Origin of the sequence: Pseudomonas sp. AE27, from assembly GCF_037113495.1 — a bacterium.
GTDB lineage: Bacteria > Pseudomonadota > Gammaproteobacteria > Pseudomonadales > Pseudomonadaceae > Aquipseudomonas > Aquipseudomonas palmensis.
Genome location: NZ_CP146966.1, coordinates 2,879,758 through 3,110,443, shown reverse-complemented (window position 1 = coordinate 3,110,443; position 230,686 = coordinate 2,879,758). Strand labels below are relative to the sequence as shown.

198 protein-coding genes, 2 rRNA genes, 2 other RNA genes and 2 pseudogenes (2 of these 204 running past the window's edge) are annotated in these 230,686 nt (G+C 62.8%); 110 read left to right on the top strand and 94 right to left on the bottom strand.

Annotated elements, in window-relative coordinates; translation table 11 throughout:
- A 23S ribosomal RNA gene (locus V9K84_RS14165) occupies nt 1–106 on the top strand; it begins 2,784 nt to the left of the window's first position.
- A gap of 138 nt (nt 107–244) precedes the next feature.
- A 5S ribosomal RNA gene (rrf, locus tag V9K84_RS14160) occupies nt 245–360 on the top strand.
- A gap of 121 nt (nt 361–481) precedes the next feature.
- Here the strand turns inward: rrf and V9K84_RS14155 are convergent.
- Entirely contained in the window at nt 482–1,024 is a 543-nt protein-coding gene (locus tag V9K84_RS14155) for a hypothetical protein (protein WP_143516603.1), read from the bottom strand.
- A 317-nt stretch (nt 1,025–1,341) separates the two neighbouring features.
- Here V9K84_RS14155 and V9K84_RS14150 point away from each other — a divergent pair, with 317 nt between their 5' ends.
- Nucleotides 1,342–2,346 (top strand): sensor domain-containing diguanylate cyclase, encoded by a 1,005-nt coding sequence (locus tag V9K84_RS14150; RefSeq protein WP_054915652.1) that lies wholly within the window; start codon nt 1,342–1,344, stop codon nt 2,344–2,346.
- 37 nt (nt 2,347–2,383) lie between these two features.
- On the opposite strand, the gene lpdA is transcribed toward V9K84_RS14150, so the two are convergent.
- The 4 genes from lpdA to V9K84_RS14130 are packed head-to-tail and all read right to left on the bottom strand — an operon-like array spanning nt 2,384 to nt 7,357.
- On the bottom strand, nt 2,384–3,766 hold the full coding sequence (lpdA, locus tag V9K84_RS14145; RefSeq protein WP_054915651.1) for a dihydrolipoyl dehydrogenase: 1,383 nt from the start codon (nt 3,764–3,766) through the stop codon (nt 2,384–2,386).
- Between the two features lie 2 nt (nt 3,767–3,768).
- Nucleotides 3,769–5,064: a dihydrolipoamide acetyltransferase family protein gene (locus V9K84_RS14140; RefSeq protein WP_088513830.1), complete on the bottom strand. Its 1,296-nt coding sequence runs from the start codon at nt 5,062–5,064 to the stop codon at nt 3,769–3,771.
- Nucleotides 5,065–6,123, bottom strand: coding sequence for an alpha-ketoacid dehydrogenase subunit beta (locus V9K84_RS14135; RefSeq protein WP_043861770.1), 1,059 nt, complete (start codon nt 6,121–6,123; stop codon nt 5,065–5,067).
- A gap of 1 nt (nt 6,124) precedes the next feature.
- The gene (locus V9K84_RS14130; protein WP_088513831.1) at nt 6,125–7,357 is read right to left on the bottom strand and encodes a 3-methyl-2-oxobutanoate dehydrogenase (2-methylpropanoyl-transferring) subunit alpha; all 1,233 of its coding nucleotides are present in this window, start codon (nt 7,355–7,357) and stop codon (nt 6,125–6,127) included.
- Nucleotides 7,358–7,556: 199 nt separating this feature from the next.
- Here V9K84_RS14130 and bkdR point away from each other — a divergent pair, with 199 nt between their 5' ends.
- The 3 genes from bkdR to V9K84_RS14115 all read left to right on the top strand — a co-directional run bounded on the left by bkdR (nt 7,557) and on the right by V9K84_RS14115 (nt 11,039).
- Nucleotides 7,557–8,048 carry a Bkd operon transcriptional regulator BkdR gene (gene bkdR, locus V9K84_RS14125; RefSeq protein ID WP_043861772.1) on the top strand — a complete coding sequence of 164 codons (492 nt, stop codon included), beginning with the start codon at nt 7,557–7,559 and terminating at the stop codon, nt 8,046–8,048.
- Between the two features lie 235 nt (nt 8,049–8,283).
- Nucleotides 8,284–9,525 carry a glutamine synthetase family protein gene (locus V9K84_RS14120; RefSeq protein ID WP_177332976.1) on the top strand — a complete coding sequence of 414 codons (1,242 nt, stop codon included), beginning with the start codon at nt 8,284–8,286 and terminating at the stop codon, nt 9,523–9,525.
- 173 nt (nt 9,526–9,698) lie between these two features.
- Nucleotides 9,699–11,039 carry an MFS transporter gene (locus tag V9K84_RS14115; RefSeq protein ID WP_043861774.1) on the top strand — a complete coding sequence of 447 codons (1,341 nt, stop codon included), beginning with the start codon at nt 9,699–9,701 and terminating at the stop codon, nt 11,037–11,039.
- Between the two features lie 137 nt (nt 11,040–11,176).
- On the opposite strand, the gene V9K84_RS14110 is transcribed toward V9K84_RS14115, so the two are convergent.
- The 4 genes from V9K84_RS14110 to flgA form a co-directional block, all read right to left on the bottom strand.
- Complete coding sequence (locus V9K84_RS14110) at nt 11,177–11,920, bottom strand: flagellar brake protein (RefSeq protein ID WP_043861775.1); 744 nt, start codon at nt 11,918–11,920, stop codon at nt 11,177–11,179.
- Between the two features lie 80 nt (nt 11,921–12,000).
- Nucleotides 12,001–12,468 carry a flagellar protein FlgN gene (locus tag V9K84_RS14105; RefSeq protein ID WP_043861776.1) on the bottom strand — a complete coding sequence of 156 codons (468 nt, stop codon included), beginning with the start codon at nt 12,466–12,468 and terminating at the stop codon, nt 12,001–12,003.
- A 46-nt stretch (nt 12,469–12,514) separates the two neighbouring features.
- Nucleotides 12,515–12,826 (bottom strand): flagellar biosynthesis anti-sigma factor FlgM, encoded by a 312-nt coding sequence (gene flgM, locus V9K84_RS14100; protein ID WP_043861777.1) that lies wholly within the window; start codon nt 12,824–12,826, stop codon nt 12,515–12,517.
- Nucleotides 12,827–13,001: 175 nt separating this feature from the next.
- Complete coding sequence (gene flgA / locus V9K84_RS14095; protein WP_043861778.1) at nt 13,002–13,754, bottom strand: flagellar basal body P-ring formation chaperone FlgA; 753 nt, start codon at nt 13,752–13,754, stop codon at nt 13,002–13,004.
- 68 nt (nt 13,755–13,822) lie between these two features.
- Between flgA and V9K84_RS14090 the strand changes: the two genes are divergently transcribed.
- The 3 genes from V9K84_RS14090 to V9K84_RS14080 all read left to right on the top strand — a co-directional run bounded on the left by V9K84_RS14090 (nt 13,823) and on the right by V9K84_RS14080 (nt 16,949).
- Nucleotides 13,823–14,752 carry a chemotaxis protein CheV gene (locus V9K84_RS14090; protein ID WP_043861779.1) on the top strand — a complete coding sequence of 310 codons (930 nt, stop codon included), beginning with the start codon at nt 13,823–13,825 and terminating at the stop codon, nt 14,750–14,752.
- A gap of 49 nt (nt 14,753–14,801) precedes the next feature.
- Nucleotides 14,802–15,629: a protein-glutamate O-methyltransferase CheR gene (gene cheR / locus V9K84_RS14085; protein ID WP_043861780.1), complete on the top strand. Its 828-nt coding sequence runs from the start codon at nt 14,802–14,804 to the stop codon at nt 15,627–15,629.
- A 100-nt stretch (nt 15,630–15,729) separates the two neighbouring features.
- Nucleotides 15,730–16,949 (top strand): IS3 family transposase gene (locus tag V9K84_RS14080; RefSeq protein ID WP_338790690.1). Its coding sequence is split into 2 segments (ribosomal slippage): nt 15,730–16,078 and nt 16,078–16,949, totalling 1,221 coding nucleotides; the frame shifts between segments, so codons are not numbered across the junction.
- Between the two features lie 64 nt (nt 16,950–17,013).
- Here V9K84_RS14080 and V9K84_RS14075 read toward each other — a convergent pair.
- Both V9K84_RS14075 and V9K84_RS14070 read right to left on the bottom strand, forming a co-directional pair.
- Nucleotides 17,014–19,608 (bottom strand): autotransporter outer membrane beta-barrel domain-containing protein, encoded by a 2,595-nt coding sequence (locus V9K84_RS14075; RefSeq protein ID WP_088515593.1) that lies wholly within the window; start codon nt 19,606–19,608, stop codon nt 17,014–17,016.
- Nucleotides 19,609–19,747: 139 nt separating this feature from the next.
- Nucleotides 19,748–19,906: a hypothetical protein gene (locus tag V9K84_RS14070; protein WP_157811455.1), complete on the bottom strand. Its 159-nt coding sequence runs from the start codon at nt 19,904–19,906 to the stop codon at nt 19,748–19,750.
- Between the two features lie 59 nt (nt 19,907–19,965).
- Between V9K84_RS14070 and flgB the strand changes: the two genes are divergently transcribed.
- From flgB to V9K84_RS13960, 22 genes are all read left to right on the top strand, one after another.
- The gene (gene flgB, locus V9K84_RS14065) at nt 19,966–20,373 is read left to right on the top strand and encodes a flagellar basal body rod protein FlgB (RefSeq protein ID WP_054915646.1); all 408 of its coding nucleotides are present in this window, start codon (nt 19,966–19,968) and stop codon (nt 20,371–20,373) included.
- A 3-nt stretch (nt 20,374–20,376) separates the two neighbouring features.
- Nucleotides 20,377–20,820 carry a flagellar basal body rod protein FlgC gene (flgC, locus tag V9K84_RS14060; RefSeq protein WP_043861782.1) on the top strand — a complete coding sequence of 148 codons (444 nt, stop codon included), beginning with the start codon at nt 20,377–20,379 and terminating at the stop codon, nt 20,818–20,820.
- A 15-nt stretch (nt 20,821–20,835) separates the two neighbouring features.
- On the top strand, nt 20,836–21,540 hold the full coding sequence (gene flgD, locus V9K84_RS14055; RefSeq protein ID WP_043861783.1) for a flagellar hook assembly protein FlgD: 705 nt from the start codon (nt 20,836–20,838) through the stop codon (nt 21,538–21,540).
- A gap of 31 nt (nt 21,541–21,571) precedes the next feature.
- Nucleotides 21,572–22,933, top strand: a complete 1,362-nt coding sequence (flgE, locus tag V9K84_RS14050; protein ID WP_088515594.1) for a flagellar hook protein FlgE — start codon at nt 21,572–21,574, stop codon at nt 22,931–22,933.
- A 21-nt stretch (nt 22,934–22,954) separates the two neighbouring features.
- Entirely contained in the window at nt 22,955–23,197 is a 243-nt protein-coding gene (locus tag V9K84_RS14045; protein ID WP_229590460.1) for a hypothetical protein, read from the top strand.
- A 192-nt stretch (nt 23,198–23,389) separates the two neighbouring features.
- Nucleotides 23,390–24,130 (top strand): flagellar basal body rod protein FlgF, encoded by a 741-nt coding sequence (locus V9K84_RS14040; RefSeq protein WP_043861786.1) that lies wholly within the window; start codon nt 23,390–23,392, stop codon nt 24,128–24,130.
- A gap of 45 nt (nt 24,131–24,175) precedes the next feature.
- The gene (gene flgG, locus V9K84_RS14035; RefSeq protein ID WP_043861787.1) at nt 24,176–24,961 is read left to right on the top strand and encodes a flagellar basal-body rod protein FlgG; all 786 of its coding nucleotides are present in this window, start codon (nt 24,176–24,178) and stop codon (nt 24,959–24,961) included.
- A gap of 53 nt (nt 24,962–25,014) precedes the next feature.
- Nucleotides 25,015–25,710 carry a flagellar basal body L-ring protein FlgH gene (flgH, locus tag V9K84_RS14030; RefSeq protein ID WP_043861788.1) on the top strand — a complete coding sequence of 232 codons (696 nt, stop codon included), beginning with the start codon at nt 25,015–25,017 and terminating at the stop codon, nt 25,708–25,710.
- Nucleotides 25,711–25,722: 12 nt separating this feature from the next.
- Entirely contained in the window at nt 25,723–26,832 is a 1,110-nt protein-coding gene (locus V9K84_RS14025) for a flagellar basal body P-ring protein FlgI (RefSeq protein WP_054915656.1), read from the top strand.
- A 10-nt stretch (nt 26,833–26,842) separates the two neighbouring features.
- Nucleotides 26,843–28,048, top strand: a complete 1,206-nt coding sequence (gene flgJ / locus V9K84_RS14020) for a flagellar assembly peptidoglycan hydrolase FlgJ (RefSeq protein ID WP_043861789.1) — start codon at nt 26,843–26,845, stop codon at nt 28,046–28,048.
- A 10-nt stretch (nt 28,049–28,058) separates the two neighbouring features.
- Complete coding sequence (gene flgK / locus V9K84_RS14015; RefSeq protein ID WP_054915644.1) at nt 28,059–30,098, top strand: flagellar hook-associated protein FlgK; 2,040 nt, start codon at nt 28,059–28,061, stop codon at nt 30,096–30,098.
- Nucleotides 30,099–30,111: 13 nt separating this feature from the next.
- Nucleotides 30,112–31,695: a flagellar hook-associated protein 3 gene (locus tag V9K84_RS14010; RefSeq protein WP_043861791.1), complete on the top strand. Its 1,584-nt coding sequence runs from the start codon at nt 30,112–30,114 to the stop codon at nt 31,693–31,695.
- Nucleotides 31,696–31,765: 70 nt separating this feature from the next.
- Nucleotides 31,766–35,323, top strand: coding sequence for a glycosyltransferase (locus V9K84_RS14005; RefSeq protein ID WP_088515595.1), 3,558 nt, complete (start codon nt 31,766–31,768; stop codon nt 35,321–35,323).
- 57 nt (nt 35,324–35,380) lie between these two features.
- The gene (locus tag V9K84_RS14000; RefSeq protein WP_088515596.1) at nt 35,381–38,167 is read left to right on the top strand and encodes a glycosyltransferase; all 2,787 of its coding nucleotides are present in this window, start codon (nt 35,381–35,383) and stop codon (nt 38,165–38,167) included.
- 219 nt (nt 38,168–38,386) lie between these two features.
- A complete protein-coding gene (gene rffA, locus V9K84_RS13995; RefSeq protein WP_054915641.1) occupies nt 38,387–39,550 on the top strand; it encodes a dTDP-4-amino-4,6-dideoxygalactose transaminase in 1,164 nt (387 codons plus the stop codon).
- A gap of 37 nt (nt 39,551–39,587) precedes the next feature.
- On the top strand, nt 39,588–43,163 hold the full coding sequence (locus V9K84_RS13990; protein ID WP_088515597.1) for a glycosyltransferase family 2 protein: 3,576 nt from the start codon (nt 39,588–39,590) through the stop codon (nt 43,161–43,163).
- Between the two features lie 238 nt (nt 43,164–43,401).
- Nucleotides 43,402–44,343: a ketoacyl-ACP synthase III gene (locus V9K84_RS13985; protein ID WP_338790663.1), complete on the top strand. Its 942-nt coding sequence runs from the start codon at nt 43,402–43,404 to the stop codon at nt 44,341–44,343.
- Nucleotides 44,344–44,610: 267 nt separating this feature from the next.
- Nucleotides 44,611–45,459, top strand: coding sequence for a flagellin domain-containing protein (locus tag V9K84_RS13980; protein ID WP_088515598.1), 849 nt, complete (start codon nt 44,611–44,613; stop codon nt 45,457–45,459).
- Between the two features lie 72 nt (nt 45,460–45,531).
- The gene (locus tag V9K84_RS13975) at nt 45,532–45,897 is read left to right on the top strand and encodes a flagellar protein FlaG (protein ID WP_043861796.1); all 366 of its coding nucleotides are present in this window, start codon (nt 45,532–45,534) and stop codon (nt 45,895–45,897) included.
- A gap of 72 nt (nt 45,898–45,969) precedes the next feature.
- Nucleotides 45,970–47,379 (top strand): flagellar filament capping protein FliD, encoded by a 1,410-nt coding sequence (gene fliD / locus V9K84_RS13970; RefSeq protein WP_043861797.1) that lies wholly within the window; start codon nt 45,970–45,972, stop codon nt 47,377–47,379.
- Nucleotides 47,380–47,512: 133 nt separating this feature from the next.
- A complete protein-coding gene (gene fliS / locus V9K84_RS13965; protein WP_043861798.1) occupies nt 47,513–47,908 on the top strand; it encodes a flagellar export chaperone FliS in 396 nt (131 codons plus the stop codon).
- Nucleotides 47,909–47,917: 9 nt separating this feature from the next.
- Nucleotides 47,918–48,214: a flagellar assembly protein FliT gene (locus V9K84_RS13960; RefSeq protein ID WP_043861799.1), complete on the top strand. Its 297-nt coding sequence runs from the start codon at nt 47,918–47,920 to the stop codon at nt 48,212–48,214.
- Nucleotides 48,215–48,308: 94 nt separating this feature from the next.
- Here V9K84_RS13960 and V9K84_RS13955 read toward each other — a convergent pair whose 3' ends face one another.
- A complete protein-coding gene (locus V9K84_RS13955; RefSeq protein ID WP_229590459.1) occupies nt 48,309–48,497 on the bottom strand; it encodes a hypothetical protein in 189 nt (62 codons plus the stop codon).
- On the opposite strand from V9K84_RS13955, the gene fleQ reads away from it, so the two are divergent.
- The 35 genes from fleQ to V9K84_RS13780 all read left to right on the top strand — a co-directional run bounded on the left by fleQ (nt 48,411) and on the right by V9K84_RS13780 (nt 82,403).
- Nucleotides 48,411–49,862 (top strand): transcriptional regulator FleQ, encoded by a 1,452-nt coding sequence (fleQ, locus tag V9K84_RS13950; protein WP_229590457.1) that lies wholly within the window; start codon nt 48,411–48,413, stop codon nt 49,860–49,862. The two genes, V9K84_RS13955 and fleQ, sit on opposite strands and share 87 nt — an antisense overlap.
- Nucleotides 49,863–50,068: 206 nt before the next feature.
- Nucleotides 50,069–51,277 (top strand): ATP-binding protein, encoded by a 1,209-nt coding sequence (locus V9K84_RS13945; protein ID WP_054915635.1) that lies wholly within the window; start codon nt 50,069–50,071, stop codon nt 51,275–51,277.
- Nucleotides 51,274–52,659 carry a sigma-54 dependent transcriptional regulator gene (locus tag V9K84_RS13940; protein ID WP_054915634.1) on the top strand — a complete coding sequence of 462 codons (1,386 nt, stop codon included), beginning with the start codon at nt 51,274–51,276 and terminating at the stop codon, nt 52,657–52,659. Before V9K84_RS13945 ends, V9K84_RS13940 begins: the two co-directional genes overlap by 4 nt.
- A 116-nt stretch (nt 52,660–52,775) precedes the next feature.
- The gene (fliE, locus tag V9K84_RS13935; RefSeq protein ID WP_043861803.1) at nt 52,776–53,102 is read left to right on the top strand and encodes a flagellar hook-basal body complex protein FliE; all 327 of its coding nucleotides are present in this window, start codon (nt 52,776–52,778) and stop codon (nt 53,100–53,102) included.
- A gap of 15 nt (nt 53,103–53,117) precedes the next feature.
- Entirely contained in the window at nt 53,118–54,896 is a 1,779-nt protein-coding gene (gene fliF / locus V9K84_RS13930; RefSeq protein ID WP_088515599.1) for a flagellar basal-body MS-ring/collar protein FliF, read from the top strand.
- Nucleotides 54,889–55,908 (top strand): flagellar motor switch protein FliG, encoded by a 1,020-nt coding sequence (gene fliG, locus V9K84_RS13925; RefSeq protein ID WP_043861805.1) that lies wholly within the window; start codon nt 54,889–54,891, stop codon nt 55,906–55,908. The genes fliF and fliG overlap by 8 nt, the downstream gene beginning before the upstream one ends.
- Nucleotides 55,909–56,039: 131 nt before the next feature.
- Entirely contained in the window at nt 56,040–56,822 is a 783-nt protein-coding gene (gene fliH, locus V9K84_RS13920) for a flagellar assembly protein FliH (protein WP_088515600.1), read from the top strand.
- Nucleotides 56,812–58,170 (top strand): flagellar protein export ATPase FliI, encoded by a 1,359-nt coding sequence (gene fliI / locus V9K84_RS13915; RefSeq protein ID WP_043861807.1) that lies wholly within the window; start codon nt 56,812–56,814, stop codon nt 58,168–58,170. Before fliH ends, fliI begins: the two co-directional genes overlap by 11 nt.
- Nucleotides 58,171–58,176: 6 nt before the next feature.
- Nucleotides 58,177–58,629, top strand: coding sequence for a flagellar export protein FliJ (gene fliJ, locus V9K84_RS13910; RefSeq protein ID WP_043861808.1), 453 nt, complete (start codon nt 58,177–58,179; stop codon nt 58,627–58,629).
- Nucleotides 58,630–58,719: 90 nt separating this feature from the next.
- A complete protein-coding gene (locus tag V9K84_RS13905; protein ID WP_043861809.1) occupies nt 58,720–59,025 on the top strand; it encodes an STAS domain-containing protein in 306 nt (101 codons plus the stop codon).
- Nucleotides 59,022–60,737, top strand: coding sequence for a fused response regulator/phosphatase (locus V9K84_RS13900; RefSeq protein ID WP_043861810.1), 1,716 nt, complete (start codon nt 59,022–59,024; stop codon nt 60,735–60,737). Before V9K84_RS13905 ends, V9K84_RS13900 begins: the two co-directional genes overlap by 4 nt.
- A 25-nt stretch (nt 60,738–60,762) precedes the next feature.
- Nucleotides 60,763–61,128, top strand: coding sequence for an Hpt domain-containing protein (locus tag V9K84_RS13895; protein ID WP_043861811.1), 366 nt, complete (start codon nt 60,763–60,765; stop codon nt 61,126–61,128).
- 71 nt (nt 61,129–61,199) lie between these two features.
- Nucleotides 61,200–62,516, top strand: a complete 1,317-nt coding sequence (locus V9K84_RS13890; protein WP_088515602.1) for a flagellar hook-length control protein FliK — start codon at nt 61,200–61,202, stop codon at nt 62,514–62,516.
- Between the two features lie 174 nt (nt 62,517–62,690).
- A complete protein-coding gene (fliL, locus tag V9K84_RS13885; RefSeq protein WP_054915630.1) occupies nt 62,691–63,188 on the top strand; it encodes a flagellar basal body-associated protein FliL in 498 nt (165 codons plus the stop codon).
- A 9-nt stretch (nt 63,189–63,197) separates the two neighbouring features.
- Nucleotides 63,198–64,166: a flagellar motor switch protein FliM gene (fliM, locus tag V9K84_RS13880; RefSeq protein ID WP_043861814.1), complete on the top strand. Its 969-nt coding sequence runs from the start codon at nt 63,198–63,200 to the stop codon at nt 64,164–64,166.
- A 48-nt stretch (nt 64,167–64,214) separates the two neighbouring features.
- Complete coding sequence (gene fliN, locus V9K84_RS13875) at nt 64,215–64,685, top strand: flagellar motor switch protein FliN (protein WP_088515603.1); 471 nt, start codon at nt 64,215–64,217, stop codon at nt 64,683–64,685.
- A gap of 54 nt (nt 64,686–64,739) precedes the next feature.
- On the top strand, nt 64,740–65,141 hold the full coding sequence (gene fliO, locus V9K84_RS13870; RefSeq protein WP_256582904.1) for a flagellar biosynthetic protein FliO: 402 nt from the start codon (nt 64,740–64,742) through the stop codon (nt 65,139–65,141).
- Nucleotides 65,141–65,893: a flagellar type III secretion system pore protein FliP gene (gene fliP, locus V9K84_RS13865; protein ID WP_054915628.1), complete on the top strand. Its 753-nt coding sequence runs from the start codon at nt 65,141–65,143 to the stop codon at nt 65,891–65,893. The genes fliO and fliP overlap by 1 nt, the downstream gene beginning before the upstream one ends.
- 18 nt (nt 65,894–65,911) lie before the next feature.
- Nucleotides 65,912–66,181 (top strand): flagellar biosynthesis protein FliQ, encoded by a 270-nt coding sequence (gene fliQ / locus V9K84_RS13860; protein WP_043861818.1) that lies wholly within the window; start codon nt 65,912–65,914, stop codon nt 66,179–66,181.
- Nucleotides 66,182–66,188: 7 nt separating this feature from the next.
- Nucleotides 66,189–66,965: a flagellar biosynthetic protein FliR gene (gene fliR / locus V9K84_RS13855; protein WP_054915627.1), complete on the top strand. Its 777-nt coding sequence runs from the start codon at nt 66,189–66,191 to the stop codon at nt 66,963–66,965.
- 2 nt (nt 66,966–66,967) lie between these two features.
- Complete coding sequence (gene flhB, locus V9K84_RS13850; RefSeq protein ID WP_054915626.1) at nt 66,968–68,104, top strand: flagellar biosynthesis protein FlhB; 1,137 nt, start codon at nt 66,968–66,970, stop codon at nt 68,102–68,104.
- A gap of 164 nt (nt 68,105–68,268) precedes the next feature.
- Nucleotides 68,269–70,398: a flagellar biosynthesis protein FlhA gene (gene flhA, locus V9K84_RS13845; RefSeq protein WP_043861821.1), complete on the top strand. Its 2,130-nt coding sequence runs from the start codon at nt 68,269–68,271 to the stop codon at nt 70,396–70,398.
- A gap of 11 nt (nt 70,399–70,409) precedes the next feature.
- Nucleotides 70,410–71,720, top strand: a complete 1,311-nt coding sequence (gene flhF / locus V9K84_RS13840) for a flagellar biosynthesis protein FlhF (protein ID WP_043861822.1) — start codon at nt 70,410–70,412, stop codon at nt 71,718–71,720.
- A gap of 119 nt (nt 71,721–71,839) precedes the next feature.
- A complete protein-coding gene (gene fleN, locus V9K84_RS13835) occupies nt 71,840–72,673 on the top strand; it encodes a flagellar synthesis regulator FleN (protein ID WP_054915624.1) in 834 nt (277 codons plus the stop codon).
- Entirely contained in the window at nt 72,670–73,410 is a 741-nt protein-coding gene (gene fliA / locus V9K84_RS13830; RefSeq protein ID WP_338790629.1) for an RNA polymerase sigma factor FliA, read from the top strand. Before fleN ends, fliA begins: the two co-directional genes overlap by 4 nt.
- A gap of 104 nt (nt 73,411–73,514) precedes the next feature.
- Nucleotides 73,515–73,889: a chemotaxis response regulator CheY gene (locus V9K84_RS13825; RefSeq protein WP_043861825.1), complete on the top strand. Its 375-nt coding sequence runs from the start codon at nt 73,515–73,517 to the stop codon at nt 73,887–73,889.
- Nucleotides 73,890–73,909: 20 nt separating this feature from the next.
- Nucleotides 73,910–74,698: a protein phosphatase CheZ gene (locus tag V9K84_RS13820; protein WP_043861826.1), complete on the top strand. Its 789-nt coding sequence runs from the start codon at nt 73,910–73,912 to the stop codon at nt 74,696–74,698.
- 12 nt (nt 74,699–74,710) lie between these two features.
- Nucleotides 74,711–76,942: a chemotaxis protein CheA gene (locus V9K84_RS13815; protein ID WP_088515605.1), complete on the top strand. Its 2,232-nt coding sequence runs from the start codon at nt 74,711–74,713 to the stop codon at nt 76,940–76,942.
- 45 nt (nt 76,943–76,987) lie between these two features.
- On the top strand, nt 76,988–78,109 hold the full coding sequence (locus V9K84_RS13810) for a chemotaxis response regulator protein-glutamate methylesterase (RefSeq protein WP_054915622.1): 1,122 nt from the start codon (nt 76,988–76,990) through the stop codon (nt 78,107–78,109).
- Entirely contained in the window at nt 78,109–78,849 is a 741-nt protein-coding gene (locus tag V9K84_RS13805) for a flagellar motor protein (protein ID WP_043861829.1), read from the top strand. The genes V9K84_RS13810 and V9K84_RS13805 overlap by 1 nt, the downstream gene beginning before the upstream one ends.
- A 3-nt stretch (nt 78,850–78,852) precedes the next feature.
- The gene (gene motD, locus V9K84_RS13800; protein WP_043861830.1) at nt 78,853–79,740 is read left to right on the top strand and encodes a flagellar motor protein MotD; all 888 of its coding nucleotides are present in this window, start codon (nt 78,853–78,855) and stop codon (nt 79,738–79,740) included.
- 43 nt (nt 79,741–79,783) lie between these two features.
- On the top strand, nt 79,784–80,572 hold the full coding sequence (locus V9K84_RS13795; RefSeq protein ID WP_078480275.1) for a ParA family protein: 789 nt from the start codon (nt 79,784–79,786) through the stop codon (nt 80,570–80,572).
- Nucleotides 80,572–81,465, top strand: a complete 894-nt coding sequence (locus V9K84_RS13790; protein ID WP_338790618.1) for a chemotaxis protein CheW — start codon at nt 80,572–80,574, stop codon at nt 81,463–81,465. Before V9K84_RS13795 ends, V9K84_RS13790 begins: the two co-directional genes overlap by 1 nt.
- 64 nt (nt 81,466–81,529) lie before the next feature.
- Nucleotides 81,530–82,009, top strand: coding sequence for a chemotaxis protein CheW (locus V9K84_RS13785; protein ID WP_043861833.1), 480 nt, complete (start codon nt 81,530–81,532; stop codon nt 82,007–82,009).
- Between the two features lies 1 nt (nt 82,010).
- Nucleotides 82,011–82,403 (top strand): DUF2802 domain-containing protein, encoded by a 393-nt coding sequence (locus tag V9K84_RS13780; protein ID WP_043861834.1) that lies wholly within the window; start codon nt 82,011–82,013, stop codon nt 82,401–82,403.
- 25 nt (nt 82,404–82,428) lie between these two features.
- On the opposite strand, the gene V9K84_RS13775 is transcribed toward V9K84_RS13780, so the two are convergent.
- Together V9K84_RS13775 and V9K84_RS13770 are read right to left on the bottom strand one after the other, a co-directional pair.
- A complete protein-coding gene (locus V9K84_RS13775; protein WP_043861835.1) occupies nt 82,429–82,764 on the bottom strand; it encodes an EscU/YscU/HrcU family type III secretion system export apparatus switch protein in 336 nt (111 codons plus the stop codon).
- Nucleotides 82,761–84,332, bottom strand: coding sequence for a flagellar hook-length control protein FliK (locus tag V9K84_RS13770; protein ID WP_078480273.1), 1,572 nt, complete (start codon nt 84,330–84,332; stop codon nt 82,761–82,763). The genes V9K84_RS13775 and V9K84_RS13770 overlap by 4 nt, the downstream gene beginning before the upstream one ends.
- 233 nt (nt 84,333–84,565) lie before the next feature.
- Here V9K84_RS13770 and ccmA point away from each other — a divergent pair, with 233 nt between their 5' ends.
- From ccmA to V9K84_RS13695, 15 genes are all read left to right on the top strand, one after another.
- The gene (gene ccmA, locus V9K84_RS13765; protein WP_235384254.1) at nt 84,566–85,147 is read left to right on the top strand and encodes a cytochrome c biogenesis heme-transporting ATPase CcmA; all 582 of its coding nucleotides are present in this window, start codon (nt 84,566–84,568) and stop codon (nt 85,145–85,147) included.
- Nucleotides 85,144–85,812 carry a heme exporter protein CcmB gene (gene ccmB, locus V9K84_RS13760; RefSeq protein WP_043861838.1) on the top strand — a complete coding sequence of 223 codons (669 nt, stop codon included), beginning with the start codon at nt 85,144–85,146 and terminating at the stop codon, nt 85,810–85,812. Before ccmA ends, ccmB begins: the two co-directional genes overlap by 4 nt.
- 43 nt (nt 85,813–85,855) lie before the next feature.
- Entirely contained in the window at nt 85,856–86,632 is a 777-nt protein-coding gene (locus V9K84_RS13755) for a heme ABC transporter permease (RefSeq protein WP_043861839.1), read from the top strand.
- Nucleotides 86,629–86,805 (top strand): heme exporter protein CcmD, encoded by a 177-nt coding sequence (ccmD, locus tag V9K84_RS13750; protein ID WP_043861840.1) that lies wholly within the window; start codon nt 86,629–86,631, stop codon nt 86,803–86,805. The genes V9K84_RS13755 and ccmD overlap by 4 nt, the downstream gene beginning before the upstream one ends.
- Nucleotides 86,802–87,257: a cytochrome c maturation protein CcmE gene (gene ccmE, locus V9K84_RS13745; RefSeq protein ID WP_058542048.1), complete on the top strand. Its 456-nt coding sequence runs from the start codon at nt 86,802–86,804 to the stop codon at nt 87,255–87,257. The genes ccmD and ccmE overlap by 4 nt, the downstream gene beginning before the upstream one ends.
- An 11-nt stretch (nt 87,258–87,268) precedes the next feature.
- Nucleotides 87,269–89,242, top strand: coding sequence for a heme lyase CcmF/NrfE family subunit (locus V9K84_RS13740; protein ID WP_167400228.1), 1,974 nt, complete (start codon nt 87,269–87,271; stop codon nt 89,240–89,242).
- Complete coding sequence (locus tag V9K84_RS13735; protein ID WP_043861843.1) at nt 89,239–89,775, top strand: DsbE family thiol:disulfide interchange protein; 537 nt, start codon at nt 89,239–89,241, stop codon at nt 89,773–89,775. Before V9K84_RS13740 ends, V9K84_RS13735 begins: the two co-directional genes overlap by 4 nt.
- A complete protein-coding gene (locus V9K84_RS13730) occupies nt 89,772–90,248 on the top strand; it encodes a cytochrome c-type biogenesis protein (RefSeq protein ID WP_088515607.1) in 477 nt (158 codons plus the stop codon). Before V9K84_RS13735 ends, V9K84_RS13730 begins: the two co-directional genes overlap by 4 nt.
- Nucleotides 90,241–91,425 (top strand): c-type cytochrome biogenesis protein CcmI, encoded by a 1,185-nt coding sequence (gene ccmI, locus V9K84_RS13725; RefSeq protein WP_088515608.1) that lies wholly within the window; start codon nt 90,241–90,243, stop codon nt 91,423–91,425. The genes V9K84_RS13730 and ccmI overlap by 8 nt, the downstream gene beginning before the upstream one ends.
- 10 nt (nt 91,426–91,435) lie before the next feature.
- On the top strand, nt 91,436–91,846 hold the full coding sequence (locus V9K84_RS13720) for a hypothetical protein (protein ID WP_043861846.1): 411 nt from the start codon (nt 91,436–91,438) through the stop codon (nt 91,844–91,846).
- A 49-nt stretch (nt 91,847–91,895) separates the two neighbouring features.
- A complete protein-coding gene (locus V9K84_RS13715) occupies nt 91,896–92,834 on the top strand; it encodes a 2-hydroxyacid dehydrogenase (protein WP_088515609.1) in 939 nt (312 codons plus the stop codon).
- A gap of 91 nt (nt 92,835–92,925) precedes the next feature.
- A complete protein-coding gene (locus V9K84_RS13710; protein WP_043861848.1) occupies nt 92,926–93,339 on the top strand; it encodes a GFA family protein in 414 nt (137 codons plus the stop codon).
- Nucleotides 93,340–93,446: 107 nt separating this feature from the next.
- Nucleotides 93,447–94,379 carry a DMT family transporter gene (locus V9K84_RS13705; RefSeq protein ID WP_088515610.1) on the top strand — a complete coding sequence of 311 codons (933 nt, stop codon included), beginning with the start codon at nt 93,447–93,449 and terminating at the stop codon, nt 94,377–94,379.
- A 91-nt stretch (nt 94,380–94,470) separates the two neighbouring features.
- Entirely contained in the window at nt 94,471–94,809 is a 339-nt protein-coding gene (locus tag V9K84_RS13700; RefSeq protein ID WP_043861851.1) for an FKBP-type peptidyl-prolyl cis-trans isomerase, read from the top strand.
- Between the two features lie 320 nt (nt 94,810–95,129).
- The gene (locus tag V9K84_RS13695) at nt 95,130–95,792 is read left to right on the top strand and encodes a hypothetical protein (RefSeq protein WP_058542044.1); all 663 of its coding nucleotides are present in this window, start codon (nt 95,130–95,132) and stop codon (nt 95,790–95,792) included.
- A 3-nt stretch (nt 95,793–95,795) separates the two neighbouring features.
- On the opposite strand, the gene V9K84_RS13690 is transcribed toward V9K84_RS13695, so the two are convergent.
- The 3 genes from V9K84_RS13690 to V9K84_RS13680 form a co-directional block, all read right to left on the bottom strand.
- Nucleotides 95,796–96,473 (bottom strand): hypothetical protein, encoded by a 678-nt coding sequence (locus tag V9K84_RS13690; RefSeq protein WP_088515611.1) that lies wholly within the window; start codon nt 96,471–96,473, stop codon nt 95,796–95,798.
- Complete coding sequence (locus V9K84_RS13685) at nt 96,473–97,369, bottom strand: hypothetical protein (protein ID WP_143516676.1); 897 nt, start codon at nt 97,367–97,369, stop codon at nt 96,473–96,475. The genes V9K84_RS13690 and V9K84_RS13685 overlap by 1 nt, the downstream gene beginning before the upstream one ends.
- Nucleotides 97,370–97,467: 98 nt before the next feature.
- Nucleotides 97,468–97,905 (bottom strand): Lrp/AsnC family transcriptional regulator, encoded by a 438-nt coding sequence (locus tag V9K84_RS13680; protein ID WP_043861856.1) that lies wholly within the window; start codon nt 97,903–97,905, stop codon nt 97,468–97,470.
- Between the two features lie 131 nt (nt 97,906–98,036).
- On the opposite strand from V9K84_RS13680, the gene V9K84_RS13675 reads away from it, so the two are divergent.
- Both V9K84_RS13675 and V9K84_RS13670 read left to right on the top strand, forming a co-directional pair.
- Entirely contained in the window at nt 98,037–98,942 is a 906-nt protein-coding gene (locus V9K84_RS13675) for a DMT family transporter (RefSeq protein WP_088515612.1), read from the top strand.
- An 81-nt stretch (nt 98,943–99,023) separates the two neighbouring features.
- Nucleotides 99,024–99,944, top strand: a complete 921-nt coding sequence (locus V9K84_RS13670; RefSeq protein WP_088515613.1) for a class I SAM-dependent methyltransferase — start codon at nt 99,024–99,026, stop codon at nt 99,942–99,944.
- An 82-nt stretch (nt 99,945–100,026) separates the two neighbouring features.
- Here the strand turns inward: V9K84_RS13670 and V9K84_RS13665 are convergent, their stop codons facing one another.
- From V9K84_RS13665 to gcl, 12 genes are all read right to left on the bottom strand, one after another.
- Nucleotides 100,027–101,478 (bottom strand): PepSY domain-containing protein, encoded by a 1,452-nt coding sequence (locus V9K84_RS13665; protein ID WP_088515614.1) that lies wholly within the window; start codon nt 101,476–101,478, stop codon nt 100,027–100,029.
- A 48-nt stretch (nt 101,479–101,526) separates the two neighbouring features.
- On the bottom strand, nt 101,527–103,680 hold the full coding sequence (locus V9K84_RS13660; RefSeq protein ID WP_078480261.1) for a TonB-dependent receptor: 2,154 nt from the start codon (nt 103,678–103,680) through the stop codon (nt 101,527–101,529).
- 90 nt (nt 103,681–103,770) lie between these two features.
- The gene (locus V9K84_RS13655; protein ID WP_043859887.1) at nt 103,771–104,157 is read right to left on the bottom strand and encodes a DUF2946 domain-containing protein; all 387 of its coding nucleotides are present in this window, start codon (nt 104,155–104,157) and stop codon (nt 103,771–103,773) included.
- A 54-nt stretch (nt 104,158–104,211) separates the two neighbouring features.
- Nucleotides 104,212–106,251 (bottom strand): mechanosensitive ion channel domain-containing protein, encoded by a 2,040-nt coding sequence (locus V9K84_RS13650; protein WP_043859888.1) that lies wholly within the window; start codon nt 106,249–106,251, stop codon nt 104,212–104,214.
- A 238-nt stretch (nt 106,252–106,489) separates the two neighbouring features.
- Nucleotides 106,490–107,491 (bottom strand): sulfate ABC transporter substrate-binding protein, encoded by a 1,002-nt coding sequence (locus tag V9K84_RS13645; RefSeq protein WP_043859889.1) that lies wholly within the window; start codon nt 107,489–107,491, stop codon nt 106,490–106,492.
- A 92-nt stretch (nt 107,492–107,583) separates the two neighbouring features.
- The gene (locus V9K84_RS13640) at nt 107,584–108,408 is read right to left on the bottom strand and encodes an ion transporter (protein ID WP_088515615.1); all 825 of its coding nucleotides are present in this window, start codon (nt 108,406–108,408) and stop codon (nt 107,584–107,586) included.
- A gap of 31 nt (nt 108,409–108,439) precedes the next feature.
- The gene (locus V9K84_RS13635; RefSeq protein WP_058542041.1) at nt 108,440–109,318 is read right to left on the bottom strand and encodes an urea transporter; all 879 of its coding nucleotides are present in this window, start codon (nt 109,316–109,318) and stop codon (nt 108,440–108,442) included.
- 148 nt (nt 109,319–109,466) lie between these two features.
- Nucleotides 109,467–110,882: a pyruvate kinase gene (gene pyk, locus V9K84_RS13630; RefSeq protein WP_043859892.1), complete on the bottom strand. Its 1,416-nt coding sequence runs from the start codon at nt 110,880–110,882 to the stop codon at nt 109,467–109,469.
- Nucleotides 110,872–112,152, bottom strand: a complete 1,281-nt coding sequence (locus V9K84_RS13625) for a glycerate kinase (RefSeq protein WP_054915605.1) — start codon at nt 112,150–112,152, stop codon at nt 110,872–110,874. Before V9K84_RS13625 ends, pyk begins: the two co-directional genes overlap by 11 nt.
- Before the next feature lie 183 nt (nt 112,153–112,335).
- Nucleotides 112,336–113,229 (bottom strand): 2-hydroxy-3-oxopropionate reductase, encoded by an 894-nt coding sequence (locus V9K84_RS13620; protein ID WP_054915604.1) that lies wholly within the window; start codon nt 113,227–113,229, stop codon nt 112,336–112,338.
- A 119-nt stretch (nt 113,230–113,348) separates the two neighbouring features.
- Nucleotides 113,349–114,131, bottom strand: a complete 783-nt coding sequence (gene hyi, locus V9K84_RS13615; protein ID WP_054915603.1) for a hydroxypyruvate isomerase — start codon at nt 114,129–114,131, stop codon at nt 113,349–113,351.
- A 58-nt stretch (nt 114,132–114,189) separates the two neighbouring features.
- Nucleotides 114,190–115,965, bottom strand: coding sequence for a glyoxylate carboligase (gene gcl, locus V9K84_RS13610; RefSeq protein ID WP_043859896.1), 1,776 nt, complete (start codon nt 115,963–115,965; stop codon nt 114,190–114,192).
- A gap of 257 nt (nt 115,966–116,222) precedes the next feature.
- On the opposite strand from gcl, the gene V9K84_RS13605 reads away from it, so the two are divergent.
- A complete protein-coding gene (locus V9K84_RS13605) occupies nt 116,223–116,663 on the top strand; it encodes a heme-binding protein (RefSeq protein ID WP_054915601.1) in 441 nt (146 codons plus the stop codon).
- Nucleotides 116,664–116,747: 84 nt separating this feature from the next.
- On the opposite strand, the gene V9K84_RS13600 is transcribed toward V9K84_RS13605, so the two are convergent.
- Nucleotides 116,748–117,356, bottom strand: a complete 609-nt coding sequence (locus V9K84_RS13600; protein WP_043862341.1) for a TetR/AcrR family transcriptional regulator — start codon at nt 117,354–117,356, stop codon at nt 116,748–116,750.
- A gap of 155 nt (nt 117,357–117,511) precedes the next feature.
- Between V9K84_RS13600 and V9K84_RS13595 the strand changes: the two genes are divergently transcribed.
- Entirely contained in the window at nt 117,512–118,420 is a 909-nt protein-coding gene (locus V9K84_RS13595) for a DUF808 domain-containing protein (RefSeq protein ID WP_088515616.1), read from the top strand.
- 35 nt (nt 118,421–118,455) lie between these two features.
- Here V9K84_RS13595 and V9K84_RS13590 read toward each other — a convergent pair whose 3' ends face one another.
- From V9K84_RS13590 to puuE, 8 genes are all read right to left on the bottom strand, one after another.
- The gene (locus V9K84_RS13590; protein ID WP_088515617.1) at nt 118,456–120,399 is read right to left on the bottom strand and encodes an LTA synthase family protein; all 1,944 of its coding nucleotides are present in this window, start codon (nt 120,397–120,399) and stop codon (nt 118,456–118,458) included.
- A gap of 420 nt (nt 120,400–120,819) precedes the next feature.
- Complete coding sequence (locus tag V9K84_RS13585; RefSeq protein WP_088515618.1) at nt 120,820–121,605, bottom strand: outer membrane protein OmpK; 786 nt, start codon at nt 121,603–121,605, stop codon at nt 120,820–120,822.
- A gap of 353 nt (nt 121,606–121,958) precedes the next feature.
- Nucleotides 121,959–122,744: an outer membrane protein OmpK gene (locus V9K84_RS13580; RefSeq protein WP_054915599.1), complete on the bottom strand. Its 786-nt coding sequence runs from the start codon at nt 122,742–122,744 to the stop codon at nt 121,959–121,961.
- A 136-nt stretch (nt 122,745–122,880) separates the two neighbouring features.
- Nucleotides 122,881–124,236 carry a nucleobase:cation symporter-2 family protein gene (locus tag V9K84_RS13575; protein WP_043862346.1) on the bottom strand — a complete coding sequence of 452 codons (1,356 nt, stop codon included), beginning with the start codon at nt 124,234–124,236 and terminating at the stop codon, nt 122,881–122,883.
- Nucleotides 124,237–124,353: 117 nt separating this feature from the next.
- Nucleotides 124,354–125,679: a urate hydroxylase PuuD gene (locus V9K84_RS13570; protein WP_043862347.1), complete on the bottom strand. Its 1,326-nt coding sequence runs from the start codon at nt 125,677–125,679 to the stop codon at nt 124,354–124,356.
- A 47-nt stretch (nt 125,680–125,726) separates the two neighbouring features.
- On the bottom strand, nt 125,727–126,230 hold the full coding sequence (locus V9K84_RS13565; RefSeq protein ID WP_043862348.1) for an ureidoglycolate lyase: 504 nt from the start codon (nt 126,228–126,230) through the stop codon (nt 125,727–125,729).
- A 75-nt stretch (nt 126,231–126,305) separates the two neighbouring features.
- Nucleotides 126,306–126,821, bottom strand: coding sequence for a 2-oxo-4-hydroxy-4-carboxy-5-ureidoimidazoline decarboxylase (uraD, locus tag V9K84_RS13560; RefSeq protein ID WP_043862349.1), 516 nt, complete (start codon nt 126,819–126,821; stop codon nt 126,306–126,308).
- A complete protein-coding gene (gene puuE, locus V9K84_RS13555) occupies nt 126,818–127,747 on the bottom strand; it encodes an allantoinase PuuE (protein WP_043862350.1) in 930 nt (309 codons plus the stop codon). Before puuE ends, uraD begins: the two co-directional genes overlap by 4 nt.
- 383 nt (nt 127,748–128,130) lie before the next feature.
- On the opposite strand from puuE, the gene uraH reads away from it, so the two are divergent.
- A complete protein-coding gene (gene uraH, locus V9K84_RS13550; RefSeq protein ID WP_043862351.1) occupies nt 128,131–128,484 on the top strand; it encodes a hydroxyisourate hydrolase in 354 nt (117 codons plus the stop codon).
- A 162-nt stretch (nt 128,485–128,646) separates the two neighbouring features.
- On the opposite strand, the gene V9K84_RS13545 is transcribed toward uraH, so the two are convergent.
- A complete protein-coding gene (locus tag V9K84_RS13545; RefSeq protein WP_213085891.1) occupies nt 128,647–129,966 on the bottom strand; it encodes an NCS2 family permease in 1,320 nt (439 codons plus the stop codon).
- Nucleotides 129,967–130,349: 383 nt separating this feature from the next.
- On the opposite strand from V9K84_RS13545, the gene V9K84_RS13540 reads away from it, so the two are divergent.
- Nucleotides 130,350–131,117 carry a GntR family transcriptional regulator gene (locus V9K84_RS13540; RefSeq protein ID WP_054915597.1) on the top strand — a complete coding sequence of 256 codons (768 nt, stop codon included), beginning with the start codon at nt 130,350–130,352 and terminating at the stop codon, nt 131,115–131,117.
- 200 nt (nt 131,118–131,317) lie between these two features.
- Nucleotides 131,318–132,016, top strand: coding sequence for an aquaporin Z (gene aqpZ / locus V9K84_RS13535; RefSeq protein ID WP_088515619.1), 699 nt, complete (start codon nt 131,318–131,320; stop codon nt 132,014–132,016).
- Here aqpZ and guaD read toward each other — a convergent pair.
- The 4 genes from guaD to xdhA all read right to left on the bottom strand — a co-directional run bounded on the left by guaD (nt 132,013) and on the right by xdhA (nt 138,123).
- Nucleotides 132,013–133,317: a guanine deaminase gene (gene guaD / locus V9K84_RS13530; RefSeq protein ID WP_058542039.1), complete on the bottom strand. Its 1,305-nt coding sequence runs from the start codon at nt 133,315–133,317 to the stop codon at nt 132,013–132,015. The two genes, aqpZ and guaD, sit on opposite strands and share 4 nt — an antisense overlap.
- Before the next feature lie 10 nt (nt 133,318–133,327).
- Nucleotides 133,328–134,173 (bottom strand): xanthine dehydrogenase accessory protein XdhC, encoded by an 846-nt coding sequence (gene xdhC / locus V9K84_RS13525; RefSeq protein WP_088515620.1) that lies wholly within the window; start codon nt 134,171–134,173, stop codon nt 133,328–133,330.
- 103 nt (nt 134,174–134,276) lie between these two features.
- Nucleotides 134,277–136,676 (bottom strand): xanthine dehydrogenase molybdopterin binding subunit, encoded by a 2,400-nt coding sequence (gene xdhB / locus V9K84_RS13520; protein ID WP_043862357.1) that lies wholly within the window; start codon nt 136,674–136,676, stop codon nt 134,277–134,279.
- Nucleotides 136,669–138,123, bottom strand: a complete 1,455-nt coding sequence (gene xdhA, locus V9K84_RS13515; RefSeq protein ID WP_054915592.1) for a xanthine dehydrogenase small subunit — start codon at nt 138,121–138,123, stop codon at nt 136,669–136,671. The genes xdhB and xdhA overlap by 8 nt, the downstream gene beginning before the upstream one ends.
- A gap of 279 nt (nt 138,124–138,402) precedes the next feature.
- On the opposite strand from xdhA, the gene V9K84_RS13510 reads away from it, so the two are divergent.
- The 7 genes from V9K84_RS13510 to V9K84_RS13480 all read left to right on the top strand — a co-directional run bounded on the left by V9K84_RS13510 (nt 138,403) and on the right by V9K84_RS13480 (nt 149,186).
- A complete protein-coding gene (locus tag V9K84_RS13510; RefSeq protein WP_043862359.1) occupies nt 138,403–139,062 on the top strand; it encodes a GntR family transcriptional regulator in 660 nt (219 codons plus the stop codon).
- Nucleotides 139,063–139,064: 2 nt separating this feature from the next.
- On the top strand, nt 139,065–142,553 hold the full coding sequence (gene smc, locus V9K84_RS13505; protein WP_054915591.1) for a chromosome segregation protein SMC: 3,489 nt from the start codon (nt 139,065–139,067) through the stop codon (nt 142,551–142,553).
- 203 nt (nt 142,554–142,756) lie between these two features.
- Complete coding sequence (zipA, locus tag V9K84_RS13500; RefSeq protein ID WP_088515621.1) at nt 142,757–143,626, top strand: cell division protein ZipA; 870 nt, start codon at nt 142,757–142,759, stop codon at nt 143,624–143,626.
- Nucleotides 143,627–143,746: 120 nt separating this feature from the next.
- Nucleotides 143,747–146,101, top strand: coding sequence for an NAD-dependent DNA ligase LigA (ligA, locus tag V9K84_RS13495; protein ID WP_054915589.1), 2,355 nt, complete (start codon nt 143,747–143,749; stop codon nt 146,099–146,101).
- A gap of 159 nt (nt 146,102–146,260) precedes the next feature.
- A complete protein-coding gene (locus V9K84_RS13490; protein ID WP_088515622.1) occupies nt 146,261–147,418 on the top strand; it encodes a putative zinc-binding metallopeptidase in 1,158 nt (385 codons plus the stop codon).
- A gap of 97 nt (nt 147,419–147,515) precedes the next feature.
- Nucleotides 147,516–147,612, top strand: an RNA gene (gene ffs, locus V9K84_RS13485) — signal recognition particle sRNA small type.
- An 80-nt stretch (nt 147,613–147,692) separates the two neighbouring features.
- A complete protein-coding gene (locus V9K84_RS13480; RefSeq protein ID WP_088515623.1) occupies nt 147,693–149,186 on the top strand; it encodes a site-specific integrase in 1,494 nt (497 codons plus the stop codon).
- Between the two features lie 240 nt (nt 149,187–149,426).
- Here V9K84_RS13480 and V9K84_RS13475 read toward each other — a convergent pair whose 3' ends face one another.
- The 5 genes from V9K84_RS13475 to V9K84_RS13455 form a co-directional block, all read right to left on the bottom strand.
- Nucleotides 149,427–150,128: a KilA-N domain-containing protein gene (locus tag V9K84_RS13475; RefSeq protein WP_088515624.1), complete on the bottom strand. Its 702-nt coding sequence runs from the start codon at nt 150,126–150,128 to the stop codon at nt 149,427–149,429.
- Nucleotides 150,129–150,272: 144 nt separating this feature from the next.
- Nucleotides 150,273–150,440, bottom strand: a complete 168-nt coding sequence (locus tag V9K84_RS13470; protein ID WP_168186868.1) for a hypothetical protein — start codon at nt 150,438–150,440, stop codon at nt 150,273–150,275.
- Nucleotides 150,441–150,448: 8 nt separating this feature from the next.
- Entirely contained in the window at nt 150,449–150,649 is a 201-nt protein-coding gene (locus V9K84_RS13465; protein WP_088515625.1) for a hypothetical protein, read from the bottom strand.
- Nucleotides 150,646–150,780 (bottom strand): hypothetical protein, encoded by a 135-nt coding sequence (locus tag V9K84_RS13460; RefSeq protein WP_338790523.1) that lies wholly within the window; start codon nt 150,778–150,780, stop codon nt 150,646–150,648. The genes V9K84_RS13465 and V9K84_RS13460 overlap by 4 nt, the downstream gene beginning before the upstream one ends.
- 512 nt (nt 150,781–151,292) lie before the next feature.
- Nucleotides 151,293–152,117 carry an antA/AntB antirepressor family protein gene (locus tag V9K84_RS13455; RefSeq protein WP_088515627.1) on the bottom strand — a complete coding sequence of 275 codons (825 nt, stop codon included), beginning with the start codon at nt 152,115–152,117 and terminating at the stop codon, nt 151,293–151,295.
- A gap of 1,112 nt (nt 152,118–153,229) precedes the next feature.
- Here V9K84_RS13455 and V9K84_RS13450 point away from each other — a divergent pair.
- Genes V9K84_RS13450 through V9K84_RS13440 form a run of 3 tightly spaced genes read left to right on the top strand, consistent with a single transcriptional unit; the run spans nt 153,230 to nt 159,159 of the window.
- On the top strand, nt 153,230–154,792 hold the full coding sequence (locus V9K84_RS13450; RefSeq protein WP_088515628.1) for a class I SAM-dependent DNA methyltransferase: 1,563 nt from the start codon (nt 153,230–153,232) through the stop codon (nt 154,790–154,792).
- Nucleotides 154,789–155,952: a restriction endonuclease subunit S gene (locus tag V9K84_RS13445; RefSeq protein WP_088515629.1), complete on the top strand. Its 1,164-nt coding sequence runs from the start codon at nt 154,789–154,791 to the stop codon at nt 155,950–155,952. The genes V9K84_RS13450 and V9K84_RS13445 overlap by 4 nt, the downstream gene beginning before the upstream one ends.
- 15 nt (nt 155,953–155,967) lie before the next feature.
- Complete coding sequence (locus V9K84_RS13440) at nt 155,968–159,159, top strand: type I restriction endonuclease subunit R (RefSeq protein ID WP_088515630.1); 3,192 nt, start codon at nt 155,968–155,970, stop codon at nt 159,157–159,159.
- An 89-nt stretch (nt 159,160–159,248) separates the two neighbouring features.
- On the opposite strand, the gene V9K84_RS13435 is transcribed toward V9K84_RS13440, so the two are convergent.
- Nucleotides 159,249–159,809 (bottom strand): recombinase family protein, encoded by a 561-nt coding sequence (locus tag V9K84_RS13435; RefSeq protein WP_088515631.1) that lies wholly within the window; start codon nt 159,807–159,809, stop codon nt 159,249–159,251.
- A gap of 151 nt (nt 159,810–159,960) precedes the next feature.
- Nucleotides 159,961–160,644 carry a hypothetical protein gene (locus V9K84_RS13430; RefSeq protein WP_143516677.1) on the bottom strand — a complete coding sequence of 228 codons (684 nt, stop codon included), beginning with the start codon at nt 160,642–160,644 and terminating at the stop codon, nt 159,961–159,963.
- A 341-nt stretch (nt 160,645–160,985) separates the two neighbouring features.
- Here V9K84_RS13430 and ffs (V9K84_RS13425) point away from each other — a divergent pair.
- Nucleotides 160,986–161,082: signal recognition particle sRNA small type (gene ffs / locus V9K84_RS13425), an RNA gene on the top strand.
- Nucleotides 161,083–161,211: 129 nt separating this feature from the next.
- On the opposite strand, the gene V9K84_RS13420 is transcribed toward ffs (V9K84_RS13425), so the two are convergent.
- From V9K84_RS13420 to V9K84_RS13395, 6 genes and pseudogenes are all read right to left on the bottom strand, one after another.
- Nucleotides 161,212–161,706 (bottom strand): hypothetical protein, encoded by a 495-nt coding sequence (locus V9K84_RS13420; protein ID WP_338790513.1) that lies wholly within the window; start codon nt 161,704–161,706, stop codon nt 161,212–161,214.
- A gap of 58 nt (nt 161,707–161,764) precedes the next feature.
- Complete coding sequence (locus tag V9K84_RS13415) at nt 161,765–162,148, bottom strand: hypothetical protein (protein ID WP_338790511.1); 384 nt, start codon at nt 162,146–162,148, stop codon at nt 161,765–161,767.
- Between the two features lie 28 nt (nt 162,149–162,176).
- The gene (locus tag V9K84_RS13410; protein ID WP_338790508.1) at nt 162,177–163,004 is read right to left on the bottom strand and encodes a hypothetical protein; all 828 of its coding nucleotides are present in this window, start codon (nt 163,002–163,004) and stop codon (nt 162,177–162,179) included.
- 270 nt (nt 163,005–163,274) lie between these two features.
- The gene (locus tag V9K84_RS13405) at nt 163,275–163,481 is read right to left on the bottom strand and encodes a hypothetical protein (protein ID WP_338790506.1); all 207 of its coding nucleotides are present in this window, start codon (nt 163,479–163,481) and stop codon (nt 163,275–163,277) included.
- A 48-nt stretch (nt 163,482–163,529) separates the two neighbouring features.
- A pseudogene (locus V9K84_RS13400) lies at nt 163,530–163,843 on the bottom strand (resolvase); the annotation flags it as partial.
- A 642-nt stretch (nt 163,844–164,485) separates the two neighbouring features.
- The gene (locus V9K84_RS13395) at nt 164,486–164,710 is read right to left on the bottom strand and encodes a helix-turn-helix transcriptional regulator (protein ID WP_338790504.1); all 225 of its coding nucleotides are present in this window, start codon (nt 164,708–164,710) and stop codon (nt 164,486–164,488) included.
- 297 nt (nt 164,711–165,007) lie between these two features.
- Between V9K84_RS13395 and V9K84_RS13390 the strand changes: the two genes are divergently transcribed.
- Nucleotides 165,008–165,472, top strand: a complete 465-nt coding sequence (locus tag V9K84_RS13390; protein ID WP_338790501.1) for a hypothetical protein — start codon at nt 165,008–165,010, stop codon at nt 165,470–165,472.
- Nucleotides 165,473–165,864: 392 nt separating this feature from the next.
- On the opposite strand, the gene V9K84_RS13385 is transcribed toward V9K84_RS13390, so the two are convergent.
- Complete coding sequence (locus V9K84_RS13385; protein ID WP_338790499.1) at nt 165,865–166,575, bottom strand: recombinase family protein; 711 nt, start codon at nt 166,573–166,575, stop codon at nt 165,865–165,867.
- 769 nt (nt 166,576–167,344) lie between these two features.
- On the bottom strand, nt 167,345–167,503 hold the full coding sequence (locus V9K84_RS13380; RefSeq protein ID WP_338790497.1) for a helix-turn-helix transcriptional regulator: 159 nt from the start codon (nt 167,501–167,503) through the stop codon (nt 167,345–167,347).
- 394 nt (nt 167,504–167,897) lie between these two features.
- On the opposite strand from V9K84_RS13380, the gene V9K84_RS13375 reads away from it, so the two are divergent.
- On the top strand, nt 167,898–168,251 hold the full coding sequence (locus V9K84_RS13375; protein ID WP_338790495.1) for a hypothetical protein: 354 nt from the start codon (nt 167,898–167,900) through the stop codon (nt 168,249–168,251).
- Between the two features lie 528 nt (nt 168,252–168,779).
- Here the strand turns inward: V9K84_RS13375 and V9K84_RS13370 are convergent.
- The 8 genes and pseudogenes from V9K84_RS13370 to V9K84_RS13335 all read right to left on the bottom strand — a co-directional run bounded on the left by V9K84_RS13370 (nt 168,780) and on the right by V9K84_RS13335 (nt 179,363).
- Nucleotides 168,780–169,421: a hypothetical protein gene (locus tag V9K84_RS13370; protein ID WP_338790492.1), complete on the bottom strand. Its 642-nt coding sequence runs from the start codon at nt 169,419–169,421 to the stop codon at nt 168,780–168,782.
- Between the two features lie 220 nt (nt 169,422–169,641).
- Nucleotides 169,642–170,439, bottom strand: coding sequence for a phage regulatory protein/antirepressor Ant (locus V9K84_RS13365; RefSeq protein WP_338790490.1), 798 nt, complete (start codon nt 170,437–170,439; stop codon nt 169,642–169,644).
- 265 nt (nt 170,440–170,704) lie between these two features.
- Nucleotides 170,705–171,346, bottom strand: coding sequence for an ATP-dependent Clp protease proteolytic subunit (locus V9K84_RS13360; RefSeq protein ID WP_338790488.1), 642 nt, complete (start codon nt 171,344–171,346; stop codon nt 170,705–170,707).
- Nucleotides 171,347–171,937: 591 nt separating this feature from the next.
- Nucleotides 171,938–172,135: pseudogene (locus V9K84_RS13355) on the bottom strand (integrase); the annotation flags it as partial.
- A gap of 412 nt (nt 172,136–172,547) precedes the next feature.
- Nucleotides 172,548–173,408, bottom strand: a complete 861-nt coding sequence (locus tag V9K84_RS13350; RefSeq protein ID WP_338790486.1) for a hypothetical protein — start codon at nt 173,406–173,408, stop codon at nt 172,548–172,550.
- Nucleotides 173,405–176,866, bottom strand: coding sequence for a hypothetical protein (locus V9K84_RS13345; RefSeq protein ID WP_338790484.1), 3,462 nt, complete (start codon nt 176,864–176,866; stop codon nt 173,405–173,407). The genes V9K84_RS13350 and V9K84_RS13345 overlap by 4 nt, the downstream gene beginning before the upstream one ends.
- A gap of 483 nt (nt 176,867–177,349) precedes the next feature.
- The gene (locus tag V9K84_RS13340; RefSeq protein ID WP_338790482.1) at nt 177,350–178,648 is read right to left on the bottom strand and encodes a site-specific integrase; all 1,299 of its coding nucleotides are present in this window, start codon (nt 178,646–178,648) and stop codon (nt 177,350–177,352) included.
- Nucleotides 178,649–179,036: 388 nt separating this feature from the next.
- Nucleotides 179,037–179,363 (bottom strand): hypothetical protein, encoded by a 327-nt coding sequence (locus tag V9K84_RS13335; RefSeq protein ID WP_088515632.1) that lies wholly within the window; start codon nt 179,361–179,363, stop codon nt 179,037–179,039.
- 362 nt (nt 179,364–179,725) lie between these two features.
- Here V9K84_RS13335 and V9K84_RS13330 point away from each other — a divergent pair, with 362 nt between their 5' ends.
- Nucleotides 179,726–180,058 carry a hypothetical protein gene (locus V9K84_RS13330; RefSeq protein ID WP_043862365.1) on the top strand — a complete coding sequence of 111 codons (333 nt, stop codon included), beginning with the start codon at nt 179,726–179,728 and terminating at the stop codon, nt 180,056–180,058.
- A gap of 53 nt (nt 180,059–180,111) precedes the next feature.
- Here the strand turns inward: V9K84_RS13330 and V9K84_RS13325 are convergent, their stop codons facing one another.
- Genes V9K84_RS13325 through bcsQ form a run of 9 tightly spaced genes read right to left on the bottom strand, consistent with a single transcriptional unit; the run spans nt 180,112 to nt 195,020 of the window.
- Nucleotides 180,112–181,275 (bottom strand): cell division protein FtsQ, encoded by a 1,164-nt coding sequence (locus V9K84_RS13325; protein ID WP_088515633.1) that lies wholly within the window; start codon nt 181,273–181,275, stop codon nt 180,112–180,114.
- Nucleotides 181,275–182,690 (bottom strand): MBOAT family O-acyltransferase, encoded by a 1,416-nt coding sequence (locus V9K84_RS13320; protein ID WP_043862367.1) that lies wholly within the window; start codon nt 182,688–182,690, stop codon nt 181,275–181,277. Before V9K84_RS13320 ends, V9K84_RS13325 begins: the two co-directional genes overlap by 1 nt.
- 18 nt (nt 182,691–182,708) lie before the next feature.
- Complete coding sequence (locus tag V9K84_RS13315) at nt 182,709–183,380, bottom strand: alginate O-acetyltransferase AlgF (RefSeq protein ID WP_054915585.1); 672 nt, start codon at nt 183,378–183,380, stop codon at nt 182,709–182,711.
- The gene (locus V9K84_RS13310; RefSeq protein ID WP_088515634.1) at nt 183,377–184,036 is read right to left on the bottom strand and encodes an SGNH/GDSL hydrolase family protein; all 660 of its coding nucleotides are present in this window, start codon (nt 184,034–184,036) and stop codon (nt 183,377–183,379) included. Before V9K84_RS13310 ends, V9K84_RS13315 begins: the two co-directional genes overlap by 4 nt.
- A gap of 18 nt (nt 184,037–184,054) precedes the next feature.
- The gene (locus V9K84_RS13305) at nt 184,055–188,032 is read right to left on the bottom strand and encodes a cellulose biosynthesis protein BcsC (protein WP_088515635.1); all 3,978 of its coding nucleotides are present in this window, start codon (nt 188,030–188,032) and stop codon (nt 184,055–184,057) included.
- Nucleotides 188,008–189,246 (bottom strand): cellulose synthase complex periplasmic endoglucanase BcsZ, encoded by a 1,239-nt coding sequence (gene bcsZ, locus V9K84_RS13300; RefSeq protein WP_078480243.1) that lies wholly within the window; start codon nt 189,244–189,246, stop codon nt 188,008–188,010. Before bcsZ ends, V9K84_RS13305 begins: the two co-directional genes overlap by 25 nt.
- Nucleotides 189,247–189,250: 4 nt before the next feature.
- Nucleotides 189,251–191,584: a cellulose biosynthesis cyclic di-GMP-binding regulatory protein BcsB gene (gene bcsB / locus V9K84_RS13295; protein WP_043862370.1), complete on the bottom strand. Its 2,334-nt coding sequence runs from the start codon at nt 191,582–191,584 to the stop codon at nt 189,251–189,253.
- Nucleotides 191,581–193,809, bottom strand: coding sequence for a UDP-forming cellulose synthase catalytic subunit (gene bcsA / locus V9K84_RS13290; RefSeq protein WP_043862371.1), 2,229 nt, complete (start codon nt 193,807–193,809; stop codon nt 191,581–191,583). Before bcsA ends, bcsB begins: the two co-directional genes overlap by 4 nt.
- Entirely contained in the window at nt 193,806–195,020 is a 1,215-nt protein-coding gene (gene bcsQ / locus V9K84_RS13285) for a cellulose biosynthesis protein BcsQ (RefSeq protein ID WP_088515636.1), read from the bottom strand. Before bcsQ ends, bcsA begins: the two co-directional genes overlap by 4 nt.
- A gap of 493 nt (nt 195,021–195,513) precedes the next feature.
- Here bcsQ and dnaX point away from each other — a divergent pair, with 493 nt between their 5' ends.
- The 3 genes from dnaX to recR all read left to right on the top strand — a co-directional run bounded on the left by dnaX (nt 195,514) and on the right by recR (nt 198,670).
- Nucleotides 195,514–197,577: a DNA polymerase III subunit gamma/tau gene (gene dnaX / locus V9K84_RS13280; protein ID WP_054915582.1), complete on the top strand. Its 2,064-nt coding sequence runs from the start codon at nt 195,514–195,516 to the stop codon at nt 197,575–197,577.
- A 65-nt stretch (nt 197,578–197,642) separates the two neighbouring features.
- Nucleotides 197,643–197,969, top strand: coding sequence for a YbaB/EbfC family nucleoid-associated protein (locus V9K84_RS13275; RefSeq protein ID WP_010226011.1), 327 nt, complete (start codon nt 197,643–197,645; stop codon nt 197,967–197,969).
- Nucleotides 197,970–198,067: 98 nt separating this feature from the next.
- Complete coding sequence (gene recR / locus V9K84_RS13270; RefSeq protein WP_043862374.1) at nt 198,068–198,670, top strand: recombination mediator RecR; 603 nt, start codon at nt 198,068–198,070, stop codon at nt 198,668–198,670.
- A 94-nt stretch (nt 198,671–198,764) separates the two neighbouring features.
- Here the strand turns inward: recR and V9K84_RS13265 are convergent, their stop codons facing one another.
- Both V9K84_RS13265 and fnrA read right to left on the bottom strand, forming a co-directional pair.
- Entirely contained in the window at nt 198,765–199,313 is a 549-nt protein-coding gene (locus V9K84_RS13265; protein ID WP_058542026.1) for an adenine phosphoribosyltransferase, read from the bottom strand.
- A gap of 54 nt (nt 199,314–199,367) precedes the next feature.
- A complete protein-coding gene (gene fnrA, locus V9K84_RS13260; RefSeq protein ID WP_043862376.1) occupies nt 199,368–200,102 on the bottom strand; it encodes a Crp/Fnr family transcriptional regulator FnrA in 735 nt (244 codons plus the stop codon).
- Nucleotides 200,103–200,261: 159 nt separating this feature from the next.
- Between fnrA and V9K84_RS13255 the strand changes: the two genes are divergently transcribed.
- Complete coding sequence (locus V9K84_RS13255) at nt 200,262–200,726, top strand: hypothetical protein (protein ID WP_043862377.1); 465 nt, start codon at nt 200,262–200,264, stop codon at nt 200,724–200,726.
- 1 nt (nt 200,727) lies between these two features.
- On the opposite strand, the gene hemN is transcribed toward V9K84_RS13255, so the two are convergent.
- From hemN to ccoN (V9K84_RS13185), 14 genes are all read right to left on the bottom strand, one after another.
- A complete protein-coding gene (gene hemN, locus V9K84_RS13250) occupies nt 200,728–202,110 on the bottom strand; it encodes an oxygen-independent coproporphyrinogen III oxidase (RefSeq protein ID WP_058542025.1) in 1,383 nt (460 codons plus the stop codon).
- An 82-nt stretch (nt 202,111–202,192) separates the two neighbouring features.
- Nucleotides 202,193–202,876, bottom strand: coding sequence for a sulfite exporter TauE/SafE family protein (locus V9K84_RS13245; RefSeq protein WP_043862379.1), 684 nt, complete (start codon nt 202,874–202,876; stop codon nt 202,193–202,195).
- Nucleotides 202,869–203,084: a cbb3-type cytochrome oxidase assembly protein CcoS gene (gene ccoS, locus V9K84_RS13240; protein WP_088515637.1), complete on the bottom strand. Its 216-nt coding sequence runs from the start codon at nt 203,082–203,084 to the stop codon at nt 202,869–202,871. The genes V9K84_RS13245 and ccoS overlap by 8 nt, the downstream gene beginning before the upstream one ends.
- A gap of 12 nt (nt 203,085–203,096) precedes the next feature.
- Nucleotides 203,097–205,550: a heavy metal translocating P-type ATPase gene (locus tag V9K84_RS13235; protein ID WP_088515638.1), complete on the bottom strand. Its 2,454-nt coding sequence runs from the start codon at nt 205,548–205,550 to the stop codon at nt 203,097–203,099.
- A 112-nt stretch (nt 205,551–205,662) separates the two neighbouring features.
- Complete coding sequence (locus V9K84_RS13230; RefSeq protein ID WP_043862382.1) at nt 205,663–206,199, bottom strand: FixH family protein; 537 nt, start codon at nt 206,197–206,199, stop codon at nt 205,663–205,665.
- 12 nt (nt 206,200–206,211) lie between these two features.
- Nucleotides 206,212–207,627, bottom strand: coding sequence for a cytochrome c oxidase accessory protein CcoG (gene ccoG, locus V9K84_RS13225; protein ID WP_058542067.1), 1,416 nt, complete (start codon nt 207,625–207,627; stop codon nt 206,212–206,214).
- A 293-nt stretch (nt 207,628–207,920) separates the two neighbouring features.
- Nucleotides 207,921–208,901, bottom strand: coding sequence for a cytochrome-c oxidase, cbb3-type subunit III (ccoP, locus tag V9K84_RS13220; protein WP_043862384.1), 981 nt, complete (start codon nt 208,899–208,901; stop codon nt 207,921–207,923).
- The gene (locus V9K84_RS13215) at nt 208,898–209,095 is read right to left on the bottom strand and encodes a CcoQ/FixQ family Cbb3-type cytochrome c oxidase assembly chaperone (protein ID WP_043862418.1); all 198 of its coding nucleotides are present in this window, start codon (nt 209,093–209,095) and stop codon (nt 208,898–208,900) included. The genes ccoP (V9K84_RS13220) and V9K84_RS13215 overlap by 4 nt, the downstream gene beginning before the upstream one ends.
- Before the next feature lie 5 nt (nt 209,096–209,100).
- The gene (gene ccoO, locus V9K84_RS13210; protein ID WP_043862385.1) at nt 209,101–209,709 is read right to left on the bottom strand and encodes a cytochrome-c oxidase, cbb3-type subunit II; all 609 of its coding nucleotides are present in this window, start codon (nt 209,707–209,709) and stop codon (nt 209,101–209,103) included.
- Nucleotides 209,709–211,151, bottom strand: coding sequence for a cytochrome-c oxidase, cbb3-type subunit I (gene ccoN / locus V9K84_RS13205; RefSeq protein WP_043862386.1), 1,443 nt, complete (start codon nt 211,149–211,151; stop codon nt 209,709–209,711). The genes ccoO (V9K84_RS13210) and ccoN (V9K84_RS13205) overlap by 1 nt, the downstream gene beginning before the upstream one ends.
- A gap of 489 nt (nt 211,152–211,640) precedes the next feature.
- Nucleotides 211,641–212,576 carry a cytochrome-c oxidase, cbb3-type subunit III gene (gene ccoP / locus V9K84_RS13200; RefSeq protein WP_043862387.1) on the bottom strand — a complete coding sequence of 312 codons (936 nt, stop codon included), beginning with the start codon at nt 212,574–212,576 and terminating at the stop codon, nt 211,641–211,643.
- Complete coding sequence (locus tag V9K84_RS13195) at nt 212,573–212,770, bottom strand: CcoQ/FixQ family Cbb3-type cytochrome c oxidase assembly chaperone (RefSeq protein ID WP_043862388.1); 198 nt, start codon at nt 212,768–212,770, stop codon at nt 212,573–212,575. Before V9K84_RS13195 ends, ccoP (V9K84_RS13200) begins: the two co-directional genes overlap by 4 nt.
- 5 nt (nt 212,771–212,775) lie before the next feature.
- The gene (ccoO, locus tag V9K84_RS13190; protein ID WP_043862389.1) at nt 212,776–213,384 is read right to left on the bottom strand and encodes a cytochrome-c oxidase, cbb3-type subunit II; all 609 of its coding nucleotides are present in this window, start codon (nt 213,382–213,384) and stop codon (nt 212,776–212,778) included.
- Nucleotides 213,385–213,394: 10 nt separating this feature from the next.
- Nucleotides 213,395–214,819: a cytochrome-c oxidase, cbb3-type subunit I gene (gene ccoN, locus V9K84_RS13185; RefSeq protein ID WP_043862390.1), complete on the bottom strand. Its 1,425-nt coding sequence runs from the start codon at nt 214,817–214,819 to the stop codon at nt 213,395–213,397.
- Nucleotides 214,820–214,868: 49 nt separating this feature from the next.
- Here ccoN (V9K84_RS13185) and V9K84_RS13180 point away from each other — a divergent pair, with 49 nt between their 5' ends.
- On the top strand, nt 214,869–215,558 hold the full coding sequence (locus V9K84_RS13180; protein ID WP_043862391.1) for an alpha/beta family hydrolase: 690 nt from the start codon (nt 214,869–214,871) through the stop codon (nt 215,556–215,558).
- A gap of 81 nt (nt 215,559–215,639) precedes the next feature.
- Here V9K84_RS13180 and V9K84_RS13175 read toward each other — a convergent pair whose 3' ends face one another.
- On the bottom strand, nt 215,640–215,924 hold the full coding sequence (locus V9K84_RS13175; protein WP_088515639.1) for a pyrimidine/purine nucleoside phosphorylase: 285 nt from the start codon (nt 215,922–215,924) through the stop codon (nt 215,640–215,642).
- Between the two features lie 70 nt (nt 215,925–215,994).
- The gene (locus tag V9K84_RS13170) at nt 215,995–216,546 is read right to left on the bottom strand and encodes an exonuclease domain-containing protein (RefSeq protein ID WP_043862393.1); all 552 of its coding nucleotides are present in this window, start codon (nt 216,544–216,546) and stop codon (nt 215,995–215,997) included.
- Between the two features lie 189 nt (nt 216,547–216,735).
- Here V9K84_RS13170 and V9K84_RS13165 point away from each other — a divergent pair, with 189 nt between their 5' ends.
- Nucleotides 216,736–217,491 (top strand): transporter substrate-binding domain-containing protein, encoded by a 756-nt coding sequence (locus V9K84_RS13165; protein ID WP_043862419.1) that lies wholly within the window; start codon nt 216,736–216,738, stop codon nt 217,489–217,491.
- Between the two features lie 65 nt (nt 217,492–217,556).
- Complete coding sequence (locus V9K84_RS13160) at nt 217,557–218,570, top strand: GNAT family N-acetyltransferase (protein ID WP_088515640.1); 1,014 nt, start codon at nt 217,557–217,559, stop codon at nt 218,568–218,570.
- 141 nt (nt 218,571–218,711) lie between these two features.
- Here the strand turns inward: V9K84_RS13160 and V9K84_RS13155 are convergent, their stop codons facing one another.
- Nucleotides 218,712–219,251, bottom strand: a complete 540-nt coding sequence (locus tag V9K84_RS13155) for an RNA polymerase factor sigma-70 (RefSeq protein WP_043862395.1) — start codon at nt 219,249–219,251, stop codon at nt 218,712–218,714.
- Between the two features lie 329 nt (nt 219,252–219,580).
- Here V9K84_RS13155 and V9K84_RS13150 point away from each other — a divergent pair, with 329 nt between their 5' ends.
- A protein-coding gene (locus tag V9K84_RS13150; RefSeq protein ID WP_088515641.1) for a non-ribosomal peptide synthetase crosses the window boundary here: on the top strand, nt 219,581–230,686 show its 5' portion. Its footprint extends 1,845 nt past the window's final position; the window shows 11,106 of its 12,951 coding nt (coding positions 1–11,106); it begins with the start codon at nt 219,581–219,583; its stop codon lies beyond the right edge, outside the window.

Here is a 230,686-nt window from a genome sequence, read left to right as displayed (position 1 = left end):
GAGCTCCCTGAAGGGCCGTCGAAGACTACGACGTTGATAGGTTGGGTGTGTAAGCGCTGTGAGGCGTTGAGCTAACCAATACTAATTGCCCGTGAGGCTTGACCATATAACACCCAAGCAATTTGCGTCGAAAGGCCAGATTGCGGTGTTGTGAAGACACAGTAAGCCGAAGATTTGTAACTCACAAACATCACATACCCGATTCGCTGGAGTGTCTGAACAAGACCTTCTGGCAACAGAATTTCTTGACGACCATAGAGCATTGGAACCACCTGATCCCATCCCGAACTCAGTAGTGAAACGATGCATCGCCGATGGTAGTGTGGGGTTTCCCCATGTGAGAGTAGGTCATCGTCAAGATTAAATTCCGAAACCCCTATCTGCATCTGCAGGTAGGGGTTTTGTCTTTGTGGGCCGAAAGTTTCCTGCAAGGCGGGCATAAAAAAACCACCTTGGGAGGTGGTTTTTTACGTAATACGATTCAGGCCAGCGGGTCCGTCCTGTCCTTCTCGTCGGTGCCTTCTGCCGACAGTGTCTGTGAACCTGCCAGTGCACTGACCGCATCCATCTGTTGAGGCGGTTGCAGCTTGGCCATGGTTTTTATCTCCATTTCTTCCTTGATGCGTTGAGCGATCTGCTTGTCGATCAGCTCCTTCTTCTCAGGGGGTAACTCTTCGTATTCTTCAAGGCTCAGCCCAAGTTCGCGCAGCATCTTCTCGCGAATTTTCTGCTCGGGAGACAGTGCCATGTAGTCGCGAAACTCTTGCAAGGCAGTGCTCTCTGGTTCCTTCGTGTCAAAGATCTCTTCCAGGTTCTGCAGACTGACCTTGAACTTTGCGAACGCTTCTTGCTGGTTGTCGTGAAAGCGCTGCTCGGAGTGACTAGCACTCCCGCGCGTGTCGGACGTCGACTGGATGGCAACTGAAACAGGTACATACGGCACAGCATCGCTGTCTGTAGAAACACTGCTACGTTGCTGAGTGGTAGCGGCTACCTGCCAACCATAATCATTGATGATGCTCACCTGAAGGTCTCCCAATACTGTGCAGAGCAAGGGAAGAGCAAGGGCTGTGCCAGTTACCTCACGCTCTGAACCCTCTGTATTACAAGGGGGCAGCAATGCTCGGCCGTTTACTCTGGCACGCTGTTGCCCCAAAGAGGAGGATGATTGCCGCAGGCGGCAACAGCCAAGGCGTGCAGTTGGACGTGCGGTCGGTTCCGCCTGCCGCTTCCATTCTTTCGCGAGTATATTGTTCGAAATTTCGCGCAGGCTTTGGCGCATAACAATCGGCAGCACCATCATTGAGCTGGGGCGTAGTTGCTGGACAGGGGAGAGTGTCCATGAGTGAGAATACCGCTTGCGTGATGGCGCCATTGAGCGACCTGGGGCAAGAGCAACTGCAAACCCTCCTGGACCTGGTCAGTGATGGCATCTGGGACTGGAACGCCAACACCGGCCATGTCTATCGCAACCCGGGTTGGTATCGCATGCTGGGCTACCCCAGCCACTCGCTGGACAATACGGTGTTCACCTGGGAAAACGTCATTCACCCCGAGGACTACCCGCGGGTGATGGCCTGCTTCGAGGACTACCTGAGCCAGCGCGCGCCAAGCTACCAGGTGGAGTACCGTTGCCGTTGCAAGGATGGCAGCTACCTGTGGATCGAGGACAGCGGGCATGTGGTTGCGCGCAACCCTGATGGCTCGGTGGCCAGGATGTTCGGTGCACACCGCAACATCGACGACCGCAAGCGCCTGGTTGCCCATCTGGAGCAGCGCAACAGCTCGCTGGAGTCACTGATTGCCGAACGGACCCGGGAACTGTGCTGGGTGAACGAGCAACTGAAACGTCAGCTCGATGAGAACCGTGACCTGGCCGAGCGCGACTCGTTGACCCTGGCGGCCAATCGTTATCGCCTGGAAAAGGCCCTGCTTCAGGAATGCGAACGTGCCGGCCGCTTTCGTTTGCCCTTGAGCCTGATCCTGATGGATTTCGACGATTTCAAGCCGATCAATGATCGTTACGGCCACGCCCGTGGCGATACCGCCCTGGTAGAGGTGGTCGAACAGATCCGTAAGTGTGTCGGCCCCGAGCACCTGCTTGCCCGATGGGGGGGTGACGAGTTCATGGTGTTGATGCCAGGGAGTGACCTGCAGGCAGCAATGGCGGTAGCCGATGCCATCCGCCAGCAGGTGTTGAGGTTGCCCCCAATTGGCGAGCACCGCGTCACATTGAGTTTTGGCATCGCCCAGTGGCGTGGCGGCGAGCGCCCGGAGCAACTGGTCGCCCGTGCCGACCAGGCGCTCTATCGCGCCAAGGCCGGCGGCAAGAACCAGATCGCCTGATGCCTGGGCGTCGATGATCGACGCCCAGTGGTTCTGGCTACAGGTGCAACGCGTGCCCCAAGGCACGCAATGCAGCCTCCTGCACAGCCTCTCCGAGGGTAGGGTGGGCATGGATGGTTCCGGCCACATCCTCGAGCCGGGCGCCCATCTCCAGTGATTGTGCAAACGCGGTAGACAGTTCCGAAACCCCCACGCCGACAGCCTGCCAGCCCAGGATCAGGTGATTGTCGCGACGCGCCACCACGCGTACGAAGCCGCTTTTGGATTCCAGCGTCATGGCCCTGCCATTGGCCGCGAACGGGAACTGCGCAACGATGCAATCCAGGCCTTGCTGTTGTGCGGCCTCGGGTGTCTTGCCTGCCACCACCACCTCGGGGTCGGTAAAGCACACTGCCGCGATGGCCACCGGATCGAAAACCCGCTGCTTGCCGGCGATGAGTTCGGCCACCATCTCGCCCTGGGCCATGGCGCGGTGGGCCAGCATCGGCTCGCCGCTCAGATCGCCGATTGCCCACACATTGCGCATGCTGGTCTGGCAACGCTCATCGATGGCAATGGCTGAGCCATTCATCTTGAGCTCCAGGGTTTCCAGGTTGAACCCTTGAGTGCGTGGCCGACGTCCTACGGCAACCAGCACCTGATCGGTTTCCAGCCTCAACTGTTCGCCATGCGGGTCCCTGATCTGCAGGCACTGGGTGGCGTTATCGAAGCCTTCGACGCTGTGCTTGAGGTACAGCGTCATGCCCAGTTTCTTCAGCGACTCGGCTACCGGCTGAGTGAGCTCGCTGTCATACGTAGGCAGGATACGCTCGCGCGCTTCCACCACGCTTACCTCGACCCCCAGCTTGCGGTAGGCAATACCCAGCTCCAGGCCGATATAGCCTGCACCCACCACCGTCAGGCGCCTTGGCAGGCGTTGCGGGGCCAGGGCTTCGGTGGACGAGATGATCGGGCCGCCCAGTGGAAGCATGGGCAGCTCCACACTGCTGGAGCCCGTGGCGAGCAGCAGGTGCTCGCACTGAATGCGCTGGCCTTCGACGTCGACGGTTTTGCCGTCGACGATCCTTGCCCAGCCATGAATCACCGTCACGCCGTGTTTCTTCAGCAAGGCGGCAACGCCGCTGGTCAGGCGGTCGACGATGCCGTCCTTCCAGGCCACGCTCTGGGTAATGTCCAGGCTGGGAGCCTGTACCTTGATGCCCAGGCTGGAGTGCTGGCTGTGCTGACAAGTCTGGTGGAACTGCTCCGCTACATGGATCAGTGCCTTGGATGGAATACAGCCGATGTTCAGGCAGGTGCCGCCCAGTGCCTGGCCTTCGACCAGTACAGTGGGGATGCCCAGTTGACCGGCACGAATCGCCGCGACATAACCGCCGGGGCCGCCCCCAATGATCAGCAGGGTGGTATTGAGAGTCTGCATGGTCACTCCACAAACAGGCTGGCAGGTTGTTCGAGCAGGCCGCGGATGGCCTGGATGAAGAGCGCGGCGTCCATGCCGTCGACCACACGATGGTCGAACGAACTGGACAGGTTCATCATCTTGCGCACCACGATCTGGCCGTTGACCACCATTGGCCGCTCGACGATGCGGTTGACCCCGACAATGGCCACCTCCGGCGTGTTCACCACCGGTGTGCTGACGATGCCGCCCAGTGCGCCGAGGCTGGTGAGCGTAATGGTCGAGCCGGACAGCTCTTCACGGCTGGCCTTGTTGTTGCGGGCGGCGTTGGCTACCCGGGCGATCTCGCTGGCATTGCTCCACAGGCTGCCGGCCTCGGCATGGCGCAGCACCGGTACCATCAGCCCGTTGTCGCCCTGGGTGGCGATACCCACATGCACTGCACCATGGCGGGTAATGAGCTGGGCTTCGTCGTCATAGGTGGCGTTGATCTGCGGGAATTCGCGCGCGGCGATCACCATTGCCCGTACCAGGAAGGGCAGCAGGGTCAGCTTGCCGCGGCTGTCACCATGCTTCTTGTTCAGGTGCACGCGCAGTTCTTCCAGCGCGGTCACGTCGATTTCCTCGACATAGCTGAAGTGCGCGACGCGGCGCTTGGCATCCTGCATGCGCTGCGCGATCTTACGGCGCAGGCCGATCACAGGCACCTGCTCGCTGTCGTCACGCCTTGCATAGCCACCGGGGCCCGATGCACTGCTGGTGCTCGGTTGAACGAGAAAAGCGTCCAGGTCTTCGTGCAGGATGCGCCCGGCAGGGCCACTACCATGCACATAGCGCAGCTCTATGCCCGCATCCAGCGCGCGCTTGCGCACCGCCGGGGAGGCCAGCGGACGCTCGTTGGCCTCACGTGGCACGATCGTCGGTGAACGCTGTGCGTTGCCTGAAGGTGCCGCTGCCGGGGTAGACACGACGGCGGGCTGGGGTTGGGCTTCGGGTACGCTGGCCTTCGGTGCGGCAGCTACCGCAGGCGGCGTGGCTGCTGCCGGCTTGCCGGCGCCTTCCTGATAGTTGCCGGCCCCTTCGACCTCGATGCGAATCAGCTCGCTGCCTACGGCCATGACCTCACCGGGCTGGCCGCCCAGGGCCAGCACCTTGCCGGTGACCGGCGAAGGAATTTCCACGGTGGCCTTGTCGGTCATGACGTCGGCGACCACCTGATCTTCGGTGACGGTATCGCCGACCTTTACGAACCATTCCACCAGCTCAACCTGTGCGATGCCTTCGCCGATGTCCGGCATCTTGATGACGTGCGTGCCCATTCAGACCTCCATGACCCGTTTCAATGCCGCACCCACTCGCGATGGGCCGGGGAAGTACGCCCATTCCTGCGCGTGCGGGTAGGGGGTGTCCCAACCGGTGACACGTTCGATCGGGGCTTCGAGGTGATGGAAGCAGTGCTCCTGTACCAGCGCCACCAGCTCGGCGCCAAAGCCGCAGGTGCGGGTGGCTTCGTGCACGACCACACAGCGGCCGGTCTTCTTCACCGACTCGACGATGGTCTCCAGGTCCAGCGGCCACAGGCTGCGCAGGTCGATGACCTCGGCGTCGATGCCGGTCTCTTCGGCAGCCACCTGGGATACATACACCGTGGTGCCGTAGGTCAGTACCGTCACCGCATTGCCTGGGCGGGTGATGGCAGCCTTGTCCAGTGGCACGGTGTAGTAGCCATCCGGTACGGCGCTGGCGGGGTGTTTGGACCAGGGCGTTACCGGCCGGTCGTGGTGCCCGTCGAAAGGGCCGTTGTACAGGCGCTTGGGCTCCAGGAAGATCACCGGGTCGTCGTTTTCGATCGAGGCGATCAACAGGCCCTTGGCGTCGTAGGGGTTCGAAGGCATCACGGTACGCAGGCCGCAGACCTGGGTGAACATCGCCTCCGGGCTCTGGCTGTGGGTCTGGCCGCCGTAGATGCCGCCACCGCACGGCATGCGCAGGGTCAGCGGGGCCACAAACTCGCCGGCAGAGCGGTAGCGCAGGCGGGCCATCTCCGAGACGATCTGGTCCGAGGCAGGGTAGAAGTAGTCGGCAAACTGGATTTCCACCACAGGGCGCAGGCCATAGGCACCCATGCCCACGGCGGTGCCGACGATACCGCTTTCGGAGATCGGTGCGTCGAACACCCGCGACTTGCCGTACTTGTTCTGCAGCCCTTCGGTGCAGCGGAACACGCCGCCGAAGTAACCGACGTCCTGGCCATAGACGACAACATTGTCATCGCGCTCAAGCATGATATCCATGGCCGAGCGCAGGGCCTGGATCATGGTCATGGTGGTAGTCGCCATGGCGGTTTCCAACTGGATAGTGGTGTTGTGATCGTTCATGTCAGATCCCCAGTTCCTGGCGCTGGCGCCGCAGGTGTTCCGGCATTTCCTTGTACACATCCTCGAAAATGCTCGCCGGGCTGGGCATCTGCCCGCCGGCCAGGGTGCCGTACTGCTCGGCTTCCTTCTGCGCACTGATGATTTCGGCTTCCAGCTCAGCAGTCACCGCCTGATGCTCTTGCTCCGACCAGTGCCCGATGGCCACCAGGTGCTGCTTGAGGCGGGCGATCGGGTCGCCGAGGGGGAAGTGGCTCCAGTCGTCGGACGGACGGTACTTGGACGGGTCGTCCGACGTGGAGTGCGGCCCGGCGCGGTAAGTCACCCATTCGATCAGGGTCGGGCCCAGGCCGCGGCGGGCACGTTCGGCGGCCCAGCGCGAGGCCGCGTACACCGCGATGAAGTCGTTGCCGTCGACCCGCAGCGAAGCGATGCCACAGCCAACGCCGCGGCCGGCGAAGGTGGTGGATTCACCACCGGCGATGGCCTGGAAGGTGGAGATGGCCCACTGGTTGTTGACCACGTTGAGAATCACCGGGGCCTGGTACACGTGTGCGAAGGTCAGCGCGGTGTGGAAGTCCGACTCGGCCGTAGCACCATCGCCGATCCAGGCCGAAGCGATCTTGGTATCGCCCTTGATGGCCGAGGCCATGGCCCAGCCGACCGCCTGCACGAACTGGGTCGCCAGGTTACCGCTGATGGTGAAGAAGCCGGCTTCGCGCACCGAGTACATGATGGGCAGTTGGCGACCCTTGAGCGGGTCGCGCTCGTTGGACAGCAGCTGGCAGATCATTTCCACCAGCGACACGTCGCGGGCCATCAGGATGCTCTGCTGGCGGTAGGTGGGGAAGCACATGTCGCTGCGGTTCAAGGCCAGTGCCTGGCCGCTGCCGATGGCTTCCTCGCCCAGACTCTGCATGTAGAAGGACATCTTCTTCTGGCGCTGCGCAACGACCATGCGGCTGTCGAACAGCCGGGTCTTGAGCATCGCGCGCATGCCTTGGCGCAGCACTTCGGGGCCGATGTCCTCGGCCCAGGGGCCAAGCGCACGGCCCTGTTCGTCGAGCACGCGGATCAGCCCGTAGGCAAGGTCGGCGGTACCGGCGGGTTCGGCATCGATGGCGGGTTTGCGGACCTGACCGGCGTCATTCAGACGCAGGTAGGAAAAATCGGTCTGGCAGCCTGGCCGGCCTGTAGGCTCGGGCACATGCAGACGCAGGGGGGCGTACTCGTTCATGCTTTTTTACGCTCGCTCTGTCTTGTGTTTTTGTTGAGCTTTGAAGCGGTCGCTACTGAACCCGGCTTGTGACCGGAGAGTCAGTCTTGCCTACATCATATTCCGCTGGCGGAAGAATATTTTTCTCAAGTTCATTGCCTTTGGGCTGGCTTGCGGATAAACATTCTTCAAAAGAACAAGAAGCAGGTGAATTTGTCTCATGCGCAAACTGGATCGTACTGACATCGGCATTCTCAACAGCCTTCAGGACAATGCCCGCATCACCAACGCCGAGCTGGCCCGTTCGGTGAACCTGTCGCCCACCCCCTGTTTCAACCGGGTCAAGGCGTTGGAGGAGTTGGGCGTGATTCGCCAGCAGGTGACCTTGCTGTCGCCCGAAGTGCTGGGGCTGGACGTGAACGTATTCATCCACGTCAGCCTGGAAAAACAGGTGGAGCAATCGCTGCACCGCTTCGAAGAGGAAATCGCCGAGCGCCCGGAAGTGATGGAGTGCTACCTGATGACCGGCGATCCGGATTACCTGCTGCGTGTATTGCTGCCGAGCATCCAGGCCCTGGAGCGGTTTCTGGACTACCTCACCCGCTTGCCCGGGGTGGCCAATATTCGCTCCAGCTTCGCCCTCAAGCAGGTGCGCTACAAGACTGCGCTGCCGCTGCCGGCCAACGGTATTACGCTGCCAGGCACAGTGTAGACAGCTTCTACGGGTTGGCTGGCGGCGTTTGTCCAGCGATCGGGACTATATGGTGCTTGATATTTTTAACACCCCCGGACTATGTTGTTCGGGTCGCCGTTCGCGGCTTGTTAAAAATAACAAGGATCAAGTCATGACGACCAATGGCCAACGTTCTCTCGCCGAGCGATTGACGGGCATTGATGAAATCGAATGCGTCACCCCCGACCTCAATGGCGTGCCTCGCGGCAAGGTGATGACCGCCGAGGGGTTCCTGGAAGGGCGGCGCCTGCAGATGGCACGCGGCGTGCTGCTGCAGTGCATCATGGGCGGATACCCTGCGGCACGCTTCTACGGCAGCGACGATGGCGACCTTGCCCTGGCGGCCGACCCCCTGCATATCTACCGCCTGCCCTGGAGCGACGAACCAAGGGCACTGGCGATCTGCGATGCCAATGAGCTCGATGGACAGAGCTCGGGCTTGTCCACCCGCGGCCAGCTCAAGGCGGTGATCGAGCGGTATCGCACGCACGGCCTGGCGCCAGTGGTGGCCACCGAACTCGAGTTCTTCGTGTTCGCTCCCAATCCCGACCCGAGCCAGCCGTTCCTGCCGCCCACCGGGCTGGACGGTCGGCGCGAGGACGGCCATTCGGCGTTCAGCGTCAGTTCCAACAATGGCCTGCGCCCGTTCTTCAGCGAGGTCTACCGTTGCATGGAGGCCCTGGGCCTGCCGCGCGACACCTTCATGCACGAGATGGGCGTCAGCCAGTTCGAGATCAACCTGCTGCACGGTGACCCGCTGCTGCTTGCCGACCAGACCTTCCTGTTCAAGCACCTGCTCAAGGAGGTTGCGCTCAAGCATGGCCTGAATGTGGTGTGCATGGCCAAGCCGCTGGCCAGAACCCCAGGCAGTTCGATGCACATTCACCAGAGCGTGGTCGAGATCGACAACGGCCGTAACGTGTTCAGCGATGCGCAGGGGCAGCCAACCCCTGCCTTCTATCACTTCATCGGTGGCCAGCAGGCATGCATGGCCGACTTCACAGCGTTGTTCGCACCCAACGTCAACTCCTACCAGCGCCTGTGCCACCCCTATGCATCGCCCAACAATGCCTGCTGGTCTGAAGACAACCGCGCTGCGGGCCTGCGTATCCCTGCCAGCGCACCGGTAGCGCGCAGGGTCGAGAACCGCCTGCCCGGGGCCGATACCAACCCCTACCTGGCCATCGCCGCCAGCCTGGCGGCCGGCTTGTACGGCATCGAACAGCAACTGGAGCCGGCGCCGGCGATCCAGGGCGAATTCGAGGTGCCCGACAACCTGTCACTGCCCTGCACGCTGCACGCGGCACTGGAGCGTCTCAAGCGCAGCCAGTTGGCGAGGGAACTGTTCGGGACTGAGTTCATCGAAGGTTACATCGCGTCCAAGACCCTGGAACTGACCAGCTTCTTCGACGAGATCACCCCGTGGGAGCGGCGCGTGCTGGCGGCACAGGCGTAACTGCGGAGCGGCAATGCCGCCTGGCGCCAGGGTAAGCAGAGGCAGGTGGCAGCCATGATCGAGATCATGGTTTGTCACCTGTTTTTTTATGCCCGGCCCGCCGCGTCGGCGTTTTTTTCACTTATGCTTTCAAGCAGTTTTTTCACCTGCTCAAGGGGCCCTCAGGGACGTCGATGCGAAGTATCTGGAAGTCTTTTCGCGCGCTGTATTTCGCCGCATTGATGATGTTGATCGGTTCCGGCCTGTTGAGCACCTACCTGGCCCTGCGCCTGGCGGCCGATCAGGTCGACAGCCTGTGGGTCGGTGCGCTGATGGCGGCCAACTATTTCGGCCTGGCGCTGGGTGGCAAGATCGGTCACCGGCTGATCGCCAGAGTGGGGCATATCCGCGCCTACGCTACGTGTGCCGGCATCGTCGGCGCAGCGGTGCTTGGTCATGGTCTGGTCAGCTGGTTGCCGGCCTGGCTGCTGCTGCGGGTGATCGTCGGCCTGGGCATGATGTGCCAGTACATGGTGATCGAGAGCTGGCTCAACGAACAGGCCGACGCCAAGCAGCGTGGGGCAGTGTTCAGCGGTTACATGATCGCCTCCTATCTGGGCCTGGTACTGGGCCAGCTGATTCTGGTGGTTCACCCGCAGTTGGGCCTGGAGCTGCTGATGCTGGTGGCCATGTGCTTTGCGCTGTGCCTGGTTCCGGTGGCCCTGACCCGGCGCATCCACCCCGCACCGCTGCGTCCGGCCCCCATGGAGCCGCGGTTCTTCATCAAGCGCGTCCCCCAGTCGCTGAGTACGGTACTCGGGGCGGGGCTGATCGTGGGGTCGTTCTATGGTCTGGCGCCTCTGTACGCCTCCAAGCAGGGGCTCAGTACAGAACAGGTCGGTGTGTTCATGGGCTGCTGCATCTTTGCCGGCCTGCTGGTGCAGTGGCCATTGGGCTGGTTGTCGGACCGTTACGACCGGGCCGTGCTGATTCGCAGTGTGGCGGTGGGGCTGGCCGTCACCTCCCTGCCATTGGCGCTGCTGCCGAGCGTACCGCTCGAGGTGCTGTTCATCACCGGTTTTGCGGTCTCGCTGCTGCAGTTCTGCCTCTACCCGCTGGCGGTGGCGTTTTCCAACGACCACGTTGAAAGCGAGCGACGGGTCTCGCTCACCGCGATGCTGCTGGTGACCTATGGCGTGGGGGCGAGCATCGGGCCGCTGGTGGCCGGTGTGCTGATGAAGACCCTGGGCGACCAGATGCTGTACGCGTTCTTCTGTTTCTTCGCGCTGGTGCTGGTGTGGCGCATCCGTCCCAAAGCGGTTACCAACCTGCATCAGGTCGAGGATGCGCCATTGCTTCACGTAGCGATGCCGGCGGCAGGTTCACCGCTGTCTGCGGCGCTCGACCCGCGGGTTGATGAGCAGGTGGTGCAGGATCAGATGCAGGCACCGGTAGGTGCCGAAGATACCGAGGAGGAGGGCACGCCCGGGGAGGCTGAGGGCGTCGAACCTGTCAAGCCTGCGCCAGAAGTGTGAGTGGCGTGGGGGGCAGATAGTGGCGAAGGGCTGCGTCTGAGTTCCGCTGGCAGGCGGGGCGCCAGGCGCCCCTTTGCGGATGAATCCGTTGCCGCTGAATGGGTAGCGACCCTTGGAAATGTGAAGCGTGATGTCTATCAGTAATCGTCTTTGTCGAAGCGTCGCGCTTCACGTTGCAGCTGGTACACAAAGCTTTCGATCTTGCGCGCCATCTGTCCTGTCACGTTATGAAAGCGAATGCCGGCGAAGGTGGCGTTCAAGCGCTCTTCATAGTGCAGGTGGCGCAGCTCGACCATTACCTGAGAAAGCCCCAGCGGCAGGCCGGTAGCAAACTTCTCGTAGACCTGGCCCAACTGCAACCGCTCCTCGATATCGCCCTCGAAGCGAAGCTTGCAGCCGGTAGCCGAAATATCCAGCAGCTTGCCCTTGAGCGGGTGCTCGCCACGCAGTTTCTCGCCGTCGAAAATCACGTCGACCAGTTGCGACAGCTTCAGTGCTGCGCGAAACGCATTGCGACGCTGGTGATAGGTAACTTCTGTGGGCAGGCTGCCGCGGTAGCAGCGTGAGCCGTCAGAGGTGCTGATGCTCAGCGGGGTAGTGCAGTCCCAGGCAATGCGCACGCCGTCATGGAAGCCTTCGATACGGAATGGTTCGCCATTTTCGAGGAAGCGTTCGCCATCGCGCGGGATCATTTCGTCCAGGGCCATGCTGTTGCTGTCCCGGTCTACCTCCACCACATAACTCTGGAAGCGCTGGCTGCGTTCGGGGAACGTGATGATCAGTGGGTCATGGCTCTCTAGCAACATCCGCAAATGAGCGGCAATTTCCAAAGGCGTAGTCAGCACCTTCGGAGGCTGAGGAGCTTCTTCGTCATTGAACACGGTTGATGAATCTCCAGGCAAAAACGACACAGGCAATTGCTGGCATTCTGCCAGCATGAATCGTGCCTTGATAGAGGGGGTCACGCCTGGCTGAGTGCACGAGGCTTTGAAAGCGGCGATGTAGTGCCACGGGCATCGTAGAGCGACGGTGATTCGCCACCCATGAGGATCTTGATCTGGTTTTCGGTGGTGTACTGCTGAAGCTGGATCGCCTGGCCGTTGCGTGCGTTGACCGCCTGGCAATCATTCATCAGCGCAGCCAGCACATCGAGCTGCTCGATGAGCAGGGAGCCCAGGTCCGATTGCTCGGCCATGGCCACTACACCTTCGCGGCTTTGCGGCAGGCCCAGGTTCGCAAGCAGCGCACTACGTCGTTGTCCGCCTTGATCGAGCAGCACCACCAGCGATTGCTTGCGGGCCAGAATATTTTCCAGCAAGGGCATGTCGCGGCCATGCAGGGCCACGGCTTCAGCCTGCAACAACTCGAGCAGTTGTTGCGCTGGAGCAATATCATCTTCGATCAGTTGCAGCAGAGTAGTGTCGTGCATTGGCTGGCTCTTGGTTCTAGCGTCCTGAAGTCAGCGCGCCAGAGGGCTAGCGCTGGGCTTCGAAATTAAGCAGTTTGCTGGCGACGCGCTGGGCGTCCACCTGGTAGCTGCCGTCGGCGATGGCCTGTTTCAACTCGGCCACGCGGGCGCTGTTGACAACCGGTTGATCGCGCAGCTTGTCGCTGACCTGTTGCAACTGCTGGGCCTCGTGGCTCAGGTGTACGGCTTCTCCGCTCTGGCCAGCCTCGGTAGCGCTGGTGGCGGTGCGAGCAGTGGCCGTGCTTTCCTGGCTGTTGCCAGTGCGCACGGCGCCCGTCACGGACGGGGAATTATTCAAACGACTGAAGTCGATGACCATGATCAGAAAACCTCTGGGTGTTTGGACGCTTGCCTTGTTTTCGGCCAACCCGAAAGAAACTTTAGACGCAAATGCAGTGCAGCTTGCGCGGCCAGCCCATCAACCCGGTTCGACACAGTTTAGGAAAAGCGGTTCCTGACCGCCAGCCTTGTTTGTTCTGGCGTCGTGCCCCGCTTCACATCGCGACTTCCACCTGCCCTGGTCCAGTGACCCGTGCCTTCACCACCCGTTTGGAGTTCAGATTGCGTACCCGTATCTGTTCACTGATGCCGCCCTTGCTCAAGGCTTCTCCCGGCATGCGCACGCTCAGCGTGCCGCTGCGGGCGATGATGACCACATGATCGCCCTTGCGGACCACTTCGGCCTGCTCCAGATGCAGCGGCGTGAGCACCTGATCGATGACCGTCGGTCGGATGACCTTCAGGCCCACGGCCTGCTCCAGGCTGGTCAGGTAGCCCTGGTTGAGCATGCCCACGTCCCGCTCGCGCAGGCTCACGTCCTGTTCGCCGACCACGCTGTCGCGCTTGAGCGGACGCGCCACGGTCACCACATTGCGAAACAGCCGCACCTGGGCCGGCACGAACACCGTCCACGGAGAGCTGCCATCGCAGCGTACGCGCACGGTCACCCTGCCCAGCGGTTGCGCCGGGCTTTCCAGGGTGGCGCCCAGTTGCTGGTCGCACAGTGGCATGCGCAGGCGCGGGTCGAGGCTGTTGACCTGGATCTCGAAGCGCCCTTCGGTCTGGCTGGTCGCCAGGTAATCCTCGACCGTGAATTCAAGAAACCCCTGAGTGACACCGATAAGCTGTTCAGGCAAGGTGAAAGCGTCAGCCAGAGTTCGAACGCCGGGGGCCAGCAGGCACAGCGCAGCAAGGATGCCGGGCAAGGGGCGGGTCAGGCGTCGGAAAAATGTCGTTTTCGTGTTCATACAGTTAAAAAAGCAAGGCGCGTGCCGACTGCGGTACGACGCTCGAGCATTTGGTCGAGGAGTCTGGCATGGCTGGTGTAATGGATTCGGTTAACCAGCGCACACAACTGGTAGGGCAGAACCGTCTCGAACTGCTGTTGTTCCGCCTCAATGGCGAGCAGCTGTACGGGATCAACGTGTTCAAGGTGCGGGAGGTGCTGCAATGCCCGAACCTGACCGTGATGCCCAAGTCCAACCCGGTGGTGCGCGGTGTGGCGAATATTCGTGGGGCAACCATCCCGATCCTGGATCTGGCGATGGCGACCGGCATGCCCGGTCTGAGTGAAGATGTCAGCAAGAGCTTCGTGATCATCACCGAGTACAACACCAAGACCCAGGGGTTTCTGGTGCACTCGGTCGAACGCATCGTCAACATGAACTGGGAGGAGATCCATCCGCCACCCAAGGGCACCGGTCGTGACCATTACCTGACGGCCGTGACCCGGGTGGACGGCAAGATGGTCGAGATCATCGACGTGGAGAAGATCCTCGCCGAGGTCTCGCCGACCTCCGAGGCGATCTCCCTGGGTGTGGTCGACGAAGAAGTGCAGGTCAAGGCCGTGTCGCTGCGCGTGCTCACCGTGGATGACTCCTCGGTGGCACGCAAGCAGGTCAGCCGTTGCCTGCAGACGGTGGGGGTCGAGGTGGTGGCGCTCAACGACGGCCGGCAGGCGCTGGATTACCTGCGCAAGATGGTCGATGAGGGCAAGCATCCGGAAGAGGAATTCCTGATGATGATTTCCGACATCGAGATGCCGGAAATGGACGGCTATACCCTGACTGCAGAAATCCGCAACGACCCGCGCATGCAAAAGTTGCACATCATCCTGCATACTTCGCTTTCCGGCGTCTTCAACCAGGCCATGGTCAAGAAGGTGGGCGCGGATGATTTTCTCGCCAAGTTCCGGCCGGATGACCTGGCGCAACGCGTGGTCGACCGGATCAAGGCCACCCACTAACGGCCAGGGCTCGTCCCTGGCGTTACACATGATTTAAGAGGCGGCATCATTGTCTACGGGTAATTTGGATTTCGAACAATTCCGGGTCTTCCTGGAAAAAGCCTGTGGCATCCTGCTGGGCGAAAACAAGCAGTATCTGGTCTCCAGCCGTCTCAACAAGCTGATGGAACAGCAGGGCATCAAATCGTTGAGCGAGCTGGTGCAGCGGATCCAGACCCAGCCGCGCAGCGGCTTGCGCGAGCAGGTGGTCGATGCGATGACCACCAACGAAACCCTGTGGTTTCGCGACAACTATCCGTTCGAGGTGCTCAAGAACAAGGTCTTGCCCGAGCAGATCAAGGCCAACCCTGGCCAGCGCCTGCGCATCTGGTCGGCGGCCTGTTCGTCGGGGCAGGAGCCGTACTCGATCTCCATGGCCATCGATGAGTTCGAGCGCAGCAACATCGGGCAATTGAAGATGGGCGCGCAGATCGTCGCCACCGACCTGTCCGGCTCGATGCTGGCCAACTGCAAGACCGGTGAGTACGACAGCCTGGCCATTGCCCGTGGCTTGTCCCAGGAGCGCCTGCAACGCTATTTCGACCCCAAGGGGCCGGGGCGCTGGGCAGTCAAGGCCCCGATCCGCAGCCGCGTCGAGTTTCGTTCGTTCAACCTGCTCGACAGCTACGCGAGCCTGGGCAAGTTCGACATCGTGTTCTGCCGCAACGTGCTGATCTACTTCTCCGCCCAGGTGAAGAAGGACATCCTGCTGCGCATTCACGGCACGCTCAAGCCCGGCGGTTACCTGTTCCTGGGGGCGTCCGAGGCGCTCAACGGGCTGCCCGACCATTACCAGATGGTGCAGTGCAGCCCGGGGATCATCTACCAGGCCAAGTGAAACGAAAAAGGCCGGTGTCGCGAGACACCGGCCTTTTTCATGCAGCTGTCCCGTCCTGAATAAGGTTTACACCTCCCATCCCGAATTTCCGGAGAGTCAGATGGAACAAGGTGTAAAGCGCACACAGCGTGATTACTCACTGTCTTTTAAATTGGCGGTGGTTGATCAGATTGAAAAAGGCGAACTGACCTACAAGCAGGCCCAGGTGCGGTATGGCATCCAGGGACGGTCGACGGTTCTGGTATGGTTGCGTAAGCACGGTCGGCAGGATTGGAGCCAGGGGGCTTCGATCCGCGACGAGAGGAGCTGCGCGATGTCTGACCCCAAAACGCTCACTCCAGAGCAGCGGATCAAAGAGCTTGAGCAGCAGCTTGAGCTGATGAGCCAGAAGGCCCAGTTCTTTGAAACGGTCGTTGATGTTCTGAAAAATGACTATGGTGTCTCGGTCGTAAAAAAGCGATCCGGCAAGTCCTCTCGCAAGGTCAAGTCGCAGGACTGAGCATTGCCAGGGCTTGTCAGTTTCTAGGCATCAGTCGACAGGCTTACTACAAGCGCAACCGAGCTGCTGATGGCAAAGAGCGCCAGGCAGATCGGGTGGTTCAGTTTGTTCAGCAAGTCCGGCTGCGCCAGCCCCGTCTGGGTACCCGTAAGCTGCACTATTTGCTGCATTGCCAACCTGACAAACGATTCCAGGTCGGCCGAGATAGGCTGTTTCAGGTCTTGGGAGAGCGCCGTTTGCTGGTACTGCCCAAGCGGGCATACCACAAGACAACACAGAGCTTTCATCGCTTCTACCGCCATCCCAACTTAATCAAGCCCGGTCCAAGCCAAGTCGTCCCGACAAGGCCGGAGCACGTCTGGGTTGCCGACATTACTTATCTGCCCGCACGCAACGGCCCGCTGTACCTGAGCCTGGTAACGGACGCGTACTCCAGGAAAATTGTTGGTCACCACGTCCATGAAAGCCTGCATGCCGAGTCAGTAGCGCAAGCCTTCAAGCAGGCCTTACGAAAGCGACGTCATCGCCAGCCATTAGTCCACCATTCGGATCGAGGCATCCAATATTGCTCGGCGCTATACCAGTCACTGCACCAACGGCACGGCGTTCAGTGCTCCATGACTGATGGGTATGACTGCTACCAGAACGCGCTGGCTGAGCGAATCAACGGAATCCTCAAGATGGAGCTGCTGTTGAGCAGCCCTGAAGATCTGGAGCAAGCGAGGCAGATGGTTGATGAGGCAGTGCAGATCTACAACACAGAACGGCCCCATATGGCCCTGAAAAACAAAACGCCCGATGCGGTGCATCAGGCGTTTTGAGGCCTATCGGCCTACCTGAACAGGTGTAAACCTATTTCAGGACTAGACAAGCTGCTGTCATCGATCAGAAGTCGTAACGCACCTTGGCCGAGAACACATCGGCGTCAAAGCCCGATTTGCCGATGTAGTCGTAGTTCACGCCCAGGGTCACCGCGCCCAGCTTGTAGTCGGCGCCTACGCCGGCTTCGTAGCTGTTGCGCACGGCCTTGGCGCCGCTGGTGACGAACGGGGTGCTACCCAGCAGGAAGGTCGAGGTGCTCTTGGCTTCGTCCGCCGCGAAGTCATGGTATGCCATCAGGCGAGCCTGTGGCTGCAGGGTGCCGGCGCCCAGCGGATACTCGCCGGCAACGCGCAGGCCTGCGCCCAGCTCGATGGCCTCGTAGCGCTGGTCTTCGACCTTCAGTGCAGCCGACGAACCCTTCTCGCGGTAACCGTCGATGTTCACCAGGCTGTAGCGTGCGGCAATGCGCGGCTCGACCAGCATCTGCGGGTTGATGTGATAGGTGTAGCCACCCACCACGTTCAGGCCCAGCAGGTCGCTGTCGTAATCGGCCTTGGCCGAGGTGCCGGCAATCTTGCGTTTGCTGTCGTTGTCGTTCAAGCCATAGCTCAGGCTGGCATCGACGAAGTAGTTGCCCTGCTCGAAGCCGCCGTACAGCGTGAAGGCGTGGCTGTCCACCTTGGTCTGGTTGCCGCTTTTGCCGTTGACGTCGGTGTTGATGAAGCTGTACGCCAGGCCCAGGGTCAGATTGTCGTTGAGCTTGCCGTCGGCACCCACCGCGATGCCGCGGCTGTAGGCGTTGTAGCCGGCCACGCCGTCGCGCAGGTCCTGGCTGGCATCGCTGTAGAGGGTCTGCACCCACACGCCGGTGTCCTTGAACGCTTCGCCCGAGGAGGCGCCACGCAGGCTGCTGGTACGGCTGCCGGTGACATTGCTCACCAGGTTCTGGCTGGTGGTGGCTGCCTGGGTGGCGCCGCCGTTGACTTCAGGTGTCAGTTGCTCGGCCAGCTTGGCCAGCTGGGCCTCGTCGGCATTGGCGAAAGCTTGCAGCAGCGGGTCGTTGGCGCTCAGTTTGCTCAGGATGCTGTCGCGGTTCAGGCTGCCCAGGGCCAGTTGGCTGTTGGCCGAGGCACCCTGGCCGACCAGGATGTCGGTGACTTCTTCGGCGCCCTTGCCGGTGACGGTAGCCACCAGCTTGTTGTCCTGCAGGCTGTAGCTGTCGATCTTGAGCAGGGCCGAGCTGCTCACCAGGTTCAGCTTGCCGTTGGCGTCGACATTGTCGGAAGCGTCCAGCAGATCGATGCGCCCGGCCTGGAACAGGTTGTACGTGCTGCCCTGGGCGCTGAAGTCGCTGCCCTGTGCGGCCAGGCGAATCTGTGCGCCCTTGCCGAACTCGGCAGTACCGCTGACGGCCACCACGGCGGTGTCGGCACGGGTGGCGCTGCTCAGGTTCAAGTCCAGCGACGAGTTGCCGGCCACGTACAGGTTGCCGTCGATGGTGGTGTGCGGCTGCACGAAGTTCAGGTGCGCTGGCGCATTGCGGCTGACGCTGCCCACGTCCATCCAGCCGCCCTGGCGCAGACGGATGTTGGCACCGTCGCTGCTGCTGTCGGTGCCGCTGAAGTCCACCTTGCCGTACACCTCGACGGTGGTCAGGTCGATCAGGTTGCCGGTGATCTTGCTGCCGTCCAGCAAGGTCAGGTACACGCTGCGCTCGGTTTCGGAGGCATCGACCGCTTCGTCTTCGGAGATCAGCGTGCCGCTGTTGACGATTTCCAGCCCTGCATAGCTGTTGTACAGCGGGTTGTCATCGTAGGCATCGATGTCGAAGTTGCCGATCACGATGGCCGCATCGGTCGCCTTGATGGTGCCGGTGTTGACGATCTGGCGCTCGGCGGTGGTGAAGCTGGCGCCGTCCACACGGATGCCTTCGGCGTCATCGCCGGTGGCGATGATGGTGCCGTTGTTGACGATGCCGGCCAGGTCGACCATGTCCACATTCTGCCCGTTGAAGCTGGTAGTGGCGTCGATGGCGGTAGCGCCGTTACCGGTAACCTGGATCAGGCCGTTGTTGATCAGCTTGCCGTCGATACGGCCGCCTTCCAGGTTGATGCCCTTGGCGCTGGTGCCCTTGGCGATGATGCGGCCAGTGGTGTCATTGAGCAGGTCGCCCTTGATCGTGCCGGTGAAGTCCAGTGCACGGGCCACGTCCATTTCGCTGCCGTCGAGCAGCGGTTCGCCGGTAGCGCTGAGCAGGCCCTGGTTGATGACGCTGCCATTGATGGTGGCCGGGTCGATCATCAGGGCATTGGAGCCGCCGCCCACGGCGCTGATGCTGCCCTTGTTGATCAGGTTGCCGTCGATCTGGTTGCTGGCCCAGCTGCTGCCGTCTTCCCAGGCGTCCAGGTCGATGCCGCCGGCAAAGTCGCCGCTGCTGTTGATCGTGGTGTTGAGAATCAGGTCGCCCTTGACGTGGTTACCGTTGAATTCGATCGCGTCTTCGGCGGCACTGCCGGTGTAGGCGCCAGTGAATTCGAGGTTGCCTTCGTAGGTCTTGTGCTCGCTGATGAAGCCGGCATCGGTCAACTTGATGGTCTGGGCGCCGACAGGCAGGGCGGTGGCAGTGATTGCCAGGGCGAGCAGGGTCTTGCGAAACATCACAGGAGTCACGGTTTATTCCTTAAACACAGCGTATTGAATTCGGCGCTTGCCTGCGTGGCGTGACGGCTGTGCGGTGATAGCCAGATGCCACGTAGCGGAGCGGGACGGATCTTAGATGAGAGATGGCGAATTGACATTAAAATTTGACGCCAAAAGGGCGCAGGGTGGGGTTGCCGCTGCCAGGCAATTGCCGCTTTGCCGGTGTCTGGCGGAAATCCGTTGCCGCTTTTCTGGCATTGCCATGGCTGGCAAGCGCGGCAAAGCCCCGGCTTTGCTGGGTTTTGTGTTTTGGCACGGGACTTGCTCTATCACCGGCAACGAACCCTACGGTCAACCTTCAAAGGTTTCCCCGACATGAGCATCAGTTTCGACAAAGCGCTTGGCATTCACGAAAAGGCACTGGGCTTTCGCGCCCAGCGTGCCGAAGTGCTGGCCAACAACATCGCCAACGCCGACACGCCCAACTACAAGGCGCGCGACATGGACTTCTCGTCCGTGCTGGCGGCCGAGACCGACAAGGTCAAGAACGGCCATTTCTCCCTTGAGCGCACCAACACCCGGCACATCGAGGCCCAAGGCCTGGCGATGGGTGACGAAACCCTGCAGTACCGCACGCCCATGCAGCCCTCGATCGATCAGAACACCGTTGACGCGCAGCTCGAGCAATCCAGCTATGCCGAGAACGCCGTGGGTTTCCAGGCCAGCTTCACGCTGCTCAACAGTAAATTCAAAGGGCTGGTGTCAGCCCTGCGCGGAGAGTAAGTCATGTCCCTTGCCAGCGTTTTCAACATTGCCGGTAGCGGCATGAGCGCGCAGACCACGCGCCTGAACACCGTTGCCTCCAACATCGCCAACGCCGAGACCGTTTCCTCGAGCATCGACCAGACCTACCGTGCCCGCCACCCGGTGTTCGCCACCACGTTCCAGCAGGCCCAGAATGGCGTCAGCCAGTCGCTGTTCCAGGACCAGGGCGAAGCCGGGCAGGGCGTTCAGGTACTGGGTGTGGTCGAAGACCAGAGCAACCTCGAGGCGCGCTATCAGCCCAACCATCCGGCGGCGAACAAGGACGGCTACGTCTACTACCCGAACGTCAACGTGGTCGAGGAAATGGCTGACATGATCTCCGCCAGCCGCTCGTTCCAGACCAACGCCGAACTGATGAACACGGCCAAAACCATGATGCAGAAGGTCCTGACCCTGGGTCAGTGATAAGGGGCGTTTTTTATGGCTGATGTAAACCTGAACGACGTCATTTCCAATTCCGGCGTCAAGAAGTCCAGCAATACGAACGCGGCAAGCGGCCTGGGCGGCAAGACCGCCAACGGCCAGACCCTGGGCAAGGACGCGTTCCTTCAGCTGCTGGTTACCCAGATGCAGCACCAGAACCCGCTCGACCCGCAGGACAACAGCGAGTTCGTGGCCCAGCTGGCGCAGTTCTCCAGCCTCGAAGGCATCACCTCGCTGAACGATTCGGTCAACGCCATCACGGGGGCCATGGGTTCCTCGCAGGCGCTGCAGGCCTCCGGGCTGGTCGGTCGCTCGGTGATCACCCAGGCCGACAAGGCAGTGGTCGACACCACCAAGAGCTTCACTGGCCAGGTGGTGGTCCCGCAGTCGATCACTTCGGGCACCGTCACTGTCACCGACAAGGATGGCAAGACCATCAAGACCATCGACCTGGGCGAGCAGAAGGCCGGCAATGCCGACTTCATCTGGGACGGTACCAACGAGAAGGGCGAAAAGGTCGACCCGGGTACCTACACCTTCACGGCCAAGACCACCGTCGATGGCAAGTCGGCCGAGATGTACACCCTGCTGCCGGCCACCGTCAGCAGCGTCACCATCAGTCAGACCGGCGGCGAGCTGATGCTCAACCTCGCTGGCCTGGGCAGCGTTGCGCTGTCCAAAGTCCAAACTATCGGTATATAGAGCCGGCTAACGCGGCACAAGGAGTGGAAAGATGTCTTTCAATATCGGCCTTAGCGGTCTCTATGCAGCCAACAAGCAACTGGCTGTCACCGGCAACAACATCGCCAACGTTTCGACCACCGGCTTCAAGGCCTCGCGCGCCGAGTTCGCCGATGTGTACTCGGCCAGCAAACTGGGCGTGGGCAGCAAGACCGTCGGCAACGGCGTGCGTCTGGCTGCAGTCTCCCAGCAGTTCGGTCAGGGTGACATCAACAACACCGGCAACGTACTGGACATGGGTATCCAGGGCCAGGGCTACTTCGTCCTGAGCGACAACGGCTCGCTGAGCTACACCCGTTCCGGTGCGTTCCAGACCAACAAGGACAACTACGTGGTGACCTCGGACGGTATCCGTCTGCAAGGTTACGCGGCCGACGTCAACGGCAAGATCATCAAGGGCGTGCTGACCGACCTGAAGATCGACACCTCCGCGCTGGCGCCAAAGACCACCACGCTGATCGATCAGGGCATCAACCTGAACTCCTCGGCGCCGTCGATCCCGCTGCAGGTACTGGATGACAGCACGCCGCCGGTGCTGGTGGATAACAAGACGTTCGACCCTTCGGACGAGAGCACCTACACCAAATCGTTCCCGACCAAGATCTACGACAGTCAGGGCAACGAGCACACGATGGAGCAGTTCTATCGCAAGACCGGTGACAACCAGTGGACCACCTACACGCTGGTCGATGGTCGCAACCCGTTCGACCCTACCAGCACCAAGCCACTGTCCGGCACCATCAGCTTCAATCCTGATGGCAGTGTCAAGGCCATGACTGCCGACAATACCGGTCACCCGGCGGGCTCCGAATTCACCGTGGTCAACAACAACTTCACCATGAAAGGCTGGGTGCCGGCGTCCTACGACAAGGCCACCGACAAGTGGGCGTCCAACGGTTCGGCCGGCAATGCCGACGGCATCCGTATGAACATGACCAGCACCACGTCGTACAACACCGACACTGCTCGCATGTCCCAGGCGCAGGACGGCTATGCCACCGGCATCCTGTCCAGCCTGAGCATCGACTCCACCGGTGTGATGTTCGCCAGCTTCAGCAACCAGCAGTCCCGCGCCATCGGCCAGGTCGCGATTGCCAGCTTCGCCAACGAGCAGGGCCTGGAGCAGCTGGGTGGTACCCGCTGGAAAGAGACCTACGCCTCGGGCATCCCGGGTATCGACACCCCGAAGACCGGTACCCTGGGTTCGATCGAGTCCAATGCACTGGAAGCGTCCAACGTCAACCTGACCATGGAGCTGGTCGAGCTGATCAAGGCGCAGAGCAACTTCCAGGCGAACTCCAAGACCATCTCTACCGAAAGCACCATCATGCAGACCATCATCCAGATGACCTGATGATCGCCTGATGGAATGAGCATGGACGAACCCCTTTCTCGGAAGGGGTTCGTTGTTTCGGAGGCAGTAGAAATGAAGTGCGCACTCGCAATCGTGGGCTTCGCCTTGCTGGTGGTGGCTGTGCAGGTCGGCGCCGACATGGCCGCCTGGTATCGCTGGGAAAGCCAGGCCGATGGCCGGCTCGTCTGTTCGCAGGTTTCGCCGGGCGAGGGCTGGCGTCGGTTTGCCGGGCCTTTCAACAATGGCGCTTGCCGTGACAACTGAGGTTTGCCGCTAGCGGCAAGCTGGCGCCGTATTTTCGACGGTGCATCGCACGCGCAGGCGCTGGCCTGTGCTCCAGCCCCCGCATTGACGGGGCTTTACCCCTGTTTTGCAGAGTTGGTTTGAAACTTGCTTGAGTGACCGGCAAAGCAGCGGTGAACGGCAAGTGTTCGCCAGCGCAGCGGAGGATGATCTGTGGACAAGATGCTTTACGTGGCCATGACCGGTGCCAGCCAGAACGCACTGGCGCAACGGGCGCATGCCAACAACCTGGCGAACATTTCCACCAGCGGCTTTCAGCGCGACCTGGAGCAGGCGCGCTCGATGCCGGTGTTTGGTGACAGCTTTCCGGCGCGTGCCTATGCCATGACCGAACGTCCTGCCACCGATTTCAGCCCCGGTGCCATGCAGGAGACCGGCCGCGACCTGGACATCGCCATTGGTGGTGACGGCTTCATCGCCGTGCAGGCCCCGGATGGCAGCGAAGCCTACGTGCGTACCGCCAGCCTCAACATCGATGCCCTGGGCGTGCTGCGCGCGGGCAACGGCATGCCGGTGATGGGCAATGGTGGCCCGATTGCCGTGCCGCCCGAGCAGAAGGTCGAGATCGGCCAGGACGGCACCATCAGCATTCGCGCCATGGGTGAAGGCCCGCGGGTGATGGCCGAGGTCGATCGCATCAAGCTGGTCAACCCCGACGTCAAGACCCTCAACAAGGGCCTGGACGGCATGATCCACACCAAGAGCGGCCAGCCTGCCGATGCCGATGCCAACGTGCAGGTGGTGTCCGGTTTCCTGGAAGCCAGCAACGTCAACGCCGTCGAGGAAATGACCTCGGTGCTGGCGCTGTCCCGTCAATTCGAACTGCACGTCAAGATGATGACCACGGCCAAGGAAGGCGACGAAGCCATGGCTCGGGTTTTGCAAATCGGCTAATTACACAGACGTAGCGCCGTAAAACAGGCGCACGAGGAGAACAGCATGCTTCCGGCTCTTTGGGTCAGTAAAACCGGTTTGTCCGCCCAGGACACCAACCTGACTACCATTTCCAACAACCTGGCCAACGTCTCGACCACCGGCTTCAAGCGTGATCGTGCCGAGTTCCAGGACCTGCTCTACCAGATCAAGCGCCAGCCAGGTGCACAGTCGACCCAGGACAGCGAGCTGCCATCGGGTCTGCAGGTGGGTACTGGTGTGCGCATCGTCGGCACCCAGAAAAACTTCAGCACCGGCAGCCTGCAAACCACCGAGAACCCGCTGGACATGGCCATCAACGGTCGCGGCTTCTTCCAGGTACTGCAGCCAGACGGCACCGTTTCGTACAGCCGTGACGGTACCTTCCACCTGAACTCCGATGGCCAGGTGGTCACCGCCAACGGTTTCGCCCTGGAGCCTGCCGTGGTCGTGCCGCCAGACGCGCAGACCTTCACCGTGGGCCAGGACGGCACCGTATCGATCACCACCGCCGGCAACCCGGCCGCGCAGATCATCGGCAACATCCAGACCGCCGACTTCATCAACCCGGCCGGCCTGCAGGCCATGGGCAACAACCTGTTCCTGGAAACCGCCGCCAGCGGTGCGCCGCAGATCGGCACGCCGGGCCTGAACGGCTTCGGTACCACCCTGCAGCAGACCCTGGAAAACTCCAACGTCAGCACCGTGGAAGAGCTGGTCAACATGATCACCACCCAGCGTGCCTACGAGATGAACTCCAAGGTGATTTCCACTGCCGACCAGATGCTCTCGTTCGTTACCCAGAACCTGTAAGTGAAGCCCCAGGGGCGCTGATGCGGCGCCTGTTACACCGTGAGGTCAGAGTCATGAGCCGTTTGTTGTCCGTATTCGCCCTGGGTGGGGTGGTGTTGCTGGCCGGTTGCGTCGCGCCGACGCCAAAGCCCAACGACCCGTACTACGCGCCTGTGTTGCCGCGTACACCCCTGCCTGCAGCGGCCAACAACGGCTCCATCTACCAGGCCGGTTTCGAGCAGAACCTGTACAGCGACCGCAAGGCGTTCCGGGTGGGCGACATCATCACCATCACGCTCAACGAGCGTACCCAGGCGAGCAAGAACGCCAACTCGCAGATCGCCAAGAACAGCAAGGCCGAGCTTGGCCTGACCTCGCTGTTCGGTGCCGGGGTCAACACCAACAATCCGTTTGGCGACGGTGACCTGAGCCTCAGCGCCGGCTACAGCGGCGACCGCGCCACCAAGGGCGACAGCAAGGCGGCCCAGGGCAATACCCTGACCGGTTCGATCACCGTCACCGTGGCCGACGTGCTGCCCAACGGCATCATCGCGGTACGCGGCGAGAAGTGGATGACCCTCAACACCGGCGACGAGCTGGTGCGTATTGCCGGCATGGTGCGCGCCGACGACATCGCCACCGACAACACCGTGCCGTCGACCCGGGTCGCCGATGCGCGCATCACCTATTCGGGCACCGGCTCGTTTGCCGATGCCAGCCAGCCCGGTTGGCTGGACCGCTTCTTCATCAGCCCGCTTTGGCCTTTCTAGGTTCGGATGATCATGTTCAACATCAAGCAGCTGATTGCCGCGACTGTCCTGTTGTCCACCGCGTTCGGCGTACACGCCGAGCGCCTCAAGGACATCGCCAGCATTTCCGGCGTGCGTACCAACCAGTTGATCGGCTACGGCCTGGTGGTGGGGCTCAACGGCACGGGTGACCAGACTACCCAGACCCCGTTCACCCTGCAGACCTTCAACAACATGCTCTCGCAGTTCGGTATCAAGGTGCCGCCGGGCTCGGGCAACGTGCAACTGAAAAACGTCGCGGCAGTGTCGGTGCACGCCGACCTGCCGGCGTTCGCCAAGCCGGGCCAGGTGGTGGACATCACCGTGTCGTCCATCGGCAACTCCAAGAGCCTGCGCGGCGGCAGCCTGCTGATGACCCCGCTCAAGGGTATCGACGGCAACGTCTACGCCATTGCCCAGGGCAACCTGGTGGTGGGCGGCTTCGATGCCGAGGGCCGTGATGGTTCCAAGATCACCGTCAACGTGCCATCGGCCGGGCGTATTCCGGGCGGTGCATCGGTAGAGCGCTCGGTGCCGAGCGGCTTCAACCAGGGCAACAGCCTCACCCTTAACCTCAATCGCCCCGATTTCACCACCGCCAAGCGTATCGTCGACAAGGTCAACGAACTGCTCGGCCCGGGTGTGGCCCAGGCGCTGGATGGTGGCTCGGTGCGCGTCACCGCGCCCCTGGACCCGAGCCAGCGCGTCGACTACCTGTCGATCCTGGAGAATCTCGAGATCGACCCCGGCCAGGCAGTGGCCAAGGTCATCATCAACTCGCGTACCGGTACCATCGTGATCGGCCAGAACGTCAAGGTATCGCCAGCGGCGGTCACCCACGGCAGCCTGACCGTGACCATCACCGAAGACCCGATCGTCAGCCAGCCCGGCCCGTTCTCCAATGGCGAGACGGCGGTGGTGCCGCGCTCGCGGGTCAACGCCGAGCAGGAAGCCAAGCCGATGTTCAAATTCGGGCCGGGCACCACGCTCGACGAGATCGTGCGTGCGGTCAACCAGGTGGGCGCGGCCCCCGGTGACCTGATGGCGATTCTCGAAGCCCTCAAACAGGCCGGCGCGCTGCAAGCCGACCTGATCGTGATCTGAGGGGCTGGTCATGGATATGCCTAAAAGCGGCATCAGTGCCGCCGACAGTGGTGCCTACACCGACCTCAACCGCCTCAACTCGCTCAAGGTCGGTGATCGCGACAGCGACGCCAACCTGCGCAAGGTCGCCCAGGAATTCGAGTCGCTGTTCCTCAACGAGATGCTCAAGTCGATGCGCTCGGCCAGCGATGTGCTGGCCAAGGACAACCCGCTCAATACCGAAACCACCAAGCAGTACCAGCAGATGTACGACCAGCAGTTGGCGGTGAGCATGTCCCGCGAGGGCGGCGGCATCGGCCTGCAGGATGTGCTGATGCGCCAGCTGTCCAAGCAGAAGGCCACCAACGCTGCAGCGGCGGCCAGCAGCCCGTTCCCGCGGGTCGACCTGCAGCAGCGCAGCCTGTGGGCGACCAAGGTGGCCGAGCCACTGCGTGATGCAGCCAGCACCAGCCACCGCAACGACATGGCGGCGCTCAATTCGCGGCGTCTGGCATTGCCCGGCAAGCTCACCGATCGCCTGCTGGCCGGTATCGTGCCGTCGGCAGATGGCACGCCAGCCACCACCAATACCGCCGCGTTGCCGCAGCGCACCACGGCCATGACCGATGCGCTGGTCAAGGGCGACTGGGCCCCGGCCCAGACTTTTGCCGCGCCGGGCTCGATGCGTATCTACGGACGTGCCGTGGCGCAGCCGCCACTGGCCCCGGCCAAGCGCGCGTTCGATTCCAGCGACGAGTTCGTCACCACCATGCTGCCGATGGCCGAGCAGGCCGCCAAGCGTATCGGCATCGACCCGCGGTACCTGGTGGCACAGGCCGCCCTGGAAACCGGCTGGGGCAAATCGGTGATGCGCCAGGCCGATGGCAGCAGCAGCCACAACCTGTTCGGCATCAAGGCCACCGGCAACTGGAAAGGCGATCAGGCACGTGCGATCACCAGCGAGTTCCGTGACGGGCAGTTCGTCAAGGAAACCGCTGCGTTCCGTTCCTATGACTCCTACCAGGACAGCTTCCACGACCTGGTGAGCTTGTTGCAAAACAATGCTCGCTATAAAGATGCGGTAAATGCGGCCGATAAGCCTGAACAGTTTGTGCGAGAGCTGCAGAAGGCCGGGTATGCAACCGATCCGGACTACGCCAGCAAGATCTCGCAGATCGCAAAACAGATGAAGTCGTACGAGAGCTACGCAGCTGTCGCTACTACAACGAAACTATAAGGTTTGAATTATGGCGAGTTTGATCAATATCGGCTTATCCGGTGCCAGCGCTGCCCAATCGGGCATGCACACCACGGGTAACAACATCGCTAACGTCGATACCGCTGGTTACTCGCGCCAGCAGAACATTCAAAACTCCAAGAGTTCGATCCGCGAAGGCCAGGTGTTCATCGGCACCGGCACCACGCTGGCCGATGTGCGCCGCGTGTACAACAACTTCCTGGAAAACCAGCTGCGTACCACCAACTCGCTGAGCAGCGAGGCCAACGCCTTTCTCGACCAGGTCAGCCCCACCGACAAGCTGCTGTCGGACAAGGACACCGGTATCACCGGCGCCCTGCAGAGCTTCTTCACCGCCCTGCAGAGCGCTGGCGCCAAGCCGACCGAAGACGCCTCGCGCCAGTTGCTGCTGACCAGCGCCCAGGCACTGAGCAAGCGCTTCAACACCATCGCCGCGCAGCTCAACCAGCAGAACACCAACATCAACGGCAACCTGTCGTCGATGGCCACCCAGGTCAACAACCTGACGGCCACCATTGCCAACTACAACGACCAGATCTCCCGCGTGTCGTCATTGCAGGGCAGCCCCAACGACCTGCTCGACAAGCGCAACGAAGCGGTGCGCCAGCTCAGCAACCTGGTGGGCGTGGATGTGGTCGAGCGCGAGGGCAACCTCGACGTGTACCTCAAGAACGGCCAGTCGCTGGTGCTCGGCAAGACCACCAACACCCTCGAGACGGTGAACAGCCCGACCGACCCGACCCGTTCCAACCTGGTGCTCAACCGCGGCACCACCAAGATCGACATCACCAACAGCGTCAGCGGTGGCGAGATCGGCGGCCTGATCACCTACCGCAATGACGTGCTGGAACCGGCGCTCAACGAACTCGGCCGTGTGGCCCTGGTGGTGGCCGACCGGATCAACAGCCAGCTGGCGCAAGGTATCGACAAGAACGGTGACTTCGGCGCGACCCTGTTCAACGATATCAACAACGCCACCATGATGGCTCAGCGCAGCATCGCCAAGGCGGGCAACAACGCCGCCACCGGCAGCCTTAACGTCAACATCAAGGACACCGGCAAGCTGACCACCAGTGACTACCAGGTGACCTTTACCGACGACAACAACTACACCGTCACCCGGCTCCCGGGTGGCACTGCAGTGGGCTCCTACAAGCTGGACGAGACGCCACCGCCGGTGATCGACGGCTTCACCCTGGAAATGAACGGTGGCCTGCCCAGCAAGGGCGACTCGTTCAAGATCACCCCGACCCGCGGTGCTGCGGGCAGCCTCGACACCGTGCTCACCGACCCCAAGCGCATCGCGCTGGCGGCGCCGCTGACCGGCACCAGCGGTGCAGGCAACCAGGGTACCGGCATCATCGGTCAGCCCAACCTGACTTCGATGATCGACATCTACGACTCGGCCCAGCGCATCGAGCTGCAGAACGGCCTGAAGTACTCGACGCCGGTCAAGCTGGTGTTCGGTGATGAAAGCACCAACCCGCAGACCTACAAGATCCACAACGCCCAGGGCGATGAAATCGGCAGCGGTACTATCATTCCGGGCCAGGAAAACAAGCTGCAGATCAACGTGCCGATGGTCGATGCCAGCGGCAACCCGGTGGGTACGCCACAAAAGAACATCACCTTTGAAATGACCGTGGCCGGTTCGCCCAAGCAGGGCGACAACTACACGGTGGGCATGACCGGTGCCGGCTCGGCCGACAACCGCAACGGCCAGGCGGTGATCGATCTGCAGACCAAGGCCACCGTCGACGTCGGCCCCAACGGCAAGGGCATCAGCCTGACCGACGCCTACGGCAAGCTGGTGGAGAACGTCGGCGGCAAGGCGGCCCAGGCCAAGCTCGATACCGAGGCCACCGGAGCCCTGCAGAAGTCTGCGGTAGCCGCCAGCGCTTCGGTGTCCGGCGTCGACCTGGACGAAGAAACCGGCAACCTGATCAAGTTCCAGCAGTACTACACGGCCTCCTCGCAGATCATCAAGATCGCGCAGGAAATTTTCTCCACGCTGATCAACAGCCTTTAAGGAGTCGTAGATCGTGCGCATTTCCACCGCCCAGTTCTACCAGACCAGCACCTCCAACTATCAGGCTAACTTCGCCAAGGCCGTGGAGTCCCAGCAGCAGGCCAGTGACCAGTTGCGCGTACGTACCGCCGCGGACGACCCGGTCGGTGCCGCGCGCCTGCTGCAACTGGAACAGCAGAACAACCTGATCACCCAGTACAGTGGCAACATCTCCAGTGCACGCTCCAGCCTGGGCACCTCCGAGGCCACCCTCAACAGCATCACCAATGTGCTGTCGCGGGTGAAGGAGCTGGCGATCGGCGCCGGCAGCGGCAACATGACCGACAACGATCGCAAGGCCAACGAGCAGGAGTTGTCGCAGCTCGAAGAGCAACTGTTCAGTCTGATGAACAGCCGCGACGAGAACGGCAAGTACATCTTCTCGGGTTCGCGTGGTGACACGCAGCCGTTCGAACGCAATGCCGATGGCACCTACTCGTACAAGGGCGACCAGAGCACCACCAACCTGCAGGTTGGTGACATGCTCAGCGTGGCCACCAACGAGACCGGCTACGACGTGTTCCAGAAGGCGCTAAACACCAGCCGCAGCCAGACCACCATGACCGCGCCTGCCAACCCGGCCGACGTGCGTGTCAACCTGTCCAATGGCCAGGTCTCCGGCAGCTCGACCTACAACGACCTGTTCCGCAGCGGCGAGCCGTACAAGATCGAGTTCGTCAGCGCCACCGAATTCAAGATCACCGACGTCAACAACGTCGACCGTACCCTGGAAGCCACCAATGGCGGGGTCTTCAACCCGAAGGGCGGCAACACCACCATCAATTTCCGCGGCGTCGACATCCGCATGGAAGTCGGCCTGCAGGGCGACGAATTGACCGACCCCACCGCCGCTGACGACGCGGTGCGCGGGCACGAGTTCACCCTCGCTTCCAAGCCCGACGAAATCACCGGCACCCGCAGCCCCGGCAACGTGTCGCCCGACGGCCAGCTCAGCGGCCTGTCGATTGCGGACAAGGCAAAATACGACGCTGCGTTCCCCGGTGGCGGTGCGATCGTCAAGTTCACCAGCGACACCACGTTCGATGTCTATGCGCAGCCGATGACTGCCGACAGCCGTCCTGTGGGCAGCGGTGATACCACCGTCAGCCCGACCCGTGTGGCCGGCGTCGACTTCACCTTCACTGGTACTCCGAAAGATGGCGACCAGTACTCGGTGCAGGTCAACAACCACCAGAACCAGAACGTGCTCGACACCATCCATCAGTTGCGTACCGCGCTGCTGACACCTGTCGACAACGATCCGACAGCCCGCCGCAACTTCCTCGCGTCGATGGACTCGGCTATCTCCAACCTGGCCAGCGCAGCGGACAAGATCGCCGAATCCATCAGCTCCATCGGTGGACGCGGTGCGGCACTGGATGTGCAGGCAGAAACCAACGAAGCCTTGCAGTCGGCCAACACCATCACGCAGAACTCGATCCGCAACGCCGACCCTGCCGAGACGATGATCCGTCTCACGCTTCAGCAGAACATGCTGCAAGCCTCGCAACTGGCCTTCAGCAAGCTGGCCGCGCTCGGGCTGTTCAACCGGCTCTGATTGACCCTTTTCTGCAGTACCCACCCGGGGGCGCTCAGTCGCCCCCGGGGTTTTCTCCAGGTCTATCTCAATGAACGAACTGCCGCTCGTCAGCATCGCCATCCCCGCGTTCAACCCCGAATTTTTCAGCCGCGCCCTGCACAGTGCCATTACCCAGCGTTATGCCAATGTGGAAGTGGTCGTGTGCGACGACAGCCAGGGTGACGAGATCAAGGCGATTTTCGACCTGTGGGCAGGCCAGGCCACGTGCGCGCTGCGGTATGTGCGCAACCCGTCGACGCTGGGCTTTTCGCGCAATGTGCTGATGTGCCTGGAGCAGGCGCAGGGTGAATTCATCAAGTTTCTCTGCGATGACGACTGGCTGGTGAGTGACTGCATCGCTCAGTCGGTGCAGGTGATGCTCGACTGCCCGGATGTGAATGTGCTGGTTCACCATCGGCTGATCTGCGCGGCGGACGAGACGCTGCTGCCCATGCGCCCGGCCAACTGCATGATTTCCCCCAGCAGTGCGGTGATCAACGGCGGCGATTTGCTGGAAGCGCTGGAGAGCAGCCTGCCGAACCTGTTCGGTGGCATCAGCCATGCCCTGGTGCGCCGCGCCCAGGTTCAGGCATTGCTGCCGCAACTGGTGCAGGACGGCGAGGGCTTTCGCGCGCGTCTGGTCGAGGCACTGTTCATCTGCCTGCTGCGCCATGGCCATCTGGCTTACCTGAACACCATGCTCAGCCTGGAGCGCGTTCACCCCGGGCGCTTGAGCCATCACCCCAGCATGACCCTGGCTTTCGCTACCGAAAGCGAGTGGTTGCGCCAGATGCTCGCCTCGCGCACCAGTGAACCGGCGCCGGCCAGCGGTTGGGTGCGGCACATACCACTGGAGCTCTACACCGCCGGCGCTGACAAGGCCTGGGAAGAGTTCGAGCTGACGCGCCTGTATGCGCGCCAGGTCGCCAGTTTTCAGCAACAGGTCGGCACCAGCAGCCTGAGCTTCACCGAGCTGTACGGCGAGTGGCTGGGGTGTCGGGTATTGTCGGCGGCGCAGCTTGACCTGCTGCCCAAGCGCATTGCGCAATGGCCGCGTCGCCCGCGCATCGACGTGCTGGTGCTCGCTGCCCAAGACGATGGCGTGGCACTCAAGGCCACGCTGGACAGCCTGGAGCAACAGTCCTATGCCGCTGCGGCCATTTGCGTGCTGGGCCCGGCAGCGCTGCAACCGTTGAACCCCAAGTTCGTGCAGGTGCACGCCCAGGGCCACGCCATCGAGCAGCTCAATGACTGCGTGACCCGCGATGGGGCGGGTGACTGGGTATTCCTGCTGCGTGCAGGCGACTGCCTGCACCCGCATGCGTTGGTCATCATGGCCGAGCGCATGGCACTGCAACCCGACTGCGCGTGCCTGTACACCGATGAAGGCACCCACGACAACCTGCAGCCCAGCCAGCCGATCTTCAAGCCGGACTTCAACCTGGACCTGATGCGCAGTGTTCCCTACGTAGGCAGGCTGCTGGCCTTCGATACCGCCCGGGTGCGTGAGCAGGGCGGTTTCGACCCGCAGTTCGAGTCGCTGGCCCCCCACGACATGCTCTGGAAACTGGTCGAGAGTCAAGGGCTGGGCGCGGTGGGGCATGTCGCCGAGCTGCTGGTGCAATGTCGCTACGGCTATGAGGCCTGGCAGCGGGAAGCAGCCTGTGCCGTACAGGCACCCAGGGTGCTGCGTGCGCATCTGGCACGCCTGGGCGTCGAGGCCGAGGTGGTCAGCGCCGAAGGCTCGATGTTTGCCCACGTGCAGTATCGACATTCCGATACGCCGGCGGTGTCGATCATCGTTGCCGCAGGCGATGACGTAAAGGCACTGACGCGCTGCGTCGAATCGATTTTCGAGCACACCGCCTACCGCAACTACGAGATCCTGATTGCTGTCAGTGGTCGTGAGTCGATGCCAGTACAAGGCTGGCTGGCTGCAATGCAGGGGCTTGGCAGCGAGCAGTTGCGCATTGTGCCGGTAGCCTCGGCGAATGGCCCGGCGCTTTACAACCAGGCCAGCCTGCAGGCGCGTGGCAGCTACCTGCTGTTGCTCGATTCGGACTGCGTGTTTTTCGACGCGCAATGGCTTGATGAACTGGTAGGTCAGGCCCAGCGTCCAGAGGTCGGCATCGTCGGGCCAAAATTGTGCAACCAGACTGGCAACGTGACCGGAGCAGGCCTGGTGCTGGGGCTGCACGGCCTTGCCAGCAGTCCGTTTTTCGGCCAGCCTGCAGACGCCAATGGCTACATGAATCGGTTGGCCTGCGTGCAGAACTACAGCGCCGTGAGTGGCGTCTGCCTGATGGTACGTCGCGAGCTGTTCGACCAGCTTGGCGGTCTGGACGGCGAAACCTTCTCGACCGGCTTGAGTGATGCCGACCTTTGCTTGCGTATGCGCGACCATGGCTATCTGATCGTCTGGACTCCCTTTGCGGTGGTTGCCAAGGTCACTTCGCAGACGGTGGCCCTGGACGAGCAGCACAAGGACAGCTTCTACGAGCGCTGGCTGCCGCGCGTGGCCAATGACCCGGCGTACAACCACAACCTCAGCTTGCGCATGGCCAGTTTCAACCTGGAGCCGGGCCTGCGCGAGGGATGGGTGCCGTTCATCCAGCCGGTGCTGCCTTTTGTCATGGCCTTGCCAATCAACACCACTGCGGTCGGACACTATCGCGTCAGCCAGCCGTTCAAGGAGCTGGAACGGGCCGGCTGGATACAGGGACAGTTGAACTATGTGCTGCCGAGCATGGTGGAGCTTGAGCGTTGCAAGCCGGATGTGATCATCCTGCAGTGCCGCTATACCACCGGCTCGCTTGAGGAGATGGCGCGCATCCAGCGACTTTCTTCGGCTCGGCGGATCTACGAGATCGATGACTACATCATCGATGTGCCCGAGAAGAATGAACACCGGCGCAACATGCCCGGCAACATGCGCGAAATGGTCAGCCGCGGTATCGCCCTGTGTGATCGGGTGGTGGTCTCCACCGAGCCACTGGCCGACGCGCTGTCGAGCATGCACCGGGATATTCGCGTGGTCCCCAACATGCTCTCGCGCTCGTTGTGGGGCGGCCTGAAGGGGCGCCGCCAGACGTCGGCGCGTCCGCGTGTCGGCTGGGCGGGCGGTACCAGTCACCGCGGCGACCTCGAACTGCTGGCCGAGGTGGTCAAGACCTTGGCCAATGAGGTCGACTGGGTGTTCTTCGGCATGTGCCCGCAGCTGCTGCGTCCCTACATCAAGGAGTTTCATGCCGGCGTGCCGCTGCACCTGTACCCGCAGAAGCTGGCGGGCCTGAACCTCGATCTGGCGCTGGCGCCGCTCGAGCAGAATCTGTTCAACGACTGCAAGAGCAACCTGCGCCTGCTGGAATACGGTGCTTGCGGTTTCCCGGTGATCTGCACCGAGACCAAGGCCTACGGTGGTTACCTGCCCTGTACGCGGGTCGCCAGTAACACCACCGAGCAGTGGCTGGACGCGATCCGCATGCACCTGGCAGATCCGCAGGCCAGTTATCGCCAGGGCGATGCGCTACGCGAAGCGGTACTGCGTGACTACGTACTCAATACACACAATCTGCAGCAATGGGCCAACGGCTGGTTGGCCGATTGACCTCCACCGGCCGGCAAGTCGCCTGGCCGGGCATCCAACAACAGAGGTAGGTGCTTTATGACTGACAACGCAACCGGGTTGGGCAAAGACGTTACGGTCGTGCTGCTGGGGCATGAAGAGCAGGGCTATCGCGAGCGCGCACTGCATTACTACAAGACGCAGGGTCTCGCCTGTGCAGTGGTCGAGCACGCCTCGTCGAACCTGACTGGCGATGCCTGCACCCAGGGGCTGCAGGTGCTGCTTTCGCAGCTTGCAACGCCGTTCGTGAGCCTGGCGCTGGATACCGACTTTGTCCGTGTTCAGGCCCTGGAGGCTGCGGCAGAGCATCTTCATGCGCACCCGCAGTGCCAGTTGGCCCAGGGCTACGTGCTGGGCTACGCCCCCGGCAGCAAGCAGGTGGCCTACCACAAGATTGGCGATGCACTTGATGCCGCCGTTGGCGAAAACGCACGTGTTGCCATCGAGCAGTATGCCGCCAGCGGACAGTCGGCCTGGCGTGCGCTCGTGCGAGTACCGACGCTGCAGGCTGTGCTGTCGAGCTTGCCCGCCGGGCTCGATTTCGATACTTGGCTGGTGGTGGTGTCGTACTCGATGCTCGGCCAGGGCGCGCTCAAGCGGCTGGACCAGACCGATGCGCTGGTGCAGTACGCCGACAGCCGGCTGAGCCAGGTCGAACGCGAAGAGCAGCGAGTGCGTGCGGTGCGCGTGCTGCGCCAGTGGGACGCCGACCACCTTCGGCTATGCGCCGACGATGAGGGCTTCACCGTCATCGACCGGTTCGTTGGTGCCACCCAGGGTGGTGTTGCTACCGATCTGCTGTTCACCTCCACCTGGAGCGGCATGAATGCAGCGCCCGAGCGCAGGTTCGAGCCGCGCCAGTTTGTCGCGCTGCCTTACTACAATGCGCCGTTGTTCGAGGTACTGACCGGTCTGGAATTCCTGTTGCACGCCTGGCCGGTCGGACAGGCCCATCGGCAGGCGGTCGAGGGTACCTGGGTGAGCCAGTTCGAGCTGTTGCGCGAGCACCCCAACGACACCGTCGATACCCTGAGGGCACGCTACTGGCAAGCGTTGGACCTGGGGGTGTTCACCCCCGAGGTTTGCCGCCGTCTGCTTGCGACCCTGGTGGATGAGGACGTCCAGGCCGATGCCCGCGAGCTGCAGGCATGGCTGGAACGCCTGGATGGTCTGCCGGGCATCGACCCGGCCGCGTGGCTCAGGGCCACCGCCTCGGGCCTGGTGCAGGAGTCGATTGCCGCTGCCACGCCGGACGCCGCCACCCAGCAGCGCATCGTCGCCCACCTGAGCAAGCAGCGTGCTGCACAGATCGCCTTCGTGGTTGTCGACCTGGAAGACGACAACGGCGCACTGCAGAACACCTTCGACAGCCTGTTGGCCAGTGGCCTGCGCGACTTCAAGCTGGTCGTGCTCAAGGCCGGCAAGCCGCCTGTGGTGACCACGCCACGCGATACCCTGCATTTCATCCAGGTGACGCCGGGCAATTTCGTCTCCCACCTGAACCAGGTGGCGCGTCAGGTACCAAGCGAATGGCTGTTGCTGCTGCAGGCCGGCGACCTGCTGACCGTGGGCGGCTTGCTGCGCCTGCAGGTGGAGCTGGCGTCAGCCCCGGGCTGCCTGGCCATCTGCGCCAACGAAGTGCAGCGCGACTCCGACGGGCGTCTGGTCAGCGTGGTGCGCCAGGGTGGCAACCTGGACCTGCTGCGCAGCCGTCCCGACCTGATGTCGCAGCACTGGCTGGTACGTCGCGAGGCAGTGGTCGAGCTGGGCGGCTACAGCGAAACCTACCCGCAGGCGGTGGAGTTCGACCTGCTGCTGCGTCTGGTCGAGCACAACGGCCTGAACTGCCTGGCACACATGGACGAATACCTGGTGATCGGTCGGGGCGGGCGTGAGGGCATGGCCCAGGACGCGCTGTCCACGCTCAACCGTCACCTGGCGGCGCTGGGCTACCGTGGCCAGGTCAATGACGCAGGTGAGGGGCAGTTGCAGATCGACTTCCGCCATCAGTCCACGCCGCTGGTGAGCATCCTGATCGCGGCCGACGATGACCTCGAGCAGCTCAAGGCCTGCGTGGTCAGTGTGCTGCAGCGTACCCGCTACCCGCGCTACGAAGTGCTGGTGGCCTGCCGCGACACCCTGGCAGACCTCACGGTCGCTGCGCTGCAAGGGTTTGGCGGGCGGGTCAAGCTGCTGGCCGGCGAACACGTGCAGTCAGCCTCGCAGCTCATCAACCTGGCTGCCGTCAACGCCAGTGGCGAGTACCTGGTGCTGCTCTCCAGCCGTTGCCAGGTGGTGACGCCGGCCTGGATCGAAGCCCTGCTCAACCAGGCCCAGCGCCCTGAAGTGGGCGTGGTGGGTGCGCGTCTGGTGGACCGCGAAGCCGCCATCAGCCATGCCGGTTACGAACTGCTTGCCGGCGCCCAGGTGCAGTCGCCCTGGCTTGGGGTGTCGACGCGCGACAGCAAGGCGTCGCTGTGGTCGGGCGTGGTCCGCAGTTGTGCGGCGGTGTCGGCTGACTGCCTGATGGTACGCAAGGCACTGTTCGAGCAGTGCGATGGCCTGTCTGCCGAGGGCGGTGCCGACATCGAGCTGTGCCTGAAGGCAGCCGATGCCGGCCTGCTGGTGATCTGGGCGCCACAGGCGCAGTTGCTCAGCGACCAGGTGCCGATGCCGGATGCCCAGGCCTGCCAGGCGCTGGAAGGCCGTTGGCCGGCTGCGTTCAGCAGCCGGGTGATCATCGACGGCCGGTTTGGTGTCGATGTGTCGCGCTCGGTCGCTGCCGGTGGTTCGCCGGTGCTGGAGTGGCTCGCCGACCTGGGCTGATGGCGCGGGTTTTGCAAAAGCCGGGTTTCGTGCCCGGCTTTTTTGTGCCCGACCCGCTCAGGCATGAGCGCCGCGTCAGGATCATGCCGGGGTACGGCAGTTTATTGACAGCCATCGCAGGGCGGGCGGGCTTTTCAAGCCGCAGGTGCGCCATTGTGATCGCCTGAAAAACCTACACAGATCGTACCGGCCCCAGGGCCGTGCGATGGAGGCGTTACCGTGAGCAAACAGGTTATCCCTTTCAACAAGCCGTTCGTGGTTGGCAAAGAGCTGTTCTACATTGCCCAGGCGGTCATGAACGGCTCCATTGCGGGGGACGGCGAATTCACCACGCTGTGTCAGGGCTGGCTGGAAAACAACCTGGGCTGTGAAAAGGCGCTGCTGACCCATTCGTGCACCGCTGCGCTGGAAATGGCCGCGATCCTGGCCGACGTCGGGCCGGGCGACGAAGTCATCATGCCGTCCTTCACCTTCGTCTCCACGGCCAATGCCTTCGTGCTACGCGGCGCGGTACCGGTGTTCGTGGACATTCGCGACGACACCCTGAACCTGGACGAGCGCCTGGTCGAGGCGGCCATCACCGACAAGACCAAGGCCGTGGTGGCGGTGCACTACGCCGGGCAGCCGTGCGACATGGATGCCTTGGCGCAGATCTGCGAAAAGCATGGCCTGTTCCTGATCGAGGATGCCGCCCAGGCGATCCTGGCCCGGGACCGCAAGCGCGCCCTGGGCACCATCGGGCACCTGGGCTGCCTGAGCTTTCACGAAACCAAGAACGTCATCAGCGGCGAGGGCGGTGCCCTGCTGATCAACGATCCGCGGCTGGTCGAGCGGGCCGAGATCATCTGGCAGAAGGGCACCAACCGCAAGGCCTTCAGCCGCGGCGAAGTGAGCAAGTACACCTGGGTGGATGTCGGCTCGTCGTTCCTGCCCAGCGAGCTGACGGCCGCATTTTTGTACGCGCAGCTCGAGCATGGCGAGCGCATCAACAAGCACCGTCGGACCCTGTACGAGAAGTATTTCAGCCTGCTGCGACCACTGGCCGCCGATGGTCTGTTCCAGCTGCCGCGTACCCTGGACGACAAGCCGGCCAACGCGCACATTTTCTACCTGCTGATGCGCAGTGTCGAAGAGCGCACGGCGTTGATCGCGTTTCTGCGCGAGCATGGGGTGAATGCGGTGTTCCACTATGTGCCATTGCATGACTCGCCAGCCGGCCTGCGTTATGCGCGCAGCAGCGGCCAGTTGCCGATCACCACGGATGTCTCGCAGCGCCTGTTGCGCCTGCCGTTGTTTTCCGACATGCGTAGCCGCCAGGTGGCGCATGTGTGTGCGTGCATCGCGCGCTTTTTCCAGGACAAGCCTTCGAGCGCCTCGCGCTGACAGCAGCACGCCCCTAATCAGAGATTGGAGTTTCACCATGTCGCATGCCTCGCAGGTCGACGCGCAGGTCCTTGAGCAGGCGTTGTTTCGACACACCCTGATGTTCGCCAAACCCGAACACCCTTACTACATCATGGCGCCCGACTACCGGGACACCTCCTCGGGCATCGTGTCGCTGCACTACCTGTGTCACGTGCTCAACCTGAACGGGCGCGAGGCGTACCTGTGCGGGCCCAAGGTGGTCAACCCCAACCTGAAGACGCCGCTGCTCGACGCCGCCACCGAGCAGCGGCATCAGCAACAGGGCAAGGTGGCCATCGCCGTGTATCCGGAGGTGGTGGTCGGCAACCCGCTGGGGCGCAGGGTGGTCTCGCGCTTTTTGCTGAACTTCGAAGGGCTGATCAACGGCAAGTCGATGGAGGCCGCGCCCACCGACCTGCTGTTCTACTACGGCCCGGCGCTGGCTGAAAAACGCGGCCACGCCAACCCCGACCTGCTGGGCCTGCCGGTGCTCGACATCGACCTGTTCAAGGCGCCGCCGGCGGGCACGCCACGCAGGGGTTGCTATCTGTATCAGAACCGTCATCCCCTGGAGCAGATCGACTACTCGCTGTTGCCCGAGGGTATCCAGCTGCTGCGCATCGCCAATGCGCTGCCGCTTCATGAACTGGCCCAGGTGCTGCGCTCGGCCGAGGTGATGTACAGCTACGAATGGTCGATGACCTGCGTGATCGCCGTGCTGTGTGGCTGCCCGGTGATCTTCATGCCCGGTAGTGGTGTCGACCAGGCGTTTCTCGAAACCGGCTTCCTTGGCAGCGCCGGCTTTGCCCTGCTTGACCAGCCGGACGCGCTGGCCACCGCCAGGGCAGGGGTGGAGGGGGCATTGCAGCGCTACGTGCTGGCAACGCTGCCGTTCTGGCAGCAGCTGGATACGTTCATTGCCAAGACCCAGGCCGCGGCCGCGCTCGAAGCGGCGGACCTGAACCTTGGCGTGCTGCCCTGGTTGCGCGAGCGCCACCCTGATGCCCAGCAGCTGCGCCTGATCAACGAGCGCCTCGACAGCCAGCCGATGCCGGTCATCGGTGTGCTTGTGCTGGATGACGGTGATGATCGCCAGCGCCTGGCCGCCACCCTGGCCAGCCTGGGTACGCAGCGCTGCCTGTACCCGCACCTTGAGGTCAGCGTGCTCGGCAACCAGTCGTTGGCCGACCCGCAGGTGCGGCATGTGCCCTGTACCCGCGAGCGGCAAGCTGAAGCCATCAATGCTGCGCTGCAGCACAGCCGGTGCGACTGGTTCCTGATCGTGGAGGCGGGCGTCGAATTCACGGCCTCGGGCCTGCTGATCGCGGCACTCGAGCTTGTCGGTGCCGAGGCCGGTTGCCTGGCGTACATGGCGGATGAAGCGATGCGCGCGACCAATGGCAGCACCGACATCGCACTGCGACCGGATTTCAACCTCGACCTGCTGCTGAGTTTCCCGGCGAGCCTGTCCCGGCACTGGTTGTACCAGCGCCAGGCCTTGTTGCAACGGGGCGGCTTCGCCCTCGACTGCGCTCGGGCCTTCGAGCTGGAGTACCAGCTGCGCCTGGTCGAACAGCAGGGCCTGGGCTGCGTGGGGCATGTCGCCGAGCCGTTGCTGATCGGCGAGGCCCTGCCGTTGCGTGATTGCGCCCACGAGCGCGCGGTGCTGGAACGCCACCTGCAGGCCCGCGGTTACACGCAGGGGCAGGTCGCGGTGCTGGCGTCGTCGCCGGGCCGTTATCGTCTCGATTACGGGCATGCCCAGGCCGCCTCGGTGAGTATCCTGATCGCCCTGGAAGGCAGCGTCGGCCACTTCCAGCGCTGCATCGAAACCTTGCTGGAGAACACGGCGCTGGCTGGCGGCTTCGAAGTGCTGTTGCTGGCGCCGTCTGCCCTGGACGAAGCTGCCGGTGAATGGCTGGCGATGGTCGAGCAGATCGGCGGTGAGCAGATTCAGGTCCTGCACTATGCTGCCGGCCAGTCGCGGGTTGCCATGTGCAATCACGCGGCGCAGCAGGCCCGTGGCGATTTCCTGCTGTGGCTGGATGCGCGTGCGGGGATCCTCGCGCGCGACTGGCTGCAGCAATTGCTCAATCACGCCCAGCGGCCCGAGGTGGGCGCGGTGGGGGCCAAGCTGCTGGCGGCCGACGGCAAGGTCCGGCATGCCGGCCTGGTGCTGGGGCTCACCGGGCTGGTGGGCTCGGCATTCGACGGGGTCGATCATCAGCAGGCCGGTTACATGGGGCGGCTGCAGGTCGATCAGGGCTGTTCGGCGCTCAGTGGCGAATGCCTGATGCTGCGCCGGGCGCTGTTCCTCGAGGCCGGCGGCTTTGCCGAAGATCCGCTGCTGGCCCGCTGGGTGGATGTCGACCTGTGCCTGAGGCTGCAGGAGGCCGGTTACCTGAACGTCTGGACGCCCCATGTGCAATTGCTGATGGACGCTTGCGAGCGCGACGCGGCGACCACGGAGCAGGAGGACGCTCTGCTGGCCCGTTGGCTGCCACGCCTGGCCCGCGATCCGGCATACAACGCCAACCTGTCGTTGCAGGTGCCGGGTGGCTTTGTCCGGGCGAGCAACTCGCTGGTGTGGAACCCGCTGAAAAGCTGGCACCCGCTGCCCATGTTGCTGGCTCACCCGGCCGACCTGCAGGGCGCCGGCCAGCAGCGCATCGTCGAGCCGTTCAAGGCGCTGCGCGAGGCGGGGTGGGTGGACGGGCTGGTCACGCCGCACCTGCTGTCTGCCGTGGAGCTGGAGCGCTACGCACCGGACACCGTGCTGCTGCAGCGCCCGCTCGATGACGCGCAACTTCTGGCCATGCGGCGCCTGCGGGCGTTCTCGCGGGCGTTCAAGGTGCTCGACGTGGACGGCTACCTGCCGCAGATGCGCTTGCAGGGCGCGCATGCCGGGTTTGGCGCCGACGAAATCAGCCAGCGCTTGCAGAGCGCGGTGATCCTCGCCGATCGCATCATCGTGCCTGCGCCCGCGCTGGCCGAGGTGCTGGCAGGCCAGCACGACGATATTCGTGTGCTGGAGGCCAGCTTGCCGGGCCGATGGTGGCGCAATCTCCAGGGCAAGCGTGGCATGGGCAGCAAGCCCCGTGTCGGCTGGGCCGGGGCGGTGGATGCCGACCTGCTGGTCGATGTGGTCAGGACGCTGGCCGCGGAGGTGGAGTGGGTGGCGCTGGGCGACTGCCCCGAGGCCCTGCGCCCCTACATGAAGGAGGTGCACGCCGCCGTCGCCCCCGAACGGCAGGCCGCAGCGCTGGCCGCGCTCAACCTGGACCTGGCGCTGGCGCCCATGGCCCAGAGCCTGCTCAATGCCTGCTCGGGCAACCCGGGGTTGCTGGAGTACGCCGCCTGTGGCTACCCGATCATCTGCAGCAAGGTGCCGGGCTTTGCCGGTGTCGATGTGCTGCCGCTGACCCGCGTGGCCAACACCACGGCCGACTGGCTGGCCGCGATCCGTCTGCACTTGGGCGACCCGCAGGCCTCCGCCAGCCTGGGCGAGGTGCTGCAGGCCAGCGTGCGGCGCGACTGGCTGCTCGAGGGCGAGCGCCTGGCGCTGTGGCGCGCGGCCTGGCTGGCGGGCTGAGCGGTTTTGCAGGGCGGTCGGGCCTTCCCGACCTGGCCGTCCTCACGTGACCGTGAAGTGCTGTGCACAAGCATTGCCCTGGTTCGCGTACAATGCCGTGACTTGGCAGTCGAAACGTGCATCTCTAAGCTAATGAATCAGCGGGCGGTGCAGGTGGCCTGGAGCGGCGCTGCGTGAGATCCCTTGCCTGCAGGGGAGTGAGGCCCGTGAAAATCCGCATATCTATCGGGAAGCCACAATGATTGGCATCAAAAGTATCGCGAGTTACGTACCTGTCGAGGGTCTGAACAATTACGCCCAGGGTGCGAAATTCGGCAAGGATCAGGACTTCATTCTGGGCAAGATCGGTTCGACCTTTCTGCCGCGCAAGGAGGCAGGTCAGGAGACCTCGGACTTGTGTGTAGAGGCCGCCAAGGTCCTGTTCGCTGCCAATCCTTCGTTGTCCCCGGAGTCGATCGATGTGCTCATCGTGGTCACCCAGAACGGCGACGCCGAAGGGTTGCCGCACACTGCCGCGATCGTCCAGCACAAGCTTGGCTTGCCCACCCATGTGGCGGCCTTCGACATTTCCCTGGGCTGTTCCGGTTACGTCTACGGCCTTTATGCCATCAAGGGCTTCATGGAGGCGGCGGGGCTGAAGAACGGCCTGCTGATCACCGCCGATCCCTATTCCAAGATCGTCGATCCGGAAGATCGCAACACCACCATGCTGTTCGGTGATGCTGCCACGGTCACCTGGATGGGCGAGGACGCGGCCTGGCAACTGGGCAAATCGAGCTTTGGCACCGACGGTGGCGGCGCAGAGCACCTGAAGATGAATGACGGGGTGTTCTTCATGAACGGTCGCCAGGTGTTCAACTTCGCGTTGCTCAAGGTGCCTGCGCACCTGCGTCAGTTGCTCGAGGCGAGCAACCTGGGGGCCAACGACATCGACCTGTTCTGCATTCACCAGGGCAGTGCGGCAATCGTCGATGCCGTGGCGCGCCGCTTCGAGGAAGACAAGCCCGAAACCATCGAGAAATTCGTCAAGGACATGGTCGAGACCGGCAACACGGTGTCCTCGAGCATTCCGTTGCTGCTGGAAAAGCACGTGCTGGGCACCCAGCACAGGCGTGTGGCCTTGAGCGGTTTTGGCGTGGGCCTGTCGTGGGGCTCGGCAATCATCGAGCGTCGGGACTGAACCGACCTCCCGCCTACAGAAGCGCTGCCTTGAAGGTGGCGCTTTTTTTGTCTTGGCGGTATGCCACAACCAAGGCTGTGCCGCAGGGGCCATAAAGCTGGCGTCAAACCCTTGATTTCATTGGAGTGGCAGGGTGCCAGTAAAAATTTTCAAAAAACCCCTAAAGCAACCTGCGCAGACGACGATAACTATTACGAAGGTTCTCTAGGCCACACCCGGCGCTTGCCAGGGCCGGAAGCCGCAATACCCACAAACGAGGAATTCGTCATGGCATTAACCGTAAACACCAACGTCACGTCGCTGAACGTTCAGAAAAACCTGAACCGCGCTTCCGACGCCCTGAGCACCTCGATGACTCGCCTGTCTTCCGGCCTGAAAATCAACAGCGCCAAAGACGACGCCGCTGGCCTGCAGATCGCTACCCGTATGACCTCGCAGATCCGCGGTCAGACCATGGCAATCAAAAACGCCAACGACGGTATCTCGATCGCCCAGACCGCTGAAGGCGCGATGCAAGAGCAGGTCAACATCCTGCAGCGTATGCGTGAACTGGCTCTGCAAGCACGTAACGACTCGAACGACACCGACAACCGTGACTCGCTGAACTCCGAGTTCGCTCAGATGCGTGACGAGCTGACCCGTATCGCTCAGTCCACCCAGCTGAACGGCAAGAACCTGCTGGACGGTTCCGCCAGCACCATGACCTTCCAGGTCGGTTCGGAAACCGGTGGCATCAACCAGATCAGCATCGACCTGACCGGCAAATACCTGGCCAGCGACCTGGGCATCACCACTGCCATCACCATCGCCGGTAGCGACAGCGCCACTGCCGAGACCAACTTCTCGGCTGCAATGGACGCGATCGATGCCGCGGTCAAGACCATCGGTGAAGGCCGTGCTGCACTGGGTGCCGTTCAGAACCGTCTGACCAGCACCATCAACAACCTGCAGAACATCAACGAAAACGCCGACGCTGCCCGTGGTCGTGTACAAGATACCGACTTCGCTGCCGAGACCGCTCAGCTGACCAAGCAGCAGACTCTGCAACAAGCTTCGACTTCGGTTCTGGCCCAGGCCAACCAACTGCCATCCGCCGTACTGAAACTGCTTCAGTAATCGCCTGATGGTTATCGGCGGGGGAGTGCACCTGTGGCGCTCCCCCGCCTTTTGCATTGAGAGGTGGTTGGCATGGATATGAGCGTCAAGCTGAACCTGTCCTACCAGGCTGCGAAGCCTGTGGAGCAGCCCACCGAGCGCCCTGCGGTCAAGCCCGTGGAGGCTGTCGAATCCATCAAGCCAGCGAAGGAAAGCGCCGACAGCGGCCTGACCGAAGCTGAGAAGGTCAAGAACGCGCTCAAGGACATCGAGAAGTTTCTCGCCTCGTCGCGTCGCAATCTCGAATTTTCCACGGATGAAGAATCCGGCCGAATTGTAGTTAAAGTCATCGCCAGTGAAACCGGTGAGCTGATCCGCCAACTTCCTTCGGAAGAGGCGTTGAGAATTGCCCACAGTCTGAGCGATGTTAACAGCCTGCTGTTCAACGCCAAGGTCTGATGCTGGCGTCCGAGCAGCACGTTCGCTAGCCTTGATCGGCTAGGGGCGGCGCGCAACCAAGAGGGAATAGCAATGGCGAGTTCAATTTTACCGGGCACCGGTCTGGGTTCTGGGGTCGATATCAACAAGATCGTCAGCACGCTGGTGGCGTCTGAAACCGATCCGAAAGCCAACCAGATCAAACGCCAGACTGCCAACAACTCGGCCATGCTTTCTGGTGTCGCATCGCTCAAGAGCGCGCTGTCTGTCTATCAGGCGGCGATGAAGAAGCTCAATGATCCCCTCGCGCCGTCGTTCAATGCCTATGCGGCAACGTCCAGCAACGACGCCGCGATCAAGGCAACCTCCAACAATACCGCGGTGCCTGGTACCTACACGATCCGTGTCGACAACCTGGCCACCTCGTCCAAGGTGGCCAGCCAGAACTTCGACACCGGTGCCACCACGCCGATTCCCGAAGGTGACCTGCTGATTACCCAGGATGGTGTCACCCACACCGTCAAGGTCGGCCCTGGTGCAACCTTGCAGTCCGTGCGCGACACCATCAACTCGTCGCTGTCCGAGAAAGGCATCACTGCCAACCTGGTCAATGGTGCAGACGGTTCGCGCCTGGTGTTCAGTTCGACCAAGACCGGTGAGGGTACGGACATTTCCGTCGACGGCACCATCGACGCGCTCAAGATCGCGCCGGGCGAGAAGATGGTTGGTGACGGTGCCGGCTACATCGGTGAGCCGGCCAAGGACGCAAAACTGTACGTCGACGGCCTGCCGGTCACGAGCAAGAGCAATACCGTCACCGGTGCCATCAGTGGCATCAGCCTGGACCTGCTTCAGGCAACCGGCCCCGACGACAGCAAGGCTGTACAGGTTACGGTGGGCGAGAACACCGATGGCCTGAAAAAATCGGTGCAGGCCTATGTCGATGCCTATAACACCCTGATCAAGGCGGTCACCAACCTGACCTCCGTGAGCAAGGATGCCGATGGCAACACGGTGCTGGGCCCGTTGACCAACGACCCGACCACCCGTTCTCTGCTGAGCGACCTGCGCAGCCAATTGGCGACCGAGTCGGACGGTACCCGCCTGACCACCCTCAGCCAGCTGGGCATCAACACCCAGAAGGACGGTACCCTCGAGTTCAACTCCGTCAAGTACGACGCGGCGATGAAGGACAAGAAGCTCGGTGCCGACGTGCAGGAGCTTTTCACCGGCAAGAATGGCGTGTTCGCGCACATGAACAAGGCGATCGAACCGTACCTGCAGACCGGTGGCATTCTCGACTCGCGCAAGAACGGCCTGGACAGGCTGCAGAAAGACCTCGAGAACCAGCAGGAGGCGCTGGATCGGCGCATTGCGTCGCTGACCGAGTCGCTGACCAAACGCTACGTGGCCATGGATACCCTGGTCGGCAAGCTCGAGGCGCAGCGCAAGAACATTGCCTCGATGTTCGCCTCGATCGAAGCGCAGCAGAAGAACTCCTGATAGCAGGGGCCGCAAAAAAGCCCGGCAGCACCCCTTCGGGTGCTCCGGGCTTTTCGTTTCCGGGGTTAAAGTTTTTTGACCCGCAGGCGATACAGGCGGTATATGAACCTTTTCGTTTGTTACGAGGTAGAACATGAACCCTATGTTGGCCCTTCGGCAGTACCAGAAAGTCAACGGCGTGGCGCAGACCTCCGAGGCCAGCCCGCACCGTCTCGTGCAGATGCTCATGCAGGGCGGGCTGGATCGCATCGCGCAGGCCAAAGGTGCAATCGCGCGCAATGACCTGGCCCAGAAGGGCATCCTGATCGGCAAGGCCATCGGGATCATCGGCGGTCTGCGCGAAGGGCTCGACCTCGAAAACCAGGCCGAGGCACTGGCCGACATCGATGGGCTGTACGCCTATATGAGCAGGCGCCTGGTCGAGGCCAACGTGCAGAACGACCCGGAGATCCTCAATGAAGTCGCACGCCTGCTGATTACCGTCAAGGAAGGTTGGGACGCGATCGGCGATCAGGTCGCCGACGTCTAGGAGAACGCCATGAGTGCCGTGCTCGAACGTATCGAACAAACCCGCGAAGCCCTGCTCGGGGCATTGGCCAGCCGCGACTGGGAAACGATCACCGAACTGGACCTGAGCTGCCGTGTTTGCGTCGAGGACGTACTGGCCGAGGCATCGACCAACGAACAGGTTCTGCGCACCAGTCTTGAGGAATTGCTCGACGTCTACCGCCAACTAATTGATGTTGCAAGTGGTGAACGTCAAACAATAGTCGACGAGATGACGCAGATCCGCCAAGCGAAAAACGCCGCAAAGGTATACCATCTGTTCAGCTGACGCTGGACGGTTCGAAAATGCAGTGCGCCATAAATTTGACTGTGTACGATTTTTTGACTTAACTAGTGGCTGTTTTCTAATTTCAGACGTCCGATCACTGACCGCTCCAGTCGGAATGGATGTCGAGCATGCCCACATTGGGTGTCGAGTTGACTAGGGAAGTTTCGATTGCATGTGGCGTGAAACCAAAATTCTCCTGATCGATGACGATGACGCTCGCCGCCGCGACCTGGCGGTGGTGCTGAATTTTCTTGGCGAAGAAAATCTTTCCTGCTCCAGCCACGATTGGCAGCAGGTCGTTCAGTCGTTGTCATCCAGCCGTGAAGTACTCTGTGTCCTGGTCGGCACCGTGAACGCTCCGGCAAGCCTTTTGGGCTTGCTTAAGACCGTGGCTGCCTGGGATGAGTTCCTTCCGGTATTGCTGTTGGGTGAAATATCTTCTGCCGAGTTGCCTGAGGACCTGCGCCGCCGGGTGCTTTCCAACCTGGAGATGCCGCCCAGCTACAGCAAGCTGCTCGATTCGCTGCACCGTGCCCAGGTCTATCGCGAGATGTACGACCAGGCCCGCGAGCGCGGTCGTCAGCGCGAGCCCAACCTGTTCCGTAGCCTGGTCGGTACCAGCCGCGCCATCCAGCATGTGCGCCAGATGATGCAGCAGGTGGCCGACACCGACGCCAGCGTGCTGATCCTCGGCGAGTCGGGTACCGGCAAGGAAGTGGTCGCGCGCAACCTGCACTACCATTCCAAGCGCCGTGAAGCGCCGTTCGTGCCGGTCAACTGCGGCGCGATCCCGGCCGAGCTGCTCGAAAGCGAACTGTTCGGTCACGAGAAGGGGGCGTTCACCGGCGCCATCACCAGCCGTGCCGGGCGTTTCGAGCTGGCCAATGGCGGCACTCTGTTCCTCGACGAAATCGGCGACATGCCGCTGCCGATGCAGGTCAAGCTGCTGCGCGTGCTGCAGGAGCGCACCTTCGAGCGTGTGGGCAGCAACAAGACCCAGAGCATCGATGTGCGCATCATCGCCGCCACCCACAAGAACCTCGAGAGCATGATCGAGGTGGGCAGCTTTCGCGAAGACCTGTACTACCGCCTCAATGTGTTCCCGATCGAGATGGCCCCGCTGCGTGAGCGGGTCGAAGACATTCCGCTGCTGATGAACGAGTTGATCTCGCGCATGGAGCACGAGAAGCGGGGGTCGATCCGCTTCAATTCCGCCGCGATCATGTCGCTGTGCCGCCATGGCTGGCCGGGCAACGTGCGCGAGCTGGCGAACCTGGTGGAGCGCATGGCGATCATGCACCCGTATGGCGTGATCGGCGTGTCCGAGCTGCCGAAGAAGTTTCGCTACGTCGATGATGAAGACGAGCAACTGGTCGACAGCCTGCGCTCGGACCTGGAAGAGCGCGTGGCAATCAACGGCCATACGCCCAATTTCAGCAACCATGCGATGTTGCCGCCCGAAGGTCTTGACCTCAAGGACTACCTGGGCAGCCTCGAGCAGGGCCTGATCCAGCAGGCGTTGGACGATGCCAACGGTATCGTGGCGCGTGCCGCGGAGCGCCTGCGCATCCGCCGCACCACGCTGGTGGAAAAAATGCGCAAGTACGGCATGAGCCGTCGCGATGGAGACGAACAGGCGGAGGATTGACGCCTGCTTCCTGCCGGGAGGCCCCGGCCGGGGCCTGCCTAACGCAATACCCCTATTTTCCACAGGGCTGTAAAGCCTGCCCTTGCTGGCTTTGGGCGGCGCGCCGCTGCTGCTGGCAACCTCCCGCCAAAGTATCCGGCACGTCTATTGCTATATCGCTGGCAACATACCGTTTTATGACGGTGAGCCATGCGAGAGAGCAACCCATGCCCCACGCCGCCCACATCCCCGCCGCCGAGCCCAGGCGTTCTGACGCCGCCGAACAGCAGAGTCGTCAGGGGCTCGAGCAGGCGTTTGCCCTGTTCGACCAGGTGTCGACCCAGTTGAGCCAGTCCTACAACCTGCTCGAGGCCCGTGTCACCGAGCTCAAGGGGGAGTTGGCCGTGGTCAGTGCGCAGCGCATGGCGGAGCTGGCGGAGAAGGAGCGACTGGCCAACCGCCTGCAGAACCTGCTGTCGCTGTTGCCCGGCGGGGTGATCGTGATCGACGGCCAGGGCCGCGTGCGCGAGGCCAACCCGGCCGCCGTCGAACTGCTGGGTCAGCCGCTGGTGGGCGAGCTGTGGCGTCAGGTGATCGCCCGCAGCTTTGCGCCGCGCGAGGACGACGGCCACGAAGTGTCGCTGCGCGATGGTCGCCGCCTGTCGATCGCTACCCGCTCGCTGGATGCCGAGCCGGGCCAGCTGGTGCTGTTGACCGATCTCACCGAAACCCGCCACCTGCAAAGCCAGCTGGCACGGCACGAGCGCCTGTCGACCCTGGGGCGAATGGTGGCCTCGCTGGCGCATCAGATCCGCACGCCACTGTCGGCCGCCTTGCTGTATGCCAGTCACCTGGCCGAGCAGGACCTGCCGCTGGACACCCGTCAGCGTTTTGCCGGCAGCCTCAAGGAGCGTCTGCACGAACTCGAGCACCAGGTACGCGACATGCTGGTGTTCGCCCGCGGCGAACTGCCGCTGACCGACCGTGTGACCCCCAAGGCGTTGTTCCAGGCGCTGCAGCAGGCCGCGCAGGTACATGTACAGGGGCATGCTGTGCGCTGGCAGTGCGACAGCCACCTGGGCGAATTGCTGTGCAACCGCGACACCCTGGTGGGGGCGCTGCTCAATCTCATTGAAAACGCCCTGCAGGCCGCGCCCGGCGCTGCTCGGCTCAAGGTACACCTGTATCGTCGCGGGCAAAGCCTGCGCCTGTGCATCAGCGATGCCGGGCCGGGCATCGACAGTGCATTGCTGGCGCGCCTGGGCGAGCCGTTCCTGACCACCAAGGCCACTGGCACCGGGCTTGGCCTGGCGGTGGTGATGGCGGTTGCCCGTGCACACCAGGGCACCGTGCAGCTGCGCTCGCGCCCCGGGCGCGGTACCTGCGCGCTGGTGACCCTTCCGCTGATCGGCGCACCGCTGGAAGCAACGGCATGAGGGCGATCAAGGTTCTGCTGGTCGAGGATGACCGCGTACTGCGCCAGGCCCTGGCCGATACCCTGGAGCTGGGTGGTTTTGCCTATCATGCAGTGGGCTCGGCCGAAGAAGCGCTGGAAGTGGCGGCCAGTCAGCCCTTCAGCCTGGTGGTCAGCGACGTCAACATGCCGGGCATGGACGGCCACCAGTTGCTGGCCGCGTTGCGGGCCCGCCAGCCGCAGTTGCCGGTGTTGCTGATGACCGCGCACGCCGCCGTTGAGCGTGCAGTGGATGCGATGCGCCAGGGCGCTGCGGACTATCTGGTCAAGCCCTTCGAGCCGCGCGCTTTGCTCGACCTGGTGGCCCGTCATGCCCTGGGCGTTGCCAGCGGCGCGGACGCCGACGGTCCGGTGGCGCGCGAGCCTGCCAGTGCGCAGTTGCTCGAACTGGCCGCGCGGGTGGCGCGCAGTGATTCCACCGTGCTGATTTCCGGCGAATCGGGCACCGGCAAGGAGGTGCTGGCGCGCTACATTCACCAGCAGTCCCTGCGTGCCGACCAGCCATTCGTGGCCATCAACTGCGCCGCCATCCCCGACAACATGCTCGAAGCCACGTTGTTCGGACATGAAAAGGGCTCGTTCACCGGGGCGATAGCCGCCCAGCCAGGCAAGTTCGAGCAGGCCGACGGTGGCACGCTGCTGCTCGACGAGATTTCCGAAATGCCGCTGGGGCTGCAGGCCAAGCTGCTGCGGGTGCTGCAGGAGCGCGAGGTCGAGCGGGTAGGCGGGCGCAAGCCGATCGCGCTGGACATCCGCGTGGTCGCCACCACCAACCGCGACCTTGCCGGCGAAGTGGCGGCGGGGCGGTTTCGCGAAGACCTGTTCTATCGCCTGTCGGTGTTCCCGCTGGCCTGGCGACCGCTGCGCGAGCGCAGCGCCGACATTCTGCCGCTGGCCGAGCGTCTGCTGGCGCGACACGTCAATAAAATGAAGCATGCCCCCGTGCGCCTGTCGGCCCAGGCCCAGGCCTGCCTGCAAGGCTATCCGTGGCCGGGTAACGTGCGCGAGCTGGACAACGCCATCCAGCGGGCGCTGATCCTGCAGCAGGGCGGGGTGATCGAGGCGGCGGACTTCTGCCTGGCCGGGGTGCTGCCGCTGCTGGCGGCATCGCCCGTAGAGCCGGTGCCGGTGCTGGCCGAGCCGTCCGAGCCAGCCGGGCTGGGGGATGATCTGCGCCGCCACGAGTTCCAGATGATCATCGATACCCTGCGCGCCGAGCGCGGGCGCCGCAAGGAGGCTGCCGAGCGTCTGGGCATCAGCCCGCGCACCTTGCGCTACAAGCTGGCACAGATGCGTGATGCCGGCCTGGATGTGGAGGCGAGTCTCTACGCCAGCGGCGTGTGACGCCGTAACCGGTCGTTTTTGTTGGTCCTGGGGGTAGAGCTGGCACTCTTGTTGCTAAGTTCTGCCTGTCCGCTGCGTAGTGTCAAAAAAATGCGGGTCGTCGGAGAGAAGAGTCAATGAGCCAAGGTGTTGAATTTAATCGATTGATGTTGGACATGCGGGCCATGCAGGCGGACGCCATGTCGATGTCGAAGGCTGCCCCTGCGCCAGAGCTTGGCTCGAGCGGTTTTGCCGACATGCTTGGCCAGGCCATCAACAAGGTCAGCGATACCCAGCAGGCGTCCACCCAGTTGGCCAACGCCTTCGAGATCGGCAAGAGCGGCGTCGACCTTACTGACGTGATGATCGCCTCGCAGAAGGCCAGCGTGTCGTTCCAGGCCTTGACCCAGGTGCGCAACAAGCTGGTGCAGGCGTATCAAGACATCATGCAGATGCCGGTATAAGGGCGAGATTGAGTCATGGCCGAAGCAGTCGTTGATAACGTGCCCGCCAAAGGCAGCCCGGCGCCCAAGCCGCCGCTGTTCGGCATGTCCTTTCTGGAAAACATCGCAGAGATGCCCATGCTGCGTCAGGTCGGCCTGCTGGTCGGGTTGGCGGCGAGCGTGGCGATCGGCTTTGCCGTGGTGCTGTGGTCGCAGCAGCCCGACTACCGCCCGCTGTACCCAAGCCTTGCCGGCATGGACACCAAGCAGGTCATGGACACCCTGTCCGCCGCCGACATCGCCTACAACGTCGAGCCCAGCTCCGGGGCGCTGCTGGTCAAGTCCGAAGACCTCTCCCGTGCGCGCCTGAAACTTGCCGCGGCCGGCGTGGCGCCAGGCGACGGCAACGTCGGCTTCGAACTGCTCGACAAGGAGCAGGGGCTGGGCACCAGCCAGTTCATGGAGGCCACCCGTTATCGTCGCGGCCTGGAAGGTGAACTGGCGCGTACCATCTCCAGCCTGAACAACGTCAAGGGTGCCCGCGTGCACCTGGCCATCCCGAAAAGCTCGGTGTTCGTGCGCGACGAGCGCAAGCCCAGTGCCTCGGTACTGGTCGAGCTGTATTCGGGGCGTGGCCTCGAGCCCGGCCAGGTGGCGGCCATCGTCAACCTGGTGGCGTCCAGCGTTCCGGAACTGAACAAGTCCCAGGTGACCGTGGTCGACCAGAAGGGCAACCTGCTGTCCGACCAGGGCGAGAACTCCGAGCTGACCATGGCCGGCAAGCAGTTCGACTACAGCCGCCGCATGGAAGGCATGCTCACCCAGCGCGTGCACAACATTCTGTTGCCGGTGCTGGGCAACGACCGCTACAAGGCCGAAGTCTCCGCCGACGTCGACTTCAGTGCGGTCGAGTCCACCTCCGAACAGTTCAACCCCGACCAGCCTGCCTTGCGCAGCGAGCAGTCGGTGAACGAACAACGCTCCAGCAGCATGGGCCCGCAGGGCGTGCCTGGTGCCCTGAGCAACCAGCCACCCGGCCCGGCCACTGCGCCACAGCAGACCGGTCAGACGCAGGCCGCCGCGGGCATGGTGCAACCAGGCCAGCCGCTGCTGGACGCCAACGGCCAGCAGATCATGGACCCGGCCACCGGCCAGCCGATGCTCGCACCGTACCCGGCCGACAAGCGTCAGCAGTCGACCAAGAACTTCGAACTGGACCGTTCCATCAGCCACACCCGCCAGCAGCAGGGGCGCCTGAGCCGCCTGTCGGTCGCGGTGGTGGTCGACGACCAGGTCAAGCTCGACCCGGCCACTGGCGAGTCGACCCGCGCCCCATGGGGGGCCGAAGACCTGGCGCGCTTCACGCGCCTGGTGCAGGACGCCGTCGGCTTCGATGCCAGCCGCGGTGACAGCGTCAGCGTGATCAACGTGCCATTCGCCGCCGACCGTGGCGAAGTGTTCACCGAGATTCCGTTCTACCAGCAACCGTGGTTCTGGGACATCATCAAGCAGGTCATGGGCGTGCTGTTCATCCTGGTGCTGGTGTTCGGCGTGCTGCGTCCGGTGCTCAACAACATCACCGGCAACGGCAAGCAGGGCGCCGGTGCCGATGGCGACATGGAACTGGGCGGCATGCTCGGTCTGGATGGCGATCTGGCCAACGACCGCGTCAGCCTGGGTGGTCCGCAAAGCATTCTGTTGCCTAGCCCGAGCGAGGGTTACGACGCTCAGCTGAACGCAATCAAGAGCCTGGTGGCCGAAGACCCGGGTCGTGTGGCCCAGGTCGTGAAAGAGTGGATCAACGCCGATGAGTGATAATCGAGCCCTTACCGCCAAACTGACCCGTGTCGACAAGGCGGCCATCCTGCTGCTGTCGCTGGGTGAAACCGATGCGGCGCAGGTGTTGCGCCACATGGGCCCAAAGGAAGTGCAGCGGGTCGGCGTGGCCATGGCGCAGATGGGCAACGTCCATCGCGAACAGGTCGAGCAGGTGATGAGCGAGTTCGTCGAGATCGTCGGCGACCAGACCAGCCTGGGTGTCGGCTCCGACGGCTACATCCGCAAGATGCTCACCCAGGCCCTGGGCGAGGACAAGGCCAACGGCCTGATCGACCGCATCCTGCTGGGTGGCAACACCAGCGGCCTGGACAGCCTGAAGTGGATGGAGCCGCGTGCCGTGGCCGACGTGATCCGCTACGAGCACCCGCAGATCCAGGCCATCGTGGTGGCCTACCTGGACCCCGACCAGGCAGGTGAGGTGCTGGGCAACTTCGATCACAAGGTGCGCCTGGACATCATCCTGCGCGTCTCGTCGCTCAACACCGTGCAGCCGGCGGCGCTCAAGGAGCTCAACCAGATTCTGGAGAAGCAGTTCTCGGGCAACTCCAACGCGGCGCGCACCACCCTGGGCGGTATCAAGCGCGCGGCCGACATCATGAACTTCCTCGACAGTTCGGTCGAAGGCCAGCTGATGGACGCGATTCGCGACGTCGACGGCGAGCTGTCCGAGCAGATCGAAGACCTCATGTTCGTCTTCAACAACCTGGCCGATGTCGACGACCGCGGTATCCAGGCGCTGTTGCGCGAAGTGTCCTCGGACGTGCTGGTGGTGTCGCTCAAGGGCGCCGACGAGAAGGTCAAGGACAAGATCTTCAAGAACATGTCCAAGCGGGCTTCCGAGCTGCTGCGTGACGACCTCGAGGCCAAGGGCCCGGTGCGGGTCAGCGACGTGGAAACGGCGCAGAAAGAGATCCTCACCATTGCCCGGCGCATGGCCGAAGCCGGCGAGATCGTGCTTGGCGGCAAGGGCGCCGAAGAAATGATCTAAAGCCGTTCGCCGGCCCCGGCTCCTCCACAGGAGCCGGCCTTGCCGGCGGATGCCTCAACGCGGTACACGCCGGTGCCTGGCAGCCGCATCGCCGACCACCCCGGCGCCTACCCAATTGAACGCGTGGAATCATGTCGACCAACGAGCACCTGAGTGAACTGATCCCCGCCCGCGACGTCGAGGGCTTCGACCGCTGGGCGCTGCCCAGCTTCGACCCGGAGCCGGAACCCGAGCCCGAACCCGAGCCGGAAATCGTCGAGGAAGTCGAAGAAGTGCCGCTGGAAGAAGTCCAGCCGCTGACCCTCGAAGAGCTCGAAAGCATTCGCCAGGAAGCCTACAACGAAGGCTTTGCCACCGGCGAGCGCGAAGGGTTTCACAGCACCCAGCTCAAGGTCCGCCAGGAGGCCGAAGTGGCCCTGAGCGCCAAGCTGGCGAGCCTGGAGCAGCTGATGGGCCACCTGCTCGACCCGATCGCCGAGCAGGACAACCAGATCGAGAAGGCCCTGGTGCACATGGTCAGCCGCATCACCCGCGAGGTGATCGGGCGTGAGCTGGCCACCGACTCCAGCCAGATCACTCACGTGCTGCGCGAGGCCCTCAAGCTGCTGCCGATGGGCGCCGAAAACATCCGCATCCATGTCAATCCGCAGGACTTCGAGCTGGCCAAGGCCCTGCGCGAGCGTCATGAGGAAAACTGGCGCCTGCTCGAAGACGACGCCCTGTTGCCCGGTGGTTGCCGCATCGAGACGTTGCACAGCCGTATCGACGCCACCGTCGAGACCCGCATCGAAAAGGCCATGACCCAGTTGTTCGACCAGTTGCATGACCAGGGCCTGCACCCTGCCGCACCAGACTTGCACGTCGACCTTGCTGGCGACCCGGGCACTAGCGAGGCCACGCCCGATGCGCCTTGACCGCACCAGCTTCGGCAAGCGCCTGGGCACCTATGCCGAGGCCGTGAGCCTGCCGGCGCAGCCGGTGGTGGAAGGGCGGTTGTTGCGCATGGTCGGCCTGACCCTGGAGGCCGAGGGCCTGCGCGCTGCCGTCGGCAGCCGCTGCCTGGTGATCAACGATGACAGCTACCATCCGGTGCAGGTCGAGGCCGAGGTCATGGGCTTTGCCGGTGACCGGGTATTTCTCATGCCGGTGGGCAGCGTTGCCGGCATCGCGCCCGGTGCGCGGGTGGTGCCGCTGGCCGAAAGCGGCCGCCTGCCGATGGGCATGAGCATGCTCGGTCGCGTGCTGGACGGTGCCGGCCGGGCGCTGGATGGCAAGGGCGGGATGAAGGCCGAGGACTGGGTGCCGATGGATGGCCCCACCATCAACCCACTCAACCGCGACCCCATCAGCCAGCCGCTGGACGTGGGCATTCGCAGCATCAATGGCCTGCTGACGGTGGGCCGTGGCCAGCGCCTGGGCCTGTTCGCCGGTACCGGCGTGGGCAAGAGTGTGCTGCTGGGCATGATGACCCGTTTCACCGAGGCCGACATCATCGTGGTGGGGCTGATCGGTGAGCGGGGGCGTGAGGTCAAGGAGTTCATCGAGCACATCCTGGGCGAGGAGGGCATCAAGCGTTCGGTGGTGGTGGCATCCCCTGCCGATGATGCGCCGCTGATGCGCCTGCGCGCCGCCATGTACTGCACGCGGATCGCCGAGTACTTTCGCGACAAGGGCAAGAACGTGCTGTTGCTGATGGATTCGCTGACCCGTTTCGCCCAGGCCCAGCGGGAAATCGCCCTGGCCATCGGCGAGCCGCCAGCCACCAAGGGCTATCCGCCTTCCGTGTTCGCCAAGCTGCCCAAGCTGGTGGAGCGCGCCGGCAACGGCGAGGCCGGTGGTGGCTCGATCACCGCCTTCTACACCGTGTTGTCCGAAGGCGACGACCAGCAGGACCCGATTGCCGACTCCGCGCGGGGCGTACTCGACGGCCATATCGTGCTGTCCCGGCGCCTGGCCGAAGAGGGGCATTACCCGGCCATCGATATCGAGGCTTCGATCAGCCGGGTCATGCCGCAGGTGGTCAGCCCCGAGCAGATGACCCAGGCCCAGCAGTTCAAGCAGCTCTGGTCGCGCCTGTCGCAAAGCCGCGACCTGATCAGCGTGGGTGCCTATGTGGCTGGCGGCGACCGCGAGACGGACCTGGCGATTTCCCTGCAACCCAAGCTGGTGCAGTACCTGCGCCAGGGGCTCAATGAAAACGTCAGCCATGAGCAGAGCCGCGATGAACTGGCGGCGGTCTTCGCCCCAGCAGCTTCGGGCTGATAACCGATGGCCCTGCCAAGTCGTGCCGCGCGCCTGGTGCCGGTGGTGGAGATGGCCGAGGAGGCCGAGCGCAAGGCTGTGCAGCGCCTCGGGCATTTCCAGCAGCAGGTGAGCATGGCCGAAACCAAGCTCCGGGAACTGGACCAGTTTCGCAGCGAGTACCAGAACCAGTGGATGGAAAAGGGCGGCCAGGGCGTTTCAGGCAGCTGGCTGCTGGGCTATCAGCGCTTTCTCAGCCAGCTGGACACCGCCGTTGCCCAGCAACACCAGAGCCTGGTGTGGCACCAGACCAACCTCAACAACGCACGGGCCACCTGGCAGCAGGCCTACGCCCGGGTCGAAGGCCTGCGCAAGCTGGTGCAGCGCTACCGCGATGAAGCCCGCATGCTCGAGGACAAGCGCGAGCAGAAGCTGCTCGACGAATTGTCCCAGCGATTGCCGCGCCACGATCGCTTCTAGCACGGCATTGGTCGGCGCAGGTTGCCCAGGGGCGGGCGGGCTGCTAAACCTGTGGTGTCTGCAATCGCCATGATCGAAGGAGTCGAGCATATGGCCGTGGAGCACGATCTATCGCCGGATGGGAACAGCCTGACGATCAGGGTCAAGGGACGGTTCGATTTCGGCAAGCACCAGGCGTTTCGTGAATGCTACGAGCGCGAGCCAGTACCTTCCAAGGGCGTGGTCGTCGACTTGAAGGACGCCACCTATCTCGACAGCTCCGCCCTGGGCATGCTCCTGCTGCTGCGTGACCACGCCGGCGGCGACGATGCGTATATACGGGTGATCAACGCCAGCTCCGACGTTCGCAAGATCCTCGCCATCTCCAATTTCGACAAGCTGTTCGAGATCACTTGAGCGACCTCGTGAACGAGCAGTCGTCGCTGACCGTGCTGATTGCCGAAGATGGCGCCACCGACCGCCTGTTGCTGGCGCGCATCGTGCGCGAGCAGGGGCATTCGGTGATCACGGCCGAGAACGGTGCGCAGGCAGTGGCGCTGTTTGCCGAGCTGCGTCCGCAACTGGTGCTGCTCGACGCGCTGATGCCGGTGATGGACGGCTTCGAGGCGGCTCGCCAGATCAAGCTGATGGCTGGCCAGGCGCTGGTGCCGATCATCTTTCTTACCTCGCTGAGTGAGGAGCAGGCCCTGGTGCGTTGCCTGGAGGCTGGTGGCGACGACTTTCTGCCCAAGCCTTATCGCCCGGTGATCCTGGCCGCCAAGATCAAGGCGATGGATCGCCTGCGTCGCCTGCAGGCGACCGTGCTGGAGCAGCGCGACGAACTGGCGCGCCACCACGGTCACCTGCTCAACGAGCAGCGGGTGGCCAAGGCGGTGTTCGATCAGGTCACGCATTCGGGGTGCCTGAATGCGCCGAACATCCGCTACCTGCAATCTCCCTATGCGCTGTTCAACGGCGACCTGCTGCTGGCGGCGTTCACGCCGACCGGTGAAATGCATGTGCTGCTGGGCGACTTCACTGGCCATGGCCTGCCGGCTGCAGTGGGCGCCATGCCGTTGGCCGAGGTGTTCTACGGCATGACCGCCAAGGGCTACGGCCTGGCCGAAACCTTGCGCGAGATGAACGCCAAGCTCAAGCGCATCCTGCCGGTGGACATGTTCTGCTGCGCAATGATGCTCAGCCTGAGTTTCGAACGACGCCTGGCCGAGGTATGGAACGGCGGCATGCCGGACGGCTACCTGCTGCCCGCGGCCGGTGGCGAGCCCCAGGCGCTGGTGTCGCGGCACTTGCCCTTGGGGGTGCTGGCGCCGGAGCGTTTCGACGAGCACCCCGAGGTGGTATCGCTGGCGTTGGGGGATCGCCTGTTCCTGCTGTCCGATGGGGTGGTGGATACCTGCGACCAGGATGAGCAGCTGTTCGGGGTGGAACGCCTGCGCCAGGTGTTTGCGCGCAACCGTGCGCCGCAGCACCTGTTCGAGGATGTACTGCAGGCGCTCGAAGACTTTCGCGGCCAGTCCCGCGACGATGTCAGCATGCTCGAGATCAGTGTGGTCGAGCCACAGACACTGGCCCCGCCGCCGCTGGTGTATTCGGACAGCGGCCAGTCCAGCCCGCTGGACTGGTCGCTGTCGTTCGAGTTTCGCGCGCAGACCCTCAAACGCTTCAACCCCTTGCCCTATCTGTTGCAGGTACTGCAGGAAATACACGGCCTGCGCCCCCAGAGCGGTGCGCTGCACAGCGTGCTCAACGAGCTCTACACCAATGCACTGGAGCACGGTGTGCTGGCCCTCGACTCGGCCCTCAAGCGCGACGCCCAGGGGTTTGCCGCCTATTATCAGGAGCGCAGCCGTCGCCTGCAGGCATTGCAGGAAGGTTACATACGCTTGCACCTTCAGGTTGAACCCGTAGCGGGTGGCGGGCGTCTGGTGATTGAGATCGAAGATAGCGGCAGTGGCTTCGATGTGGGTACAGTGCTGGCCCGACCGGTGTTGGAGCAGCGGTTGTGCGGGCGTGGCCTGAGCCTGATCCGGCGTTTGAGCCGTCACGCCGAATGGGCCGACGGAGGGCGCAGGGCCCGCGTGGAGTTCGCCTGGGTGGCTCTGGCATAATTGAACTTGATCAAGGAGTGAGCAAGTGTCCGATCAGCGTATCGATAACAAGGTAGTGGGCGAGTTGCGGGAGGTCATGGGTAGCCAGTATGCCGAGTTGCTGGAGACCTTCCTGGCCGATTGCGAAAAGCGCATGGTGCAACTGCGCGACGCCCGCTCCCCCCGGCAGCTGAGTGAGGCTGCCCACAGTTTCAAGGGTAGCTGCAGCAACATGGGCGCCACCGACCTGGCCGAGTTGTGTCGGCAGCTGGAAGTGCGCGTGATGGAGCAGCCGGCACACGGCATCGAGGACCTGATCAGCCAGATCAGGTGCGAGTACCTCGAAGTGCGTCCCTTCTATGTCGCCGAGTTGGAGCGCGTGTCGCCGCAGGCGGCCAGGCATCCTGTGTAGCGCAAACCTGGCGCGACTCTTGCAGTCTCTTCGCTATTCAAGTTCGCGCTTCTGTAGTGGAGACCCTTCCCATGCCTGTCGCTTCAAACCCGCTGCTGCAACCGTCCGCCGTGGCCAAGGCCTCGCGCACGGCTGCGCCAGCGCCCGAAAAGGTGCCCCAGGTCGCCAATGACAAGGCTGCGGGCTTCTCCAAGGTGTATGCCGATCAGTCCCGCGACAAGCTGCCGGCCAAGGCGGATGTGCCCAATGCCGACAAGGCGGGCGTTGCAGCCGGGGCGGCAAATGCCGGCAAGACGGCGACCGATCAGGAGCGCACTGTTGCCGACAGCGGCAATTCATTGCCTGAACAGAAGCCGGCATCGGACGAGTCGACGCCAGTTGCCGATGACCTTCAACTGCTCGATTCGAGCCTGGTGGCGGGTCAGGTTACTGACGCCCAGGCCGGTGCACAGCTGATCCAGGCTCAGGCCGAAGCGGTGGCCCCAGTGGTGCAGGCGGCTGCCGCACAGTTGCAGGCCCAGGTGCAGGCCCCGGCCGTCGCGCCGCAGCCACCGGCCCCGGAAGAACCCGCTTTCGACCCGGCCGGCGACGTGCTCGAGGACCTGCCGGCATTGCGCCTGGCCCTGGAGCAGAACGCCCAGGCCCAGGGCACCACCTCTGCCCATGCCAGCAAGCCGACCACGGCGCAACCCGAAGCCACCCAGGGCCAGCCTGCCGTCAATACCCTGGCGGCCATGCTCGACCCGCGTCAGGCCGATCCGGGCGACAGCGAGCCGGGCGAGAAGGGCTTCAGCAACCTGCTCGATGACGGCCTGAAGGACCTCAAGGGCGCCTCCAGCGATACCCGTGTCGATGACTTTGCCGAGCGCCTCAGCGCGCTGACCCAGGCCGCTACGCCCAAGACCGCCAATGCGGTGCCGGTGGCGATGCCGCTGAACCAGCCGCTGGCGATGCACCAGGGTGGCTGGACCGAAGGCCTGGTCAATCGCGTGATGTACCTGTCCAGCCAGAACCTGAAGTCGGCTGAAATCAAGCTGGAGCCAGCCGAGCTGGGGCGCTTGGACATTCGCGTGCACATGACACCCGAGCAGCAGGCGCAGATCACCTTCACCAGTGGCAACGTGGTGGTGCGCGAAGCGCTGGAAAACCAGGCCAGCCGGCTCAAGGAAATGTTCGCCGAACAGGGCCTGGCGCAACCTGACGTGAACGTGGCCGACCAGTCCCGCGAGCAGCAGCAGGGCTCGCAGGACGGCACCTCGAAGCTCAGCGGCGTGGCCGCGCGTCGCAATGAAGGCGCGGGCGGCGAAGAGGCCGACGCCGACGCGGCGGCCCAGCCGGTGGAGCGACCGGTGGTGCTGGGGTCCAGCGCGGTCGATTTCTACGCCTGATTGCACGGGTAGGGCTGGGCGGTTGCGGGGCGGCTGCCCAGCCCTTCACGGATGAATCTGCCCCTGCGTTCGTCGCCTTCCTCAATCGGGCCGGTGTGGCCCGCAAATCTGGCATAACACTTGCTCAACCCTCGCCATGTGGGACAAACCTCTTGTGAGTGACGGATTATTGGCATGGCGAAGAGCGAAGCAGTGAAAGACCCCGCCGTAAAAGGCAAACTCAAGCTGATCCTGCTGCTGGTGCTGGCATTGCTGCTGGCCATCGGCTTGTCGGTGGGCGCCACCTGGTTCTTCCTGCAAAGGGGCGACAGCAAACCTCAGGTCGACCCGGCAACCGTCAGCAACGTCAGGCCTGCGGCCATCTACGAGCCGCTGGCGCCAGCCTTCGTCGTCAACTTCAACCAGAACGGTCGTCAGCGCTACATGCAGGTGAGCATCACCATGCAGGGGCGCGACCAGGCTGCGCTGGATGCGCTGAAAGTGCACATGCCGGTGATCCGCAACAACCTGGTGATGCTCTTCTCCGGCCAGCCGTTCGACTCCCTGGCGACCCCTGTCGGCCAGGAGATGCTGCGCCAGAAGGCCACCGCCAGCGTGCAGGAAGTGGCCCAGAAAGAAGTCGGCAAGCTGGTGATCGACCAGTTGCTGTTCACCAATTTCGTATTGCAGTAGGAGCCCAAGATGGCCATGCAGGACCTGCTGTCCCAGGATGAGATCGATGCCCTGCTGCACGGCGTCGACGACGGGCTGGTGCAAACCGATAGCGGCGCCGACCCCGGCAGCATCAAGAGCTACGACCTGACCAGCCAGGACCGGATCGTGCGCGGGCGCATGCCGACCCTGGAAATGATCAACGAACGTTTCGCCCGGTATACCCGCGTGAGCATGTTCAACCTGCTGCGCCGCTCGGCGGATGTGGCAGTGGGGGGCGTGCAGGTGATGAAGTTCGGTGAGTACGTGCACTCGCTGTACGTGCCCACCAGCCTCAACCTGGTGAAGATCAAGCCGTTGCGCGGCACCTCGCTGTTCATCCTCGATGCCAAGCTGGTGTTCAAGCTGGTGGACAATTTCTTCGGCGGTGACGGTCGTCACGCCAAGATCGAGGGTCGCGAGTTCACGCCCACCGAATTGCGCGTGGTGCGCATGGTGCTGGACCAGTGCTTCGTCGACCTCAAGGAAGCCTGGCAGGCGATCATGCCGGTCAACTTCGAGTACATCAACTCGGAGGTCAACCCGGCCATGGCCAACATCGTCGGCCCGAGCGAGGCGGTGGTGGTATCCACCTTCCACATCGAACTCGATGGCGGTGGCGGCGACCTGCACGTGACCATGCCCTACTCGATGATCGAGCCGGTGCGCGAAATGCTCGACGCGGGCTTCCAGTCCGACCTGGACGACCAGGACGAACGCTGGATCAAGGCCCTGCGCGAAGACGTGCTGGACGTCAGCGTGCCGATCAGCGCCACCGTGGCACGCCGCGAGCTGCGCCTGCGCGACATCCTGCACATGCAGCCGGGTGATGTGATCCCGGTCGAACTGCCGGACGAGCTGGTACTGCGCGCCAATGGCGTACCGTCGTTCAAGGCCAAGTTGGGCTCGCACAAGGGCACGCTGGCATTGCAAGTAACCGAGCCGATCGAGCGCCGCTGATCGGTACCCTGGCTTTAACTCCGAATTGATTGCCCCGTCGAGGACAAGATGGCTGACGAAAACGATATCACCTCCATGGAAGACCAGGCCCTGGCCGATGAGTGGGCAGCAGCCCTGAGCGAGACCGGCGATGCCGGCCAGTCCGACATCGACGCGCTGTTGGCGGCTGACGGCGGCAGCAGTGCCGGCTCGCCCAACCGCCTGCCGATGGAAGAATTCGGCAGCTCGCCCAAGGGCAGCGATGCAGTGACACTGGACGGCCCGAACCTGGACGTGATCCTGGATATTCCGGTGAGCATCTCGATGGAAGTGGGCAGCACCGAAATCAACATCCGCAACCTGCTGCAACTGAACCAGGGTTCGGTGATCGAGCTGGACCGCCTGGCCGGCGAGCCGCTGGACGTGCTGGTCAACGGCACCCTGATCGCGCACGGCGAGGTGGTGGTGGTGAACGAGAAGTTCGGCATCCGCCTGACCGACGTGATCAGCCCGAGCGAACGCATCAAGAAGCTGCGCTGAGTGAAGCGTCTTCTGCAAGCAGGGCTGACCGGGGTCGGCCTGCTCTGGCTCGACCTGGTACTGGCGGCACAGCCCGCGGCCACGACAGCCGCGGCGACCACGGCAGCAGCCGGCAGTGCCAGCGGGCAGCTGGGCCGTCTGGTGCTGGGGTTGTTGCTGGTGCTGGGCCTGATCTTCTTTCTCGCCTGGCTGCTGCGCCGGGTGCAGAACGTGACGCCGCGTGGCCAGCAGGTCATCGAGATCGTCGGCACGCGCGTGGTCGGCCCGCGTGATCGGCTGCTGCTGGTGCAGGTGGGCAACGAACAGATACTGATCGGTCATACGCCGGGCAGCCTTACCGCGTTGCATGTGCTGGCCGAGCCGGTGCAGGTACCGGCCAGCGCCCGCCAGGCTACGCCCGAATTCGCCCAGCGCCTGATGGAGCTGCTGGGCAAGGATCAAAAGGACAAGTCGTGATGGGCGCATTGCGCATGCTGTTGACCCTGCTGCTGATGTTCGCAGCGCCGCTGGCCCTGGCCGCCGACCCGCTGTCGATTCCGGCGATCACCCTGTCCAACGGGGCGGATGGGCAGCAGGAGTACTCGGTCAGCCTGCAGATCCTGCTGATCATGACGGCGCTGAGCTTCATTCCGGCGTTCGTGATCCTGATGACCAGCTTCACCCGGATCATCATCGTGTTCTCGATCCTGCGCCAGGCCCTGGGCCTGCAGCAGACGCCGTCGAACCAGATCCTCACCGGCATGGCGCTGTTCCTGACCCTGTTCATCATGGCGCCGGTATTCGACCGGGTGAACAAGGATGCCCTGCAGCCGTACCTGGCCGAGACCCTGTCGGCCCAGGACGCGGTGGCCAAGGCCCAGGTGCCGCTCAAGGACTTCATGCTGGCGCAGACCCGCGAGAGCGATCTCGACCTGTTCATGCGCCTGTCCAAGCGTACCGATATCGCCACGCCGGACGAGGCGCCGTTGACCATCCTGGTACCGGCCTTCGTAACCTCCGAACTCAAGACCGCGTTCCAGATCGGCTTCATGATCTTCATCCCGTTCCTGATCATCGACCTGGTGGTGGCCAGTGTGCTGATGGCCATGGGTATGATGATGCTGTCGCCGCTGATCATCTCCCTGCCGTTCAAGATCATGCTGTTCGTGCTGGTGGATGGCTGGGCGTTGATCATGGGCACCCTGGCCGGCAGTTTCGGTGGCGTCTAGCGCGCCGAGGAGAACAACATGACCCCAGAAGTTGCTGTCGACCTGTTCCGCGATGCGCTGTGGCTGACTACCATGATCGTGGCCGTGCTGGTGGTACCGAGCCTGCTGGTGGGCCTGATGGTGGCCATGTTCCAGGCCGCCACCCAGATCAACGAACAGACCCTGAGCTTCCTGCCGCGCCTGCTGGTGATGCTGATCACGCTGATCGTGGCCGGGCCCTGGCTGGTGCAGAAGTTCATGGAATACATCCTGTCGTTGTACGGCAGCATTCCCCAGTTGATCGGCTGAGCGCGCGATGCTCCAGTTGACCGATGCGCAGATCGCCACCTGGGTGGCGAGCTTCATCCTGCCGCTGTTTCGCATTGCCGCCGTGCTGATGACCATGCCCATCATCGGGACCAAGATGGTGCCGGGGCGTATCCGCCTGTACCTGGCCCTGGCGATCACCGTGGTGGTGGTGCCGGGCCTGCCGCCGATGCCCGAAGTCAATCCGCTGTCGCTCAGCGGGCTGCTGCTGATTGCCGAGCAGATCCTCATCGGTGCGGTGTTCGGCCTGTCGCTGCAACTGTTCTTCCAGATATTCGTGGTGGCCGGGCAGGTGGTGGCCATCCAGATGGGCATGGCCTTCGCCTCCATGGTCGACCCGGTCAACGGCGTCAACGTGGCGGTGGTCAGCCAGTTCCTGAGCATGCTGGTGACGCTGCTGTTCCTGTCGATGAACGGGCACCTGGTGGTGTTCGAGGTGATCACCGAGAGCTTCACCACCTTGCCGGTGGGCACCGGCCTGATGGTCAACCACTACTGGGACCTGGTCGGGCGGCTGAGCTGGGTGCTGGGCGCGGCGCTGCTGCTGGTGCTGCCGGCGATCACCGCGCTGCTGGTGGTGAACATCGCCTTCGGCGTGATGACCCGTGCAGCGCCGCAGCTGAACATCTTCTCCATCGGTTTCCCGTTGACCCTGGTGCTGGGGCTCGGGATTTTCTGGGTTGTCCTGGCCGACATCCTTTCCCATTACCAGGCGCTGGCCTCCGAGGCCCTGCAGTGGCTGCGTGAGCTGGCGAGGGCGAGCTGAGCATGGCAGAGAGCGAAAGCGGTCAGGACAAGACAGAAGACCCCACGGAGAAAAAGAAGAAGGACGCCCGCGAGAAGGGCGAGATCGCCCGTTCCAAGGAGCTCAACACGGTGGTGGTGACCCTGGCCGGGGCCGGTGGCCTGCTGGTGTTCGGTGGTGGCCTGGCCGAAGTGCTGATGGACATCATGCGCATCAACTTCACCCTGTCGCGCGACACGCTGATCGACGAGCGCTCGATGGGCACCTTCTTGCTGGCCTCGGGCAAGATGGCCCTGATGGCGCTGCAGCCGGTATTGCTGGTGGCGCTGATCGTGGCCTTCATCGGTCCGATCTCGCTGGGTGGCTGGCTGTTTGCCGGCGGCACCCTGGCGCCCAAGTTCAGCCGCATGAACCCGCTGTCGGGGATCAAGCGCATGTTTTCCCTGAACGCCCTGACCGAGCTGCTCAAGGCCCTGGCGAAGTTCTTCGTGATCCTTATCGTGGCGCTGGTGGTGTTGTCGTCGGACCGTGACGACCTGCTGGCCATTGCCAACGAGCCGCTGGAGCAGGCGATCATCCACAGTGTGCAGGTGGTGGGCTGGAGTGCCCTGTGGATGGCCGCCGGCCTGTTGCTGATTGCCCTGGTGGACGTGCCGTTGCAGCTGTACCAGTCGCACAAGAAGCTGCTGATGACCAAGCAGGAGGTGCGCGACGAGTACAAGAACAGCGAGGGCAAGCCGGAGGTCAAGCAGCGTATTCGCCAGTTGCAGCGCGAGATGTCGCAGCGGCGCATGATGGCGGCGATCCCCGATGCCGACGTGATCATCACCAACCCGACCCACTATGCGGTGGCGCTCAAGTACGACCCCGAGAAGGGCAATGCGCCGACGCTGCTGGCCAAGGGCACCGATTTCCTGGCGCTGAAGATTCGCGAAATCGCCAATGCCCACAACATCCAGGTGCTGGAATCGCCAGAGCTGGCGCGTTCGATCTTCTACTCCACCGAGTTGGAGGAAGAGATCCCGGCCGGCCTGTACCTGGCCGTGGCCCAGGTGCTGGCCTACGTGTACCAGATTCGCCAGCACCGGGCGGGCAAGGGCAAGGCGCCGGAGCCGCTCAAGGATCTGCCGATTCCGCCGGACCTGCGCCGCGATTCCTGAACCGTTTGAGCTCTTCCCGTCGGCGCCGAGGTGCCGGCCCCTTCGCTGCAGGAGCCGGCCGTGTCGGCGAAGGTCGCGTCACTGATCCAAAGTTGGAAAGCTTCTTGCAATAGCAGCGCCAAGCGCCCGCATGGCGTCAAAAGTTTGCTTGAAGAGGAATATCGGTGGATCGCTCTCAGTTAATCAACAGCGCCCGTAGCAACCTGTCCGGGCTCGGCCGGGGCAACCTGGGGGTGCCGCTGTTGCTGCTGGTGATGTTGGCAATGATGATGTTGCCGATCCCGCCGTTCCTGCTCGACGTGTTCTTCACCTTCAACATCGCCCTGTCCATCGTCGTGCTGCTGGTGTGCGTGTACGCCTTGCGCCCGCTGGATTTCGCCGTGTTTCCGACCATCCTGCTGGTGGCCACGCTGCTGCGCCTGGCGCTGAACGTGGCGTCCACGCGGGTGGTGATGCTCCACGGCCACGACGGCCACGAAGCCGCGGGCAAGGTGATCCAGGCCTTCGGCGAGGTGGTGATCGGCGGCAACTACGTGGTCGGTATCGTGGTGTTCGCGATCCTCATGATCATCAACTTCGTGGTGGTGACCAAGGGTGCGGGGCGCATTTCCGAGGTGAGCGCGCGCTTCACCCTCGACGCCATGCCCGGCAAGCAGATGGCCATCGACGCCGACCTCAACGCCGGCCTGATCGACCAGGCCCAGGCCAAGGCACGGCGTACCGAAGTGGCCCAGGAGGCCGAGTTCTACGGTTCGATGGACGGTGCCAGCAAGTTCGTGCGCGGTGACGCCATCGCCGGCCTGCTGATCCTGTTCATCAACCTGATCGGCGGCATGGCCGTGGGTATCTTCCAGCACGGCATGACCTTCGGCGACGCCGGTCGCGTGTATGCGCTGCTCACCATCGGTGACGGTTTGGTGGCGCAGCTGCCTTCGCTGCTGCTGTCCACCGCCGCCGCGATCATGGTTACCCGTGCCTCGGGCTCCGAGGAAATGGGCAAGCAGATCAACCGGCAGATGTTCGATTCGCCCAAGGCGCTGGCCGTGTCCGGCGGCCTGATGATCGTCATGGGGCTGGTGCCGGGCATGCCGCACGTGGCATTCCTCAGCCTCGGCCTGATGGCCGCAGGCGGCGCTTACCTGGTGTGGCGCAAGCAGAACCAGGCCAAGGTCAAGGCACAGCAGGAAGTGCAGCGCCAGCAGGACCTGCTGCCGTCGCCGCAGCGTGCTCAGGAAACCAAGGAGCTGGGCTGGGACGACGTTACCCCGATCGACATGATCGGCCTGGAAGTCGGCTACCGGCTGATCCCGCTGGTGGACCGCAACCAGGGGGGGCAGTTGCTGGCGCGGATCAAGGGGGTACGCAAGAAGCTGTCCCAGGACCTGGGCTTCCTGATGCCCACCGTGCACATCCGCGACAACCTCGACCTGGCCCCCAGCGCCTACCGCCTGACGCTGATGGGGGTGATCCTGGCCGAGGCCGAGATCTACCCCGACCGCGAACTGGCGATCAACCCGGGGCAGGTGTTCGGCAACCTCAACGGCATCGCCGCCAGGGACCCGGCCTTCGGCCTGGAGGCAGTGTGGATCGATGTGGCCCAGCGCAGCCAGGCGCAATCGCTGGGCTACACCGTGGTGGACGCGAGCACCGTGGTCGCCACCCACCTCAACCAGATCCTCTACAAGCATTGCCACGAGCTGATCGGTCACGAAGAGGTACAGCAACTGCTGCAGGTCCTGGCCAAGGGCTCGCCCAAGCTGGCCGAGGAACTGGTACCGGGGGTGCTGCCGCTGTCCGGTCTGCTCAAGGTGCTGCAGGCGTTGCTGGCCGAGCAGGTGCCGGTGCGCGACATCCGCACCATTGCCGAAGCCATCGCCAACAATGCCGCCAAGAGTCAAGATACCGCCGCGCTGGTGGCTTCGGTGCGCGTAGGATTGAGCCGCGCAATCGTGCAAAGCATTGTAGGAACTGAGTCCGAGCTGCCTGTGATCACGCTTGAGCCAAGGTTGGAACAGATTTTGCTCAATAGTTTGCAAAGGGCCGGGCAGGGTCAGGAAGATGGTGTTCTTCTTGAGCCGAGCATGGCCGAAAAGCTTCAGCGTTCGTTGATCGAGGCCGCCCAGCGTCAGGAGATGCAAGGGCAACCTGCAATCCTGCTGGTCGCAGGACCCGTTCGACAGATGCTGTCGCGTTTTGGCCGCCTGGCTGTACCGAATTTGCATGTTTTGGCGTATCAGGAAATACCTGACAACAAGCAAGTTACCATCGTTGCCACAGTAGGCCCCAACGGCTGAGGTAGTGGGATATGCAAGTTAAGCGTTTTTTCGCCGCTGATATGCGTCAGGCCATGAAGCTGGTTCGTGATGAGCTGGGGGCAGAGGCCGCCATCATCGGCAACCGACGGATTGCTGGCGGTGTCGAGCTGACGGCGGCGCTGGACTACAAGCTGTCCGCGCTTGCGCCGCGGGTGCCGAACGTCGAGCTCGAGGACGAACTGCGCAAGACCCAGTCGCGCATCGTCACCGCGCAGGCCGAGCTCAGCAGCCGGGTCGAAGGCGAGGAGGGCAACCGCCAGTTGTTCGCCGGCCTGCCGCTGACCGCCTCCGAGCCGCTGGTAGAGCCGCAGGTCGAGGCCCCCGTGCGGCCTCAGGCAGCAGCCCCGGCGCCGGTCGATCAGCGTCTGTTCGATTCCATGCGTTCGGAGCTCTCGGGCCTGCGCGAGCTGCTCGAAGTGCAGCTCGGCTCGCTGGCCTGGACCCAGCTGCAGGGCAGCAAGCCGCACCAGGCCAACCTCTGGCGCCGTCTGCAGCGTATCGGCATCGCCGGGCCGCTGGCCCGCGAGGTGCTGGACATCACTGCCGACATCGAAGAGCCCCGCCAGGCCTGGCGCATGCTGCTGGCGCACCTGGCCCGCATGATCCAGGTGCCGGAAATCGAGCCGATCGAAGAGGGCGGCGTGATCGCCATGGTCGGCCCGGCCGGCATGGGCAAGACCACCACCCTGGCCAAGCTGGCGGCGCGCTATGTGCTCAAGTACGGCGCGCAGAACATCGCGCTGGTGAGCATGGACAGCTTTCGCATCGGCGCCCAGGAACAACTCAAGACCCTGGGGCGCATCCTGAATGTGTCGGTGACCCACGTCGACCCCGGCCAGTCGCTGGCCCAGGCCCTGGACCCTCTGCTGCGCAAACGCGTGGTGCTGATCGATACCGCCGGCCTGCAGGCCAGCGACCCGGCACTGCGCATGCAGCTCGAAACCCTGGCCGGGCGCGGCATCCAGGCCAAGAATTACCTGGTGCTGGCCACCACCAGCCAGAAGCAGGTGCTGACCGCTGCCTACCACAGCTACAAGCGCTGCGGGCTGGCCGGTTGCATCCTGACCAAGCTCGACGAAACGGCGTGCCTGGGCGAGGTGCTGAGCCTGGCCATCACGCATGAGTTGCCGGTGGCCTATCTGACCGATGGGCCGCGCATTCCGGACGATCTGCACTTGCCGCGCCGGCACCATCTGGTCAGTCGCGCGGTCAGTGTACAAATGCAGGACGATCCCAGCGAAGAGGCCATGGCCGACATGTTCGCCGATCTGTACCACAGCGACGGCAAGCGTGTCGGCTGAGGTAAATGTGTATACGTTGCAAAGTACCTACATCAATGGTCTGCCAGGCATTTTTCAGGTGTTGAAAGCGCAGCCAGTCATGTGGCCTCGGTCTAAGTAAGACAAGGTAAAGAACAAACATGGGCAGCATGCATCCCGTACAGGTGATCGCCGTGACAGGCGGCAAAGGTGGCGTCGGCAAGACCAACGTGTCAGTGAACTTGTCATTGGCGCTGGCTGAGCTTGGCCGTCGGGTCATGCTGCTGGACGCCGACCTGGGCCTGGCCAACGTCGACGTCTTGCTCGGCCTGACCCCCAAACGCACACTGGCCGATGTCATCGAGGGCCGCTGCGAGCTGCGCGACGTGCTGCTGCCGGGGCCTGGCGGGGTACGCATCGTGCCTGCGGCCTCCGGCACCCAGAGCATGGTGCACCTGGCGCCGGCCCAGCATGCCGGGCTGATCCAGGCGTTCAGCGAGATCGGCGACAACCTCGACGTGCTGGTCATCGACACCGCGGCCGGCATCGGTGATTCGGTCGTCAGCTTCGTGCGCGCGGCCCAGGAAGTGCTGCTGGTGGTGTGCGACGAGCCCACGTCCATCACTGACGCCTATGCCCTGATCAAGCTGCTGAACCGCGATTACGGCATGAACCGTTTCCGGGTGCTGGCCAACATGGCACAAAGCCCTCAGGAAGGTCGCAATCTGTTCGCCAAATTGACCAAGGTCACGGATCGCTTCCTGGATGTCGCCTTACAATACGTCGGTGCTGTGCCCTACGACGAATGTGTCCGCAAGGCAGTGCAGAAGCAGCGAGCAGTCTACGAAGCCTTTCCGCGTTCCAAGTGCGCGCTGGCCTTCAAGGCCATTGCTCAGAAGGTCGATAGCTGGCCGTTGCCTGCCAACCCGCGTGGTCATCTGGAGTTCTTCGTCGAACGGCTGGTGCAACCGACCAGTGCGGGACCAGTGCTATGAGTGCAAGCGGCTATCGGATGTACAGCAAGGCTTCGCGTGATGCCCAGTACGAGCTGATCGAGCGGTACGCACCCTTGGTCAAGCGCATTGCCTATCACCTGCTGGCGCGTCTGCCAGCCAGTGTGCAGGTGGAAGACCTGATCCAGGCCGGCATGATCGGCCTGCTCGAGGTCTCCAACAAGTACGACTCCAGCAAGGGTGCCAGTTTCGAGACCTATGCCGGTATCCGCATCCGTGGGGCCATGCTCGACGAGGTGCGCAAGGGGGATTGGGCGCCGCGTTCGGTACACCGCAATACCCGCATGGTGAGTGACGCGATTCGTGCAATTGGAGCAAAAACCGGTCGTGATGCTAAAGATCACGAGGTTGCTGCCGAACTTCAATTGAGTCTCGATGATTATTACGGGATTTTGAACGATACCTTGGGCAGTCGCCTGTTCAGTTTCGACGACCTGTTGCAGGACGGCGAACATGAAGGCCTGCACGAGGACGGCGCCAGTGCCCAGCTCGAGCCATCGCGCGATCTGGAAGACGAGCGCTTTCAGGCAGCCCTGGCGGATGCAATCGCCAACCTGCCCGAGCGCGAGCGCCTGGTGCTGGCGCTGTACTACGACGAAGAGCTGAACCTCAAGGAAATCGGCGAGGTGCTGGGGGTCAGCGAGTCGCGTGTCAGCCAGTTGCACAGCCAGTGCGCCGCACGCTTGCGCGGTCGCCTGGGGGAATGGCGGGCGCGTTGAGCAGCCGTTCCATACAGTCGTGAAATGTAGTGCCCGAATTGATTGAATGCGCGTTCAGCGCTGAGCGCGTTAAAGACTGCTTGGAGGTCTAATTGAACAAAGACATGAAAATCCTCATCGTCGACGATTTTTCGACGATGCGGCGGATCATCAAGAACCTGTTGCGTGACCTGGGCTTCACCAATACCCAGGAAGCCGACGACGGCAACACCGCGTTGCCGATGCTCGAAAGCGGTCACTTCGATTTCCTGGTGACCGACTGGAACATGCCCGGCATGTCCGGTATCGACCTGCTGCGCAAGGTACGTCTGGATGAACGCCTCAAGCACCTGCCGGTGCTGATGGTGACGGCCGAAGCCAAACGCGAACAGATCATCGAAGCCGCCCAGGCGGGCGTCAACGGCTATGTGGTCAAACCGTTCACCGCCCAGGTGCTGAAAGAAAAGATCGAAAAGATCTTCGAGCGCGTCAATAGCTGAGGTACGCCACGGGGGCGCTTATGGAGCAAAAAAGATCATCTTTGGACGACTTCGAGTCGACTCTGAAGAAACATGCCCAGGAGCTGGTCAGCAGCCTTGAAAAAGGCAGGTTCGGCGACGCGGTGCAACTGATCCATCAGCTGAACCAGACCCGTGACCTTGGCCTGTACCAGGAAGTCGGCAAGCTTACCCGCGAGCTGCACAGTGCGATCGTCAGTTTCCAGATCGATCCGCACATGCCGCAGGCCGAGGAAGTCTCGCAGATTACCGACGCCACCGAACGCCTGTCGTACGTGGTCAAGCTGACCGAGGGCGCTGCCAACCGCACCATGGACCTGGTGGAGGCAAGCACGCCGGTACTCAATGACCTCAGTGCCGAGGCGGCCAGCCTGAGCGGCGACTGGCAGCGCTTCATGCGCCGCGAAGTCGAGGCTCCGGAGTTTCGCGAGCTGGTCAAGCGCGTCGACAGTTTCCTGACGCACAGCGCCGAGGGCAACCGCAAGGTCGCCGGCCATCTCAACGACATTCTTCTGGCTCAGGACTATCAAGACCTGACCGGCCAGGTGATCAAGCGCGTCACGGCACTGGTCACCGAAGTAGAAAGCAATCTTCTGAAGCTCGTGTTGATGGCGAGTCAGGTCGACCGGTTCGCCGGCATCGAGCATGACCACGACCAGCTGCGTGCCGAAAAAGATCAAGAAAAACATCCGACTCGGGGTGAAGGACCACAGATTCATGCCGATAAACGTGAAGACGTTGTGTCCGGTCAGGACGATGTCGACGATCTGCTGTCCAGCCTGGGTTTTTAGGGAGCACGTTTAATGAGCTTCGGCGCCGATGAAGAAATCCTCCAGGATTTTCTGGTAGAAGCCGGCGAAATTCTTGAGCAACTGTCCGAGCAACTGGTCGAGCTGGAAAGCCGCCCGGATGATGCCGACCTGCTCAATGCAATTTTTCGCGGTTTTCACACTGTAAAAGGGGGCGCCGGCTTCCTCCAGCTCAATGAGCTGGTGGAGTGCTGCCACATCGCCGAAAACGTTTTCGACATCCTGCGCAAGGGTGAACGACGTGTGGACGCCGAACTGATGGACGTGGTCCTGGAAGCCCTGGACACCGTCAACAGCATGTTCGGCCAGGTGCGCGAGCGCACCGACATCACCGCAGCCACTCCGGAACTGCTGGCCGCCCTGGCGCGCCTGGCCGAACCTGCCGGTGCCGAAGCGGCGGCGCCTGCGCCGGTGGCGGCGGTTGCCGAGCCGGAGCCTGAGGCCGAGGCGAGCGGGGGTGATATCACCGACAGCGAGTTCGAGCAGTTGCTCGACTCGCTCAATGCCGCCAAGGCCCAGGCCGAGGCGCCCGAGCCGGTGGCCGTGGACGCTGCCAGCGATGAAATCACCGACGCCGAGTTCGAGTCGTTGCTGGACCAGTTGCATGGCAAGGGCCAGTTCGCCCCCGACAGCGTGGCGGCGGCATCTGCTGCTGCACCTGGCGCGGACGCGGCGCCCAGCGGTGACATCACCGACGATGAATTCGAAGCACTGCTGGACCAGTTGCACGGCAAGGGCACCTTTGCCGCCGATGCACTGCCCGGCGCTGTAGCGGCCGCCGCACCGGCCGCTGCCGCACCCGCAGCGGCGGGTGACCATATTTCCGAACACGAATTCGAGGCCCTGCTCGACGAGTTGCACGGCAAGGGCAAGTTCGCGCCCGACGCCGTCAGCGGCGCTGGCGCTGCCAGCGCGCCTGCTGCTGCGGCGACGGTTGCGGCCAAGCCGGCGGCCAAGCCCGCAGCGGCAGCCGCTGCACCGGCACCGGCCAAGGCACCCGCCCCCGCGCCGGCCCGTCAGGCGGCTCCCGCTGCCGACAAGCATCCGGCCAGCGAGGCCGAGACCACCGTGCGGGTCGACACCGCGCGCCTGGACGAGATCATGAACATGGTCGGCGAACTGGTGCTGGTGCGTAACCGCCTGGTGCGCCTGGGCCTGAACAGCGGCGATGAAGCCATGTCCAAGGCCGTCTCGAACCTGGACGTGGTGACCGCCGACCTGCAGACCGCGGTGATGAAGACCCGCATGCAGCCGATCAAGAAGGTCTTCGGGCGCTTCCCGCGTCTGGTTCGCGACCTGGCCCGCCAGCTCAAGAAAGAGATCAACCTGGAGCTGGTCGGCGAAGAGACCGACCTGGACAAGAACCTCGTCGAGGCCCTGGCCGACCCGCTGGTGCACTTGGTGCGCAACGCCGTCGACCATGGCGTGGAAACCCCGGAAGAGCGCGAAGCCGCCGGCAAGTCGCGCAATGGCAAGGTGATCCTCGCTGCCGAACAGGAAGGCGACCACATCCTGCTGTCGATCTCCGATGACGGCAAGGGCATGGATGCTAATGTCCTGCGCGCCATTGCGGTCAAGCGCGGGGTGATGGACAAGGACGCCGCCGATCGCCTCAGCGAAAGCGACTGCTACAACCTGATCTTCGCCCCGGGCTTCTCGACCAAGACCGAGATCTCCGACGTGTCCGGTCGCGGCGTGGGCATGGACGTGGTCAAGACCAAGATTTCCCAGCTCAACGGCTCGATCAACATCTACTCGACCAAGGGCCAGGGCTCGAAGATCGTCATCAAGGTGCCGCTGACCCTGGCGATCATGCCGACCCTGATGGTGATGCTCGGCAACCAGGCCTTCGCCTTCCCGCTGGTGAACGTCAACGAGATTTTCCACCTGGACCTGTCGCGCACCAACGTGGTCGACGGCCAGGAAGTGGTGATCGTGCGTGACAAGGCCTTGCCGCTGTTCTACCTCAAGCGCTGGCTGGTCAGCTCGGCAGCCCACGAGGAGCAGCGTGAAGGCCACGTGGTGATCCTGTCGGTGGGTACCCAGCGCATCGGCTTCGTGGTCGACCAGCTGGTGGGCCAGGAAGAGGTGGTCATCAAGCCGTTGGGCAAGATGCTGCAGGGCACCCCGGGCATGTCGGGCGCCACCATTACCGGTGACGGGCGCATTGCGCTGATCCTCGACGTGCCGAGCATGCTCAAGCGTTACGCCGCTCGGCGTATCTGATCCCGGTGGCGTGGCCAGGTGGCCGCGCCCCGTAATGGAGTGTTTATGGTAGTCAAGGTCCTGGTGGTGGATGATTCCGGTTTTTTCCGCCGCCGTGTCTCGGAAATTCTTTCAGCGGACCCGACTATCCAGGTGGTCGGTACCGCGACCAACGGCAAGGAAGCGATCGATCAGGCGCTGTCGCTCAAGCCCGACGTCATCACCATGGACTATGAAATGCCCATGATGGATGGCATCACCGCCGTGCGTCATATCATGCAGCGCTGCCCCACGCCTGTACTGATGTTCTCCTCGCTCACCCACGAAGGCGCCCGCGTCACCCTCGATGCACTGGACGCCGGTGCGGTGGACTACCTGCCGAAAAATTTCGAGGACATCTCGCGCAACCCCGAGAAGGTCAAGCAGATGCTGTGCGAAAAGGTGCATACCATTTCGCGCAGCAACCGTCGTTTCAGCAGCTATGCCAGCCCGGCACCGGCCGCAGCGCCTGCACCGTCGCACAGCGCCGGCAGCAGCGTCCCGGCAGCGTCCATGCGCGCCGCCCCGGTTGCCCCGCAAGCCCCTGCGCGGGCCGCTGCACCCAGCTCGCCGGCGCCCAAGCGCAAGGCCTACAAGCTGCTGGCCATCGGTACCTCCACCGGTGGTCCGGTGGCGCTGCAGCGCGTGCTGACCCAGCTGCCGGCCAACTTCCCGGCGCCGATCGTGCTGATCCAGCACATGCCGGCGGCCTTCACCAAGGCCTTCGCCGAGCGCCTGGACAAGCTGTGCCGCATCAGCGTCAAGGAAGCCGAGGACGGCGACGTGCTGCGCCCCGGCCTGGCCCTGCTGGCACCGGGCGGCAAGCAGATGATGGTCGACGGGCGCGGCACGGTGAAGATCCTGCCGGGTGACGAACGCCTCAACTACAAGCCCTGCGTGGACATCACCTTCGGTTCGGCGGCCAAGTCGTATGGCGACAAGGTGCTGGCCGTGGTGCTGACCGGCATGGGCGCCGATGGCCGCGAAGGCGCGCGCCTGCTCAAGCAGGGCGGCAGCCAGGTGTGGGCCCAGGACGAAGCCAGCTGCGTGATCTATGGCATGCCCATGGCCATTGCCAAGGCCAACCTGGCCGATGCGGTGTACGGCCTGGACGAGATCGGCCGGCACCTGGTAGAGGCGTGCATCTGATGGACGTGTTGAGCCTTATCGGGATCATCCTGGCGTTCGTCGCCATCGTTGGCGGCAACTACCTCGAAGGCGGCCATCTGTCGGCGCTGATCAATGGCCCGGCGGCGCTGATCGTGATCGGCGGGACGCTGGCGGCCTCGCTGCTGCAGGCCCCCATGAGCGCGTTCAAGCGCGCCCTGCAGATTGTGCGCTGGATCCTCTTCCCGCCGCGGGTCGACCTGGCCGGCGGTATCGACCGGGTGGTCAACTGGAGCCTCACCGCACGCAAGGAAGGCCTGCTGGGCCTTGAGGGCGTGGCCGATGCCGAGCCCGACCCGTATGCCCGCAAGGGCCTGCAGCTGCTGGTCGACGGCGCCGAGCCCGAAGCCATCCGCAGCATCCTCGAGGTGGATTTCTACACCCAGGAAAGCCGTGACATCCAGGCCGCCAAGGTGTTCGAGAGCATGGGCGGCTATGCGCCGACCATCGGCATCATCGGCGCGGTGATGGGCCTGATCCACGTGATGGGCAACCTGGCCGACCCGACCCAGCTGGGCAGCGGTATCGCCGTGGCGTTCGTGGCCACCATCTACGGCGTGGCCAGTGCCAACCTGATCCTGTTGCCGATCGCCAACAAGCTCAAGGCCCTGGCCATGCGCCAGTCGCGCTATCGCGAAATGCTCCTGGAAGGCTTGCTGTCGATTGCCGAAGGCGAGAACCCACGTTCAATCGAACTGAAGCTTCAGGGCTTCATGGAGTAAGCCATGGCCCGTCGTCGTCAACCCGAGGAACATGAAAACCACGAACGCTGGCTGGTGTCGTATGCCGACTTCATCACCTTGCTGTTCGCCTTCTTCGTGGTCATGTATTCGATTTCCTCGATCAACGAGGGCAAGTACAAGGTCATCTCGCAGGCGCTGATCGGCGTGTTCAACGACCCCGAGCGCAGCATGAAGCCGATTCCGATAGGCGACGAGCGCCCCCTCAGCGTCAAGCCGGCCGAACCGCTGATCAAGGACAGCGAGCAGGTCGATGCGGGCCTGGGGCAAAGCTCCAGCGACCCGCTGCAGACCATTGCCGACGATGTGCGCGATGCCTTTGGCGACCTGATCAAGTCCGACCAGATGACCGTGCGCGGCAACGAACTGTGGATCGAGATCGAGCTCAATTCCTCCCTGTTGTTCGGCAGTGGCGATGCCATGCCCAGCGACAAGGCGTTCGACATCATCGACAAGGTGGCGCACATCATCAAGCCGTTCGCCAACCCGGTGCACGTCGAAGGCTTCACCGATGACCAGCCGATCCGCACGGCGCAGTACCCGACCAACTGGGAGCTTTCGTCGGCACGGGCGGCGAGCATCGTGCGCCTGCTGGCGATGGAAGGGGTCAACCCGGCACGCATGGCTTCTGTGGGGTACGGCGAGTTCCAGCCCATCGCCAGCAATGCCAGCCCTGAAGGGCGCGCGCAGAACCGCAGGGTGGTGCTGGTGATCTCGCGCAATCTGGAGGTGCGCCGCAGCCTGACCGGTACCGGCAGCGCCAATGCCACACCCGATGCGGCGCTCAAGCGTGCTGGCACACAAACTGCACCGCCAGCCGTAGCACCGACGGCCGGGCGCAATCCCGTCAATTCCCCGTCGTCGACCCTTTAATCGATCCCGGCAGGGTCCGACCCGACCGGGAGGAAGCAGCGCAATGAGAGTCTGGGCAGTAGCCAATCAAAAAGGTGGTGTCGGCAAGACCACCACATCCATCGCCCTGGCCGGCCTGCTGGCCGAGGCGGGCAAGCGCGTGGTCGTGGTCGACCTCGACCCGCACGGGTCCATGACCAGCTACTTCGGTCACAACCCGGACACCCTCGAGCACAGCAGCTACGACCTGTTCCTGCACAAGGGCACGGTGCCCGAAGGGCTGCCGGGCCAGCTGTTGCTGCCCACCAGCGACGAGCGCATCTCGCTGCTGCCTTCCAGCACCGCCCTGGCGGTGCTCGAGCGTCAGTCACCGGGCCAGAGTGGCCTGGGCCTGGTGATCGCCAAGAGTCTGGCGCAGCTGTGGCAGGATTTCGACTACGCGATCATCGACAGCCCGCCGTTGCTGGGCGTTCTGATGGTCAATGCGCTGGCAGCCAGCCAGCAACTGGTGATCCCGGTGCAGACCGAATACCTGGCGGTGAAAGGCCTCGAACGCATGGTCAGCACGCTGAGCATGGTCAATCGCTCGCGCAAGCAGGCCTTGCCGTACCACATCGTGCCGACCCTGTTCGACCGCCGTACCCAGGCCTCGATGGGCACCCTGCGGGTGCTGCGCGACGCTTATCCCGACACCATCTGGCAGGGCTACATTCCGGTCGATACGCGCCTGCGCGACGCCAGCCGTGCCGGGCTCACGCCGTCGCAGTTCGATGGCAGGAGCCGTGGCGTGATTGCCTACCGGGCATTGCTCAAGCATCTGCTGGCGCAGAATGCCGTTGCGCAGGTGGCCTGATGAACAGCCCGCAGCAGGTCACCATAAAGCCTCAACTGGCCTTGCAGTCGTACCTGGACGGCCTGTTGCAGGAGGCCACCGAAGAGCTGCAGCCATTGCCCCTGGCGGTGGCCGAACGCGTCGCAGTGGCCCCGGCCCCGGTGGTCGTCACGGCGCCTGAAGCGATCGACGAGTTCCAGGCAGCAGTGCTCGAAGAACAGGCCCGTGACGCCCGGCTCAAGACCGCAGCGCCGGTATTCGCCGAACCGACGCGGCTGGTCATGCCGGTGATGGCGCCACCGGTGGTGGCCAAGGTGGTGGAGGCGGCCCCGGTGGTCGCCCCAGTCATCGCCGACGTGCCGACCCCGGTCGAGCCGCTGGTGCAGGTGCACCTGCCCGCAGCACCGGACCAGCCGGTGCCGCCGTTGACGGGCGACGGTCGCCCGGCCTGGGCCGCCGAGCCGTTCGAATGCCTGCTGTTCGACGTGGCCGGGCTGACCCTGGCGGTGCCGCTGGTGTGCCTGGGCTCGATCTACTCGCTGGCCGGCCAGGAGCTCACGCCGCTGTTCGGCCAGCCCGAGTGGTTCCTGGGCATCCTGCCCAGCCAGGCGGGCAACCTGAAGGTGCTCGACACGGCGCGCTGGGTCATGTCCGACCGCTACCGCGACGACTTCCGCCAGGGGCTGCAATACGTTATTTCGGTACAGGGCTACGAGTGGGGGCTGGCGGTGCATCAGGTCAGCCGCTCGCTGCGCCTGGACCCGAGCGAGATCAAGTGGCGCAGCCAGCGTGGGCAGCGTCCGTGGCTTGCCGGTACCGTCATCGAACACATGTGCGCGCTGCTGGATGTCGCCGAGCTGGCCGAGCTGATCGCCAGCGGCGCCGTCAAGCAGATGCACGGTACGCATAAATAATCGGTCGCAACTGCCGCGACCGCACTGAGTACACCGCCGAGAACGGCTTTTGAGGGTTAGGGGAATGAAAAACATGACTGCGCAGGGTTCCGACGATCCGATTCTGCAGTGGGTAACGTTCAAGCTGGACAACGAGTCCTACGGCATCAACGTGATGCAGGTCCAGGAAGTGCTGCGCTACACCGAAATCGCTCCGGTGCCGGGCGCGCCGAGCTATGTGCTGGGCATCATCAACCTGCGCGGCAATGTGGTGACCGTGATCGACACGCGCCAGCGCTTCGGCCTGATGTCTGCCGAAATCTCCGACAACAGCCGTATCGTGATCATCGAGGCGGACAAGCAGGTGGTCGGCATCCTGGTCGATAGCGTGGCCGAGGTCGTGTACCTGCGTCAGTCGGAGATCGAGACCGCGCCGAATGTCGGCAACGAGGAATCGGCCAAGTTCATCCAGGGCGTGTGCAACAAGAACAACGAACTGCTGATCCTGGTCGAGCTGGACAAGATGATGACCGAGGAAGAGTGGTCCGAGCTGGAGAATATCTGAGTTGATTCTCGAGGGTGCTGTCATATTTCTGGCGCTGGTCTGGATCCTCAGCCTGTGGCTGTTCTACGGCTACAGCAAGCGCCAGCGCGAGCTGGCCTCGCAGCAGGCCCAGGGCGATGCGCTGCGTGACCAGCGCATCAAGGACCTGGCCAAGCGTGTGGACGATTATCAGAACGGTACGGTGCGCATGGGCGACGCGTTGCACGAGCTGCGCGCCGTGGTGGCGCCGTTGCCGGACAAGCTGATGCAACTGGAGCAGCGCGACCCCAACAGCCTGTCGTTCGCCCAGGCGGCGCGGCTGGTGGGCATGGGCGCCAGCGTCGACGAGCTGACCCAGTCCTGCGGCCTGACCCAGGCCGAAGCCGAGCTGATGAGCAAGCTGCACCGCAGCTGATGCAAGGCACCCGGCCTGCGCGGCGTCAGTCCGGCGCAGGCAGGCTGTACAGGTTCGGGGTAATGTCGCGCTCCTGCGGGGCGTTGTCCACGAACCCCTCCGGCACCTGGCCCTTGAGCTGCCAGGCGAAGGCGATGATCTCGGCGATGGTCAGGTACAGCGCCTCCGGGATCTGATCGCCCAGCTCCATGCGCGCCAGCAGGCGTACCAGCTCGGCATTCTCGTAGATCGGCACTTCGTGTTCGCGGGCAATGGCCAGGATCGCCTCGGCCAGCTCGTCGTCGCCCTTGGCGCTCAAGGTCGGGGCCTGCTGGCCGTCGTAGGTCAGGGCAATGGCCTGACGTGGCGGGGTCTGGCTCATGCGTTTTCATCCACCCAGCGTTGTTCCAGATGCGTACGCGGCCCCTGTGGCGGCGTACCGTGATGGCACAGCAGTTCACCGACGTTGAGCCCGCGCTCCACCAACCGCGCGCGCAGCTTGCCGAGCTGGCTGTCGATCAGTTGCGCGGTGCTCGGCAGCTCCGCCCACAGCTGGCTGGACAGGTTGCCCTGGCTGATCTGCGCCTGTACCTGCAAGGGCCCCAGCGGGCTGAGGTCGAATGCCAGCTCCACGCGCCAGAGCATCTCCAGCGGGTCGCGCTGTTCGCGTTCCGGGTCGGCCTGCTGCTCGGGGGTTTCCTCGCGCTGCAGCTTCACTTGCAGCGGCATGAACTCCTGACCGTTGCGCACCGGTATCTCCAGTTGCCAGGTGGTCTGCAGGTTGCCGTCGGCGGTGGTGCGGGTTTGCTCCAGACCAGCGAGCTGGTGGCTCTGCAGGCGTGAAATGGCTGCCGCTGCCAGGCGCAGCAGGTGTTCCAGGTCGCCTTCCTCGTCGCCACTTTGCAGCAGCCGCGAGGGCAGCGGAAAGCTTCCCGGGGCCGGGCGCGGGCTTACCTGGCCGAGCATGCCCAGGGCGTTGCGCACCATACCCGGCAGCACCTGGGCCAGGGTGCTGGCGGCCACGGCCGGGTTGAACTGGGTGCTGCCGGGGAGGCCGGGCAGCAACTGCGCCACCAGCCGGATCACCTGGGCCTTGAGGTCGGGGGCGAGGGCGGCGGGGGCGCCAGCCAGCAGCTTGGCTTCCAGAAACGCGCCGCTGTTGTTCAGGGCCTGGGCCAGGCCCTTGGCCGTGCCGAGCTGTTCCATGTCCGGCAGGCTGGCCAGCAGGGTGCTCACGCTGGCCCGCACATCGGCCGGCAGGCGCTGCTCGGCGCTCATCTGTTGCAGGCTGGCGAGCAGGCCCGGCAGCGAGGCCTGGCGGCTCAGCTGCGCGCTCAGGTGCTGGGTGATCGCCAGTTGTTCCTGGCGCCCGCTCAGGGGCACGAAGCTGATCGACTGTTCACCCTGTACCCGTGCGCTGAGCAGGCTGCCCAGCGCCAGTGGCCGAGGGCTATCGATGTTCAGGGTGGCGCCGGCCTGGGCGGTGTTGAGCAGGGTCACCAACGAGCGGAACAAGGCCGGCTGCCCGGCGGCCTGGGGCAGCGCCTGGGTGGTCAGCACCTTGCCCTGCAGCAGGGTGCCCGGCGGCAACTGGCGGGTGTCGAGCTGGGTGAGGGTGGCCACGTTGCGCGCGATGGCCTGCTGCACGGTGATGCTCAGGTTGCCGGCATTGGGCTGGCTGACCGTCAGCTCGCTGCCCTGGGGCAGGGGCTGGCTGGCGCTGGTCTGCACGGTAGTCTGGCGCCCGTTGGTCTGGGTCAGTTGCAGCAGCAGCTGGAAGTCCTGACCGACCTGGCGCAACGACAGTACCTGCGCCTGCGCGGTCTCGCCCGGGGCGAGCAGGGCAGGCTGGGGTTGCAGCAGCTTGAGCAGTTCGCCGGTCATCGCCGCGCTGCGCGCCTGGGGGTTGGCCAGGGCCTGCGGGCCAAGGCTGTTGATTTCGCCTGTCATCACGTTGCAACCTGTGGAAATAGCCCTCTTTGCAGTAGGACATGCCATGTATAATGCCGCCCGTTCCTGGCGGGTGCGCACGTCCTGTGGCGTGCCCGATGCGACCGGCCATGCCGTACAGCTGTTGCTCAGTATAACGGCCAGGCCCGGACCGACTTGAGACCGAACCATAAGGCGAACCTGTGACCCCTCGACTCGAAGCTGTGGGCCTGGCCTGCGAGCGCGACTGGCGAATGCTTTTCGAACACCTCGAACTGCACCTGGCGGCCGGTGACATGCTGCAGATCAGCGGCCCCAATGGCAGCGGCAAGACCAGCCTGCTGCGCCTGCTCAGCGGGTTGATGCGGCCCACCAGCGGTGAAATCCGCCTGGACGGCAAGCCCTTGGCCGAGCAGGGCAGCGAACTGGCCAGGATGCTGCTGTGGATCGGTCATGCGGCCGGCATCAAGGACCTGCTCACCGCCGAGGAAAACCTGGCCTGGCTGTGCGCCCTGCATCAGCCTGCCAGCCGCGAGGCGATCTGGCAGGCACTGGCGGCCGTGGGCCTGCGCGGCTTCGAAGATGTTGCCTGCCATACCCTGTCGGCCGGCCAGCAGCGCCGCGTGGCGCTGGCGCGGCTGTACCTGGACAGCCCGCCGCTGTGGATTCTCGACGAACCCTTCACCGCCCTCGACAAGCAGGGCGTGGCCCAGCTCGAAGCGCACCTGGCGGCGCATTGCGAGCGCGGCGGCATGGTCGTGCTGACCACCCACCACACGCTGGCGCAGACGCCGTCCGGCTACCGAGAACTGAACCTGGGGCAGTACGCGGCATGAGTGTGTTCGTTCATTTGCTGCGCCGAGAAGCGCAGGTGCTGTGCCGCCGGCCGGCCGAGCTTGCCAACCCATTGGTGTTCTTCGCGATCGTGATCGCGTTGTTCCCGTTGGCGGTCGGGCCGGAGACGCAATTGTTGCAAAACTTGTCCCCTGGGTTAGTCTGGGTGGCCGCCCTTTTATCCGTTCTGCTCTCGCTGGACGGGCTGTTTCGCAGTGATTTCGAGGACGGATCCCTCGAGCAGTGGGTCCTTTCGCCGCACCCCCTGGCGCTTCTGGTATTGGCAAAGGTGCTGGCACACTGGGCCTTTTCCGGTCTGGCACTGGTATTGTTGTCGCCGCTGCTGGCCCTGATGCTCGGTTTGCCGGTGCAATGCCTGCCGGTACTGCTGGCCTCGCTGCTGCTCGGTACCCCGGTACTGAGCCTGCTGGGTGCAGTGGGCGCAGCCTTGACCGTGGGTTTGAAGCGCGGTGGCCTGCTGCTGGCACTGCTTATTTTGCCGTTATATATCCCGGTGTTGATCCTGGGCAGTGGCGCCTTGCAGGCGGCACTGCAAGCTATGCCGGCGACCGGTTACCTGCTCTGGCTTGGCAGCCTGACCGCCCTTGCAGTAACCCTGGCACCCTTTGCAATAGCGGCTGGCCTGAAGATCAGCGTCGGCGAATAATGAGGTCTGGGCCCCGCCCAGCAAAGACCCTGGATGTACCGTGATGAAAAGCAGCGCAATAAGCTGGACGTGGTTTCACAAGCTGGGTTCACCCAAATGGTTCTATGCCATCAGCGGCCGCATGCTGCCGTGGCTGAGCATCGCCGCCATCCTGCTGATCGCCGTGGGCGTGGTCTGGGGCCTGGCCTTCGCCCCGCAGGACTACCAGCAGGGCAACAGTTTCCGAATCATCTACATCCACGTGCCGGCGGCCATGCTGGCGCAGTCGTGCTACGTGATGCTGGCGGTGGCCGGCGTGGTCGGCCTGGTCTGGAAGATGAAGATCGCCGACGTTGCACTGCAATGCGCCGCGCCCATCGGCGCCTGGATGACCGTGGTGGCCCTGAGCACCGGTGCCATCTGGGGCAAGCCGACCTGGGGCAGCTGGTGGGTTTGGGATGCACGACTAACGTCGATGCTGATCCTGCTGTTTCTGTACTTCGGTCTGATTGCCCTGGGCCAGGCGATCAGCAATCGTGAGAGCGCGGCCAAGGCCTGCGCGGTACTGGCGATTGTCGGCGTGATCAACATTCCGATCATCAAGTACTCGGTGGAGTGGTGGAACACCCTGCACCAGGGCGCCACCTTCACCCTCACCGAAAAGCCGGCGATGCCTGCCGAGATGTGGCTGCCGCTGCTGCTGACCGTGCTGGGGTTCTATTGCTTCTTCGGGGCGGTGCTGCTGTTGCGCATGCGCCTTGAAGTGCTGCGGCGCGAGGCACGCGCCAGTTGGGTCAAGGATGAAGTGTTGGGCCACCTGGGGCGGGAGACCGCACGATGAGTTTTGCCAGCTTCAATGATTTCCTCGCCATGGGCCATCACGGCCTCTATGTCTGGTCGGCCTATGGCATCTGCCTGCTGGTGCTGGCCATCAATGTTGCCGCGCCCGTACTGAGCAAGCGCCGGTATCTGCAAGAAGAAGCGCGCCGCCTGCGCCGGGAGAAGTCCAAGTGAATCCGCAACGCAAGAAGCGTCTGTTCATCATCCTCGGCCTGCTGGTGGGTGTCGGCGTCGCCGTCGGCCTGGCCCTGAGCGCGCTGCAGCAGAACATCAACCTGTTCTATACCCCTACCCAGATCGCCAACGGCGAAGCCCCGCTCGATACCCGCATCCGGGCTGGCGGCATGGTCGAGGCCGGTTCCCTGCAACGCTCCGGCGACTCGCTGGACGTACGTTTCGTGGTCACCGACTTCAACAAGTCGGTGCCCATCACCTACCGCGGCATCCTGCCCGACCTGTTCCGTGAAGGGCAGGGCATCGTCGCCCTGGGCAAGCTCAACGCCGAGGGCGTGGTGGTGGCCGACGAGGTGCTGGCCAAGCACGACGAAAAATACATGCCGCCCGAGGTCACCAAGGCCCTGAAGGAAAGCGGCCAGGTGTCCACCGACGGCGGAGCCAAGCCATGAATGCTGCACTGATGATTCCCGAGCTGGGCCAGTTGGCGATGATCCTGGCCATCTGTTTTGCCGGCGTTCAGGCCAGCGTGCCGCTGCTCGGCGCCTGGCGGGGCGACAGCCTGTGGATGAGCCTGGCACGCCCGGCGGCGTGGGGCCAGTTCGCCTTCCTGGCGTTTGCCTTCGCCTGCCTGACCCATGCCTTCATGACCGACAACTTCTCGGTGGCGTATGTGGCCAGCAACTCCAACAGCGCCTTGCCCTGGTACTACAAGTTCAGCGCCGTGTGGGGCGCCCACGAAGGCTCGCTGCTGCTGTGGGCGCTGATCCTGGGCGGCTGGACCTTCGCCGTGTCGATCTTCTCGCGCCAGTTGCCGCAGGTGATGCTGGCCCGGGTGCTGGCGGTGATGGGCATGATCAGCGTGGGCTTCCTGTCGTTTCTGATTGTTACCTCCAACCCGTTCCAGCGCCTGCTGCCGCAGGTGCCTGCCGATGGTCGCGACCTCAACCCCCTACTGCAGGACATCGGCCTGATCGTGCACCCGCCGATGCTCTACATGGGCTACGTGGGCTTCTCGGTGGCCTTCGCCTTCGCCATCGCCGCCTTGCTCGGCGGGCGCCTGGACGCGGCCTGGGCACGCTGGTCACGGCCCTGGACCATCGTGGCCTGGGCGTTCCTGGGCATCGGCATCACCCTGGGCTCGTGGTGGGCCTACTACGAACTCGGCTGGGGTGGCTGGTGGTTCTGGGACCCGGTCGAAAACGCCTCGTTCATGCCGTGGCTGGTGGGCACCGCACTGATCCACTCGCTGGCCGTCACCGAGAAGCGCGGCGTGTTCAAGAGCTGGACCGTGCTGCTGGCTATCGCTGCGTTTTCGCTGAGCCTGCTGGGCACCTTCCTGGTGCGGTCCGGCGTGCTGACCTCGGTGCACGCCTTTGCCGCCGACCCCGAGCGCGGCGTGTTCATCCTGATCTTCCTGCTGTTCGTGGTCGGCGGTTCGCTGACCCTGTTCGCCTTGCGCGCCCCGGTGGTCAAGAGCCAGGTCGGGTTCGCTCTGTGGTCGCGGGAAACCCTGCTGCTGGCCAACAACCTGGTGCTGGTGGTGGCGGCCTCGATGATCCTGCTGGGCACCCTGTACCCGCTGGTGCTCGATGCACTGACCGGGGCCAAGCTGTCGGTGGGGCCGCCTTACTTCGATGCACTGTTCATCCCGCTGATGGCCCTGCTGATGGTGGTGATGGCGGTCGGCGTGATCGTGCGCTGGAAGGACACCCCGACGAAATGGCTGGTGAGCATGCTCACCCCGGTGGCGATCGGCAGCGTGGTGCTGGCGCCCATCGGCGGGCTGCTGGTGGACGACTTCGACTGGCAGGTACTGACCACCTTCGCCCTGGCGGCGTGGATCCTGCTGGCCGGCGTGCGCGACCTGCTCGACAAGACCCGTCACAAGGGCCTGCTCAAGGGCATGCGCGGCCTGAGCCGCAGTTACTGGGGCATGCACGTGGCGCACCTGGGCATCGCGGTATGCGCCCTGGGCGTGGTGCTGTCGAGCAACAACAGCGCCGAGCGCGACCTGCGCCTGGCGCCGGGCGAGTCGATGGAACTGGGCGGCTACCAGTTCGTGTTCGAAGGCGCCAAGCATTTCGAAGGACCGAACTTCACCTCCGACAAGGGCACCGTGCGCGTGCTGCGGGACGGTCGTGAAATCAGCGTGCTGCACCCGGAAAAACGCCTGTACACCGTGCAGCAGTCGGTGATGACCGAGGCCGGCATCGATGCCGGTTTCACCCGCGACCTGTACGTGGCGCTGGGCGAGTCGCTGGACAACGGCGCCTGGGCCGTGCGCGTGCACGTCAAGCCGTTCGTGCGCTGGATCTGGCTGGGCGGCCTGCTGACCGGCCTGGGCGGCCTGATGGCGGCGATGGACAAGCGGTATCGGGTCAAGGTGAAAAGCCGGGTACGTGAAGTACTGGGCATGTCGGGAGCAACTGCATGAAGCGTTGGATCATGGTGCTGCCGCTGGCGGTGTTTCTGCTGGTGGCGGTGTTTCTGTACCGGGGCCTGTACCTGGACCCGTCCGAGCTGCCCTCGGCGATGATCGGCAAACCCTTCCCGGCGTTCTCGCTGCCGACCGTGGAAGGCGACCGGACCCTGACCCGCGACGACCTGCTGGGCAAGCCGGCGCTGGTCAACGTGTGGGCCACCTGGTGCCCCTCGTGCAAGGTCGAGCACCCGGTGCTGAACAAGCTGGCCGAGCAGGGCGTGGTGATCTACGGGGTCAACTACAAGGACGAGAACGCGGCTGCGATCAAGTGGCTGACCGAGTTCCACAACCCCTACCAGATCGGCATCCGTGACGAGCACGGCACCCTCGGCCTGGACCTGGGTGTGTACGGCGCGCCGGAGACCTTCATCATCGACGCCAAGGGCATCATCCGGCACAAGTTCGTCGGCGTGGTCGACCAGACCGTGTGGCGCGAGCAACTGGCGCCGCTGTACCAGGGCCTGCTCGACGAGGCCGGCCAATGAGGTGCTGGCTGGCAGGCGTGCTGCTGGGCCTGAGCATCGCCGGCGTGGCCCACGCGGCCATCGACACCTATCAGTTCGCCGACGACGCCGAGCGCGAGCGTTACCACGTGCTGACCAAGGAACTGCGCTGCCCCAAGTGCCAGAACCAGGACATCGCCGACTCCAACGCACCGATTGCCGCCGACCTGCGCCGCGAGATCTTCCGCATGCTCGGCGAAGGCAAGGACAACCAGCAGATCATCGACTTCATGGTCGACCGCTATGGCGACTTCGTGCGCTACAAGCCGGCCCTGACGGCGCGTACCTGGCTGCTGTGGTTCGGCCCGGGCATCCTGCTGCTGGGCGGCTTCGGCATGCTGGCGCTGATCGTGCGCAAGCGCCGTACCCAGGCGGCGGGCGGCACCGTCGACCTTTCCCCCGAGGAGCGTGAGCGCCTCGCCAAACTGCTGGACAAAGAACGCACCCATGACTGAATTCTGGCTTCCCGCAGGCCTGCTGTTACTGGTAGCCCTGAGCTTTCTGCTGATCCCGGTGTTGCGCGTGCGTCGTGCGCAACAGGAAGAAGACCGTACCGCGTTGAACGTGGCCCTGTACCAGGAGCGCGTGGCCGAACTGCAGGCCCAGGGCGAGGCCGGTGTGCTCACCGCCGAGCAACTGGAGCGTGGCCGCGACGAGGCCGCCCGCGAATTGCTGGCCGACACCGACAACGCCGAACCCGACCGCAGTGCGCGCCTGGGCAAGACCTTGCCGCTGCTGGCCGCGGTGCTGGTGCCGGTGATGGGCCTCGGGCTGTACCTGCACTTTGGCGCCAGCGACAAGGTCGAGCTGACCCGCGAGTTCGCCCAGGCGCCGCAGTCGGTGCAGGAGATGACTTCGCGCCTGGAGCGTGCGGTGCAAGCCCAGCCAGACTCGGCCGAAGGCCTGTACCTGCTGGGCCGTGCCTACATGGCCCAGGAACGCGCCGCCGATGCCGCCAAGGCCTTCGAGCGCGCTGCCGCCCTGGCCGGGCGTCAGCCTGAGCTGCTTGGGCAATGGGCGCAGGCGCTGTACTTCGGTAACGGCAAGCAGTGGACAGCGCAGATGCAGGCGTTGACCGACGAAGCGCTCAAGGCCGATCCGGCGGAAGTCACCAGCCTGGGGCTGCTGGGTATCGCCGCTTTCGAGGACGGGCGCTACCAGCAGGCCATCGACTACTGGAACCGTCTGATTGCCCAGCTGCCCGAGGGCGATGCCTCGCGTGCCGCGCTGCAGGGCGGCATCGAGCGTGCTGGCGAACGGCTCAAGGCCGCGGGCCAGGCGCCGGCCACCAGCGCACGCCTGACGGTGCGGGTCGAGCTGGCGCCGGCGCTCAAGGACAAGGTGCGTCCCGATGACAGCGTGTTCATCTTTGCCCGCGCCAGTTCCGGGCCGCCGATGCCGCTGGCGGCCAAGCGCGTGACCGTGGCCGACCTGCCGATCGAGGTTCAGCTCAGCGACAGCGATGCGATGATGCCGAACATGAAACTGTCGAGCTTCCCCGAAGTCCAACTGGTTGCGCGCGTCTCCCGTGCCGGCCAGCCGACCAAGGGCGAGTGGATCGGCCGTGGCAGCCCGCTGGCCAGCAGCACCGAGGCGCCGCAGCACCTGACCATCGACAGCCCGGACCCGTAGAGAGCTCACTATGAACAGCATCGCACGCCTCACCCTGATCGCTCTGGCCGTGGGCTTGAGTGCGTGTACGGTGCATCGGCCCAGCGAGCCCACCGTGCCGCCGATCGAAACCCTGCCGCCGACCGGGCCGGTGATCAAACCGGTGCCGGGGCCCAAGCCAGGTACCCCGGCCACGCTGCCGACGCCCAAGCCGATGCCACGCACCTCGGCAAGCTTCGCGCCGCCGCCGGGTGGCGCCAGCCACTGGGACCCTAAACTCGGGGTGTACGTGCTCGAAGGCAAGACCAACACCTTCTACCGCCAACGCACCTACTACCGTTTCAGCAATGGCTGGAGCTGGGCCACCAGCCCTGACGGCCCCTGGCAGGACACCGACAGCAGCGGCGTGCCGGGCGGCCTGGGACGGGCTTTCGCCCAGTAAGCCCAAGCCGGCATAATGCCCCTTTTTGCGAATGGCCAGGGGGCAGGGCATGACACACAAGGTACTGGTGCTGGTAGAAACGGTGGATGACTACCTGCCCTTGCTCGAACAGGCCGGCTTCGAGCTGATTCGTGCACAGACCCCGGCCCTGCGTGCCGAGGCCATCGCCCGCCACGGCGGCGCAATCGATGCGGTACTGACCCGCGGGCCGCTGGGCTTGCGGGCCGACGAAATCGCCGCCTTGCCCCATCTGAAAATCATCTGCGTCATCGGCGCCGGGTACGAGGAAGTGGATCTGGCAGCGGCTGCTGCGCGTGGCATCACCGTGACCAATGGCGCCGGTGCCAACGCCACGGCGGTGGCCGACCATGCCCTGGCGCTGCTGTTCGCCATCGTGCGCGATATTCCCCGTGCCGATGCCACCACCCGCCAGGGGCAGTGGAACCGTGTGATCAGCCCGTCGCTGAGCGGCAAGCGCCTCGGGGTACTGGGCCTTGGCGCGACGGGGTTGGCGATTGCCCGGCGTGCGGCGCTGGGCTTCGACATGCAGGTCAGCTACCACAACCGCCGGCCACGCACCGACGTGCCCTACACCTGGTGCGAAAGCCCGCTGGCGCTGGCGGGGGCGGTGGACTTTCTGATCGTTGCCACCCCGGGCGGGGCCGGTACGCGCCACCTGGTCGACGCGGCGGTGCTGGACGCACTGGGGCCGCAGGGTTTTCTGGTGAACATTGCGCGGGCCAGCGTGGTGGACACCGATGCGATGGTGGCGGCGTTGCGCGAAGGGCGTATTGCCGGGGCCGGGCTCGATGTGTTCGATGCCGAGCCTGAAGTGCCGCAGGCACTCAAGGCGCTGGACAACGTGGTGCTGACCCCGCATGTGGCCGGACAGTCGCCGGAAGCGGCGCGCGATACGGTGGCGCTGGTGCTGCGCAACCTGCAGGCGTTCTTTGCCGGGGAACCGGTGTTGACCCCGGTGACGGCGTAATCCGTCGTAGGAGCCGGCCTTGCCGGCGAAAGGGCCGGGGCCGACTGCTGCTAGACTTCAGCCCTACCGCTCACCGCAAGGACCCTGCACCATGTCCCAACCCCAGGAAAAACACGGCAGCTGCCTGTGCGGCGCCATTCACCTCAGCGTCAGCCTCGACAACGCCAGTGTCAGCGCCTGCCATTGCAGCATGTGCCGCAAATGGTCCGGTGGCCCGTTGATGGTGGTGCACAGCACCCAGACCCTCAGGCTCAGCGGCGACACCCCGCGCATCTACGATTCCTCCGAGTGGGCCCAGCGCGGCTTCTGCGGCACCTGCGGCACCCACCTGTTCTATCGCCTCAAGGCCGGCGGCTTCGACGCCGTGCCGGTGGGCGTGCTCGATGGCGAGAGTGACTGGGCGCTGGAACTGCAGATCTACATCGATCAGAAGCCGGGCTACTACTGCTTCGCCAACCAGACCCGGACCCTCACCGGCGCCGAGGTGCAAGCGCAGTTCAGTTGAGCGCCAGCAACCTATTCCCTGCGCGAATGCCTGCATGCCGAATGATCTTTTGCCTGGACGCCTGCATTTGGCTAGCCTGCGTGCTCTGAAAAACGAGGAGCAGGCAAGTGAAACGGGGTGTGGCGTATGCCGGCGTGGCCGGTGCGATGTGGGGCATGGTGCTGATGGTGCCGCAACTGCTGCCGGAGTTCAGCCCGGTGCTGCTGGCCTGTGCGCGGTTCGTCCTGCTGGGGGCGGTATCGCTCGCGCTGCTGCTGCCAATGCGCAAGGCGCTGCGTCAGCTCGAACGGGCAGACGTGTGGATGCTGGCGCGCCTGGCGCTGATCGGCAACCTGCTGTACTTCATGTGCCTGGTGGCGGCGATCCAGCGCCTGGGCGTGGCGCCGGCATCGCTGATCGTTGGTGTGCTGCCGCTGACCATCACCCTGTACGGGCGCAATGACAGCGGCGCGGTGGCCCTGTCGCGCCTGGCCGGGCCATTGGCGCTGATCCTGGCGGGCATGCTGTGCATCAACCTGCAGACCTTCGCGGTGGCGCCGGGGGCGGTGCAGGACAAGCTCGCCGGGCTGCTCTATGCGCTGGCCGCGCTGGCCTGCTGGACCTGGTACGCCACCTACAACAGCCGCTATCTCAAGCAGTGCCGGCACCTGGACAGCCATCAGTGGTCGGTGCTCACCGGGGTGGTGACCGGCGTGTTCAGCCTGGTGCTGGTGGCGCTGCTGTGGGTGTGGCAGCCGCAGCAGTTGCAGGTGCAGGCCACTGCTGAGCGCTGGCAGCTGTTCTGGGCGTTCAGCCTGGGTTGCGCGCTGTTTGGCTCGTGGCTGGCGGGGGTGTTGTGGAATGCGGCAGCCAAGCGCATGCCGCTGACCCTGAGCGGGCAGTTGATCGTGTTCGAGACCCTGTTTGCCTTGCTGTATGCGTTCATCTGGCGCCAGAGCGGGCCGAACCTGCTGGAGGGCGCGGCGATCGTGCTGGTGGTGGGCGGGGTGTGCTGGTCGATGCGCCAGCACGAGCCGGTGACAGCCGGCGCCACCTCATGATCCGCGTTCGCTCCCCACAGCCTTGCAAAACACGGCCATTGCTGCGAAAACGCATCGGCAGAAAACGTCCCATAGCCGTCAGAGATCACCCATGAGCAACGAACTTCAAATCATCGACCTCCAGTTGGGCGACGGCAAGGCGGCCGTCAAGGGGGCGCTGATCACCACCCAGTACACCGGCTGGCTGGACGATGGCAGCGTATTCGATTCCTCCCACCAACGCGGCAAGCCGTTCCAGTGCGTGATCGGCACCGGCCGCGTGATCAAGGGCTGGGACCAGGGCCTGATGGGCATGCAGGTGGGCGGCAAGCGCAAGCTGATCGTGCCGGCGCACCTGGGTTACGACGCGCGTAGCGTAGGCAGCATCCCGCCGAATTCGACCCTCACCTTCGAGATCGAGTTGCTCGAGGTCCTCACCCGCGACGATTGACCCCCAGAGCCCCTCGCGCCAGGCCGCCAACCGGCTGGGCATCCACGCCGAAGACCCGCTGCCATCTTCGAGCACCTGTTCGGTTGAAGAAGCGATCCGGCGCAAGCTGATCTGAGCGTCATCATCGCGAAACATCCCTGCGCCAGACTGGCGCTGGCTCAAGGCAGAGCCGGCACGGATGAACCAAACGGGTTTGCGACACTCTCAAGCACGCCCGTTTCCACGGATGGAACGACAGACAGGGATCACCCCGCAGCCTCGGCTGCGGGGTGGCACAGGCGGGTCAGCCTCAACCCTATTTGTCGCAAAGAGCCCGTGCCATGAAGTTGCCCTCCTTTTTTCGGCGTTATCGCCCTGCGCTGTTTTCCGTTCCGCTGGTCGTCGGCGCCACCCTGCTGACCTTCGAAGCGCTCGAAAGCCGAGCCCAGCCGGTGGACGGCACCCAGACCCTGGTCTTCCTGCGCCATGCAGAAAAGCCCGGCGAAGGCCTCGGGCAACTGAACTGCCAGGGCCTCAACCGCGCCCTGGACCTGGCCACTCTGCTCCCGGAAAAATTCGGCCCCGCCGACTACGTGTTTGCCGCCAACCCCAGCCGCGAAGTGGAGGAGGGCAGCAACGACAATGCCTACAGCTATATCCGTCCGCTGATGACCATCAGCCCGAGCGCGATCAAGCTCGGCCTGCCGGTGAACATCGACTTCGGCGCCAACGACACCGGCGACCTGGCCGACGAGCTGCTGCAGGACAAGTACCGCAACGCCACGGTCTACACCGCGTGGTCACACGGCTACCTGCCCGAGCTGATCAACACCGTGGCCGGCAAGGCGCTGGGCGAAAAACGCACCATCACCGACGACTGGGACGGCGAGGATTTCGACTCGCTGTATGTGCTGACCCTGACCTGGCACGACGGCAAGGCCAGCCTGCTCAGCCGCAACTACAAGCAGGGGCTGGACAACGGCGACCTCGCCTGCCCGAGCTGAGGGCTAGTTCACCACCTCGAAGCGTGAGCTGGCCTCGCGCCACTCGAACGTCTTGCCCAGGCAGTACGGGCTGGAGGGGATGAGCACCTGGGTGGCGCCACCCTGCAGGCGTACCTGGACGGTGTCGATACCCTTGCTGCGACAGCCCGGCACCTTCACCTCCAGCGTCTGCTGCAGCTTGCCGGTGGCCTTGTCCATTACCTGGATGGTTTCGAGGGCGGCATAGTCCATGTCCATCGGCAACTGGAAGTAGAAGCGTTCGGTGGACGCGGCCTGGGGCAGTACGGCACCAGGCGAGGGTGTCTGCAGGCCGATGTCGGCCACCAGCTTGAGCGTGAAGGGCAGCTGCTTGCCGCTGGCGTAGGCGGTCCAGGTGCCTTGCAGCGGCTGGGCACGGCTGCTGAAATCGGCTTTCTGGAAATGCAGCCGCGCGGTGGGCAGGCCGCCGCTGTCCAGTTCGTCCATGGCGAAGTTGTAGGTGTCGGTGTTGCGCGTGGGCTTGAGCCGGATCGGCGTGTGGTAGCGCTCGTAGTAGTAGATACCGGTCACGTAGTCGTTGGTGCGCTCGATCACCAGCGTCACCGGCAACCCGCCGAGTTTACCCTGGTACACGGAATGGTAGGCCAGGGCATTGGCGCTCAGGCACAGCAGCAGGCAGGCGAACAGGGTACGAAACGGCATCAGAAAGGCTCCACGCTGTGGCGCTGCCACACCAGTTGCTTGGGGTCGACGAAGTGGTAGTACTGCCAGTCGCTGGTCCCGGTGTCGTAGTTGCTGCCCTGGCGCTGGGCTACCCAGCCGGGGGCGGGGAACTTGAGCGCGCCCTTGTCGCCCAGCGCTTCGAGTTCGGTGTGGCGTTGGTAGGTATTGCTGGTGGGCTGGTACAGGTAGAACTGGTCCGGCTCCTGGTTGGCGCCGCCGGTGGCGCGCTGGCCGATGGGCGAGGCCCTGAAGTCGATGATGCCGTCACCGTTGTAGTCGGCGAAGGTCAGGGTGCGGGTGCCGTTGAACGCCAGCGCCAGGTTGTCCAGCACCTGCAGTGTGCTGCCGCTGGCGAGGTCGATGATAGTGATGCGATCGACCTTGCCGGTGTATTCGCCCTCGGCCTTGCTGGCGTGCACATAGAAGCTCTTGCCGCGGTTCTGCGGCTGTTGCAGCAGCTCGCCTTGCCAGCTGGAGCGCTGCTCGTCGCTGAAGCGAGTCTGGCGCGTGAGGCTGAAGGGCACGCGTTCCCGGGTGCGCAGGTCGATCCATTCGCCACTGAAGTCGCGATCGTGCGTGAACACGAAGGGGCGCACCCGCAGTGCTGCGGCGGGCATGCGCGGGTTGTCCATGATGTTGATCAGCAGTGGCACGTCCTTGCTGTAGGGCGTCACTTCCAGTGGCTGGCTGGTGTGGTGCTCGGTGTCCAGCAGGTAGCCTTGCACGTACTCGTACTGCGAGGTGTATTGCAGGGCGACCTCGACCTTGCGCTCGCCGAGGGTGCCCTGGTACAGGTTGATCGGGTCGGTGGCGTGGGCGCTGGTGAAGGCCAGCGCCAGGCCCAGCATGCAGAGGGGCCTTGGGAAAGCGAACATGGTGACGGTGCGTCCTTGCGGGAGAGGGGCGCAAGGCTAGCATATGTGTGGAACGTGCCGTTGCTCTGCGAATCCCGCGCCGCCCGCCAGTATGGCGCTTATGCCATCGGCGGCAGCCGTCGCTTCACCGGGCTTTTCTTGACGATGGCGGTGTTGGTTTCGGCGTGGCTGTTGAGCTTGTCGAGCAAGGTGTCGAGCTGCTCCATCGAGCGTACATGCAGGCGCGCGATGAAGCAGTCGTCACCCGTGACCTTGTCGCACTCGGTGAACTCGGGGATGGCGATGATCTGGCGCTCCACCTCCTGCAACTGCCCCGGCAACGGACGAATGCGCACGATGGCCTGCAACTGGTATCCGAAGCTGCGCGGGTCGATGTCGACCGTGTAGCCCTTGAGCACGCCGCGTTCTTCCAGGCGACGCAGGCGCTCGCTGACGCTGGGCGCCGACAGCCCGCTCAGGTGCGCCAGCGCCTTGAGCGAACGCCGCGAGTCTTCCATCAGCGCCTTGATCAACAGCTGGTCGATATCATCAGTCATGCAGTCCTCGTCAGGCAGATCAATGAAATTGCCTTGATAAAAAAGGCAAGGCTTGAGTCTAGCCTTGTTTTTGCTATGGAGCGCCCTGGCTTCTCGCTCGCATAATCTGTCCATCGTCTGGGAGGTGAGAGATGGACAATTCAATACGCCGTGGGTCGTTGGAAATGGTCGCCGCGATGCTGATATCCGGCACCATCGGCTGGTTCGTGCTGGTGTCGGGGCAACCGGTGCTGGACGTGGTGTTCTGGCGCTGCGTGTTCGGCGCCGGCACGCTGTTGCTGGTGTGCGCCGTGCTGGGTTTTCTGCGGCCGGGCATCCTCACACGTGCCAGCTTTGCCCTGGCAGTACTCAGCGGGGTGGCCATCGTGGGCAACTGGGTGCTGCTGTTCGGCTCCTATTCACGGGCCTCGATTGCCATCGGTACGGCGGTGTACAACGTGCAGCCGTTCATGCTGGTGGGGCTGGCGGCGGTGTTTCTGGGTGAAAAGCTCAGTGTGCCCAAGCTGTTCTGGCTGGGGGTGTCGTTTGCCGGGATGCTGGCCATTGTGAGTGCCCACGGCAGCGGGCAGGGCAGTGGCGAGGATTACCTGCTGGGCATCGCGCTGGCGCTGGGCGCGGCGTTTCTGTACGCGGTGGCCGCGCTGATCATCAAGCGCCTGAGTGGCACGCCGCCGCACCTGATCGCGCTGATCCAGGTGAGCACCGGCATCCTGTTGCTGGCGCCCTTTGCCAATACCGGCGGCCTGCCGGGCACTGCGGGGGCGCTGGCCAGCCTGGTGACGCTCGGTATCGTGCACACCGGCCTGATGTACGTGCTGCTGTATGGCGCCATCCAGAAACTGCCGACCGCGTTGACCGGGGCGCTGTCGTTCATCTACCCGATTGCGGCGATCTTCGTCGACTGGTTTGCCTTTGGCCATCGCTTGAGCGCGCTGCAATGGCTGGGGGCGGCGGCGATTCTGCTGGCGGCTGCCGGCATGCAGCAGGGCTGGTGGTGGAGGGCGAGCGGCAAGCTGCACGCCACAAGCGACAAGTAAACAGGCGCCCGGCGCAAACTTGTCGCTTGCTGCGTGAAGCTTGCCGCTAAAATAGCCCCTTTTGTCCCAGTGAATCCTGCCATGCCGATTGCCACCCTTCACGCCCACCTGCTCGGTGCCCTGAACCCTGCGCCTGCCGAAACCCGGCGCCTGTTCCATGGGCGCGGGCGCTGCTGGCCGGGGCTCGAACAGATCACCGTGGACTGGCTGCAGGGCGTGCTGCTGGTCTCGCTGTTTCGCGAACCGCCCGAAGGGCAGCTGGCCACGCTGGAGCAGATGCTGCGCACCCTGGCCGCCAGCCCTGGCTGGCCCGGGCAGGCGATCCTGATTCAGCACCGCTACCTGCCCGACAGCCCCGGCCAGTGGTTGCTGGGCGAGCCGAGCGAGCACCGCGTGATCGACGAGGATGGCCTGCGCTATCAGCTGGACTTGGGCCTGAAGCAGAACACCGGGCTGTTCCTGGACATGCGCTATGGCCGGCGCTGGGTGCGGGAGCAGGCGGCGGGCAAGCGGGTGCTCAACCTGTTCGCCTACACCTGCGGGTTTTCGGTGGCAGCGATTGCCGGGGGGGCCGAGCAGGTGATCAACCTCGATATGGCGCGCTCGGCCCTGAGCCGCGGGCGCGACAACCATCGGCTCAACGGGCATGACCTGGGCCGGGTGGGGTTTCTGGGGCATGAGCTGTTCAAGTCATGGGGCAAGGTGCGCAAGAGCGGGCCGTATGACCTGATCATCATCGACCCGCCGACGTTCCAGAAGGGCAGCTTTGTGCTGACCCAGGACTACAGCAAGATCCTGCGCCGCCTGCCGGAGCTGTTGAGTGAAGGCGGCACGGTGCTGGCGTGCGTGAACGACCCGGCCATCGGGCCTGACTTTCTGATCGAGGGGATGGCAGCCGAGGCGCCGGGGCTGGTGTTCGTGGAGCGTCTGGCCAACCCACCGGAGTTTGCGGACAGTGATCCGGTGGGCGGGCTGAAGGCGCTGGTGTTTCGCCAGGGGTGACCGGGGTGGATTGTTCGCCGGCAAGGCCGGCTCCTACAGGGTTTGCGTCGTCTGTAGGAGCCGGCCTTGCCGGCGAATGAGGCTAGCGGCACAAACGCCGCCACCCCATCACCACACCACTCACGCTCAGCACCAGCCCACCCAGGCTGAGCACGATCATCCACCCATCCCACAACGGCCGCCGCGTCAGCAGCGGTAGCCAGTCCCAGCTGTGCAGCAACGCGAACAGCCAGCGTGACGCGCGCCGTGGCTGGTCCAGCTGCCCCAGTACTTCACCGGTGTACAGGTCCAGATGCAGCCAGGTCTGCGCCGGGTCGTCGAAGCGCACCCGCAGCACCGGCAGACGCTTTTCAAGATGCCCGAGCATGCTCTGCTCGGCCCGCGCGTAGTAGTAGAAGTCGTAGGCCTCCAACTGCTGCACCTGCATCGCCGGCCCGATCGCCCGCGCCGCCTGCTCCAGCACCGCCCGTGGCAGACGCTGCAGCACCTGGCCGTCGTGCATCGACAGTACCCGCGTGCGTCCCGCGCCGTCCTGGCCCACCACATACCCCGCGCCACCGATCAGCCGCCACTCCAGCTCGCGGGCGGTGAAGCCCTGGTCGGCAAAGCGCGCCAGTGCCTGGGGCACCGACAGCGGGAACGCCGCCGCATTCAGCGGCCCGCCCTGATACGCCGAGGTATCCAGCGGCTGCGCACTGCTGAACAGCCGCCACGGGTTCATCGACATCAGCCCACTGAAAATCCAGGTGATGGCCAGGGCACCGAACAGCAACCCGCCCACATGGTGCCAGCGTGCCCAGCCCTTGTACGGCGAACGCGAACCGCTGCGGTAGGGCCGGCTGAAACGCCAGCGCATCACCCCCACCACCGCGCCCAGCAGCGCCATCACGCTGGCTGCCAGCGACAGGTAGATCACCAGGTTGCTCCACAGCCCGTCCACGCCGATGCCGCGCAATGGATACAGCCAGTGCAGCCAGGCGCCGATCAGGTTCCAGCCGCGCTCGCCGGCGCTGGCATCGCGCACCACTTCGCCGGTCTGGCCGCTGATGTACAGCAAGGTGCCGTCCGTATCGCTCAACTGCACGCGATGCAGCGGCCGGTGCGCATCCAGTGCGCGCGAATGGCTCCACAGGTCTTCCTGCACCGCGTCGCGATAGGTCAGCGGCGCATGCAGGTCGTATTGCCCGGCACTGGCCAGCGCCCGTTCGTGGTTGGTGGGGGCGATGCGCTGGCCGCTGCGTGCGTCCACCGCCACGGCCTCGCCGCTGGCATAGTCGAACAGGTAAAGCGCCTGCCCGGCCACGCTGCTCAGGCGTATGCGTGCAGGTTGCGGATCGGTCACCGCCAGCGCCTCGCCCAGCGAGACGCAACAGCCCTGCGCCGACAGCGCCGGCAGGTGCGCCAGGTGCTCGCGCGGGGTCAGCTTGGGGTAGCCCACGTACAGCATCACCATGCCCGAGACGAACCATAGCGCCATGAACACGCAGGTCACGATCCCCAGCCAGCGATGCCACAGATACAGATAACGCTTCATTGCGACGCTCCATCAGGGCCAGGGCGCGAACGCCCCGGCCCGGCCCAGTCAGAAGCGGGTCTGCACCGCCAGTTCGAAGGTGCGCGGTGCACCCAGGTAGAGCATGCTCGACGAGGTCCAGCGTGCGTACACCTCGTCGGTCAGGTTGCGCACCCGCGCGGTGATGCGCGTGTCGGCATCCACCTTGTAGCCGACGAAGGCCCCGAACAGGGTGTACGACGGCGCGTAGCGGGTGTTGGCCGCATCGGCGTACACCGACGACACATAGCGGCTGTCGCCGCCCACCTGCCACTGCGGGTCCAGGTCGTAGGTCAGCCACAGGTTGGCCACCCGGTCCGGGGTGTTGGTGGGGGTGTTGCCCTTGCGCGAGAACGACTGGCCGCCGACGTTTTCGTTGAACGCGTCGTACTGCGCATCGACATAGGCGAAGTTGCCTTCGGCCAGCAGTTGCGGGGTGACGCGCAGCGCCGCCGCCACCTCGATACCGCGTGACGACTGCTTGCCCACCGGCTGGGTGAAGCCGGGGTTGGCCGGGTCGGCGGTGGCCAGGTTGTCGCGCTCGATGCGGTAGGCGGCCACGGTGGCCGAACCGCGTCCGTCCAGAAAGTCGAACTTGCTGCCCACCTCCAGCTGCTTGCCGGTGCTCAGGTCGAAGTCGCGCACCTGGCCGAAGCTGGCGGTGGTGAGCATGCCGGCGGGCGGGTCGGCGGCGGTGCTGTACTGCACATACACGTTGGCCGACGGGGTCAGCTCGAACACCAGGCCCACACGCCCGGTGGTGGGCTGGTAGCGGCGTTTGAACTGCGCCGGGTTGGCCTCGTTGACGGCGCGGTAGTTGCGTACCTGCAGGTCGATGCTGTCGTGGCGCAGGCCCGTCAGCAGGGTCAGGCGATCGGTCAGGGTCAGGCGGTTCTCCAGAAAGCCGGCCCAGGTGTCGACCGTGTTCTGACGGTTCTTCTCGTAGCCGGGGAACATGCCCGGCAGGTCGTAGAAGTGTCCCGGGTCGAAGTGGTCGGGGTCGACGCTGCCGGCAGCGGTGCCCGAGCGCGGGTAGGTCATCTGCACGTTGTGGCTGTAGTCCAGGCCCGTCGACCACTGGCTGCGCAGGCCGAACAGCTGGCCGTCATGCAGCAGTTCCACGCGGTTGCCGTTGAGCTCCTGGTCGTGCCGTTGCAGCAGGCTGCCGGAGCGTTGCACGCGGCTGTTGTCGGCGTTGTAGGTGTAGGTCTCGAGATTGCGGAAGTTGCGCTCGGCGTTGTAGTGGTAAAGCGTATTGCGCAACGAGGTGGCGTCGTCGAAACGGTACTCGGTGATCGAGCGCAGCCAGCGCACGCGCTGCTCGTAGCGCCCGTCCTCGACGTTGTAGTTCTCGAAGCGCCGGCTCTTGTCGACCTTCATCTGGCCGCCCAGCGGGTTGAGCACCGGGCTGCCCCAGTAGGGGCTGTCGACGCTCTCGTTCTGGTATTCGAGTGCCAGGGTGTGGGACAGCTGGTCGTTGATGTCGGTCAGCAGCGAGAACGCCACGCTCCAGGCATCGCGCTCCTCGCGGTCGACGTAGCCATTGCTGCGGGTATGGCTGAAATCCAGGCGCGCATGGTTGGTGTCGTTGAGTGCGTGGTTGAAGCCGAACGAGGTCTCGCTGCTGTCGTAGCTGCCATAGCTGACGCGGCCTTCATTGAAGTCTTCGTCGCGGTTGGCCAGCTTGGTGATGTAGTTGATCGAGCCGCCTACGGCGCCGGCGCCGAACAGGAAGCTGGACGGGCCGCCGACCGCTTCGACGCGGTCATAGATCCAGCTGTCGACCGGGCGTGCGGCGATCGAGTCGTACTGCACGCTGATGCCATTGAACAGCTGGGTGATCTGCGCCCCGGAAAAGCCCCGGTACGACACCGAGCCGGCCGAGCCGGGCGGGGAGGCGGCATTGAGGCCGGGTACGCCGGCGAGCATGTCCTGGGTGGTCCTGGCGCCGCGCTGTTCGATCTGCTGGCGGTTGACGATGCTGATCGAGGCCGGGGTTTCGCGGGGCGTGAGGCCCAGGCGCGAACCGGTTTGCGAGGGGGTGTCGAGCAACACGCCGTCCACCGGGATCGGCCGGTCGCTGACCAGTACATCGGGCAGCACGAGTGCCTCGTCGGCAACGGCGTTGAGCGACAGGGCGCAGAGCAGGGCAGTGCAGCCCTGCAAACGTGGGAAAGGGGTCATTGAGCGAACTCTGCAGGTGAGCCAACGGCACCCCCGCGCAGTGGCGCAGGCGTGTGCCGGTACGGGCAGCGGCAAGGCTGCCGGGTTGGATCAGGCCAGCAGGGGGGAGGCGCGCGGGTTGGCCGAGGGCCAGCAGTAGCGAGGTGGTGCCTTGCTGCGCAGTTCGCGGTGGTAGCGGCGCGTGCGGGTGAACGCCAGCAGCCAGCCGATCACCAGGCTCAGGGCCAGGCACACCACGGCCGCGGCACACACCGGGCAGGTTTGCAGGCTGTCCCAGCCGGCGATGGAGGCATCGCTGTAATCGGTCTTGAGGGTCGGGCCCGGGGTGCCCATGGCCGAGCAGAAGGCTCCGCCGATGCCGTTGAGCTGCAGGCCCATCATCTGCCCGTGGCCGATACCGCAGGCGAACAGATTGAACAGGACGCTGAAGTACAGCGTCCAGGCAATCAGCGAGCGGTCGGCACGGGTAAATTTCATGGCGGCGACTTTAGCACCACCTTCCCATGCCGGGAAGGTTGAACGCCGCAGTGTCTACACCGTTTCGTCGCGTACGTGGGCCGGCTGCGGGTAATACTGCGCGAAGCTCACGTCGTCGGTCTGGTCCACGCGCTTTTTCAGGCGCTCGTTGAACGCCCGGTTCACCGCGTACTGCCCGCCCGAGGTGGTGCGGAACTGGGCGGTGAGGGTGATGCCGTTGAGGTTCATGGCGTCCACCCCGAACACCTGCAGCGGCCCTTGCAGGCTGTGGCGCAGCACCGGGTCCTCGCTGATCGACTGGCCCACCTCGCGGATCAGGTGCAGGGCGCTGTCGACATCGGTCTGGTAGCTGAACTGCACCGAGAAGAACGCATAGGCGAACTGGCGCGACTGGTTGGTGACGGCCTTGATCTGGCCGAACGGTACCGAGTGCACGAAGCCCTTGCCGTCACGCAGGCGCAGGGTGCGGATGGTCAGGCTCTCGACGGTGCCGGCGTGGCCGGAGTCGAGCACCACCCAGTCGCCGATGGCGATGGTGTCCTCGATCAGGATGAACAGGCCGGTGATCACGTCCTGTACCAGCTGCTGCGAACCGAAACCGATGGCCAGGCCGACCACCCCGGCACCGGCCAGCAGCGGCGCCACGTTGATGCCCAGGTTGGCCATGGTGGTGATGGTGCAGATCACCACCAGCACGATCTTCACCGCGTTGCGCAGCATCGGCAGGATGGTGCGCACCCGTGTGCTGGGCTGGCGCGAAGCGCGCCGGCCGGCGCTGGGCTTGAGGGCTTCCTGGATGGCGGTGTCGATCACCACCCACAGCAGCCAGGTGACCAGCAAGATCAACCCGATGCTGCTCAGCGAATCGCTGATTGCCCGGCCCAGGCTGTTGCGCACGGCGAATTCGAGCACCGAAAAGCCCCAGATGCGCCCCAGCAGCTCGATGAAGGCGATGGCCATGCCGATGCGCAGCAGCGCGTGGGCGAGGTTGCGCACCAGTTCCTTGTAGGGGCGCAGGCGCTGGCCGGGGTCGACCTCGCGGGACTTGAACAGGTGCTGCAGCACCGTGCTCAGGAACACCGTGCCCACCAGCAGCACCGTGGTCAGCAGGGCCTTTTGCAGGGCCTTCTGGCTTTCTTCGCCGGCGCCGATCAGGTTGATCGCCGATACCAGGATCATCATCAGGATCGGCAGGTACCACAGCCACGAGAAGATCCGCAGGGTTTCCTGCAGGGCGCGGTGCTGCAGGCGGTCGTGCAGGTCGCGGTTGCGGATCAGGTGGGCCACCGGGCGGCGCAGGCGGATTACCAGCGCGGCGAAGGCGAAGGTGGCCAGCAGGCCGGTGATCACCGCGATGCTGCTGGTGAGGTTGCCACCGATCTGGCGGGTGATCTGCGGGCTGGTCAGGGCGTCGGCCCAGGCGGCGAGAAAGCCGATCATGAACAACGGGCGTGGCGCGATCTTGCGGATGATGCGCACGGCGGTGCGCTTGTGGCCGGTGTCGAACACGGTGATCAGGCACAGGATGATCGACGTCGAGAACAGGCCGCTGCTGGTGGCGTAGGCCAGGCTCAGGCCCAGCGCGCGGCCGATCGAGGGGTCGAGCAGGCGCGTGCTGGCGTAGAGGGTGGCGGGCAGGCTGGCCAGGGCCGGCAGGGTGTAGGGCAGCAGGTAGCCGAGCAGTTTCTGCAACCGCGGACGTTCGCGCAGCGGGCGCCTGCGATTGATGTGGTGGGACAGCACGCGGCCCAGGCTGGTGAGCACGCCGAACACCACCAGCCAGGTGAGGCTGAGCAGGGCAAAGTCCACCAGCAGGTCGAAGGAGTCTTCGGCGTGGCGGTCGACCAGTTGGTTGGCCTCCTTGCTGGCGCGATTGGCGCGCAGGCGCCAGGCGTCGACCAGGTGACCGTCGACGTCGATTTCCTGGGTGACGCTGTCGAGGCTGTTGGCCAGGGCGCCGAGCAGGCCGCCCTGAACCACGGGTTCCGGGGCTTTTTCGGCGGTTTCGGCGCTGTCGGTGCCGGGGATGAGGCTGGCGGCGAGCAGTTGCGTGCTGAGCAGGCAACCGAGCAGCAGGGTGAGCAATCGGGTCACTGGGCACTCCTTGAGCCGTGAATGACGGAAAGGGTAGTCCAAGGAACTGATCGGTATTTGCCGGGCAAGTTCGAAACCGAGGTGAATTCATCGCGGGTCAAGCCCGCTCCCACAGGTGCGACATCGCCCTTGAAATCGGCACATCACCTTGTGGCAGCGGGCTTGACCCGCGACAGGCCCGAACGCCGGCCACAAAAAATCCGGGGCCCGTCACAGGCCCCGGATTCGTCACCCGGCCTTATTGCCCGGTGTAGATCTGGTCGAAGATCCCGCCGTCGTTGAAGTGGGTCTTCTGCACGGTGCGCCAGTCACCGAAGGTCTTTTCCACCGACAGGAAGTCGACTTTGGGGAAGCGGTCGGTGTACTTGGCCAGCACGGTCGCGTCGCGTGGGCGCAGGTAGTTGTTGGCGGCAATTTCCTGGGCTTCAGGCGACCACAGGTACTTGAGGTACTCCTCGGCGGTGGCACGGCTTTTCTTCTTGTCCACCACCTTGTCGACCACGCTCACCGGCGGCTCTGCTTCGGCCGACACGCTCGGGTAGATCACCTCGAACTGGTCGCGACCGAATTCGCGCGCGATCATCTCGGCTTCGTTCTCGAAGGTCACCAGCACGTCGCCGATCTGGTTGGTCATGAAGGTGGTGGTCGCGGCACGGCCACCGGTATCGAGCACCGGTGCCTGCTTGAACAGCTTGCCGACGAAGTCCTTGGCCTTGTTCTCGTCACCGCCGTTCTTGAGCACATAGCCCCATGCCGACAGGTAGGTGTAGCGGCCGTTGCCCGAGGTCTTGGGGTTGGGCACGATCACCTGTACGCCGTCCTTGAGCAGGTCGGGCCAGTCCTTCAGGGCCTTGGGGTTGCCCTTGCGCACGATGAACACGGTGGCGGAGGTGAAGGGCGCGCTGTTGTTGGGCAGGCGGGTGACCCAGTTGTCCGGCACCAGCTTGCCGTTGTCGGCCAGGGCATTGATGTCGGTGGCCATGTTCATGGTGATGACGTCGGCCGGCAGGCCGTCGATCACCGAGCGCGCCTGCTTGCTCGAACCGCCGAAGGACATCTGCACGTTGATCTTCTCTTTGTGCTCGGCTTCCCAGTGCTTCTGGAACGCGGCGTTGTAGTCCTTGTAGAAGTCGCGCATCACGTCGTAGGAGACGTTGAGCAGGGTGGTCGGGGCGGCCTGGGCGAGGTTGCCCAGGGCCAGGCCTGCGGCCAGAAGCGAGGCACCAAAGAGTTTTTTCACTGCGCATTCCTTGTTCGAGTTGGGAGAAAGGCATTATGCCAGCGACTATAGCGGCTCGGCCTTAGTCGCTTAAAGATTAAAAAGTGCTGTGGTTATTCCATTTTCTTGAACAGCGCATTGCCGCAGCGTGAACAGAACGCGGCGCTCTGCTCGTGGCTGCCCTTGTGGCAGGTGGGGCAGGCGTGCTGCCGCTGTTCGCCGCGCATGGCGTTGGCCAGCTCGGCAGTGAAGATGCCGGTGGGCACGGCGATGATCGAGTAGCCGGTGATCATCACCAGCGAGGAAATCACCTGGCCCAGCGGGGTCTTGGGCACGATGTCGCCAAAGCCCACGGTGGTCAGGGTCACGATGGCCCAGTAGATGCCCTTGGGGATGCTGGTGAAGCCGTGCTCCGGGCCTTCGACCACGTACATCAGGGTGCCGAACACCGTGACCAGGGTCGACACGCTGACCAGGAACACGATGATCTTCTGCTTGCTGCCGCGCAGCGCCGACATCAGGTAGTTGGCCTGCTTGAGGTACGGGCCGAGCTTGAGCACGCGGAAGATGCGCAGCATGCGGATCACGCGGATGATCAGCAGGTACTGCGCGTCACTGTAGTAGATGGCGATGATGCCCGGCACGATCGCCAGCAGGTCCACCAGCCCGTAGAAGCTGAAGGCATAGCGCAGCGGCTTGGGCGAGCAGTACAGGCGGGTGAGGTATTCGGCCAGGAAGATGGCGGTAAAGCCCCACTCGATCCAGGCCAGCAGCCCGGCGTAGCCCTGGTGGACCTCGTCGATGCTGTCGAGGATGACGGTGATCAGGCTGGCCAGGATGATCAGCAGCAGAATGCTGTCGAAGCGCCGGCCGGCCACGGTGTCGGCTTGAAAGACGATGACGTAGAGCCGCTCGCGCCAGCTCGAAGGGGTGCTCATGGGCGCTTTCCATTACAAGATGGAGCAGAGCCTAGGGGCTGGCCCGCAGCTGTGCAAGCGGGCGACGTCGGGCAGCGGTGCCCAGTTGCAGCAGCCAGCAGGCGAGGATGAACGGCGCGGTCAGGCCCGGCACCGGCAACAGGCCCAGCAGCGGTTGCAGCACGATGGCCAGAACGATGGCCAGCAACGGCCGCCAGGGTTGTGCGCGGGTCTGGCTGAAGGCCAGCGCGGCCAGCGCCGCATTGAAGCCGTACAGGCCGTAGTAGCCGGCGCCGGCCTCGCCACCGAGCAGCGCCACGCTGCCGCCCAGGGCGGCGCCCAGTAGCGCCCAGGCGGCGGCGTAGCGGTTGGCGATCAGCAGGCCCAGGGCAATCAGCAGGCCGGCCAGCGGCTGGTCGAGCAGGAAGATCTGGCCCAGGCCGCGGCCCAGGGCGAACAGCGGGTTGGCCGCGACCGGGGCGTAGCCGGCGCTGGAAGGCTCGGCCAGCGCCAGTACCGCCCAGCCGATCAGCACGAAGGGCGCGGTGTAGGCGGGCAGCAGGCGAGGGCTTTTGCGCTTGAGCCACTGGTGCACCAGCATGCTGCTCAGGCCCGCGGCGGCGATGATCAGCGGGGGCAGCAGGGCCGACCAGGGCAGTGCGTGGCTGAGCAGCAGGCCCAGCAGTACGCCGTTGTAGCTGTACAGGCCGGCCTGGCGGTCGGCGCGGTTGTAGCCGCGGCGCTGCGCGGTGAGCAGCCCGGCAAGGGCGCCCAGCAGCGCACCGCCGATGAGTTCGGGGGCGGTAATCAGAATGGCCAGCAGGCACAGCAGGCCGCACAGCGGGTTGCGCTGCAGCAGCACCTGACTGAAACCGTTGAGCAAGGCGGTGGCCCAGTCGGGGCACGGGTTGACGAAGTTCTTGGTGTACATGGCAGTGGGTCAGGGTGGGTGGAGTGGGGCGCCTCTTCGGGCTTTGTTGTCCCACGGTGTGGTGTGTCAGTGCGGGCCTCTTCGCCGGCAAGGCCGGCTCCTACAGGGTCTGTGCCGTGTGTAGGAGCCGGCGTTGCCGGCGAAGCGGTCAGAGCAGGGTTTCGATCCGCAGCGTATTGGTCGACCCCGGCTTGCCAAAAGGCACACCGGCAGTGATCAACAGGATGTCGCCACGGCTGGCCATGCCCTGGGCCTGGGCAATCTCCAGTGCCGTGGACACCACTTCGTCCACCTGGCGCAACCGATCGTTGACCACCGAATGCACGCCCCAGGCCACACTCAGGCGCCGTGCGGTGTTGAGGTTGGGGGTCAGGTTGAGGATCGGTGCACGCGGCCGTTCACGCGCTGCGCGCAGGGTCGAGTTGCCCGACTCGCTGTAGTTCACCAGCACCGCCACCGGCAGGATGCCGCTGATGCGACGGATCGCGCAGCTGATCGCATCCGACACCGTGGCCTCGGCCTGTGGCCGGCCCACGTCCAGCTGGGCCTGGTAGTCCGGGCCGCTTTCGACCTGGCGGATGATCTTGCTCATCATCTGCACCGCTTCGAGCGGGTAGTCGCCCGAGGCGGTCTCGGCCGACAGCATCACCGCATCGGCGCCCTCGGCCACGGCGTTGGCCACGTCGGTGACCTCGGCGCGGGTCGGGGCCGGGCTGAAGCGCATCGACTCGAGCATCTGCGTGGCCACCACCACCGGGCGGCCCAGCTGGCGGCAGGTGGTGATGATGCGCTGCTGGATCTGCGGCACGCTTTCGGCCGGCACTTCCACGCCCAGGTCGCCACGGGCAACCATGATCGCGTCGCTCAACTGGGCAATCTCGCGCAGTTGCGTGACCGCCGAGGGCTTCTCGATCTTGGCCATCAGGTAGGCCCGGTCGCCGATCAGCTGGCGCGCCTCGATGATGTCTTCAGGGCGCTGCACGAACGACAGGGCCACCCAGTCCACGCCCAGCTCCAGGCCGAAGGTCAGGTCGCGACGGTCCTTTTCGGTCAGCGGGCTGAGCTCGAGCAGCGCCTGGGGCACGTTCACGCCCTTGCGGTCGGACAGTTCGCCGCCGTTGAGCACCTCGGTGTCGATGGCGTCGGCGTGCTTGGCGGTCACGCGCAGGCGCAGTTTGCCGTCATCGAGCAGCAGGTCCATGCCCGGCTCCAGCGCGGCGATGATCTCCGGGTGGGGCAGGTTGACCCGCTGTGCATCGCCCGGTGTGGCATCCAGGTCCAGGCGCAGGGCCTGGCCGCGTTGCAGTTGCACCTTGCCTTCGGCAAAACGCCCGACACGCAGCTTGGGGCCCTGCAGGTCCATGAGGATGCCCAGCGGGTAGTTGAGCTGGCGCTCCACTTCGCGGATCCATTCGAAACGCATGGCGTGGTCGGCGTGCTCGCCGTGGCTGAAGTTCAGGCGAAAGATGTTCACCCCGGCTTCGACCAGCTGACGGATGTCGTCGATGCCTTTGGTCGCGGGGCCGAGGGTGGCGAGGATTTTGACTTTCTTGTCAGGCGTCATGTTGTGCGGTCTCGAGAATCAGGATGGCGCGAAAATCGTTGACGTTGGTGCGCGTGGGCTCGGTAACGATCAAGGCGTCGAGCGCGGCGAAATAACCGTAGCCATTGTTGTTGTCCAGCTCGTCCGCCGCCGACAGGCCCAGGGCCTGGGCACGCGCATAGCTGTCGGGGGTCATGAAGGCCCCGGCGTTGTCTTCGGAGCCGTCGATGCCGTCGGTGTCACCGGCCAGTGCGTACACGCCGGGCAACCCCTTGAGGCTTTCGGTGAGGCTGAGCAGGAACTCGGCGTTGCGCCCGCCGCGGCCATTGCCGCGCACGGTGACGGTGGTTTCGCCGCCCGATAGGATCACGCAGGGCGCCGCCAGTGGCTGGCCGTGCTGCACGATCTGGCGCGCGATGCCGGCATGCACCTTGGCCACTTCACGCGACTCACCTTCCAGGTCACCCAGGATCAGCGGGCTGAAGCCGGCCTGGCGCGCCTTTACTGCAGCGGCCTCCAGCGACTGCTGGGGGCGTGCGATCAGCTGGAAGTGGCTGCGGGCCAGGGCCGGGTCATCGGCCTTGACGGTTTCGGAGGCCGGGTTGTTCAGCCACGCGGTGACGGCGGCCGGGGCCTGGATGTTGTAGCGCTTGAGGATCGCCAGCGCTTCGGCCGAGGTGCTTGGGTCGGCCACGGTGGGGCCGGAGGCGATCACGGTGGCGAGGTCGCCGGGTACGTCGGAAATCGCGTAGGTGTACACCGTGGCCGGCCAGCAGGCCTTGGCCAGGCGGCCGCCCTTGATCGCCGAGAGGTGCTTGCGCACGCAGTTCATCTCGCCGATGGTGGCGCCGGATTTGAGCAGGGCCTTGTTGACCTGCTGCTTGTCGGCCAGGGTCAGGCCTTCGGCGGGCAGGGCCAGCAGGGCGGAACCTCCGCCGGAGAGCAGGAAGATCACCCTGTCGTCGGCGCTGAGGTCGCTGACCATCGCCAGCACACGCTTGGCCACGGCCAGGCCGGCGGCGTCCGGTACCGGGTGGGCGGCTTCGACCACTTCGATCTTGCTGCAGCTGGCGCCGTGGCCGTAGCGGGTCACGACCAGGCCCGAGACCTCGCCCTGCCAGCTGCGCTCGACCACTTCGGCCATGGCGGCGGCTGCCTTGCCGGCGCCGATGACGATGACGCGGCCGCTGCGGTCGCTGGGCAGGTGGGCTTCGAGCACCTGGCGTGGATGCGCGGCATCGATGGCCGTGGCGAACAGCTCGCGCAGAAAGTGTTGCGGATCGACCGACATGGCAGGCTCCCAAATCTTATTGTTTTGCAGAATTGAAAACGCCCCTGGGCCTGCCTCCGTGCAGACGGGCCCAAGGGCGGGTGGTGCTCTTTAGGGCGGCAAGCTTCAGGCTACAAGCTGCAAGAGGCAGCGGACCGATGCGCGGTCTGCCGGTCTTGCCGCGTGAAACCTGCCGCTTGACGCTTACTTGTCGCCGCGGATCGAGAAGTTGGCCATGTGCTCAAGTCCCTTGACCAGCGCCGAGTGGTCCCAGTTGGCGCCACCGATGGCCGCGCAGGTGCTGAACACCTGTTGGGCATTGGCGGTGTTGGGCAGGTTGATGTTCAGCTCCTTGGCACCCTGCAGGGCCAGGTTCAGGTCCTTCTGGTGCAGGCTGATGCGAAAGCCCGGGTCGAAGGTGCCCTTGATCATGCGCTCGCCGTGCACTTCGAGGATTTTCGAGGAGGCAAAGCCGCCCATCAGTGCTTCGCGCACCTTGGCCGGGTCGGCGCCGTTCTTGGCGGCGAACAGCAGGGCTTCGGCAACGGCCTGGATGTTCAGGGCCACGATGATCTGGTTGGCGACCTTGGCGGTCTGGCCGTCACCACTGCCACCCACGTGGGTGATGTTCTTGCCCATGGCCTGGAACAGCGGCTGGGCACGTTCGAAGGCTTTGGGGCAACCGCCGACCATGATGCTCAGGGTCGCGGCCTTGGCGCCGACTTCACCACCGGACACCGGGGCGTCGAGGTAGGTGGCGCCGGTGGCCTTGATCTTCTCGGCGAAGGCTTTGGTGGCGGTAGGGGAGATCGAGCTCATGTCGATCACCACCTTGTTCGGGCCAATGCCCTGGGCCACGCCGTTTTCACCGAACAGCACGGCTTCGACCTGGGGGGTGTCCGGCACCATGACGATGATGAATTCGGCTTCCTGGGCCACTTCCTTGGGGTTGGCCAGGGCCACGCCGCCGGCGGCGATCAGGTCGCTCGGCGCGGCGCCGTGGTGCGAGGAAAGGAACAGGCTGTGACCTGCCTTCTGCAGGTTCTGAGCCATTGGAAGGCCCATGATGCCGGTGCCGATGAATCCGATTTTAGCCATTACAATTACCTCTTGTTTTTGTACATGTAGGAGCCGGCCTTGCCGGCGAATGGGGCCATGAGGTGTTCGGTCAGGCCCCTTCGCCAGCAAGGCTGGCTCCTACAGGGGTTATGTGGGGTTCAGATCGCGTTGTGGGTCTTGAGCCAGCCAAGGCCCGCTTCGGTGGTGGTCAGCGGCTTGTATTCGCAGCCTACCCAGCCCTGGTAGCCGATACGGTCCAGGTGCTCGAACAGGAAGCGGTAGTTGATCTCGCCGGTGCCCGGCTCGTTGCGGCCCGGGTTGTCGGCCAGCTGGATGTGGTTGATCTTGGCCAGGTTGCCTTCCATCGTGCGGGCCAGGTCACCTTCCATGATCTGCATGTGGTAGATGTCGTACTGCAGGAACAGGTTGGTGCTGCCCACTTCGGCCTGGATCTCCAGCGCCTGCTTGGTGGTGTTCAGGTAGAAGCCCGGGATGTCGCGGGTGTTGATCATCTCCATCACCAGCTTGATGCCTGCTGCCTGCAGCTTGTCGGCGGCGAACTTCAGGTTGTCGACGAAGGTCTTGCGCACCGTGGCGCAGTCCGGGCCTTGTGGGCGAATACCGGCCAGGCAGTTGACCTGGGTGTTGCCCAGTACCTGGGCGTAGGCAATGGCCAGGTCCACGCCGGCACGGAATTCCTCGACACGGGACGGGTCGCAGGCGATGCCGCGATCACCCTTGGCCCAGTCGCCGGCCGGCAGGTTGAACAGCACCTGGGTCAGGCCGTTGCTGTCCAGGTGCTGCTTGATTTCAGCCGAGCTGAAATCGTACGGGAAGAGGTACTCGACCCCGCTGAAGCCGGCGTCGGCAGCAGCCTTGAAACGGGCGAGAAAGTCCTGCTCGGTGAACAGCATGGACAGGTTGGCGGCGAAACGAGGCATGGTTGTCTCCTTGCAAAAGTGGGCCCTGTGCGCGGGGGCAGCAGGGCCGCTACAACAGTCAGTCGAGCAGCGAGATCGCGGTTGGCGCGTCGTTGCCGACCAGCGCCAGGTCTTCGAACTCGTTGACCGCGTTGATTTCGGTACCCATGGAAATATTGGTCACGCGCTCGAGGATCACCTCGACCACGACCGGCACCTTGAACTCTTCGGCCATCTGCTGGGCCTTGCGCAGGGCCGGCTGGATTTCTTCCGGCTTGAACACGCGCAGTGCCTTGCAACCCAGACCTTCTACAACCGCGACGTGGTCCACACCGTAGCCGTTCAGTTCCGGGGCGTTGAGGTTCTCGAACGCCAGCTGTACACAGTAATCCATCTCGAAGCCGCGTTGGGCCTGGCGGATCAGCCCCAGGTAGGAGTTGTTCACCACCACGTGGATGTACGGCAGGTTGAACTGCGCGCCCACCGCCAGCTCTTCGATCATGAACTGGAAGTCATAGTCGCCCGACAGTGCCACGACCTTGCGCGACGGGTCGGCCTTGACCACGCCCAGTGCCGCAGGAATGGTCCAGCCCAGCGGGCCGGCCTGGCCGCAGTTGATCCAGTGACGCGGCTTGTACACGTGCAGGAACTGCGCACCGGCGATCTGCGACAGGCCGATGGTGCTGACGTAGCAGGTGTCCTTGCCGAACACCTGGTTCATTTCCTGGTACACGCGCTGCGGCTTGACCGGCACGTTGTCGAAGTGGGTCTTGCGGTGCAGGCTGGCCTTGCGCTGCTGGCAGTCCTTGAGCCACTCGCCACGGTCCTTGAGCTTGCCGGCGGCTTTCCACTCGCGGGCCACTTCCAGGAACACGTCCAGTGCGGCGCCGGCGTCGGACACGATACCCAGGTCCGGGGTGAACACACGGCCGATCTGGGTCGGTTCGATGTCGACGTGAATGAAGCGACGGCCTTCGGTGTACACATCCACCGAGCCGGTATGGCGGTTGGCCCAGCGGTTGCCGATGCCCAGCACCACGTCCGACTTGAGCATGGTCGCGTTGCCGTAGCGGTGCGAGGTCTGCAGGCCGACCATGCCCACCATCAGCGGGTGGTCGTCAGGGATGGTGCCCCAGCCCATCAGGGTCGGGATGACCGGGATACCGGTGAGTTCGGCGAATTCCACCAGCTTGTCGCTGGCATCGGCGTTGATGATGCCGCCACCGGCCACCAGCAGCGGACGCTCGGCGGAGTCGAGCATGGCCAGGGCCTTCTCGACCTGCACGCGGTTGGCCGACGGCTTGCTCACCGGCAGCGGCTGGTAGGCGTCGATGTCGAATTCGATCTCGGCCATCTGCACGTCGAACGGCAGGTCGATCAGTACAGGGCCAGGACGGCCGGTGCGCATTTCATAGAAGGCTTTCTGGAACGCATACGGCACCTGGCCAGGTTCGAGCACGGTGGTGGCCCACTTGGTGACCGGCTTGACGATGCTGGTGATGTCGACGGCCTGGAAGTCTTCCTTGTGCAGGCGCGAGCGAGGCGCCTGGCCGGTGATGCACAGAATCGGGATGGAGTCGGCCGAGGCGCTGTACAGGCCGGTGACCATGTCGGTGCCGGCAGGGCCGGAGGTGCCGATGCACACGCCGATGTTGCCGGCCTTGGTACGGGTGTAGCCCTCGGCCATGTGCGAGGCACCTTCCACGTGACGAGCAAGGACGTGATCGATGCCGCCGACTTTCTTCAGGGCCGAATACAGCGGGTTGATCGCGGCGCCCGGGATGCCGAATGCGGTGTCGACGCCTTCACGGCGCATGACCAGCACGGCTGCATCGATTGCTCTCATTTTGCTCATGGTTTTGTGCCTCTTAGATTTTGTAATTGTATACAAATTGCTTTTCGACAGAGTGTATTCACGGCAGGCGACTCTGGTCAATCCATTTTCATCCGCCACCGGGTGCTTTCGTCGTTACCCCGTAAAAAAGGGGTTGTGACGGGTTTTGGTCGGATGGAGTGAATTATTGTATACAAAAATATTCTTCATTGTGTTCTATTTGTTGTATTGGTTTTTCACTTGCCCACGTGGGCTTCTAACAACAAGAGGACCTTTGGATGAACGTTCTGAGCTTGAAAGTAGCGGTGAGCCTGGTGAATGGCGCGCTGGCGGCCGGCCGCAGGATTTCGGCGGCGCCGCTGACCGTGGTGGTGCTCGATGCCGGTGGGCATCTGCTGACCCTGCAGCGCGAGGACGGCGCCAGCCTGCTGCGTCCGCAGGTGGCGATGGGCAAGGCGTGGGGGGCGATTGCGCTGGGCAAGGGCTCGCGCCTGCTGGCGCTGGACGCGCAGCAGCGCCCGGCGTTCTTTGCCGCGCTCAACGGGTTGGGCCAGAGCCCGGTGGTGCCGGCGCCGGGTGGGGTGCTGATTCGGGATCAGAGCGGGGCAGTGCTGGGCGCGATCGGCATCAGCGGTGATACGTCGGATATCGACGAGCAGTGCGCGATCAGTGCGATCGAAGAGGCGGGGTTGACGGCGGATGCGGGGGTGGCGGCGTAGGGCCCTTTCGCCGGCAAGGCCGGCTCCTACATGTCTGCGCGAGCCTTGTAGGAGCCGGCCTTGCCGGCGAAGCAGTCAACGCGATCAGGCGTCCGGCGCACAGCCCTTGAGCACCAGCCGGATGATGGTCTGCGCCGCCGCCTCGTAGTCGCTGTCCTCGAGCTTGGCCTTGCCGGTGACCACCGAGATCTGCCAGTCGAAATCGGCATAGGTCTGGGTTGCGGCCCAGATGCTGAACATCAGGTGGTGCGGGTCGACCGGGGCGATCAGGCCGCGCTCGATCCAGCCCTGGATGCATTCGATGTTGTGCCGTGCCTGCACGTTGAGCTGCTCGACCTGGCTGGCGCTAAGGTGCGGCGCGCCGTGCATGATCTCGCTGGCGAACACCTTGGACGCGAAGGGCAGGTCGCGGGAGATGCGCACCTTGGAGCGGATGTAGGCACTGAGCACCTCTTGCGGCTCACCGTCGGCATTGAACGGGGTGGAGGCCTGCATGATCGGCTCGATGATGCTTTCGAGCACCTCGCGGTAGAGGTTTTCCTTGGATTTGAAGTAGTAGTAGACGTTGGGCTTGGGCAGGCCGGCCTTGGCCGCGATGTCGCTGGTCTTGGTGGCAGCGAAGCCCTTGTCGGCGAACTCCTCGCTGGCGGCCCGCAGGATCAGTTCTTTGTTGCGCTCGCGAATGGTGCTCATGGTGGCGCTGTTCCTTGTATCTGGCCGCGTGCGGCAACAGGCCTGGGCAGGCGGTTGCGCATGGTAGCACCGCGTTCGCGAAGCGCTCAAGGTCGCCCCTTTTGCCCATCGACAGGCTAAGCTTGGCGCCATCTCACCTCAATGGAACATGAATCATGGCTGCAAGCAGTTTGCTGGTACTGATCGACGATATCGCCACGGTACTCGACGATGTCTCGGTCATGACCAAGGTCGCGGCCAAGAAGACCGCCGGCGTACTGGGTGATGATCTGGCCCTCAATGCCCAGCAGGTCACGGGTGTGCGCGCCGAGCGGGAACTGCCGGTGGTGTGGGCGGTGGCCAAGGGCTCGTTCCTGAACAAGCTGATCCTGGTGCCGGCTGCGTTGCTGATCAGCGCATTCATCCCGTGGGCGGTAACCCCGCTGCTGATGCTCGGCGGCGCCTACCTGTGCTTCGAGGGGTTCGAAAAGCTCGCGCACAGGTTTCTGCACAGCGCCGAGGAGGCCAAGGCCGGGCATGCGGCATTGACCGAAGCAGTGGCCAACCCGGCGGTCGACCTGGTGACGTTCGAGAAAGACAAGATCAAGGGCGCGGTGCGTACCGACTTCATTCTCTCGGCCGAGATCATCGCCATCACGCTGGGCACCGTGGCCGATGCGCCACTGCCCCAGCAGATCATCGTGCTGTCGGGCATCGCGATCGTGATGACGATCGGCGTGTACGGGCTGGTGGCGGGGATCGTCAAGCTGGATGACCTGGGCCTGTGGCTGACGCAAAAGGCCTCGCGTGCAGCCAAGGCCATCGGCAACGGCATTTTGAGTGCGGCGCCCTACATGATGAAAAGCCTGTCGGTGATCGGCACCGCGGCGATGTTCCTGGTAGGTGGCGGGATTCTGGTGCATGGCATCGCGCCGCTGCATCATGCCATCGAGGCCTTCGGCGAAGGGCGTGGCGGGGCGCTGACGACGGCCTTGCTCAATGCCGGCGTGGGGATCGTGGCGGGGGCGGCCGTGCTGGCGCTGGTCACGCTTGGCAGCAAGCTCTGGCGTTCGATCAAGGGCTGAACACGGCGGCCGCTCGCAGACCGCCGTGTCGGGGTTCATTTCACGGCGGCCGCCACCTGCGTCTGCGGGGCCCATTCCAGAAGGTGCTGGGTGAAGCCGTAGCTGGCGCTCTGGTAGTAGGCAATGGCCCGCTTGATCAACGGATTGTCGATATCGACCTGACGCTCCTGGCTTGCGCCCAGGGCCTGCTCGTGAACCCGCAGGCCGCCTCGTGGGCTGAGGATGGCCAGGTCCTGGCCATCGAACAGACCGAGATGCTGGTAGTTGCCAATTACCACCCGTGGCGCAAGCGGGTCTTCGCGCAACAGGTCGCGGCCAAAGAAGGTCGAGGTGTAGCTCATGTTCAGCAACCCGAGCACGGTGGGGGCCAGGTCGATCTGACTGGCCAGCTTGCTTTCCTCGCGAGGTTCGATCCATTTGGGCGCATGGATGAACAGCGGGATCTGATAGTTCTGTACCGGCAGGTCCTCCTTGCCTGCACTGCCGGCGGTATGGTCGGCGACGAAGATGAACAGCGTGTTGTCGAACCAGGGCTTGCCGCGTGCCTGGTCCAGGAAGCGCCCGATGGCGTAATCGGTGTACTTGACGGCGCCTTCGCGGCCATTGCCCGAGGGGATGTCGATGCGCCCGTTCGGGTAGGTATAGGGGCGGTGGTTGGAGGTGGTCATCAGTTGCAGGAAGAACGGCACCTGGTTGGCGTGGTCGGCATCGGCCAGTTGCAGGGCCTGGGCGTAGAGGTCTTCATCGGACATGCCCCAGGCGTTCTTGAAGCTGATGTCGCTTTCCTTGACGCTGCTCTGGTCCACTACCCGGTAGCCGTTGCCGCTGAAGAAGGCATTCATGTTGTCGAAGTAGCCGCGCCCGCCATACACGAACACGCTGTCGTAGCCCACCTCGGCCAACTGCTGGCCCAGGCTGGCAAAGCCGCTTTCACGGCCGATGCGCTTGACGATAGAGCGCCCTGGTGTGGGCGGCATGGACAGGGTAATGGCCTCCAGGCCCCGATCGGTACGCGTGCCGGTGGCGTAGAAGTTGTTGAAGTACAGGCTCTGCTTGCGTAGCGCATCCAGGTTCGGGGTGAGGTTGCGGTTGTCGCCGTTGCTGCCCAGGTACTTGGCGCTCAGGCTTTCGATGGTCACCAGCACGATGTTGGGTGTACGCCGTTGGCCGCTGGCGACGATCGTGCGGCGGATGTCCTGCGCCTCCTTGCCGATGAACCGCGCATCGGCTTCGTTCAGTTCTGCATGCATCTGCGCGCCGGCTTCGGCTTGGGGCAAGGTGCCGTAGAACTGCGGGTAATCCAGTTCGTTGTTGCGAAAGGCGGCGAAGAACTGGTACGGGCCGTTGCTTGCCAGTTCGCGTTGGTAGGCATTGCCGTCCTGGCCACGGGGATGCTCCTGGTCGATGAACTGTGTGCCCAGGCCGGCCAGCACGAACAGCACGATCAGACTCAGGGCGCGCAGGCGAAAGGCCGGCAGCGGCGCATTCAGCGCGGCATTGAAGGTCTTGCGCAGCAACAGGCACAGGGCCACGGTAACCACCCCCAGCACACTCAGCAGCAGCGCGATGGGGTAGGACTCGAGGATGTTGTTCAAGACCTCGTCGGAGTACACCAGGTAGTCCACGGCAATGAAGTTGAAGCGCACGCCGAACTCGTCCCAGAACAGCCATTCGGCCACGGCAGTAAACAGCATCACGAAGATGCTCAGGCCAAGTATCAGTTGCAGCACGATGCGATTGACCCGCGAGTGCCACAGGCGCGGCGGGCAGAGCAGCAGGTAGATGGCCAGGGGTAGGGCTGCATACAGCAGAAAGCCCAGATCGTAGGCCAGCCCTACGGCAAAAACCGACAGATACGCATGGCCTGCTTCGTCCAGGTGCGTGAGCAACAGCATGAGCCGGGTCAGTGTGAAGATTGCCAGCCAAACACCGGTCAGTAGCAGCAGATAGCGCAATGGCGCCGAGCGTGGAACACGCATGGGTCAATTCCTTTTTGTCATTGAATGCCATAACCCTGGCAAGTAGCGTAAGGACCGGCTATGCGTTGCACAGAGGGGCAGGGAAGGCCCTCAGGCTATCAACGCAAAAGAGAAAAATATGTTGCCCGGTTGTCGCGCCCGCGTGAAACAACACGCAGCTGTATTCATATAGTCGGGTTATGGAAGTTGGGCGAGCGAAAACTTCGAGTCTGCGGTGCGATGTATTCGCGCTGACACCGAACGGGGCGCTGAATCGTTGCGCAACTGCCTGATGGCAGGCATGTTTCACCTGCGGGCGCAGGGTAACGAGAGGGTGTTTGAGGTTCGGGTTTTATTGCAGAAACCCTGTTGTGTTCTGGCGTGCTGACAGTTGCACGTTGGCTGAGCGTGATTCACTGGAGTCACGCTCAGCCGGTGGTATCAGAAGTGCACTTTCACCAGCAGGCTCGCGGTGTTCTGGTCGGTATCGAAGGCGTCGCTGTCCTTGATGCCGTACTTGTCTTTCCAGTAGTCGTATTCGAAACCGACGTACAGCTGTTTTTCGCCCAGGTTCAGGGCCTTGCCCAGGTCATACTTGATCTGCGGGTTGAAGTGCAGGTTGGAATGATAGGTGCCGCGACGCCGGGTTTCGTCGTTGTCCACCACCCAGTCCATGTAGCCGTCGATCAGGATGTCCGACTTGCCCACGGGAATGGTGTACGACCACACCGGGGTGATCTGCCATACGTTGTCACCGGCGCGACTGCCCTCGGTGTGGCGCTGGTAGAAGTTGAGCTGGAAGTAGTCGAAGCCGGGGATGGCCAGGTCGAAGCCTGGGCCGATCAGGTACGACTCGTTGTCTCCCTCGCCAAACTCGTAGGTCATGGCCAGCAGCACATCCTTGACCGGGCCGAACTCCAGTTTCTGGTCGAAGATCTTGCCGAACGACAGGCGCGGGGTGAACTCGCCGTAGTAGGTGTTCGGGCCGACGTTGCCGTCCTTCTTGCCGTTGTAGAAGATCTTGTCGATGAACAGGAAGTTGTCGCCGTACTTCCAGGCATCGGCGTGCTCGAAAGTGAAGGTCTGCTGGATCTGCGGGTTGACCGCAAAGTCCTTGCCGTAGAGGTAGGTCAGGCTGTTGTTCTGCCACTGCAGCAGGTCACCGGCGGTGGCGGTACTTGCCGCCAGCAGGCCGCCTGCAAGCATCAGGCTGTTGGTAATGCGCATTGCGTGCTCCCTTGATTGATTCGGCACTCTGTGTCGGCGCCGTTCTGGTTCAACGTGTTGTCTTTTTGGTCAGCTTTTTTCGATCGGCCACAGCGCGTTCGCAAGAGCTGAGCCAACCTTGGCGGGTTGGCGCAACGGGCCTGCTCGACGTCTTTCTGAACAGTTGAACAAGGGGCGTGAGGCTGGCAATACGCTTACCAACCGCCCGAATTCATTGACTGAGCGGTCAGTAAACGCAGGTAGGAGGGGTCCTACCCTGAGCGAGGGGGCGCGCAGATTACTGGCTTGCGCGCCGTCCCTCAAGTGCTCCGTTATGGAGCGTGTGCGACAAAAACTGTGCGTTCGATCAGGTTTTAGAAGTGAACCTTGATCAGCGCACTGGTCACGCTCTGGTTGGTCTTGAGGCGATCGCTGTCCTCGATGCCGTATTTGTCCTTCCAGTAGCTGTATTCGATACCCACGTACAGCTGCTTGGCGCCGATGTTCAGCGCCTTGCCCAGGTCGTACTTGACCTGCGGGTTGAAGTGCAGGTTGGCGTGGTAGGTGCCGCGACGGCTTTCGTCGTTGTCCACCACCCAGTCCATGTAGCCATCGATCAGCAGGTCGGACCTGCCCATGGGGATGGTGTAGGAGAACGCCGGGGTGATCTGCCACACGCGATCACCCGGGCGGCTGCCTTCGGTGTTGCGCTGGTAGAAGTTGAGGGTGAAGTAGTTGAAGCCGGGGATGGCCAGGTCGAAGCCCGGGCCGATCAGGTAGGCCTCTGTGTCGCCTTCACCGGTTTCGTAGGTCATGGCCAGCAGCACGTCCTTGATCGGGCCGAACTCCAGCTTCTGGTCGAAGATCTTGCCGAACGACAGGCGCGGGCTGATCTCGCTGTAGTAGGTGTTCTTGCCCTTGTTACGGTCTTGGCCGCCGTTGTAGAAGATCTTGTCGACGAACAGGAAGTTGTCGCCGTACTTCCATTTGTTGGCGTGCTCGAAAGTCACCGTCTGCTGGATCCGCGGGTTGACCTGAAAGTCCTTGCCGTACAGATACGTCAGGCTGTTGGTGTGCCAGAGCAGCAGGTCCTCCGCTACCGCAGGAAGCGTGGCCAGCAAGCTGCTGCCCAGCAAGAGGGAAGAGGTGATGCGTTTCATGTGGTTATTCCCGGCTATTGTTATTGTTGGATTGCGGTTTTTTCGGCGCAAACGCGCCCCGAGCGGCCCACTCCCAGGGGCCGACGGTACTGCGTGGTGCTCGGGTTGAGCGGGGCGGCAGGCGCCGCCCCGTGTATCAGTGCTGGTGCACGGCGTCGTTGTGCGCGGCGCGTTCGGCGCCGCCCAATACGTTGAACAGCAGGTTCAGTACCAGGGCACTGACGGTGGCCATGGCGATGCCGCTGTGGGTGATCGGCTCCATCCATTGCGGCATCTGCGCGAAGAACTCCGGACGTACCACCGGGATCAGGCCCATGCCGACGCTGACGGCCACCAGCAACTGGTTGCGCCGGTCGCCGATGTCGGCCTCCTGCAGGATCTTGATGCCGGTGGCCGCGACCATGCCGAACATGGCGATGGAGGCGCCGCCCAGTACCGCCGGCGGGATCGAGGCAATCAGGAATGCCGCCTTGGGCAGCAGGCTGAGCACGATCAGGAACAGCCCGGCCACCACGGTCACGTAGCGGCAGCGCACGCCGGTCATCTGGACCAGGCCGATGTTCTGTGCGAACGAGGAGTGGGTGAAGGTGTTGAAAAAGCCTGCCACGAACGAGGCGCCGGCGTCCCAGAACAGGCCGCGACGCAGCATGCCCGGGGTCACTTCACGCTCGGTGACCTTGCCCAGCGCCAGGAACATGCCGGTGGACTCGACGAAGATGATCACCACCACCAGGCACATCGACAGGATCGGCGCCAGGCTGAAGGTGGGCATGCCGAAGTGCAGCGGGGTGACCACCTGTACCCAGGGGGCCTGGGCCAGGCCGCTGAGGTCGACCATGCCGATGGCGCCGGCAATGATGTAGCCCAGGCCCATGCCGATCAGTACCGACACGTTCACCCAGAAGCCACGCATGAAGCGATTGATCAGCAGGATGGTGGTCAGCACCAGGCCGGCCACGGCCAGGTAGATCGGCGAGCCGAACGGCGCGGCCGCCGCGCCGCCGCCGGCCCAGTTGACGGCGACCGGGAACAGCGACAGACCGATGGAGGTAATCACCGTGCCGGTGACCAGTGGCGGGAAAAACCTCACCACCTTGGACATGAACGGGGCGATCAGCATGCCGAAGAAGCCGGCGGCGATGGTCGCGCCGAAAATCCCCTGCAGGCCCACGCCGGGCATGCCGGCCATGGCCACCATGCTGCCGACGGCGGCGAAGCTGGCGCCCATCATCACCGGCATGCGGATGCCCAGTGCGCCAATGCCGAGCGACTGGACCACGGTGGCGACACCGGCGACCAGCAGATCGGCATTGATCAGGAATGCGATTTCTTCACGAGAGAGCCCGGCGGCCTGCCCGATGATCAGCGGCACCGCAATGGCACCTCCGTACATCAGCAGAACATGTTGCAAACCCACCAGGATCAGTTGCAGCAGGGGCAGTGGCTGTCGTGGCGGCGCAACGGGGATGTACGCCTTGCGTGACTCGGACATGCAGCACCTCAGGTTTTGTTTTTATTCTGGGTAGCTGCAGGCTCAGGCGCCCTGCTTGCGAAGAAGCAGGAGGCCGCGCCTGGCTTGCAGCTTGTAGCTTGCCGCTTGAAGCTTGTATCAGTTGGTTGGAGCACCCTTGGCGATCCATGCACCAATCAGTTCACGTTCCTGCTGGGTCATCTGGGTGATGTTGCCCAGGGGCATGATCTGGCTGGCGACGGCCTGTGCCTGGATGCGTGGGGCCAGTTGCTGGATCTGTTGCGGGGTATCGAGCATCACGCCGGCCGGGGCGGCACTGAACAGCGGGCTGGTCGGCTTGGCCGAGTGGCACACGGTGCAGCGTTCCTGGATGACGCTGTGGATCTTGTCGAAGTTGCCGCTGTCCGCCGCAGCGGTGGCAGTGGCGGGTGCTTCGGCCGGGGTAGCGGCAGGTGCCGGGTTGGCAGCCTGTTCGGCGGCTTTCTCGGCAGCGGTCTTGCCACCCAGTGCGGTTTCCGGCAGCGGCTGGTACTGGACCTTGGCAGCGGCCTGCTCAGGGGCGGTCGGCATCGGCTTGGGGCCGGTGACGTAGGCCAGGCAGATCATCGCCAGGGCGCCGACGGGCAGGGTCCAGGCGTACTTGGCGCTGTCGTGGCGGGTGTTGAAGTAGTGACGCACCAGCACCGCTGCAATCGCGATCCCGGCCAGGATCAGCCAGTTGTACTGGCTGCCGTAGGTGCTCGGGAAGTGGTTGCTGATCATGATGAACAGCACCGGCAGGGTGAAGTAGTTGTTGTGGCGCGAACGCAGCAGGCCCTTGGCCGGCAGGGTCGGGTCGGGGGTTTCGTTCTTCTCGATGGCGGCGACCAGTGCACGCTGGGCCGGCATGATGATGCGGAACACGTTGCCGACCATGATGGTGCCGATGATCGCGCCGGTGTGCAGGTACGCACCACGGCCGCTGAACACCTGGCTGAAGCCGTAGCAGGCCGCAATGATCAGCACGAACAGCACCAGGCCGAGCAGGCCGGGGCGCTTGCCCAGGGGCGAGTCGCACAGCACGTCGTAGATGAACCAGCCGGCGATCAGCGAACCGACGCCGATGGCGATGCCTTCACCACCGCTCAGGGTGCTGCCGGGGGCTAGCAGGTAGACGCTGGGGTTCCAGTAGAACACCAGGCACAGCAGGGCAATACCCGACATCCAGGTGAAGTAGGCTTCCCATTTGAACCAGTGCAGGTTCTCCGGCATTTTCGGCGGGGCCAGCTTGTACTTTTCCAGGTGGTAGATACCGCCACCGTGAATCGCCCAGAGGTCGCCCGACAGACCATCGCGCGGGTTGGCCCGGTTGAGGTTGTTCTCCAGCCATACGAAATAGAACGACGCGCCGATCCAGGCCACGCCAGTGATCATGTGAACCCAGCGCACGCTCAGGTTCAGCCATTCCAACAGATGTGCTTCCACAGTCTTTACCTCTTGCCGGTCACCGCAGGCCAGTGACCGACCTTCTCTTATTGGTGGGGTGCGAGGATCAGTTGCTCATCCTCATTGAAGAAATGTTCGTCGCAGTTGTTGCCGGAACCGCTGCGATCAACCACCAGGAAGTCATCCCGCTTTTCGATCGTCAGCACCGGGTGGTGCCAGACGCCGCGATGGTAATTGATGCCCTGCCTGCCATTACTGACAAAGGCGCGGACAAGACCCGATACAGGTACATCGCCAACGGGCGCGACCACGATCAGAAAGGGATTGCCGAGCAGCGGGATGAAGGCCTGGCTGCCCAGCGGATGGCGCTCCAGCATGCGCACGGTCAGCGGCATGTCCTGCGCGTCGGCGCGGAAGATGCTGATGATGGCGGAGTCCTCGGGCTGGGCGGTTTCTACCGTGGCCAGCTTGTGGAAGCGCATGGTCGAACCGTTGTTGATCATGAAGTGGTCGCTGCCGTCGGTTTCGATCACGTCACCGAAAGGGGCGAAGGCTTCTTTGGTCAGGGGCTCAATCACTAAAGTGCGCATGCGGGTGTTCTCTAATTATGTGTTGTCGGGGCTTTGGCGAATGCCGGCAGGCCAGTGCCTGCCAAGGCGCGCCGGTTACAGCTGCTGCAGGCGGAACAGGGCGATCAGGTTGATCTGCGCCAGGGCTTCCTTGAACTCGGCTTCGACCGAGTTGTGGATGCGTTTCTCGAACGAGGCGAGGATCTGGTGCCGGTTGCTGCCTTTTACCGCCATGATGAACGGGAACTGGAACCTGGCCTTGTAGGCGTCGTTGAGTTCGGTGAAACGGGCGAACTCTTCGGCGGTGCACTGGTGGATGCCGGCGCCAGCCTGTTCGTTGGTGCTCGATTCGGTCAGTTCGCCCTGGACGGCGGCTTTGCCGGCCAGGTCCGGGTGAGCATTGATCAGGGCCAGCTGGCTGGCGTGATCGGCGCTGAGCAGGATGTCGCTCATGCGCTGGTGCAGGGCTTCGATCTGGTCCAGCTCGTGCAGTTGGCCCAGGTCGTAGGCTTTTTCGGCGACCCACGGCGAGTGCTCGTAGATGTCGGCGAAGGCGGCGACGAACGCGGCACGGTCCAGGGTCGAAGGCTTGAGGGTCTTGAAGTCGGTCATTTGGCGCTCTCGGCTTGGAAAGGGTGGGTGGCATGCCAGTGGCGGGCGATGTCCACGCGCCGGGCGAACCACACCTGCTCATGGCTCTTGGCGTACTCCACGAAGCGCTTGAGCGCGGCGATGCGTGCCGGGCGGCCGATCAGGCGGCAGTGCAAGCCGATCGAGAGCATCTTCGGCGCCTCGGCACCTTCGGCGTAGAGCACGTCGAAGGCGTCCTTGAGGTACTGGAAGAACTGCTCGCCACAATTGAAGCCCTGCACCTGGGTGAAGCGCATGTCGTTGGTGTCCAGGGTGTAGGGGATCACCAGGTGCGGCTTGCCGGTGGGGTTGTTGGGCTCCCAGTAGGGCAGGTCGTCGTCGTAGGTGTCGCTGTCGTAGAGGAAGCCGCCTTCCTCCATCACCAGGCGGCGGGTGTTGGGCCCGGTACGGCCGGTGTACCAGCCCAGGGGGCGCTCGCCGGTGAGGTCGGTGAGAATGCGGATGGCCTCGAGCATGTGCTCGCGCTCCTGGTTCTCGTCCATGTACTGGTAGTCGATCCAGCGGTAGCCGTGGCTGCAGATCTCATGGCCGGCGGCGACCATGGCGCGGATCACGTCGGGGTGGCGCTGGGCGGCCATGGCCACGGCAAACACGGTGAGCGGCACGCCGGTGTCTTCGAACAGCTTGAGCAGGCGCCACACACCGGCGCGGCTGCCATACTCGTAAAGCGATTCCATGCTCATGTTGCGGGCGCCCTGCAGGGGCTGCGCCGAGACCATCTCGGAAAGGAAGGCTTCGGATTCCTTGTCCCCGTGAAGAATGTTGCGTTCGCCACCTTCTTCATAGTTGAGCACGAAAGACAAAGCGATGCGGGCATTCCCCGGCCAGCGCGGATGGGGTGGGTTGTTGCCGTAACCGATCAGGTCGCGAGGATAATCAGCGCTCACTGCAGCCTTCCTTCTTGTACGTGAAAACGGGGGTGTGGTGTCTGAGTCAGGTCATCGGCCACAACGATGGAGTGATTGTATACAACTTTATTGACGATTTGTAAGCCTGTTTTTTCGCATTTCTTCCGCCATTTGACCTTGAAAAAGGTTGCAAGAAACCTGCCTGATTGGTCAGTAAATGACGATAGCGTCCGCCAGGCGCGCGGCTTTGCGACTGATGGCGTATTTACAGGGCACGCTCGGCAGGCTAACAAAATCGTCGAATTTATTGTGTACAATTTTAGCTGAAAATGTCTTAATAATCCGACAGCCGCACGCTGCCCTGCTTCATCCCGGTGCCGTGCGGGTATTTTTTGCCCATAGATTGAAACGAGGCGCACGCAATGGGACGTTTGACCACGCATGTACTGGATGCCGCACATGGCTGCCCTGGCAGCTCGATCAAGGTCGAGCTGTACCGGGTCGAAGGCCAGCAGCTTGAGCTGGTGAACACGGCGCTGACCAACAGCGATGGCCGTTGCGATGCGCCACTGCTGCAGGGTGAGGATTACCGCAGCGGTGTGTACCAGCTGCAGTTCAGTGCCGGTGACTATTATCGTGCCCGTGGTGTGCAGTTGCCGGAGCCGGCGTTCCTGGATGTGGTGGTGCTGCGTTTCGGCATCAGCGCCGAGCAGGATCACTACCACGTGCCGTTGCTGATCTCGCCGTACAGTTACTCGACCTATCGCGGAAGCTAGTTGGTCGCTAGATGAATCTTCGTAGGTCCTTGCCCGCTCTCACTGGCGGGCTTTTTTTTGCCTCGGTTTCGAGGGCGTGCCTGCAGGGCTGTTCGCTGGCAGAGCGGCACAGGCAACAAAAAGCCCCGCCCGAAGGCGAGGCTCCTTGAACCGACGCAGTGCTTACAGGAACACGAACTTGGCCACAAAGATCGCACACAGCACCCACAGGCTCGCCGAGATCTCCCTGTAGCGCCCGGTGCCGGCCTTGAGCACCACATAGGTGATGAACCCCAGCGCAATGCCGTCCGCCACCGAGAATGTCAGCGGCATCATGATCGCCGTGACGATCGCCGGAATGCTGTCGGTGGCTTCATCCCAGTTGATGTGCGCCATGCTGCCCATCATCAGCATCGCCACATAGATCAGTGCGCCGGCGGTGGCATACGCCGGGATCATGCCCGCCAGCGGCGCAAAGAACATCGCCGCGACGAACAGCAGGCCGACCACCACGGCCGTGAGCCCCGTGCGCCCGCCGGCCGCCACACCTGCAGCACTTTCCACGTAGCTGGTTACCGGCGGCACACCCACCACTGCACCGAACACGCTCGATGCACTGTCGGCCTTGAGCGCCCGCGACAGGTTTTCGATGCGCCCCTCGGCGTTCACCAGGTTGGCGCGCTGGGCCACGCCCATCAGCGTGCCGGCGGTGTCGAACATGTGCACGAACAGAAACGCCAGTACCACGCTGATCATGCTGACGTTGAACACGCCCGCCACGTCCATGGCCATCCAGGTGGGCGCCAGGCTCGGCGGCAGGGAGAACACGCCGCCATATTCCACCAGGCCCAGGGCCCAGCCGGCCAGTGTCACGGCGATGATGCTGATCAGGATCGCGCCGAACACCCGGCGGTAGCTGAGCACGGCAATCATCAGGAAGCACGCCGCCGCCAGCAGCGGGCCAGGCTCGTGCAGCGAACCGAGCTTGATCAGGGTGGCTGGGCTGGCGACGATGATGCCGGCCGTCTTCAGCCCGATCACACCGAGAAACAGCCCCACACCTGCGCCCATGGCGTGACGCAGGCTCAGCGGGATGCTGTTGAGCAGCCATTCGCGTACCCGCGACAGCGTCAGCAGCATGAACAGCACACCCGATACGAACACCGCACCCAGCGCGGCCTCCCAGGTGTAGCCCATGGTGCCGACCACGGTGTAGGTGAAAAAGGCGTTCAGCCCCATGCCGGGTGCCAGGCCCACCGGCCAGTTGGCATACAGGCCCATCAGCAGGCAGCCGAGCGCCGCCGCGATGCAGGTGGCCACGAACGCGGCACCGTGGTCGATGCCGGCGTCGGCCATGATGTTGGGGTTGACGAAAATGATGTAGGCCATGGTGATGAAGGTGGTTACACCCGCGATCAGTTCGGTCCTGACAGTGGTGCCGTGCAGCTTGAGTTTGAAAATCCGCTCCAGCCAGCTCGTTTCGAGCGGTGGGGCAAGATCCAGCGTAGGGGCTTGGGGTTTGCGGCTTTCCACAGCGTGTACTCCTCACGTCTTTTCTTGTTGTTCAGAGCTTGTCCTGCGCGTTGACTGGGGGCTCTGCGAGGGGGAGGGCATGGCGACCGGACCTGTTGTTGACCTGCGGGTCAGGAAGTTGCACGGCTGGATTATGCGTTTGTATACAAATAATGCAAATAATGTTTTTGTCGGTGTGTGCAGGTAAATTGTCGCCACGGCTATAACGTGATGGCACTCTGCAGAAATCGCCAAGCCTGTGTACAATGCGTCAATACCATGAACGTCTAATTTTCCATCCAGGACTTGCCATCGCCCTACTGGCTGGTATTACAGTCAGGGTCCGATAGGTGGATCTCCGTGCTCGAGCGCCCATGAACGAACAGCTGCAACCCCTCAAGAAACCCACGCGCACCGGCAAGGCCGGTCGTAGCGGCACCCAGGACGATATCGTTTACGCGCACATATTCGAGGCAATCCTCGAACAACGCCTGGCGCCGGGTACCAAGTTGAGTGAGGAAGCCCTGGGCGAGATCTTCGGCGTCAGCCGCACCATCATCCGGCGTGCGCTGTCGCGCCTGGCCCACGAAAGCGTGGTGCTGCTGCGCCCCAATCGCGGTGCGGTAGTGGCCAGCCCGACCGTCGAAGAGGCGCGCCAGGTGTTCTTTTCGCGGCGCATGGTCGAGCGTGCCATCACCGAACTTGCAGTGGAGCACGCCACCGCCGAGCAGTTGAACGAACTGCGCCAGATGGTGCGCGAGGAGCGCGACAGCTTCTCGCGCGGCGACCGGGGTGCCGGCATTCGCCTGTCTGGCGAGTTTCACCTCAAGCTGGCGGAAGCGGCGGGCAATGCACCGCTGATCAGCTTCCAGCGCAGCCTGGTATCGCAGACTTCGCTGATCATTGCCCAGTACGAAAGCGGCAACCGCTCGCACTGCTCGTATGACGAGCACATGCAACTGATCGACGCCATCGAGGCGCGTGATGCGGCCCAGGCGGTGAGCCTGATGATGCACCACATGGACCACATCGACAGCAAGCTCAACCTCGACGAGGAGAGTGCGTCGGATGACCTGCACGCAGTGTTCTCGCACTTGCTGCAAACCAAGAAGCGCGGCAGTTCGGTGCCGGCAAAGGGCTGATACCGGCTTGCACCATTCGCCGGCAAGGCCGGCTCCTACCGGGGCAATCAACCTGTAGGAGCCGGCCTTGCCGGCGAAGCTCTTTCTGCTGCTGGCACTTGAGCCAACCTCTGCTAGATTTCTATCTGTTGCACTCCCGCAAACCTTCATCAAGCAGTTGGGCTTGCGCTTCAGGCGTACCACTTCTTGAGGACTGACTGATGTCGATGCCCATGAGCAAACGCATGGGAGCTGAATTGATAGGGACGTTCTGGTTGGTGTTGGGGGGTTGTGGCAGCGCGGTACTGGCTGCGTCTTTTCCGATCGGCATTGGCCTGGTCGGTGTCTCCATGGCCTTCGGGCTGACTGTGCTGACCATGGCATTCGCCATCGGTCATATCTCCGGTTGTCACCTCAACCCTGCGGTATCGCTGGGCCTGGTCGTGGGCGGGCGGTTTCCGCTCAAGGACCTGGTGCCGTACGTGGTCGCCCAGGTGGTGGGCGCCATCCTGGCTGCCGGTGTGATCTACCTCATCGCCAGCGGCAAGGCCGGCTTCGAGCTGTCGAACGGGCTTGCCTCGAACGGCTATGGCGAGCATTCGCCGGGGCAGTACTCGCTGGGGGCAGGTTTTGTCAGCGAGGTGGTGATGACCGCGATGTTCATTCTGATCATCATGGGCGCCACCGATTCGCGGGCGCCGGCCGGCTTTGCGCCGATCGCCATCGGGCTGGCGCTGACGCTGATCCACCTGGTGTCGATACCGGTTACCAACACCTCGGTTAACCCGGCACGCAGCACCGGGCCGGCGCTGTTCGTCGGTGGCTGGGCGCTGCATCAGCTGTGGCTGTTCTGGGTGGCGCCGCTGATCGGGGCAGTGATCGGCGGCGCGTTGTACCGCGGCCTGTTTCGAACGCCTTAGCGCTGGTGCACGCTGCGCCCGGCGGCAAAGGTTTCGCGAATGGTACGGTCGTCGCCCAGGGTGGTCAGCACGAACAGGGTCTCCTCGATGCTGCCGGACTGCTGGAGACGGTAGTCCAGCAACGGGGTGGCCTTGTAGTCGAGCACGATGAAGTCGGCATCGCTGCCCGGTTGCAGGGTGCCGATGCGCTCCTCCAGGTTCAATGCCCGCGCACCGCCCAGGGTGGCCAGGTACAGCGACTTGAACGGGCTCAGGCGTGCGCCCTGCAACTGCATGACCTTGTAGGCTTCGTTCAGGGTGTACAGCAGCGAGAAGCTGGTGCCGGCGCCCACGTCGGTGCCCAGGCCGACCTTGACCTTGTGCTGCTCGGCCTGGGGCAGGTTGAACAGGCCGCTGCCCAGGAACAGGTTGGAGGTCGGGCAGAACGCCACGGCCGAACCGGTCTCGGCCAGGCGCTGGCACTCGGCATCGCACAGGTGAACGGCGTGGGCGAACACCGAGCGCTCGCCCAGCAGTTCGAAATGGTCGTACACATCCAGGTAGCCGCTGCGCTCGGGGAACAGCGCCTTGACCCACTCGATCTCCTTGAGGTTTTCGCTCAGGTGGGTGTGCAGGTACAGGTCCGGGAACTCCTTGAGCAACTGGCCGGCCAGGGCCAGCTGTTGCGGGGTGCTGGTGGGCGCAAAGCGCGGGGTCACCGCATAGTGCAGGCGGCCCTTGCCGTGCCAGCGCTGGATCAGCGCCTTGCTGTCGGCGTAGCCCGACTCGGCGGTGTCGGTCAGGTAGTCGGGGGCGTTGCGGTCCATCATCACCTTGCCGGCGATCAGGCGCAGGTCCAGGCGCTCGGCTTCCTCGAACAGGGCGTTGACCGAGGCAGGGTGCACGCTGCCGAACACCAGCGCCGAGGTGGTGCCGTTGCGCAGCAGCTCCTTGAGGAACAGCTTGGCCACCTTGTCGGCGTGAGCCTTGTCTTCGAACTGGCGCTCGCACGGGAAGGTGTAGGTGTTCAGCCAGTCCAGCAACTGCTCGCCGTAGGAGCCGATCATGCCGGTCTGCGGGAAGTGGATATGGGTATCGATGAACCCCGGGGTGATCAATGCGTCCTGGTAGTGCACCACTTCGATGTCGGCGTCCAGGCCTGGCAGCAGTTCGCTGGCGTGGCCGATGGCGCTGATCTTGCCCTGGTCGATGACCAGCAGGCCGTCTTCGAAATATTCATACGATGCTTCGACGCCCACCTCGGCAGGGTCGGCGAGGCTGTGCAGCAGGGCGGCACGGTAGGCTTTGCGGGTTGCGCTCATGTGGCTCTCGTCAAATGGCTTGGCTGCGCCGTGACGGCGGCAGCAGTTTGGCAATGGGTTGGGTGGTGGCCGAGCCGGTATGCTGGCCGAAGTTCGCGTTGTAGGTAGCGATGATTTCGGCGGCGATGGACACGGCGATCTCGATCGGCAGCTTGCCCTTGACCTCGGCCAGGCCCATCGGGCAGCGCATGCGTGCCAGGCTGTCGGCGGCAAAGCCGCGCTCGCGCAGGCGGTGCTCGAACTTCACGCGCTTGGTCCTGGAGCCGATCAGGCCGAACCAGGTGAAATCGTTGCGCTTGAGGATCGCGGTGGTCAGTTCCAGGTCCAGTTGATGATTGTGGGTCATGACGATGCAATAGCTGCCGGCGGGCAGTTCATCGACCTCGTCGACTGGTTCCTCGCTGACGACCTTGCTCACCCCCGTGGGGATGGTGTCGGGGAATTCCTGCTCGCGCGAATCGATCCAGCGTACCCGGCAGGGCAGCGCGGCGAGCAAGGGTACCAGAGCGCGGCCGACATGGCCTGCGCCGAATACCGCGATCTGCGCCTGCACGCCGCCCATGGGCTCGAACAGCAGCACGGTGGCGCCGCCGCAGCACTGGCCAAGGCTGGCGCCGAGGCTGAAGCGCTCCAGGTGGGTGGTTTCGCGGCCTTCGGCAAGCATCTGCCGGGCGATGTGCATGGCCTTGTATTCCAGGTGCCCGCCGCCGATGGTGTCGAACAGCTGGGTCGCGCTGACGACCATCTTCGAGCCGGCATTGCGTGGGGTGGAGCCCAGCTCTTCGATGATGGTCACCAGCACGCAGGGTTCGCCCCGGGTGTGCAGGTCGGACAGGGCGTTGATCCAGGTGTGCATAGTCGGTTGCCTCTTCAGTGCCTGATCGGGCCTCTTCGCCGGCAAGGCCGGCTCCTACAGCAATCGCGCCCTGTAGGAGCCGCCCTTGCCGGCGAAAGGCGCACTACGGTGTAACGGTTTCCACCTCGGCAGCCGCCTGCCGGCCCGCCACCACCTTGCGCATCTGCTCGCAGCCCCACAGCACCCGCTCGGGGGTGGCCGGGGCATCGATCTGCGGTTGCTCGCGATAATCCGCCAGGCTGGCCACTGCATCCTTGATCGCGCACCACGGCGCGATCCCCAGCATGAACGGCGGCTCGCCCACCGCCTTGGAATGGAACACCGTGTCCTCGGGGTTCTTGCGGTTCTCCACCAGCTTCACCCGCAGGTCCACCGGCATGTCCGCCACCGCCGGGATCTTGTAGCTGGCCGGGCCGCTGGTCATCAGCTTGCCCTTGGCGTTCCACACCAGTTCTTCGGTGGTCAGCCACCCCATGCCCTGGATGAACCCGCCCTCCACCTGGCCAATGTCGATGGCCGGGTTCAGCGAGGCGCCCACGTCATGCAGGATGTCGGTGCGCAGCATCTTGTACTCGCCGGTCAGGGTGTCGACGATCACCTCGGCGCACGCCGCGCCGAAGGCGAAGTAGTAGAACGGGCGCCCGCGCGCCTGGCTGCGGTCGTAGTAGATCTTCGGGGTCTTGTAGAAGCCGGTGCTCGACAGCGACACCTGGGCAAAGTAGGCCTGCTGCACCAGGCTCTCGAAGGTGAGGATTTCATCGCGCACGCGCACGTGCCCGTTGCGAAACTCGACGTCTTCTTCACTGACCTTGTACTGGCGCGCGGCAAATGCCACCAGGCGCTGCTTGAGGATTTCGGCCGCGTTCTGCGCCGCCTTGCCGTTCAGGTCGGCGCCGCTGGAGGCCGCCGTGGGCGAGGTGTTGGGCACCTTGTCGGTGTTGGTGGCGGTGATCTGTATGCGGCTGAAGTCCACCTGGAACACTTCGGCCACCACCTGGGCCACCTTGGTGTTCAGGCCCTGGCCCATCTCGGTGCCGCCGTGGTTGAGGTGGATGCTGCCATCGGTGTAGATGTGCACCAGCGCACCGGCCTGGTTGAGAAAGCTGGCGGTGAACGAGATGCCGAACTTCACCGGGGTCAGCGCCAGGCCCTTTTTCAGCACCGGGCTGTTGGCGTTGAAGCGGCGGATCGACTCGCGGCGCTGCTGGTAGTCGCTGCTGGCTTCGAGCTCGGCAGTGATCTCCTCGAGCATGTTGTGCTCGACCGTCTGGTAGTAGTGGGTGACGTTGCGCTCGGTCTTGCCGTAGTAGTTGGCCTTGCGTACCGCCAGCGGGTCTAGTGCCAGGTGGCGGGCGATGCGGTCCATCACCTCTTCGATGGCAACCATGCCCTGCGGGCCGCCAAAGCCGCGGTAGGCGGTATTGGACGCGGTGTTGGTCTTGCAGCGGTGGCCGTTGATGGTGGCGTCGCCCAGGTAGTAGGCGTTGTCGGAGTGGAACATCGCACGGTCGACGATCGAGGCCGACAGGTCCGGCGAGCAGCCGCAGTTGCCGGCCAGTTCCAGGTTGATGCCATGCAGGCGGCCGCTGTCATCGAATCCCACGTCGTATTCGATATAGAAGGGGTGGCGCTTGCCGGTCATCAGCATGTCCTCGACCCGTGGCAGGCGCATCTTGGTCGGCTGCCCGGTCAGGCGCGCGATCACCGCGCACAGGCAGGCGGGGCTGGCGGCCTGGGTTTCCTTGCCGCCGAAGCCGCCGCCCATGCGGCGCATGTCCACCACGACCTTGTTCATCGGCACGTCCAGCACTTCGGCCACCAGCTTCTGCACCTCGGTGGGGTTCTGCGTGGAGCAGTACACGATCATGCCGCCATCCTCGGTGGGCATCACCGAGGAGATCTGGGTTTCGAGGTAGAAGTGCTCCTGGCCGCCGATATGCAGGGTGCCCTGCACCCGATGCGGGGCGCTGGCCAGCGCGGTGACCGAATCGCCGCGCTGGTGGGTGTGGCTGTCGAGCACGAAATGCTTCTTGCGCAGGGCCTGAACCACATCCAGCACCGGCTCCAGGTCTTCGTATTCGATGATCGCGGCCATCGCTGCGCGGCGGGCGGTGTCCAGGTCGCAGGCGGCCACGGCCAGCACCGGCTGGCCGACGAACTCGACGGTGTCGATGGCCAGCAGCGGGTCGCCCGGCAGCAGCGGGCCGATGTCCTTCAGGCCCGGGATGTCTTCGTGGGTGATGGCGATGCGCACGCCTTCGATGGCGTAGCACGGGCGGGTGTCGATGCTCAGCACCCGTGCATGGGCGCGGTCCGACAAGCGAGCGTACACATGCAACTGGTTGGGGAATTCGAGGCGATCATCGATATACACTGCCTCGCCGGACACATGCTTGTCGGCGCTGTCGTGCTTGATGCTGCGCCCGACGCCACTGGTCAGGCCCTGGGCGAACAGCTCGGCCAGTTCGGCCTGGCTCCTGGCCACGTGAGGATGGTTAGACATAGGCGGTCACCCGGGTTTCGATGTGCGGCGTGTGCAGTTCGATGAAGTACTTGCGCAGCAGGTTCTGCGCGCCGAGCAGGCGGTATTCCTTGCTGGCCCTGAAGTCCGACAGCGGGGTGAAGTCTTCGCCCAGCGCCTGGCAGGCGCGCTCGATACCGGCCTGGTTGAACGGCTTGCCGAGCAGGGCGGCTTCACAGGCGCGGGCGCGCTTGGGGATGGCGGCCATGCCGCCGAAGGCGATACGTGCCTCGGCCACCACGCCGTTGTCGATGCGCAGGTTGAAGGCGGCGCACACCGCCGAAATGTCGTCGTCCAGTCGCTTGGACACCTTGTAGGCCCGGAACGCCCAGGCCAGGTTGGCCCGCGGTACGATGATCTTCTCGATGAACTCGCTTTCCTGGCGTGCGGTGATGCGGTAGTCGATGAAATAGTCTTCCAGCGCCAGGGTGCGTGTGTCCTGACCCCGGCGCAGCACGATCTGCGCACCCAGGGCGATCAGCAGGGGCGGCGAATCGCCGATCGGCGAGGCGTTGCCGATGTTGCCGCCCAGGGTGCCCTGATTGCGGATCTGCAGCGAGGCGAAGCGGTGCAGCAGTTCGCCGAAGTCGGGGTATTCACGGCTCAGCGCGTCATAGCAGTCGGTGAGCGGTGTGGCGGCGCCGATTTCCAGGCGATCGTCAAAGGCCTCGACCCGCTTCATCTCGGCGACGTTGCCCACGTAGATCATCACCGGCAGGGTCTTGTGGAACTGCGTGACCTCCAGCGCCAGGTCGGTGCCGCCGGCCAGCAGGCGGGCTTCGGGGTGCGAGCCGTACAGCTCGGCCAGGTCGGCCACGGTCAGCGGCACCAGGCAGCGCTTGTCGCCGCTGTTGAGTTCGCCGGTTTCCTTGGGCGCAATCGCCTGGAGCCGGGCGATGGTCTGTGCCTGGGCGCTGTCGAACTGGTCGGGGGCGGCCTGGCAGCAGGCCTGCTCGGCGGCTGCCAGGATCGGCCGGTAGCCGGTGCAGCGGCACAGGTTGCCGGCCAGGGCCTCCTGGGCGCGGTGCAGGTCGGGGGCGTCGCTGTTCTTCTGCAGGGCAAACAGCGACATCACGAAGCCCGGGGTACAGAAGCCGCATTGCGAGCCATGGCAGTCGACCATGGCCTGCTGCACGCTGTGCAGCTTGCCCTGGTGCTTGAGCCCTTCGACGCTGATCAGCTGCTTGCCATGCAGCGACGAGACGAACGTCAGGCACGAATTGAGGCTGCGATAACGCAGGTGCTGCCGGCCGTGTTCATCTGCAGCCAGTTCACCGACCACGACGGTGCAGGCGCCGCAATCGCCGCTCGCGCAGCCTTCCTTGGTACCGGGTTTGCCCAGGTGCTCGCGCAGGTACTCGAGCACCGTCAGGTTGGGGTCCAGGGCATGCTCACTGCGCAGCTCCTGGTTGAGTAGAAACTGGATCACGGAAGGCCTCACAAGCGAATTATTGTTGTTGAGTGGACGGGGTCGACTGTAGGCAGACTTGACTTGCCGGTCAACTGCTTTCTGACTTCAAGGTCAGCTTTTTGTGCGTGCTGATCCTGTCATCCTCGATAGCCTCTGTATTCAGCATAGAACCGGGGCCGGGTTGACGATTGTTTTGCTTCAATCGTGCCAACTGCGTGCCTGTGCCGCTGCGCGAGGTGCAGGCAAGTGCGCTACAATCGGCGCTTGTGCACAGTTCAATGATTTTGAAGGAAAACCATGACGTTCAAGGCGCCGGACAGCCTCTCCGAGCAAATTGCCCATTACCTGGCCGAGCGGATCATCCGCGGTGAGCTCAAACCTGCCGAGCGCATCCAGGAACAGAAGGTCACCCAGGCGCTCAATGTCAGCCGTGGCTCGGTGCGCGAGGCACTGCTGATACTCGAGCGCCGGCACCTGGTGACCATCCTGCCGCGCCGTGGCGCGCAGGTTACGGCGCTCAACGAGCACAACGTGCGCAGCCTCTGCACCCTGATGAGCGAGCTGTACATCCTGCTGGGCAATGCCGTGGCCAGTGCGCCGCGCAGCGAAGCCGAACTTGCACCGTTTCTGGTCATCCAGCAGCGTCTGCACGCCGCCAGTGCGCGCCAGGACATTAAGGCCTTCGTCGAAGAGAGCTTCGCGGTGATGCGCGCCGCGTATCCGTTCGCCAACAACCCCTACCTGCAGGAAACCGTCGAGAACCTGCAGCCGGCCATGAGCCGCACCTATTACCTGGCGCTGGACCAGCGCAAGGCCAACATGAACGACTTCCTGGTGCTGTTCGCCCAACTGCTCGAAGCGGTGGTGGGTGGCGACCTGCCGCGTATCCGCGAGGTGCTGACGCAGTACTGCGAGCGCAGTTGCACGCTGGTGCTGTCCTCGCTGGTTGCTGGCTGAGCATGCGCCTCAAGTGCATTCGCCTGGCGGGGTTCAAGTCGTTCGTCGACCCGACTACCGTCAACTTCCCCAGCAACATGGCGGCCGTGGTCGGCCCCAATGGCTGCGGCAAGTCCAACATCATCGATGCGGTGCGCTGGGTGATGGGCGAAAGCTCGGCGAAAAACCTGCGTGGCGAGTCGATGACCGACGTCATCTTCAACGGCTCCACCAGCCGCAAGCCGGTCAGCCAGGCCAGTATCGAACTGGTGTTCGACAACAGTGACAACACCCTGGTGGGTGAGTATGCCGCCTATGCCGAGATCTCGATCCGGCGCAAGGTGACCCGCGACGCGCAGAACACCTATTACCTCAACGGCACCAAGTGCCGTCGGCGCGACATCACCGATATCTTCCTGGGTACCGGCCTGGGCCCGCGCAGCTACTCGATCATCGAGCAGGGCATGATCTCCAAGCTGATCGAGGCCAAGCCCGAAGAGTTGCGCAACTTCATCGAAGAGGCCGCCGGCATCTCCAAGTACAAGGAGCGCCGCCGCGAAACCGAAAACCGCATCCGCCGCACCCACGAGAACCTTGAGCGCCTGACCGACCTGCGCGAAGAGCTGGAACGTCAGCTCGAACGCCTGCACCGCCAGGCCCAGGCAGCGGAGAAGTACAAGGAATACAAGGCCGAGGAGCGTCAGCTCAAGGCCCAGCTGGCGGCCCTGCGTTGGCGTGCGCTGAACGATCAGGTGGGCCAGCGCGAGGCGATCATCGGCGACCAGGAAGTGGCCTTCGAGGCCCTGGTGGCCGAGCAGCGCAATGCCGATGCGAGCATCGAGCGCCTGCGCGACGGTCACCACGACCTGTCGGAGCGTTTCAACCTGGTCCAGGGGCGCTTCTACTCGGTAGGCGGCGACATCGCCCGGGTCGAGCAGAACATCCAGCACGGCCAGCAGCGCCTGCGCCAGTTGCAGGATGACTTCAAGGAAGCCGAACGCGCGCGTCTGGAAACCGAATCGCACCTGGGCCACGACCGCACCTTGCTGGCGACCCTGGGCGAAGAGCTGGAGATGATCGAGCCCGAGCAGGAACTGTCGCTGGCGGCAGCCGAGGAGGCCGCCGCGACCCTTGAGGAAGCCGAGACCACCATGCATGGCTGGCAGGAGCAGTGGGACAGCTTCAACACCCGCTCCGCCGAGCCGCGCCGCCAGGCCGAGGTGCAGCAGTCGCGCATCCAGCAGCTGGAGCAGAGCCTGGAGCGCGTCTCGGAGCGCCAGCGCAAGCTGGGCGAAGAACGCGACCAGTTGAGCGCCGACCCTGAAGATGCGGCCATCCTGGAACTGAACGAACAACTGGCCAGCAGCGAATTGCTGCTCGAAGACCTGCACCTGGAAGAACAGCAGGTGATCGAGCGCCTCGACGCGCTGCGCGAGCAATTGCAGCAGGCCGCCCAGGCGCAGCAGCAGGCCCAGGGTGAACTGCAGCGCCTGGGTGGCCGGCTGGCATCGCTCGAAGCCTTGCAGCAGGCCGCGCTGGACCCAGGCAGCGGTACCCTCGACTGGTTGCGCGCGCAGGGCCTGGAGCAACGCCCACGCCTGGCTGAAGGCCTGCGCGTGGAGCCGGGTTGGGAGCTGGCGGTGGAAACCGTGCTGGGCGCCGACCTGCACGCGGTACTGGTGGACGACCTGGCCGGGCTCGACCTGACGGGCTTCGAGCAGGGCGAGTTGCGTCTGCTGGAGGCCGCCGGCACCGGCAAGCGCCTTGCCGGCAGCTTGCTGGACAAAGTACAGGGCGGCGTTGACCTGGCCCCCTGGCTGGGCCAGGTCAAGCCGGTCGAGAGCCTCGAGCAGGCATTGAGCCTGCGCGGCCAGCTGGCCGACGGCCAAAGCCTGATCAGCCGCGACGGCTACTGGGTGGGGCGCCACTTTCTGCGGGTCAGCCGAGGCAACGATGCCCAGGGCGGCGTGCTGGCCCGCGGGCAGGAGCTTGAGCTGCTGGGCCTGGAGCGTCTGGAGCAGGAAGCTGCCCTGGAGCAGCTCGAAGCGCAGTTGCTGGCCCTGCGTGAACAGCAGCGCGTGCAGGAAGACAGCCGTGAACAACTGCGTCGTCGCACCCAGGAAGAAGCCCGCCAGCAAGGTGAGCTCAAGGCCCGTCTGTCGGCCGGCAAGGCCCGCGCCGAGCAGCTGACATTGCGCCGCCGGCGCCTTGAAGAAGAGCTGGCCGAGCTGCTGGAACAGCGCGCCATCGAACACGAAAGCCTGGGCGAGTCGCGCCTGCACCTGCAGGAAGCCCTCGACCTGATGGCCCACGACACCGAACAGCGCGAGGCCTTGCTGGCCCAGCGCGACAACCTGCGCGAACGCCTCGACCGCGTGCGCCAGGAAGCCCGCCAGCACAAGGACCACGCCCATCAGTTGGCGGTACGCCTGGGTTCGCTGCGTGCCCAGCACGACTCCACGCGCCAGGCCCTCGAGCGCCTGGAGCTGCAGTCGGAGCGCCTGAACGAAAAACGTGAACAACTGAGCCTGAACCTGGAGGAGGGCGAGGCGCCCCTCGAAGAGCTGCGCATGATGCTTGAGGCGCTGCTGGAAAAGCGCATGAGTGTCGACGAGGAAATGCGTCAGGCGCGCCTGCACATGGACGAGGCCGACCGCGAACTGCGCGAGGCCGAAAAGCGTCGTACCCAGGCCGAGCAGCAATCCCAGCTGCTGCGCGGTCAGCTCGAACAGCACCGCATGGAATGGCAGGGGCTGAGTGTGCGGCGCAAGGCCCTGCAGGAACAGTTGCAGGCTGACGGCTATGATCTGGAAGGCGTGTTGGCGACCTTGCTGGCCGAGGCCAGCGAGCAGGAGGCTGAACTTGAGCTGGAGCGCATCGATGCGCGCATCCAGCGCCTGGGCGCGATCAACCTGGCGGCCATCGACGAGTACCAGCAGCAGTCCGAGCGCAAGCGCTACCTCGACGCCCAGGATGCCGACCTGGTCGAGGCCCTCGATACCCTGGAAAACGTGATTCGCAAGATCGACAAGGAAACCCGCAACCGCTTCAAGGATACCTTTGATCAGATAAATGCCGGATTACAGGCACTTTTCCCAAAAGTTTTCGGTGGTGGCAGCGCTTATCTGGAACTGACGGGCGAAGATCTACTCGATACAGGGGTAACGATCATGGCGCGCCCGCCGGGCAAGAAGAACAGCACCATCCATCTGCTCTCGGGCGGCGAGAAGGCGCTGACGGCCCTGGCCCTGGTGTTTGCCATCTTCAAGTTGAACCCGGCACCGTTCTGCATGCTCGACGAGGTCGACGCGCCGCTGGACGACGCCAACGTCGGACGCTATGCGCGCCTGGTCAAGGAGATGAGCCAGACCGTGCAGTTCATCTATATCACCCACAACAAGATCGCCATGGAAATGGCCGATCAACTGATGGGGGTGACCATGCACGAGCCCGGTTGCTCGCGGCTGGTGGCGGTGGACGTGGAGGAGGCGATGGCCATGGTCGACGCCTGAAAAACGGATATAACGCACGAACTTGCAGCAAATGCCCCTGTCAGTTGCGACAGACGGTGTAAAGTTATCTTTGGTCGTGCTAGCTTAATGTAAATTTTTCTATGCGTGGGTAAAACGCCTGTCAGAACATAGAGTTGGCGCCACGTTTTAAAGGGGTTTAAACCCTTTATTTTTCAGCATTTTTCACAGAGGCACGGGATTACATGGAAATCGGTCTGCGCGAGTGGCTGATCGTCATCGGCATCATAGTCATTGCCGGTATTCTTTTTGACGGCTGGCGCCGCATGCGCGGCGGCAAGGGCAAGTTGAAATTCCGTCTGGACCGCAGCTTCTCCAACCTGCCGGACGAAGAGACCAGCGCCGAAGTGCTGGGCCCGCCGCGGGTGCTTGACGACCACAAGGAGCCCCAGCTCGACGAGCACGACCTGCCGTCGATGACGGCTGCGCGCGAGCAGCGCGAGCCGAAGGTGGGCAAGGGGTCCAAGCGCGCCAAACGTACCACCGAGCCGCAGCAGGGCGACCTGAACCTGGCGGCCGAGCCACGCGAGCCTGACCTGTTCGGCAATGCTGACGACGACTTCCCGGACGAAAGCCCCAAGAGCACCGGCTTCGGTGCCAGCGAAGGCAAGGACCTGCCGCCGGTCGAGGAAGTGCTGGTGATCAGCGTGATTGCCCGCGACGAGAGCGGCTTCAAGGGCCCTGCACTGCTGCAGAACATCCTGGAAAGCGGCCTGCGCTTTGGCGAGATGGACATCTTCCACCGTCACGAAAGCATGGCCGGCAATGGCGAAGTGCTGTTCTCCATGGCCAACGCGGTCAAGCCTGGGGTGTTCGACCTGGACGACATCGACCATTTCAGCACCCGTGCGGTCAGCTTCTTCCTTGGCCTGCCGGGCCCGCGCCATCCCAAGCAGGCGTTCGACGTGATGGTGGCGGCGGCGCGCAAGCTGGCCCATGAACTGAACGGCGAGCTCAAGGATGACCAGCGCAGCGTGATGACCGCGCAGACCATCGAACACTACCGCCAGCGCATCGTCGAGTTCGAGCGCCGCGCCCTGACCCAGAAACGCTGACAGGTATGGCCGCTCCCTGCAGGAGCTGGCCTTGCCGGCGAAAGCTGCCCCGCCGATCCACCGATTTGAACGCCAAGAGCAGCCCCGAGCTGCTCTTTTGCTTTGCAAGAGACGACACACATGACCGCCCAAACCCGCATCCTCGAACTGCGCGCCGAACTCGACCAGCACAACTACCGCTACTACGTGCTCGACGAGCCAAGCGTCCCGGACGCCGAATACGATCGCCTGTTCCGCGAGCTGCAGGCCCTTGAGGCCGAACACCCCGAGCTGGTCACCCCCGATTCCCCCACCCAGCGGGTGGGCGGCGCGGCGCTCTCGGCCTTCACCCAGGTGCGTCACGAGGTGCCGATGCTGAGCCTGGGCAACGCCTTCGAGGAAAATGACCTGCGCGAGTTCGACCGGCGCGTGGTCGAAGGCCTCGACCTGCCGACCGGCGACCTGTTCGGCGCAGGGGCGGCGGTGGACTACAGCTGCGAACCCAAGCTCGACGGCCTGGCGGTCAGCCTGTTGTACCGTGACGGCCTGCTGGTGCAGGGCGCCACCCGTGGCGACGGCACCACCGGCGAAGACATCAGCGTCAACGTGCGCACCATCCGCAACGTGCCGCTCAAGCTGCAGGGCAAGGGCTGGCCGGCGGTGCTGGAGGTGCGCGGCGAAGTGTTCATGAGCAAGGAGGGCTTCGAACGGCTGAACGCAGCCCAGGCCGAGATCGGCGGCAAGACCTTCGCCAACCCGCGCAACGCCGCCGCCGGCAGCCTGCGCCAGCTCGATTCGAAGATCACCGCCAGCCGCCCCCTGGAGTTCTGCTGCTATGGCGTGGGCCAGGTGTCCGAGGCGATCGCCGACACCCACATCGGCACCCTCGAAAAGCTCAAGGGCTGGGGCATGCCCATCAGCCGTGAACTGCGACATGCCGCCGGTATCAAGGAATGCCTGGACTACTACCGTGACATCGGCGAGCGGCGCAACGCGCTGCCCTACGAGATCGACGGGGTGGTGTTCAAGGTCAACAGCCTGGCCTCGCAACGCGAACTGGGCTTTCGTGCCCGTGAGCCGCGCTGGGCGATAGCGCACAAGTTCCCGGCCATGGAAGAGCTGACCGAGGTGCTCGACGTCGAGTTCCAGGTTGGCCGCACCGGTGCGGTAACGCCCGTCGCACGGCTCAAGCCGGTCAAGGTGGCCGGCGTGACCGTGGCCAATGCCACCTTGCACAACATGGACGAAGTGGCGCGCCTGGGGGTGATGATCGGCGATACGGTGATCATCCGCCGTGCCGGTGATGTGATCCCGCAGGTGATGCAGGTGGTCACCGAGCGTCGCCCGGCCGATGCGCGTGCGGTGCACATCCCTACCCAGTGCCCGGTATGTGGCTCGCAGGTCGAGCGCACCCAGCTGGTCAAGCGCAGCAAGGGCAAGGAAACCGTCAGCGAAGGCGCGGTGTACCGCTGCGTCGGCCGCCTGGCCTGCCGCGCGCAGCTCAAGCAGGCGATCATCCACTACGTGTCGCGCCGCGCCATGGACATCGAGGGCCTGGGCGAGAAGAGCGTCGAGCAGTTGGTGGACGAAGGGCTGATTGCCTCGCCGGCAGACCTGTACCGCTTGAAATTCGAAGACATCGTCGACCTCGAAGGCTTTGCCGAGGTGTCCAGCAACAAGCTGCTGGCCGCCATTGCCGACAGCAAGCGCCCGAGCCTGGCACGCTTCATCTACGCCCTTGGCATCCCGGATGTGGGCGAGGAGACCGCCAAGGTGCTGGCGCGCTCGCTGGGCTCGTTGCAGCGCGTGATGGTGGCGTTGCCGCAGGTGCTGACCTACCTGCCGGATATCGGCCTGGAAGTGGCGCACGAGATCCACAACTTCTTCGAGGACGAACATAACCGCAGCGTCATCGCGCAACTGCTCGAGAACGGCCTGCAGTTGCAGGAGGAGGGCGAGCTGGCCGCCGAATTCGCGGCCAGTACGACCCTGGCCGGGTTGATCGCCAAGCTCGACATCCCTTCTGTCGGCCCGACGGGTGCCGAGAAGCTGGTGGCCAAGCTGCAAAGCCTTGAGCGCATCATTGCCGCCGACGGCATCGACCTGCGCCAGGCGCTGGCAGCCAAGCAGGCGGATGCGGTGCGCGAGTTCTTCCTGGTCGAGGCCAACCAGGCACTGGCGCGCAGCGTCGAGGCGCAACTGCGCGAGTTCGGCATGCACTGGGAGAGCGAGAAGAAGGTTGCCCAGGGCTTGCCGCTGGCGGGGCAGACCTGGGTGCTGACCGGTTCGCTGGAGCGCATGAGCCGGGATGTCGCTAAGGACAAGCTGGAGAGCCTGGGGGCCAAGGTGGCCGGTTCTGTTTCGGCCAAGACCCACTGCGTGGTGGCGGGCCCGGGGGCGGGCTCCAAGTTGGCCAAGGCTACTGAGCTGGGGCTCAGGGTGTTGGATGAAGATGCGTTCGTGGCGTTTCTGTCGGAGCAGGGCATAGCGGTGTAGCGGTCACGCGGCCCGCTTCTACCCGAAGGGCGTGGGAGCGGGCTTGACCCGCGATCGAGCGCGAAGCGCTCGCAACACCTGAGCGCACGGTGCGTCAGGCACACCGCAAGCGCTGTCACGCACATGGTGTAGGCTAGGCTCCAGCCAGGAGGTGGCCCCATGTACCCATTCTTCGAACAGCTCGTCGCCCGTATCGCCGCACCCTTCGTCAGCCAGGCACGCCGCAGCACGCGCGTGTGGCAATGCGAGTGCGGACAGTCCGTGTTCTTTCGCAACAGCCAATGCCTGGCCTGCCAGGCGTCGCTGGGCTACTGGCCCGATACCCACCATGTCGGCACATTGCTGCCGGCCGCTGTGGACGGCCTGTGGTACCTGGACGGCCAGCCAGAACTCGGCCCGCTCAAGCGTTGCGCCAACCTCGACACCCCGGCTTGCTGCAACTGGCTGCTCGCTGTCGACGACCCCGAAGCGTTCTGCCTGGCCTGTCGCCTCAACCGCACCATCCCCGACCTGTCGTTCACCGAAAACCACCTGCGCTGGCGCAAGCTGGAAACCGCCAAGCGCCGCCTGATTGCGCAACTGCTGCACCTGGGGTTGCCGGTCACGCCCAAGCAAGGCGCAGCCGGCGAGGGCATCGCCTTCGACTTCATCGGCATCGACATTGCCGGCAATCCCCCCACCACCGGCCACGCTGGCGGCCTGATCACCCTGGATATCCGCGAAGCCGACGACGACTGGCGCGAGCAGGTGCGCGTGCAGCTTCAGGAGCCCTACCGGACCGTGCTGGGCCACCTGCGCCACGAGATCGGGCATTACTACTGGGACCGTCTGGTGGCCAGCAGCGCCTGGCTGCAGGACTTCCGCCGCCTGTTCGGCGACGAGCGCGCCAGCTACGCCCAGGCCATGGAGCGCCACTACCAGCAAGGTGCACCGCTGGACTGGGCAGTCGCCCACGTCAGCGCCTATGCCACCATGCACCCCTGGGAGGACTGGGCCGAAACCTGGGCGCACTACCTGCACATGACCGATGCGGTGGACACCGCCCTTGCGCTTGGCATGGACGCCTCGGTGATGGACCTGGACTATCCGCCGTTCGATGCCCGCAGCCTGTACCAGCCCGAGCACCCTGGGGCGCCTGCGTTCCTGGCGTTCATCAATGCCTGGGTGGAGCTGTCGGCGATGCTCAACGAGCTGTCACGCAGCATGGGCCAGACCGACTTCTACCCGTTCGTGCTGAGTGCGCCGGTGGTGGCCAAGCTGCACTTCATTCACTGCGTGATCCAGGGCGATGCCCCGGCGGCAGTCACAAGTCCTTGAGCCAGAGTGGTTTTTTCACGGTACAGAGGTTGTAACTTCGCGTCAGACCGGTACAATGGCCCCGCTCGCTGCCAGGCGAGCATCGTTATGGTGACCCCATCGGTCCCCCCGCAACGATTACCCGTAAACCTGGTCAGGCCCGGAAGGGAGCAGCCACAGCGGGAACATCGTGTGCCGGGGTGTGGCTGGTGGGGCCGCCTCCATTTCTGTAAATAATTGATTTCTAACGGTTTTTTGCTCCGAGACACGCAAGTGGTCCAAGGAGTGATCCACCGTGTCAGCCGTACCTTCCTACCTCTGGTTGTCCCGACACTCGATCTTTTATTTCAGGATCGTGGTGCCCGAAGTCCTGCGTCCGTTGTTTCCTTGCGCTGAAATCCGTCGCTCCCTGCAGACTCGCTGCAAGCGCGAAGCGTTGATCCGTGGCCGTGAGTTGCTCCTGCAGGTTCAGCGCCTCTATACCCAAGCCTTCCAAGGTATTCGGCCCTCGCTCGATTACTTGCGTGGTGCGTGGGAGGCGGGAGGCAAGCGAGTTGCCAGTTGGGCTTCATGGCTTCGTCAGCAGCAGTTGGTCGAAGTAGCAACTTCTGGTGTGCTCCGTCAGGATCAGCCGCAAGTGATCGAGGGTGGAGAGCTGAAGAAGGCAGTCGAGGGTGTGTCGATCAGTCGTGGTCATAAGCTCCGCAGAGGCTCTTCGGCGACTTCTCAGGGGAATGGGGCGGTCATGCTGCCAGATGTTCCGAGCGTTTCTCCTAGCTTCTCCAAGGTGGTTGAGGAGTGCCTGGGGCAGCAGGGGCTGGAGGGTGTCTCGGTCAAGACCCTTGACGACAAGCGATCTGTTGCCACCTTGTTGGTGCGGATCATTGGCGATCTACCCATGGATCTGATTACTCGCCAGGATGCCCGGAAGTTCCGAGAAACAGCCCTCAAGCTGCCTCCTCGCATCAACCAGCTTCCTAGCTCCTTGTCCCTGGAGGAGGTCATCAGGACAGCAACCAGTACGATCAGCCACACCACGTTCAACAACTATGTGAAGAACCTGACCACCTTCTTCACCTACGCCATTCGTGAGGGCTACTGCGAGCGAAACCCCTTCGATGGACTGCGGGTGAAGCAGCGTGGCAAGGTCAGCGAGGAGCGCAGCGTGTTCACTGAGGATGATCTGCGCCGGTTGTTCTCGAAGGAGGTCTATTCATCTGTCAGCAGCAGGAAGCCGAATCAGTACTGGTTGCCTCTGCTGGGGCTGTATACCGGAGCCAGGCTCAACGAACTCTGCCAGCTCTACCTCGACGATGTGGTGACCATTAATGGTGTGGACTGCCTCCACATACGTGCCGCACGACCAGATCAGAAGCTGAAGACCGCATCCTCCGAGCGACTGGTGCCGATCCACTCCAGGCTGAAGGCGTTGGGCTTCATCGAGTTCATCCAGAAGCAGCGGGCAGCTGGGCATCAGCGGATTTTCCCTGAGCTGACTTGCCACAAGAAGCATGGCTACGGGGCTGCTCCGTCGAAGTGGTTCACCCGTGTTCGTGAGCAGTTGGGTTTCAAAGATGGTGAAGGGCAGAAGGACTTCCACAGCTTCCGTCACACCATAGCTGATCACCTGAAGCAGAAGGGCGTCAGTGAGGCTCTGGTCGGTGGACTGCTGGGGCATCAGACTGGTGGCATCACCTTCAGCCGCTATGGGAAGGACTTCAGGCCTGAGGTGCTGGCTCCGGTGGTGGAGGCGGTGGACTTTGATGTTGTCGGCTGGTTGCAGCAATGATGATCTGCACTGCTTATTTACATGGTCAGGTGATCTTGCGTTTGGCTAGAGCGCGGTATTCACCGAAGGGGACTAGTGATTTGTCTTTAGCCACTTGTCGTTTCCCTCTAGGTTCATCCTCGCCGTCGACCTTGCGGTTCTTCCCGCAGGAGAAGCACTTCGACCAACCTTCGGAGTTGATCGAGAGTGCGTCGGAAGAACCACAGTCAGGACACGGCAAGTGGGTCTGTACCCACTCGCTCATACTGCAAGCTCACGTTCGGCTTGCTCCAAGACAGCCCTGGTGTAGACGTTCACCCGTACTTCCTGCTCCCCATTGCGGGTGTGGACAGTGCGTTTCTGTTGAGCAGGTTGCTGTCCCTGGGCACGCATCAGCTTGGCGGCTGCCTGACCCAGGCGGATCTTGTAGCTGTGGTTGAAGTAGCGATGGGTGAGTGCGCGGTACTCATCGACAGTCAGGAGGTTCAGCTCGGCGTGCATCACCGCGTTCTGAACAGACATGACCGCGTTCTCGGCGGAAAGACGATCCCGCTCGGCCTTGAGTTGCTTGGCCTGGGCGATGACCTTCTCCATATAGGAGAGGGGATCATCGAGCACATCCTCGACTGCCTTGTAGTGGACAGCTACGCCTTCAGTTGCCAGCCGGTCGTAAGAGCGGATGACTTCGAGGTTGAACTTCGGGCTTATCCACATGGCATAGGCGTACACCAACTCCTTCACAACATAGGTGCCCCCGGTGCGGCCCGTGACAGCCTTAATCGGAGAAAGGGTGGGATTTCCCACCTTTAACTCGTCGATCAAATCTTTGGCTATCGAGTATCGAAGCCACTCGGCTGGTTTGTGGTTTGGGTTTGCCCCCGCCGCCTTGTGCAGGTCGTTCAGGCAGTAGCGGCCTTCCGCGTCTTGCTTGATGGCCACGTCACATACGATCAGATTGCTCATGGTCTCTTTCCTCTGGGCATGAAAAAACCCGCGTTGTGCGGGCCTGAAAGTTTTTCGCGGATTTGCGAAAAAGTTTTTTGGGTGCTCGGAAGTCGGGCTGTGCGGGTCTGAACCTTTTTCCCGAATCTGTGAAAAAGTTTTTGGTTACTGGTGCTTGCCAGAGAGCCAGTCCAGGACGAACTGCTCGCGGTTAATCAGGTAGCAGCGGAAGCGGTGACCCTCTTCGGTTCGGGCAGTCATCAACTCCAGGCGCTCCTCCTGATCCACCGGGAAGCCGTACTCGTCTACCTCTTGGTATTTCTTCTCAGTCATCGTCTACCTCACTTACCGATCAGTGCTTTCAGGTTCTCAGAGGTCTCCTTTGCGGCCTGGGCCTCAGCGATCAGCAGCATGTTCTTCTGCTGGAGCTGGTCGATTTGTTCGGTGTTGCGGCTCACCTCGATGTTGTTGGTGGCGGACAGTTGTTCGAGCTGGTCGATGACCTTGGAGAAGGACTTCAGGATCTTGTTGAGCTGGATCATTGGGTGCGCTCCTTGCGAGTCTTCAGGGAGTAACGGGCATAGCGTTGGCCGGTCAGGTTGTTGATCTCGATCTCAGAGCTGATCGGATAGCCCATCTCTTTGAGATCGCTGATGCGGCGAGGCAAGGCCATCACGCCGAAGTCCAGGAGAGCGGATCGTTGGGTGATCGAATGGCCTTTCTTCAGGTGGTTTCCGCAAAAAAATACCCCCGGCACCCAAGTCGCAGAGCGACCTTCTGCTAGAAGCAGATAACGGGGTGCTGGGGGTTGCCAGAGGAGAGAGGTATAGCTATTCGTTCGGAGCTTTCATTGCTCGGAGTGCCGGGAGATTCTTCTGCAGGGTCGCCTTCCATTGACGCTTGACCTCGGTAATAGCCTCGGCGAAGTTGGCTTTGGAAGGATGGGTACAGGTTGCCGCTGCAGGTTTGCTAGTGGTAGGAGCAGACTGCTTAGGCTTGCGAACTTCAGGCGAGATCTGTTTGTAGATTCTCGTCATCATGACTTTCGGTTGTCTCCACGGGACACTTTGTTACGAGCGGTTAGTTTCACGTCTATGGTGAATCTGATGAGCATGAAGTAGGCCAGAGGCATAAAGAGCCATATGGTGACAGCGACGATGAAGACTAGGTCAAGCAGTCGCATACTCACGCTACCTCCTTGGACTGCTCGGTGAGGTAGTCTTCGACGTGGATGCAGTTAGCGAAGCTGGTGCTGAGGATCTGCTCGATCTCACCAAAGGATTTCCTCGCAGCGAACAGCACTGAGGCAAAGTCATATGCTCGGCTGTACTCGTTGAGATCTTCAGTGTCGAGGGTGTCACGGATGCGTCTCCCCACCATGTCCTCCCAATCACCAGCTCCCATGCCAGTCAGTACTCTGCACACCAGCGACTTGATTCTTTTTTCATCTTCAGTGGCGACCTGTTGAACCATGCTGCGGGGGATCTCTCCTGCCTTGGCCTTGTTGCCAGCCTCGGCCCGTGTAAGGTGAGTCACACGGTTGTCTGTGCGGATCAAGGACTCAGCGCGAATTCCTGTGTACTCGCTCAGGCGAACCACAAGGCGTTCCATGTCGAGGAAGTACCGCCGAATATTGTCACCTTCGTGGGTACGCGCTTGCATTGCCATAAGGGCTGCCACGTCTCGGGAGAGAATGTAGTCGGTTTGTGGGCGACCAGCGCCAGAAGATGGCTTGGTTAATTTCGCATAAATTTCTGCGTTATTCTCGGCGACGGGTTTGATGTACTCGTCAGCCCAAGCACGGAACCGCCCATAGGGTTTGCCGATTCGCTCCCATAGCTTTCTAGCGGGGATGCACGGGGTCTTGGCGTCATCTACCAACGGGAGAACTCGGCGAGTGGAGGACATGCGGGAGATTTCTGCCTCAGTAAAGCCGAGATTACGTAGTGTCTTGGGAGGACAATTATTGATGGTGTGATTAAAAGATCTGCCAGTACGTTTGGTCTTCATGTAGGTATTCCTTTTTGTGCAGCCGTCAGAGTCCCTTCCGCCCACGCCACCAGCTCCCACCTACAAGGGAAAGCATGGACGGCTCGAACGGCTGGACAAAACGGGCTGGTTTTGGGTTGAAGCAGCAAGGGGAGCTGCTGTTGTTACTTGAGGTTGAAGTTGAAGATGGGCTGTGATGGATGAATGAGTGGTGGATATGATGTCTGGAATACCACCATCATTACTCCTGACACATGACCATCATTTCTGACACATGACCGAGGAACCTGGTTAGAAGAGCGGAGATGCTCTCGGTCAGTTGTGTCGGAGATGGGGAGTCGTCTCTGAGGACTGATCAATCACTATCACTATCGTGGTCAGAACAGATGAGGGTGGAAACATCAAGGTGGACTTGTGGTTAAACTTATAGCTTCACCATAAGTTGCTCCACAAGATCTGCTTGATGTAATCACTCATAGTCATCAATTTCATAGGTGATATTGATGGTGATGATTTATATGAAAAGAACCAGAAGACACTCTTATAGTGGCTTCGCCATCCACTTCTACACCCTGCAGTCGACGCAGGTAGCCAGCCTCGACTGGATGCCATCACCTTCCAGCCAGCTATGTCAGGTTCGCCATCGCCCATGACCCGGTGCTCCCTAGTCCTGCGGATGCAGTTAGGGCGAGTGAGAGGGGCTGTGCGCCTGAAGCTCAAAGTAGCAGTGGGTACTCGGTCACCGTCCAGCGAAGATACTGAAGCGATGATCCCTTTCCCAGTTGAGACGTTTCTTTCTCCATAAGTGCGTCCTAATTGAACTTCGTCGATCTTGTAGGGAAATTGCAGGTTTCTGACAGTCGCTGTCCAGGGTGGCCGCCATATACCGATCACGGTCATCCCGATCATGCGCTAGGGAATGTTTCCAGTAGTGTCTCGTCGATTGACTTCAAGTGACTTGCATCGTGTTTGAGGCGGAATATCGCGTCATCGACGTGCCGGTTCCCGAACCCTTCACCATGTTCTAGGCCCATTGTGGACGCTAGCGTCTTCCTGTCTCTACAGATGCCATCAGTTGGCCTGTCTCTGTAGTAGACTGCGCGAATTTGTTCAGTACTGCTTGGAGATGTACCTTGGTCAGCGGAGATGTAGAAAAGCGCTTGTGGGCTGTAGCCGACCAGCTATGGGCGAACACAGGGCTGAGGCCCGCAGAATTTTCCGTTCCCGTCCTCGGGCTGATCTTCCTGCGGTACGCCGAGAAAATTTACGCCGCCGCCGAGGAGAAGTTGGGGCCGATTGGTTCTGGTGGTCGACGCAAGGTCAGCAAAGATGACTACATGGCGGAAGGCGTGATCTTCCTGCCAGAGAAGGCTCGCTTCTCCTACCTGCAGACCCTCACCGAGGGTGACGTCATTGGTCTTGCTATCAATGATGCGATGAAGGCCATCGAGGAAGAGAACATCGACCTCAGAGGGGCATTGCCTCGCAACTACATTCAGTTGGGCAACAAGGTACTGCTGGAGCTGATCAGGCTGCTCGGCCCTGTCGATCTGACTGGTGATGCCTTCGGTAAGGTATATGAGTACTTCCTGAGCAACTTCGCCCTCAAGGAAGGCCAGAAGGGCGGCGTCTTCTACACCCCCGAGCCCATCGTAAAGTTGATCGTGGAGATCATTGAGCCTTACCACGGGCGGATCTTTGACCCGGCTTGCGGTTCCGGTGGCATGTTCACCCACTCTGCTGACTTCGTGAAGCGTCACCATAAGGCGGCAATGGAAGAGATCTCAGTCTTTGGTGCTGAGAAAGAGCAGGTCACCGTCAATCTGAACAAGATGAACCTCGCTGTTCACGGCCTCTCCGGCGATGTGCGCGTTGCGAACACGTACTATGAAGATCCGCATGAAGCAGTCACTCGTAACGGTGGTCGCTTCGACTTCGTGATGGCCAACCCTCCATTCAACATGTCGGGCGTAGACAAGGAGCGTCTGGAAGGAGATCTCCGGTTCCCCTTTGGCGTACCGAAGACAGACAATGCTAACTACCTCTGGATCCAGCTCTTCTACGCATCGCTGAACAAGAGCGGTCGTGCTGGTTTTGTCATGGCGAACTCGGCGGGTGATGCCCGAGGTAGCGAGCAGGTGATCCGCCAGAAGCTCATCGAGACTGGCGCGGTTGATGTGATCGTCTCGGTTGGCTCGAACTTCTTCTACACCGTGACCCTGCCCTGCACACTTTGGTTCTTCGACCGTGCTAAGGAGCTTGATTTAGAGCGAGCAGATAAGGTGCTGTTCATCGACGCTCGCCACATCTATCGGCAGATCGACCGGGCGCATCGTGACTGGCTACCTGAACAGATCGAGTTCCTCGCGAATATCGTGAGGCTTTACCGAGGTGAGGCTCCGGAACTGGAGCAGGGCAGTGCTGAGCTGCTGGCTGAAAAGGGGTTGGGCGACGGCTATTTAGATGTTGCAGGGCTGTGCAAGGTTGCCACTCGGGAAGAAATCGAAACGCAGGGCTGGTCGTTGAACCCAGGGCGGTATGTAGGCGCTGCTGCGAGGGAGGCTGAGGATGTGGACTTTACGGAGCGATTGGAAGAGTTGGCTGAGCAGCTCGAGATTCTGAACGCAGAGGCGCGAGAACTTGAGGGTACGGTTTTAGATAGTGTGGCGAAGATACTTGAGGTGTCTCTGAAATGAATGTGTTTCTAGAGGCTCCACTAGAGAGCCTTTGTCGGAAGGTGACGGACGGAACTCATGATTCGCCGAAGTTGTTGTCAGATGGCGTTCCATTCATAAAGGGGAAGCACATTTCTCGAGGGGTTCTGGATCTCGATTATTGTGATTATATAAGCTATGAAGATCATTTGAAGGTTGTTGCGCGCTCCAAGCCGGAGAGAGGCGATACCTTGTTTTCCAATATTGGGTCTGTTGGTGATTCTGCATTTGTTGATACTGATGCTGAGTTTAGTATAAAAAACGTTGCGTTATTTAAGCCTAATTTTGAAAGGGTTATACCTAAGTATCTTTTTTTTCTTTTGCGTAGTCCAGGTGTTTTAGACGGGCTGCTTTCTATACGCTCTGGTTCAGCGCAGCCGTTTATTGGTCTCGATACTTTGCGTAAGTACAGTGTTCGATACCACTGCTCTCTTTCTGCGCAGTCGCGGGTGGTTTCGATTCTGTCCGCCTACGACGATCTCATCGAAAACAACACGCGGCGCATCGAGGTCCTCGAAGAAATTGCGCGGCGGTTGTACGACGAGTGGTTCGTTCAGTTCCGCTTTCCGGGGTATGAGGGGGTTACGTTCAAGGAGAGTGAGCTTGGTTTGATTCCAGAGGGGTGGCAAGTTCTCCGGCTTGGCGATTGCGTTGAGCTGGCTTATGGAAAGGCTCTGAAAGCACAAGATAGAGTGCCAGGTGATTATCCTGTTTATGGGTCTAGTGGTGTCGTAGGGACTCATTGCGAGTGTTTGGTGGAGGGGCCAGGGATTGTCGTGGGAAGGAAGGGTAACGTTGGAAGTGTTTTTTGGAGCGATGTCTCGTTCTTTCCTATCGATACTACCTACTACGTAAGAAGTGATGTTCCATTTTCTTATGTGTACTTCAATTTGCAGAGACAACGCTTCCTAAATAACGACGCCGCGGTGCCGGGGCTTAATAGAGAACAAGCATATGCATTGCCGTTTTTGCTTCCCGAGCAAGATGTGCTGTTAAGGTTTAGCTCCGAGTGGGAATCGATTTATGGCTTGCTGAGACGCCTTGAACGCATCAATGTAAACCTTCGAGCCCAGAGAGACCTGCTCCTACCCAAGCTAATCTCCGGCGAGATCGACGTATCTGATATCCCCATGCCGACCTAAAAGGAGTTCAGGCGCATGAGTCCAGTAGCACCGCATTCGCACCACTATTCTGAAGACACGCTGATCGAGCAGCCAGCCATCGCGCTGTTCGAGTCTCTCGGTTGGGAAACCGGGAACCTCTACGGTGAATGGACAGGTAGTTCTTCCAGCGAAGGTCGCCAGACTCAACAGGATGTGGTGCTGGAAGATCGTTTGCGGGCGGCGATTCTTAAGCTCAACCCTGAGCTACCTCAAGAGGCCATCGCTCAGGTGGTTGAGGAGATAACCCGAGATCGTTCCAAGCTGTTGGAAGTCAACGCCAATCAGGAAGTCTATCGGCTGCTGAAAGACGGGGTGCCTGTATCGGTCAATGATGAGTATGGGCACAGAGCACTTAAGGTGGCCAAGGTCATCGAGTGGGGAAAGGTTGAGGAAAACGATTTCTTCCTCGCCTCCCAGTTCTGGGTAAAGGGTGACTACCACACCCGGCGTCCGGATTTGCTGGGCTTTGTGAACGGCATCCCGCTGTTGTTCGTCGAGTTGAAGGCAACCCACAAGACCCTCAAGGCAGCCTTTGATGGCAACCTCACTGACTACCGTACCGTCATTCCACAGCTTTTCACCCACAACGGACTGTTGATGCTGTCGAACGGCTCCCAGACAGTGGTGGGCAGTACGTTCTCACCGTGGGAGCATCTGTTCGAGTGGAAGCGGATCAATGACGAAGGTGAGAAAGGTGTTGTCTCCCTTGAGACGGCGATCAGGGGGATCGGTGAGCCTTCTAGGCTGCTGGACATCATCGAGAACTTCACCGTTTTCGAGGAGGTGACTGGCGGACTGATCAAGAAGATCGCCAAGAACCACCAGTATCTAGGGGTCAATAAAGCCATTGATGAGGTCCGGCGTACCAAGGATCGGCCCAAGGATCAGGCCGGGCGGCTTGGGGTCTTCTGGCACACCCAAGGGTCAGGCAAGTCTCTATCGATGGTCTTCTTCGCTCAGAAGATCCTGCGCAAGATCCCAGGTAACTGGACGTTCGTGATCGTCACCGACCGCAATGAACTGGACGAGCAGATCTATAAGACCTTTGCTGCTACAGGTGCTGTGGGTGAGGTAGAGGCCCATGCCACCAGTGGCGCTCACCTCAAGCAGTTGCTCAGTGAAGACCACCGGTACGTCTTCACGCTGATCCAGAAGTTCGGCACCAAGAAGGGTGAGGTCTACCCCCAGCTATCGGATCGGCAAGACATCATCATCATCACCGATGAAGCCCATCGTTCCCAGTACGACACGCTGGCAATGAACATGAGGACAGCACTTCCTAACGCTGCCTTCCTGGGCTTCACAGGGACGCCTCTGATGGCTGGCGAAGAGAAGACCAAAGAGGTCTTCGGTGATTACATCTCCGTCTACGACTTCGGCCAGTCCATCGCTGACGGTGCCACGGTTCCGCTCTACTACGAGAACCGCATTCCTGAGATGCAGCTCATCAATGAGAACCTCAACGAGGATATGGCGGAGCTTCTCGAAAATGCTGAGTTGGACGAGGAGCAAGAGCGAAAGGTCGAGCAGGTCTTCGCCCGTGAGTACCACCTGATCACCCGAGAGGATCGCCTTGATGCCATCGCCAAGGATCTGGTGAACCACTTCGTTGGGCGTGGTTACCAGGGCAAGGCCATGCTGGTGTGCATCGACAAGGCCACCGCCGTCCGCATGTACAACAAGGTTCAAGATCACTGGAAGACGTATCTGGCTGATCTGAAGGCTCAGCTCGTAAAGGCTCCCAAGGAGCAGCAGGAGGAGTTGCAGCACAAGATCCAGGTGATGACTTCGACCGACATGGCGGTGGTTGTCTCGCAGGGACAGAATGAGGTGAAGGAGCTAGCCGACAAGGGGCTGGACATTCTTCCGCACCGTAAGCGCATGAATGAGGAGAACCTGGGCGAGAAGTTCAAGGACTCCAAGGATCCCCTGCGTTTGGTCTTCGTGTGCGCTATGTGGATCACCGGCTTTGATGTGCCATCGTGCTCGACCATCTACCTCGATAAGCCGATGAAGAACCACACCCTGATGCAGACCATCGCTCGGGCCAACCGGAAGTATGCGGGCAAAGAGGCGGGCCTGATCGTCGACTATGTAGGGGTCTTCCGTAAGCTGCAGGAGGCTCTGGCCATTTATGGTGGTGCTTCTTCTGGAGACGGTGGAGAAGGTGGGGAAGGCGGGCCGATCAAGAACAAGTCTGAATTGGTCGAGTACCTGAAGCACCTGCTTGCCAGGGGCGTCGCATTCCTGTCCGAGCATGGGGTGAATGCCCAGGCTATCAAGGATGCGCAGGGGTTCGAGAAAGTGGCAAAACTGGATGATGCAGTTGAGCAACTGATCGCCAGTGAGGAAATCAAGAACAACTTCCTCGGTCAGGCTCGGATTGTGTCTCGGGTCTACCGTGCAATTCTTCCTGATCCCGACGCCAACGATCTGGCTCCTGATGCAGTGCTGATCTCTGTTATTGCCCAGAAGATCAAGGCGCTGGCTCCGCCGGTAGACATATCCGAGGTGATGCAACAGGTCGAGGAGTTGCTGGATCAATCCATCGCTCCAGTGCCTTACATCATCAAGGAAGACGACGATCAGCCACTGCATGACCTCAGCCAGATCGACTTCGAGAAACTCAAGGAGAAGTTCAACCAGGGGCGTAAGCGCACAGAAGCTGAGAAGCTACGAGCCCTGCTGAGCATGAAGCTGGAAACCATGCTTACGGAGAACCCCACCCGCAAGGATTTCATGGAGAAGTTCCAAAAGCTGATCGACGCCTACAACTCTGGAAGTATGAACATCGAGGTGTTCTTCAAGGAGTTGTTGGATATGACTGCTGGTATTCAGCTAGAGGATCAACGTGCCATCCGCGAAAACCTCTCTGAGGAGGAGTTGGCGTTGTTCGACATCTTGACCAGGCCAGTGCCAGAGCTTGCGGATAAGGAGAAGGCCCAGGTCAAGAAGGTCTGTAAGGAGCTTCTGGAAACACTGAAAGCCGAGAAGCTGGTGCTCGATTGGCGGAAGAAGGACAGGGCCAGGAGTGATGTGCGGCGCACCTTAGAGATTGCCTTCGACCGGGGTTTACCTGATAGCTATGACGAGGTGATCTACAACGAGAAGTGCGATATGGCATTTCATCACATCTTCACGAGCTACTACGGGGCGGGTGAGAGCGTTTACTCGGCTGCTCGGTGAGACTGGCGGATGAGTCTTGAGGTTTTCTTGATGTGCATGGTGGAGCGAAAAAACAAATACGCCCCACCGCTCAACCTCGCATCATGCAATCAGGCTGCTGTCCCTGGCTTGGCCAGCCTGTAGACGGACTGGCGGCTGATGCCCAGTCGCTGGGCTATCTCAGTTGGCCCTAGCCCCGAATCAAGAAGCTCCACCACCTGGGCTGCGTCGATGCTGGCGGGCCTTCCTTTATAGATGCCCTTGGTCTTCGCTTTGGCGATTCCCTCGGATTGCCTTCCCTTGATCATTGCCCGCTCGAACTCGGCACATGCCCCGATGACGTGCAGCATCATCTTGGCAAATGGGTCTTCCTGATCAGGGCGGAAGGTCAGGTTCTCCTTGTGGAAGCGCACTGATGCGCCCTCGTTGGTAAGCTTCTGGACGATGTCGCACAGATCTCTGAGATTCCTGGCCAAGCGGTCGATGCTGTGAACATGGACGGTATCGCCTGAGCGAACTGCCTTGAACAGATCAGCTAGCCCAGGTCGTTCGGTGTCCTTACCGCTGACCTTATCGCTGAAGACTCGCAGGAACTGCAAGCCACTGTCAGCAAGCTGTCGGTCAGTCTCTTGGTCTGTAGTGCTCACTCGCAGATAGGCAAGGTCTGCCATGATGGTTCCCTCCCTTGGGTGTAACTAATGGGTCTGTAATCAAAATATCTCCGTAACATATGTCGAAGTCAACCCATACGTTACGCAAAGAGAGGGGGGTAGGAGGCTGGTGCAGGGTGTAACGCTAGGGTGTACCCAAAAATTGCGGCCCCTAGACGCTTGAAAGCACAGGGCTCCTTTCTGGTGTAAACCGAACTGCCACGGGTGTGAACTGGTGCAGAAGGGCAGCGTGCTCTTCGGCGAGGTAGCAAATCAAGCTCTTCAAGTCATCGATCCGATGGACGTCGTCATAGTTGGTATATGGCAGGACTGTGGTATTTGCGTGATGCCAGTAGCCCGATCCACTCATCCATCGGTCGTTGATCAGGTCGTGTAGTGTCTTTACACAGAGGTACCCCGGCCATTTCTTCGGATATCCCGCCCGACCACCCAGTCTGGAGAAAATGGAGGCAGAAATCAGAACAGCTGCAACCTGCTCAAGGTCATCTCTGTACTTGAAAAGCAGTTCAAGTGTCTGCAGTTCACCTTTCCGACCCAGATAAGTTTGTGGATGTGTCGGTCCGTAAGAACCTGGGAGTTCATCAAAGTGCTGCTGGCAATCCCGGCGTATTTCGTTCAGTTGTCTGCGTGACCACCAAGCCAGTTCAACCTGGTCTCGCTGGGTATTTCCTGGGTCGTGGAGATGTACCTCCTGGAACACTGGGTGGATCGGTGTCACGAAGTCATCAATCCGCCGTTTCCAGGCTCCATAGATGCGGCACCAATCGTAGCCGTCCATGAAGTTGGATATCGCCTTGCTGGTCTGTTTTTGCCAAGAACTGCGTGGTTCAGTCATCGCTAGGTATTTCCGCATGTAGCAAAAGAATCAATGCAACCACAGCAAAAATTACTAATCTGCTACTCGCTCTGCAATAGGCGGACAGGGCAGATTCTTGGCGATGCATGAGGGGGGGAGTGGGGGGAAGCGAGTGGAGAGCCCCGTATATATCGGCTCATATTTTTGCCCAAAAAATAGCTGATTGGGATGTGGCCTGGTGATCCAAAAGTGGTCCAAAAGTGATCCAGAACGGTGATCCAAAGTTCTCCCAATGGCATTCACCAGCGCTATAGAATGGAGTCTCTATTTTATAGTCGTGCGACGAGCAGGAATCGCTAGAAGTCAGGAGGAGCGTGGTCTCTAAGGCTCTCCGCAACGATTACCCGTCAACCTGGTCAGGCCCGGAAGGGAGCAGCCATAGCGGGAACATCGTGTGCCGGGGTGTGGCTGGTGGGGTTGCCTCCATAACGAAAGTCCTTGAATTCTCGAGGATCCATCGCTCAAAAATCTCGAAGTGTGACAGCGTTTAGGCACACATGAGTGGTGCGCCGTGCTGGCGATCTTATCTTGTTTGCGTTATCTCCGTCACCTACCCACTCGACAGTGTCTTGCTGATAGCTTCTGGGCTGCGTCCATGGCGAACTGAAGCACATTAGCTGCTTCGGCAAATGCTTCTGGATCGCTAGTTCCCTCGTGCAGCAGCCCGCCAGGCGTTACGTCTTGTACGACGCTATCAATGTACTGATAGAAGCTCACCACCAATTGGGCATCATCAGGGGGGAGGTAGCCGAGTTTCTCGAGGTTGGCGAGGTACACCCGGCAGTAGTGTTCTGGAACCCGCACCTGTAATGAGGCTGGCGGGCGTTGCTCCTCCGGAATCGCTCGTAATGCGTTGGCCATTTCGAATAGGCCTGCCTGGTAGTTGCGTTGCTCGGCGATCTGGCTCAGTGCCATTACTTCCGCAATGATCGCGACACGGACGCTGGCTCGCTCTTGCCAGCGTTGCCATAGCCAGCCGAAGGCGGCTACTAACGCCGGTATCACTAGGCTGGTAGTACTGATGATTTCACTTGCCTCCACTGGCCCTCTCCTTATTCAATTGATGGTTAAAATCCGTTGGTTGAGGTAATTGAAGGTACTAGCTTTCAGGGCTGCTGACTCGCGTTGAAGGAAATACCATGGGAACGGCGAATTGAATTCGCGATGCTTGGCCCGCCTTATCTCTTAGTTCGCCACCAGTGTTGAGGCCGAGAGTTGCAATACCTATCTTCAATCCCGCACTCCCCTTGGTCTCGCCTTCCGTAGTTACGGCTACATCGAATGTCACTCGTTCGACAAGGCGTCCCCGTTTCTCGCCTTCATCCCCTTCTGTGGTGCGGCCGAAGCCTTGGGCGTTGTTTGAGTGTGTTGATAGGTTGGTAGGATTCACCTTGGCGTCGGTATTAGCCAGTGCCTCATTTGCTGCCAAGATACCCTCAGCAATCTGTGTAAGAGTGTTGGCGATAAAGTCCTTGAGTTCCATGGCGATTCCTTGATGGTTGAAGGGGGGGTTACTTGCTTTCCGGATTTGCAGTAGCGTGGCGAAGATCCTGGGTTTTAACGAGAAAGCAAAGTGCAGTTCCGATAGGTATCGGTTCGTGCTTAAGTACTTCCGCAATGCCGAGTTTTCGAAATTCGTTAAGCAGTGCTTTGGCGCCGGAGTCGCAATGCCGAATCATGTCGTTGGTGAAGTTTGCAGACTTGTCGCTAGAAGCGTAAATTAGCTGCATGGTCGGGGGGAGATTAATCCTTTCATAATATGGCTCCTGGTAAGCGTTAATTGAAACGTGCTTGCCAAGTTCGCTATCGACAATCACGCCGATCCTGTTGCGTTGTATGAAATCTGCGGGGATGCTGCGGGAAATCGCGAGGTGCCATCCAAGTGGTTCGCTCTTAGCCTGGTGGTCGGTGTTCAATATCAGGTAGGATGCGTGATGTTGGTAGGGGATCTCCGTGTATAATGCCTGTAGAGGTTCTTTTACTACATAGATGCAGCAGGCGCTAACCCTATACCCTTGATGAATATCGTTAAGGGTGTTGGTGTCGACGGCCATAAGATAATGGAAGCGGCTTTTTAATTCTGAAAAATCAGTTAGTGATAGTGAGAAGTCAGCGGATGGAGCAGAATAAATGACCTTGTCATCTTTGCCGATTCTCTCGTGTGTTATCTGCCTTCTTATCGTGGTGGGATCGACTTCAAGGATTTTCAGTTGTTTGGTGGTCGGGTCCATCTGTATGGTTAACGAGGAAACAATGTCGGCGGTGCTTCCATATATCCACTCTCTTCGTGGAAGCATGTGCTGTCCTTTTTTCTGCTTCTTCTTTCCGCTTTTTTTCATGCCGAACCATCCTGTTAAAGATGTCTGTGCTCTGGAAATATCACTTCTTGAATGCCAGATTTTCACTTGAGCCAGAAGCTCAGGATAAACCAGCTATCGGTATAATGGCTACGTGCCTTCGCAGATTTAAAGTATTTTACGGTGTTGGGGGTGCCGCCATAGCTGGGTCGATGCTTAACCCAGTTGCTGGGTGGCCACAAGATGATTGTTTACAATTCCAAAATATCACCAGGCACGAAAAATCCGCCCGGAGGCGGCTTGTAAGCGTGCTCAGGAGCGTAGACGCTCGATTCCCGAGGTGATGGCCTCGGCGTGCTGGTCGAGTGCCTGAAGGGCTGTCATCACGTTGTTGTGAACTTGTGTCGATCCTCGTTGGCCTACCCACAACGACACTTCTTCCAGGGCTGCTCTGAGAGCTGTCTGGTTCATCAGTAGCAATTCCAGGGTGTCGGCTACCAAGTCGGTTTTGTCGTCCATTTACGCTTCCCCAGGGGCTCTTATGGTGCCTCAGACTGACTGAGACACCTACCGCTTGATCCGGTAGACGGTTGCGACCCCAGCGCCAGCGAGCTTGGCAATTTCGTCCATTGTAAAACTGCCCCGCTTCAGAAGGTCAGCTACCTTCTCCCACTTCTTCTGGTTGCGGCCTTTGCCGCCGACCTTCTCGCCACGGGCACGTTTGTTCTCCAGCCCTGCTTGATCCGCTCTACACGCTTTTCCTGGTCCAGGCGGGCCATGGTAGCCATCAGGTCGATCAGCATGCTGTTGATTACGTGCATCACCTGCCCGGTGATCCCTTTGTCATTCACGAGCATATGACTGGTGGGCAGGTCGGCCAATAGCGACAACTTAATTTGCTTCACTGGATCACTGAAGCAGCTCCGCCGCTAATTGATGCAGACGGCCAGCAGGCCACGGCTTCTGTAAGTATACAGCGTTTGGTTGCGTTGAGTCATGTGAGTGGCGATGGTAGCCGCCGGCTATGATGATCGGAATCTTGGGGTCTTTACGATTTGTCAGCCGGCCAGTCCCAGTCATTGATTTGACCGGGGTCTGGACATCTGTAACCAGTAGGCAAATCTGCTGATTTGAAGTGCCGTCAGTCCTTGGTCAGTAGATTCAACGGCGATTATCTCCCGCGCAAGATCCGAAAGGACTTCCTGCAACAGAAATCGTAGAACGGGAACGTCTTCGACGATCAGGATGTGGCTGGAGGCTGTAGGCTCAGTACGACAGAGATTTGAGATGTTAACCGGTGGAAATGGTGGGAGGCCAAACACAACGCACAAGATTTAGGTGTTAGCTTTGTGCCATCAGTTAGGCAGCATTCAAAGCCAAGCGTTCGAGGAGATTTGCACTAGTCGTTGAGATCCGAGCGGTAACGGTGGCTTCTGAGTTGTGGTCTCGGAGGGTAGGGCCAGTCTCGACTCGGATGCGCTTCTTTCGCAGAATAGTTTCGTCACTTTTTTGGTTTACGGATGTCACTCCGTCATTGCTTCGACGTCAGCTATCAGAGCTGACGGAGAGCACCCGAGTGCAGCAGCCAACTTGAAGATGACAGTGATGGTTGGCTGGTTCACTCCTCGTTCGATCAGGCTGACATAGTTCCGCTGAATGTCGGCCTCCGCCGCCAATTGTTCCTGACTGAGCCCTGCAAGCTTGCGTCGCTCGCGTAGAGCCTTCCCGAATGCCAAACCTACGTCCAATCCAGACTCCTCCTACAAGAGAGGTGAACTGTCGGTTGCGGGAGGTATGCGGGTCTTCACAATATATTGTGAATTTCGTCGGTTCCGTGGCACCATTGCCGTCGCAACGAATTGGTGGTCTACCGCCATCTCCGAGTGGCGCGGCGAATCGTCGATCAAGCGTATAGATGGGGAGGTAGGCCCGTCGCAGGGTTTGCGGGTTGCTGCCTGGGCGTTGGGAAGGGCGGTGACTATGCTGATGCATTGGCTTAAAGACGCTTGCTCAAGGCGCGAGCGGTCATTCTAATCGAGGGAAATATGAAAGCTCTGAAATGGATTGGTGTGATATGCCTGGTTCCGGTGGTACTGGTCGCTGGCTCTTATATAAGGAATAAGATGATTGGACCGGTTGGGTGGGCTACAGATGATGTTGAGAAGGCACTTAGGGCGCAGATGAAAGATCCTGATTCGATGGCGATCCGTTCATCTTATGTAGTCCAAAGGCAAACAGAGCTTGGCTTGGAAATATCTATCTGCGGTCTGGTGGATGGTCGAAACAGCTTTGGTGCTTACTCTGGTCCTATGAGATTTGCGTCTAAAAGCTTATCAAATAGAGAGCTTGAAATTTTTGAAACATCCATGGTCAAGCTTGAGAATCCGTTAGAGACCAAGCAATATCATGATTTAAATATGCTGTCGGTGTTCGAGGATGTGTATTGGAATAACTATTGTGTAGACGCAGCACACCCAGCTTTAGCTGTAAGCTCCGTAATGGAATATTAGAATATATCTCGCTGTGCGAAAGACGGTGAGTCGACGTCTAGTCCCCACGCCGATACACGAGCTACGGGCGAGCAGGAAAACAGAATATCTAACACAGCAAAAATCCGCCCGAAGGCGGCTTCGAGCTACGGTGTTATGCTTTCTAACTTACTGTCTTTCTGACTCTCGGCCTTACAGTCTTTCTGTCCTAAGTGCCGCATGAGCTTCCAGGCCGGCTAGCGGCGTTTCAAGGGGTCAAGACATCTTCAAAACCTATCCATCAGTGGTGCATTGTTAAGCTCCATTGAAAGCTGTACAGGGAGCCCTACAGCACGACTTTAGAATATCGTTGGGTAGGGACGGCTTGGTCCTTAAAGTCGCTACAATCGTGTTGTACAAGGCTCCAGAGCTTGTCAATTGCCGGCGGCGAAGGACAACTGAAGCCGTGCCATCAGCCGAGATACAGTCATAGGTTGAAATGCACTGCCCCGAGCTGTGGTCACGCCCTTGGAGTTGAGGCGCTGAGCGATGGCTGCAAACGAAGTGCACCCATCGTACAAGCACGCTTTGATATGGTGAGCGACAGCATCAGCTCGATTGTCTGCATTAACCTTCTTTGCCATCACGGCGGCACGATTACCGACAGCCCAAGCCTTCGCACGACCAGCATCACGGCGAGCGACCTTCTCTAGGGCTTCGGCATCGCCATTGGTGGCGAGGTTCTTTAGCTCGGCCAAGCCGGCCTTTGTACGGGCACGGATTTTCAGCAGCTCTTCTTCAGCGAGTAACGACTTGATGTTTCGCAGCAGGCCGCTGCTATGTACATCCTCGGCTTCTATGAACGTGTATTTCTTCTGCAAGGTGACGAAGTGGGCGTGGTCGCGTGTCAGGCGGTCAATGCGATGCACGACAACTGGGCAGTCCAAGCCTTGTGCCATGGCGAGGGCAAGGCGGCATTGCTGACGGTCTTGGGGGTCAACGGCACCTGAAACGCCTTCGTCAGTGAAGTGGGCAACGATCTCCCATCCGTGTGCCTCCGCTGCGATCTTGATAGCCGCAAACTGACCACCTACCGATAGGCACTGGTCGTCTGTGCTCATCCTTGCGTATGCCACTACTTGCATCGCTAGCTCCATAAGCTGATGTGCACCGACTATAACATATTGCTGACGACCGTCTATGATTTGTTAAGACTGTTAGCGCGTGCCTTTTGGTGGGCGAAAGAAGGTTGTCGGCAAGCATCGGAGGGGACTTTCCGCTGTCTCTGGTTTGCCCCCCCCCCGCCTAGTTGTGTGAGAGTGGTGTCGTATGACTATCCCCGATTGCTTTGTGAGAGTGCTGAGTGATGGGGTGGCGTGCTATCAGACTCGTCTAGTTCTTTGATAGCAGATCCGGGTGGTGGGGCAGGGTGCGGCCCTGCTGCTGTCGGCGATGGTGATTCAGTAAGCAGATTCTATGGCTGCTATTCGCTCAGCCACTGATACAGTGCCTTGCCCTTGAGTGTAAGCCTACAGACGAGCTGAGTGGCGTTCTCGCTTGGCACTATCTCCGCCTGGATGTATCCGCTGCTCAGTAGCGTCTGCACCCACTCCAGATTCTCTCCTACCAATGGCAGTGGCTTGCCTTCGCTTGTCAGTTGAAGCAGTGCGGGGGTGTGAGGTACAGGCATACGCATCGTGGCAGCACACATATTCATTGTTCCCTGATGTTATATCCTTATTTAATTTGTGGGAACTGGTCAGGGGCGAGGTGCTAGCTTAGCCCCTTGACCTTCAATGCCAGTATTTCCGGGACTATCGTGTGAGGGTAGCAGGTGGAAACGGCGCTACATGGTTACGGCAGGATTAGTTCGGAATAGCTGCGGTGTTAGTTATACGAGACCGTCCTGTCAGCCTAAAGGCCTGCGAAGAGGGTTGAGATACTGACGCCCAAGGCATCAGCCAGCACCTTGATTGCGTTGATTGACGGGTTGGCCCCGCCTGTTTCGATACGGGACATGTAGGTTCTGGCAAAGCCGCACTTGTCCGCAAACGCCTCCTGGCTAACGCCCATGGCCAAACGCAGCTCCCGTACTCGGGTGCCGAACTGGTGCTGTAGTGCTGGGGATGGAGGCGGGGCAGGCATACCTCCATCGTCCGGGGATGTGCTCTGATCGTGAACACACTAATCGTGACATTGCTCGGTGTTCATCCCTATAATGCTTACCGTGGCTGCTCGCCTCCGGCGAGATCAAGGTGGGCTGTCGCCCGGTTGAGGCAGGTCGATGCTCTAAGCCGTGCCTGGCCGCTGTTGTCAGTTTTCCGACCAGTTACGATTTGATGTGCAGCAAGATCGATAGTCCTGTAAGGCAGTAAGTTGAGAAAGTTGGAAGTCCTGCAAGTCCCCTGCAAGTCCCGCAAGGCCGTAAAACAGACCAATAACCTCAACTTAATTGCAGGAGATATTCATGTTCCCAACCCGAGATTACACCATCGTAGGTGACTATCCTGGCGCGCCGGAAGACGCCCCTGTTTGGTTTAGTCATAAACTAGTGCGTGAGCTATCAATTTTAGCTCAAGATATTCCATCCGTGATTCCCGTAATGCTTGCTATGACAGCGGGCGTAGTGGATGGGCACGCTGTAGAAATAACACAGGCGGAAGTTGCCTTAAGGTGCAATGTTACGATCCAAGAAGTCAGAAGGGCGGTCGGTAAGCTATCCCGTGCGGGGCTTATAAGTGATGTGGAGATGAGTGCCGAGCCTCAGGGTATGATCTCGTGTCTGATGGGGCTGGGTTATGATCTTTGTATGAGGGGTTAACCATCGTTCAATGTCTGAGCCCATGCCGCTAGGCGTCAGTAGCACCTTTATATAATCTGAGAGAGGGAGGGGCAGATAGCCCCCCACTTCCTGCTGTGTTTGGATATTCTGTAGCTGCAGTGCTGCCTGTGGGCATGGATGAACTCTTGTGACTATGGTCACGTGCAATTGATGCTGGCTAACTGTGGCTATAGCCACCGAGCAGTCCTGCACAGTTAAGATCAAAAGCAAGATCAAGATCAAGATCAAGATCAAGATCAAGATCAAGAGCGGGGAGGGGTTCATCCCCTCTTCCTCCCCTGCTTAATAAAGGTTTGATCCGTGCTTCAGGTACAGGTTATCCTTCCGTGGCGGCTACGCCACAATGGAGAACTTATAGAATTTATAATCTCAAAGCTCCGCTTTGGCGATACGTTCCCAATCCTGTCTCGCGACAGAAGTGGTCACTTCTTTTAATAATATGGATTTGCCGATCCCCTTATTCTTAGAGGCTTGCAAAGCGGTTCTTGCGTAACTTTTTTAAATTACCTACGCAGCAGCTGTGAGATGATTCGAGCCATATTGAGGCTTGACCTTTCCGGTCTGGACTAAGGTAGCTGGTTCATACCAAGCCTTAATGTATCTGTCGCGGGCGTAGTCATCGCCCCTGAAAATCAGTCGTGGGTTAACGCTTAGCTTTATTTCGCCCTTCCGAATATTTCCATCTCGTGATGTGAAGGCTCGCAATATCTGGCTATTGACTAAAGTCCTTAACTTTTTCATCAAGTTGGATTCGGTGGTCCCTAGGGACTTCGCCAAGTCGGCCTGTGTGGTGATGATGATATTATGATAAAGAGTCAGTCCGTGCAGTTGTTCAAGTATACGCAGTTGCGGAATGGTGATGCGGCAATCGGTGCCAGTACGGCGCCATACGCCGTGAGCGTAATCAACCTCTGAGCGTAGAGTATGGAGGTGGTGCGGTGGTAGTTTTCGTCGATCAACGAATTCAAGGTGGTCCGCGAAGTCATCGGCACTCCGGCAGGCTCCAAGTTCTCTTTGGTATTTGATGGTGCCGGTAAATACCGATGATTTGCTATCGTGGCCGAGGATTTCTCCCGTGCACTTATCGATAATAAGGTTATCAGCCCTGATCAGTTTGGTTGTGGCACTTGATTGGTGAAGGTCGTCCATGGTCGTCAATTCTTGTGATGGCCGATTATTCTGGCGCTGAGCTAGTCATTACGGGGCGCTGCAAGAGGGCTGGTGAAGTGCACCAGCCATCCTTAGGGTGTAATTGTTCCAGATCGGTGCATGGCGTCGTCCTGGGCTGCATACATCCATGTTGTCAGCGCTTAGTGGTGTTCGCCTTTAGCTAAAAGGCTAGGTGTGCTCAAGCTCGTGGATGTGAACTTTACAATCCATCACGACCGTGCTTCGCGATAAACTTCTGAAGCCAAATCAACCCTTTGCCAGTCAGCAAGGGATGCGCCTTAAGTTCACGTTCGCCCGTCTTCGGGTTCTCGCACATGCCTTCCTTAACCTCAAAGTATCCTGCATCCATATAACGCTGGTACGGCATGTTCTGTTGGTGCGGGCGACTCATCAAGATTTTATGCTTACGAAGGTATTCGAGATAACGATTACGGCCGGTGCCGAAAAGCTTGGCGGTCTTGCTCGGATTGATCAGATCAGTCCGTTCGTAAACCTCGTTGTAGAACTCTACCTTCTCAGCGTCTTCGGCAATCTGTTGTTCCAAAGTCTCTACTTGGTAAGCCAGCGTGCAGGCGAGATTTAGAGCGTCGGTCAGGTTCTTTGGAAGGCTCAGGACGCCAAACTTCTGCTCGGCTTCCAATGCGCGCCAACGATCAACTACTGCGGCTCGCATCTTGGCGCTGTATCCAGTGAGCAGAATATCCACCTCCCGGCGGGGTAGGTAGAAGCAAGGCTTCTGGCGCTTGTGGGCATCCAGATAGATTCCCTGAAACTCCAGGGCATCTTGGCCGAGTTCTTTAAATTGCTTGCGAATGTCGTGCATTACATTGTCATGGCGCTTACCTGTGACGCTCGCAATATCCATGCTGCTCATGGTGATGGAGGGCTCCGCAACATGAACGAAGTCTGCGAAGCTAGCAGGCAAAGGCGTAATGTAAGGGACTCCGATAACTGCTGCGGTATTTTGAAATGGGTGGTTTTGCGTGGTGGTAATCATGCTTTGAGTTTCCATATGATAAGTTTGCATCTCAAATTTAGGGTGAGTTTGCCCGTCGCTGATAATTTTCGCGATTGATGGGGGGCGGGTGTTTGATGGGTTGCGTATAGGTTAGTGCTGGGCGAGGCCAGTATTTGGTGGTGTACTTAAGTCATGATTATATCCTTTGGTAATTGCTCTATTTTTGGGCGATAGAAGGCCGGACCGGAAACTTGGCTCTGTTGTACATTGTATAATGTGGGGCGAGCTAAGTTGAAGGGGGGTATTAGGCCGCTTCTTGCTGCTGCCAGTACTGCATGATTTTTTTGATTTTCTGCGCTTTGCATTGGTTGCGGTATTTCTTGAATAGTGGCATGCGTTCTCGCAGGTCGTCAGCGTAGAAGTACAGATCCTTACCGTATTCAATGGCTTCAAAAATCTCCTCATCAATAAGGAAACCTTGGTAGGTACGCTCAATCCATTCTTGGTTAAGTCGCTTCGTGAACTCCACCCCAGATCGAATGTCTGACTCTTTCCCGTATCCTGGCGAGTAAGAGCAGGAGTGAATCATCATTGTGCTGCTGTCATAAATTACCCAGTCATCGGCTTGCAGAGCAATTGCGGAGGCGGCGGAGGCGCAATTCATTCCGATCTCTACAGTGATAGGGGCTGCGCATTCGTCCATTCGACGGCAAAGATAGTCGCAAGTCTCCAAGTTGCCGCCAGGTGATGAGAGTTGGATGTAAACCTGGTCGTCCTCTCTCGCATGGGCAAGGATGCTTACGAGCTCGCCATACTCATGGATTTCGCCGATGGGGCCTGTAAGCGGGACGACGTATTGCGTCGAAACTAGCTGCTTGGTCAGGATGTTCTTAGGGCGGTAAAAACTTTCGAGTTCTACAAGTTCGTTGTTTGCTTGATTCTTCATATGGTTGTCTTCCTTTACCTAATTTTAGGTGATAGGTGGCCGTCACACTGAGTTAGTAACTAGTGTTAGTGTGTACGGATTGCGGGTAGCTTGTTTAGAGTTGAGGTGAGTGTTTAACTAACTGGGCGCACGGATCAACCCTCTAGGGTGTGTGGGGCGATGGCGAGCATCATGTGTTCATGGTGGGCGTTTTCTCGGGGCAGGGGCTATTGTTGTCTTTAGTATTGGGCAGGCGGCATATCACTTGTACGGGCTCATCTTGCGAATATGGCATGGGCTATTCTCGATTAATGTAAACTAGGGCTAATGCGCTTGATTTTGGTCAAATTCCGGACACGACAAAACCTCCGTGCTAACCATTCGCTATTTGAGCGAATCCGCAGGGAGGTAGAGTTGCTTTTGGCTAATTTTGGCCTGTTAGATCACCGATGACTTGGTGATGGGGCACACTATACGGGGCTAGCTTCATGGCGTCAACCCCCCCCCCCCCTGGGTTGAAAAAGATGCGGCTTACCCTGCTGCTCAGTTGGGCGGCGCACCTCCTTCTATGCAAGCAGTGTCCGAAGCGTTGGGATGCGAGGCAAGGCAGCATCAGTCATCTAGTGCGTAGAGGGTGGCGTGACTGCTTGCATCAAGCATCGCCTTCAGTGGACTACGGCCGTCGTACACGCCGAAGGTTACGGCACCATCCTTGTGACCGGCTATCCGCGTGATCAGCGAGCCCTACACCCCGGCATCACTCAGGTCGTCGGTGACCGTGTGGCGGCAACTGTAGAACGTCTTCCTGGGGCGCTGATGCCCAGCTTGCCGTATCCGGCCTAAGCACTTGTCAGGATGATCACGTCATGTCTTCGGCCGGACTGGGGCGAGAGTCACAAGGCAACCAGGCGGTCACAACTACTGTCATAAGCTGCACGTTTCCATTGCAGCCATTTTGTAGGTTGGCATGGCCCTCCCACCACTACAGACGAGACGGTATCTACTATTTCCGCCTACGTGTGACCGGCAGCGCCAGTCGCACGGTATCTGTCTCTCTACCGGCGAAACCGATCAAGAGGATGGAGTGAGTTGGAAACAACTCGTGGTGGGAGCGGTTGTCGATAGAGATCAATATAAGTAACGCCATAAGGGTTCAGCAGTTGAAGGATGATAGTGGCAAGGAAAATCGGTGAAACAATCCGATTTACCTTGCTGTTAAAGGCTAGATCGCTCGAAGCTCTCTCATGATTGAATCAAGGTTCTCCAGCTTGTCACCGCATTTTTCCCGAAGGAACAACATTGCAGCCGTGATTGATAAATGACTAGGTCTTTGCAGTTTTTCGGCTATCTCCTCAGATGTTGAGGGGAAGGCTGAGGCCATCAGAGTTAACACGTCATTCTCAATGCGAAGTGTGAGATTGCGTTCAATAGAGTCTTCATCTTCAGATATGGAAACTATTCTTCTCCAAGCCTCTAAGTTGGTCTTCCGAATTTCGATGGGCGGAATGCCGGTATATTGGAACTTGGAAAGTGCTTTTTGGACATACTCGTCGAATAGAAAGGCCTCCCAGTTTCTATCTAGGCTTTTATTCAACGCCTGAATGAGCATTTCTCGGTCTTCATGCTTCTCAAAACAGTCGCAAGCACTGATTGCATTTCGCAGAAGATTTTTTAAGTCCCCTGCAAGCGCGTTGAAACATGCCTCCCATTCCTGGTGGCGTTCTGGTGAGCCTGTTCCGCACTTTTCAAGCAACCATAAAGTGGCTGCACGGATGGTCTTGATGTCCCTCTTTTTATCAAAGTCTAGGTTGTGGCTGGTCCATGTGCGAAGAGAGTGGAGGTGAGGGATCAGCTGTCCGTTGGACTGGTTTAGCGGTGGCAAATTCTTAAGGAAACTAAGCGGGCCTCTGCCAGACTCGAATACGAGAACATATCCCCACGATATTAGTCTCAAGAATGAAAGCTCGTCATCTGTAGCTCGCGGGGGTGAAACTGTTATCTCCGAAAACACTTCCTTGCCCACAATGGAGGTAAGTCTCCGCTTGAAATCTAGATGCAACTGATGAATTTCTGCGAAGCTCATGAACGGACTCCATGTCTAGAAAGTGGCTCTGCAATTGGGCCTAGATAATTGAAGGAGATATTGAAGTTTGAAATTTCTCTTCCGACAGCTAGTTCTTCTCTGATGAAGTCTCGTCCGAGGAGGTCAATATTTTTGCTTATATTATAAATGTTAACGGTCCAGTGGCCGTCACCTCGATCTCTGATAACCCGGCCTCTAAAGCCGGAATGAGGGCCGCTGCTTTCAAGCAAGAAACGACGTACAACCCTAGCTGAGTCCTCAAATTCAGTATCGGAGGAAAGCTCTTTGAATAGATCAATTGCCTGTTCGACGCTGCCGCTAACCCACTCGAATACCGCCTCCAAGAGTCGGAAGTTGTTCTTCTGGTTGTCCCCGGCGAGTGCATTCAGACTTCTCACCAAAGTGAGCATTTCTTCTTGAAAGCGTCGATCGTTAGGGATGAGTGCTTTTTCCTTTCCGAATATGAAGCGCCCAGTTTTTTCAACCCAGATTAACTGGATTAATAACTGCAATGGGCGGATGTCGGTTTGTACAATGTCAAGCTTGCTGCGAAGGAAGTTTATGGCACTAGGAACTTTGGCGAGGGCTGTGCGTTTAATTTCATCAGTTTTAGTATGAAATAGCTCGCGGCAAGTTGTCCTTGCTTTTAGGTAATAGGCAACTGCGGGGTGGGTTTTTTCCAGGCTTAAATATGCTTCGTCAGCAAGCTCGAATGATCCAAGATCCTCAGCTGCACGAATTTTACGTTCTTTGAATTTGCTCGCGGAAAAGTCATTGAAGTTCTCAGTATTTGCATGGTCAAAGATTGAAAAAACATCCGCTTTGAGCTCCATTTCATGAGCTAATGACGATTTGCTGTACTTGAGTATGTCGACTGGAGTCCACAGAGCAATATCATAAGGATAATGGTTATTAGCCTCTGAAATTGCCGTTGCTGTTGCAGTGCGTGCAGCTAGATAATGAGACCACACAATCTCCTCATCCGCTCCTTGACGGGCAAGCCCTACGGCTAGATAGCCATAGATCGAGGCATGCTCGACTGCTAGATTTGCGCGAGTTTTCTTGCTGGCTCGCATAGAGCGCTCATCGATTTCATTTCGGGCAGTTTCAACTATCTCCCGAGCTTCATTGAGGATCTCCGCCCTCTGTTCAACCGTCAATGAGTTTGCTCCATGGGGATCACTATTGTCAGACGACTGAACAGCGGCGCGTCTGAATACGGATTCTTGAAGCATTAGGCTCGCGTCTTTTACTTGATGCACCTCACGCAATTCTGTCAGAGTTTTCGCTACGCTGAGATATCCAGACTCATATGCTTTCTTTCTGGGACCTTCTTTCTGCATCTTGCCCAGAAGATCTAGCAAGAATGCTACTTCAGACCTGCTGTCGGGGGCTGAGCGGCGAACTGCTTTCATTAGTTGAAGCAAGCATTCTATTTCTTTGCTTTTCTCTGCCAGTCTTCTTCTGCATATTAGCTCTGCCTCAAGTCTGAGGCGAGGTTGGATTAAGAACTCGTTGCCTTCGGCATCTGATGTGTGCCATCTAAAAAGGTCCAGTGACTCGAATAAATATGATATCTGTGTGTAATCGAGACTTTGACTGGTACCGCTCAAGGCTCTAAGCAATAGATTTAATGGGATCGGGCAATCGAGTCGTCCCGATGCCATAACCAAATCAATTAGCTTGCCAGCAGCGTCCAGTCCTGCCTCTGCGTGCTCTGGAAGCTCATCTTCGAATATAGACGTGTTTTCCTTTCCCAGGCCTAATGAGATTAATTGCTTGGCTAGTACGTATTCTGGTTTGTTGGTGTAAGGGATGCTTTTTGCCCGAATCCTGACAACAAGCTCCGCATGTCTGGCTTCTTCCGCTATTCCGTCAATTATCCTGGCACGTCCCATAGAAATGTAGCGATACAGCAAAGCGAATACGTTCTTCTCGTGCTCAATCCTGACGGATTGCCTAGGTGCGTACCGTTTTAATAGTGATGAGAGGGCGGAAACTTCTTTCTGAGTGGCCTCTGCCTCTGCCTCTACAAAGCCACGATTTGTTCGCTTTATACCTTCAACTTTATAAGATGACCCGATCGTAATGCATTTTCGGCCTCTGCTCTTTAAGCTGTTAGCTAAATCGCGATATCGATCTGGGGCTTGATTGGCATCACAGATTACTGCTACGCACGTGGCACCAGACCTTTCGGCCTCCGCAATGAATTCTTCAATGTCGCTAGCGTTGGGGATTCGGTTTTTTGCATAAAGTACCGGGATTTTGGTCTCGGATCTTAGTTGATAGGCTAGCCTAGCCAGTGCGACCGTTTTTCCGGTTCCAGATTGTCCGTGTAAAACGATAAAATTTTGTTGTTTGCCAAGGTGCCGGACGCAGTTTCTAAAAGCTCTTTCTAGGGCTGTTTCGAAGTCGCGTTTGATTGCATAGCCTTTTCGGACTCCGTCAACTTGGGTTCTTACTCCGCCGAACCCCCCGTGAAATTTCCGGAAATCTTCCTCCAGCGCTGCTCCGAGCAAAGGCGGAGCGTCTTCTAGCCATGAGTCGTCAATGATTGCAGCTGCTGCTTCAACTCTAAGGCGTAAAGATGGAGTTACTTGCAGGTATCTGCCATTGTCGAGTGTTATTGTGTTGCTGGCTCGCTGTTCTATCAGGCCTAGCTGTGCTTCTGTAGTTTTATCGGACTCGATGAGTAAATGTGTTAGTATTTCGTGAAGACGACGCGAGTCAGTTCTTATCTGCCCTTTTTCAAGGAGAAGGTCAAAAACCATTGAGTTGTTAGGCGCTTGCCCGAGCCAGAGCACAGTAATGCTCTCATTAGTCGATATTGGGGCAAGTAACTCGTCGGCTGTCAGCCAGTCATCCTCTGGGATAAAACCCTCGACAACTAGCAATCCGAGCGAAGTCACGGTTTCACTAATGCGGCTAACCAATGCGTTCGTATGGATGCTTTTTCTTTGGATGAGCTCCAGCGGGCCGCAAGGTACACTATAATTCCCTTCTAGCTCGTTAGATTTCCCGAATAAATAATGAACCGGGGGGCGGGATCTGCTTCTCGCAACTCTTGCAAAATGTTCTTTAGATACAATGGTCTCTGGGGCGCGTCCTTTAGACTCAAGCTTCCGAGAAATCTGTGGATCAATTGAACTAGTAAAAACAGCACTCCAGGCTACTTCGAAAGTCATAGAAAGCGATTCGGATAGTACATTCCTTTCAAAGCGCTCGGATAACCATTCATAAGTAGACTTTTTTAGCTCGGGGGTGGTTATTAGCTTAGGCCAGGTGCTTTTGTTGGGAATTGTTTTACGTAAATGTTCCAGCGCTTTTCGAACTAAAGGATCTCCTTTTGAATCGCTGCAAAAGCTCTGCCCGAGAAAGAGGACTAGAGGTCTCTCTTCGTCCAATATATCAGTTATGAGTTTTTCTGGAGTATGACGACTTTCGATTGTGTCGAACAAGATGGTTCCATCCTTGTGAATCTTGAGTGTTTTTCTACTTTGTATATAGCACGGAACTGGGGTTGCCGTGCTCTTGTCAGTTTCCTTTTGGTCTCTCCCAAGGGGTGAGTGGCGTTTGGCCATCTTCCAGGGTATGCTGAATTTTGGTTTTCGGCCAGAAAATTTTTGCACTGTGCTCGCAAGGCCGGATTGTATGTATAACGTGATGGTCACGCTTAGGCGTTAGTCGCATTCTCATTCCAGGAACTTCGCACCTGTCTCCGGGCTCAAGTGTACGGGTAATGATTGCTGCTCCTGTTCGGTACACGGGTGAGTGGCTTATTCTCGCCCGCAGATGCGTCCCTGCCTGGATGGTTGGCAGGGTGGTTGGTATGCGTTCGCGTAGATGAATAAGTACGCGCGGACGTAAGTACGTAAACTCGTAATTGTATATATAATATGGTTGCTCTAGCTCTTACCCATGCGGCTCCATGTGTAGCATGACTAGCGAATGCGGATGTTGAAGAGGGCCTCCGCCATCGCCTTCAATGGGCTGCGACTGCCGTAGATGCTGAAGGTCACTGCACCGTCCTCATGCCCAGCTATCCGCTTGATCAGCGAGTCCTGCACTCCAGCATCACGCAGGTCATCGATGAGGGTGTGGCGGAAACTGTGGAACGTCTTCCTGGGGTCGCTGATGCCCAGCTTCGTCTTGTAGCGCCCGAACCATTTGGATGGTGCATGGCCTAGCTTGCCCCTAACGGCTTCCAGGTCTGGAAACATGCTTTCTGCCCCGGATTGCCTGAGTGATTGCACGTGCTCCAATAAGCCGAGTTCCATCAATGCCGGGTGCAACGGAAGTACGCGGCGGCTGCTGCTGTTCTTGAGTTGCTGGCCTTCACGTTTGTCATCAATGCTGATGCATTGGATCCCTTGCTGCTCAATGAAGTCATCCAGCTTCAGTTGGCACAGTTCCTCCAGCCGCGCCCCTGTGGCTCGCCCTAGCAGAGGCAGCCAGTAACGCCATGGATGCTTGCGTGCTTCTTTTAGCAGTGACTCATGATCCAGCAGAACAATCAGGTCATGGCGGTCGAAGGACAACCTTGCTTCTTTCGCCGACCCCACCATTACCTTCAGTCCCGCCAAGGGATTGTCTGCTACATAACCGTTCGACCTGCACCAGTTCAAGAAGGCAGTCAGCTTGCGGAGGCGGTTGTTCACGGTGACGGCGGTGATGGTCTTGTACGGGGTGCCGGATTCAATCACCTGCTTCAGCGTCTTGTTCTTGAACTCCGGGCGTAGAGCGAAGTACTGGGGGCAGCGAGCCAGGCGTTCCTTCAATAGCCGAGCTTGCTTCAGGTCGAAGGCGTCGGCAGGCATGTCGCCCATCAGGTCGAAGAGATCGGCCAGTGCGCGTTCAACTTCCTCGATGCTTGCCTGCCGCCATGTCCCACCCCGTTTCCCTTCTTCTATATAGAGCTTGGCAAGTGTCGAAAGGGTGGGTGTGGCGCTTGCCTGCTTTGCTGCGGCGGCAGGCGTGGGTTTGGGAGATAGCCGCACGAGTGGGGGAGGGGCAGCGTCCAGCCATTGTGAGCATGCAGCGCGAAGCGCTTGGACTGAGGTCAGCGGGTTGTCGAGTAGATGACGTTGGATCTTCTCAGCCAGGGATGCTGCGAGGAACATTGCTGCTTGGCGGTCACGGAGATTCAAGCACAGGCGAAGAGTGGACCGCTTCGGAAACAGGTGCTTGGGCAGCCGCAAGTTCAGGTAATAGACGGCTTGGCGTCGGATTATGTAGGCCATGAGTGGAACACCAGAGTGGAACAACCAAGTGGAACAAATCTGGCCACACCCCTAGTTCATGAGCGTCCGTGCAATAGCTCCGCACGTTGGAATTCCTGCAACCCAATCAACCTGAAGCCCTTGCCCCATAAGGCCCGCAACGATTACCCGTCATGCCTGCATGCCACCTGGTCAGGCCCGGAAGGGAGCAGCCACAGCGGGAACATCGTGTGCCGGGGTGTGGCTGGTGGGGTTGCCTCCATAACGCAAGCCCTTGTCTGCCAGGGGCCGCCTCTATCCAGTTCCCTTTCCCCCGAATACGCATGCAGTGCACTGCTTTCCCTTCGCACGCACGAAAAATGCCTGCGACCGGATCACTGTCGCAGACACCTCACTCTCTTCAGCGCTATCAGCAGGGCTCGTAAATGAACGCCTTGTAATCGCCACCCTCCCGGTAGATATAGCGCCCGATACATTCAATGTTGGCTATCTGTGCAACGTAGGTAATACGGTCCGGTTTGAATTCCCGTGCCGCGGTGAGCAGAACTTTGGACAGGTCTCTTTTGACGTTTGTCACATGTTGCTCGTTGGTCTGGCTGAAATCGTCGTACTCGATGGCCCAGACGGTATCCACATCCTTCAACTTCTTCCATTGTTGTTCTGCCAGGAAGTTGTTGAAGTTGTCTCGTTCCGATTCCTTGTTGGTGAGGTCCAGCGAAAGCAATACCCTGATCATTGAGTCATTCCTTTGTGCGGTGCGCTAAGGGACGACGCTGCCCGCTGGCAGCGCCCGGCGGGCATGATTGCAGAAGCGCAGCGCTGGCTACAAGACGCTGTAACTGCGCCGAAACGGTACGTCTTTGAATGTTTCTGTTTATTTTAAAGTGCCTGAAATCCCGTTGTTCCATAAAAGGACTTTATAGCTCGTGTTTCTTTGCGTAGTAACTTTCCTACATGGCCTTGGCTAAGTTGTTTAGTTGCTGTTTTTTGGTAAATTCTTGAATTATTTTAACTCTCAGGTGATGGCCATTTAGCATTGATGGATGAAAAGCGAGTGACTAGGTTGCAAGGGAATTTCACTGCTTATGGGAGCCCACCATGACCCTCTGCCTGTTGTCCCTCGACCTGTCCAATACCGGCGAAGTTCAGCGCGTGGCCTTTTGCAAGGTGCTCAAGGACGATAACTGGAAGCGATTTCGCAATGCCGACGCCACCTGGGAGAAGTCATACGAACTGGCCTACGATGCCCTTGTCGAAAAGCGCGTCAAGACCCTGCTCGAAGCTGCCGCCAATATGGCGGGTATCGAAGAACTGAGGTTCGTGGTGCAAGCCGGCGAGCAGGAGGGCTGGTGTTGCCAGCTGGAGAAGATCCACGGCATCTACCACTTCACCACGTTCGATTCAGCGGCAGATCTGAAAAAGCTTGCCTGAGCATTCGCCAGCGCCCGCCGCGCCGTGTCAACGCGCGCAGCGGGCGTGGTGCGTCATGGCTTGGGGGGCAGCTGCACGTCACCCGCATAGGGCGTCTGCAGGTCGCGCTCGGGTATCTCCCAGATCACCAGCTGTGGCGGCGTCTGCCTGAACGCCGGGCTGTCGAAGTAGGCCTTGGCGGCCCCGGAGAATTCGCCGCCGTCCTTGGCGAAGTTGCCCACAGGCGCCGACAGCGCACGTTGCAGAAAGCCGACAAAGCTCGAGTTGCGCGAAAACGAGGTGCCGATCAGCGCGACGTTCGGCAGGTTGTCGTCGCCGAACAGGTCATCGAGATTGTCGCCCGCATCGCTGACGGCCTCGGCCCGCTCGGTGATGACCGTTGGCGCCACCTGTTCCTGCGGCGGCTGCAAGGCCACTGGCAGCCAATCGATGCCGGCCAGCCGCACCAGGTCCCCGGGGCGCGGTGCCAGAGGCTCCTGGCGGGTGTCGAAGGTCTTGCTGGGGGTGGCGCTCAAGCCCATGCCCTTGACCTGCTCGGCAATGGCCTGGGCAGCGGCCTGGGCGCCGGCTTCGCTCCAGTGGGTATCGGTACGCAGGAACGCACTGGCGCCCAGCGGCTGCAGGCTGGCAGTCAGGTCCAGGGTGGTCACGCCGGCCGCCTGGAGTTTCTGCGCCCACTGCTGGATGCGCGCCTGCGAGGCCGTGGGGCGAGTCAACCCGCACAGCTCGCTGGCGGCGATACGGCTCTTGTCCGGCACCACGCTCACCAGCAGGCGGATACCCCGTTGCTGCAAGCTGCGTTGCAGGGCGATCACCGCATCGGCCTTGGCCTGGGCGTTGTCGGCCGCGTGCCGGTCGAGCTTGAGTTCATCGCTCAGAAACAGCCACTGCGTGCAGCCCGGCCGCACCCGCGGCCCGGTGTCGCCCAGCAGCAGCCAGCTGCCGGCCCGTTCCAGGTCGGCGGCCTCGCTCGGCAGCGGCGCCTTGGCCAGCTCCTTGGCAATGCGGTGGGTGATTTCGCCGTGCAGCACCTGGCCATTGGACAGGTGCTTGTCGGGCATCAGCTCGAGCTTGCCGCTGGCCACCAGCCAGCCACACGACAGCAGGCCGGCACCCAGGAACAGCGCCAGGGTGACGCCGGCGATCGGGCTGGTGCGCAGGGCCAGTGCACTGGGGGGCGTGGGCGCTGTACTGGGAGGAGGTGTCTTCATCGTCATCAGAACTGGAAGTACAGGAAGGGGACCGAATCACGGCTGGCGATCAACGCGAACGACAGCACGAAGCCGGCCACGGGCCACAGGGCAGCGGCATGCACGAACCACGCGCGGCTGGCGAAGCGGTGCTCGGCGCGTGCCTGCCAGATCGGCAGGATGATGCACGCCACGCCCAGCAACGCCGCCAGGCCGTGCACCGGGCGTACGGTGGCTGCCAGTGCCTCGCCCAGGGCAAAGCCGTGCAGGCCGAACTGGCCGGCGTACATCGACAGCGCCGTATGAAAGTCCGGGGCGCGGAACAGCGTCCAGGCCAGGCACACGAACAGCAGCGTCAGGGTGTGCGACAGCACCTTGGGGATCGCCGGCAGGCTGGAACGGCTCCAGGCCCGGTCGACGCACAGCGCGATACCGTGGGCCGAGCCCCACAGCAGGTAGTTCCAGCTGTCCCCGCCATGCCACAGGCCGGCAATGGCCATGGTCAGGAACAGGTTGCGGTAGGTGTTCCAGGTGCCGTGGCGGTTGCCGCCCAGGGCGATGTACAGGTAGTCGCGCAGCCAGCTCGACAGCGACAGGTGCCAGCGCCGCCAGAAGTCCTGGATGCTGCTGGCCAGGTACGGGCGGTTGAAGTTCTCGGGGAAGTGGAAGCCCAGCATCAGGCCCAGGCCGATGGCCATGCAGCTGTAGCCGGCAAAGTCGAAGAACAGTTGCAGCGAATACGCCAGGCAGCCCAGCCACGCGTCCAGGAACGACGGGTTGTCCAGGTGGAAGGCCACGTCCACCAGCGGCGACAGGGTATCGGCCACCAGCACCTTCATGCACATGCCGATCATGAAACGGCGCGCGCCCAGCGAGAAGTTCTGCCAGTTGAAGTAGCGCTGGTTGAGCTCGCGGCGTACCCAGTCGTAGCGGATGATCGGGCCGGCGATCGAGTGACCGAACATCGAGATGTAGGTGGCGAAGTTCACGAAACTGCGCTCTACCGGCACGGTATGGCGGTGCACATCCACCAGGTAGGAAATCGCCTGCAGCACGATGAACGACAGCCCCGCCGGCAACGCCACCCGCTGCCACTCCATCGGCAATGCACCGTAATAGGTGATCAGTTCGTTGTAGTTGGCGGCCAGGATGTTGGCGTACTTGTACCAGCACAGCACCAGCGTATTGAACACGATCAGCGCGGCCAGCAGGCGTATGCGCCCGCGCGAGTCCTCATGGCTGCGGTTCACCAGCAGCCCGCCAACCCACGCGACCACGGTCAGCGCCATGTGCAGCAGCAGGAACAGCGGGCTCAGCCAGCCATAGAACAGCCAGCTGCCGATCAGCAGTACGCCGTTGCGCCAGGCCGGACGGCTCAGCGCGTACACCAGCATGAAGATCGGCAAAAACAGCGTCAGGAACTCGAGTGAGGCGAATACCATGGTGGTGAAGACGTCCGATCAGTTGGAGAGCGTGTCCGTGACGGGCACAAGCTGCGGGCCGCTCGCCGTGGGCAGCAGCAATACGCTGTAGCGCTCGCCGGCCTTGAGTTCGCCCAGGTCCACCGGGCCGCCGACGTTGGCATTGGCGCACACCAGTTGCACCGACAGCTTCACCGGGTTGATCGATCTACGCTGCACGCTGGCCTCTGGCGCGTCCTTGAACAGGTCCGCCGTGCGCCCGGCAGGGCGCAGGCTTGCGCCCTGGCAGGAAGGGTCGAGGTTGACGAAGGCCAGCGAAGCCTTCAGCGCATTGAAGTCGTCGGGTTGCTCGCGTACCACGCGTTGCCGGATGCCGCTGGCGTCCTGCAGGGCGACTACCGTGGCGAATTCGCCAGGAGCAACGCTCAGCTGCAGGGCCGAGCGCTGGCCGTCACGGCTCAGGGTGCCCTTGATGGCCTTGTTGGCCGGTACCGGCAGGTACGCCGACACCGGTTTGGCCGCGTCCAGCTGCAGGCTGGCCCTGGAGCCGTCCGCCACCAGTTGCAGGGTGCCGGGGGCCGCATTGACGAAGCGCAAGAACGCCGAGTCTTCGCTGGGGCCGGTGGGGTACAGCGCGATCTCGGCCTGGGCCAGGCCCGCGCCGAGGGCGGCGGGCAGGGCCAGCAGTACAGCGTGCAGGGCGCGCTTCATTTCTTGATGCTCGTCACGACCGGCGCCTTGACGATCTCTTCGCTGATCTTCTTGCTCCAGGCCAGGTAGCCCGGGGCGGTCAAATGCTGACCGTCGACCGTGGCCCACTCGCCTTGCTTGGAGAATTTGAGCGAGTCGACGTAGTCGCACGGCGCCACGTTGGCGGCGAGGAACTTGGAGGTCAGTTCGACGCGGGCGTAGGTCTTGCCGTACTTGCCGCCTTCGGTCCCCCAGTTGGGGCCGACCCATACGCACTTGGCCCCGGTGTTGGCGATTTCCTTGGCAAAGCTGGTGGTCTGCTGCCACAGCCAGGCCTTGGGGAAGGCCGGTTTGGTGTAGCTGGCCATGGTGTCGCCCATCACCACGACCACCAGGTCCGGCTTGTCGGCCTTGATCAGTTCGCCGATCGGCCGGGTGGCCGCCTTGCTGCCCAGTACCACGGGCTTTTCGGTGCCACGGCGCTCGGCACCGCCGCAGGTGCCAGGGGTGGCTTTGAGCCAGTCGCCGGCATTGGCGCCGCAGATACCCAGCGAGTGCACCTGGGCACCTTGCTGCACGAGGTTGTCGTGCAGGCTCTTGATCAGGTAATCGGGGGTCGCCAGGTGGCTGTCGCCGATCATCAGAATGGTCAGGCCTGCGAGAAGTGAACTAGCCATGGTTGATACTCCTGCAAATCAATTCGAATAAGGGGAACGGTACGGGTTGACGGGCAACGGCATGGCGCCGCGGCCGTCGTCGAACAGGTAGCGCAGGTACAGGCCACCGGTCCATTGCTGGTAGTCGCGGGCGTTGTCCACACCCAGGGTGCCGCCGAAGAAGAACCCATCGCCCAGCCGGTATTCGCCACTGGCGCCCAGCGAGTAGCCGATGCCGGTCTTGCTCTGCGAGGCATAGGTGGTGCGCAGGGTCGTACCGTCCGTGGCAAAGGCCTGGGAAATTCGTTCCAGCGCCGCTTGTGACTGCCTGTCGCGGAAGTACGGTGCGCTGTCCTGCTCGATGTGCTGCATGCCCACCGAACCCTGCACCTGGTAGCTGAAGTTCGGTCCCCGCTGCGCCCAGCTGACCGGCACACCGATGGAGAAGAAGTTCTGCGGGCTGAAGTAGCCGCCGTGGCCGTAGGTGAAGAAGCTCTGGTTGTTCGCGTAATGCGCCCCGGACACGCTCAGGCCTGCGGTGAGGCGTTCATCCTGATTGTTGAGCAGGTACCAGTAGATGCCGCTGCCCAGTTCACTGCGGGTGTTGGACTCCACGTCGTGACCCAGCAGCTTGTGCCAGGAACCATAGCCGTACATGCCGTAGGTCTGATTGTCATAACCCAGCTGCAGACGACCACCGTTGGAGGTTACGCCACCCCATTGCAGGTCGGTGCGCTTGTCGCGGGCTCCGGCGAAGGAGGTCAGGCTGTCGGTGACCGAGCGCCGGGACAGGTTGAGGTTGTAGCGCCAGTTGCTGCCTTCTGCAAAGGGGCGATCCAGGCTGATACCGCCCACGGCGGTGTTGTACAGGAAGCCTACCGGGCTCACGCCCAGGTCTGCCTTGAGGCCCTGCGACGGGTTCTCGTAGGCTAGGGCCACGCCGACGCCGCTGTCCTTCTGCGAGCCGGGGCTGTCGATGTAGAAGTCCTCTGCTTCTGCAAGCAGGTCGGGTAGCGGCATGGCGAGTATGTTCCTGGCCATTTCGCTGGTGATCCCGCCAAAGCGCGAATTGGCGCTCAGCTCGTTTTTCACCCCCCCTGCGTTCAGCGACACTGGCGTGATGCGCAGGGCCAGTCGATCGTCGTTCCACGGCACGCTGATCTCCAGCGGCGCCTCCACATCGGTAATCTTGCCCAGCCCCGATTCGCTGTCGTTACCGCGGAAAGTGACGCCCTGCTTGATTTGCGGGCTGCGCGCCTCGCGAATCGTATCCAGCTCGGTCTGCAGCGCGGCGCGCGGGTCGACCGGTGCCGGCGTGGCGAGCTGCGGCGTGGCCTGGCTGGCCGTGCGCAGGCCAGGTTCGCTGTCGCGACTGGCCAGCAGCACCGGTGCGTCGAACGCCTCGTTGGCGCGGCTGCTGACCTGGGTCTGTGCCGGCTCGGGAATCTCGGCCAGCACCGTTTCGCTCAGGCGCGACTGCTTGCGCTGGCCCGGTTGGCCGACGAAGGGGTTGACGGCAATCGCCTGGCCGAAGGGGTTGAGCACGTTCTGCTCCGGCGGCGCCTGCAAGGCCAGGGCCTGGGCGTACAGCTGCTCGGCCTTGGCCAGCTTGCCGCGGCCACGGTAATAGCCGGCAGCACTGGTGAGAATCTGCGGGTTCTGCGGGGCCAGTTGCAGGGCCTTTTCAACGGCGCGCTCGGCCTTGTCGGCATCGCCGGCCTGTACGAAGGCCTGGGCGGCGCCCATCTGCACGTCGGCATTGTCCGGGTACTGGCGCAGCAGCGGGGTGAACAGCTCCACCGCCTTGGCCGGGTTGCGGTTGTCCAGGTACATGCGCGCCAGCGACGACACTGCCTGCGGGTCTTGCGGGCGTTGCGCCAGGGCCGGGGCGAGGGTGTCGTAGGCGGCCACCAGGTCGCCCTTTTCACGCAGCAGGTCGGCCTGGCGCACGGTGTACTGGAACACCAGGTCGTCGTAGCTGCGCTGGTTGCCGGCCTGCAGTGGCTGGCTGCGCAGCTCGCGCAGAATCTGGTTTACCTGCACGTCGTCGCCGGCCTTGAGCAGTGCGCCGGCATAGGCCAGGCGCAGGGACGGGGAGGGCGTGCTGCTCTGGGCAATGGCGGTGCGCAGCATGCCCAGCGCATGTTCGGTCTGGCCGATATCGATATAGGTCGCGGCCAGCGCCGAGAGCATGCCGGGGTTGTTGGCCGCTGCCGGTTCGGCGCGTTGCAGCAGCTTCATGGCCTGTTGGCGCTGGCCCTGTTTGGCCAGGTCTGCCGTCTGGCGGGTCAGCAGGTGCAGTTCGATCTCTTCGGCCAGGGTGTGCATGGCGGCGCTGCGCTGGGCCGTGGGCACCTGCGCCAGGCTGCGCTGGGCCGACTGCCACTCGCCCAGGCGGCTGGAGAACAGCGCGCTGGCATACAGCGCCTCGGCCCGCTGCGGGTTGGCCTTGAGCATCTCGTCGATGGTCTGGCGCGCCTTGCCGGAGGCATCGCTCTTGAGGTAGACCTGCGCCAGGTCGTAACGCGCCCACACGTTCTGCGGGTCGTTGCGCACGGCCTCTTCCAGCGCCTTGCGAGCGCCGGCCAGGTCGCCACTGCGCTCGGCGTCGCGGGCCTGGCCTACGGCGATGGCCGCGCGCAGCACGCGCAGGTCGCCCAGGCGTTCGCGCTGGGCATCGCTGAGCCCGTCGATCAGGCGCTGGCTTTCGCCCAGCTTGCCGTTCTGCGCCAGCACGCTGACCAGCCCGCGCAGCGCATCGGGGTTGCCGGCATCCAGGCTCAGGGCCTGGCGATAGGTGGTTTCGGCGCTGTCGAACTGACCCTGGGCGGCCTGCAGGTCGGCCAGGCTGACAGGCCCCTGCACCTGGCGCGGGTTCATCGCGATGGCGCGTTGCAGCAGCTCGCGGGCGTCTTGCGGATTGCCGGCGTCGCGGGCGGCATTGGCCTGGTCCAGCAGCACCCAGTAGCGGTTGCCTTGCAGGGCGCTCTGCCAGCGGCTGCTGTTGCCACGGCTGATGGCCTGCTTGAACAGTGCATCGGCGTCGCCCAGGCGGCCCTGGCGCTGGCGCACGATGCCCAGCCCGCCGAGGGCGTCGGCATCCTGCGCCTGCTCGCGCAAACGGGCCTGGAACGACTGCTCGGCCTGGGGCAGGTCGTTGGCGTCCAGCGCCTTGAAGCCGCGCACCAGGTGGCTGTTCTGGCGTTGGACGGCGCTGGCCTGGCTGGCACGGGCACCGCTCTTGAGCTGGTTGCGGATCTCTTCGTCGTCCGGGTAGGCCTTGAGGTAGGCATCGAACAACGGCACCTCGGCCGGGCGCGGCGCACCCAGCCAGGACAGGCCCTGGCGCCAGCCCTCGATCGATTCACTGCCGATCACCGGGTCGTTGGCATAGGACGCCAGCCGGCGAATGCCCTCCACCCGCGTGCTTTCGTTGCGCAGCAGCAGCTTGGCCAGGTTGAGCTTGATCTTGGGGTTGTTCGGCGACTGGCCCTGCAGGCGCTCCAGGCCCTGGCGCGCTTCCTGCCAGCCGGTGGCGGTGTAGCCCAGGTAGCTGTAGAACTCCAGGCCCAGCTCGCCCTGCGGTGCACTGCCACCGAACAGCGTGCGGTATGCCGCCACAGCCTGATCCAGCTCGCCCGATTCGGCGAGTTGGCGGGCCTGCTCCAGTTGCGCGGTGTTATCGGCGCTGTGCAGGGCGATCTCCTGTTGCAGCAACAGGGTCTGACGCTCGCCGGGGTGCGCCTGCCTGAGCTGGTCGAGGTAGCGCTTGGCGCCCTGCGGGCGATTGCCATCAAGCTCCAGCAGGCCAAGGCCGTACAACGCGTCGGCCTGCTGCGGATCGATCAGCAGCAGCTTGCGCCATGCCTCGGTGGCGCGGGTGGTGTCTTTGCGGGCCTGCCAGTATTGACCCTGTTCCAGCAGGACCTTGCCGTTCTCGCTGAGCTCGGCAAAGCTGCTGTTGTGGATCAGGGCGGCAAGCACCCCAATGGCTAGGGTTTGGCGGCGCGAGGGCATGAAGTCTCCCAGAGTGGTTGCAGCTTCCCGTCGTCGAGGAAGTGGTAACGATCATCCATGAAGCCGAGGGCGAACAGGCTCAGCACGAAGTCGTAGTAAGGGGGTTGTCTGGCCTGCAGCGCTTCGGGGCTCAGGCTTTTGCTCATCAGCTGGTCGACACGGGCACGCTGCTGTTCCTGCAGCCAGGGTTGCTGGCGCGCCTTGAAATACGGCAGCAGGGCGGCAGAAAAGCCGAACGGGCCATCGCCGCTGCTGGTGTTGGCCTGCACCTGCACTTTCTCTGGCGGTACGCCGTGGGTCGCGACACTGCGTGCCATGCCGTCGAGGCTGTCGAGGATCGGCTTGGCCAGTGGGTCCTTGGCCGGGGTCATGCCGGCCCACAGGTAGGTGCGGATGGCGTCGTAGCTGCCGGTTTCGCCCTTGACCGGGTCGATCACGAACAGGCCCTTGTCCGGGCCGGTGCCACGGTAGCCCACCCAGTCGGCCACATAGCCGTTGTGGCTCACGCCCTTGATCAGGCTGGCGGTGCTGCGGGCGATCTGGCTCCACGGCCCCTTGGGGTCGACCACCGCCAGGCGTCGCAGCACCGGCACCGGCAGGTAGCTGGGGTTGAGCTGCCAGAAGTGATCGGGCTTGGCAAAGCCCTCCACGCCGGGCAGCAGCATCATGCCCAGGCCCGGCAGCTCGGCCACTTCGCGGGCCTTGATATTGGCCAGCAGCTGGGCAGCCTGGGCGTTGTAGGCCGGGGTGTTCCACAGCCGCGCGGCCTCGCTCAGCGCATAGGCGAACCACAGGTCGGCGTCCGAGGCCGAGTTGTGGTCCAGCAGGCGCCACTGGCCCTTGTCGTCCAGGCCCCAGATCCACCCCGGCAGGTTCTGCTTGATGTCGCCACCGGCAAGGTTGTTGCTGGCCCACAGCCAGAGCTTGTCGAAGCTGGCCTGGTCGTTGGCCACCAGGGCAAAGAACATCGCGTAGGACTGGCCTTCGGAGGAGCTGTGCTGCTGCGGCGTGCTGGCATCGAGCACGCGCCCGTCGGGCTGCACGAAGTGCTGGCGAAACACCTGCCACAACGGCCAGGGGTCGGCCTGGCAGCTGTTGGCCTGGCTCACGCCGGGCAGCAGCAGGGTAAGGGCGCTGGCGCCCAGCAGGCGGCGCAGCAGCGAGCGCGAACGCCTGGCGGGCAACGGTGCGGTGTGTCCGGTTGGCAGAGGCATGCGATTACTCGATGTTGAGGCGACGTTTGGCCTGGGCGCGCAGCGAGAAGAACGCCACCAGGCTGACCAGGGCAACCCCCAGCAGGGTCAACAGCAGCAGCGCCGGTACATGCTGGGACAGCAGCCACTGGATGTAACGGAACGGCCCCAGGTGCCCCACGTAGTAGGCCTGCTCGGCCACCAGCGATTCGACATTCCTGCCGTTGATCACCACAAGGCTGCCTTGCAGTGCCTGGGTGTACTGTTCGCCGCCGATCAGGGCGTCGGTGACCTCCACCAGGTTCTGCGGCTGCGGGCTGGACAGCACCACCACGCTGCGCCCGCTCTTGAGCGGCGACTCGAACCCGGTGACGTACGAGCTGCGGTTCTCGCCGGTGAAGGTGAGCGCACCGCGCGCGGCGCGCAGGTTGGCCTTGGGATCGGGGCTGATCCATTCGCGCAGGCGCATCGGCAGGTCGGAGAACTCCACGTAATGCCTGGCGTCCTGGGTCCTGCTGGGCAGGTAGTCGGCCCAGGTCTTGAGCAGTGGCTGGTTGTCGCCGGAAGCCAGCACCAGCAGGTCCTTGTCGGCCAGGGCATCGACCTGGCCGGCCTGGGCCACGGTGACGGCGGTGGCCGGGTAGCCGGTGGAGTCGCCAAAGCGTCCGAGCACGGTGAGGTAGGCGCTCCAGTCGGCGCTGCCGGCGTTGTCCGGCAGGATCACCGCCGAGTCGGACAGGTCGGCCAGGCGCGTGAACGGGAAGCCGCTGTCCTTGAACACGCCCAGGTTGGGCATGGCGATGAAGTGGTCGTAGCCGCTCAGGTCCAGGGTGGAGTCCGGGTCGATGGCGCCGCGCATGTTGTCGATGATGATGTCGCGGCATTCACCCTGCTTGATGTAGTCGTACATGAAGCGGAACTGCAGGCGCGACTGCAGGGCGACCGAGTCCAGCGGCAGCAGCATGCTCGCCTCGCGGGCGATGCTGTCGTCTTTCTTCAGGGCTGCCAGCAGGCTGTCGCCGCCGCCCAGGCGCTCGATCGAGGGCAGGTTCATCGACTTGATGAAAGTGTCGTTGAAGCTCACCAGCAGCGAAGAGTTGGACGAGGTCTGCTGTGGGGTGTAGCGGTACTTGAGGTCCAGCCGGGCGCCCTGTTCGCGCCAGTTGAACAGGTCGGGTGGCAGGCGCACCGGCACGGTGATCATGCCGGGGTTGTAGCCCGACACATTGAGCTGACGCGGGTCGATCAGCTCGCCAAGGCGCACCGGGCGATCGGTCGGCAGCCAGTTGGGCGCGTCATACGGCTGGCGTGGCTGCAGCGCATTGACGGTGTCGATCTGCACGCTGGGGCCGGAGAAACTGCGGTAGCCGATCACCAGGGCGGTGGCGGCGCGCTTGAGTTCGGCGCTGTCGCGTCCGGCGATGACCAGCAGCTTGCCGTGCGGGTCGTTGGGGTTGCTCACCAGCGACAGGGTCGGGCCCTTGAGGTCGGGCAGCGTCAGGCCCTCGACCTGGTTGGCCTCGGCGGTGTTGACCAGCACCACCGCGTTGCCGCTGGCGGGCAGGCTGTGCAGGTTGGTGGGGAAGTTTGCGCCACGGTAGCTGGCCAGCGCACCGATCCACGACGACACCGCGCCCGCCGCTTCGAGGGTGGTGTTGTCGGGGGCCACGGCAAACACGAACGGCAGGCTCAGGGCGCGTGGGTCGCGACGGTCGAACAGCGGCAGCGGCAGCAGGGCCAGGTCGTTGGGCAGCACCACCGGCTTGACCTGCAGGCTCAGCTGGCTTTCGTTGCTGATCTTGGCCCACAGGCTCGAATGCAGCGGGTCTTCGCACTGCATGGTGTAGTGGCCGATCAACTGCACGCCGAGCCGGTTGAACTCGGTGATCAGGTACGGCGGAATGTCGATCACCTGCTTTTGCAGGACGCCGGCGTTTTCCTTGGGCAACGGCAGGCTGGCGGCCACTTCGTCGTTGACCATGATGTTGATCTGCGAGAGGTCGCTGAGCAGCGCTGGCGAATAGGTGTATTGCAGGGTCAGTTGCGCGCCAGTCACCACCTCGTCGGCCCGCACGTCGAAGTTGACCGTGTCGGTCGACTCCACGCCACGCAGGCTCATGGTGTAGTTCTTGCCCAGCTGCTTGAGGCTGAGCTGGTACTTTTCGCCGGCCGCATCCGGTGCCGCCGGCGCCGTTTCGCTGGCGGCGGGCTCCGTGGCGGGCGCCGCTGCGCTGGCCGCGACCTCATCGGCCTGGGCAGGTTGCAGCAGGCTGCCCAGGCACAGCAGCGAGCCGGCGAGCAGACGGCGAGAACGGCGCGACAGGTTCACTTGTTGGTCGGTATGAAGCATGACGGTCATTGCGAGTCCAACGAGGGTTCGAGGTGGGTGGGGGCTTGCTTGCGCTTGTAGCGACGATGGCGCAGGGCGCTGAGGGTCGCCTGGGCCAGGTCCATGATGCCGCGCACGCCGATGCGGCTCACATCGTGCAGGGCGCTCAACGGGGTGTCGGGCTTGCTGCCACCCCAGGTTGCGGCCCAGGTATCGGCCCGCGAGAAGGTCAGGCGCACGAAGTCGCTCTGCTGGCGCAAGGTCAGCGGCTTGAACTGCACCCCGACCATGGCGCCACGGCTGAACACCACGGTGGCCGGCAGTACGCAGGCCTGCTGCTTGCGCATCAGGATCACCTGGATGTCCTGGCCCTTGTGCAGGCTCTGGCCCTCGGGAAGCTTGAAGCCCACGCCCTTTTGCGAGAAGTCCACGGTGGTGCAGTCGATGGTGGTGCCGTCGGCGGTCTGCACCTGAATCGGCAGCTCGGCGCGCACGCGCGGCTCGGAACGCACCTGGCGGGTTTCACTGGCAACCGCAACGGCAGCGCTGGTGATGATCACGTTGTAGATCGTCCAGGCCAGGTTGATGATGATGGTGATGGCTGCGGCCGGGTCGCCCCAGATCAGTTGCACCACACCGAACACCATGCCGATCAGGTTCAGGGTCAGCAGGATGATGTAGGGGCGCGCCAGCTCCCAGTCGAAGTATTCCTTGTCGATGATGCCGCCCTTGTCGGTCACGTTGAAGCCGCCGAGCTTGGGGTTGATCAGCGCCACCAGTACCGGGCGCATGATGTACCAGGCCAGCACCGACTCGTAGACCTCGTTCCAGAACGAATGGCGAAAGCGCCCCTGGATACGCGAGTTGGTCAGGCTGGCGTGGAAGATGTGCGGCAGTACGTAGGCGGTGATCATCAGCGCCGAGGCGTGGAAGATCTGCGCGCCGAAGATCAGGTACGCCAGCGGCGCGGTCAGGAAGACCAGGCGCGGCAGGCCGTAGAAGAAGTGCAGCATGGCGTTCACGTAGCACACGCGTTGGCCGAAGCTCAGGCCCTTGCCGATGAACGGGTTGTCGGTACGGAAGATCTGCGCCATGCCGCGTGCCCAGCGGATGCGCTGGCTGATGTGCCGCGACAGGCTCTCGGTGGCCAGGCCCGCAGCCTGGGGGATCGCCAGGTACGCGGTGTTGTAGCCCTTGCGGTTGAGCTTGAGCGCGGTGTGCGCATCTTCGGTCACCGTCTCGATGGCCACGCCGCCCACTTCCAGCAGGTGGCTGCGGCGGATCACTGCACACGAGCCGCAGAAGAAGGTGGCGTTCCACAGGTCGTTGCCGTCCTGCACCAGGCCGTAGAACAGCTCGCCCTCGTTGGGCACCGAGCGGAACGTGTCGAGGTTCTTCTCGAACGGGTCGGGCGAAAAGAAGAAGTGCGGGGTCTGCAGCAGGGCCAGTTTCGGGTCCTTGAGGAACCAGCCCATCGCCACCTGCAGGAAGGAGCGCGTGGGCACGTGGTCAGCGTCGAAAATGGCGATGTACTCGCCGTCGGTGACCTTCAGGGCCTCGTTGAGGTTGCCGGCCTTGGCGTGGACGTTGTCGGCGCGCACGATGTAGTTGACCCCGATCTGCCGGCAGAACTCGCGAAAATCGTCGCGGCGGCCATCATCCAGCACGTGCACGCGCAGCTTGTCGCGCGGCCAGTCGATGGCCTGGGCGGCGAAGATCGTCAGCTTCACGATGCTCAGCGCTTCGTTGTAGGTGGGGATGAACACATCCACCGTGGGCCAGTCCTTGGGGTCCTGGGTAAGAATCTTGGGCTTGCGCTGCAAGGGCCAGGCGGTCTGCATGTAGCCGAACGCCAGCACCACCAGGGCATAGAACTCTGCTGCCACCAGGCCGTAGCCGAACACGATGTCCAGCCAGCTGTCGAAGCCCAGCGTGTCGGTGACGCGCCAGTACACATAACGCAGGGTGGCCACCAGCGACAACACCACCATGGCCAGCACTGGCAGGCGCCCGGGCAGCTTGCGCAGTATCAGCAGGCCGGCGAAGCACAGGGCGGCGAAGGCGAACTGGCGCTCCAGCTCCAGGGGGGCGGTGACCACGGCCACCAGCAGCAGGGCGCCGATCAGGCCGGCACCGATCTTCAGCGCGCGCAGCACCGGGGCGGGCCATTGCCCGAAGCGTTCGAGCCAGACATTCAAGCGCGCAACCGTGTTGGGCGCCTGCACTGCAGACGCCTGGTCTAAGGGGGCGGTCATGGGGTACCGGACTGTTGGTGGTGATGGGCGAGGTGGGCGCCAAGGGCATGCGCCACGTCGCGCAGGTCCTGGCAGGCAGGGCTGTCGGGCACCTTGACGAACGGATCGAATTCGAAGGCCTGGGCTTCGTCCAGGCTGTGGTCGAGACGGACCATGCCCAGCAGCTCGCGACCGATGCGCTGGCGCAGTACCTGGCACATGTCCAGGTCCAGCGCGCGGGTGGGGTCGACCTTGTTGATCAGGTAGCCGCAGCGCGGCGCGGGGCTGCGCTGGTGCAGGGGCGCAAGCCAGGCCTGTAGTTCATCCAGCACGCGGTAGGCGGCGGGAGTCGGCAGGGTCAGGGCCACCACCTGGTCGGCCATCTCCAGCACTGACGCAAGCCATGGGGTGGCGCCGGTGGGCAGGTCGATGATCAGTACGTCAGCGGGTGTCAGTGCCAGCGTTGCCAATTGCTGCAGCAGCCAGCCAGGCTGGTTGGCCAGGCGCTGCTCCAGGCTGCGCAACTGGGTGGCGTCGGCGTGCCCGAATGGCAGGCATTCGGCGGTCGAGTCGGGCACCGGGTGGCAGTGGATGCTCCAGGGTTCGTCGCTGTCGGTAGCCTGGCTCAGACCGGGGGCGGTACGCGGCAGCATCAGTTGGCTGGCGAGGCTGTTCTGCGGGTCCAGGTCCAGTGCCACCACGCGACCGTGCGGGCGCTCCAGCAGCTTGGCCAGCGCGGCGGCAAAGGTGGTCTTGCCCACACCACCCTTGGCCGAAACCACAGCGATGATGCTGGCCTGGGGGCGTGTCGGTGCCGGTTTGTGCATGGCATGCTCCAGTGCACCCTGATTCAGCCCCTGGGCCGTGGCATGGCGCAGGCGAGCCGCCGCTTCGAGTTGTTCACGCAGCGACAGGGGGGCGCCGGCGGGCTGTGCAGCCGGTTCGGGAGCGGGCGATATACGCTTCACGGGCGCGGGCACCGCAACGACTACCGGCGCAGGAGCAGGTGCCTGTACCGGCGCAGGCACCGATGCCAGGGTCGGCGGCAGCTTCAGGGCCGCCAGGGTCGCGGCCACCGGGGCAACCGGCTCGGGCGCGGCAGCAGGTGTGATCGGTTCAGCCACCGTCAGCGCGGGTTCGAGGTATTCGAACTCGGTGTCGATTTCTTTATAGCTGTCCGCACTTGCCCCAAACCTGGTGAACAGATTTCCAATGTCGTCTGCATGACTCATATGTGTAATCCCGGCCTACGGCTATCTGATCAACTGCTGGGGCAGATAAGGTCTGTCACACTGCTAGGATGCTAATGTGTGATATCAAACTGATAGTGTCAATATTTTGTTTATTTCTGGGCTGGTTTTTCGCATTTTCGCCGAGTTAAAAAAATACCGCCATAAGTTTGACTGTTTTGTCGCTGCCTGTGCAGCGCATCTGCACGATGGATGCCGTTCTTGAACAAGGTCGGCACGAACGGCATAAAGCTTAGCCTAGCTTGTAGGAAATGACTGATAAGTCGTGCTGACATATATCAGTTTGTTTCACGATTGGCACATAGGTTACCAAGCTTTGCCTGGCGCGTGTTCAGTCAGAGGACAGGCAACCGGCCAGCCCGGGCCGTTGTCCGATCAACGGTGACTGGCCGGCGTGCCCATGCACGGCGGATGCATTTTTGCCCCTGCTCCGCTAGGATTAGCGGTCTTTGGTCTATCTATCCGACGGTTTTCGATGAGTTATCAGGTTCTTGCACGTAAATGGCGTCCGCGCTCGTTCCGCGAAATGGTCGGCCAGACCCATGTGCTCAAGGCCCTGATCAACGCGCTGGACAACCAGCGGCTGCACCACGCCTACCTGTTCACCGGCACCCGCGGGGTGGGCAAGACCACCATCGCGCGCATCATCGCCAAATGCGTCAACTGTGAAACCGGCATTACCTCGACACCGTGCGGCACCTGTTCGGTGTGCCGCGAGATCGACGAGGGGCGCTTCGTCGACCTGATCGAGATCGACGCCGCCAGCCGCACCAAGGTCGAGGATACCCGCGAGCTGCTCGACAACGTGCAGTACGCGCCAAGCCGCGGGCGCTTCAAGGTCTACCTGATCGACGAAGTGCACATGCTCTCCAGCCACTCGTTCAACGCCTTGCTCAAGACGCTTGAAGAGCCGCCGCCCTACGTCAAGTTCATTCTTGCCACCACCGACCCGCAGAAGCTGCCCGCCACCATCCTGTCGCGCTGCCTGCAGTTCTCGCTCAAGAACATGACCCCCGAGCGGGTGGTCGAGCACCTGAGCCATGTGCTCGGGGTCGAGAACGTGCCGTTCGAAGACGACGCCCTGTGGTTGCTGGGTCGCGCCGCCGACGGTTCGATGCGCGATGCCATGAGCCTCACCGACCAGGCCATCGCCTTTGGCGAAGGCAAGGTGCTGGCGGCGGATGTGCGCGCCATGCTCGGCACCCTCGATCACGGCCAGGTCTATGGCGTGCTCCAGGCCCTGCTCGAAGGGGACGCACGGGCCCTGCTCGAAGCCGTGCGGCACCTGGCCGAGCAGGGGCCGGACTGGAACGGTGTGCTGTCTGAAATGCTCAATGTGCTGCACCGCGTGGCGGTGGCCCAGGCGCTGCCCGAGGCGGTGGACAACGGCCAGGGTGATCGTGACCGCGTGCTGGCGCTGGCCGGCGCTCTGCCGGCCGAAGATGTGCAGTTCTATTACCAGATGGGCCTGATCGGCCGGCGCGATCTGCCGCTGGCCCCCGACCCGCGTGGCGGCTTCGAGATGGTGCTGTTGCGCATGTTGGCGTTCCGCCCGGCCGACACCGTCGATGCGCCGACACCGACGCTAAAGTCGACGGGGATCAGCCAGGCCACAGCTGACTCCCCACCCGCGGTGGCAGCGGTCGCCGCGCCGGTGGTGGCTGCACCGGTCGTGCCCACGCCAGTTGCCGAACCTGTTGCCCGCCCGCAGCCCGAACCCGAGCCGCCGGTGCAGGCTGCGCCAGTGCTGCAAGCGCAGGTTGCCGAGCCGCCCGTGCCCGAGGTCGACCTGCCCTGGAACGAGCCGGCCGCGCCTGCGCCCGAGCTCGCTGCGGCGCCTGAACCCGAGCCGGAACCCGAGCCGCAGCCCGAACCTGAACCCGAGGCGATTGCTGCGCCCGTGCCAGCCGCGCCCGCGCCGGCCATCGCGCATCACGATGAGCCACCGATCGCCGACCACGCCAGCTATAGCCCGGCGGGCATGGAGCGCGACGACGAGCCACCGCTGGACGAAGATTACTACGACGCCGAAATCGACCCGGTGGGCTACAGCTACCTGGACGAGCTGGCCAGCGAGACCGCGCCGGAGCCTGCACCGGAGCCCGAGCCAGAGCCTGCCGCGCAACCGGCCACCGGCCTGGCGTTGCAATGGCTGGAGATGTTCCCGCTGCTGCCGATTTCGGGCATGACCGCCAGCATCGCCGCCAACTGCACGCTGATCGCGATGGACGGTGACAACTGGCTGCTGCACCTGGACCCGGCGCACAGCGCCCTGTTCAACGCCACCCAGCAGCGGCGCCTGAACGATGCGCTCAACCAGCACCTTGGGCGTACCCTGAACCTGAGCATCGAGCTGATCCGCCCCGAGCAGGAAACCCCGGCCCAGGCCGCGTCGCGCAGGCGTGCCGACCGTCAGCGCGAGGCCGAGGCGTCGATCGAGAACGATCCGTTCATCCAGCAGATGATCCAGCAGTTCGGCGCCACCGTGCGTCACGATACTATTGAACCTGTCGACGCCCTGGTGGCCCAGGGCGACTAATCCGTTTACCCCAGCACCGCGGTCTGCCGCGGTGTGCCAAGTAACTTGATACCGAGGTGATTCCCATGATGAAAGGTGGCATGGCCGGCCTGATGAAGCAGGCACAGCAGATGCAGGAAAAAATGGCCAAGATGCAGGAAGAGCTGGCCAACGCCGAAGTGACCGGCCAATCGGGCGCCGGCCTGGTCAGCGTGGTGATGACCGGTCGCCATGACGTCAAGCGCATCAGCCTGGACGACAGCCTGATGCAGGAAGACAAGGAAGTGCTGGAAGACCTGATCGCAGCGGCCGTGAACGATGCGGTGCGCAAGGTCGAGGCCAACAGCCAGGAAAAGATGGGTGGCATGACCGCCGGCATGCAACTGCCGCCGGGCTTCAAGATGCCGTTCTGAGGCATTGCCTGCGTGACCCTCGGTGGGAGCACAGCCATTCGGTTGTCGCTCCCATCGTCGTTTTTCCGTTCAACCGATGATCTGCCAGGCCTTTTACCATGAGCTTCAGCCCCTTGATTCGCCAACTGATCGACGCCTTGCGCACGCTGCCGGGTGTGGGTCAGAAAACTGCCCAGCGCATGGCCCTGCAACTGCTGGAGCGTGACCGCAGCGGCGGCGTACGCCTGGCCCAGGCGTTGAGCCAGGCCATGGAGGGGGTGGGGCATTGCCGTCAGTGCCGCACCCTGACCGAGCAGGAGCTGTGCCCGCAGTGCGCCGATCCACGGCGTGACGACACCCTGCTGTGCGTGGTGGAGGGGCCGATGGACGTGTACGCGGTGGAGCAGACCGGTTATCGCGGCCGCTACTTCGTGCTCAAGGGGCATCTGTCGCCACTGGACGGCCTGGGGCCGGAGGCCATCGGGATTCCGCAGTTGCTGGCGCGCATTGCCGAGCAGGGCAGCTTCACCGAGGTGATCCTGGCCACCAACCCCACGGTGGAAGGGGAGGCCACGGCGCATTACATCGCGCAGCTGCTGGCGGACAAGGGGCTGGTGGCTTCACGCATCGCCCATGGTGTGCCGCTGGGCGGGGAGCTGGAACTGGTGGATGGCGGAACGCTGGCGCATTCGTTCGCGGGGCGCAAGCCGATCACGCTGTGACCGTGCGGGGCCCCTTCGCCAGCAAGGCTGGCTCCTACAAGAGCATGCGGCCTTTGTAGGAGCCAGCCTTGCTGGCGAAGGGGTCAGTGCGCGCTCAATATTCGCTGAGCGAAAACTCGGTCAGGCAGAACGTCTGCACCCCTGCCGCCTGCAGCTTCTGCGAGCCGCCCAGCTCCGGCAGGTCGATGATCGCCGCCGCCTCGAACACGGCCGCCCCCATGCGCCGTATCAGCTTGGCCGCTGCCAGCAGGGTGCCGCCGGTGGCGATCAGGTCATCCATGATCAGCACCGCATCGCCCTCGCACAGGCTGTCGGCATGCACTTCCAGAAACGCCTCGCCATATTCGGTCTGGTAACCCTCGGCCAGCACATCGGCCGGCAGCTTGCCCTGCTTGCGAAACAGGATCAGCGGCTTGTTGAGCTGGTGGGCAATGATCGAGCCGATCAGGAAGCCGCGCGCATCCAGCGCCCCGACATGGCTGAAGTCAGCCTCGACATAGCGTTCGATGAATTGGTCGGCAACGTGGCGCAGGCCCCGAGGGGACTGGAACAGCGGGGTAATGTCGCGAAAGATCACCCCCGGCTTGGGAAAGTCCGTTACCGGGCGGATCAGGGATTTGAGGTCGAACGCATCGGTCGGCATGGGGCAGGTATCCTGAAGGGCAAACGCCAGCCAGTATACCTGCTGCGCCAGGTGTCAGCTGTCCAGCGAGCCGCCGGCCAGGGCGCACAGCTGAATCGGGTCGATGATGCGTACTTCCTTGCCTTCGGCTTCGATCAGGCCGTTCTGCTGGAAGCGCGTGAACACCCGTGACACGGTTTCCACCGCCAGGCCCAGGTAGTTGCCGATCTCGTTGCGCGACATGCTCAGGCGGAACTGGTTGGCCGAGTAGCCGCGTGCGCGAAAGCGCGCCGACAGGTTGACCAGGAAGGTGGCGATGCGCTCGTCCGCAGTCTTCTTGGACAGCAGCAGCATCATCTGCTGGTCGTCGCGAATCTCGCGGCTCATCACCCGCATCAGTTGGCGACGCAGCTGCGGCAGTTGCACCGACAGCTCGTCCAGGCGCTCGAAGGGGATCTCGCACACCGAAGTGGTTTCCTGGGCCTGCGCCGATACCGGGTAGGCCTCGGTGTCCATGCCCGACAGCCCGACCAGCTCGCTGGGCAGGTGGAAGCCGGTGATCTGCTCCTCGCCCGCGTCGCTCAGGCTGAAGGTCTTCAGGGCGCCGGAGCGCACGGCGTAAACCGAGCCGAAGTTGTCGCCCTGGCGGAACAGAAACTCGCCTTTTTTCAACGGACGCCCGCGCTTGACGATTTCGTCCAGTGCGTCCATGTCTTCCAGATTCAGCGAAAGAGGCAGGCACAAGGGCGCCAGGCTGCAATCCTTGCAATGGGCCTGGTTGTGAGGGCGCAGTTTAACTGGCTCGGACATTTTCATTCGATCCTTCTGGGGAAAGCACACATAAGCCGTAAGGGTAACTCAGACGGCCGGGTTCAGGCCAGCGTGCGCGCTTTTGGTGCGTGCTGGGCTCAAGATCGGCGATGTTTGGCCGATGACCTGGAATAGTGTCCTTAACAGGAAAGACTGTCCATGCTCTCTATCGATTCAAATCCTCTGAATAGCGCTGCAACCCAACTCAAACCCCCTGTCGCCAAGACCAATGTCGACGGTGCCCAGAGCGCCCAACCGGCCGAGGCTCCTGCCAAGGAGGGGGTCAGGGTCAACCTGTCCCTGGCGGGCCTGCAGGCGTCCAAAAGCAGCGGCGGCAACAAGGACATCGAGGAAAGCGGTCTGCCCCAGACCATCCAGCAGACCCTCAAGACCATCCGCAAGCTGCAGCAGCAACTGGCTGAAAAGATGCAGCAGATGCAGGCCGTCATGCGAGACAACTCCCTGACCCCCGAGCAGATGCGGCAAAAGGTCTCATCGCTGCAGGGTGAGATCGCCACGCTGACGGGGGCAATCACCACCGCCACCGCCAACCTGAACAAGGCCATGAAGCAGGAGAACCTGAGCCTTGATCAGGTCGCGAAGGTGTTCGAGTTGATGGGCTGATTCAAATCACCCGCGAAAACCGCTGGCGGTTGTGCAGGTCTAGGTAGGCATCGAACACCATGCATACCGAGCGTACCAGCAGGCGCCCCGCCGGCAACACCTTGATCCCGTTGGCATCCAGGCTGATCAGGCCGTCCTTGGCCATGCCCAGCAGGGCAGGCCACTGCGCGTTGAAGTAACCGCGAAAATCGAGGGTGAAGGCGCGCTCGATGGTCTCGAACTCCAGTTCGAAATGGCAGATCAGCTGCTGGATCACCGCGCGGCGGATGCGGTCGTCCTCGTTGCAGATCAGGCCGCGACTGGTGGGCAACTGCGAGGCGCCGAGGGTGTTCTGGTATTCGTTCAGATCACTGCTGTTCTGGCAGTACAGGTCGCCGATCTGGCTGATGGCCGACACGCCAAGGCCGATCAGGTCGCAGTGGCCGTGGGTGGTGTAGCCCTGGAAGTTGCGCTGCAGGGTCGACTCTTCCTGGGCAATGGCCAGTTCGTCGTCGGGCAGGGCGAAATGGTCCATGCCGATGTAGCGATAGCCTGCCTCGGTCAGCTGCTCGATGGTGTTGTGCAGCATTTCCAGTTTCAGCGCAGGCGCCGGCAGGTCGCTGCTGTCGATGCGCCGCTGGGGCATGAAACGCTCGGGCAGGTGCGCATAGTTGAACACCGAGAGGCGGTCGGGCTGCAGCTTGATCACTTCCTCGACGGTGCGTGCAAAGCCTTCGGTACTCTGCTTGGGCAGGCCGTAGATCAGGTCGAGGTTGATCGAGCGAAACTGCAGGGTGCGCGCCGCCTCGATGATCGCGCGGGTCTGCTCCAGGCTTTGCGGGCGGTTGATGGCCCGTTGCACCACCGGGTCGAGGTCTTGCACGCCCAGGCTGACACGGTTGAAGCCCAGTTCGCGCAGCAGCCCCATGGTCGACCAGTCGGCCTCGCGCGGGTCGATCTCGATGCCGTAGTCGCCCGAATCATCATCCAGCAGGTTGAAGTGCTGACGCAGGTGCGTCATCAGCTGGCGCAGTTCGGCGTGGCTGAGAAAAGTCGGTGTACCGCCGCCCAGGTGCAACTGCTCCACGGTCTGGCGCGGGTCCAGGTGGCAGGCGATCAGCTGGATTTCCTGCTCCAGGCGCTGCAGGTAGGGCTGGGCGCGGCCGCGGTCCTTGGTGATCACCTTGTTGCAGGCGCAGTAGTAGCAGATGTTAGCGCAGAACGGCACGTGCACGTACAGCGACAGCGGGCGCGCGGCGCGGCGGCTGTCACGCAGGGCGTGCAACAGGTCGAACGAGCCGACCTGGCTGTGCAGTTGCACGGCGGTCGGGTAGGAGGTGTAGCGCGGGCCCGCCAGATCGTAACGGCGAATAAGGTCGGGGTCCCAGTGGAGGGCGTCGAGCATGGTGGCAGTCCCTGGAATGGCGGCAGTGTCCGGAGTCTAGGGAGCGTTGTGTCAGGGCGTGTTGATTTGTATCAACGGGTGTTCAGTGCCCCATGAGCCAGTGCTGGTGCGGCCCCGGCAGGGTCCACAGGCCGAACAGGATCACCAGCAGGCCCCCTGTCACGCGTACCCCGCGCTTGCGTAGCAGGGCGCTGGTGCGCTCGGCAGCCAGCCCCGTGGCCAACAGCACCGGCCAGGTGCCCAGGCCGAAGGCCAGCATCAGCAGGGCGCTGTGGGTGGCGTTGCCCTGGCTGGCGGCCCACAGCAGGGTGCTGTAGACCAGCCCGCACGGCAACCAGCCCCACAGCGCGCCCAGCAGCAGCGCGCGCGGCAGGCTCGACACCGGCAGCAGGCGATTGGCCACCGGCTGTATGTGCCGCCACAGGCCGCGTCCCAGGCTTTCGATGCGGGTCAGGCCGCTCCACCAGCCGGCCAGGTACAGGCCCATGCTGATCAGCAGCAGCGCCGCGAGCACGCGCATGCCGGTGGCCAGCGGGCCGCCCGCCACCGCCCAGCCGGCCAGGCCCAGCAGCAGGCCGGCAGCGGCATAGCTGAGGATGCGCCCCAGGTTGTACGCCAGCAGCAGCTGAAAGCGCCGGCTGCGCTGCGCCTTGGGAATGGCCAGGGTGAGTGCGCCCATCAGGCCGCCGCACATGCCCAGGCAGTGGCCGCCCCCCAGCAGGCCGAGGATCAGCGCTGAACTCAGCAGCGGCAACAGGTCAAGCATGGGGCGGGGTGCCGCTGTCGTCGGGCTTGCGCGGCTCGGCCTGGTCCAGGGCGGCCTGGTGCTTGGGGTCCTGGTCGTCGAACAGGATGCTGTGGGCCGGGCCTTCGAGGTCGTCGTACTGGCCGCTGTCCACGGCCCAGAAGAAGATGTACACGGCGATCGCGACGATCAGCAGCGCGGCGGGAATCATGACGTAGAGCGCGGGCATGGGGTCTCCGGGTCAGGCCGTCGCGGGGTTTGCGGCGTCGACGATAGGGGCGGTGGCAGGCAGCTCGCGGATGCGCGTAAGGCGCAGGGCGTTGAGCACCACGATCAGCGAACTGACCGACATGCCGACCGCCGCCCAGATCGGAGTGATCCAGCCCAGTGCGGCGAACGGCAGCATGAGGCCATTGTACAGGCCAGCCCACAGCAGGTTCTCGATGATTATCCGGCGCGTGCGGCGCGCCAGGCCGAAAGCCTGCACCAGCGCCTCCAGGCGGTTGGACAACAGCACCGCATCGGCGCTGGTCTTGGCCAGGTCGGTGGCCGAGCCCATGGCAATGCTGATGTCGGCCGCGGCCAGCACCGGCACGTCGTTGACCCCGTCACCCAGCATCAGCACCTTGTGTCCCTTGGCCTGCAGGGCCTTGAGCCGTTGCAGCTTGTCGTCCGGGCGAAGGCCGCCGACGGCCTGGTCGATGCGCAGCTCGGCGGCGACGCTGGCCACCATCGGCGAGCTGTCGCCCGACAGCAGCAGGGTCTGCCAGCCGCGGGCACGGCAGGCTGCCAGCAGGTCGGCGGCGTCGTGGCGCAGGCGGTCGTCGAGCACGAACCAGGCCAGCGGCCCGTGGCTGTCGCCCAGCAGCAGCCACTGCCCGGGTTCATCGGGCATCGCCGGCACTGCGCTGTGGCTCAGGGCGCACACGAAGTCGGCCTGGCCGATGCGCAGGCGGCGGTTCTCCACCTGCCCCTCAAGACCCAGCCCCGGCGTGCTCTGCACGTCGTCGGCGACCGTGATGGTGCGCCCGAAGGCGCGGGCGATCGGGTGCTCGGAGCGGCTTTCGAGGGCGGCGGCGAGGGTCAGGCACTGGTCGGCGTCCAGCGTCCCCAGCGGGCGGATGGCGCGCAATGTCAGGCGCCCCTCGGTGAGGGTGCCGGTCTTGTCGAAGATCACCGTGTCGATCTGGTTCAGGCCCTCCAGCACATGGCCGCGGGTGAGCAGCAGGCCGAGCTTGTGCAGCGTGCCGGTGGCCGCGGTGAGCGCGGTGGGGGTGGCCAGCGAGAGTGCGCAGGGGCAGGTGGCGACCAGCATGGCCAGCACAATCCAGAACGCCCGCGAGGGGTCCAGTTCCCACCACAGCAGGCCGATGGCCGCGGCGGCTACCAGCGAGAACAGCAGGAACCACTGCGAGGCACGGTCGGCGATCTCGGCCAGGCGAGGTTTTTCCGACTGGGCGCGTTCGAGCAGGCGCACGATGGCCGACAGTCGGGTGTCCTGGCCCAGGGCCTGCACCTGCACGGTCAGTACGCTCTCGATGTTCAGCGTGCCGGCCGTCACCGCATCGCCGCGCTGGCGCGGTTGCGGCAGGTACTCGCCGGTCAGCAGCGATTCGTCGACGCTCGACTGGCCGTCGATGATGCGCCCGTCGGCGGGCAGCACCGCGCCCGGGTGTACCAGGACCCGGTCACCGGTCTGCAGCTCGCGCAGCAGGATGCGCTGGCTGTTGCCGTCGGCATCCAGGCGCAGGCACGAGGCCGGCAGCAGGTTGACCAGTTGCGCGGTGGCTGCGGCGGTGCGCTCGCGGGCACGGCGTTCCAGGTAGCGCCCGGCCAGCAGGAACAGCGCGAACATGCCCACCGCATCGAAATACAGCTCGCCGCTGCCGGTGATGGCAGTCCAGATGCCGGCGAAGTAGGCCAGGCCGATGGCCAGCGACACCGAGACGTCCATGGTCAGGTGGCGGGTGCGCAGGTCGCGGGCGGCGCCCTTGAAGAACGGCGCGCAGCTGTAGAACACGATGGGCGTGGTGAGAAACAGTGCCACCCAGCGCAGGATGGTGTGCAGCTCCGGGCTCAGGTCAATGTTGAACTCGGGCCAGGTGGCCATGGTTGCCATCATGGCCTGGAACCACAGCAGGCCGGCCACGCCGAGCTGGCGCAGGGCGGTGCGGTTCTCGCTGGCCAGCTGCTCGGCGGCGCGGTCGGCCTGGTAGGGGTGGGCGGCGTAGCCGATATGGCGCAGTTCACCCAACAGTTGCGAGAGCGGCAGCTGGCTGTCGGCCCATTGCACCTGCAGGCGATGGTTGGACAGGTTCAGTCGCGCCTCGGCCACCGCCGGCAGGTTGCGCAGGTGCTTTTCGATCAGCCAGCCGCAGGCGGCGCAACTGATGCCTTCGATCATCAGGGTGGTTTCAGCGAGTTCGCCGGTGTGGCGCACGAAAGGCTTCTGCACGTCGCTGCGATCGTACAGGGCCAGTTCGTCGACCAGTTGCACGGGCAGCGCGTCGGGGTTGGCGCTGGCTTCGCTGCGGTGCTGGTAGTAGCTTTCCAGGTTGCCGGCGACGATGGCTTCGGCCACGGCCTGGCAGCCGGGGCAGCAGAATGCACGGGGTTCGCCGAGTACCACGGCGGTGAAGTGGCTGCCGGCCGGGACGGGCAGGGCGCAGTGGTAGCAAGGCGTGGGGCTGGTCATTGTTATCTATCGCAGATGGGTGGTGACCTTGTCGCGGGTCAAGCCCGCTCCCACAGGGTGTCTGAGCACCGAAAACCTGTGGGAGCGGGCTTGACCCGCGATTGCAGTCGACTCATTTCTCGAGGTGTTCAGCCCCTTGCAGCGCCTCGTCACCCAGCATCAGCGTGGTGTCGTGCGCCACTTGCTCTTCTTCGAACAGGCGCCATACCTGGCCCTTTTCGGTACCCAGCAGCTCGACGAAACGCCGGCCCTCGACCTTGTCGCTCAACTGCCCCAGGTAACGTCCGGGCTCGCTTTCGCTGCGGGTCAGCATGATCTTGCGGTCCTTCTCCGGCTGGGTCGGCGAGATCAGGTTCAGCTCCAGGGTCTGCGGCTGGCTGTCACCGCTCAGGCGCAGGTCCACTTCGCCGGTCAGCTCGTCCAGGTGCACGCTGGCCTTGAGCTTCAGGCTCTGCCCCAGCAGCTCGCGGTCCAGCGAGCGGTTGATGCCCTTGCCAGCCTCGTAGTAGTTGTCGTTGACCAGGTTGTCCGGGTTGTTCACTGCGATGGTCACCATGGTCAGGCTCAAGGTCACCGACGTGGCCAGCACGCCGATGATGATCCACGGCCAGAGGTGGTGGTGCCAGGGGCTGGAGGCGTTTGCAGGCATGTCTCTACTCTCTTAGCGAATGTTGGGGCCGATGAAACGGCTCTTGGCTTCGACCTGGGTGCCGTTGTCGTCGGCGTCCTTGAGGGTGAAGGTGACTTCGTTGGCAGTCGAAGGCAGATCTTCCGGTGCCATCGACAGTTGTACCGGCAGGCTGACGATATCGCCGGCCGCCACGCGGATCTCCCGCGCGCCTTCGAGCTTGAGGTCCGGCAGGCCGGAGGCATCGAGCACGTACACGTGGTCGCGCTGGTCCTTGTTCATCACCTTGAGGCTGTACACGTTCTCGATGCGGCCCTGGGCGTTCTCGCGGTACAGCACGCGGTCCTTGCTCACGTCGAAGCCCACCAGCGGGCGCATGAGGAAGGCGGTGGCCAGCAGGCCGATCATCACCAGCAGCACCACGAAGTAGCCGATCAGGCGTGGGCGCAGCATGTGCGTCTTCTGCCCCGACAGGTTGTGCTCGGTGGTGTAGCTGATCAGCCCGCGCGGGTACTCCATCTTGTCCATGATGGTGTCGCAGGCATCGATGCAGGCGGCGCAGCCGATGCACTCGATCTGCAGGCCGTCGCGGATGTCGATGCCGGTCGGGCACACCTGCACGCACATGGTGCAGTCGATGCAGTCGCCCAGGCCCTTGGCCTTGTAGTCCATGTCCTTCTTGCGCGGGCCGCGGGTTTCGCCGCGACGCGGGTCGTACGACACGATCAGCGTGTCCTTGTCGAACATCACGCTCTGGAAGCGCGCATACGGGCACATGTAGATGCACACCTGCTCACGCAGCCAGCCGGCGTTGCCGTAAGTGGCCAGGGTGAAGAAGCCGACCCAGAAGTAGGCCCAGCCGTCGGCCTGGCCGGTGAAGAATTCGATGCTCAGTTCGCGAATGGGGCTGAAGTAGCCGACGAAGGTCATGCCGGTGACGAAGCCGATGCTCAGCCACAGGCTGTGCTTGGCCAGCTTGCGCACCAGCTTGTTGGCACTCATGGGCGCCTTGTCGAGCTTGATGCGCTGGTTGCGGTCGCCTTCGGTGACCTTCTCGCACCACATGAAGATCCAGGTCCACACGCTTTGCGGGCAGGTATAGCCGCACCACACGCGCCCGGCGAACACGGTGATGAAGAACAGGCCGAAGGCCGCGACGATCAGGATGCCCGAGAGCAGGATGAAGTCCTGGGGCCAGATGGTGGTGCCGAAGATGTAGAACTTGCGCTCGGGCAGGTTCCACCACACGGCCTGGTGCCCGCCCCAGTTCAGCCAGACGGTACCGAAGTACAGCAGAAACAGGAGGGCCCCGCCGGCCATGCGCAGGTTGCGGAACAGGCCGGTGAAGGCGCGGGTGTAGATCTTTTCCCGTGCGGCATAGAGGTCGACGCCGCCGGCATCTTTCTTGGCAGGTGGGGTGACGTCATGTACTGGAATCTGTTTGCTCATCATTGAGTCCCACGGCAGTGGAAAAGTGCCGCGGCCAGTACATGCCGACCGCAGTCAGAAGTTGTTGCTGCTCTAGGGCGCATGATACGCCTGTCATTGCGGTACAGGGTGCAGTGCGACCTTTGGTCGCGTTGGTTAGTGGCGGGCGATAGTGTAGTGGAGCTTGTCAATTGACCTGAGTCACGTGGGTGGCAGATCCGGCCCCTTGGCCGGCTTGCCGGCAGAAGGGGCCTGCGCCAATAAAAAGGCCCCGCCAGCAACACTGGCGGGGCCTTTTCACAGCCGGGGCATGTTCACTGCGCTTCGGCGGTTTTCTCTGGCTGGTGCGACAGGCTGTAGACATAGGCCGCCAGCAGGTGGACCTTGTCGTTGCCCTGAATGTCCTGCTGCGCCGGCATCTGGCCCTGGCGGCCGTAACGGATGGTCTGCTGCAGCTGGGCGTAGCTCGAGCCGTAGATGAACGCCTGCGGATGGGTCAGGTTGGGCGCGCCCATCGCCGGGGTGCCTTTGCCTTCCGGCCCGTGGCAGGCCACGCAGTTGGCGGCGAACAGCTTCTTGCCGTTTTCCACGTCGGCCTTGGCGTCCTTGGGCAGGGTGCGGCCATCGAGGTTGGTCAGCACGAACCCGGCCACATCGGCCACGCCCTGCTCGCCGATCACTTCGGCCCAGGCCGGCATCACGCCGTGACGACCGCCCATGATGGTGGCCTTGATGGTCTCGGGCTCGCCGCCCCAGCGCCAGTCGTCGTCGGTCAGGTTGGGGAAGCCGTAGGAGCCCTTGGCGTCGGAGCCGTGGCATACCGAGCAGTTGGAGGCGAACAGGCGGCCACCCATCTTCAGGGCTTGCGGATCCTTGGCCACTTCTTCAATTGGCATCGCTGCAAATTTGGCGAAGATCGGCCCGAACTTGGCATCCGAACGCGCCATTTCCTTTTCCCACTCGTGCACGCCGGTCCAGCCCGACTCGCCGTTGGCAAAGGCCACCTTGTTTTCGTTGTCCAGGTACTGGTAGCCCGGCAGCAGGCCTTTCCAGTTGCCCAGGCCCGGGTACAGCACCAGGTAGCCCAGGGCGAACACGATGGTGCCCACGAACAGCATGAACCACCACTTGGGCAGCGGGTTGTCGTATTCCTCGATGCCGTCGTAGGCGTGGCCCACGGTTTCTTCGGTGGTTTCGCTGCGCTGGCCCTTGCGGGTGGACAGCAGCAGCCAGGTCAGGGCAAAGATGGTACCCAGACTCAGAACGGTGACGTACAGACTCCAGAAGGTAGTCATTCTTTGTTACTCCTAGAAGCGCTCGCTTGCGCTTGCTCGACGTGCTTGCTGGCTTCGGGATCATCCGCGAAGGGCAGCATGGTCGCTTCGTCGAACTCGGACTTGCGCCGAGAACTGAATACCCACAACGCCAGGCCGATGAAGGCCACCATCACCACGACGGTGCCCAGGCCACGAATCATCCCGATATCCATCAAGGTCACCGTTTGCTTTTGATGATGGTGCCCAGCCCTTGCAGGTAGGCAACCAGAGCGTCCATTTCAGTCTTGCCCTTGACCGCGTCGCGGGCACCGGCGATGTCCTCGTCGGTGTAGGGCGTGCCGAGGGTACGCAACACTTCCATTTTCCTGGCGGTCAGCTTGCCGTCGAGGGTGTTCTCCACCAGCCACGGGTAGGCCGGCATCTTCGACTCCGGCACCACGTTGCGCGGGTTGTACAGGTGCGCGCGGTGCCAGTCGTCGGAGTAGCGGCCGCCGACGCGGGCCAGGTCAGGCCCGGTACGCTTGGAGCCCCACAGGAATGGGTGGTCCCACACGCTTTCACCGGCTACCGAGTAGTGGCCGTAGCGCTCGGTTTCGGCGCGGAACGGACGGATCATCTGCGAGTGGCACTGTACGCAGCCTTCACGGATGTAGATGTCGCGGCCTTCCAGCTCCAGCGCGACGCGGGGCTTCATGCCCTCGACCGGCTTGTTGGTGACGTCCTGGAAGAACAGCGGGACGATCTGGGTCAGGCCGCCGATGCTCACGGCGATGACCATGAAGAAGGCCAGCAGGCCGATATTCTTCTCGACTACTTCGTGCTTCATCAGTGAGCTCCAACGACAGCGATCTGAGCGGCGGCTTCAGCTTCGGCCGGCTGCGAGGCGCGGACGGTACGCCAAACGTTGTAGGCCATCAGCAGCATGCCGGAGGCGAAGAACGCACCGCCCAGTGCACGCACGATAAAGCCCGGGTGGCTGGCCTGCAGCGCTTCGACGAAGGAGTAGGTGAGGGTGCCGTCGTCGTTGATGGCGCGCCACATCAGGCCCTGGGTGATGCCGTTGACCCACATCGAGGCGATGTACAGCACGGTGCCGATGGTCGCCAGCCAGAAGTGCGCGTTGATCAGGCCCACGCTGTGCATCTGCACGCGGCCATAGATTTTCGGAATCATGTGGTACAGCGCGCCGATCGAGATCATCGCTACCCAGCCCAGAGCGCCGGCGTGTACGTGGCCGATGGTCCAGTCGGTGTAGTGCGACAGCGAGTTGACGGTCTTGATCGCCATCATCGGGCCTTCGAAGGTCGACATGCCGTAGAACGCCAGCGATACCACCAGAAAACGCAGGATCGGGTCGGTGCGCAGCTTATGCCAGGCGCCCGACAGGGTCATCATGCCGTTGATCATGCCGCCCCAGCTCGGGGCCAGCAGGATGATCGACATCGCCATGCCCAGCGACTGCGCCCAGTCGGGCAGCGCGGTGTAGTGCAGGTGGTGGGGGCCTGCCCAGATGTACAGGGTGATCAGCGCCCAGAAGTGCACGATCGACAGGCGATACGAGTAGATCGGGCGTTCGGCCTGCTTGGGTACGAAGTAGTACATCATGCCCAGGAAGCCGGTGGTCAGGAAGAAGCCCACGGCGTTGTGGCCGTACCACCACTGGATCATCGCGTCGGTCGCGCCCGAGTAGGCCGAGTACGACTTGAACAGGCTGACCGGCAGCGAGGCGTGGTTGACGATGTGCAGCATCGCGGTCACCACGATGAAGGCACCGTAGAACCAGTTGCCCACATAGATGTGCTTGGTCTTGCGCTTGACGATGGTGCCGAAGAACACCGCACCGTAGGTAACCCACACGATGGCCAGCAAAATGGCGATAGGCCATTCCAGTTCTGCGTATTCCTTGGTCGTGGTGTAGCCCAGCGGCAGGGTGACCAGCGCGCCGACGATCACCGCTTGCCAGCCCCAGAAGGTGAAGGCCGCGAGGCTGTCGGAAATCAGTCGCGTCTGGCAGGTTCGCTGCACGACATAGTAGGAAGTGGCAAACAGTGCGCACCCACCGAAGGCGAAGATCACCAGGTTGGTGTGCAGGGGGCGCAGGCGTCCAAAGCTCGTCCACGGCAGGTCCAGGTTCAGCTGAGGCCAGACCAGTTGCGAGGCGATGAAGACACCGAGGCCCATGCCAAGGATCCCCCAGACCACCGTCATGATGGCGAACTGGCGGACGACCTTATAGTTATAAGCAGTCGGACTGATTGCTGTGCTCATTCTAAGGTTCCACGGTTTGGGTGTTTTTGTTGGTTAAAAAATCGGCGCAAGTATGTATAAACCGTGTGGTTATTGCAACGCGATGGAAATCGCGCCGCACCTTGCGAAGGCCGATTTTACGGCGTTTCCAGCCGATTGGCGGTGGGAAGTGTACACAATCGCAAGGCGATAATGTGCACCATTATTCCGCTTTCGTTGTGCACGCATTAAGCTGCCTTGGCACTATCGTCCTGCGTGGTCAGGGCAGGCAATTCGCACTTGGGCCGGGATCCATCAGCCTTTGGTGGTGGCTCGCGAACAGAAAGTGCGCCAAAAAGGTGCATTCAGGTGCAAGGCTTCAAGCCACTGTGGCAACAAGCTTAGTCTCGATCAGGGGGGGTGCAAGGCGGGTGTGCGGCGGGGTGCGACACTTGGTCGCAAGGGGCGGTGGGAACCGCCGCACCGTTGTCGATGCGGCGGTTTGAGTCAAGGCTCAGTTACATCATCGTTTCACTTGGCAGTTACGTTCTCTGCCGGTTGCGACAGGCTGTAGACATAGGCCGCCAGCAGGTGGACCTTGTCGTTGCCCTGAATGTCCTGCTGCGCCGGCATCTGGCCCTGACGGCCGTAACGGATGGTCTGCTGCAGCTGGGCATAGCTCGAACCGTAGATGAATGCCTGCGGGTGGGTCAGGTCAGGTGCGCCCATCGCCGGGGTGCCTTTGCCTTCCGGTCCGTGGCAGGCCACGCAGTTGGTGGCGAACAGCTGCTTGCCGTTTTCCACGTCGGCCTTGGCGTCCTTGGGCAGGCTGCGGCCATCGAGGTTGGTCAGCACGAACCCGGCCACATCGGCCACGCCCTGCTCGCCGATCACTTCGGCCCAGGCCGGCATCACGCCGTGACGACCGCCCATGATCGAAGCCTTGATGGTTTCCGGGTCACCGCCCCAGCGCCAGTCATTGTCGGTGAGGTTGGGGAAGCCGTAGGCACCCTTGGCGTCCGAGCCGTGGCACACCGAGCAGTTGGAGGCGAACAGGCGACCGCCCATTTTCAGCGCCTGCGGGTCCTTGGCCACTTCTTCCACCGGCATGGCGGCGAACTTGGCGAAGATCGGCCCGAACTTGGCGTCGGCGCGGTCCATTTCCTTTTGCCACTCGTTGGCGCCGGTCCAGCCGTTCTCGTAGCCGGGCAGGATTCCTTTCCAGTTGCCCAGGCCCGGGTACAGGATCAGGTAGCCCACCGAGAACACCAGGGTGCCGACGAACAGCCAGAACCACCACTTGGGCAGCGGGTTGTCGTACTCCTCGATGCCGTCGAAGCTGTGGCCCATGGTCTGGTCGGTGGTGCCCTTGCTCTGGCCCTTGCGGGTGCTGAGCAGCAGCCAGGTCAGGCCGATCAGGCTACCGATGGTCAGTACGCAGATGTACGTACTCCAGAAGGTGGTCATTGCCCGTTACTCCTCGATTCGGATTCTTTGGCGGCAGGTACAAGGCGATCGTCGGCGAACGGCAGCAGGCTCGCTTCGGCGAACTCGCGGTCACGCCGGCCGCTGAACACCCACAGCGCCAGGCCGATGAAGGCGATGGCTACCAGCAGGGTGCCCAGGCCGCGCAACTGGCCGATATCCAGTGTGAAGTCCATGGCGCTTACCTCTTGTTCTTGATCGCGGTGCCGAGCACCTGCAGGTAGGCGACCAGCGCGTCCATCTCGGACTTGCCCTTGAGCGAGGCCACGGCGCCGGTGATATCGTCGTCGCTGTAGGGCACGCCCAGGGTGCGCATCACGCGCAGCTTGGTCTCGGTATGGCTGCTGTCGACCGGGTTGGCCACCAGCCACGGGTAGGCCGGCATCTTCGACTCCGGCACCACGTTGCGCGGGTTGTACAGGTGCGCGCGGTGCCAGTCGTCGGAGTAGCGGCCGCCGACGCGGGCCAGGTCAGGGCCGGTACGCTTGGAGCCCCACAGGAACGGGTGGTCCCACACGCTTTCACCGGCTACCGAGTAGTGGCCGTAGCGTTCGGTTTCGGCGCGGAACGGACGGATCATCTGCGAGTGGCACTGTACGCAGCCTTCACGGATGTAGATGTCGCGGCCTTCCAGCTGCAGCGCGGTGTAGGGCTTCATGCCTTCGACCGGCTTGTTGGTGACGTCCTGGAAGAACAGCGGGACGATCTGGGTCAGGCCGCCGATGCTGACGGCAAACACCATCAACAGCACCAGCAGGAAGACGTTCTTCTCGATTACTTCGTGTTTCATCAGGTTCTCCTCAGGCCAGCTGCGCAGTGGCGTTGGCGGTCTCGCCCGCTGGGGCACGCACGGTGCGCCAGGTGTTCCAGGCCATCAGGAACATGCCGGTGAGGAAGATCGCACCGCCCACGAACCGCACGATGAAGCCAGGGTGGCTGGCCACCAGGGTTTCGACGAAGGAGTAGGTCAGGGTGCCGTCGGCGTTGACTGCCCGCCACATCAGGCCCTGGGCGATGCCGTTGACCCACATCGAGGCGATGTACAGCACGGTGCCGATGGTCGCCAGCCAGAAGTGCGCGTTGATCAGGCCCAGGCTGTACATCTGCTCGCGGCCGAACACTTTCGGGATCATGTGGTACAGCGCGCCGATCGAGATCATGGCTACCCAGCCAAGGGCGCCGGCGTGTACGTGGCCGATGGTCCAGTCGGTGTAGTGCGACAGGGCGTTGACGGTCTTGATCGCCATCATCGGGCCTTCGAAGGTCGACATGCCGTAGAACGCCAGCGACACCACCAGAAAGCGCAGGATCGGGTCGCTGCGCAGCTTATGCCAGGCGCCCGAGAGGGTCATCATGCCGTTGATCATGCCGCCCCAGCTGGGCGCCAGCAGGATCAGCGACATCACCATGCCCAGCGACTGCGCCCAGTCGGGCAGGGCGGTGTAGTGCAGGTGGTGCGGGCCGGCCCAGATGTACAGGGTGATCAGGGCCCAGAAGTGCACGATCGACAGGCGATACGAGTACACCGGGCGCTCGGCCTGCTTGGGCACGAAGTAGTACATCATGCCCAGGAAGCCTGCGGTCAGGAAGAAGCCCACGGCGTTGTGGCCGTACCACCATTGCACCATCGCGTCGGTGGCGCCGCCGTACAGCGAGTACGACTTGGTCAGGCTGACCGGGATTTCCAGGTTGTTGACGATATGCAGGATCGCCACGGTGATGATGAACGCACCGAAGAACCAGTTGCCCACGTAGATGTGCTTGGTGGTGCGCTTCATCAGGGTGCCGAAGAACACCACGGCGTAGGCCACCCAGACGATGGTGATCAGGATGTCGATCGGCCATTCCAGTTCGGCGTATTCCTTGGAGCTGGTATAACCCAGCGGCAGGCTGACGGCCGCGAGCACGATCACCAGTTGCCAGCCCCAGAAGGTAAAGGCGGCAAGGCGTGGCGAGAACAGCACGGTCTGGCAGGTACGCTGTACCGAGTAGTAGGAGGCGGCGAACAGTGCACAGCCCCCGAAGGCGAAGATCACCGCGTTGGTGTGCAAGGGGCGCAGGCGCCCGAAGCTGGTCCACGGGAGGTCGAAGTTGAGTGAAGGCCAGACGAGCTGCGCGGCGAGAAAAACGCCGAGCCCCATCCCGACGATTCCCCACACCACCGTCATAATGGCGAATTGGCGGACCACCTGGTAGTTGTAGGCGGTACTGCTGGTTGTGTTCATGTATGGGTTCCCATCCACGGTTATAGGCAGGCTAAACAGCGAGGCAAGCATGAGTAATGGGCAAGTGGCCGGTATTGACGGGGATCAATGGGCGCAGTGGGTCGAACAACGCGGCTGGTTGTACGATGCCCCGCAAAATCAGGCAGATGCGTCGCCCCTGGGGTGCCTGATCCTGGCCCACGGCGCGGGCGCACCCATGGACAGCGCGTTCATGACCGACATGGCGCAGAGGCTTGCCGCGCAAGGGCTGGCGGTACTGCGCTTCGAGTTTCCCTACATGGCCCAGCGCCGGCTCGATGGTGGCAGAAGGCCGCCAAACCCCCAGGCCCGCCTGCTCGACTGCTGGCGCGAAGTGGTGGCCCAGGTGCGACCATTGGTCGCTGGGCCACTGGTGATCGGCGGCAAGTCCATGGGCGGGCGCATGGCCAGCCTGGTGGCGGACGAACTGGGGGTGGATGCGCTGGTGTGCCTGGGGTATCCGTTCTATGCCGCAGGCAAGCCCGAGAAGCCGCGGGTGGCGCACCTGGCCGAACTGAAGACGCCAACCCTGATCGTGCAGGGCGAGCGTGATGCGCTGGGCAATCGCGAGACGGTGGAGGGGTATGCACTGTCGTCAGCCATCGAGCTGTGCTGGCTGGTGGCAGGGGATCATGACTTGAAGCCGCTGAAGGCCTCGGGGTTCAGCCATGCGCACCACCTGGGGGCGGCGGCGGACAGCATCGTGGCGTTTTTACGCTGATGGCCGCTTCGCCGGCAAGGCCGGCTCCTGCAACGACCGCAGTCCCCTGCAGGAGCCGGCCTTGTCGGCGAAGCCTTTGAATCAGTCGCGGTATTCGCACAGGTAGGCGGTATCGACCTTCACCTGCAGCTGGAACTTGCTGTCGGCCGGCACATTGAACTGGCTGCCGGCGGTAAAGGTTTCCCAGTTGTCGCTGCCCGGCAGCTTGACGATCAGGGCGCCGGACACCACGTGCATGATCTCGCGCTTGGCCGTACCGAACTCGTACTCGCCCGGGGCCATCACGCCGACAGTGGCCGGGCCTTCGGCGCCGGTGAAGGCGATCGACTTGACCGTGCCATCAAAGTACTCGTTGACCTTAAACATGGGCGACTCCTGAAAGGGGCAAAAAAGGGCTGGCCAGTATGCCCAAGCCTCCCGGTGGCGTCATCCGCTTTCAGGCGCCCTGGGCCGGCAGGCTCAGCGGCAGCAGGCGTGCGGTATTGCGCGCATCTTCCAGGGCGCGGTGCTGCTGCCCGACAAACTGCAGCCCGGCCAGGGCCAGCGCGCCCTTGAGCCCGGGCGGGCGTTTCAGGTGGCGGGCCTTGGCGAAGCGCTGCTTGAGGTTGAGGTGGCAGGTGTCGGCCAGCAGGCTGTGCACCTGGTGCACCTGCCATTCCTGCAGCAGCTGGCGGCGATCGTAGTCGCCCCAGCTGACCCAGCCCTGCAGGTGCGCCTGCTGATGCTGCAGCCAGTGCTCGAACCCGTCCCACACCTTGGCAAAGGAGGCGGCGGCGTCGATGTCCGCCTGGGCGATATGCGTCAGCTCACGGCAAAAGGGCGTCAGCAGCGGGCGCCGCCGGGGTTTGACGAAGCGCTGGAAGTGGTCCACCTCGCGGCCTTCGCGGTTGACCAGGCTGGCGCCGATCTCGATGATTTCCATGTCTTCGATCGGCCAGCCACCCTCGTCGGTGGTAGCTTCCAGGTCGATCACCAACCAGTGGCCCATGGCAGGCTCCTTGACAGATACTCGCCTGAGCGTAGCCAATCTGTGGCCTGTGCGGTATCCCGTGGCCATTTGCCTGATGGTTCTGCCAGTTGTGCAAGCGTAGGAAAACGCCTAGTTTAGGCGCGAACCCGTAAAGAGTGTGTTGCCTTGAGTTCAGCGTCACTGCCACAGGTCGTGCTCTCCCTGTCGATGCTCGCGGTGGCGTGGCTGACCACACCGGCGTGTGCCCAGGAGCAGATCAGGATCGGCGCAGCGCACTTTCCGCCGTACACCGTCAATCCCGAACGCGATACCGGCAGCGGCCTGCTGGCGCAGTTGATCCAGGCCTTGAACGCGCTTCAGGACACCTACCATTTCACGCTGGTGCCCACCTCCATACCGCGACGCTTTCGCGACTTCAACGAGGGTCGCATCGACATGGCGATCTTCGAAAACCCTGACTGGGGCTGGAAAGGCATCGACTTCGTCAAGGTCGATCTCGGCCTCGAAGATGCCGAAGTCTTCGTCACGCACAATATCGAAGGCCGCGGCCAGGGCTACTTCGACAGCCTGCAGGGCAAGCGCCTGGCGTTGTACAGCGGCTATCACTACGCCTTCGCCGGTTTCAATGCCGACGCCAGGTACCTGCAGCAAACATTCGGCGCCACCCTGACCTATTCCCACGACAGCAATCTGATGATGGTGCAGCGCGACCGCGCCGACGTGGCCTTGGTGACCCGTTCGTACCTGTACGACTTTCTGGCGCGCCACGAGGATTACCGAGGCCAGTTCCTGGCCTCCGAGCGTACCGACCAGACCTATCACCATTACGCACTGCTGCGTCCCCAGGCACCGATCAGTGGCGAGGCCTTTGCCCGTCTGTTGCAGCAACTGCACGAGAACGGTCAGTTGCAGGACATCTTCGGGCCTTACCAGATCGGTGTCAGCGCGGCCCATTCGCCCTAAATTCGCCTACGGTTTTCACGTCAACAGCAGTGAGATTGTCTCTTCCACTTCGTGAGCCCAAGACCATGCCTTCCGATACCGCAACCTGCGCGTTGTCCCTGCCGCGCTGGCGCAGCCTCAGCGCCGATGAAACCGACTGCCACCTGAGCCTGGTGCTCGAAGACACGCCATTGGTGCGCCTGCGTCTGGAGCGCGGTGCCGACCTTGACGTGCACCTGCAATACACCTGCCCCGAGCGCCCACAGCAGGCGTTGTGGGCCGCGTGCTACTGGCTGTTTTCCCGCGATCCGGGGTGTCAGCGCCTGTGCTGGCATCTGGCGCAGGTGCCCGAGGCGGCACTGGCCAGCGGCCTGCTGGTGGCCGACGAACAGGCGGGGCGCTACCGCTGCGAACGCACGCTGTTCTGGCAGTTGCCGCAACCGTGGTTGGGCGAATCGCTGTCGGGCGTGTACCCGCAGCAGATGCAGATCAGTGCCGGCAAGCGTCATCCGCGCCGTGCGCCCAAGCCGCGGGGGGAAGTGTATCGGCGCTTCGATGCGCGGCTGGGGGCCTGGATCTCGTTGCGGACCCTGGAAATCGACCACGACCTGGAGCGCTTCAACCGTTGGCAGAACAACCCGCGGGTGCTGAGCTTCTGGCAGGAGGGCGGCAGCCTCGAACAGCACCGCGACTACCTGAGCAAGCTTGAGGCCGACCCGCACACACTGACCCTGATCGGCTGCTTCGACGACCAGCCGTTTGCCTACTTCGAAGCCTACTGGGCCAAGGAGGACCGGATTGCACCGTTCTATGCGGCCGACGACTACGACCGTGGCATTCACATGCTGGTAGGGGAGCAGACGCACCGCGGGCCGCACAAGGTGGCCAGCTGGCTGTCGGCGCTGGTGCACTACCTGTTCCTGGACGACCCGCGTACCCAGCGCGTGGTGGCCGAGCCTCGGGCCGACAATGCCAAGATGATCGGCTACATGCATGACCAGTGCTTTCACTGCGAGAAGGAATTCGACTTCCCGCACAAGCGTGCGGCGCTGATGATCCTGGGGCGCGAGCGCTTCTTCGAGCGCTGCAGGCTGGTATAGGCCGGCACCCGATCCTGTAGGCGCCGGCGTTGCCGGCGAACCAGCACAAGGCGCTCGTGCTGCCGGACACCCGGCATCTGGCCTGGAGGGTCGCCGGCAACGCCGGCTCCTACAGGGCAGCAGCGGCGCAGGGTGGCCCCTTCAGGCCACCTCACCCCGCGCCAGCGACACCTTGCGGCAATGCACCAGCGCATCGCGAATCATGAAGTTCACCAGGGTCGGCGACACGCCCAGCTCCTTGGCGATGTCCTTCTGCGGCACGCCATGCAGGCGGTACATCTCGAACGCATAGCGGGTGCGCTGCGGCAGCTCGCTCAGCGCATCGGCAATGTGCTCAAGCGTCGCGAAATTGATGTGCGTGGCTTCGGGCGAGGCACCATGGATGACCACATTCAGACCTTCCTCTTCGCTGCCGGAATACTTCAGCTCCATCGCCTGCTTGCGGTAATGGTCGATGGCCAGGTTGCGCACGATCTGGAACAGGTAGCTCAACTGCGCCTTGAACGACGAGGTGATCTGCGGGGCTGCACTGAGCCGGAAGAAAGCGTCCTGCACGACATCCTCGGCGCGTGAGCGACACCCGGTGATCCGGGCGGCAATTTTCACCAGAATGCTGCGATTGTCGACGAACGCTTGGAGTAACGGTGAATCGCACTTACTTGTGGACAGTTGTTCCGCCATGGAAATTTCACCTTGTTCTCGAAGAGGGAAGCGAAGCACTCCGCGAGGAGATGCTTCCTACGACGTGCGACAAGCTATTCTTAATGATAATTATTGTCAAATGCGAAAAGTAATACTTCAAACTGTTTTTTGGTTCTAAGCACCACCCCGTGATCCGCTTCGAAAATCACCTGTCGCCGCGCCACAGTGGCGCCTAATTATTTCACCCGTTCATCCGTTCCCCTGTGTACATCCTCGGCCCCTGAAGGGCGTGTGCCGGTGCCCGAACACCCGGCTCCCTGCGCCCCGCGATGCCGATTTTCACGTACAGACACTGGCAGGAACTTTCCATGACGGACGCCTTCGAACTCCCGGTTACGCTGGTCCAGGCCCTCACCCAGCGTGCTGCGCTGACCCCTGAGCGGGTGGCCTTGCGCTTTCTCGCCGAAGACGCCCGCGACCAGGCCGTGCTCAGCTACCGTGACCTGCACCTGCGTGCATGCAGCATCGCCGCCGCATTGCAGGCGCGTGCGGTGCCGGGCGACCGCGCGATCCTGCTGTTCCCCAGTGGCCCGGACTACGTCGCCGCGTTCTTCGGCTGCCTGTATGCCGGGGTTATCGCCGTGCCGGCCTATCCGCCGGAATCCTCGCGCACCCACCACCAGGCCCGCCTGCTGTCGATCATCGAGGACGCCCAGCCGCGCCTGCTGCTGACCGTCGACAACCTGCACAACAGCCTGCTGGCCCTGGATGCACTCAAGGGCGAGGATGCGCCGCAGCTGCTCAGCGTCGATCACCTTGACGCCGGCCTGGGCGAGCAGTGGCAGGCCCCGTCGCTCAAGCCGGACGACATCGCCTTTCTGCAGTACACCTCCGGCTCCACCGCGCTGCCCAAGGGCGTGCAGGTCAGCCACGGCAACCTGGTGGCCAACGAAGTGCTGATCCGCCACGGCTTCGGCATCGACGTGAACCCCGACGACGTGATCGTCAGCTGGCTGCCGCTGTACCACGACATGGGCCTGATCGGCGGCCTGCTGCAACCGATCTTCAGTGGCGTGCCCTGCGTGCTGATGGCCCCGGCCTACTTCCTGGCGCGGCCGCAGCGCTGGCTGCAGGCGATCAGCGATTACCGCGGCACCATCAGCGGCGGGCCGGACTTCGCCTACCGCCTGTGCAACGAGCGCGTCAGCAGTGCGGCGCTGGCCAGCCTCGACCTTAGCTGCTGGCGCGTGGCCTATTCGGGCTCCGAGCCGATCCGCCAGGACAGCCTCGACAGCTTTGCCGACAAATTCGCCGCGTGCGGTTTCGTGCCCTCGAGTTTCTTCGCCAGCTACGGCCTGGCCGAAGCCACCCTGTTCGTCAGTGGCAGCGTGCGCGGCGGCGGTATCCCCGCGCTGGCGCTGGACAGCGCGGCACTGGCGCACAACCGCGCCGAAGCAGGCGAGGGCAGCGTGCAGATGAGCTGCGGCTTCAGCCAGCCGCTGCACGCGGTGCAGGTCGTCGAACCGCACACCCTGGCTGTGCTGGGCGACAACCAGGTGGGCGAGATCTGGGCCGCCGGCCCGAGCATCGCCCACGGTTACTGGCGCAACCCCGAGGCCAGCGCAAAGACCTTCGTCGAGCACGGCGGGCGCACCTGGCTGCGCACCGGCGACCTGGGCTTCATGCGTGACGGCGAACTGTTCGTCACCGGGCGCCTGAAGGACATGCTCATCGTGCGCGGGCACAACCTCTACCCGCAGGACCTGGAAAAGACCCTGGAGCGCGAGGTCGACGTGCTGCGCAAGGGCCGCGTGGCGGTGTTCGCCGTCGACGACCAGGGCGAGGAGGGTATCGGCATCGCGGTGGAGATCAGCCGCAACGTGCAGAAGGTCATCGAGCCGGCGAACCTGATCCGCACCCTGCGCCAGGTCATCGCCGATGCCTGCCAGCAGGCACCGGCGGTGGTGCTGCTGCTCAACCCCGGTGCGTTGCCCAAGACCTCCAGCGGCAAGTTGCAGCGTTCGGCCTGCCGCCTGCGCCTGCACGATGGCAGCCTGGACTGCTACGCCCGCTTCCCGGAGGCCCAGGCGCCTGCCGCACGCCACGCGGCGCCGATCGGCGACGGGTTGCAGGCGCTGATCGCGCGGCTGTGGTGCGAGCAACTGAACGTGGCCGAGGTGGGCGAAGACGATCACTTCTTCCTGCTCGGCGGCAACTCCATCGCCGCCACCCAGCTCACGGCGCGCCTGCGTGACGAACTGGGGCTGGAACTGAGCCTGAGCCTGCTGTTCGAAGCGCCGACCCTGGCAGGCTTCACTGCCCAGGTGGCCCGCCTGCACATCGACGGCGGGGTGGCCCAGGGCGCCATCGCGCAATTGCCCCGGGAACAGGCGCTGCCGCAATCGCTGGCCCAGGCCCGGCTGTGGCTGCTGTGGCAACTGGAGCCTGGCAGTGCGGCCTACAACATCCCGGGTGGCCTGCGCCTGCGCGGCGAACTGGACGAGGCCGCGCTGCGCAGCAGCTTCCAGGCGCTGGTGGCCCGCCATGAAGCGCTGCGCACGGTGTTTGCCGACCACCACGGCCAACCGGTGCAGCGCGTGCTGGCGAACCTGGCGTTGCAGGTGCACAGCCTGGACCTGGGGCACGAAACCCCGGCCCGCGTTCAGCAGTTGCGCGAAGACGAGGCGCGCCAACCCTTCGACCTGGAGCGCGGGCCGCTGCTGCGGGTCACCCTGGTACGCCAGGACAACGAAACCCATCAGCTGTGGGTGACCCTGCACCACATCATCGCCGACGGCTGGTCGATGAACATTCTGCTGGACGAATTCGCGCGCCTGTATGCCGCCGCCTGCCAGGGCCAGCAGGCGCGACTGAATGCATTGCCGGTGCATTACGCCGACTATGCCAGCTGGCAGCGCCAGTGGCTGGCCCAGGGGGAAAGTACCCGCCAGCTCGCCTACTGGAAGGCCTTGCTCGGCGATGCGCAGCCGGTGCTCGACCTGCCCACCGATCACCCGCGCTCGGTGCAGCAGCGCAACAGCGCCACGCGCCTGAGCCTGCGTCTTGAGCCGGCGCTGGGCACTGCGCTGCGCCAGGTGGCCCAGGCCCACGATGCCAGCCTGTTCATGCTGTTGCTGGCGGCCTGGCAAACCCTTCTGCACCGCTACAGCGGCCAGCGCGACATCCGTGTCGGCGTGCCCAATGCCAACCGCCCGCGCCTGGAAACCCAGGGCCTGGTCGGCTTCTTCATCAACCCCCAGGTGCTGCGTGCCGAGCTTGACCCGCGCCAGCCCTTCAGTGCCTTGCTGGCCCAGGTGCGCCAGCGCACCCTTGAAGCCCAGGCCAACCAGGACCTGCCGTTCGAGCAGTTGGTCGAAGCCTTCCCCGAGGCCCGCGAGCAGGGCCTGTTCCAGGTCATGTTCAACCACCAGCAGCGCGACCTAGGCGCCTTGCGCCGCCTGCCGGGGCTGTTGGCCGACGAACTGGCGTGGCACAGCCGCGAGGCCAAGTTCGACCTGCAACTGCACAGCGAAGAAGACCACCAGGGCCGCATCAGCCTTTCCTTCGACTATGCCGACGAGCTGTTCGACGCTGCCAGCATCGAGCGCCTGGCCGCGCAACTGGTCAGCCTGCTGCAGCAGGTGAGCAGCGCGCCGCAGCTGCCGCTGGCCGAGCTGAACCTGCTCGACGCCCCGGGCCGCGCCCAACTGCTCGACTGGGGCCAGGCCCCGGCAGCGGCCCCCGGCCAGTGGCTGGTGGAGCAACTCAACGAACAGGCGCGCAGCACCCCGCAGCGCACCGCGCTGGTATGGGCCGGCGGCAGCCTGGACTACGCGAGCCTGCACACCCAGGCCAACCGCCTGGCCCATTACCTGCGCGACAAGGGCGTGGGCCCGGACGTGTGCGTGGCGATTGCCGCCGAGCGTTCGCCGCAGCTGCTGGTGGGCCTGCTGGCGATTCTCAAGGCCGGTGGTGCCTACGTGCCGCTGGACGTCGACTACCCGGCCGAGCGCCTGGCCTACATGCTCGCCGACTGCGGCGCAAGCCTGCTGCTCAGCCACAGCGAGGTGCTCGAACGCCTGCCCCAGGTCGAGGGCGTGAGTACCATCGCCATGGACACCCTGCACCTGGACAACTGGCCCAGCCAGGCGCCGGGCCTGCACCTGCACGGTGACAACCTGGCCTACGTGATCTACACCTCCGGCTCCACCGGCCAGCCCAAGGGCGTGGGCAACACCCATGCGGCCCTGGCCGAGCGCCTGCACTGGATGCAGGCCACCTATGCGCTGGACGACCACGACGTGCTGCTGCAAAAAGCCCCGATCAGCTTCGACGTGTCGGTGTGGGAATGCTTCTGGCCGCTGGCCCAGGGCTGCACGCTGGTGCTGGCCGGCCCCGGCGAGCACCGTGACCCGCAGCGCATCGCCGAACTGGTGCAGCAGCATGGCGTGACCACGCTGCACTTCGTGCCGCCGCTGTTGCAGGTGTTCGTGCAGGAGCCCCTGGCGGCCGCCTGTATCAGCCTGCGCCGGGTGTTCTCCGGCGGCGAGGCGTTGCCGGCGGCGCTGCGCGACCGTGTGCTGCAGGTACTGCCGCACGTGGCACTGCACAACCGCTATGGGCCTACCGAAACCGCGATCAACGTCACCCACTGGCACTGCCGCCGTGAAGACGGCCTGCGCTCGCCCATCGGCCGGCCCCTGGCCAACGTGCAGTGCCAGGTGCTCGATGAGGAGCTGGCGCTTTCGCCTGTGGGGGTGCCCGGTGAGCTGTGCCTGGGCGGTGCGGGCCTGGCCCGTGGCTACCTGGGCCGGCCGGGCCTCACCGCCGAACGCTTCGTGCCCGGCGCCGACGGCCAGCGCCTGTACCGCAGCGGCGACCGTGCGCGCTGGCTGGCCGACCTGGGGGCACTGGAATACCTGGGCCGCATCGACCAGCAGGTCAAACTGCGCGGTTTTCGTGTAGAGCCCGAAGAGGTGCAGGCCTGCCTGCTGGCCCAGCCGGGCGTGGAGCAGGCCGTGGTGCTGGTACGCGACACGGCGGCCGGCCCGCAACTGGTCGGCTACTACACCCACGCGCACGACTGCGGCGAAGCATTGCTGAGCGCACTGGCGGCGCAATTGCCGCCCTACATGGTGCCCGCGCAACTGGTGCACCTGGCGCAGATGCCGCTGGGCCCCAGCGGCAAGCTCGACCGCAAGGCGCTGCCCGAGCCGAGTTGGCAGCAGCGCGTGCATGTTGCCCCGGTCACGCCGCTGCAACAGCAGATCGCCGCCATCTGGTGCGATGTGCTGGGCCTGGCGCGGGTCGGCCTGGATGATGACTTCTTCGCCCTCGGCGGGCACTCGCTGCTGGCCACCCAGATCATCGCCCGCACGCGCCAGGCCTGCGACGTCGAACTGCCGCTGCGCACCCTGTTCGAAGCCAGCGCGCTGGGCGCCTTCGCCGCGCGCATCGAGGCCCTGCAACTGGCCGGGCAGCACAACCTGCAAGGCGAAATAACGCGCATCGACCGCAGCCAGCCGGTGCCGCTGTCGTACTCGCAGCAGCGCATGTGGTTCCTCTGGCAGATGGAGCCGGACAGCCCGGCCTACAACGTCGGCGGCATGGCACGCCTGCGCGGGGTGCTGGACGTCAGCCGCTTCGAACAGGCCCTGCAGGCGCTGATCGTGCGCCACGAGACCTTGCGCACCACCTTCCCGAGCATCGATGGCGTACCGTACCAGGCCGTTTCGCCCGACACCGGGCTGGTGATGAACTGGCTGGATTTTTCGGCCCACGACCAGGTGCAGCGCCAGCAGCGCCTGCAGGCTCTGGCCGACGAGCAGGCGCACCAGCCGTTCGACCTGGAGACCGGGCCGCTGCTGCGTGCCTGCCTGGTCAAGGCCGGCGAGCAGGAGCACTACTTCGTGCTCACCCTGCACCACATCGTCACCGAAGGCTGGGCCATGGACATCTTTGCCCGCGAGCTGGGCGAGCTGTACGAAGCGTTTCTCGACGACCGCGATTCGCCGCTCGAACCGCTGCCGGTGCAGTACCTGGACTACAGCGTGTGGCAGCGCCAGTGGCTGGAGGCCGGCGAGCGCCAGCGCCAGCTGGACTACTGGCGCGCACAGCTGGGCGATGAACACCCGGTGCTGGAATTGCCCGCCGATCGTCCGCGCCCGGCGGTGCAGAGCCACCGCGGCGAGCTGTACCGCTTCGACCTGAGCGATGAGCTGGCCGCCAGGGTGCGCGCCTTCAATGCCGAGCATGGCCTGACCCTGTTCATGACCATGACCGCCACCCTGGCGCTGCTGCTGTACCGCTACAGCGGGCAGACCGACCTGCGCATCGGCGCACCGGTGGCCAACCGCATCCGCCCGGAAAGCGAGGGGCTGATCGGCGCCTTCCTCAACACCCAGGTGCTGCGTTGCCAGCTGGACGGGCAGATGCGCGTGGCCGACCTGATCGAGCAGGTGCGCCAGACCGTGATCGACGGCCAGTCGCACCAGGACCTGCCGTTCGACCACCTGGTCGAAGCCTTGCAGCCACCGCGCAGCGCCGCCTACAACCCGCTGTTCCAGGTGATGTGCAACGTGCAGCGCTGGGAATTCCAGCAGAGCCGCCAACTGGCCGGCATGCAGGTGGAGTACCTGGTCAACGACGCCCGGGCGACCAAGTTCGACCTCAACCTGGAAGTCACCGACCTCGACCGTCGCCTGGGCTGCTGCCTGACCTACAGTTGCGACCTGTTCGACGCGCCGCGCATCGCGCGCATGGCGGCGCACTGGCAGCGGTTGCTCGACGCCTTGCTGGCCGACCCGCAGCAACGCCTGTGCGAACTGCCGCTGCTGGGCCAGGGCGAGCGCCAGGCCCTGTTCGACAACCTGGCCGGCGACCCCGCAGCGCCGGGCCTGAACCGCACCGTGCATGACCTGTTCAGTGCACAGGCCCAGCGCACCCCGGATGCACTGGCACTGACCTTTGCCGGCGAACACCTGAGCTACGCCCAGCTCGATGCCCGGGCCAACCGCCTGGCGCGGGTGCTGCGCGAACGTGGCGTGGGCCCGCAGGTGCGGGTGGGCCTGGCGCTGGAGCGTTCGGCGCAGCTGGTGATCGGCCTGCTGGCGATCCTCAAGGCCGGCGGCGCCTACGTGCCGCTGGACCCGGAATACCCCCTCGAACGCCTGCAGTACATGATCCAGGACAGCGGCATCGGCCTGCTGCTGGGCCAGCGCGCGCTGTTCGACAGGCTGGGCGAGCTGCCGCCCGGCGTGGCCCGCTGGTGCCTGGACGACGACGCGGCGGCGCTGCACGGCTACAGCGCCGAGGCCTTGCCGTCACTCAGCCTGCCGGGTCACCAGGCCTACCTGATCTACACCTCCGGCTCCACCGGCAAGCCCAAGGGCGTGGTGGTCAGCCATGGCGAGATCGCCATGCACTGCCTGGCGGTGATCGAGGCGTTCGGCATGCGCAGCGACGACTGCGAGCTGCACTTCTATTCGATCAACTTCGACGCGGCCACCGAGCGCCTGCTGGTGCCATTGCTCAGCGGCGCACGGGTGGTGCTGCGCGCCCAGGGGCAGTGGGGCGCCGAGGAAATCTGCACGCTGATCCGCCAGCAGCAGGTCAGCGTGCTGGGCTTCACGCCGAGCTACGGCAGCCAGCTGGCGCAATGGCTGGCCAGCCGCGACGAACAGCTGCCGGTGCGTCTGTGCATCACCGGCGGCGAAGCCCTGACCGGCGAGCACCTGCAACGCATTCGCGAGGCGTTCAAGCCGGCGCAGTTCTTCAATGCCTACGGCCCCACCGAAACCGTGGTGATGCCGCTGGCCTGCCTGGCACCACCGGCCCTTGAAGCGGGCGCCGGCAGTGTGCCGATCGGCCGGGTGATCGGCGCCCGCGTGGCGTACATCCTCGATGCCGACCTGGCGCTGCTGCCGCAGGGCGCCATTGGCGAGCTGTACATCGGTGGCGTAGGCCTGGCCCAGGGCTACCATGATCGACCTGGGCTGAGCGCCGAACGCTTCGTCGCCGACCCGTTCAGCCAGCGGGGCGGGCGCCTGTACCGCACCGGCGACCTGGTGCGCCAGCGCGCCGACGGGCTGCTGGAGTACATGGGGCGTATCGACCATCAGGTGAAGATCCGCGGCTTCCGTATCGAGCTGGGTGAAATCGAAAGCCGCCTGCTGGAACATGCCGACGTGCGCGAGGCCGTGGTGCTGGCGCTGGACATGCCCGGCGGCAAGCAACTGGCTGCCTACCTGGTGTGCGAGCAGGCACAGGCCGGCGCCGAACAGCAGGCGGCGCTGCGCGACAGCCTCAAGGCACAACTGCGGGTGAACCTGCCCGACTACATGGTGCCCGCCCACCTGGTGCTGCTGGATCAGATGCCGCTGACCGGCAACGGCAAGCTCGACCGTCACGCGTTGCCGCTGCCGGACAGGGAGCAGGGCCGCGAGCACTACGAGGCGCCACGCAGCGAGGTGGAGCAGCAACTGGCCGCGATCTGGCGCGATGTGCTCAACGTCGAGCGCGTGGGCCTGCAGGACAACTTCTTCGAACTGGGCGGCGACTCGATCCTGTCGATCCAGGTGGTCAGCCGCGCCCGCCAGCTGGGCCTGCACTTCAGCGCCCGCGACCTGTTCCAGCAGCAGACCGTGCAGACCCTGGCCACGGTGGTCAGCCGCAGCCAGGCCACGTTGATCGAACAGGGCCCGCTCAGCGGCGCCGCAGCGCTCACGCCGATCCAGCACTGGTTCTTCGACAGCGACGTGGTGCAACCGCAGCACTGGAACCAGGCCGTGCTGCTTGCGCCTGCAGAACGCCTGGCCGGCGCCGCGCTGGAACAGGCCCTGCAGGCGCTGGTGGCGCATCACGATGCACTGCGCCTGCGCTTTTGCGAGGGCCGCGCCAGCTACGCCCCGGCCGATACGCGCGCACTGCTGTGGCAGGCTTCGGTGGCCGATCTGCAGGATTGCCAGGCCCTGTACAGCGATGTGCAGCGCAGCCTCGACCTCGCCGACGGCCCGCTGCTGCGTGCGCTGCTGGTGGAGGACGGGCAGGGCGCCCAGCGCCTGCTGCTGGCGATCCATCACCTGGTGGTGGATGGCGTGTCGTGGCGCGTGCTGCTCGAAGACCTGCAGGCGCTGTACCGTGGCCAGCCGCTGGCAGCCAAGACCAGCGCGATGAGCCACTGGGCCGCACGCCTGGCCACCTATGCCGGCAGCGACTCGCTGCGTGACGAGCAGCACTGGTGGCAGGCGCAGCTCAGTGCCGCCACCCGCGAGCTGCCGTGCGACCACCCCCAGGGTGCCAATCTGCACCGCCAGGCGCACACCGTCAGCGTGCAACTGAGCCAGGGGCAGACGCGCCAGTTGCTGCAGCAGGCCCCCGCGGCCTACCGCACCCAGGTCAACGACCTGTTGCTGACCGCGCTGGCCCGGGTGCTGTGCCGCTGGAGCGGCGATACCTCGGTGCTGGTGCAGCTCGAAGGGCATGGCCGCGAGACCCTGTTCGACGAGATCGACCTGAGCCGCAGCGTCGGCTGGTTCACCAGCGCCTACCCGCTGCGCCTGAGCCCGCTGAACATCGAGGAGGCCGCCGGGCAGGCGGCCTCGATCAAGGCGATCAAGGAGCAACTGCGCAGCGTGCCGCACAAGGGCCTGGGGTATGGGGTACTGCGCTACCTGGCCGATGACGCCACCCGCGAAGCCATGGCCGCGCTGCCCCAGGCGCGCATCACCTTCAACTACCTGGGCCAGTTCGACCAGCAGTTCGGCAGTGCGGCGCTGTATCAGCCGGTGGACGAACCCGCGGGCCTGGCCCACGACCTCGACGCACCGCTGCCCAACTGGCTGAGCGTCGACGGCCAGGTGTACGGCGGCCAGTTGCAGCTGCGCTGGACCTTCAGCCGCGAGCGCTTCGACACCCAGACCATCGAAGAGCTGGCCCGCGCCTACCTCGGCGAGCTGGCGAGCCTGATCGTCCATTGCCTGGATGACGCCAACGGCAGCTTCACGCCGTCGGACTTCCCGCTGGCGCGCCTGACCCAGGCACAGATCGACAGCCTGCCGGTGCCCGCCGCGCAGATCGAGGACGTGTACCCGCTGACCCCGATGCAGGAGGGCATGCTGCTGCACACCCTGCTCGAACCGGGCACCGGCATCTACTACATGCAGGACCGCTACCGCATCAACAGCGAGATCGACCCGCAGCGCTTCGCCCAGGCCTGGCAGGCGGTGGTGGCGCGGCACGAAGCCCTGCGCGCCTCGTTCTGCTGGAATGCCGGCGAAGGCATGCTGCAGATCATCCACAAGCCCGGCACCACGCCCATCGACTATCAGGACTGGAGCGCCGACCCGCAGGCCGATCACGAAGCACGCCTGCAGGCCCTGCACAAGCAGGAGCGCGAGGCCGGTTTCGAGCTGTTGCAGCAGGCGCCGTTCCACCTGCGCCTGATCCGCGTGGGCCAGGCGCAGTACTGGTTCATGATGAGCAACCACCACATCCTCATCGATGCCTGGTGCCGCTCGCTGCTGATGAACGACTTCTTCGAGCTCTACCTGGCCCTGGGCGAGGGCCGTGAGGCGCAGCTGGCGACGCCGCCGCGCTACCGCGACTACATCGGCTGGCTGCAGCACCAGAGCCTGGACGAGGCGCGCCAGTGGTGGCGGCAGAACCTGCAGGGCTTCGAGCGCACCACCTACCTTCCAAGCGACCGCCCGCTGCTGCGCGAGCACGCGGGCGATCACGGCGGCATGCAGGTGGGCGACTGCTACACGCGCCTGGCGGTGGAGGACGGGGTACGCCTGCGCGAGCTGGCCCAGGCCCATCAGCTGACCGTCAACACCTTCGCCCAGGCGGCCTGGGCGCTGGTGCTCAGCCGCTTCGGCGGCGAGCGTGACGTGGTGTTCGGCGTGACCGTGGCCGGGCGCCCGGTCAGCCTGCCGCAGATGCAGCATACCGTGGGCCTGTTCATCAACAGCATCGCACTGCGTGTCACCCTGCCGGCCCCCGGCCAGCGGTGTTCGGTGCGCCAGTGGCTGCAGGGCCTGCTGGAACGCAACATGGAGGTGCGCGAGTACGAGTACCTGCCGCTGGTCAACATCCAGGAATGCAGCGAACTGCCCAAGGGCCAGCCGCTGTTCGACAGCCTGTTCGTGTTCGAGAACGCCCCGGTCGAAGTGGCGGTGCTGGACCGCGCCCAGAGCCTGAATGCAACCTCCGACTCGGGCCGCACCCACACCAACTTCCCGCTCACGGCGGTGTGCTACCCCGGCGACGACCTGGGCCTGCACCTGTCGTTCGACCAGCGCTACTTCGACCGCGCCACCGTCGAACGCCTGCTGGGCGAATTCAAGCGCCTGCTGCTGGCGCTGATGGAGGGCTTGCACGGCGATGTGGCGCAGCTGGCAATGCTGGGCGAGCAGGAACAGCGCTTCCTGCTGCAGGACTGCAACCGCAGCGAGCATGCCTATCCGCTGCAGCAG

Coding starts and splice junctions, on each gene's coding strand:
- V9K84_RS14150 (WP_054915652.1), top strand. CDS start 1,342: ATGAGTGAGAATACCGCTTGCGTGATGGCGCCATTGAGCGACCTGGGG.
- lpdA (WP_054915651.1), bottom strand. CDS start 3,766: ATGCAGACTCTCAATACCACCCTGCTGATCATTGGGGGCGGCCCCGGC.
- V9K84_RS14140 (WP_088513830.1), bottom strand. CDS start 5,064: ATGGGCACGCACGTCATCAAGATGCCGGACATCGGCGAAGGCATCGCA.
- V9K84_RS14135 (WP_043861770.1), bottom strand. CDS start 6,123: ATGAACGATCACAACACCACTATCCAGTTGGAAACCGCCATGGCGACT.
- V9K84_RS14130 (WP_088513831.1), bottom strand. CDS start 7,357: ATGAACGAGTACGCCCCCCTGCGTCTGCATGTGCCCGAGCCTACAGGC.
- bkdR (WP_043861772.1), top strand. CDS start 7,557: ATGCGCAAACTGGATCGTACTGACATCGGCATTCTCAACAGCCTTCAG.
- V9K84_RS14120 (WP_177332976.1), top strand. CDS start 8,284: ATGACCGCCGAGGGGTTCCTGGAAGGGCGGCGCCTGCAGATGGCACGC.
- V9K84_RS14115 (WP_043861774.1), top strand. CDS start 9,699: ATGCGAAGTATCTGGAAGTCTTTTCGCGCGCTGTATTTCGCCGCATTG.
- V9K84_RS14105 (WP_043861776.1), bottom strand. CDS start 12,468: ATGCACGACACTACTCTGCTGCAACTGATCGAAGATGATATTGCTCCA.
- flgM (WP_043861777.1), bottom strand. CDS start 12,826: ATGGTCATCGACTTCAGTCGTTTGAATAATTCCCCGTCCGTGACGGGC.
- flgA (WP_043861778.1), bottom strand. CDS start 13,754: ATGAACACGAAAACGACATTTTTCCGACGCCTGACCCGCCCCTTGCCC.
- V9K84_RS14090 (WP_043861779.1), top strand. CDS start 13,823: ATGGCTGGTGTAATGGATTCGGTTAACCAGCGCACACAACTGGTAGGG.
- V9K84_RS14075 (WP_088515593.1), bottom strand. CDS start 19,608: ATGTTTCGCAAGACCCTGCTCGCCCTGGCAATCACTGCCACCGCCCTG.
- flgB (WP_054915646.1), top strand. CDS start 19,966: ATGAGCATCAGTTTCGACAAAGCGCTTGGCATTCACGAAAAGGCACTG.
- flgC (WP_043861782.1), top strand. CDS start 20,377: ATGTCCCTTGCCAGCGTTTTCAACATTGCCGGTAGCGGCATGAGCGCG.
- flgD (WP_043861783.1), top strand. CDS start 20,836: ATGGCTGATGTAAACCTGAACGACGTCATTTCCAATTCCGGCGTCAAG.
- flgE (WP_088515594.1), top strand. CDS start 21,572: ATGTCTTTCAATATCGGCCTTAGCGGTCTCTATGCAGCCAACAAGCAA.
- V9K84_RS14045 (WP_229590460.1), top strand. CDS start 22,955: ATGGACGAACCCCTTTCTCGGAAGGGGTTCGTTGTTTCGGAGGCAGTA.
- flgG (WP_043861787.1), top strand. CDS start 24,176: ATGCTTCCGGCTCTTTGGGTCAGTAAAACCGGTTTGTCCGCCCAGGAC.
- flgH (WP_043861788.1), top strand. CDS start 25,015: ATGAGCCGTTTGTTGTCCGTATTCGCCCTGGGTGGGGTGGTGTTGCTG.
- V9K84_RS14025 (WP_054915656.1), top strand. CDS start 25,723: ATGTTCAACATCAAGCAGCTGATTGCCGCGACTGTCCTGTTGTCCACC.
- flgJ (WP_043861789.1), top strand. CDS start 26,843: ATGGATATGCCTAAAAGCGGCATCAGTGCCGCCGACAGTGGTGCCTAC.
- flgK (WP_054915644.1), top strand. CDS start 28,059: ATGGCGAGTTTGATCAATATCGGCTTATCCGGTGCCAGCGCTGCCCAA.
- V9K84_RS14005 (WP_088515595.1), top strand. CDS start 31,766: ATGAACGAACTGCCGCTCGTCAGCATCGCCATCCCCGCGTTCAACCCC.
- V9K84_RS14000 (WP_088515596.1), top strand. CDS start 35,381: ATGACTGACAACGCAACCGGGTTGGGCAAAGACGTTACGGTCGTGCTG.
- V9K84_RS13990 (WP_088515597.1), top strand. CDS start 39,588: ATGTCGCATGCCTCGCAGGTCGACGCGCAGGTCCTTGAGCAGGCGTTG.
- V9K84_RS13985 (WP_338790663.1), top strand. CDS start 43,402: ATGATTGGCATCAAAAGTATCGCGAGTTACGTACCTGTCGAGGGTCTG.
- V9K84_RS13980 (WP_088515598.1), top strand. CDS start 44,611: ATGGCATTAACCGTAAACACCAACGTCACGTCGCTGAACGTTCAGAAA.
- V9K84_RS13975 (WP_043861796.1), top strand. CDS start 45,532: ATGGATATGAGCGTCAAGCTGAACCTGTCCTACCAGGCTGCGAAGCCT.
- fliD (WP_043861797.1), top strand. CDS start 45,970: ATGGCGAGTTCAATTTTACCGGGCACCGGTCTGGGTTCTGGGGTCGAT.
- fliS (WP_043861798.1), top strand. CDS start 47,513: ATGAACCCTATGTTGGCCCTTCGGCAGTACCAGAAAGTCAACGGCGTG.
- V9K84_RS13960 (WP_043861799.1), top strand. CDS start 47,918: ATGAGTGCCGTGCTCGAACGTATCGAACAAACCCGCGAAGCCCTGCTC.
- V9K84_RS13945 (WP_054915635.1), top strand. CDS start 50,069: ATGCCCCACGCCGCCCACATCCCCGCCGCCGAGCCCAGGCGTTCTGAC.
- V9K84_RS13940 (WP_054915634.1), top strand. CDS start 51,274: ATGAGGGCGATCAAGGTTCTGCTGGTCGAGGATGACCGCGTACTGCGC.
- fliE (WP_043861803.1), top strand. CDS start 52,776: ATGAGCCAAGGTGTTGAATTTAATCGATTGATGTTGGACATGCGGGCC.
- fliF (WP_088515599.1), top strand. CDS start 53,118: ATGGCCGAAGCAGTCGTTGATAACGTGCCCGCCAAAGGCAGCCCGGCG.
- fliG (WP_043861805.1), top strand. CDS start 54,889: ATGAGTGATAATCGAGCCCTTACCGCCAAACTGACCCGTGTCGACAAG.
- fliH (WP_088515600.1), top strand. CDS start 56,040: ATGTCGACCAACGAGCACCTGAGTGAACTGATCCCCGCCCGCGACGTC.
- fliI (WP_043861807.1), top strand. CDS start 56,812: ATGCGCCTTGACCGCACCAGCTTCGGCAAGCGCCTGGGCACCTATGCC.
- fliJ (WP_043861808.1), top strand. CDS start 58,177: ATGGCCCTGCCAAGTCGTGCCGCGCGCCTGGTGCCGGTGGTGGAGATG.
- V9K84_RS13905 (WP_043861809.1), top strand. CDS start 58,720: ATGGCCGTGGAGCACGATCTATCGCCGGATGGGAACAGCCTGACGATC.
- V9K84_RS13890 (WP_088515602.1), top strand. CDS start 61,200: ATGCCTGTCGCTTCAAACCCGCTGCTGCAACCGTCCGCCGTGGCCAAG.
- fliL (WP_054915630.1), top strand. CDS start 62,691: ATGGCGAAGAGCGAAGCAGTGAAAGACCCCGCCGTAAAAGGCAAACTC.
- fliM (WP_043861814.1), top strand. CDS start 63,198: ATGGCCATGCAGGACCTGCTGTCCCAGGATGAGATCGATGCCCTGCTG.
- fliN (WP_088515603.1), top strand. CDS start 64,215: ATGGCTGACGAAAACGATATCACCTCCATGGAAGACCAGGCCCTGGCC.
- fliP (WP_054915628.1), top strand. CDS start 65,141: ATGGGCGCATTGCGCATGCTGTTGACCCTGCTGCTGATGTTCGCAGCG.
- fliQ (WP_043861818.1), top strand. CDS start 65,912: ATGACCCCAGAAGTTGCTGTCGACCTGTTCCGCGATGCGCTGTGGCTG.
- fliR (WP_054915627.1), top strand. CDS start 66,189: ATGCTCCAGTTGACCGATGCGCAGATCGCCACCTGGGTGGCGAGCTTC.
- flhB (WP_054915626.1), top strand. CDS start 66,968: ATGGCAGAGAGCGAAAGCGGTCAGGACAAGACAGAAGACCCCACGGAG.
- flhF (WP_043861822.1), top strand. CDS start 70,410: ATGCAAGTTAAGCGTTTTTTCGCCGCTGATATGCGTCAGGCCATGAAG.
- fleN (WP_054915624.1), top strand. CDS start 71,840: ATGGGCAGCATGCATCCCGTACAGGTGATCGCCGTGACAGGCGGCAAA.
- fliA (WP_338790629.1), top strand. CDS start 72,670: ATGAGTGCAAGCGGCTATCGGATGTACAGCAAGGCTTCGCGTGATGCC.
- V9K84_RS13825 (WP_043861825.1), top strand. CDS start 73,515: ATGAAAATCCTCATCGTCGACGATTTTTCGACGATGCGGCGGATCATC.
- V9K84_RS13820 (WP_043861826.1), top strand. CDS start 73,910: ATGGAGCAAAAAAGATCATCTTTGGACGACTTCGAGTCGACTCTGAAG.
- V9K84_RS13815 (WP_088515605.1), top strand. CDS start 74,711: ATGAGCTTCGGCGCCGATGAAGAAATCCTCCAGGATTTTCTGGTAGAA.
- V9K84_RS13810 (WP_054915622.1), top strand. CDS start 76,988: ATGGTAGTCAAGGTCCTGGTGGTGGATGATTCCGGTTTTTTCCGCCGC.
- V9K84_RS13805 (WP_043861829.1), top strand. CDS start 78,109: ATGGACGTGTTGAGCCTTATCGGGATCATCCTGGCGTTCGTCGCCATC.
- motD (WP_043861830.1), top strand. CDS start 78,853: ATGGCCCGTCGTCGTCAACCCGAGGAACATGAAAACCACGAACGCTGG.
- V9K84_RS13795 (WP_078480275.1), top strand. CDS start 79,784: ATGAGAGTCTGGGCAGTAGCCAATCAAAAAGGTGGTGTCGGCAAGACC.
- V9K84_RS13790 (WP_338790618.1), top strand. CDS start 80,572: ATGAACAGCCCGCAGCAGGTCACCATAAAGCCTCAACTGGCCTTGCAG.
- V9K84_RS13785 (WP_043861833.1), top strand. CDS start 81,530: ATGAAAAACATGACTGCGCAGGGTTCCGACGATCCGATTCTGCAGTGG.
- V9K84_RS13775 (WP_043861835.1), bottom strand. CDS start 82,764: ATGAGCCAGACCCCGCCACGTCAGGCCATTGCCCTGACCTACGACGGC.
- V9K84_RS13770 (WP_078480273.1), bottom strand. CDS start 84,332: ATGACAGGCGAAATCAACAGCCTTGGCCCGCAGGCCCTGGCCAACCCC.
- ccmA (WP_235384254.1), top strand. CDS start 84,566: ATGCTTTTCGAACACCTCGAACTGCACCTGGCGGCCGGTGACATGCTG.
- ccmB (WP_043861838.1), top strand. CDS start 85,144: ATGAGTGTGTTCGTTCATTTGCTGCGCCGAGAAGCGCAGGTGCTGTGC.
- V9K84_RS13755 (WP_043861839.1), top strand. CDS start 85,856: ATGAAAAGCAGCGCAATAAGCTGGACGTGGTTTCACAAGCTGGGTTCA.
- ccmD (WP_043861840.1), top strand. CDS start 86,629: ATGAGTTTTGCCAGCTTCAATGATTTCCTCGCCATGGGCCATCACGGC.
- V9K84_RS13740 (WP_167400228.1), top strand. CDS start 87,269: ATGATTCCCGAGCTGGGCCAGTTGGCGATGATCCTGGCCATCTGTTTT.
- V9K84_RS13735 (WP_043861843.1), top strand. CDS start 89,239: ATGAAGCGTTGGATCATGGTGCTGCCGCTGGCGGTGTTTCTGCTGGTG.
- V9K84_RS13730 (WP_088515607.1), top strand. CDS start 89,772: ATGAGGTGCTGGCTGGCAGGCGTGCTGCTGGGCCTGAGCATCGCCGGC.
- ccmI (WP_088515608.1), top strand. CDS start 90,241: ATGACTGAATTCTGGCTTCCCGCAGGCCTGCTGTTACTGGTAGCCCTG.
- V9K84_RS13720 (WP_043861846.1), top strand. CDS start 91,436: ATGAACAGCATCGCACGCCTCACCCTGATCGCTCTGGCCGTGGGCTTG.
- V9K84_RS13715 (WP_088515609.1), top strand. CDS start 91,896: ATGACACACAAGGTACTGGTGCTGGTAGAAACGGTGGATGACTACCTG.
- V9K84_RS13710 (WP_043861848.1), top strand. CDS start 92,926: ATGTCCCAACCCCAGGAAAAACACGGCAGCTGCCTGTGCGGCGCCATT.
- V9K84_RS13700 (WP_043861851.1), top strand. CDS start 94,471: ATGAGCAACGAACTTCAAATCATCGACCTCCAGTTGGGCGACGGCAAG.
- V9K84_RS13695 (WP_058542044.1), top strand. CDS start 95,130: ATGAAGTTGCCCTCCTTTTTTCGGCGTTATCGCCCTGCGCTGTTTTCC.
- V9K84_RS13690 (WP_088515611.1), bottom strand. CDS start 96,473: ATGCCGTTTCGTACCCTGTTCGCCTGCCTGCTGCTGTGCCTGAGCGCC.
- V9K84_RS13685 (WP_143516676.1), bottom strand. CDS start 97,369: ATGTTCGCTTTCCCAAGGCCCCTCTGCATGCTGGGCCTGGCGCTGGCC.
- V9K84_RS13680 (WP_043861856.1), bottom strand. CDS start 97,905: ATGACTGATGATATCGACCAGCTGTTGATCAAGGCGCTGATGGAAGAC.
- V9K84_RS13675 (WP_088515612.1), top strand. CDS start 98,037: ATGGACAATTCAATACGCCGTGGGTCGTTGGAAATGGTCGCCGCGATG.
- V9K84_RS13670 (WP_088515613.1), top strand. CDS start 99,024: ATGCCGATTGCCACCCTTCACGCCCACCTGCTCGGTGCCCTGAACCCT.
- V9K84_RS13665 (WP_088515614.1), bottom strand. CDS start 101,478: ATGAAGCGTTATCTGTATCTGTGGCATCGCTGGCTGGGGATCGTGACC.
- V9K84_RS13660 (WP_078480261.1), bottom strand. CDS start 103,680: ATGACCCCTTTCCCACGTTTGCAGGGCTGCACTGCCCTGCTCTGCGCC.
- V9K84_RS13655 (WP_043859887.1), bottom strand. CDS start 104,157: ATGAAATTTACCCGTGCCGACCGCTCGCTGATTGCCTGGACGCTGTAC.
- V9K84_RS13640 (WP_088515615.1), bottom strand. CDS start 108,408: ATGAGCACCCCTTCGAGCTGGCGCGAGCGGCTCTACGTCATCGTCTTT.
- V9K84_RS13635 (WP_058542041.1), bottom strand. CDS start 109,318: ATGTACACCAAGAACTTCGTCAACCCGTGCCCCGACTGGGCCACCGCC.
- pyk (WP_043859892.1), bottom strand. CDS start 110,882: ATGACGCCTGACAAGAAAGTCAAAATCCTCGCCACCCTCGGCCCCGCG.
- V9K84_RS13625 (WP_054915605.1), bottom strand. CDS start 112,152: ATGTCGGTCGATCCGCAACACTTTCTGCGCGAGCTGTTCGCCACGGCC.
- V9K84_RS13620 (WP_054915604.1), bottom strand. CDS start 113,229: ATGGCTAAAATCGGATTCATCGGCACCGGCATCATGGGCCTTCCAATG.
- hyi (WP_054915603.1), bottom strand. CDS start 114,131: ATGCCTCGTTTCGCCGCCAACCTGTCCATGCTGTTCACCGAGCAGGAC.
- gcl (WP_043859896.1), bottom strand. CDS start 115,965: ATGAGCAAAATGAGAGCAATCGATGCAGCCGTGCTGGTCATGCGCCGT.
- V9K84_RS13605 (WP_054915601.1), top strand. CDS start 116,223: ATGAACGTTCTGAGCTTGAAAGTAGCGGTGAGCCTGGTGAATGGCGCG.
- V9K84_RS13600 (WP_043862341.1), bottom strand. CDS start 117,356: ATGAGCACCATTCGCGAGCGCAACAAAGAACTGATCCTGCGGGCCGCC.
- V9K84_RS13595 (WP_088515616.1), top strand. CDS start 117,512: ATGGCTGCAAGCAGTTTGCTGGTACTGATCGACGATATCGCCACGGTA.
- V9K84_RS13590 (WP_088515617.1), bottom strand. CDS start 120,399: ATGCGTGTTCCACGCTCGGCGCCATTGCGCTATCTGCTGCTACTGACC.
- V9K84_RS13585 (WP_088515618.1), bottom strand. CDS start 121,605: ATGCGCATTACCAACAGCCTGATGCTTGCAGGCGGCCTGCTGGCGGCA.
- V9K84_RS13580 (WP_054915599.1), bottom strand. CDS start 122,744: ATGAAACGCATCACCTCTTCCCTCTTGCTGGGCAGCAGCTTGCTGGCC.
- V9K84_RS13575 (WP_043862346.1), bottom strand. CDS start 124,236: ATGTCCGAGTCACGCAAGGCGTACATCCCCGTTGCGCCGCCACGACAG.
- V9K84_RS13565 (WP_043862348.1), bottom strand. CDS start 126,230: ATGCGCACTTTAGTGATTGAGCCCCTGACCAAAGAAGCCTTCGCCCCT.
- uraD (WP_043862349.1), bottom strand. CDS start 126,821: ATGACCGACTTCAAGACCCTCAAGCCTTCGACCCTGGACCGTGCCGCG.
- uraH (WP_043862351.1), top strand. CDS start 128,131: ATGGGACGTTTGACCACGCATGTACTGGATGCCGCACATGGCTGCCCT.
- V9K84_RS13540 (WP_054915597.1), top strand. CDS start 130,350: ATGAACGAACAGCTGCAACCCCTCAAGAAACCCACGCGCACCGGCAAG.
- aqpZ (WP_088515619.1), top strand. CDS start 131,318: ATGTCGATGCCCATGAGCAAACGCATGGGAGCTGAATTGATAGGGACG.
- guaD (WP_058542039.1), bottom strand. CDS start 133,317: ATGAGCGCAACCCGCAAAGCCTACCGTGCCGCCCTGCTGCACAGCCTC.
- xdhC (WP_088515620.1), bottom strand. CDS start 134,173: ATGCACACCTGGATCAACGCCCTGTCCGACCTGCACACCCGGGGCGAA.
- xdhB (WP_043862357.1), bottom strand. CDS start 136,676: ATGTCTAACCATCCTCACGTGGCCAGGAGCCAGGCCGAACTGGCCGAG.
- V9K84_RS13510 (WP_043862359.1), top strand. CDS start 138,403: ATGACGTTCAAGGCGCCGGACAGCCTCTCCGAGCAAATTGCCCATTAC.
- smc (WP_054915591.1), top strand. CDS start 139,065: ATGCGCCTCAAGTGCATTCGCCTGGCGGGGTTCAAGTCGTTCGTCGAC.
- zipA (WP_088515621.1), top strand. CDS start 142,757: ATGGAAATCGGTCTGCGCGAGTGGCTGATCGTCATCGGCATCATAGTC.
- ligA (WP_054915589.1), top strand. CDS start 143,747: ATGACCGCCCAAACCCGCATCCTCGAACTGCGCGCCGAACTCGACCAG.
- V9K84_RS13490 (WP_088515622.1), top strand. CDS start 146,261: ATGTACCCATTCTTCGAACAGCTCGTCGCCCGTATCGCCGCACCCTTC.
- V9K84_RS13475 (WP_088515624.1), bottom strand. CDS start 150,128: ATGAGCAATCTGATCGTATGTGACGTGGCCATCAAGCAAGACGCGGAA.
- V9K84_RS13470 (WP_168186868.1), bottom strand. CDS start 150,440: ATGACTGAGAAGAAATACCAAGAGGTAGACGAGTACGGCTTCCCGGTG.
- V9K84_RS13465 (WP_088515625.1), bottom strand. CDS start 150,649: ATGATCCAGCTCAACAAGATCCTGAAGTCCTTCTCCAAGGTCATCGAC.
- V9K84_RS13460 (WP_338790523.1), bottom strand. CDS start 150,780: ATGGCCTTGCCTCGCCGCATCAGCGATCTCAAAGAGATGGGCTATCCG.
- V9K84_RS13455 (WP_088515627.1), bottom strand. CDS start 152,117: ATGAAGACCAAACGTACTGGCAGATCTTTTAATCACACCATCAATAAT.
- V9K84_RS13445 (WP_088515629.1), top strand. CDS start 154,789: ATGAATGTGTTTCTAGAGGCTCCACTAGAGAGCCTTTGTCGGAAGGTG.
- V9K84_RS13440 (WP_088515630.1), top strand. CDS start 155,968: ATGAGTCCAGTAGCACCGCATTCGCACCACTATTCTGAAGACACGCTG.
- V9K84_RS13435 (WP_088515631.1), bottom strand. CDS start 159,809: ATGGCAGACCTTGCCTATCTGCGAGTGAGCACTACAGACCAAGAGACT.
- V9K84_RS13430 (WP_143516677.1), bottom strand. CDS start 160,644: ATGACTGAACCACGCAGTTCTTGGCAAAAACAGACCAGCAAGGCGATA.
- V9K84_RS13415 (WP_338790511.1), bottom strand. CDS start 162,148: ATGGAACTCAAGGACTTTATCGCCAACACTCTTACACAGATTGCTGAG.
- V9K84_RS13410 (WP_338790508.1), bottom strand. CDS start 163,004: ATGAAAAAAAGCGGAAAGAAGAAGCAGAAAAAAGGACAGCACATGCTT.
- V9K84_RS13405 (WP_338790506.1), bottom strand. CDS start 163,481: ATGGACGACAAAACCGACTTGGTAGCCGACACCCTGGAATTGCTACTG.
- V9K84_RS13390 (WP_338790501.1), top strand. CDS start 165,008: ATGAAAGCTCTGAAATGGATTGGTGTGATATGCCTGGTTCCGGTGGTA.
- V9K84_RS13385 (WP_338790499.1), bottom strand. CDS start 166,575: ATGCAAGTAGTGGCATACGCAAGGATGAGCACAGACGACCAGTGCCTA.
- V9K84_RS13380 (WP_338790497.1), bottom strand. CDS start 167,503: ATGGGCGTTAGCCAGGAGGCGTTTGCGGACAAGTGCGGCTTTGCCAGA.
- V9K84_RS13375 (WP_338790495.1), top strand. CDS start 167,898: ATGTTCCCAACCCGAGATTACACCATCGTAGGTGACTATCCTGGCGCG.
- V9K84_RS13370 (WP_338790492.1), bottom strand. CDS start 169,421: ATGGACGACCTTCACCAATCAAGTGCCACAACCAAACTGATCAGGGCT.
- V9K84_RS13365 (WP_338790490.1), bottom strand. CDS start 170,439: ATGATTACCACCACGCAAAACCACCCATTTCAAAATACCGCAGCAGTT.
- V9K84_RS13360 (WP_338790488.1), bottom strand. CDS start 171,346: ATGAAGAATCAAGCAAACAACGAACTTGTAGAACTCGAAAGTTTTTAC.
- V9K84_RS13350 (WP_338790486.1), bottom strand. CDS start 173,408: ATGAGCTTCGCAGAAATTCATCAGTTGCATCTAGATTTCAAGCGGAGA.
- V9K84_RS13340 (WP_338790482.1), bottom strand. CDS start 178,648: ATGGCCTACATAATCCGACGCCAAGCCGTCTATTACCTGAACTTGCGG.
- V9K84_RS13335 (WP_088515632.1), bottom strand. CDS start 179,363: ATGATCAGGGTATTGCTTTCGCTGGACCTCACCAACAAGGAATCGGAA.
- V9K84_RS13330 (WP_043862365.1), top strand. CDS start 179,726: ATGACCCTCTGCCTGTTGTCCCTCGACCTGTCCAATACCGGCGAAGTT.
- V9K84_RS13325 (WP_088515633.1), bottom strand. CDS start 181,275: ATGACGATGAAGACACCTCCTCCCAGTACAGCGCCCACGCCCCCCAGT.
- V9K84_RS13320 (WP_043862367.1), bottom strand. CDS start 182,690: ATGGTATTCGCCTCACTCGAGTTCCTGACGCTGTTTTTGCCGATCTTC.
- V9K84_RS13315 (WP_054915585.1), bottom strand. CDS start 183,380: ATGAAGCGCGCCCTGCACGCTGTACTGCTGGCCCTGCCCGCCGCCCTC.
- V9K84_RS13310 (WP_088515634.1), bottom strand. CDS start 184,036: ATGGCTAGTTCACTTCTCGCAGGCCTGACCATTCTGATGATCGGCGAC.
- V9K84_RS13305 (WP_088515635.1), bottom strand. CDS start 188,032: ATGCCCTCGCGCCGCCAAACCCTAGCCATTGGGGTGCTTGCCGCCCTG.
- bcsZ (WP_078480243.1), bottom strand. CDS start 189,246: ATGCCTCTGCCAACCGGACACACCGCACCGTTGCCCGCCAGGCGTTCG.
- bcsB (WP_043862370.1), bottom strand. CDS start 191,584: ATGACCGTCATGCTTCATACCGACCAACAAGTGAACCTGTCGCGCCGT.
- bcsA (WP_043862371.1), bottom strand. CDS start 193,809: ATGACCGCCCCCTTAGACCAGGCGTCTGCAGTGCAGGCGCCCAACACG.
- bcsQ (WP_088515636.1), bottom strand. CDS start 195,020: ATGAGTCATGCAGACGACATTGGAAATCTGTTCACCAGGTTTGGGGCA.
- dnaX (WP_054915582.1), top strand. CDS start 195,514: ATGAGTTATCAGGTTCTTGCACGTAAATGGCGTCCGCGCTCGTTCCGC.
- V9K84_RS13275 (WP_010226011.1), top strand. CDS start 197,643: ATGATGAAAGGTGGCATGGCCGGCCTGATGAAGCAGGCACAGCAGATG.
- recR (WP_043862374.1), top strand. CDS start 198,068: ATGAGCTTCAGCCCCTTGATTCGCCAACTGATCGACGCCTTGCGCACG.
- V9K84_RS13265 (WP_058542026.1), bottom strand. CDS start 199,313: ATGCCGACCGATGCGTTCGACCTCAAATCCCTGATCCGCCCGGTAACG.
- fnrA (WP_043862376.1), bottom strand. CDS start 200,102: ATGTCCGAGCCAGTTAAACTGCGCCCTCACAACCAGGCCCATTGCAAG.
- V9K84_RS13255 (WP_043862377.1), top strand. CDS start 200,262: ATGCTCTCTATCGATTCAAATCCTCTGAATAGCGCTGCAACCCAACTC.
- hemN (WP_058542025.1), bottom strand. CDS start 202,110: ATGCTCGACGCCCTCCACTGGGACCCCGACCTTATTCGCCGTTACGAT.
- V9K84_RS13245 (WP_043862379.1), bottom strand. CDS start 202,876: ATGCTTGACCTGTTGCCGCTGCTGAGTTCAGCGCTGATCCTCGGCCTG.
- ccoS (WP_088515637.1), bottom strand. CDS start 203,084: ATGCCCGCGCTCTACGTCATGATTCCCGCCGCGCTGCTGATCGTCGCG.
- V9K84_RS13235 (WP_088515638.1), bottom strand. CDS start 205,550: ATGACCAGCCCCACGCCTTGCTACCACTGCGCCCTGCCCGTCCCGGCC.
- V9K84_RS13230 (WP_043862382.1), bottom strand. CDS start 206,199: ATGCCTGCAAACGCCTCCAGCCCCTGGCACCACCACCTCTGGCCGTGG.
- ccoG (WP_058542067.1), bottom strand. CDS start 207,627: ATGAGCAAACAGATTCCAGTACATGACGTCACCCCACCTGCCAAGAAA.
- ccoP (WP_043862384.1), bottom strand. CDS start 208,901: ATGACTACCTTCTGGAGTCTGTACGTCACCGTTCTGAGTCTGGGTACC.
- V9K84_RS13215 (WP_043862418.1), bottom strand. CDS start 209,095: ATGGATATCGGGATGATTCGTGGCCTGGGCACCGTCGTGGTGATGGTG.
- ccoO (WP_043862385.1), bottom strand. CDS start 209,709: ATGAAGCACGAAGTAGTCGAGAAGAATATCGGCCTGCTGGCCTTCTTC.
- ccoN (WP_043862386.1), bottom strand. CDS start 211,151: ATGAGCACAGCAATCAGTCCGACTGCTTATAACTATAAGGTCGTCCGC.
- ccoP (WP_043862387.1), bottom strand. CDS start 212,576: ATGACCACCTTCTGGAGTACGTACATCTGCGTACTGACCATCGGTAGC.
- V9K84_RS13195 (WP_043862388.1), bottom strand. CDS start 212,770: ATGGACTTCACACTGGATATCGGCCAGTTGCGCGGCCTGGGCACCCTG.
- ccoO (WP_043862389.1), bottom strand. CDS start 213,384: ATGAAACACGAAGTAATCGAGAAGAACGTCTTCCTGCTGGTGCTGTTG.
- ccoN (WP_043862390.1), bottom strand. CDS start 214,819: ATGAACACAACCAGCAGTACCGCCTACAACTACCAGGTGGTCCGCCAA.
- V9K84_RS13180 (WP_043862391.1), top strand. CDS start 214,869: ATGAGTAATGGGCAAGTGGCCGGTATTGACGGGGATCAATGGGCGCAG.
- V9K84_RS13175 (WP_088515639.1), bottom strand. CDS start 215,924: ATGTTTAAGGTCAACGAGTACTTTGATGGCACGGTCAAGTCGATCGCC.
- V9K84_RS13170 (WP_043862393.1), bottom strand. CDS start 216,546: ATGGGCCACTGGTTGGTGATCGACCTGGAAGCTACCACCGACGAGGGT.
- V9K84_RS13165 (WP_043862419.1), top strand. CDS start 216,736: ATGCTCGCGGTGGCGTGGCTGACCACACCGGCGTGTGCCCAGGAGCAG.
- V9K84_RS13160 (WP_088515640.1), top strand. CDS start 217,557: ATGCCTTCCGATACCGCAACCTGCGCGTTGTCCCTGCCGCGCTGGCGC.
- V9K84_RS13155 (WP_043862395.1), bottom strand. CDS start 219,251: ATGGCGGAACAACTGTCCACAAGTAAGTGCGATTCACCGTTACTCCAA.